The following is a 230,686-nucleotide window of genomic DNA, read 5'->3' as shown; positions in this document are numbered from 1 at the left end:
TTATTAACCTCATTCAAAATGCTTTCGAAGCCATGCCCGAAGGGGGAGGCGAGGTCCAAATCAAGCTTACCCCCAATGTGGATGAACAATGTGTGGAAATAAGTATTAGCGATAATGGAGTAGGCATTTCGGAAAAGCAAATCAATGAAATATTTAATCCTTTTTTCACTACAAAGGAAAATGGTCTCGGATTGGGCTTGTCGATATGCTACAGAATTATCGAAAGTCATAATGGAAACATTCAAATTAAATCAAACGCAGAGCACGGCACTCAATTTATTGTTTCACTACCTTTAGCCAATGAAATTCCAATTGATCATTAATTTTTATGGGCATGATTACTATAATTAATCTTTCCGTTGACAAATGTTGGGTAAAGCCATTATGATAAACCTAATTACTTGAGAGGAGGCCGATGAATATGAATTCAATCCACATCCGATCCATACAATTACAGAAGAAAGTCCATTTCATCGGTCTTTACGGGACCAGTGATTTTAACTAGGTTTACTCATTACAATTAATGAAGCTTAGATAATGAAGGCGTAAGTAAAGCCATGGACGATACAGGTCTATGGTTTTTTTGTGTTATCCACGTTCCCAGTCCACAATTGAAAGGAATCATAAATTTATGAAAGAAAACTATTATCAGAAGGTCCAGCTGCCTGCCGGACAGGTGCATGTATATGCAGGACCCTCGCTGTTTCAAGCTCTCGATTATAAGGTGTTTGAAATGGCTAACAACAATCTGCAAATTCCAAATCAAGTGTATATGAGCTATACCCCCGATGTGCATGTAGGTGTTGGAACGTGTATCGGTACTACGGCTGTGTGGAATACCCATGATGGCTATGTGTCTCCGTCCATTGTCGGCAGTGATATTGGCTGTGGGATGCGCGTTCACTTAACGAATCTGCATAAGGACGAATTGAAAGAAGTAAAGCTGCGCAGAAAGCTGGTCAAGACGATTGAGAAGTATTTGCCTGTTGAAGATCATGCCCGCGGACATTTCTCGGATATTCGCCTGGAGCATGTGATCAAGAAGGGACTGCATGGTCTCCCGAAAAAATATATCCCGGATGGTTATACACCACGTAAGTCGACTTCGTTAACCCATGTGGAGCGCAGCAAGTTTTATTTTGACGAAAATGCGCTGAACCTGTTTCCTGATCGGGTATGGCATCGTGCACACAGCCAGCTCGGAACACTCGGGGGAGGTAATCATTTTGCAGAGATCCAGTACATCGAGATTGCCGAGGATAACCGGGAGGTAGCTGAAGCTTGGGGGTTATTCGATGGTCAGGTGATCCTTATGATTCACTCAGGTTCACGTTCGTGGGGAGGTTCGGTCAGTCAATATTGTGGCAGCCTTATGGCCAAGATGATGCGCGCTCAAGGGATAGGCACTGCTGATCCCCATCTATTATTCGGAGCACTTTCCGAGCCTGTAGCTCAAAGCTATGTAGATTTGATGTACTCTGCCCTCAACTATGCAGTTGTGAATCGGCATCTGATCGCGTATGCGATTAGGGAAGCGGGTAAGGATGTGTTCGGCTCCAAATTTGAAATGTCAACGCTGTACGATCTTATGCATAATTATGCATGGGAGGAAGAGCATGAAGGAAATTCTTATTTTGTCCATCGCAAAGGGGCTACCCGTTCTCTGCCACCGAATCATCCAGATAATCCTGAGCCGTATCGACTCACCGGACATCCTGCACTCATTCCAGGTTCGATGGGAACCTCCTCTTATATCATGGTGGGCTCTCCAGAGGGAAAAACGAATTTTCACTCGATCTGCCATGGGGCAGGCCGTATTCGTTCGCGCAGCGCTATGAAACGTTTAATTACCGTAGACGAATTCGCTTCGTCCATGCGTGTAGGAACCGAGGATGAAGTTGTCGTGAATCAAAAATCACTCGAATCGATCATAGATGAATCTCCACAAGCGTACAAGGATGTAGATCAAATTATTGAAAGCGTCGTCGGTGCAGGCCTGGCCCGCGTCGTTGCCCGTTGTAAGCCGATGGCGGCAGTTAAAGGGGCTAAGTAAGCATAAATGAATAGAAATGAGGACGTGATCACCATGTTAAATGAAAAGACAGCCGTAAGCTTGAGCAAGCTGCTTACCAAGCTGCTTCGACATACGCCAGAAGAGTTTGGAATTACTCTTGAGCAAAAGGATGGTTCTTGTAAACTGGACGAACTGCTTCGCATGCTTCATAAACAAGAGAAATGGGCGCATATTACAATCGAAGATATTCAGCAGATAGTAAGTCAATCGGATAAGCATACGAACGATGGAGGTAAGGAATTATGAAGTCAATGCTTATTGATATCGGTGTTAATTTATTGCATCGCTCATTCCATAAGGATCGGGATCAGGTTGTGGCACGAGCGGAAGCAGAGGGAGTATCGCCGCTTATTATCACGGGAACGTCGCTGAAAAATAGTGAGGAGGCCGCTCGATACGCGGGTAGATTTGCTGGAAAATTGTATACTACGGCCGGGATTCATCCCCATGATACGAAGCATTGCCAAGCTCATACGATGGAGAAGCTTCGTAAGCTGGCATTACTTCCTCAAGTAGTTGCTATTGGTGAATGTGGACTGGATTACAATAGAGATTTTTCACCACGGGATGTTCAGAAGCGATGGTTTGAGGAACAAATTCGTTTGGCCTGTGAGCTGCAGATGCCTCTTTTTTTACATGAGCGGGATGCTCATTATGAGTTTATGCAGACGCTTAAGCCGTATCTTCCTCGTTTGAATAAGGCTGTTGTTCATTGCTTTACAGGCTCGCTCCAGGAACTGCAGGTTTACTTGAATATGGGCTTCCATATTGGTATCACAGGATGGATCTGCGATGAGCGCAGAGGTAAGCACTTGGCAGAGATCGTTAAGCGAATCCCGCCGGATCGACTGATGATTGAGACGGATGCTCCTTTTCTTACCCCACGTGATTTGGCTGTTAAGCCGAGTGAGGGTCGCAACGAGCCGGCCTTTTTACCTCATATTTTGAGAAAGATTGCTTCATGTTGGGATCGGAGTATCGAGGAGACTGCGGAAGCTACCACGAAGGTAGCTAGGGAGTTTTATGGGTTATCCGTACATTAATGCCAGGTGAACATCGCTTCTAATTCATCTGTCGATATCTTGCTATTCTATTCATGCATACTACTGCCGGACTCAAGAATGGCTTATACTTGTATGGATGAGGTGAGGATATGGACCAAAAGTTATTTGACCTTGTATACAAATCCGTTGTTAATCGAGAATCGACCTACGATGGTGTCTATTATACGGCAGTAAGGACAACGAAGATCGTATGTCGACCCACTTGTCGGGCCAAAATCCCCCATGCAAGTAATGTGACGTTCTACCACTCGCTTGAAGGTGCGCTACAAGCAGGCTATCGGCCTTGCAAACGTTGTAAGCCCGAGGCGAATGGAGCACTTCGACCGGATGCAGTATTGGCTGTACAGGTGGATATGATTATTGAGACACAATACAAAGACAAACTGACTTTGCCGCTGCTGGCTGCTTCACTTGCTATAAGCCCTTATCATTTGCAGCGTGTATACAAGCAAGTGACAGGCTATTCACCTGCGGAAAAAACTGAGCGTGTTCGATTAACGCATGCACAAAAGCTTTTAGTAGAATCCAATGCCACCGTCGTGGAGATTGGAGCAGCTGTCGGCTACCGCAGCGCATCCCATTTCACTTCATGGTTTCGTCAGAGAACGGGCATGTCTCCCACGGCGTATCGGTATGAACAAATAGGAGGAGAAACATTTGATAGCGAATAGGAAATATCGACAAACCGTAATCGGTTTGAATCAATCATGGACACTTATCGCCAGTGAGCAAGGAATTAGCCAATTGTTGTTCCCTCCACACCTTGCTTCAATGGCCGGGTTGAAGAAAGATGTCACGGATGCTGAACAGCTGATCGAGGATCGCAGCCTTTTCGCACAATTCGGCATTATTGAACTGTTGGAGCAGTACTTTGAAGGGATACCGGTCAGCTTCGATAAAGTCCCTCTGGATGTAGATGGAACTCCGTTTCAACAAAGCGTATGGAGGGCCCTAAGCAGGATCCCTCATGGAGACACGTGGACGTATAAGCAGTTTGCCGAAACGATTGGCAAACCTTCAGCGATTCGAGCGGTTGGTACAGCGATTGGGCGCAATCCTTTGCCGATTGTTTTACCTTGTCATCGGGTCGTCGGTTCCAATGGTACATTAACAGGATTTAGAGGGGGACTCCAGATGAAGAAAGACATCCTTGCTTTGGAAGGGGTAACCCATATGGAGTTCTCTGGACATGAACGATTCCAGTTCTGAGCTGCCGCTGTGACATTACAGCAAATTAATATGAAAATAAAAAAGCAGACTCCTTTCATCTGGAAGGAGCTGCCTGTGCTTTTGGATGCTGTTAGAAATGATGCTTGTTTTACTGTTGAGCCTCGTCTTCTTTTTCTGCTGCGAAACTTTGAATGCTTTGTTTGCGTCGATTATTTTTTTCTTCTATACTTTGCTTCTCATTTGCTGAAATCTCGTCTGCATGTTCATCCAGGTAATCCTCTGATTCCTGAATATTAGCTGCAGTCTGATCGATATGTTTTTGCAAGTGCTCCGCATTATCTGCGCGATTATCCGGCTTAGCCAAATTAATCCCTCCATTTGAATTATTACTGCCCATGTATATTGACCTAAAATGCAGGATTCTATACACATCAATATCAAATTCAGATGGGAATAACCACATATCATCAACTTCACGACGAACTTGAATTTCGTAATCTTGCTGTTATACTCGATGATCCTTACATATCGAGTCATGTGGGGTATATTAGTAAGTGTAAAGAATTGTATACCGGGGGAGAGCTGCTTGGGAACTGTTATAACGAAATATTTTGATTATGGACAAGAAGAAATTGATTACCTGCAGCGTGTGGACCCGACACTTGGAGCAGCAATGGCGCGTATGGGCAAGGTTGAACGTGTCATCATTCCCGATCTGTTTGCGGCCCTCGTCCATGCAATTGTCGGTCAGCTCATATCGGCTAAAGCAGTCCACACGATTTGGGAAAGAATGCAGAATCAATTTGGAGAAATTACTCCGCACCATATGGCGATTCAGACTGCCGATAATATCCAAAAATGCGGGATGACGATGAAAAAGGCCGTTTGTATCCAGGACATCGCGCAAACGATTGCACAGGGAGCCTTCAATTTGGAAGAGCTGTATGACTTGCCGGATACAGAAGTCATCAAGAAGCTGACGGTGTTAAAGGGAATCGGTAAATGGACTGCCGAAATGCTGCTTATCAATAGTATGGAACGCCGTGACATTGTCAGCTGGGGCGATATTGCGATACGCCGTGGTATGATGAAATTGTATGGCTTGGATTCTTTGAACAAAGAGCAATTTGAGCAGTTCAGCCTTCGCTATTCGCCTCTGGGCTCAGTGGCTTCCATCTACTTGTGGGCAATTTCTTTTGAATAGACAGAGGAGGAGGGTTAAGATGGAGACGACAATTAAGGAACAATTAATTGAATTAGCTGATGAGAAGTACCAAAAGTTTACTGCGGCATTGATCCCGAATATTAATAATATTTTGGGCGTACGGCTCCCGGAGCTGCGCAAGCTGGCCAAAATGATAGCAAAGAGCGATTGGCGAACCTATTTGGAGCAGGCTGATAATGAATATTTTGAAGAAGTTATGCTGCAGGGAATGGTCATTGGCTATGTACAAACGGATAGTGTCGAATTCCTGCGTTATGTGGCTGATTTTGTGCCGAAAATTGATAATTGGTCCGTATGCGACAGCTTTTGTATAGGGCTAAAGTTCACTTTGACAAATAAAGAAACCATGTGGGAGTTTGTTCAGCCTTATTTAGTGTCGAAGCAGGATTACGATATACGCTTTGCTGTGGTGATGCTGCTGGACTATTATATTGAAGAAGAATATATCAGTAGAGTTCTAGAGCGGTTGGACAGCATCAAGCATGAGGGCTACTATGTGAAAATGGCGGTTGCCTGGGCCTTATCGATTTGTTATGTGTTGCTCCCTGAGCCGACAATGATCTATCTGAAAAGCAACTCTCTGGATAAAATGACGTACAACAAAGCGCTGCAAAAAATTACAGAGTCCTACCGGGTAGATCAGGAAACCAAAAGGTTGATTCGCAGCATGAAGCGTAAATAAAATAGCAGCGTAATCATAAGCTCGTTCCTATATATTAAGGCTCGAAGCCCTTTTGGCTTATATAAATCTGATCCTCGGGAAAAACCTGCTTCAATCGATCATAGACAATTTGATAGGCTGCTGGGCCATACCATTCCTCCATACCGATTTGTTCATACTTGGCCTGAATGCCTAAATTCCGTGTTCGTTTTCCGCCGCTGCCGTCTCCCATAAAATAATCGTCCAGACAAACGCGATCTACCAATGGCTTCAGCAGCTGTGGAAATGCTTCACTGCTCGGCAGCATGGGAGCGATAGTGGCTTGTGTCGGTACGCCCGCGTCAGCCAATAGCTGAAGCGTCTTTAATCGGGCGGCAATAGGCGGCGCATCAGGAGAAAAATATTTACGGATATCCTCCAAATCCGTTTCTATGGTCATACTGACACGGACCTTCTCGCCAAGACGCAGCAAAAGATCTATATCTCTACGAACCAAGGGACTCCGAGTCTGCACAAACACAAAGTCGGGTGGATCACTGACCATGACCTCCAATAAGGATCGGGTTATTTGTTCTTTATGCTCAATGGGCTGATAAGGATCCGTACTCGATGACATGAAGATGGTGACCGGTCCTTTGTTTTTGGCTCTTACCAGCTCTTTTTGAAAAACATCAGCTGCCCCTTGCTTGATATCAACCCAAGTTCCCCACTTCGCGCCGCGAAAGGTAGAGACCGGCATTTGCCGAACGTAGCAGTAAGAGCAGCCAAAGGTACAGCCTGTATAGGGATTGAGCGAATGGCTATAGCCTGCAAGAAAACCAGTCCCTTTGTTCAGCAGCGTTTTTGGATGTTTGTATAAGTATTCGGTTGTCATAAGCAACCTCCAAACCTTTTATTTGGCATCATGAAAAATGATCCCCAGACTGTATCTGGTTCCTGATTTAATCGTGCTAACCCCGTGCCGCAGCGTGGTTCTATAATAACCTCGTGTTCCTGATACCGGACGATGCTGGGTGGGGAAAATCAGTGCTTCTCCCTGCTCCAGCGTGATGACGTGACCTCGGCTCTGTGCCCTTGGACGCTGCTCTACCAGTAGAAACTCCCCGCCTGTATAATCTTGTTCTCTTTGATTCAGGGCAAATACGGCTTGAAAGGGAAAGTACACACTCCCATACAAATCCTGATGCAGACAATTGTATCCACCTGCTTCATATTTCAAAATCAATGGGGTTGAACGGGTCTGCCCCTCTGCATGGCATCGATCCAAAAATTCCGTTAGCGTTGCCGGATAAACAGCCGTATCACCGAGCAGACCAAGCCAGCGATTGGCTGTTAGTGCAAGCTGCGGGTACAAGCTCTCACGCAGCTGCTGCAGCAAAGTGGGGAGCGGGGCAACGTAATATTTGTATTCCCCGATCCCAAAACGGTACCTGGCCATATCAATGGTGCTGCGAAAGTGGTCCTGAATCTCGTAGGTGTCGATAATTTCCTGACATTCCGATTGATGTAACAGTGCGGGAAGCTTGACATATCCGTACTCATCCAACGATTGCTGGTGTGTTTGCCAATCCAGACCTGCTGCGCGTTTAGCGAGATCATCAGGCATGCTGTAAGCCTTCTTCAGCCCGCATACCATCCTGCTCCAATTGCAGCAGCCTCGTTTTCATGTCCATACCTCCACGATATCCGGTTAAAGCCCCGCCTTTACCGATTACGCGGTGACACGGAACGGTAATCAGCACGGGATTGGCGCCAATCGCAGCGCCGACTGCGCGGACTGCGGCAGGTCTTTGGATCTGCTGAGCAATATCCGAATACGATTTGGTTTGTCCGTAAGGAATACTGCAGAGCGCATCCCAGACAGCCATTTGAAATGGCGTACCACGATAATCGCGGGGCATCGCAAAGCTTTTGCGTGCTCCGTTCAAATATTCGATGAGCTCTTCTACATAAGGCAGCAGCCTCTCATCATCACGAATTAATGTGCTTCCCGGAAAACGAGCGTGGGCCCAAACCGATAATTCTTCAAAGGGATGATTCTGTGAGCCAACAAAACATAGACCTTCAGACGTAGCTGCAATGTGCATGCTCCAATCCTCATGTGTGATTATCGTCCAATAGAGTGGTGAATTCGTGCTGTTTGCCATTTTCAAATGCCTCCTTCATGTTATGTTGCTGCAATTGGCGGTAGCTTGCCGGAGTATGACCGGTTTTCTTTTTGAACAGTGTAATAAAGTACGGCGTATTGGACAGGCCGACGTCCACGCCGACTTCACCAACGGGCTTATTCGAAGAAATCAGCTTCTCCTTGGCTTGATTTATCCGCACTTGCTGGATGTATTCAACGGGCGTTATCCCCTTGACTTTCTTGAATGTTCGATGCATATGGTAGGGACTGCCGTGACAGATAACAGCCAAAATTTCCAGCGATAAGGCTTCAGCATAGTTTGTATCGATGTATTCGGTCACCAGAGCGACCCATTCGTCATCAGGCAAGCGCTGGCCGGTTGGTTTGCATCGTTTGCAGGGTCGAAATTTAGCGGACACCGCTTGCTGGGAAGTTCGAAAATAACCGACATTTTGTTTATTAGGTGGTCTGGACTTGCAGGAAGGCCGGCAAAAAATGCCTGTCGTTGTTACCGCGTAAAAAAATTGGCCGTCATAAGACGCATCGTTGGTAAGGATCGCTTGCCACATTTCCTCTGTTAATGCTTCCGGGTTGGACATCGTTACGGGATCGTTGCCGCTGCGGGAAGACAGCTCCGCATTCTGCTGTATAGGCTTCATCAAGTTGGTTCACCTCCATACACACAGTATAACCCCAAAAAGGAACGTTTGTACGTTTTACGGAATGTAACAGCAAGATAACGAAATTTATATAAAATTACATAGTTGGCTAGTTATTTGGTTAATTGAAAAAAATCGATGAGCAGCGTTTCACTGCTTTTTTCCAGCAGCATGGGAAATCGTCTTACCTTATCTGGTGCCAACTCTCTAACCTTGCTGTATACGGCGGCAGAAGCATAGGTGCGCTCTGAGTTCTCCAGGCACGCAAGCAGCTGTGCATGATCATGAATGCCAACAGCGTAGGGTGTAATGGAATGAAGTCCCGCTTCATGAACGCGCTTGGCCATCCATTGGCCTCCGGCTTTGCCAAGGCAAACAAAAGTAACAGGACTACCCTCTGCTAATCGTGCAATTTCGAGAAATGCAGAGGTTTCGACCTGGGCCCCAATGACACACAGCTTGACTTCCTTTCCAGTGAGCAGTCGTTTGACCTGATCGTGATGGTTGAGAGTCGTTACGACCATAGCCGAAAACTCCAGCGCATCCGTAAGAATGGTATCAGATGATTCGATATCCTCCAGAAAGATGGTTTTCACCTCGGCTCCTGTTACCCGTCTGATCTCATTGCTGTAAAAAGGATGGTCATGCTCCTTACACTCAACAAACAGGAGTCTCCTGGTTGTAGTCTGTTCCGGTACCTGCATTAATCCGTAAGCAAGGGAGGCCGTAAAAAACGCTTCAGTGTTGATCGATTTGAGCCGTATCTCTTCGATTGTCCGCTCAAGCAATTCATGCATGAGCATTCTGCTGCGCCGCAGCTCGTCTGTCTGTGGATTATCCAGCACAAGCGTGCCGCGGCCTTTGTGCATCGAAACGATTCCTTCCTCCTGGAGATGATGATAGACCCAATTAATCGTATTTCGATTGAGTCCAAGCTGAGCAGCGAGCACATTAGTCGAGGGCAGCAGCTCTCCGGGGGAAATATGACCGATGCCAATTAACCATTTGAGCTGTTCTTTTACCTGTATGTTCGCTTCCAACGCCACAGTCGGGTCGATTGTTAATTTTATAGGATAATCCACGTATACAACCCCGTTTCACCAAAATCCATTAATTTGACACTACACAACCGATCATTTTTTTTCAACCTCTTATTGACAATCTTATCATAAATCAAGTATTTTAGATACTAAAGTTACATAGTTAAATGGTTATTTGATAATTCGATGGAAGCTGAGGTTATGGAGATGGAAAGCTTACGGATTTTTTTGCGAAAAATGAAGGGGGAGGGCCATTCGCCACTTGTTATTCATATACGTAACGTCATAATGGGATTTGTCGGGGGGAGCTTGACGATAGCAGCTCTGGCATGGTTAACAGATATGAATGCTGGTCTTTGGATCATGGCACCCTTTGGTGCGAGCTGTGTTCTCGCATTCGGTCTGTGGGATTCACCATTGTCGCAGCCGAGAAATATTATCGGAGGACATCTTATCTCCACGGTGACAGGACTAACGGTCAACCAATTTTTGGGACACGGTGTTATGGCTATGGCATTGGGCGTTGGCTTGGCTATCAGTCTGATGATGCTTACACGAACCACACATCCTCCAGCGGGTGCTGATCCACTTGTGGTCATGATGAGTGGTAGCGCTTGGTCATTTATTGTCTCACCCGTGCTGGTCGGTTCGATTGTGATCGTCTTGATCGCGCTCATCGTGAATAACCTGAGCCGACAACGGGCCTATCCTAGATTCTGGTGGTAGAGCTGCTGCTTAATGAGAAGCCGCCACTTTTCCAGTTGGGCGCAGGACTGTTCATTTTGCTGGGGGTGTGGATATTCATACGCTATGGCAAGGAAACAAGTCGAGCATAAAGCTTGGGATCGAACATGCGCTGATGAAGAAATAACAGATAACTTCCGGTAAATTAATGCTGGAGGTTATTTGTGTGGTGTGAAATAAGAACTATTTTTTAGGGACTTACTGGAAAAGATCGTTGCCCACGCATATCGAAGCGATGAATAACAGGGTGGAAACAAAAAGCGCAATCGGTTACAGGCAGATGCTTACATAAAATGGTCAAAATAAAATAGGAAAAAGGTCCTTAATTTGGATAAACGATAGCAAAAGTTGAATGGTTGACAAAATTAAACAAAAAAAAATATGATAGGGCCTACGTGTTTAGACGGGCCGGAAATGGCTGCTATCATGGAAAACTATTCGGGTCGAAATATGAGGGTTGGAGGCAGCTGGTTTTGAGAAAAAAGTTAATGGTATTATCGATGTGTGTACTACTAGCCATTGTATTAAGCTCTTGCGGTGGCAAGCTCATGAAAGGTGTCAAAGAGGCAGCGGGTTCCATGAGCACAGCAAATGAGGTCAATGATACGGAAAAATATAATGCGTACATAGCTTTAAGCAACTATATAACCCAATGGCTGGATACTATGTTCACCAGTTATTTCAAAGAGTTTGGCGTGGACGAGGAAATCGTCATCAAGAAAAATTTTAATGGATTTAACACCTTTCCCGTTCTCAAAGGACACCAGGATGACTTGGATAAAGCAGTAAATTATGCCTCCCAAAAGCCTGCGTATCCAGCCACCGATGATTCCGTTAAAGCACTGGCTCCCAAAATGAAGCAATTGCTGGTAACGATGGATGAAGCGCAAAGCTACTATAAGGCCAAATCTTACTCTGACGATCAATTTGCCAAGGGCAAAGAATTGCATCGCCAAATCGTGGCGCAGTATGGTGAATTCACTAACCTGGCTGATACGTTTTTTGCTGAATTTGTTGTTATTACTGCTCAAAAGAAGCAGGAGGATTTAGAGGCGTTAAAGAAAGATGATCGATTAATTCAATACCATGCGATGAGTATTGTGTTAAAATCCCAAGAAATTCAAAAGGCATTTTATACAGCCGACATTGACGACGACAATATATTGGATCTGGATGTAAATGTATACGTAGAGAAATACAATCAGCTAACCGAACATATTAACAAATTCATGGAATTTTCCAAAGATCAGGACAGAATTAAAAAGGAAAAAATATCCGTTACACCTGTATTCACGCTTAACTTGGAGCAAGTCAAGGTCGCGGCTACGGATTTGAAGGAGATCCTCGAAAAGAAGGATACGACGATCAACAGCACGACCAAAGGTAAAGTGACCACCGGAGGCAAGAAGGTTCCATTGAAGGAATACAGCAAAAAGGTTTCCAATTTAACCAGTTCTTACAATACGATGATCGGTCTTCAAACGACAAAGTGAGGAAGCTATGCTTAGAAAAAGTGTTTTTATAATGATGATGGGTATATTGTTATGTGCTCTTTTGACTTCCTGCGGCAAGCTCAAAACGGTATTCAATGCTGCATCGAGCCTGCAATCAGAGGAGAGGCCGGAGATTGCCGAGAAATCGACCAAGCAGCCAGCAGTAACACTTGAACAGAAATATGCGGCGTATACGAATTTGGATATGTTTTTGACAGGTAAGCTGCAGGAATCATTGGATGCCTACACGGCAAAGTTTGGCGAGGCCGACGTATTCAAGGTTAAGAAAAATGATAACCTCTATATGGGCATCCTTGTGGATACGATGAATAAAAAGGAGCTGGACGAAAGCTTCGACTATGCCTCCAGGCAGCCTGCTATGGATGAAGTGGACCAGACTGTCAAGGAATTGAATCCGAGGTTCAAGGCGCTTATCGCGACCTTGGAAGAAGCCAACACCTATTATAAGTTAAAATCATACGTCGATGATGATTTTGTGAAGGGCAGAAGCTTACATCAAACGATCCATGAACAAACCGCTCAAATGCTGCCGCAGCTCGATCAGTTCATAACAGTATTTGAAGCCAAGCGAGCTCAGAAAATGCTAGGTGATCTGGAAAGCTTCAAGCAAAAGGATTATAGGATCCGATTGTATGCGTTAAGCTTTATGTTAAAAGCCGGGGAGATACAAGACGAGCTCAACCGTCAAGGCATCACTTCAAACAATATGAAGGCATTAAATGAAGGCCCCATTAAAGACAAATACAGCTTACTGATCGCAGATATGAATCAATTTCTGGAATATGTAAAGGATACGGAACGGATCAAGAAGGAGGGGCTGAATACCAACTTTGCCCCTGTCGAGGTATATAAATCCAGGATCATACAGCTTAAGGCGTCAGCTACCGACTTATTGGCTAGAGCCGAGGAAGCCAGGAATGACTTGAGCTCATCCAAAAGCAAATTTACGAAGCAAAATAAAGACGGAACACCGGAAAATTACAGTAAGAAGCTAAAAGAGGCATGGTCCGATTATATGAAGATTAAGTAAATAATCCGAGATTTACTGCCCAGAAGACTACCATAAAAGGCTTTAATACCGCGACTGCTTCTCCATAAGTGGGAGGCGGTCGTTGTCTTTTTTCAGTAATCTTGTAGAATAGAAGCATTGTAGAATAGAAGCAAGAATAAGGTCAATCCACAGCAGAGATAGGATGAAACAGTTATGGCCAAACAGGCAAAGGTCAGTCACTATACGCCTGTGCTGGAGGCATATGGTGAAGAAGCGGACGGGTATTTACGCGTTGTACTCAGCGATAACTGATTTCCATGCAGGGTGTATATTCAGAACCATAATACAATGAGAAGACATGCAGCGATGCATGTTTTTTGCCAATTAAAAAATAGATGCGATGATGAGGTTTCTACCATCCTGCTGCCACATTAGCCCTTTATATTGAAGTTGTAAGAAACAATTTCAAAAAAAGAGGAGCGAATTCAATGAAAAAATCAATGATTAGTATAGGAGTCGTCAGCTCACTGGCCTTGACGATTTTCTGTGGGGCCGTTGTAGTAGCCAAGGATAATGCCGATAATGCGTCTGCACCACCACCACCGCGGCCTTCCGCTCATCATCAATTAGGTGATGCTCCTCCTAACAATGAGGCTCTACAAGCCTATCAGCAGCAGCTTGCGGGCCAATCCGAAGCGATTCTGAAAACCGCAGCAGATTTGGCTATAAATACGGACGGCTTGGAATTAAAGGACATCGTAAAAGCTATCGGCGACAAGGATCGAGAGAAAGTTCACGAGCTTGGACTGACACCGCCTCCACGTCCCAAAGATAAAGGTCACGCATCCAACAAACCCAATAATAAACCGGCTGAGCCTGGCAAGGAGAAGCCAGCCCCGCGACCAGAGCGTGGTGAAGCACCAGGAACACAGGGTCCAGCAGACCCGGCTGGCGGAAATAAGCCAGCTCCTGTAGTCGATGGCAGCAATCCTGAACATGCCGCGAATTCAGTCGTTATATCAGGGGGATTTAGTACAGATCCACAGGACAAAGGTAGACCGGTTGTACTTATAGCTGCGGCTCTTGGGGTTCCTACAGAGGTGTTCAGAGAAGCATTCAGCGGCGTGACGCCTGCTGGATTGGATAGGGGTCCAACTGACGATGAAGCTCAACGAAACAAGGCAGCTTTGCTTAAAGTGTTGGCCCCCTATGGGATCACCAATGAGCGATTGGATGAGGTATCCAACTATTATCGCTATAACGGTAGAAATGGCGGAACCTGGCCAAAGACTCAAGCGACGGCTGTGGTTAATGTAACAGACGGTGTTGTGACCGGTGTGACGATTACGAATCCGGGATCAGGCTATTCTTCAAACCCAACGATCACCGTAATGGGACCGAATGGTAAAATAACGGCAACCGCTGCACTATCGTACACCAAAGATTTCACAACAAATGGAAGTATTTCAGCTATCAGCCTTCAATAGTTATGCAATAAGAAAGCTTGGATATGGAATAAGGCTCTTGCCATCATGGATGACATGAACCTTATTCCATAATACCAATAAGCTGCGATTTATAGCTCTTGCAAGCGGCCTTTTGTGTTAAAATATTCAAAGACAGAGTTGCTTCTCGACTCTCACGGTAGAAGGGGTCCTGCTATGAAAACCATCATGATTGTGGAGGATGAGCCCGCTATTTCTCGGGTGCTGTCAGCTTATATAAAAAAGGCAGGTTACGATTGTGTCGTCTGCAGTCGGGGCGATGAGGCAGTCGAACAGCTTGGAACCGTTCAGCCAGTTCTGATCTTACTGGATGTGATGCTGCCGGGAATGAACGGATGGGAGGTGCTTAGCGAGGTGCGAAGCCGTAACGCTTGTCCTGTCATTATGCTAACGGCCAGAGGAGACATAGGTGATCGTCTTGCCGGGTTGAACAGCGGAGCCGACGATTATATGACGAAGCCGTTTGAGCCGGAAGAAGTCGTAGCCAGAATCCACGCTGTGCTGCGCAGGCCTTCACATGCCTTGATTGCAGAGGATCAGAAGCATTACGGCAGTCTGAGAATCCATTTCAAGTCTCGAACTGTTTATTTGAATGGAGTCAGCTTGTCACTGACACCCAAGGACCTGGCGGTGCTGCTTTTTCTGGCGGAGCATCCGAACCAAATCTTTAGTCGTGAGCAGCTTATCGAACGGGTATGGGGGATGGACTACGAGGGAAGCGACCGCGCGGTGGATCACGCCATCAAACGTCTGCGTCAGGCGCTGCTTCATATGCCTCCGGAGGAAGGTGAAATTCGAACATTGCGGGGAACGGGGTACCAGTTTTATGCCAACCAGACAACCTAAACGAAGCACGCTGCTCCGATACTGGACGCTGCGTTATGTTCTGACTTTATTTATCGGCTTGCTCATCATCGGAGTCGCATCGGTTTTGTGGCTTCAGCATGAAGCTCTGACCAGTCGATTGGACAATATTCAGAGCTTTTCACAGCAGGCAGCGGATTATGTTACAAGCGATAACGGGCAAATTGTCATACCCGAGCAGTTCTATAAATGGATTGATCTGAACCAAAGAAAATACAAGCTTCCCGGACAATTTGGTTTAACCGTATTCAACCAAACCGGCAGTGTATTGTTCTATAAATCTGCACCCATCGAAGCGGGACCGCCCGCTCAAGAAGGCGGGAATCCGCCGCCCCCACCCCCCATGCCTAATACGGGACAATCGGCTGTACCCTCAAACACCCCGAACAATATGCCAGGAGCTTCTGGAGCTGATCCGGCTTTTCCATCTCCACCGCCGCTTGCAGACCGGGTCATTGTGAGCCATATCGGCAATCAATATACCATTGTTGCCCCTATCTATGGTTCGAATAAGGTTATCGGGTCGATCGCTATTTCTTACGCCAAGATAGAGCTAACCGATATTAGCCAGCAGTATGGATTGATCACCTCTCTGCTTCTCATATCAGGACTGCTCGGCTGGCTCATCCTTTATTTGCTGCTGCGTAAATTATCGCAGCCGATATATGCGGTTGTGAATGCGTTTAAACAAATCCAATCGGGTAATTACACGTTGATGCTGCAGGACAACGTCAAGGAACAGGAGATTCACGAGCTCCTGGTCTATTTCAATGCTATGGCTGCAAGGCTGGAGCAATTGGAGCATTTGCGCACCGAGCTGCTGGCTGGGGTAACTCATGAGCTGAGAACACCGGTTACCTCGATAAGAGGCTTATTGCGTGCAATTCAGGATCATGTCGTAACCGCAGACGAGGCGGACGAATTTCTGGATATTTCGCTACAAGAAACGCAGCGGCTGGAACGGATGGTATCGGATTTGCTGGATTTCAATGCTTTTGCATCCGGTCATGTACGCAATCAATCGGAAGCGATTGATCTGGGCAAGCTGTTGGGGGAAATCGTATATCAATGGAGCTTGATCCACCAAGAAGACGATCTGGAAATACGGTTCGATATATCCGATCGTGAGTTGATTTCCCTTGGTGATGCAGGACGTATTCAGCAAATTATTGTTAATCTGCTAAATAACAGCTGGCAAGCAGCCAAAGGGCATTGTATCATTTCGGTCTCCTTACATGAATATTCGAGCACGATGTATGAGGTTCAGGTAGCGGATAACGGTTCTGGCATCCCGGCCGACGAGCAAGTCAACATTTATGAACGGTACTACCGAGGATCTAACAAAAAGCTTGCCGTACGCGGTTTGGGCCTAGGGCTTACGATAAGCCAGATGCTGGCGAATGCGATGGACGGTAAGCTGATCCTCAAGGACAGCTCATCGCAGGGAACGACGTTTCAGCTTCTGCTTCCCCGGGCTTCAGAATAAATAAGGGGCTGTCTCCAGCTTGTTCTGAAGACAGCCCCTGCCATACAAGTAAGAGTTCAAAAAGTCGCCTTTCAGCACCTATATAATAGCTATTTGAGATGATTCAGGATTCTAAATAGGATTGCAGCCACCTCTGCCCTTGTTGCTTTGCCGTTAGGATTAATCATATTATCGCTGCCTTCAATAATCCCTGCTTTTACAAGCGAAGCAATACTCTCAACCGCATAATCGGCAATACTTGAAGCATCCTTAAAAGCTTTCAAATCATTGATCGTTCCTTTTGCAATTACATGTTGAGTCGTGTTTAAAGCTCTTGCAATCAGTACCATCAAATCTTGTCTGCTAATCGCCTCACTCGGAAGATATTTGTTGTCGTCAACCCCGTTTGTAATTCCGAGAGCTTTGGATATCCCCAGTGCTTCATAGAAATAATCATCTTTTTTGACATCATCAAAGTTGGAGGTAAACGCTGCTTTTAAACCCAATGCTCTTACCAGCATCGTCAGAATGTCGGCCCTCGAAATGTTTTTGCCTGGATCAAAGGTTTGATCTGAGGTTCCATTTACAATACCTTTGCTCGCTAATGCTTGGATGGCTTCCTGAGCCCATGAATAGCCGGTCAAATCTTTGAAAATAGGCTGTTGGCTTGCAGTTGATTCTGGCTGCTGCTCAGGCTGCTTGGTTTCATCTGCCGGGGTATCCGTTGGCGTTGTTACAACAGTAGTTCCGCTCGAACTGCTGCTGCCACTGCCACTGCTGCTATTGCTGCGATACCGCACGGTTACAACAGCTGTGCCCGCTGCCAGACTACCATCCTGTGCCGCTGCTGTAATAACGGCATTTCCTCTGTTAACGGCTGTGACAGTTCCGTCGTCGTTAACTGTAGCGACAGAGGCATCGCTGGTACTCCAGACTAACGCTTTAGAGCTTGTATCGTCAGGGGCTACGGTAGCCTTCAAGACAGCTGTTTGGCCGGCAAGCAGGTTAAGCTCGCTTGGTTCCAAGGAGACTTTCGCTGCCGCGATTTTAACTTCTACGATAGCGGTTGCCTTAATGCTGCCATCCTGTGTCTGTACCGTAATTATGGCATTTCCTTTGTTCACGGCTGTAACAGTTCCGTCATTAACCGTAGCGACAGTGGGATCGCTGGTACTCCATACCAAGGCTTTGGAGCTTGTGTCTTCGGGAGCTACCGCAGCCTTCAAGACAGCTGTTTGTCCTGCAAATAAGCTGAGCCCGCTTGGGTCCAAGGTGATGGTTGCTGCCGCAATTTTAACATCTACGGTGGCTGTTGCCTTCAAGCCGCCATCCAGTGTTTGCGCTGTAATAACGGCCGTTCCTTTGCCTGAAGCCGTTACGATTCCATTACTGACTGTAGCGACATTGGCATCACTGGTACTCCACAGTACGGTTTTGTTGCTTGCGTTGCTTGGAGCTACGGTAGCCTTCACTATGGCAGATTGGCCTTTCGCCAAGCTAATCGTATTGTTATCCAATGACACGCCAGTTGCTGCGACGGCTGAACTATCATTGTAGAAATACGCTTTTAGTGAAGGTTTAAATACGGGCAGCATCTCAGTTGTAATTCCTGCAGGCAATCGGGCTTCATCTACCGTGCCATTTAAATTATTACTAATATACGTGTTTAACTTATAATTTGCTTTTATTGCATTCAGGTCCCAATTAACAGGCAAGTCTACATAAGGCAATGTGGCATTTGATGCACCCTTCGCGTAAGTCAGGTAGGCTTTAATAGTGGAAGGCAGAATAGCCCTAATCGCACTATCCGAAGCGGTATTGATGTTGAAGGAGGCAGGGACAGCAATTTCACGGTCGATGCTCTCATACTCACGAACAAGCTTGTTAGCCGGATTTGTCCAATCGCCTTGCTTAATCCAGTCCTCGGTCAATCTGGAGAACACAATATTTTTGTATGAGGCTAAGGATTCTCCTGAAGCGTTACGATCGTCTCCTGTAAAAAAACGGCTGAACGTAACGAGGATATCTCCATTCTTACCTTGTGTCACCGCAGGATAATGATAGCTTCCTAAATTCGCTCTCGTATCGATAACCAGATGTCTTCTGTATTTCCAGGTTTTACCTTCATCATCAGATAGTGCTACAGCCAATGTGTTTCTGGTTGATTCCGTATCCACGTGCACAAACACCCAATTGCCGTTTTTCAGCTGAAGCAAATCGTGGCCAACGCCTGGGTCCTGCAGCTCGGCGACATCTTTGGCAATGGTCCAAGTGAACCCGCCGTCCTTGGATTCTGCATACAATACTCGATAAGGACGCGGACCATTATCTCTCATATAGGCAACCAAGGTTCCGTCCTTTCTTTGGGCCATCGTAGCCTGAATGTTGGCGACGCCTACAATCGGCTCGCTAAATTCCCAGTGAATTGAATTGTCCTCCAGCGGTTGAGCGGGATTATATTCCGTAATCGCCATGATGCTGGTCTCCATGGTGTCGGAGTATAACGGCAAGATCATGCGCACCTTGCCTCCATCAAGTGGAATCACATAAGGCTTATCCTTGGTTTGCCAGCCGATACGGCGGGCGAGAGGATAGCCTGAGCGGCCTTTCCAGATTGAATCGGCCACGGTTGGAGCATATAAGTATTTATTCGGGTCCCCACCCGCCAATTGCATAACTTCTGTTACAAGTGCATCGAACTCGGCGCCTTTTACCCTTTGGCTTACACCGGCTCCGCCTTGTTCGATCGGTTTAAAAATGTATGCTTTTTGCTCCACAAATTTTGCTTTTAACGTGTTAACGAACCCTTTTTGCAACCGGGGACTGATGTAATCATCGGGACTATCCGGATTAACTGCATCCCCAATATTCATCCCAATTTTGACATTAATCACTTCGGAAAAGGTCCATACCGGCTTCTTGTTACCGATTTGATCATATTCATAGCTTCCTTTTTCGGCGTATGCATATCGGGTTTGTGAGGTCGACCATTTGCCTGCGAGCACAGGGTACCAAAAGAACCACAGTCGATCTCCGGAGTCCATATAAACAACAGGATTAATATCGGCTATCCCTTGTGCATCCTCCACGACAAACGGAGTTTTCCACGTTTTCCCGCCATCCAATGATCGGGCTCCCATAATTCTTGTCGTTGTCGCATCCCGTTCACCGTTGCCTTGAAACCATACCGATAGCAACTCCCCATTCGGCAGCTCCACAATACTGGAGCCATGAACATGATCGCCGGTATCGCCATTATCTTTCACGGGGTCGAAAATGTTCGTAACGACCTCCTCAACCTTCAGAACGCCGGCATTAGCCGCATATACGGGAATACTTGTTACAGCCAGCATGAAACATACAACAAGTAGTGAACACAGCGTAATTCTTCTATTCATTGTCATTACCCCTTTGAAATTAACTTCACAGAAATGGGTCATAAGGTCCCAACGGATACGAGACATTTATAGATGGTTCCATAATTTCTGCTTACAACGGTAATCAGTGCCGTGCCTGTTTTCTTGGCGATGACGTTGCCTGTACTGTCTATTGTTGCAACAGAGGCATCATCTGAGCTCCATGATAGTCCACCATCTGTTTTAACATCACCATCTACAGTTAAAGTAAAGGACAATTGCTTCGAATTTCCGACGGCGGGAAGGTTCAGCTTATTATTGATGACAGGCTGCTGAGCCCCATAGGTAGCGTTGATGACGGAACCAAACAATTTCTCGATCTCAGGAGCTTCCGTTCTTGCGAAACCCATAACCTCAAACTTCGGAGAAGATGAGCTCAGTGAGTAGGTCATTAATGCATTGCCCAATTTATCGACTAACACTCCCGGATATTGATAGGTTTCATTCGTCGTAGGGTCAGATTCCATCAGGATGGACTTCCAGCTTTGTCCTTCATCCTTGGACAGCAGCAAGCTGTAGGTGCTTCTATGACCGCTTTGCTGAGCATCCCGTTTTGTTTCTTGATTGGTAGCTGCCAGCCAGTCACCATTCGGAAGCTTGGCCACTTCAAAGCCTCCGTCGTTTTTCAGATATGGATCTACTACAGGAACGCCCCAGGTGGCCCCGCCGTCCTTAGACTCGGAATACGTAGTATGCCAGGCGAGCCGTCCGTTTTTGCCATCCAGCTTACCACTTCTAAAATAGGCGCGAATATGATCATTCTTTAACTGAATCAACGATCCTTGAATGGTACCCGATCCCACGATAGCATCGCTTATTTGCCAGGTTTCTCCGCGATCATCCGTATACACAACAACGGAATTAGCGAGAGAATCGGAATATAAAGGAAGCATCAATCGGGTTTTATTATTGTATTGAATTTCAATAGGCTTGTTTTTGGTTTCCCAGCCAAGTCTGCTGTAGGTCGGATTCCAGGTGCTAATATCGTTATCTGCACCGGAAGCGCGTTCAATCGATTTTTGGATAATAGGTGGCTCGTATTTGGAGTAGGTGGCACCGGATACTGTATAAATGCCATTTTGCAGCGAGTTGATAATTTCTTGAGTTCTTCCTGTGTACACATCGTCATAAGGCTTATTCGTCTGTAAGTATTGAATATATTGCTCATATTTCCGTTTCATGGAGACGACAAAGCTGTCGGTCACATATCGTTTATCGCTAGAGTTGAACCATGAGGTAACCTCGACATATTTGGATGGATCCAGGTAAGTAGCTGCTGTAACCTGGCTCGGACTTAATGATTTGATTTCTGAGCCTTTGACCCTGTAAGTCCACTGTCCGTTGGAATAGGAGCCCTTGCCTGACATGGCATCCCCAACATTCATATAAATCGTCTGTGGATAATGCCACTTGGGATTTCCTCCCGAGCGGATCGTATACTCATAGCTGCCAATATCGGCATACATATATTTAGGCTGTGCAGATACCCATTGACCATTGAGCACGACGTTGTAAAATAGCCATAGTCTTGACTGCTGGTCCACATAGACGACAGGATTGATATCAGGAAAATCGTGAGTATCATACACATCGAAGGGAGGCGTCCAGGTCTTCCCGCCATCTTTGGACCTTGCTCCCATGATCTTGGTGGTATCACCATCTCTTTCACCGTCGCCACTAAAAAAAACCATAAACAAGGTGCCATCATGCAGCTCTACTATGGAGGAACCATGATTATGTTCGGCTGAAATGGGATTAGAAGCGGGAAAAATTTTCGTTCTGGTGATCCCCTGCAGGGGATCGTTTGGAGCAGCAGCTGCAATTGCAGACATCATCAGACTGAAAGCCATCATACAACATAGAAGGAGAGCAAAACGCTGTTTACATTTCATTGTGCTGCACTTCCTTTCATTCATTCAAGGTTTACTTAAGCCAATATGTATTGGATATTGCCGTGGACAAGCTGTTCCCAACCCCCTTCTATTCCCAATTTAATTCCGAAAGGCTTTTGCGAATGTGTATTCTTAATAAGCCCTGAAATCAACGGGATTCCGTTCCATTCAAAGCTTCTATTAAGTAAAAATCAAGTCGAGCAGAGGCTGCTAATACGTTTAGCTAATACGTTTTTTCAATAAATTTATTCTATTTTAAAAGCGCTTTCATGTCAATTTATTTTGCTCGATTTGATTCGACAAACTCTAACAATTAAACTGATTTTCCCTTGTTTAAATGGACCTTATGTTAAAGTTACTTATGGGCTATATGAGATTGCACCGCTGGTCCTGGGTGGGCCTGTTCGATGTGACTGTCTGGGCTAGCAGGTCCTATATTCGGCCCGATTACGAGCAAGTCAATTAGAATATGAGCTATAAACTCGATAAAAATAAAATTGTGCGAAACTGCTTGAAGGTTAATCTCATTTTTTGTCGAAGATTATAACGAGGGTTAAAATTATTCAGGACATGAAATATTGATCGATCATTATAGGAGTGGAACCCCATGCAGATAGCAGTTGTTACCGGAGGAGGACGCGGGATTGGTGCGGCCATTACAGAGAAGCTGGCTTCAGAAAACTTTTTTGTCATACTCATCGTCAACAAAAGTCTGGATCCGGCCAGAACCGTCGTGGACAACATCCGCTCTAATGGGGGACAGGCTGAGGTTATACAATGTGATGTTTCCAACGGCCAGGATATTAAAGAGACTATAGCTGCGATTGAGGATCAATGGGGTACACCTTCCATTCTTGTTAATAACGCGGGAGTAGGCGGACCTTACCATGCACTTGATCAAGTGAGTGAAGAAGAATGGGATTGGATTATGAACACCAATGTCAAAAGCATGTTTTTATTGTCCAAATATGTGCTGCCCCAGATGAAGGAGCGAGGATACGGGAGAATCATTAACTTATCATCGATCTTCGGTGTATGGGGTGGAGCCAATTCAGCCGTCTATTCTACCAGCAAACACGCCATTCTGGGCCTGACCAAATCGATAGCGGCTGAGTGGGGGCCTTATGGAATTACGTGCAACGCCATTAGCCCGGGATATGTCACAACGGAAATGGGCATTCAGGAGGATCAGGTGACCGATCATCTGGCTCGCGTACTGGAAAGATCGCCCGTGAAAGCAATAGTCGGTACGAAGGATATCGCCGATATGGTTTATTATTTGACTGGGCCTTCGGGATCGATGATTAATGGTGCTTCCTTTGTTATTGATGGGGGACTATCAGCTCATGCAGGTATTTAAGACTAAAGGAGCGAATTCAAAGGGGACTTGGTGAACTACCTCTAAAAGGAGATTTTCATGAAAACAAAAATTGCATTGGTAACGGGTGGATTACGGGGTATTGGCGAAGCCATTAGTACAGACTTAGCCCAAAATGGATTTATTACATATACAGCAAGCCGCGGTGGCGGTGTACCAACCCGTGACAATCAGTTTCATCTGGAGATGGATTTGCAAGAAGAGGAATCGATTCGTCAAGCCTTTAAGGTGATCGAAGAGAAACATGGCTCACTCGATGTGCTTGTCAACAATGCTGGAGTCATGATCAATAAACCTTTTGCTGAATTTGAGAAAAATGATTGGGAGCAAGTCTATCAAACGAACGTGTTTGGACCGATCTCCTGCATACAGAAATCATTTCCTCTAATGAAGGAAGGCGGAGGGAGAATTATCAATATCTCATCGATTATGACTAAAAGCCCTCTCCCGAACACATCCCTCTATACCTCATCCAAGCATGCTCTTAATGGTTTAGGGGAAGCGCTCGGAGAAGAATGGTACAAGGATCGGGTGATGACGACAAATTTGATTTTGGGAGCTACCTATACCGATTTATGGAAAAACGTTGAGGGGTTTTCACAAGCCGATATGCTGGGTACCGAGGATGTCGCTCGAATGGTTGCCTTTATTGCAAATACACCTTTACATATCCGAATCGACAGAATAGAAATGACTCCGCCTAAAGGTGTACTATAATACCCCGAGTTTAAACGATTCTTTGATGAGGTGGGACACATACATGATTTATTTAAGTAGAAAGATGCATTTCTCCGCTGCTCACTTCTATCGCGTCTCGACTTGGAGTGAAGAGGAAAATCAAAGAGTTTTTGGATTATGCAGCCATCAAAACGGCCATGGTCATAATTATGTTTTGGAAGTTATGATTAGAGGCAGCCTTGATCCCAAGTCTGGAATTGTTGTCAATATAACCGATATTGATACCGTTACTAAAAGGCTTATAGAAGAAGAGTTTGATGGTAGATTTCTAAACCATGAGCATCCCTATTTCCAAAACCATGTGCCGACTACGGAAAAAATTGTTGAATATTTATGGTATGCACTCGTAGATAAATTTCCGGATTGTGAATTATATAAATTGGTTTTGCATGAAAATCATTATTTATCAGCTGAGAAGGGGTTGGATTCCATGGTGTCTATGACTAGAAAATATCATTTTTGTGCTGCACATCGCCTTCATAGCGATTTGTTAAGTGATGAAGAAAATAAACGCATTTTTGGTAAATGCAATAATTTATATGGTCATGGTCACAACTATTATCTTGACGTTACCGTTAAGGGTGAACCTGATGCACACACAGGAATGGTTATGAACCTATCAGATTTGGATAACGTTGTAAACGATGTCATTATTCAAAAGTTTGACCATAAGCATCTTAATTTGGATGTTGAAGAGCTAAAAGATATGAATCCAACTTCCGATGTATTAGTCATGGTGATTAATCAGTTATTATCCGAACAGCTTCCTAACTTGTATAAGGTAGGATTATGGGAGACAGAGAAAAATTATTTTGAATGCTTCACGCATGAGAATTAATTGTTAAATCGGATGATTTGGGGAGATGGATTTGACACTAAAAAAGAAGCTGGCAGGCATATTTATTATTGTCGTAAGCGTCATCTTGATTTTGAACAACTTATTTCACTTCATTTCTACCAGGGAAAATTTGCAAAAGGACCAAGAGATGCAGATGGATCAGCTGGCCAAGCAAATCGGCATATCCATCGAGCAGGCTCAATTTGGGTCTCAGTATGTTGAAGATTTGATCGGTGATCAACTGCGTGTAGCTTCTTTAGCCGCGCAGAATGCGCTCAATCCGGATATCGATCAGGTAACGAATGAGGAGTTAAAGGTACTTTCCGAAAAGATAGGTGTTTCTTACATTACCCTACTAAAGCAGGAAGGCGATGATATCAAGGGCGTACGCTCCTCTGATCCTAAAGAACGTAATTTAAGCACCAAGGAGTGGGGGTATTGGTTTGATGCGTTCAAGGAACTGTTTGCTACCAAGAATGTAACGGTATCCCAGGGACAGAAGCTTCCCAATTATTGGTCAGGCCCTGTTAATATATCTGCCTCCAATCCGGATCATGTAGATAAATGGGGTTATTATTACGACGGGACTACCAACTATATCATCAGTCCCTATATGCGGGTTACGGAGATATTGAATGTCTCACAAATTCTTGGACCGGAATCGACCTTGGAAAAAATCATGAGCAATAACAACGCTATTTTGGAAATTACGGGCTTTAACCCTAAAGCTTTTGGTTCACCACCCGTATATACAGAAGTAAACGGACAAAAATACATTGATTTGGTCAATAGAGATATTCAATTTGGAAAATATACGTATAAGATTCCGACGGATGTTCAAACGGTAAAGACGGCTTTTGAAACTGGCAAAATGCAAAACGTCATCTCGGTCATTAACGGAAAAAAAGTATTCAAAACCTTTGTGCCGATTGCTACCCCGCTTGCAAGTCCCTACATTGTTGGAATTGTAACCGACTATCGGGTTATCGAGGACATTCTTGATAAAGAAATATTAAACAATATTATCATTTCTCTATTCTCTTTATTATTCGTATCGATTATCGGGTATCTTTTGGCGAGTTACATTGTCAAACCGATCAATCGCATTCTTCACAAGGTGAATGAAGTTGCCGAAGGGAATTTTGATGCAAGAATTGCCATCGATCGACATGATGAATTAGGTTTATTATCTGAGCGGGTTAATACGATGTCGATGAATCTGCAGACCAATACTCAAGAACTGGTTAATAAAAATAAAGAAATTGAATTCCATGCGAACTACGATTTCTTGACGGGTTTACCGAATCTGCGTTTATTTAGCGAGACGTTCCAGAACAGGATTGAAGCTGCTGCCAAACACGATTCATCCATAGCCGTATTATTTATTGATCTGGACCGATTTAAATGGATTAATGATACGTACGGCCATTCTGTAGGGGATTACTTTCTCAAGGAAACCTCCAATCGAATTACCCATACGCTAGAGGCTAATGAACTGGGCTCCCGCATAGGGGGAGATGAATTTGTTTTACTATTACTGGGCTACAGTCAGGAGGCGATTGCCGAGAAGGCCGAACAGATTTCAAATTTGCTGTCCCAACCTCTGCTCTATGAAGGCCAGGAAATATCGGTTACACCAAGCATTGGCATAAGCTTATTCCCTGAGAATGGGGATAGTGTGGAAACCTTAGTTAAACATGCCGATATTGCAATGTACCGTGCAAAAGAGCAAGGCCGCAACAATTATCAGTTTTATTCATGTGAAATGGAAGATGCCATAGTCAGAAGAGCCGTGTTGGAAAACGGGATCAGAAAGGCTCTGGAACGTAATGAGTTCATACTGTACTATCAGCCGCAAATTGATTTGGCAACCAAGAAAATCGTTGGGTTAGAGGCGCTGGTCAGATGGATTCACCCTGAGCACGGTCTCATTTCTCCTATCGAATTTATTCCTATTGCTGAAGAAACAGGTTTAATTGTCCCTATTGGCGAGTGGATTCTACAGACTGCCTGTGAACAAGCCAAGCAATGGCAAGGTCAAGGTTTTCCTAAATTAAGGATATCGGTGAATCTGTCAGCACGACAGGTCCAGCAAAAGAGCCTGGTAGACAAGATCAGCAGCATCCTTCAAACGTCAGGGCTGGAGCCTGAGCTGCTTGAGCTGGAAATTACAGAAAGTATCGCCATGTACAACGAGGAATATGTCATTAACAAGCTGCTTTCCTTGAAAAAGATAGGAATAAAAATAGCCATAGATGATTTTGGAACTGGCTATTCGTCCCTGAACTATTTAAACAAATTTCCGATTGATACCTTGAAGATAGACAGATCGTTTGTCAATCAAATAAAAAACACAACGGATAATCAGGAGATTATTACAACCATCATTGTCATGGCGAGGAACCTGAAGCTGAAGGTAATTGCAGAAGGAGTAGAAACCGTCGAGCAATTACGTTTCCTCGAAGACCAGCAATGCAACGAGGTACAAGGCTTTTACTTTAGCAAGCCGTTAAACGTTGAAGGTATACAAGCTTTACTTAAACATCCGACATGGGAGGAAAATAATTAAACGGTGTTTGGCATTTATCTGCCATGCAAAGCCTTCTTTCTGCGTATTTCTGTTGAAATGCGCAATAGAAGGTTCTTTATTTATTAAGCAAGGAGGAAGGCTATTATGCATGTAGTCCCAAAAGAGCTATCTTCCGAACGGGCTTTATTCCGGGGAGATAATCTGTACATCATGGAACAGTTAGTAAAGGATGGCTACAAAGGCAAGTTTGATTTAATTTATTTCGATGGACCTTTTAACTCTGGAATGATCTTTTCTATGCCAAACGATAAGCTTGGGGTCAACTTAATTAATCCATGGGACGAATTAGCAGGTGTGCGTCATTATTTGGATTCACAATTATTTATGAAGGATTATTTAAAACGAATCCAATTAGCGAGGGAATTGCTTAGTGAAACCGGTTTGTTTGTACTGCAAATTTACCAAAAAGAAGGCCATTACGTAAAAGTGATGCTGGATCAAGAGTTTGGCAGGCACAATTTCCTTACTGAGATTATCTGGAAAATGGAAAATAACCCACGACCTTTTCATTCACAGTTTGGCTTGTCCCATGAATGTCTGTTTGTTTATAGTCAAACGAATAACTATTTGAAAAAAGATGAACTTCTTGTGCCATCGGTGTGGGACGATATCGGTATTTACGAAACATTGGGTGAGGAAAATACGTTCTACCCATCGCAAAAACCGGAAAAGCTCATGGAAAGAATTATTGAAATGTCGACGAATGAACAGGCATTGATAGGTGATTTTTATTGTGGGAGCGGATCTTTTTTAATTGCTGCTGAGAAGCTGAACCGGAGATGGATAGCCAGCGATAACAGTCAGCTCGCCATCAAGGTAACGAAGGAAAGATTAGCTGGAATCGGGATTTCTGTTGAGGAGCATCTTGTGGTGGACCATTTTGACAATAGCTTACTCCTTGGCGATACCTACAATAAGCATTCCAATATTCCATTTTCCTTATTTGAACTCAAGGAATTACATACGGCCCTTGGTGATAAAGTTAAGAGCATCAACGCTATCAAATATTCCAACGATATTGATTTGTTCACGGACGCACCAATAACTTTCAATTATATGATGCCCTTTATTGATGATAAAGGCATTAGTGAACAAGAGGTCGTACTTGTGCCGCGGCCAAAGCCAAAACAAGGAAATGACGGTATTTACCTTGAGATAGAAGATCCGTATATGTGGATTCTGTACCAAATTCAGCATGTTGGATTCGATAAAAATACAAATCAATATTTGTTTGATTGGGACGCCTTGCAAGCGAAAATTCAACAATTGATTGATTCCATCGGTAACCAATGGATTGATGAAATTCAGCACGGTGCTGAGTATACGGTTATCAAGGATGTTTTTGGAAATTACTACAGCATATTAGCAGTGTGAACGCGTGCATTAGCAACGATCCCCTTGACCATGATACGATTAGCTTAGTGTGATTTGTAGAATCAAAAGGAGGTCTCTGCATCAATTTATTGTTGGAGATCTTCATTTTGCTCTACGGACGTTCTTTCAGAATCGGAGTTGCTATGTGTTTGTAGCTCCATTTGATGTTTTTTTCAGTGAACACGAAGATTACCAATTACCCGATCAAGTGACTCAACCCGATCTTTCGGTTGTTTGCTCCAAGGAGCAAATATCCAAGAAAGGTTGTCAGGGTGCGCCGACTTTGATCATCGAAGTGCTATCGCCATCCACCGCATTGAAGGACTTCAATGAGAAGTTTAACTTATATCAGAAATATGGTGTGCAAGAATATTGGATTATCGATTCTGGAAATCAAACGGTTCATGTGTACACGTTGCAGGATGGAAGTTACGCGATACGTAATTTGTATACAGAGCAGGATACCATCCAATCTTTAGTTTTTCAGGATTTGCAAGTACCTATGAACAGGCTATTCAGTTTGGAATAACAAGAACGACAAGCCGGCGAGATTAACTCTCGACCGGTTTTTATCTTATTTATGTTAAATTCCATTTTCAGAGCTGAATTTGTTAATATTGATTAGATCATAGTGCTGCCAGTTGGAACTTAGCTTTTTTCAATGGATGGGTACATGATAAGTTCAGAAAGGTCGAGAATGATACTGGCCTCCATAAGCATGTCTAAACCTATAAGTCCATTAATTGAAAGCTTCTCATGTAATGATCCTACGTCTAGCTTGAAGTTTTTAATTACAAAAGAACCTAACTGTACGGTATCGAACAACTTTCGGAAGCAGCTTTCTTCACCGCCAATACCAAATGCACTAATAATCTCGTCACCAGTTTCGAAGTATACACCGATATCAGCAACAACATCTGCGGAAAGCAAGGTATGAGATGCTCCCGTATCGATAACTAATTTGTCAATGGACAGTACTTGTCCTTTGTAATTTAAGGTAATAGAGGTTTGCAATAGTCCATCAACGAAATCAATTTTCATTGTGCATAACCCCTCGCAACCCTCGAAGTGAACGCAGTTCAATTTTCAGTTCTTTATTTGAAGTGTGAGAGACAATAATGCCATCCTTCGAATTAAGTAATTCTCGCGTTGCTTCCTTCGGATCCTGAATGGCTCGAATCAGAGCTACGTCATCTACAAACTTGGTGTTTCCTTCTGTATGGGATGTGAGTATTTGCAGCTTCACATATTGGTTGGGATAAATATTACGAACTTCTTCCCATTGCATGGCTGACATCTCCATTTCGGTTACATGCTCTTTAATTTATTGTATCAGAAAACGGTTAATATGGAAAAAGGATAAGAACCCCTGCCTGCCATGTTAGCACAACAACAACAAACTGGCGATGTCAACTCTCGACCGGTTTTTTTGATCCTATGATAAAAAAATCATTCACAGTAAAATCATTTAATCAGTTCATTCAGATATTCCTTATACTTTTTCATTGGAAAGCTTGAGAGCTTCCAGCAGCTTGAAGAATAAGCTGAGTACAATCGTAACTATGGTAGCCAGAGCCATACCTTTGAGCTCAAATTGTCCCCATTTCAGAGTCGCGCCACTAAGTCCGATAACAAGCACTACTGTTGTTAGTATGAGGTTGATCGGCTTGGAATAGTCGACCTTGGTTTCTACCAGCATCCGGATCCCCGAAGCAGCGATAACTCCAAATAACAGCAGTGAAACGCCACCCATTACAGGTGTAGGAATGGTCTGGACTAATGCCGAGATTTTACCGACGAAGGACAGGACTATGGCCAGTACCGCAGCCCCTCCGATAACCCAAACGGAATATACACGACTGATCGCCATAACGCCGATGTTTTCGCCATAAGTTGTATTAGGGGTAGAGCCAACTAGGGAGGATAACATCGTAGAAACACCGTTTCCAAGTAATGATTTACTGAGGCCGGGGTCCTTGGATAAATCTTTGTCAACCATGTTTCCGGTTACGATCAAGTGCCCAATATGCTCCGCGATCACGACCAGAGCCGCAGGAGCGATAATCAGGATGCTGGCTAAGTCGAACGTTGGGCTGTAGAAGGTAGGGAGTTTGAACCAATCAGCAGCCGCTACTATTTCTCTGATATGTACCAATCCAAGCACCGCAGCAAGCGCATATCCGGCGACAATGGCAATCAATATCGGAATGACCCTAAAGATGCCGCGGAATAAGACTGAACCCACAGTTCCTACTGCAAAAGTGAAAATCGATACCGTCACGGTGGTCCCGTCCGGCGTCCAGGCTGCAGGGGCACCGCTTGGCGCGATAAAACCAGCCATCCCAGCAGCTGTTGGAACCAGCTCCAGTCCGATAACGGCTACAATGGCACCCATGGCTGCAGGCGGAAACATGACGTCAATCCATCGAGTCCCGACAGCACGGATGAGTAATGCAACGATGGTAAAAATCAAACCGACAACCAGAAACCCGCCTAATGCCGAGCTATAGCCTTTAGAGCCCAATACAACAAAGACCGGGGACAGGAAGGCGAAGCTTGAGCCCAGGAAGGCAGGAATTTCTCCTTTGGTCATATAAATGTAAAGCAAAGTCCCGATCCCGTTCATCAACAGGATGGTGGCTGGGTCGACCTTAAACAGAATAGGTACGAGTACAGTGGAGCCAAACATAGCAAATAAATGCTGTAAACTTAGCGGAATACTTTCGACGAGCGGCGGGCGTTCATCAACTTGAATGATGCGTGACACAGTTTGACCTCCTTGTATTTAACTTCCCGAACGATATTTTAACATATTTCGATTTATAGGATACTCTTTTTTTCTACTATTTTCCCTATATATTCGGCAATAAAGCGATGGGAAATACTTCTGTACGGACTGGAAAAGCCAAAAAACATTAGCTATACTACGCTAATGTTTTTTGCTTTACGTAAGTTTCGTCAATTTACACATACTTATTTGGCCGCAATATTTGATTTATCTTACAAAAACTTTCTGTTGTGCTTCTTGCCGTCATAGCTGAACAGTACAGGCTTTGCCTCAACAATCGACTCCAGATGCACGGTTTTCCCCCACAGCTGTTGAATGTAAGGCATCGTCCTTTCCACATATTTCAGATCCAGCTCCATGCCCTCGTAAGCATGCTTTAAGTATAACTCCCCGTTGCGGTCATAATTTCCATCCTCGACTACGATGTAGGGGAAGCCGCCGTTAACACGGGAATAAATCAATTGATCGCGGATGCTTTCCCACGATTTATCGGTTATTTTCCACTCCGGCCCCTTTTTCTCGAATACGTACAGATCGAGCTCATCGACGAGCTTCTTGGTCATGTAGTTGCGGACGAACGAAATATCCGAGTCATATTCACGGACATCGAACATTTTTTGCCGTCCTTCACCGCCCTTGCGACCTAGACGATCCCGTTCCTCCTGTGTAGGCTGATCCCAGCGTTTCTCGATATCCTCGAACATTTTCAAGCCCAAATAATACGGATTCAAGCTGTGCTGTGAAGGAACCACGACGGATGAATTCAGCTTCGCATATTCAATGGTTTCTTCCACACTCAGATTCAGCTCCCGCAAAATCCGCTGATGCCAATACGAAGCCCAGCCTTCGTTCATAATTTTCGTTTCCAGCTGCGGCCAGAAGTACAACATTTCATCTCGAAGCATGGTCATGATGTCGCGCTGCCATGGAGCCATGTACGGCGCATGCTCTTCGATAAACAGTACCAGGTCCTTTTCAGGAGCGGGTGGGAACTTGGGCACCTCCGTGTTTCTTGATTCCTTCTCTCTTAGAGGCTGATCCAAATTCCACAAATCCTCATAGCCCAGCTTGCGGTCGCGGTTATCCGGGTCAGGGGATTGCTCCTTGTTCTTGCCTCCGCCATATCGTCCCGCCTCATAGGGCTTGGAAATAATCGGGTCGACATGCTCCTGAATAGCGAGCACGGCATCGATAAAACGCTCAACCTCATCGGTTCCATATTCGACCTCATACTGGCGGATACGCTCGGCGGTTGCAGACATGCTTTCAACCATGTTGCGGTTGGTTTTGGAGAATCTCATATTGTTCTTGAAAAAATCGCAGTGGGCCAGTACGTGCGCCACGATCAGCTTGTTCTGAATTAAAGAATTGCCATCCAGCAAGAAGGCATAACAAGGGTCGGAATTAATGACCAGTTCGTAAATTTTACTGAGTCCAAAATCGTACTGCATTTTCATTTTATTAAAGGTTTTTCCAAAGCTCCAATGGCTAAAGCGGGTCGGCATACCATAAGCGCCAAAGGTGTAGATGATGTCCGCGGGACAAATCTCATAGCGCATCGGGTAGAAATCCAGTCCGAAGCCCGTGGCAATCTCCGTAATTTCAGCAATAGCCGTCCGAAGCTCCTGCATATCCGTACCGTTCATTGCACAGCCCTCCCGGCGGAGGCATTAGGGAAAAAGGTGCGCAGCGCTTTATATACCTCATTTTTCTCTTTGATTACATAATGGACGAACTTCGGATTATGAATATTGCGATAGGCCGACATCAACGTACTGCTGCGGTTATATTGATTGACCTCTCCATAACCGAACAGGTTGCAGCGTGCTACAAGCTCGCCGATCAATCTTACGCAGCGGTCGTTGTCCGATGTCAGATTGTCGCCATCTGAAAAGTGGAACGGATATATATTGTAACGGGAAGGTGGGTATCGCCGATCTATCATATCCATCGCCAGCTGGTAAGCAGATGAGCAAATGGTTCCGCCGCTCTCGCCTTTGGTGAAAAATTCCTCTTCAGTTACCTCCTTGGCTTCAGTATGATGAGCAATAAATACAATCTCTACATGCTCATATTTGGTGCGCAAAAAGCGCGTCATCCAAAAAAAGAAGCTGCGCGCCATATATTTTTCAAAGGAGCCCATAGAACCGGACGTATCCATCATCGCAATAATCAGCGCGTTCGATTGCGGCGTCACCTTTTCATCCCACGTTTTAAAGCGTAGATCGTCGGGATTGATATGGTGAATGCCAGGGTCGCCCGCTGTTGCATTACGCCGCAAATTTTCGAGGATGGTCCGCTTCTTGTCGATATTGGACATGATCCCTTTTTTGCGGATATCGTTAAAAATCACTTCCTTGGAGGTGAGCACATCCTTTTCCTTCTGCTGTAGATTGGGAAGCTCCAGTTCATCAAAGAGCATCGATTGTAATTCTTCCATCTCCACTTCCGCATCATAATAGTCATCCCCAGGCTGATCGCCAGCACCCTCACCCTTGCCGGGTCCTTTCGCAGGAGTCGGGTCAACACCTAAGACGTCTCCGACCTGGCTATCTCCATCTCCCTGGCCGACATGCTTGCTCTTGTTGTAGTTATAACGAAGGCGATACTCGTCGAGACTGCGGATGGGTACTTTGATGATTTGCTTGCCATCGGACATAATGATGCTCTCATCGCTAACCAGGTCAGGCAGGTTCTGCTTGATGGCTTCACGTACTTTTTGTTGATGGCGGGTTTGATCCTGATAGCCTTTGCGATGCAGGGACCAATCCTCGCGGGATACGGTAAACAAGGACTCTGTCATGACGGACACCTCCTTAGCGTTTTGCAAGGCAAAACTTACTTCGTGAGCAATTACCGAGTTTTGTGAAGCGCAATTTACTTCGTAAGTCTGACCCTTATGCACAGAAAACTTTACAACGTCAGACAAGCATCGGATGAGTTTAAAAGAAAAAGAGAAACAGTGCCTGTTACTAAATATATTCAAGCAGGTGGGGGATATGTGATAGGGCAGAAGGATCATTTTAAGTTGTTGGATTAACTTTGGATGTTAGAGTAATGATGAATAGGCTTCACTCCTGCACACCAGCTGATTCGATGATTGATGCACGATAAACAGGATTATCTCGCAAATATCGGGGATGAATCCTGTTTTTTTGTGATGGATGAACTGAAAATGAACGGAATATGATGATTATTGAAGTGCTTGCTAATGATTATCGCTAGCTGGAGCCCTTGTGGAGCAAGGTTTAAAAGATGTAAGCCAAAGATTATATCATGTAATCGCTTCCTGTATTACAATAAAATGAGCAGAGAACTGCAAAGAAGCCAAGCAGTGAAAATTGCCATGAGGAGTTGTGAAGAGAATGAAAAAATTCGAGCTTGCGGTAATTCCAGGTGATGGTATAGGTAAGGAGGTTGTGCCGGCTGCGCTGGAGGTGCTTGACACTTTGGCTGACGTACATGGAGGCATTTCTTTTACTTATACAAGCTTCCCTTGGAGCTGCGATTATTATATGGAGCATGGTCAGATGATGCCGGATGATGGTTTGCAAACGTTACAGGGCTTCGAGGCGATCTTCCTTGGAGCGGTGGGTGATCCGACACGTGTGCCTGACCATATATCGCTGTGGGGACTCTTGATCAAAATTCGCCGCGAATTTGAGCAGGTCATTAATATACGCCCGGCCAAATACTTCCGCGGATTGGAGTCGCCGCTGCTTAAGCCTAATGAGTTTGACCTTCTGGTTGTGAGGGAAAACAGTGAGGGTGAATATAGTGAAATCGGCGGGCGCATCCATAAAGGAGAGGATGAGCTGGCCATCCAAAGCGCTGTTTTCTCCAGAAAAGGAACCGAAAGAGCGATGCGCTATGCATTTGAGCTGGCACAAAAGCGCAGAGGGCATGTAACCAGTGCCACGAAATCAAACGGAATCGTACATACGATGCCTTTTTGGGATGGTGTTTTTAAAGAGGTAAGTCGTGATTATCCGGATGTACAAACAACATCGACGCACATTGATGCGCTTGCGGCATTTTTTGTAACCAAGCCTCATGTATTTGATGTCGTTGTAGCCAGTAATCTGTTCGGAGATATCCTGACTGACATTGGCGCCGCGATTATGGGAAGCATCGGGATTGCCCCCGCCGCGAATATTAACCTCAACGGCAAGTATCCGTCGATGTTCGAGCCTGTCCATGGATCAGCACCGGATATTCAGGGTCAAAACTTGGCAAATCCGATTGGGCAGATTTGGACAGCTAAGCTGATGCTGGAGCACCTTGGGGAGCACGAGATGGCAGACAAGCTGTTGAAAGTGGTGGAGGATGTAACTGACTCCGGTATCAAAACCGGTGATATCGGCGGGGCTTCGACAACAACAGAGGTCACAGCCGAAATATGTAAAAGGCTCAAGCAATAAGTCGCTATGTAGAACTGTTAAGGGGGAGGCCTGCGGAAATGAGGGACATTTTCGTTATTGGGGACAGCATTTCGATTCAATATGGCCCTTATTTAAGTGAGCAATTGGCGGGCGATTGGGGATATGACCGCAAGCAAGGCGACGCCCAAGCATTGATCGATCTGGATCAACCGCTTGGCGCTAACGGCGGGGATAGCAGTATGGTATTGGCTTATTTGAAATCGGTAGAGGCCCTGGGTACGAAGTATGACATTCTGCTCTTGAACTGCGGACTTCACGATATCAAAACCAATCTTGTAACCGGCAGCAAGCAGATTTCACTCGAGCAATATCGCCACAATATATCCGACATTGTAGATAAGGCATGCAAGATGTCGAATTCCTTCGTCTGGATTCGGACAACCGATGTCATTGATCATATCCACAATGCCAAATCGCGAAATTTTCACCGGTTTCATGCAGATGTTCTGGACTATAATGCTGCTGCAGATGCGATTATGCAGGAGCGCGGGATTCCCATCCTTGATTTGTACGGTTTCAGCCGCAAGCTTGGGGAAGCAGCCTTCTGTGATCACGTGCATTATACAGATGAGGTCAGGAAGCTGCAGGCCGCCTTTATTACCGGTTACTTATATGCCAAATTTGCAGATGCTTAACAAAAATTTTAGGAGGAACAGATATGGTTAACACTTATCACGATTTATCTTATTTGCATTTGGACAGCTCCCTTACCCAGGCACAAAGTGATGTCAGCATTGCGGAATTGGAGGCAGCGGCGAATTCAACCGTACTGAATGTGGAAGGTATCAGCTCTCCATTGATCATAGAGTCCATGGAACTGTTGTTTAATAACGGCTTATACTTCCTGCGCACGAGATCAAAGGATGGCTCAGAAGGCGTAGCTGTGGCTAGCGAACGTGCAGCTTATCTGTACCCTTTGCTTAAGCAGCTGATCATTCCTTACTTTATAGGCAAGGATGCCAGAGATTTGGAAAAGCTTCTGGATGGCGTATACGTGTATCAAAGCAATTATAAGCTGTCCGGACTTGCTTTGTGGTGCTGCATTTCATGGGTAGAAGCGAGTCTGCTGGATATGATGGGCCGAATAGTCGGCAAGCCTATCGGGGATTTGCTTGGAGGCGTCATTCGCAACGAGATTCCTATTTATGTAGCAAGCGGTAACAGGGGCACAACGCCTGAAGAGGAAATTGAAGTGCTGCAGCAGAAGGTCGCGGAAACGGGAGCAAGAGCAGTTAAATTCAAGGTAGGGGGCCGGATGAGCAAAAACGCCGATTCCATTCAGGGACGCTCTGAATCGCTGATTTATTTAACGCGCAAAACGTTCGGAGACGATTTCACGATACATGCTGATGGTAATGGTTCCTATGATCCTCAAGTCGCAATCGAATATGGTAAAATACTGGAAGAAATTGGTGCCTTCTTTTATGAAGAGCCTTGCCCTTTTGAGCATCTTGAAGATACCAAGGAGGTCGCAGACGCGCTGCATATTCCTCTTGCTTTCGGTGAACAGGAAACAAGCATAAGACGGTTTCGCTGGATTATCGATAATGATGCCGCACAGGTGGTACAGCCGGATTTACAATATAACGGGGGATTTATCAGAAATACACGTGTTGCCAGAATGGCAGCTTTAAAGGGCATACCGGTTACACCTCACATTAGCGGTGGGTATGGGTACATTTATATGCTGCATTTTGCTTCGTACATTCCGAATATAGGGAAGTTTCAGGAAGACAAAGCGGGAGTTAAAGTGACTGATTATTTATTCACGCCGCACATGGAAGTGAAAGACGGTGTTTTTCGGGCACCTACAGCTCCCGGTCTTGGTATGGATGTTAAAGTCGTTGATAAAGTGCTTCGTAAAGCGCTTGTCGTTTAAATGAAACTATCAAGAAGCTCGTGCTTGACACGAACTTCACTTGCACCTCTTATGATAGGCATTGGCTAACACCCGAGTGGGTAACCAATACTAGCGTAGGAGGTTTTTTTAAGAGATAAGAATGTATAAGTTTTCAGCGAAGCTGAACGATTCTTATCTCGCAAGAAAAGCTACATGTAAAACACGAATGTATCTTCATCGAATAGGCTTCGATCAGAAGCTTTTCTTATCTCATACTTGCTTTACATCGTGATTTCTTATGATTATCGAGAGAATTGCTGATGATTGTTTCAGTATGCCAAAGCTTTCCGCATTGCTGTTTGCGGTCATTAGAGCAAATGGCTTTGAACTGATTGTATCCCGTTATGGAGTTCCGATGCTATGCTCAGACCAACAAAGAAAAGGATGTGAATACTGGCCTGATTAGCAAGGAGGACATATGGAAAATGCTCGGTTTATGGAACGTTCACCACCTGCCAGGAGAGAAGTAAGCCTGTACCCACATACGAATATAATGGAGGATGAGACATGTCAGAGAACGTAACCCATACAGCGGTTGTAGAAGATTGCTTTAATATGATGTTTGCAGCGGAACATATTTGTAATGCCTTCAAAGAAGCTGGCCGCAATCATATCCAGTTTTCACAATTCGGCAGTGTAACCCGTTCCGGGGATAAATTTACAGTTGCACTGTTGGACAAATATCGGACCAATTGGGACGCAAGAAAGAATGAGGACAATTTAGGCTACAAGCTGGCTTTTGTGTTGGGCTGGTTGTGCCATCGCGCAGCCGACCGCCAGATGAAGGTCGTATTTCGTGAAGCCGAGCCCGAATCCAGACAGTTTCCTACGGATTGCAGCATCTATCATGATGCATTTATTTTTCACAGATTATATGAAAATAATAACAATACGCCATTTCCGTATCAAAAGGCACATTTTGAGACCAACATGGAGAGTCTGAGGGGTTCGGACGCCATTGATGTCCATGCAGCAGCAGTTGATACCGGCCCATAATCGTCTGATGCCGATAGTTGTCCAGTCCTCTCAGGTTACGCTTATTTTTGACGATCCCAAATCTACAGAGGAATTCAGAACCTATATGTATGCCATGGCCAAAAAGGTTCAGGACGAGGTTGGAAATTATTTGTCACTACGGATCAGTATTGGAATCAGCCGATCGTATGCTGGACTTCATGACGCTAATCGAGCTTATAAGGAAGCCATGGATGCATTGAAATACCGGGTTTTGTTTGGGCAGCAGACGATTCTTCATATTGATGACGTCCAACCCGCCCAGAATGTAACTACCGAATATCCTAAAGAACTGGAAAGACAAATTTTTGATGCAATCAAGATGGCAGAAAGAGACAAAATCCAATGTTTGCTGGATTCCTTTTTTGAGGAAATATCCGGGCAATATCATAACTATAATGACTATCAAATTGCCGTTACGCGTTTTTTTGTCAATCTGATCAGGCTTTTACAGGAAAGCGGAGTATCGCATTTGGAGCTGCTTGGAGGCGACCCGCCCCTCATGGAGCAGCTGCATGCGCTCTCATCGGTTGAAGATGCACGCAATTGGTTCAAATCTCAAATGATCGAGCCTGTGGTCAATGTGTACGAGGATCAGCGCAGAACCAAATACCAAACCATCTCCCAGGAAGTGGTACAGATGATTCATGACCGATATGATACCGACATCAGCCTGGAAGCCTGCTCCAATATGCTTAATTACCATCCAAGCTACATCAGTAAGGTACTCAGGCAAGAGCTTGGGATCAGCTTTAGCGACTATTTGATGCAATATCGGTTGAATAAGGCGAAGGAAATGCTGGAAGATACGGAAATGAAAATATCTGAAATTGCCGAAAAGCTGAGATACAACAATTCACAGAACTTTATTCGCTCGTTCCGTAAGCTTGCAGGCATGACGCCCGGCACTTACCGGGCAGAGTTTATTGAACGACAGTATCGGGCTGGGCGGTCTTGAGGAGTAACATATGTTAAGTGTAAACACAAGTCGAGTCGCTCTGTTTGTGTTTTTTTCTTTCATATAGAGACAAACTAATGAAATCACAATGGCATCTAGAAATACTCCATATTGTTAATATTAAAAAGTCATTATAATTATGTATACGCTTTCAAAATTACGTTGGACATAAGAATGAATAAATGCTCCAAAATCGGAGGCTTAGTTACATAATGGCAAATTGATTTTAATTTTTATTTTATAGCGAAAAGATTTGGAGGTGAGATCACTAAGCAAGTGGGGTCAATAAGTGATTTATTGAGGTGCTAATACAATGGCTTCGAAAACGGTTATAAATAACTTCTATGAGGTGAATCGCTTATGTTAAAACGAAATTCAAAATCTATTACGGGTCTTATACTTGTCATTGCCCTCGTCTTTTCTATGTTTCCGACCCTACCGTCATCTGTAGCTCACGCAGCCGTAACCAATCTACTGCCCTCTACTTTAACATTAAACGGTAACATTAAGGCTAGCTCGCAAAATAGCACTAGAACAGCAGCAAATATCGGTAATATAATCACTTGGACACAAGGGGCTAATACAGTCTACTCGGCATCCGGTTCAAATTTATGGGTAGCCATCGACCTTGGTTCTTCAAGCGATATAGAAGGGTTTAACTTTCACACTACGGCTATCGATACAAATACCATAAACCGTAGTTCACAGTATGAAGTAAGTTATTCAAATGACATTTCACCTTCTTCCCCTTGGAATAAGCTTTCTACCACACCTTCCAATAGCGCGATAACATTTTCACCAACAGCTAACGGATGGACTAGCGCCGCAGTTGTACCTACAAATATTCTAACTGGCACTCTTGCCAATGGAACCTATAGCTGGAGCTCAGATCCTAGTATTAATAGTGGTTACTACACATCAAACTTAACTTTTACTACTCCAATAACAGCGCGCTATATTTTGATTAATTATACTTTAAAGCCTTCTGCTACCGGTCAACTGGGTATTGGTCTCCTGCAAATAATACCTCCCGTTACCCTTTCTTCTTCATCAGGAATCTTCTATAAAACATTGCAAAATACACTATCCACTCAAATTAATCTTGACACTGCTACAAGTTTTACAGGAATTACCAATGGTTTGTACACGCTTATGCAAGGAACAGATTATACTTTTGATGCAAACAGCAATGTCGTTACATTTTCAAATACCTATTTAAGCAGTCTTAATGGGAGCTATAATTTAAGCTTTAAATTTTCATCGTCATCCCTTCCCTATGCACTAACAGTAGCAGCAGCGGCCGATTCTTCCCTTTCATCTCAAGGTGCTATTTATATTCCTGCGTCGCCTTCTGTCATATCAACAACAATGTCCCTCAATAGCAACACTTTTACAAACATTAGTAAGGGTGCAACAATCTTGACTTCAGAGGATTATGTAAAATCAGGAGATACCGTTACCTTTAACCAAAGTTACTTAAACACACTTAGTATGGGAGTTCACTCTTTTTTCTTTAACTTTAATCAGGGGAATCCTCAAACCTATATGCTGACTATATCGGGCAAACCCCCAGTCGCCAACATTGATTATCGCTATTGGACTTTGCAGGAGCCACTCCCTGGTGGAGCAGGTCAAACATCGCAAGCATTACAAGCAGGTTATGCTGATCCATATTTCTACGTTGGGGCTGACGGAAGCCAAGTCTTTATGGACACCGCTGTGGGGGGGACTACATCCGGCTCAGCCCATCCTCGCAGTGAGCTAAGGGAATATGATCCTATAGCGGGAACAGATGCAGGGTGGTTGCCTGTAGGGGCTAACGCTATGACGAACACTGTTGCCGTTACCACTCTTGGAACTTCAAACGGTGTAGGTTGGACTACCATTGGGCAAGTGTTTGATACAGAAACAACAACCTTGTGCGAACTTGAATATGGATATGACCCAACTCGTCCCAATAGCAATATTCGCATACTGTATGAACCAAGTGGTATAAACTCGTTAGGGTACCAGTACCTTCCTATAAAAATCCCGTTAAATCAGTATTTCACATATAGAATGACCCTTAATGACCAAGTGCTATCAGTTTATCTAAACGGCGCCCTGATATTTAATGGACAAACAGCCAGCCCAAGCCAAGTTATACCGCCTAATCATCAATACTACTTTAAAGCTGGTAATTACGATCAAACTGCCACAAACGGTAATGTAAATTATGTTCCATACACCGTTGTTCAGTTTAAATCTATAAGCGTATATCACGCTCCAACAGTATCTAGCAACGCAGACCTGAGCTCATTGACGTTATCGAGCGGAACCCTAAATCCAGCATTTGCATCCGGTACGCCAGCTTATACTTCAAATGTGGCTAATGGCGTATCGAGCATTACCGTAACGTCAAGTGTATATGATAGTAACGCTATGGTGACTGTGAACGGAGCTCCAGTAATAAGCGGTCAAGCAAGCAGTGCTATTAACTTGAATGTGGGCAGTAACGTTATCCCAATCGTAGTGACAGCACTGAACGGAACAACGAAGACCTACAGTATTACAGTGAACCGTGCAGCCCCGAGCAGCAATGCAGACTTGAGCTATTTGACACTATCGAGCGGTACGCTCAGTCCAGCATTTGCATCCGGTACAACGACCTACGCTTCGACAGTAGCTAGCGGCGTATCGAGCATTACCGTAACGTCAAGCGTGTACGATAGTAATGCTACGATGACCGTGAACGGAACACCGGTAGTAAGCGGTCAAGCAAGCGGAGCGATTGGTCTGAATCTGGGAAGCAATATCATCACCATTGCAGTGACAGCGCAGAATGGCACAACGAAGACCTACAGTATTACAGTGAACCGTGCAGCAGCACCAAGCAGCAACGCAGACTTGAACTCTTTGACGCTATCGAGTGGAATCCTAAGCCCGGCATTTGTATCCGGTACAATGGAATACGCTTCGACAGTAGCTAGCGGCGTATCGAGCATTACCGTAACGGCAAGTGTGTACGATAGCAATGCTACGATGACCGTGAACGGAACTCCAATAATAAGCGGTCAAGCAAGCGGAGCGATTAGTCTGAATCTGGGAAGCAATACTATCACCATCGCAGTGACAGCGCAGAATGGCACAACGAAGACCTACAGTATTACAGTGAACCGTGCAGCAGCACCAAGCAGCAACACAGACTTGAACTCTTTGACGCTATCGAGTGGAATCCTGAGCCCGGCATTTGTATCCGGTACAACGGCTTATACTTCAAATGTGGCTAGCGGCGTATCGAGCATTACCGTAACGTCAAGTGTGTATGACAGCAATGCTACGATGACCGTGAACGGAACTCCAGTAATAAGCGGTCAAGCAAGCGGAGCAATTAGTCTGAATACGGGAAGCAATACCATCACCATCGTAGTGACAGCGCAGAATGGCACAACGAAGACCTACACAATCAATGTCTTACGTCTGCAATCAAACTCTTCTTCTAATAGTAGCAGCACGGGTTCCTCATCTGGAGGAGGAGCAGGGACTTCTCCAACGCAGGTTGGGCAAGCGACCCCAATTAACACAGAAGTTAAAACTGTTGGTGGAAAATCAGTAGCGCAGGCCAAAGTGGATGATAAAATTATCGATACGGCTTTGAAAGCTTCTGTTAACGGGAATATCATACTGGCCGCGGATTCAAATGTAAAAGCGGACCAGATCAATGTATCTTTCAACAGCGGCGCTTTGCAAAAAATCACGAAGGATGACAAAGCGAAATTGCTGACGGTTGAGACGCAGTTAGGAAATTATGAGCTGCCAGTCAAACAGATTAATCTTCAAGACCTCGCTGCGAAGCTCGGTGTATCTATTGAAAATGTGAATTTGGAAATTCATGTTTCCCTTAATGATTCCGCTGCAGACAAAGCAAAGGCATCGGGTCAAAGGGTTCTGGCAGTTGCCGATTTTACAGTTAAGGCTACTTCATCTGATGGAAAAAGCATAGAAGTTTCAATATTCTCTCAATATGTACGTCGTACCCTCAAAACGGAAGCAAGCTTAAATACGCGCAACTTGGCAGCAGTTCGTGTCCAAACGGACAACCAAGGTATTACCACTTACCAGCCTGTTCCGTTTACTGTAAATGGAAAAGAAATATCACTCTACAGTAGAACCAATAGTACTTATATGTTGTTAGAAAATAACACTACATTTGCTGATATTAAAAATCATTGGGCAAAAGACGAAATCGAGAGTATGACTAACAAGTTTATTGTGCAAGGTGTCACGAAGGATGAATTCCAGCCGGATCAAGCCGTTACTCGTGCTGAATTTGCAGCATTGATTGCCAGGACGATCGGTTTAACATCCGAAACCTCGTCCAAAATCAAATTTACCGATGTTCGTTCCAATGATTGGTTTGAGGGTCAAGCATACGCCGCGACGGAAGCCGGTATCGTAACCGGTTATGACGATCAAACCTTCCGTCCGAATCAACCCATCTCCCGTGAGGAAATGGCAGTCATGATTTATCGAGCCATGAAGTTTGCAGGATTCGATGATGCTGGTGCAGTACAGAAAGTAACATTTACGGATGACAATCTTTTCGAGAATTGGGCTAAGGAAGCCATCTCCGTAATGGCCGACAAGAAGATCGTGGAAGGTGTCGCTTCGAATAAATATGACCCGAAGGCAACGGCGGCTACACGCGCTCAAAGCGCAGTGATTTTGCAAAGAATGTTAGCCAAGCTTTCCTTCACTAACTAAAAATTGGTTGTAAAAAGCGCCTCTCTGTGTAGTTGTTGAACTTACCTTTGTGTAAGTCCGATACCTGCATGGGGAGGTGCATTTTGGCGTCGGAACACCATATTATTCGATATGCTTAATTTAACTTTATGTTTATAACATTGAAATACAATGCCCGGATTATTGTTGTAACCGCTGGACTCCGATATGCTTGTATTTCCATAGAGAATTCTTAAATATGAAGTATGAGGAGTAATGAGACTAATGAGGAAATCTAAACAGCTGTTGGCATTGATCATGGTATTCGTATTATTGGTATCTGTGTTTCACATTACAGCTTCTGCAGCAACCGACCTCCCACCTATGATTAGCGTCAAGAGTGATTGGCAGGGAACGATTATGGGGGATGTGGGTGGACAGGACAAGATTGTTGCCAGCAATTTCGGCATTACGGAAGAGAACGGCAAAGTAACGATGAAAAGCACAGGTGATAGAGGGAAAATTCAAGGCTCCGACAGTGGAGCAATTGAAGGGATTGCCTATTATTACAAGGAAATTCCTGCTAACACCAATTTTGAACTAACGGCCAAGGTCAATGTAGACAAATGGACGGCTAATGGTCAGGTAGCCTTCGGTATTATGCTGAGGAGCAATATATTGACGAATACCCACCAAGCCTCCTACACTGGAGATTATATGGCACTAGGCGCCTGGGAACAGAAAATGGAGGCCTTTTATAAGCAGGGAACCGTCAAAATTCCAACGAAAATGCTGTTTGATAAATCAATCGCACCCGCTGCAGGCAATGTGTATGATCTGAGCCTGAAAAGGTCTGGGAACGCTTACTTATTGAAAATCGGCAATCAGACGCAAGTTATTGATGATTTCACCGGAACAATTGCTTATGCAGGTTTATTTACAGCGCGGAATACGACAGTCACCTATAGTAACGTGAAATTAACTATAGACACAAGAACACCAAGCTCCTTGAAGCTGAATACGACATCCTTCAAAAATGATTATTTTGTCGGCGATAACCTGGATCTGGCTGGCTTACAGGCAACAGCTGTATATGCGGACCAGCATGAAGAAACACTGACGACCAACGATTATATTGTATCTGGCTTCGATAACACTAAGACGGGAACCCAAACCGTTACGATCCATTTTAATGGTAAAACAGCAGCGGTTACTGTGAATGTCAAACCGCTCGTTGTTACCGCTTTGGAGCTGCAATATTTGCCAGCCAAAATGGTTTATTATCTTGGAGACCTGTATGATCCTCAGGGATTATCGGTGATCGGACAATACAATAACGGAGCGAGTAAAGAAGAGCTGTCCAGCACCCAATACACCACCTCGATAGCTGGAGCAACTGTGAGTGGAGCTACGTATAAGCTGGATTCGGCTGGAAGCAAAACCGTTACGATCCGCTCCAGTGTGACTACAGCTACATATACGACATTTGATGTTGTCGTTAAACCTGCTCTGATTACCGGTTTGGAAATCAGACAAAATCCACAAAAAACAGTCTACTACATAGGGGAATCCTTCGTCCCTGATGGGATGACTGTATATGCTACCTATAGCGACAATTCGGTAGTCAAGCTGATGCGAAATGAATATAGTTTGTCTGCGCTGGACAGTACAAGTGCAGGTCCCAAGCAGGTGTGGCTCACCCATAAGACGGCTCAACCAGTACCGATCAACGTGACCGTCAAGCAAAAGGAGCTTGTTGGCATTCAAGTCACCCAATATCCAAAAACAACGTATACGGTAGGTCAGACTTTTGACAAAACAGGCTTGGTCGTATCCTCTGTTTTTGATAATACCTACAAAGAAACGTTAGCTGCGAGCCAATATACGGTAGATGCATCTGCTTTTAACTCCGCAGCAGCAGGAAGCTATGACATCCGAATCGTACCGGTGAATACGGGGCTAGCACCGATCATTCTTCCTACAACGGTCAGAGCCGTGACTGAATACCCATGGAAATCGACTGAATTCGGACAATCTTCATCCGTTGCAAACAACAAGGTAACGATCAAGGAAGACGGAACCATTCAGCTCGTGGCGCTGGAAGGCGGCGGTAAAGTAACCGGAGATCATGATGGTATTACGTATTATTATACGGAGCTGGATGCCAATCAGGACAATTTCAGCTTATCTGCTGATGTGAAGGTTGTGGCGTATGCCAAAGAACCGTATGACGGTCAAGAATCGTTCGGCATCATGGCGAGAGATGTTATTGGAACGCCTGGTGATTCCAGCGTCTTTGCTTCCAATATTGCAGCCATAGGCGGTTACAGTGGAGGCACAACCAAAGCGAACGGAACCCAATTATTCGTAAGAACCGGGGTAAGCTCACCGGATGGGGCTGGCAGCTTGGGCATTCAAAACACGATGCTCAAAGCAGAAAGGCCATCTGTTAGCAATACGTATCCTGCGGCAGACTACAAGCTGACGCTTGCCAAAACAAACAGCGGGTTTACAGGCAAATTGAACGCTGGGAATGAGGAAATATTTTTCGTGCCGGACATTTTAAAAGCGCAGGACCCTAATAAAATGTACGTAGGCTTTTACACAGCCCGTCTGGCAACGATAGAAGTCAGCAATAAACAATTAACGGTAACTGCGGCTCAAACAGATGCACCCAAAGTGGAGGCACCCAAGGCTGCCGTAACCCCATCGTTGGATGTGGTATCGTTATCGAGAACCTCCAAGACAGCTTACGCGCTGGGGTTAAAAGTGAATGTGAAGGGTACGATCACAGTTAAGCAGGGGCAATCTGTCATCGCATTGGATCAGGCTATCTCGGCCGACAAGGTTTTGACAGTGAATACGACGCTTAATGCCAACAGCTCTACAGGATTCAGTATCGCATTTATACCTGATGATACGCAGCTGCTGACCTCTTATGATAAAATGGTTAAAAACTATACGGTTGAGATGAAAACTTATGCAGATAACGGGGATATCTATGTATCGCCGACTGGAACAAGCAAAGGTACAGGTACCCTTAACAGTCCGCTTGATCTGGATACCGCAATTGATTTTGTTAAAGCCGGGCAAAAAATTATCGTGCAAGACGGTCGATACATACGTTCCTCCAAGCTCGATATTAAAAAGGGCAATGATGGAACAGCAGACGCCAAGAAATATCTGGTTGCGGCTGCGGGTACAAGACCGATCATTGATTTTGACAAAAAATCTGAAGGTGTTGTGCTGAGCGGCAATTACTGGCAGGTTCAAGGCATCGACTTTACCCGCACAGCAGGCAATACAAAAGGCTTTACTGTAGGCGGTAGCTACAACCTTGTTGACAACTGCAAATTTTATGATAACGGTGATACCGGACTGCAAATCAGCAGCACAGACGGCTCCAGTGATAAGACCACTTGGCCCTCCTACAATTTGATTCTTAATAGTGAATCGTATGATAATATCGATCCTTCCAATAATAATGCCGATGGCTTTGCGGCCAAGCTGACAGCAGGTGTCGGGAATGTATTTAGAGGGGATATCGCTCATAACAACATTGATGACGGTTGGGATTTATATACCAAAGCAGGCTCGGGTGCTATCGGTGCTGTCATTATCGAAGATAGTATCGCTTACAATAATGGCACTTTAACGAATGGTACGGTCGGTGCCGGAGACAAAAATGGCTTTAAGCTGGGCGGTGAAGGGATTCACGTTCCTCATATCATTCGAAACAGTTTGGCTTTTGGCAATGGCGCTTATGGCTTCGCCAGCAATAGTAATCCGGGTGTTCGGGCTGAGGGTGGCAACATCGCTTATAACAATGCCAAGGGCAACATGAATTTTACAACCTACAGCGGCATTACTACAGATTTCCGAATTAATGGATTCATTTCCTATCAAAAAGGGATAACGGCAAAAGACAGCTATCCATCGAGTCTGGCTTCAGACAGCAATTATATGTTTAACGGCTCGGTATCGGCTAATAAATCGGGTACAGCCCTTTCAGATGCCAACTTCGTCAGCCTGCAGCCAACCCTGCCTTACCAAAGAAATGCGGATGGCACGATCATTCGGGGCGACTTTCTGAAATTTAAGCTGCTGGCTCCAACGGGTCTTACCGCTGTATCAGGAAGAACAGAGGCAACGCTTACCTGGAATCGTGTTGCGAACGCAACTTCCTATACGATTAAACGCAGTATGGATAACGTAACCTTTTTGCAGATTGGTACTACTACGGAGCTGACTTATACGGACTCGGGCTTGCTTCCAGGGAAAAATTACTATTACACGGTGTCTGCTGACAATGATAAGGAAAGCGCCAGCTCTGCTTCAGTAGCTGTTTATACAATTCCCGGTAATTCAGGCTCCTCTTCAACGGGCAGCTCTGGGGGTGGAGCGGGATCAGACAGCGGCTCTGCTTCTGTACAAACGATTGTGAATGGCAGTGAGATTCGTGTGGCTCCACAGCAAGTAACCGTTGATGGAAAAGCGGCTGCACAGGTCACAATCGATTCGGTTGTATGGGGCAAAGCCGTAGAATCCCTAACCTCCAGTAATCCCAAGGTGACGGTTGAAGTCACAGGCTCGGAGCTTGTCAAGATCGTGCAAGTCACAGCCTCGTTAATCGCTGCCGCTGTTTCCAAGGCATCTGATGCGATTTTGTCGATCAAAGCAAGCGGCGTTACTTATGATCTTCCCTTAAAGGTGTTGGATGTTAACGAACTGGCACTTTCACTGGGTGTGGATGCTAAAGACCTAAAGCTGAACATTTCCGTAGAAAAAGTGAGTGGAGCGCTGGCAGACACTATCGCAGCTTATGCAACCAAGAATAGAATTACTTCGTTGGCTGGTGCTGTAGACTTTATGATTACAGCTGAGGCTAACGGTAAGACGGTAACGGTAAGTGATTTCGGTACCGTATATGTATCAAGATCGTTCGAGATATCTCATTCTGTGGATACGAAAAAAGCAGCAGGTGTGCTGTATAACCCGGTTACGGGCACGATGACGTTCGTACCTACGTTGTTTACAAGCAATGGAAGCAGCCTGATGGCAACGATCAAAAGACCTGGCAATAGCATATATACGGTGGTTCAGTCCAATAGAACCTTTGCCGATCTGAATGGTCATTGGGCACAGGCTGATATCGAACTGCTTGCTTCCAAACTGTTGATTAAGGGTGCGACCGATACAACCTTTGTTCCGCAAAAATCCATCACACGCGCTGAATTCGCAGCACTGCTGGTGCGAGCGGCAGGTTTGAACGAAGAGCAGACAGCGTTAGCTGAACAAGCTGCGGCCAAATTCCCCGATGTCCAAGCAACCGATTGGTATGCAGGTGCAGTAGGAGCCGCTTCGAAAGCAGTTCTTGTTGATGGATTGGAGAATGGAAGCTTTCAGCCTAATGCGACGATTACCCGTGAGCAAATGGCTGTGATGATTGCACGTGCGATCCAACTGTCAGGCAAGAAGTACGATACGGATGCCAAAAAGCTTGCAGCATTCGAAGATAACCTTGCCATATCTTCGTGGGCCAAGGACGCAGCTGCAGGAGCACTGAATGCCGGTATTGTGAATGGGACAACAGTACGGACATTTGCGCCTGACAGCAAAGCTACCCGAGCTGAAGCAGCAGTTATGCTGAAGCGTTTCTTGTTATTTGCCGAATTTATGAATGAATAGTCAAGGGATGAACAAGGTGCGGATTTATTGAGCCCATCATGTTGAACATTGAAAAGCCTGCTCGTGCCACACTTAGGTGGCTTGAGCAGGCTTTTGTTTAATATCATCCTCACAAAGATGATGAGTGAACCTTGATTCGGTTGCGTCCCTCACGTTTGGCTGCGTATAAAGCATCATCTGCCTCGCGAATAAGCTGATTTAACGGGATATCAGGTAGAAGCGCAGTTAATCCAAAGCTGGCTGTAAGCGGGATAGGGGCTCCATCATACTGTACAGGCGATTCTTCAATGGTGGAACGTAGAGCTTCGGCAAGCTCTACAGCCACAGGTTGTGTGGTCCACGGCAGCCACAGGATAAATTCCTCTCCACCGTAACGGCCAAATAAATCATTCGACCGAAGCTGTTTCTGACATAATTTCACTACGTGCTGTAGGGCAATATCTCCTGCTTCATGTCCATAATTATCGTTGACATGTTTGAAGTGGTCAATATCGAACAAGAGGAGCGCAGCTGGCGCTTGCTGCCGATTCATCTGCTGCAGCTGTTGTTCGCAAGCATGTATGAATTGAGAACGATTATATATTCCCGTTAAACCATCAATGGCGGCCAGCTTTTGCAATCTTTGCAGCAGCTGAATACGTTCGGTAATATCGATCAGGGATACAATAACACCCACATGATGTTCAGCGGTATTTTCCAGAATTGGAGAAATGCGAACCTGGTAGTGAACGATCAGGCCGTCAATATGGAATTCTGTATCGTATTCGGTAATAAGCCTGGAGGGTTCTGCTGTCATTTGTTTAACCGATAAACCGGGAATCAAGCCATCCGCTGAGGTGCCGATGATCGCAGGGGTCAATAAGGGAATGACCTTGACAGCTGCCTGATTAAAACGGACAATGCGTCCTTCTTCATCCAGCACCAGAATCCCGTCGCGCATGCTCTCAAACACAGCTTGAATCGCTATCGGTGTAAGTGAAAACATCCGGAATGAGAAGATGGCAATCCCGATGAGTAAACAGGTCAAGCTCATGGATGCTGGCGTAACATTGATGCCGTAGGGAACAATATCGGTATAATACAGCGATGCACTTAATAATGGTATCGTGAAGGTAATCGCCATAGCGGCAATCTGCTTCCTGAAAATGAGTGAAGCTTTTTTCCATTGCAGAAACAGGATTACGATACATATCACAAAACAGGTACAGGAATAGGCGGCATCGAAGAAAAACCAAGGTCCCAAATGGACGTCACTGACTGGAAAAGGGCCATGTGTATATAATTCTATCGAACTGAAATAAAATCCATGCATGTCATTGCTAAGCTGAAGGATCAAGGTTAAGGATGGAATGACAAATAAAGCCCATAGCCTCGATCTTTTCAACTGTCTGCCCAGATGCGTATATTCAATCGTGATGAGTAGACATAAAGGTAGTAGGAACGGAACAAACAAATATTCCAGCTTGATCCAGTACATCATTTGGTGAAGAGAATCACTAGCCAGCTCGCCTGCATATGCAAAGGCATACAGCGAGCAAAACCCGCATAACAGCAAATAAGCTCGTGAGAGCGGCGTTTTACTAATTTTTTTGATGATATAGAGGGTGAGCAGCAGATTGAGCATAGCCGAAAAAATCGTGATTGTGATATAACCTGTTGCTGCTGTTGTCATGCCTGCTGGGTTCCTCCTCACATGCATTAGACTTTCTCATGATTGTAAAGTATCGCTTAGATTAACCATACTACATAATGATACAGGTTGTCATCGGTGAATTATTCCCATGTCGTCATACTTTCACCATGTTCGTTCCAGCTAAAACAAGCGATGATAGATTCACAAGGCAAGCATCATGAACCTGAGGCATACGGAAGACAGAGGAGGCATTAGCAATGGATCATAAAATCATCGCACATGGCAATAATCACTACGAGGTTGAGCTGGGACATGGGAATCTGCATGTTTATGCGAACCCGGAAATTTTCCAATCGTTCGAATCGAGAGTCTACGAAATGGCCGATAACAATTTGAGAATTCCAAGAAACGTCTATATGGGCTATACGCCTGATGCACATGTGGGTGTTGGGACCTGCATCGGAACGACAGCCGTGTGGAATATGAAGGATGGTATCGTATCTCCGTCAATTGTTGGTGTCGATATCGGCTGCGGCATGCGGGTGCATACGACGTCACTGCGTCGCAGCGATATTCAGGATAAAGCGGTTCGTAGAGCGCTGATCACAGCTATCGAGAAGTATGTACCAACGAACGAAAGAACCAATTCGCATTATGCCGATATCGATATCATGAATGTTGTACAGTATGGCTTGAAGGGATTGCCTGCATCCTATGTACCTAATGAGCGCTGGTTAACGCATGTGGAGGAGTCGGCTTTTCAGTACGATCATGCTTTCCTCGAACATCTGCCACCCAAAATTCGTAAAAACGCCCAAGGTCAATTAGGGTCACTTGGCAGCGGGAATCATTTTATTGAAATTCAGTATCTGGAAGTGGATGAAAAGCATCGGGAGCTTGCAGCGAAGTGGGGACTGTTCGATGGGCAGGTTGTGGTCATGATCCATTCCGGTTCCCGTGCATGGGGCGCTATGGTTGGGCGCGAGTATAACAAAGTGCTCAAGGAGTCCATGCGTCTTTGGGGTGTGAGCAATCCTGATCCCAATCTGATCTACGCGCCTATTGCGAGCCAGGAGGGACAAACCTATCTGAACTTAATGTATTCTTCATTGAACTTTGCTGTCAGCAACAGACATATGATTGCATTCGGGATACAGGAGGCTTTCAGGGAGGTATTCGGCTCTGGTATGGAGACGCCGGTGCTGTATGATCTGATGCATAACTATGCGCTTAAAGAATTTCATCGCGGTCAGTCTATGCTCGTTCACCGGAAAGGGGCAACGCGGGCGCTGCCACCCAAGCATTTTCTGAACACGCCAGCCTACAAAGAAACAGGTCATCCGGCCTTGATTCCGGGCTCAATGGGGACCTCGTCTTATATTATGGTTGGCAGAGAGGAAGGTTTGAAAAATTTTTATTCGATCTGCCACGGAGCGGGGAGAACCAGGTCACGGAGAGCTACCAAGGAAATGGTCACCGTGGATCAATTTGAGCAATCCTTGAAGGTTGGTTCTGAGGATGAGGTCATGGTGAACCATCGTTCCTTGGAGACGATTCTGGACGAATGTCCGCAAGCCTATAAGGATGTGGATCAAATCATTGATAGTGTCGTGGGTGCGTCACTGGCAGATGTGGTGGCCAAATGCAAGCCCATGGCTGCGATTAAAGGAATTTGAGAATGCTCCAGAAGTCATGTATCACTCAAGAAAAGCTAGAGTGGGTTTTCACCTGATCGACGCTGAATGAATCTCTGACCTGCTGGACGTAATTGTTAGCAGGCTTTTATTCTTGGTCCGCATAACGATCCAAAGCCTTCACAGTAGTTTCGTACATTCGCTGCTGGAGGACTGGATCACCGACGATGCGGACACGTTTGCCAAGAAAGCGAAGCTTGGACAGCATATAATCGGTCTCATTTTTGGCAAAGGTCACCTGAATCGTATACAGGTCGAGTTCGGCGTCATAATCGACCTCCTTTTCAAAGCAGGAAAAGGCATACAGGATGCGTGACAGCTCGCGGTTATATTCCCTCAGCACCTGAATGGAGGTGCTTGCTTGATGCTGCTCAAGAGCGGCGTGAATGTCTGCGCCATACTGCGCGACCTCATGATCAGGCAGAGCTTCTTCGGCTACAGCCAAGATTTTGTGCAGCCGTGTGCTCATCATGGTTTTGCGTCTCTGATGGTACCAGAGCAGATACCATTCCTTTTTGACCATAGAATATTCCAGCTTATAAGGAAACCCGAGTTCATCGAGTTTGGTCCGTCCGCCTTTCACTTGATAGCTGATGCAAATGCCTTGCTGATTCATAATCGCCCGACGCAAGGGGCGCAGGTACGCATGGTAAACCTGCCGCTCTGTGCTGCGGGCTTTTTCCATGAAAGCCTCTGTTAGGTCCATCATGCTCTCTGGCTCGAGGAGCTGCTGCAGCTTTTCAAGTGTTGCAGCCGTGAATGCTTCCTCCGCTGCGGGATGCTGGAGCATGGTTTTTAGCCAGCTGCGCTCATGGGAGGTGATCATGAAGGTGCCTGAATCCTCCAGGCGGGAAATAATCTGATAGTTAAAAATCTTTTCAAACAGATTCAGGTTCATAGTAAGACTGGATCTCCTTCCATTCGGCTATCAGCTCTTGCCGCAACCGCTTCGGCTCCAGAACCTCGCAACTGGAACCGAAACTCCGCAGCCACGGCTTGATCTCCTGCGTACCGTTGACGGTTATTTCATATATAAAAGATTCCTCGTTCTCTTCGCTAATGTGTCCCCACTGTCCTTGCAGCAGCACACGTTCCATGACGAAATTCGTCCGCAAATGAACCGGATTGAAAAATCGCACACGAACTGTAACCGGATGACCGGTATCGATTAACCAGCTGTTTTGAATTTTATGCTCCAGCTCTAGCTTTTTACTTTCATAAAATGCCTCGGTAACAGACTCGCCCTCGATAATCTGGGTCATTCCCTCGATTCGATATTTTCTGATACCATGCCGTGCATGATGAGACAGCAGGTACCAGCGTCCATATTGATGATCGTACACCACTTTTATGGGAAGCGTCAGCTCCTGATGGCCTTCCGCTTCGCGTTCGAACAAGGGGTTTGTATTTTGCGAAGCATAGCTTTGCGGGTTTTTCGGCGAAAAATACAAAAATTGCACTTTACGGCGGCTGCGGATCGCATCGAGCAGCACAAACAAATGTGCCTCATCCAAAATACGGGAGTAATAATGATATTTATACAGAAAAGGCTCCAATAGCAGCTTCTCCGACTGGCTGTACTGGAGACTCTTCTTCAGATTGTCTCGCAGCAGGTAGCCTTGCACGGAAGGAAGCTGAGTATTGGCCATAATATCTACAAAATCATACAGATCCAGCAGCTCATCCTGCGATAAATCCCGGACCAGGTCATGGTTAATGCGGTAACGATACGGGCGCGGTCCTGGTTCTTTGGCGATTACGCCAACTTCTTCGAGATATTTGAGATCGGAGCGGACTGTTTTTTCATCGGGCAAAGCAAGCTCGGTGGGCATTGCGCTGCAGCAGGCATCCAGCAGTTCCATGGCGGTCAGCGACTTCTTACGAAGGGTGGCCAACAGCAGAGAGATCCGCTTGGATTCGGTTTCTTTAAGCGATTTGGCGCGAAATAGAAACAGCAGCATCGGGTCTGTGGAATCCAAATAGCTGTAGCGGATCATATCGGCGAGTTCTTTACCCTGGTCCTCAGGCAGCTGGCGATAGATCGAGCCGACAATTTCTTTTAATCGTTTGATCGTTTTGTCAAAGGTATGAACAGAAATGCCAAGTCGATCGGCAAATTGCTGTCGACTGTATGCGCCGCCAGTCAGGACAAGCATACGTAAAAACTGGATTTCTTTATCGAAGCTTTCCTTGGCCATGTGAATACCTCAATTCTGATTGATCTCTTTCGTGCAGAAATACCGTTATGGAACCGCATTGTTATTGTAACAGCAGATGGTATTGAAGAAAATGGGAAGTTTGTAGCAAGTCGTAATACTTTCACCATGTTCCTGCACCTGAAAATGAGCCATGATAAGAGAGGTTGATGCACGGGTGACTTACCCAGGCAGGGATGTCGAGCATCCCGCAGTGCCCGCACACCTTGGGTGCAGGTATGCTGTAACGTTAATACCGGTGTCAATCTCCGATGTGTCAAGGGTTCGAATCCCTTATTGCCTGTATGGCAATTAGCTCAGTGGTAGAGCACTCGACTTTTAATCGAGCGATATTGAAAATGCTGAACAAGGCCTTGGACAGGAAGCTTCAGTGGGCACTTGTGCTCACACTGCAAGCAGGCTCTGTAGTCGGTGGATACCGAAGCGGGCGAATCGCCGATCAGACTGTGGATGAAGTTAAATGGCTTACGGGCTGAAGTTAAGCCGGTGGCGTTTCACCGAGGCTGCAGACTGAAAGCTGATGCAACCGATTCTTAAGCCAGACTCCGCTTTCGCTTCAGGAGGCTTCCTTATTAAAAGGCCAAACCCAAAGAAAGTTAAGGAGAATGTCCTATGTTTAAAAAAGTGTTCATTCAAACCGGTGAACGGGGCTTGCTGTTTCGCCAGGGCAATTACGTCAAGCATCTGCAGCCGGGAACGTATCGATTTGGTCCATTTTCCGAGGATTCCATTATCATCATGGATGTGGCAAAGCCTTTTTATGTGCCTAATAAGGATGTTCAACTGTTCATTCAGGATGAGCAGCTGTTTAAGGAGCTGACCGTCATTGACGTTCAGGATTATGAATATATGCTGCATTATGAGGATGGGAAGTTTGTCTCGCTGTTGACGGCTGGCTTGTATGTGTTCTGGAATGTGCTGAAGCGCCATACCTGTGTGCGTATCGATACCCGGGAGCCAGAGATGGATGCTGCGGTGGAGCGTTCGATTTTGCCGAAGCTGACCGGATATTACCAGACGATTGAAGTTGCAGGGCATGAGGCAGGCGTACTGTATTACAATCATGTGATGCAAAGGGAGCTGCGTCCCGGCAAGTATTACTTTTGGAAGGGTCCTGTTCACGTTGCAGGTAAAACATTGGACTTGCGGCAGCAGCAGCTGGATATGACCGGTCAGGAAATTATGACAGAGGATAAGGTTACACTTCGTCTGAACTTTGTTTGCCAGTATAAAATTGTAAACCCGCTGAAATCGCTTGAGATCAAATCGTTCGAGGAGCAGATTTATATATTGCTGCAGCTGATCTTGCGCGAATATGTGGGTACGCTTAAGCTGGATGACTTGTTGAAAATGAAGCAGGAAATCGCCATCTTCGTACTATCTGCTCTGAATCGGAGAAGTCAAGATTACGGGGTGCAGTTTCTGTCAGCAGGGCTGAAGGATATTATTTTGCCTGGAGATATCAAGGATATTCTCAATACGGTCCTGTTGGCTGAGAAGAAGGCGCAGGCTAATATTGTTACCCGTCGTGAAGAAACGGCCTCCACGCGCAGCCTGCTCAATACAGCCAAGCTGATGGATGAGAATCAGACGCTCTATCGTTTGAAGGAGCTGGAGTTTCTGGAAAAAATCTGTGAGAAAATCGGAACGATTTCACTCACGGGCGGCGGCAATTTACTGGAGCAGCTGAACTCCTTGCTCAGCATAAAGGAATCCAAGCATTAAACCACAAGACGAGAGATGGTCGTTTTGTGGTTTTTTATTGTCCAGCGAAATGAGTCATGCAGCCACTTATTCATCTAATTGCTGCTGACTATTCAATGTCAGGTTTTATTTGCTATAATAGAGCAATTCCGTCTGGCAGGCGATAATATTCACCAGAGCGGTGATCGTGATTAGAGGGTGGATGTATGATGGAAATTGGTTGGTTTGAGCTTGAAATTTTAATGAAGCTGGGCATATCGGCTATTTTGGGCATGGTTATTGGTGTCGAACGGGAGATTCGCAACAAGCCATTGGGCTTGAAAACCTCGTTGGTTATTTGCCTAAGCAGCTGCTTGTTAACGATTGTTTCTATTGAGTCAGCGAACAAATATGCGATAGCCGGACTTCACGTCATGGACCCGATGCGTTTGGCTGCTCAGGTTGTGAGCGGGATTGGTTTCCTGGGAGCCGGTGTTATTCTTCGAAAATCAAACGACGTCATCGTTGGCTTGACGACTGCAGCTATGATTTGGGGAGCCAGCGGCTTGGGGATAGCTGTAGGGGCCGGTTTTTATATTGAGGCCATATTTGGCATGCTGCTCATCCTGGCGAGCGTTGTGGCCGTTCCGTTTTTTATTAAAAAGATAGGGCCCAAAAATTTGACCTTAAAAGAGCTTCGTATCAAGCTTGTTGTACAGCATGAAGGTGACTTGACCAGTATTATCAAGCTGATTATCGCTAAGCACTATAAGATGAACAATATTCATATCAAAGAATTGAGCGCCGAGCAGCAGGAATTGAATTTTATTCTTCTTGTGGAAAAGAAATTTGCCTCGGAGGTTTATTATGAAATGAAAAGCTTGCCTTATATTGAAACGGTAGAGGTTGAAACGTTGTAAGCGACTGCCCCTTTTGCGATCCATGCAAAAGGGGTTTTTGCTGTGCTGTGCTGTCAGGCATGCTGATTGGAGCACAAGAGACCCTCTTGCCGAACGGAAGAGGGTCGTTTATAATTCAATTAAAGTAAACTGTTAACAGTTATCAAATAATGTTGCATTTACAAAAGCAGATTTTGTCGGCCGCTCCTTTGTTGCTTCTTTTCTATCAGGATATGCCGACCGCCTGCGTGGCCAATACCTCAAGAGAGGCCTTGATGATTCCATTCGTTGCTTTGAAGCCTAATTTGTAAGCGCATACTTTAGGGTTTGCCGATTAGGATGGAGTTCATGTCGGTGAGCCACTCGTTAAGAGACTGGATGCGGTAATCCCAAGGAGGACAGTGCCGATGATCACATGGAATTTTGAAAAGCAGGTTGTTGTCATTACGGGTGGGACAAGTGGTTTAGGATACGCTTTAACTGAATGCTTCATTCAAAGCGGAGCCAAGGTATACAGCTGTGGAATCAATGATGACAATCTGTTACAGGCCAGAGAAAAGCTGTCGCAGACCTACAAGCGCGACAGCTTCGATGTTTCTTCAGTTGACGTCAGAGACACGACCAGGCTGAAGGAATGGCTGCAGATGATTGAACGTGAGGCGCAGAGAATCGATGTACTGATCAATGCAGCCGGAGTATGCTCTGCAGTAGCGGCAGTCGATGTGGACAATGAGCTATGGGATCTAGTGATGGATGTCAATGTAAAAGGGACCTTTTTCGCCTGCCAGGCTGCCGCGGAGTATATGAAAAAGCGGGGTTATGGCCGTATTGTTAATGTCAGCTCGATCAGCGCGTATAACGGTGGAACGCTGGTCAGCCCGCCGTACGGAGCCTCCAAGGCTGGAGTAGTGGCTTTGACCAAGTCCTTTGCTGCTTTGTATTCCCGCTATGGAATTAGTGTGAATGCCGTTTCTCCCGGGCCGTTCAAGACCGATATGATTGCTGATTTTACTCAGCAGGGTGTGGCAGGCATGATTTCCAAAACACCGGATGGCCGACTCGGTGAAATAGCGGATGTGGTGCAAAGCATATTATTTTTAAGTGATGTATCAGCCAGTCACATTACTGGAGCTACATTGGATATCAACGGCGGCTTATACATGAGGTGATTAGATTGCCTAAGAACGGCTCGGTACTCCTCAGCAAGGAGTTGGCCCGAGTGTGGGAATAGATGAAGAGGCAGTCAACAAATATCGTTTCTGTTAAGCGATTAGCAACAGCTTTCCGTAGGAGTGAGTAACATGATGATTCATAAGGAAGCTTTATCGGAAAAGGTTGCCAGCTATTTGCGAACCCGAATATTGCTAGGTGAATATCCAAAGGGATTTCATCTTAGTGAAGCACAGTTATCGAAAGAGTTTTCTGTAAGCAGGGGGCCCATTCGAGAGGCGATCCACCTGCTTGAGAACGAAGGGTTGACTGAAACTCCCGGAAACGGCCGAACGTTGGTAAAGGGATATGGCAAGCAGGATGTAAAGGATTTATTTCAGCTTCGATGTATGCTGGAAGCTTTGGCGATTCGCAGCTTGATTAAACAGGGAAACCATCATGATTTATCCGTTGTGCAGAAAGTCCAGCAAGCAATGGAAGCAAGCACTTCCAAATCAGATACGATTCGACTGGATATCGAATATCATTATCAAATCGTGAAAGCCGCAAGCAACCGTACGCTGCTCAATATGTGGCTGATGATCAAAGGCTTGACGAGTGCTTTAATAGAAATGACGACGGGGACCTACGGGGATATCAGCTTTGTTGTGCATAGCCATGCGGAAATAACGAAATCGCTACTAGCGGGTAAGGCGGATGAGGCTATCCAGCTGCTGGAGAGCCATTTGGAGATAGGTCAACAAATGATTATCAGTTATTTGGAGAGTCAGTCCCGTGAGCCGGTCTAATATACGTTTAACCGATTTCAATTATTAACTACCCTACAAACTGGAGGAAATACAATTGGAGCAGACCCAAATTCCTGAGAAAATGAAAGCACTGGTCGTCTATGGAATAGGTGACTACAGGCTTGAAACGGTTGATGTGCCTACAGCGGGCGAAGGGGAGATTGTGATCAAGGTAGAGGCCTGCGGCATTTGTGCCAGCGATGTCAAAACCTTTCTCGGTGCACCCAAAATTTGGGGTGGTGACGGCAATCCGTCTTATATTCAAACCCCAGCAATACCAGGCCATGAATTTGTCGGCCATATCGTAAGTATGGGGCCAGGTGTAAAGGGTGATTTTCAAGTAGGAGATCGGGTCATTTCCGAGCAGATTGTGCCCTGCTGGGACTGCCGATATTGTAATACGGGCAAATACTGGATGTGCCAAAGGCACGACATTTATGGCTTTCAAACCCATGTCAATGGCGCCATGGCTGAATATATGAAATTTCCGAAGCAAGCGATCAATTATACGATTCCGAAGGAAATCCCGATTGAAAAAGCAGTCCTTATAGAGCCGTATGCCTGCTCCAAGCATTGCGTTGATCGGGCGAATATCGGTAATGAAGATATTGTGGTGCTGGCAGGAACAGGAACCCTGGGACTTGGCATGATCGGGGCAATTAAGCTGAGAAACCCCAAAAAGCTCGTTGTTCTCGATATGAAGGATGATCGATTGGAGCTGGCCAAAGCGTTTGGCGCTGATATCACGATCAATCCATCCAAAGAAAATGTAAAAGAAATAATCATGAGTATGACGGACGGTTATGGCTGTGATATTTATATTGAGGCTACAGGGCATCCGGCCAGCGTCAAGCAGGGACTGGAAATCGTGCGCAAGCTGGGAACCTTCGTAGAGTTTAGCGTGTTCAAGGATCTCGTAACAGTCGATTGGAGCATTATAGGGGATTCCAAGGAATTGAATATTTACGGCGCCCACTTAAGCCCTTATTGCTATGAGTCGGTTATTGAATGGATTGGCAATGGAAAGCTGCCTACGGACGGGGTGGTCACGCACAAGCTCAGTCTGGAGCAGTGGCGGGAAGGCTTTGAAATGATGGAGAAGGGCGATCCGTGCATAAAAGCAATTTTGATCCCTTAGGAGGAGCAAAGGCAGTTTGAAGATCGCTATTTAATTGAGGATATACCAAAAGCAGTCCCAGACCGAAATTCGGTAGAGGGGCTGCTTTTGGTATGATTTGTATATAAATTTGACATTGCAATCCTGTATAATAAAATAGGTTTAGCACTCTTTTACTTCAAGTGGACCTGCATATGTTATTATTATTTTGAACGTCATACACATTGCAGCTTCTTAAGGAAGCTCGGTAAACGCTTACGATGCAAGCTTCCTAAAGGAAGCTTAAGCAATGCTTACGAAGCAAGCTTCCTTTAGGAAGCTTAGGCAAATGCTTACGATGCAAGCTTCCTAAAGGAAGCTTTAAGGAGGGAAAACGAACATGAAGGTTTTGTTTATTGGAGGTACGGGATTAATCAGCCAGGCCGTTTCGAAGCTGACCGTGGAAAAAGGTTTCGATTTATATCTGTTAAACCGCGGGCAGCGGAATGATTTTGTCCCGGAAGGTGCTCATGTGATCAAGGCAGATATTCGGGATGCAGCAGCCACGGCGGAGGCGTTAAAGCCATTTGAGTTTGATGTTGTTGTAGACTGGATTGCGTTTACTCCCGAGCATGTTCAAGTTGATGTAGAGCTGTTCAAAGGAAAAACATCCCAATACATATTTATCAGCTCGGCCTCGGCTTATCAGAAGCCTGCCACCCAGTACCTGGTGACGGAATCGACACCGCTTGCCAATCCATTCTGGCAGTATTCTCGGGATAAAATTGCTTGTGAGGAATTGCTGATGAATGCATATCGCAATGAGAGTTTCCCGATGACAATTGTACGTCCGTCTTATACATATGGAGATACGATGATTCCGTCCGCATTGAACAGCTGGAGCCACCCATGGTCTCTCGTGGACCGGATGCGCAAAGGCAAAAAAATCGTCGTACACGGAGATGGAACATCTCTTTGGACGATGACGCATAACACGGATTTTGCCAAAGGCTTTGTTGGATTATTAGGCAATCCTAAAGCAATCGGACATGCCTTCCATATTACCTCCGACGAGGTGCTGGATTGGAATCAAATCACTAGAGCCATCGGGGCAGCAGCAGGAGTTAAGCCGGATATTGCGAATATTTCCTCTGAATTTATAACGGCATTCTCGCCTGATAGTGTCGGTGGTCTGCTGGGTGATAAAGCAGTAAGCAGTGTATTTGATAACAGTAAAATCAAACGGTTCGTTCCTGGTTTTGTGGCAACGGTTCCTTTTCATGAGGGGATCAAACGGACGGTAGAATGGTTCGAAGGACACCCGGAGAAATGCACCGTGGACACAGCCTGGAATGAACTGATGGATCGGATTGTCGAGGCCCACGAGGCAGGACGGCAGCGAGCCAACAGCTAGTCATCGGCTTGAAATTTTGCATACCAAGAATGCAGTCGGTCTCCCAGAGAGACAGGCTGCATTTTTGGTTTACTGCCTAAACCGCCAACAGCCCCACCTTCAGCGCATCGAGCAGCTTCTCAACAGCAGAGCTGAATAACGACCCCTCCTGCTTTTTCAAAATGCCCGTTACCAGTCCTGAGTCCAGATCCTGAATGTTCTTGAGTACGGTTCCAGCAGGCGGGGGAAGAACGGTAATCAGCGGTACGACGGCGACCCCGAAATTAGCCTGCACATAATACTTGAGCGCGGCCATATTCCCTATCTCCATCCCAGTGTAAGGACTGCCACCCTTTTCGAGCAAGCAGCTTTCCAGCTTTTTGCGATAGGGGCAGACGGAGGTCGTGATTAACAAGGTTTCATTTTGAAGATCGTGAAGATAGATATGTTCCTTACCGGCGAGGCTGTGATTTTCGGGTATGAGCAGTCCAAGCTCCTCTATGAACAAAGGCTCGAAGGTGCTGCTAAGACCGCTTTCGGGAGTTGTGCAAATAGCCAAATCGATTTCATCATCAGCGAGCATCTGGCTCAGAACCGTGGTGTTCCCGATCTGGATGCTGATCTGTACCTTGGGATACTGCTGCAGGAACGGACCCAATATTTGCGGGAGCCGATAGCTGGCTGTTGGCTCCATGGCGCCGAAACGGATCACACCGGTCTCACCCTTAATAAACTCGTTCATCGTATTACTCAGAAAAGCATAATCCTTGAGCAGCAAATCCGATTTTTCATGAAACAACCGCCCGGCTTCTGTCAATCGAAGCTTTTTACCACGTTCCAGCAGCTTGACGCCAAGATCCATCTCCAGTTTTTGAATATGCATAGTGATTGTGGATTGGCCATACTGCAGTTCATCCGCTGCTCGTTGAAAGCTGCCCAGCTTGACAATGGTTTGAAATGTTTTAATGGTACGCAAGTCCATGTCGGGTTTCTCCTTTACGGATACTTCAAAATTAGTGAATGAACAGTTCTTTTTTTTCAATTGTACAAAATCATAATTGTTCTGTATATATATCTAAAGAATATATTTAATTAAACCAACAGGAATACTTTAATATCAACTTAGGCTTTATCGTAGTTCATAAAAAGTGAATAAAAGCATCAGATATTTCGATTTTACAATAAAAAGAGGATGAGGTATGATTTGTATAAATTAATAGTAATTCAATCGGAATAGTTATTATTTAAATGCAAAACAAAATTGGGAGGTATTCAAATGACGAAACACAAGAAATTAAAGCTGGGTGCAATGATTCATGGAGTTGGAGGTGGATGGGCGGATTGGCGGCATCCCGATGCGCTTTCGGACGCCAGTGTAAATTTCGGCTTTTATAAGGAGCAGGCACAGATTGCTGAGGCAGGTAAATTCGATTTTGCCTTTATTGCGGATAGTGTATCAATTAATGAAAAATCAAGTCCGCATTATATCAATCGTTTTGAACCGTTGACGATTTTGTCCGCTTTGGCGGCAGTCACAGATCATATCGGGCTGGTTGCCACATTAACCGCAAGCTACAGTGAGCCATTCACGGTAGCCAGACAGTTCGCCTCTCTGGATCATATCAGCCATGGAAGGGCAGGTTGGAATGTCGTCACCTCCTGGCTGTCGGGAAGTGCGGATAATTACAGTAAAACCGAGCATCCTTCTCATGAAACACGCTATCGGCTGGCCAAAGAGCATTTGGAGGTTGTACAGGGCTTGTGGGATTCGTGGGAGGATGACGCGTTCGTTCGCAATAAAGAAACCGGCGAATTTTTCGATAAAAGCAAGCTGCACACCCTCAATCACAAGGGAGAGTTTTTCTCTGTAAAGGGTCCGCTCAATATTGCCCGCTCGAAGCAGGGACAACCGGTTATTTTCCAGGCGGGAACGTCTGATGACGGAAGAAACTTTGCTGCCCAAAAGGCGGATGCCATTTTTGCAGGACACGAAAATATTGAAGAAGCCAAGGCATACTACAAGGATTTGAAACGTAGAGTCGTTGCTTTTGGACGGTCTGCGGATGATGTTTCGATTTTACCGGGGATCGGTCCTATTGTCGGTCGCACGGAGGAAGAGGCGGAACGCAAATTCCAGCAGAAGCTGAATCTTGTTAACATCGAAGATGCGATAATTTCACTGGGACGACCCTTTAACGATCACGATTTCTCGGTATATCCGCTGGATGAGCCGTTTCCGGATTTGGGCGACTTGGGCAACAACAGCCAGCAGGGCGGCTCGCAAAAAATTAAACGAATTGCCAAAGAAGGAAATTTGACGCTGCGTCAGGTTGCGCTCAGGCTGGCAACGCCAAGATCGACCTTTGTCGGGACGCCTGAAAAGGTAGCGGATACGATCCAGCAGTGGATTGAGGAGGAAGCATCTGACGGTTTCATTGTCAGCTCGGCTATTCCCAGCGGCTTGAAGGATTTTGTAGAGCTGGTCGTGCCGATTTTGCAGGAACGTGGATTGTACCGCTCTGAATATGATCAGGACACGCTGCGCGGGAATTTGGGACTTGAGGTTCCGGTTAACCGCAATACGAAGGCCAAAGCCGGCATATCGGTTTAACTTGTTGCTGCTCATAAAGTCAATCCAACCTGGAGGTTATCTATATGGCAAATCAGAGAAAGTTGAAATTGGGTGCCCAGCTGCATGGAGCAGGCGCCAGCTGGTGGGATTGGAGGCATCCCGAAGCGTCCAGCGACGGCAGTATTAATTTTGAATTTTACAAGCAGCAGGCCAAACAGGCGGAAGCGGGCAAATTCGATTTTCTGTTTGTTGCCGATAGTGTCTACATTACGGAAAATTCCAGTCCGCATTACCTGAATCGCTTCGAGCCCTTGACGATTCTGTCTGCGCTCGCTGCGGTTACGGACAAAATCGGAGTTGTAGGCACCTTAACGGTCAGCTACAGTGAGCCGTTTACGGTAGCTCGGCAGTTTGCTTCGTTGGACCATATCAGCCACGGCCGGGCCGGCTGGAATATTGTGACCTCCTGGCTGGAGGGAAGCGCCAGCAACTACAGTAAAGAGAAGCACCTGGATCATGATGTCCGCTACAGGCTCGCTGAGGAATATTTGGAGGTTGTGAAGGGCTTGTGGGATTCGTGGGAGGATGACGCATTTGTGCGGAATAAGGAAACCGGCGAATTTTTTGATAAAAGCAAGCTGCATACCTTGAATCATAAAGGTGAGTTCTTCTCGGTGAAGGGTCCGCTTAACATATCCAGATCGAAGCAGGGCCAACCCCCGATTCTGCAGGCCGGAACCTCGGAGGACGGAAGAAATTTTGCAGCGAAAAATGCAGATATCGTATACGCGGGTCATCAATCCTTTGAAGAAACACAGCAGTATTATAAGGATCTAAAAAAACGTGCGATTGCCTTTGGGAGATCGGCTGACGATATTTCGATTATTCCGAACATACGACCGATTATCGGACGTACCCGGGAGGAAGCAGAGCAAAAGTACCAGATCTATGCGAATCTGGTGACGATAGAGAATGCATTAATAGCGCTCGGACGACCGTTTAACGATCATGATTTTTCGGTTTATCCACTCGACGAGCCATTCCCAGATCTGGGAGAGCACGGTGCCAACAGCCAACAGGGCAGCTCTGAACGGATCAAAAGAACAGCCAAGGAGCAGAATCTGACACTGCGCCAGACCGCGCTGCTGTTCTCGACTCCGAGAGGCGAATTTATCGGAACACCGGAGCAGGTGGCGGATTCGATCCAGAAATGGTTCGAGGAAGGAGCAGCGGATGGTTTTATAGTAGGGACAGGGACAACAGGTGCCTTGAAGGACTTTGTTGAGCTGGTAATACCCATTTTGCAGGAGCGTGGGCTGTTCCGCACGGAATATGAGCATGATACCCTGCGCGGTCATCTGGGTCTGCAGGTTCCTGTGAATCGTTACAGTAAAGTGAGTGTGACCCCATAATCATGAATGCAAGCTTTCTATAAAAACTTTTAGGAGGTACACATATGGCTCATTCAAGAAAAATAAGACTTGGCGCAACGATAACTGGTGTAGGCACTTCCAAGCATGGCTGGAAGCATCCTGATCTGAATGGAGATGAAAGTGTCAGCTTTGCGCATTTTAAGAAAATCGCGCAAAAGGCTGAAGCCGGCAAATTCGATTTCGTGTTTATTGTCGATAGTCCCTATATTACCGAAGGCTCGGCACCACACTACCTGAATCGGCTTGAACCGCTGACGGTGTTATCAGCGCTTGCCGCAGTGACTTCACAGATCGGATTGGTGGGCACACTGACTGCCTCCTTTACAGAGCCATTTACGGTAGCCCGGCAGTTCGCTTCATTGGACCATATCAGTCAGGGCCGTGCTGGTTGGAACGTGGTTACGACCGGACTGGAGGGCGCAGCCCAAAATTACAGCAAAACCGAGCACTTCGATCATGAGGTTCGCTATAAAAGGGCAGAGGAGCATCTTGAGGTCGTCAGAGGCTTGTGGGATTCATGGGAAGATGACGCTTTTGTGCGCAATAAGGAAACGGGCGAATTTTTTGATAAAAGCAAGCTGCACACCTTGAACCATAAGGGCGAGTTCTTCTCAGTCAAGGGCCCGCTTAACATTGCTCGCTCCAGGCAGGGACAGCCGGTTATTTTTCAGGCTGGTGGTTCAAGCACAGGACGGGATTTAGCCGCCAAAAGCGCGGATGCGATTTTTACAGGCCATGAAAATATCGAAGAAGCGAAGGCCTTTTATGCGGATATCAAGCAGAGAGCTGCGGCATTAGGGCGAGCCTCCGAGGAAATTCTTGTATTTCCTGGCATAGGACCGGTTATTGGGTGGACGCAGGAGGAAGCTGAAAGTAAATTTCAGGAAATTATCGGCCGTGTCAATCTGGAGGATGCGTTGATACAGCTTGGGCGTCCATTCACATACCACGATTTCACACAGTATCCGCTGGATGAACCCTTTCCGGAGCTTGGCGATCTCGGCAGCAACAGCTACCGCAGTGCAACGGACCGGATTAAACGAATTGCGAAAGAAGAGAAGCTGACACTTCGCCAGACGGCACTGCGGTTCGCAACGCCAAGAAGCAGCTTTGTTGGCACACCGGATAAGGTAGCTGATACGGTGCAGCGCTGGTTCGAGGAGGGCGCTGCAGACGGCTTTATTATTAGTTCTGCGCTTCCAAGCAGCTTGCAGGATTTTGTAGAGCTGGTTGTGCCGATCCTGCAGGAACGGGGACTGTTCCGCGATGACTACGATGGAGACACGCTGCGCAACCATCTTGGTTTGTCATTTCCGGTTAACCGCAACCTTATACAGAAAGTCACTGTGTAGACGATAGTCCATAGGCTAATGCATTTATACCGGAGGGAATTTATGAACAAACAGAACAAATCGCTACTTCAGCTCACCGCATTTATACTCAGCATGTCTATTCTGATATCGGCCTGCAGCAATTCGGATGCCGGCAAAGGCAGCCAGGCAGCGGCAGAGCCCGGGAAGGTAACACCTGGCGGTGAGCTCGTATGGGCATTGGCAGGAACGGTATCCAATGACAGCCTGGATGCACATAAAGCTGGCTTTGCCCCGACTACACGCGTCATGAGGTCTTTGTATGACAGTCTGGTTGTGGAGTTGCCCGATCATTCGATCCAACCATGGCTGGCTGAATCGTGGCAAATCTCCGAGGATAAGAAAAGCTACACCTTCAAGCTTCGCAAGGATGTGAAGTTTCACGATGGCACACCGTTTAATGCGGAAGCCGTCAAGTTTAATTTTGATCGCATCAAGGATCCAGCTACAAAAGCGTCGATATCCATTAATGAAATCGGACCTTATGTATCAACCGATGTCATCGATGAGTTTACGGCCAAAATTAATTTCGCTACGCCGTATGCGCCGTTTCTGATAAATGCCGCCAAAGTTGACCTGGGATTTGTATCTCCGGCAGCCGTTAAAAAATTTGGAGACAAATATCCGCAAAATCCGGTTGGCACCGGACCGTTCAAGCTATCGGTACTTACCCCAAGCTCGCAGGTCGAGTTGGTCAAAAACCCGGATTATAACTGGGGTCCAGCGAACGCCAAACATCAAGGTCCGGCTTATTTGGACAAAATCACCATCAAATATGTGGAGGAAGAGTCGACACGGGTTAGCGTTCTGCAAAGCAAGCAAGCACAAGCGGCTGACATCATCCCTCCGCAAAATCTGGTCGCCTTGAAAGCTGACAAAAATTTCAACGTCCTGGAAACGGAATTGATTCAAGCGAATCACCAGTTGTATTTTAACCAGACGAGGGAGCCGTGGAACAATCTGAAGGTGAGAGAGGCCGTACGCTCGGCGCTTGATCTGGATTCTGCCATCAAGACGATTTATCTGGGAACCTCCAAGCAGGCATGGTCCCCACTGTCGCCCCAAACCTTCGGTTATGATGCGTCGTTGGAGAAATCATGGAAGTATGACCTGAAAAGCGCTAACGAAACGTTGGAATCCTTAGGCTGGATTAAAGGTGCTGATGGCTATCGCGTCAAAGACGGCAAGAAGCTGATCATTGAATTCCTTGATACGCAGGGCAATCGCGAGAAGCGATTGGATTTGCTAGCCATCCTGACCCAACAGCTGAAGCTTGCAGGAATCGAGCTCAAGCTGATCTCGCTTCCGTCAGGAACGTATTCGGAGCGCAGTCTGAAGAACGATTACGATTTGCTGGCCGGAAGTCAGTTTTCAGGAGATCCGAATGTGCTACGGCAGCTGTATTCGACCAAGGGGCCGTCCGGTAAAAATAATTCAACAAGAACGAATGACCCTCAGCTGGAGCAGCTGCTGGAGGATGGTTTGTTGGAGAATGATACGTCCAAACGGATAGACATTTACAAAAAGGTACAGCAGCACATCATTAAAAATGTCTACTCGATCCCAACCTATGTGTTCCAGTATTCTTTTGCAACCGTAAAGGAAGTCCAAGGGATTACCTTTGATTCTCCGGCATGGCCTGTGTTCTATGATGCGTGGATTCAAAAATAAATCAGTGAAGGTGAAGCGGATATGGCAGGTTATATTGTAAGAAGGTTACTCGTGTCGATTCCCGTCATTCTGGGAACGTTGACACTGGTTTTCCTGATCATCCACTGGCTTCCGGGAGACCCGGCGGTGATGCTTGCCGGAGACGATGCCGCACCTGATCGTATCGAATTTTTGAGACAGCAGCTGGGACTGGACCGTCCGCTATGGCAGCAGTATTTATCGTATATATGGAGCAGTGTCCAGGGAGATTTTGGAACCTCGTTCGCCAACAGCCAGCCGGTGCTGAACCGATTGATTGCACAGATGCCGGCAACGCTGTCGCTGGCTGTGCTGAGCACGCTGTTCGCTGCTGTATTTGGAGTTGTGCTCGGCACCCTGTCTGCTGTATATAAGAATCGTTTCATGGATTATGTGATTCGCTTGGTAAGCCTGCTTGGCGTGTCCATGCCCTCATTCTGGGTAGCGATTTTGCTGATATTGATATTTTCGGTACATTTTCAATTATTGCCTGCGATTGGGAATGGCAGCTTTAAGCAGTTGATTCTTCCGGCGATAGCATTAGGCATTTCAGGTGCAGGGACACTGATCCGTATGGTTCGCAACAGTGTGCTGGAGGTTATCGGCGAACAGTTTGTGCTCACCCTCAGAGCCAAAGGGCTTTCCGAAAAGGTGGTTCTTTACCAGCATGTGCTGCGAAATGCGCTGCTGCCTGCACTGACGATACTCGGTATTATCGTCGGCAATATGCTTTCTGGAGCTGTAGTCACTGAAACCGTCTTTTCCAGGCAAGGCTTAGGTAAAATGGTCGTTGATGCCATCAACCAGAAGGACATACCGGTCATTCAGGCAGCTGTATTGATTACGGCAGTCATTACGATTCTCGTCAATTTGCTGGTTGATATTTCGTATTCCTATGTGGATCCCCGGGTGCGCAAATCGCGCAGTTAGCCGAGGGAGACGCCACGATAACGGATGCTCTCGAAATCAGAAAATAAGGGAGGAGTTATTTCATGCTTATGAACTCGGTTACGACTGAAGCTCTGGCTCCGAATAGAATCAAGCAGCAGCCACCGATTTCTTTGTACAGGAAGGTTTCGTTCAGCAACCTGCTTCTAGGTTTCTCCATATTCATTCTAGCTGTGCTGGTCATATTCGCGATTGTTCCGCAGTGGGTTGCACCTTATTCGCCCACGGACATGCTGACGGACGAATTATTGAAGGCGCCCAGCCTTTCTCACATATTGGGTACTGATCAATTCGGCAGGGATGTGTGGTCACTGATCATTTATGGAAGCAGGCAGTCGCTGATGATCGGAGTCATTTCCGTTCTGATCGGCGGTTTGATAGGTACCGCCATAGGACTGGTTGCGGGTTATTTCGGCGGTGTTGTCGATTCGGTATTCATGCGTATCAACGATGTGATGATGACGATTCCCGGTATTTTGTTTGCGATCGTGATTGCGGTCGTGTTGGGTCCGAGTTTTTTTAACGTGATTCTGGCCATCAGTATCGCTTCCATTCCGAATAAAGCCAGAGTCGTGCGAAGCCAGGTGATTACCATTCGTAATCGGCCCTTCATTGATGCGGCACGGTCGATTGGAACGTCTCATTTGGAGATCATGTTCCGGCACATCTTACCGAACTGCTTTTCACCTCTGCTCGTGATGATGACGATTGGCGTAGGCAGCTCCATTCTGGTCGGAACGGGCTTAAGCTTTCTGGGACTGGGCGTCATCAAGGAAATTCCCGATTGGGGCTATATGCTTTCACAGGGAAGAAGCTATATGACAGTAGCCTGGTGGATTGCTACCTTTCCGGGCTTGGCCATTACCATATTAGTCGTTGTCGTCAACATGATCGGAGATGACCTTCGCGACCGGATGGATCCGAAGAAAGGCAGGGCATAGCACATGAAACAGCTTCTTGAACTTCATCAGCTCTCGGTCGATTTTCAGACATCCAAAGGCTCGCTAAATGCGATTAACAAGGTCGATCTGCAAATCGGCAGCGGAGAAATTGTTTGCCTTGTCGGAGAATCGGGGAGCGGTAAAACGATTACCTCTTTATCGATTATGCGTCTGATTGATTATGACAACGGAAGAATCTCCGGCGGTAATATTGAGTTTAACGGTCGCAGCCTGATCGGTCTGTCACAGAAAGAAATCAGTGAGCTTCGTGGCAAAAAAATCGCGATGATTTTTCAGGAGCCGATGTCTGCGCTTGACCCTGTATTCAGCATCGGCTTTCAAATTATCGAGGTGATTCTCCGCCATGAGACGATCAGTAAGGCTGCGGCCGAGGAAAAAGCGACTCAACTGCTGCGCAGGGTAGGAATTCCGGAGCCGGAAATCCGCATGAAGCAGTATCCGTACGAGCTGTCAGGCGGGATGCGTCAGCGCGCCATGATTGCCATGGCTTTGGCCTGCGGACCGGAGCTGCTGATTGCCGATGAACCGACAACCGCTCTGGATGTAACGATACAGGCGCAAATTCTGAATTTGCTGCGCGAGCTGAAAGACGAATTTAACATGTCCATCCTGCTGATCACCCATGACCTTGGGATTGCCGCCGAAATGGCGGACCGTATTGTGGTCATGTATGCCGGGAAGGTGGTTGAGCAGGCTTCCGTTCACCAGCTGTTCGAAAGCCCGTCCCATCCGTATACGCAGGGACTGCTGCAGTCGATTGTCGCTATGGATAACGACCGGAATACACGGCTGTATACGATTCGCGGCTCGATTCCGAGCTTGTCCGAGCTGCCCTCCGGCTGCCGGTTTCACCCCCGCTGCCCCTACGCGACGGATCGCTGCCTCGCAGAGGAGCCGCCGCTTTTGAAGGTCAACGGTCGTGAGGTTGCCTGCTGGCATGCCGAAAGATTGGATAACATGGCGGCTGAGGTTTACTGGGATTCAACCGTTAAGGGTGAGCTTGCCATAGGCAGAGATCGGAATGCGGCTGCGCTTGCAGCCTCTGGAGAGCATACGCCAGCACTGCTGGAGGTCAAACAGATCAAAAAATATTTTCCCATCAACGGGGGCATGTTTCAGCGGGACCGTGGAGCGATCCGTGCTGTGGATGACGTATCCTTTCAAATTAATCGAGGTGAGACATTCGGACTTGTCGGCGAGTCCGGCTGCGGCAAAACGACGCTGGGCCGGGTTTTGATTCAACTGGAGAAGGCAACGGGCGGCAGCGTGCTGTTTCAGGGCAAGGATTTGGTTGGCCTGAGAGGCAAGGAGCTGAAGCAAACACGGCGTGATATGCAGGTTGTGTTCCAGGACCCTTTCGGATCGATCAATCCGCGCTGGAAGGTCGGCGATATTATCGGCGAACCTCTCTGGGTGCATGATTCCTTAAAGGGCGCAGCCAAGAGGCAGAAGGTTGAGGAAGTCATGCAGCTTGTGGGCTTAAGTCCGAGCTGGTATGACCGGCATCCGCATGAATTTTCCGGCGGGCAGCGCCAGCGTATTGGTATAGCGAGAGCGATTGCGCTTAATCCAAAATTTATTTTGGCGGATGAGGCAGTCTCGGCGCTCGATGTTTCGGTTCAGTCTCAAGTGATCAATCTGATGCAGGAGCTGCAGGGGCGTCTGAATCTGACCTATTTGTTTATTGCGCACGGACTTAATATCGTTCGTCATATTTCCGACCGGATCGGGGTGATGTATCTCGGCAAGCTTGTCGAGATTGCGCCTACAGATGAGTTGTTCAAGCAGCCAGCCCATCATTACACAAAAGCACTGCTGTCAGCGATACCAATTGCGGACCCCAACCGCACAAGAGTATTTGTACCGCTTGAGGGTGAGATGCCTTCACCGGCGAACCCGCCTTCCGGCTGCCGGTTTCATACCCGCTGCCCGGCTGCGACATCGCGCTGCAAAGAACTGGTGCCCGAGTTGAGGACGGTCGGACAGGGGCATTGGGTCGCTTGCCATTATCCGGTATAGACCTTTAGTGCGGTACGTAAGCTATTCAACAGATCGAAGTAAGGAAGGGGTATATGATGACCCGATTTATATCCATACAAATTGCAATTGAAATGGTAAAAAATGGGATTATATTGGCGATCAGCGGCAATATGGAAATGTCTCCAATGGCGCTGATCCGCGAGCTCATTCGTGCTGGCAGGCACGACCTGTCCGTGATCTGCGTTGGCGCGGCAGCGATTAATGCCGACTTGCTGATCGGAGCGGGTGTCGCACGAAGCCTCGAATTTTCACAGGTTTCTCTGGGGGAATTCGGCTTCGCACCGCATTTTCGCCGCCGATTCGAGGACGGCTCCCTGTCAGGCTGCGAGCACGCCTGCCCCTCGCTGGCTTCAGCTGTACAGGCGGGGGCGATGGGCATTCCTTTTATCCCTGTAAGGGGATTGATCGGAACGGATTATATGCGTATCCGGCCTGATTTCCATATCATGAGCAATCCTTATGACGAGCAGGAGCAGATCACTATTGTCCCTGCGATCCGTCCGGATATCGCTTTGTTTCACGCCTATCTAGCGGATACGGAAGGGAATGTTATCGCCCATCCTTCGCAAAATAACCGGATATTAGCTCAGGCGTCCAGGCAGACGATTGTTTCCGTTGAAGAGATCGTATCGCCAGAGGAGCTGCGACGTGCGGAAGGTTCGATAATTCCATCGGCATTTATAACGGCGATTGTGCACACCCCATATGGGGCATACCCCACCAGCTGTCCTGGCAGGTATGAGATTGATAGTGAGCATGTGCGCACATATGTGGAAGCGTCTCGTTCGGAAGCTGGCTTTGCCGAATATGTGAAGCGTTACATATTCGATCCACACCATCATGACGATGATCGTAATGCCGTATCCCTTCGGGAGGTAAGACGATGAATGCACGCTGCTACACGCAGGATGAGCTATTGATTTGTAATCTTGCTCGTGAATTAAGGGATCACGAGACGATAGGTGTCGGGAATAACTCCCCTGTACCAGCCGCTGCTGCTTTACTGGCCCAAGCGCTCCATGCCCCCAATGCGACAGTGTACATTCTCGGACAGCCGGATTGGCCCTTTGAGGGCACACACGAATTTTTCAATTTGATGCAGCGCGGCGGGATTGATGTATTTTTTTTGAGCGGCGCACAAATTGATTCCTATGGCAATATCAATCTCCATGTCATCGGGAATTACAGCGCTCCTAAGGTTCGACTGCCTGGAGGTGCCGGGTCAGCGGTTGTTTATTTTATGTGTAAGCGCATATTCTTGTTCAAAACCGATCATAACGTCAAGGGCTTTCCTGAAAAGCTGGATTTTGTCACCTCGACTGCAAGCTCGGAGCCTTACGTCAATCGGAACAATCAATTGGAGGGTGTATTCACACCGCTAGGCATTATGAGGCCGTCGGCCCAAGAGGGCGGGAGGTTGCAGCTTTCCTATACGGCGCCTGGTATTGAGCCCCGTTATGTTCAGACGCAAACCGGATTTGAGCTTGGAATCACTAGCGTGCCGATACCAGAAACAGCGGAACCAACTGCAGAAGAGCTTGAACAGCTGCGAGGGGCCGTAAATTTGCAGCTGAAGCGGATTTACCCTGAATTTGCGCGAAGTGCTCTTGGCAAATAAATTGATTTCTAATGGAGGATGGTTTATGAGCAGCATCTATGATTGGAAGCAGTTGGAATACGAGATCGGCAGTGTGCTGGAATCCAAAAGGGAATATCGCGATATCATCGAGGGGGTTCGGCCTTTACTGCAAAAGTTGTTGACCCATGAAGAATTGATTCCGACAGCATACCAGGAGCCTTTGCCAAATAAATATGCCCAGTATTTACTGTACAAGCCCGATAACGAAGCGTTCTCCGTCATTGCCTTCATCTGGGGGGCGGGTCAGACGGCGCCGGTTCATGACCATCTGGTTTGGGGGCTGGTAGGCTTGTACCGCGGATCGGTAATCGAAAAAAGATTTAAGCGTGAGGATCACGGTGTCTCAGCCGAGCCCCGTTATTCGATTCGTGAGGTTTCCGAGGTAAAAGCAGACAAAGGAGACATCACATTCGTGTATCCGCCGGATTATGATATACATGGTGTTTCCAACCCTTTTGATGAAATTGCAATTACGGTTCACATTTATGGAACAGATATAGGGAAGCAGGAACGCCATATTCATGATGTGCAAACCGGTACTTACCGGGATGTCGTCACCAAACATGACAATCCGGCTCCGATCTACAGCTGAAAGCTAAATTCGACAAAGGGGTGACCTACATGCCGCAGCTAACGAAAGGACCTCTTTCGGGCATTAAAGTATTGGAATTCGGGCAGATTGCGGCAGGGCCTTTTGCCGGAATGTTATTTGCCGATATGGGCGCGGACGTAGTCAAAGTGGAACGGCCGGATATCGGAGACAGTATGAGGGAATGGCCGCCTTTTTTTGAAAATGACGAGGGTGAAGCCTACAGCTCCAATTTTAGCTCTCTGAATCGCAATAAACGTAGTATCGTGATCGATTTTAAATCGCCAGAGCAGCTGTCAAATCTTCGAAAGCTGTGCGCCAAAGCGGACGTGATCGTTGAAAATTTCCGACCTGGCGTATTGGGCAAATTTGGACTGGATTACAGTTCCTTGTCACAGTCCAATCCGAAGCTGGTGTACTGTTCGATCTCGGGCTACGGACAGGAAGGTGCTTACTCGCAAAAGGGTGCTTTCGATGTGACGATCCAGGCGATCAGCGGCCTGATGAGTGTGACGGGAGAGGAGCATGGGGAGCCGGTAAAATGCGGCGTACCCGTAGCTGATTTTGCCGCTGGCTTGTACGGCGCCTATTCGGTTGTCGCCGCGATCCTGCAGGCGGAGCGGAGCGGGCAGGGCGCCTACATCGATTGCTCGATGCTGGCAAGCGTGCTCGGCATATCTGCTTTGCAGACGAGCGAATATTATGGCAATCAGGTAGCGCCCATACGTCTGGGCAGCGCCCATCCCCGCAACGCACCTTATCAAGGCTATCAAGGCAGCGACAAGCCTTTTGTCATTGCTGCCGGCAATGATAAGCTGTGGCGGGAGGTGTGTGAAGCGACAGCTTTGTCGGCGCTCGCCGATGACCCGAGGTTCATCAGTCAAGCCCTGCGGGCACGTAATCAAAAGGAGCTTGCTGCCATCCTACAGCCGGTTTTCAGTACCCGAACGGCAGAAGCGTGGCTGGTCGAGTTTGACCGCAGAGGCGTACCGTGCGCTCCAATCAATAATTTTGCCGACATCTTGAACGACAAGGCAGTTGCCGATTCGGGTCTGCTGCATGAGCTTCAGCTGCCCAATAACACAACGACCAAGACGGTGGGCTATCCCGTTAAGCTGTCTGGCTATCAATTTCAGGTTTACCGCAAGCCTCCTCTTAAGGGAGAGCATAATGACCAATTATTCGAGGAGTGGGGAGTATAACGATGAGCGAGATCACAATACGTTCTATTCATGATTTCCGGGCAACCTCTGCCTTGATTCAACAAACGATTGAGGGCTTGTCTGAAGGTCAGCTGGAGTGGAAGCCGGCAGCGGACAAGTGGAGCATCAAGGAGGTAGCGGCTCATCTCGTGGACGCGAGTCTGGTGCATTCCATACGCATACGCAAGATCGTGGCCGAAGGCTCCGCGCAGCTGCCACTGTTTCTGCTCTATGATCAGGATGCTTGGGTGGCCGATTCCAGAGCCAATGAAACCTCCATCGCAGACATATTAAGCGCTTTTCAGGCAATTTTACATTATAATGCGTTGTTTTATGAGCGATTGACAGAGGAAGACTGGAGTAAAAAAGGATTGAACGGAGAAAAGGAAATTACGATCTCGGATTTGTTTCAGGGCTTCATTAACCATGTGAATATACATGTAAGACAAATTAATCGAAACAAAGCAGCGTGGTCTGTACAATAGCCCATACCGAGGATTTTAGCAGCTATAGCGAAATAACCCTTCAACGTCATGATTAGTGGGAGGGTTATTTTGTCCGTTTGCAATTCGCGTTATATTTGATTGTAATGATTCATGATCGAATTGATTTTGCCAAGCTCTTTTTCCATGGCTGCGAGCTGCTCCTGTGGAATGGCAGTGAAAATATGCTCACCCCGAGCTGTGAACTGCTCTCTGATTTCTGTCAGCTGACGGATGCCTTGTTCAGTCAGACGCACATTAATAATACGCCGATCCTCCACGGAACGAATACGCTCAATCCAGCCTTGTGATTCGAGCTTGTCGACCAAACTGGTAGCTGCGCCTACGGTAATAGACAAAAAACCGGCAATATCGTTCATTTTAAGTGATGGAACATGCTCCAGTTTGAAAATAAGGCAGACGGAGGAATACGAAATACCGCTCTCTATGCTCATAAGCTGAATCATTTGCTTAACTTGACGATTTAATTCCATTAAAGACTTCCATAGGGACGATACGGTTGTCGGCTCTATGGCTGTATCCTTGCTGTTGTCGGAAATTGTGCTCATCAGACTCCCCCTTACTTCCAGTTTAGTAGCTGTTATACTTACTATAATAGCACAAACCTGAGCTAAATAGTTCATTTGGCTCTGTGAGAAGGGTACCCGAGTCATATTAGGTTAAGTAACCGACAGCCAAGGCCGATCCTGATGCCAGCGTACATCAACAGGCGTTTCAAAAAAAGTAGATAGATTCGCACCAGTTACCACATCGCGAGTTTTGCCCTGCATAAAAGCTTCTCCACGGCGGATTAACAAGCTATGACTGAAAAGAGGCAGTATTTCTTCCGTATGATGGGTGACATAGAGGAGATGAGGGGCATCAGGCTGCGCAGCCAGCTCTGTGATGCTATTAAGCAGCATCTCTCTTGATATGAAGTCCAGTCCGTTGCATGCCTCGTCCAAAATCAATAAAGCCGGCGTGGCCATTAATGCCCTGGCTATGAGCAGCTTTTGCTTTTCACCTTGCGAGCAGGTTTGATAAGTCCGGTCTACCAGATGGCTGCAGCCCAACCGCTTCATCAAGTCTAAGGCCTTTTCATAATCCTCCTCAGTCGGATTTTCATATAAACCGATGGAGGCGTACTTACCGCTAATTACAACATATTGCGTACGATCCGAACCATACAGCTTCTCTTGCAAGGAAGAGCTTACCCAGCCTATCGTTTTGCGCAGCTCGCGGACATCCACATCGCCAAATTGATGCCCTAATACTTGAATACTTCCCGAGGTAGGCCACATGTAGCCATTTAACAGATTAAGCAGCGTAGTTTTACCAGAGCCGTTCAAACCAAGAATCGCCCAATTCTCGCCTTGATTGACCTGCCAATTGATATGATGAAGCACCGTCTTTTGATCTTTTCGATAGCTAACCTCGTTCATTTCAATAATCCTGTTCATAAGCTGAAAGACCCTCCCACATAACCGTTATTCGAAAAATTATATCTCAGGTTTTATCTTTTATACAAGTGATATTACTGCGAATAGGACATGGTCCTACAATTTTTTGGAATAAGCAGGAATTAAGGAGGATTATGTCGAATTCACATTTTTGAAGCATCAGCAGAGCCTAAGGGGGAGTTTGAGTGAAATATTCAATCAGTCAGTCTGTAAAAATTGTTGATATGAGCGACGAAATTATGGCAGAGGTATTATTTGACCATGGTGATTTTGAGCTGTCTGCGCTTGCTGTAGGCTCTTCCGTGATTACCAATGAATTGGGATTAAGACAGTTTGATGTTGTCTATGATAGAAGAGAGGGTAAGAAACAACGCATTCGCATCGTCGATATTGAAATTGATTTGATTACTCAACCTGCCACAACTCGCGTATATCTCGAACCAAGAACATTAATTATTGGCCAGCATGATGTTGGCGAGGTGTAAATCTATTATTACGTGGAGGCTTATGGAATGAATGCTCGTTTTGTGATTATTGGCTGTATTTGCGCCTTGTTGTCTGTTTTATTTGGTGCTTTTGGTGCACATTCACTGAAGGATGCATTACCTCCTAACATGCTTGCTAATTTTCAGACCGGTGTCCAGTATCAGATGTACCATGGGCTTGGATTAATCCTAATCGGATTCGCATCGGCCTACATTCCGAATAACAGCAGTCTGAATAAGGCAGGCTGGTCGATGCTGATCGGAATTATATTGTTTTCGGGAAGTCTGTACGTACTCAGCATGACAGGAGTTACGATGCTTGGAATCATTACGCCGTTCGGCGGCGTAGCTTTTTTATTGGGATGGTTGTTGTTCATTATCGCAGCAAGAAAAAGCATCAAGAAATAGGCTGAGCTTGGGGTACTATCTGTAATTATCTGCAGAGGGGGTCTATGATGATTAAGGCTGCCGACTCCAATACGGTTCCTGCAAAGCTGTACGTTATATTCGCTTCCAATTTTCTGTATGCCTTGGCAGTGGCTTTGCAGTTCCCTTACCCTTTTGTTGTGGGATTGAGTGCAGTTACATTCGTTTATCTTGGCCTTTTGATATATCGTCCCGGTTGGTTGGTCAGCAGCAAGCAGGTCGGTAGTGGTACCAGGCATGATTCGATGGAAAGCTGGCTCAAGGATAATCAATCCGTTTTTGAATCGTTGTTCGAGCACAATCCTAACATTGTATTTTTGATGGACTGCCATGGTTTGATCATGAAAGCAAACGGGAATACGGAACAAATTTTGGGTTATTTGAAAGATGATATCCACAATCGTTCCTTTCAATCACTGCTCTCCGAGGAATCCGTCCAACACTCTTTAGATGCTGTTCAATACGCTTGTGAAGGCACCCCGCAAACTTTCAAAACAGCTGTACAGCATAAGTATGGCTATCGGGTTGATCTGGATGCTACGGCAGCTCCCATTAAGCAAGGTCAGGATATTACTGGCATTATCGTCATTGGTCAGGATATTACCGCCAACAAGCGGACAGAAGAACGAATTCGCCATATGGCTTATTATGACGATATGACAGGACTTCCGAATCGCAGCCTTTTTGTCAACCAATTGAATGAAGTGATTTACAGGACGTATCCGGATCATGGATTTCTGGCTGTATGTTTAATTGATATTGACCGCTTTAAGGTGGTTAACGTTTGCTTTGGCCATGATTATGGGGATATGCTGCTGCTCCAGCTTGCGGAAAGGTTCAGTCGGTGTATTACACCCAAAGACTTTTTGGCGCGAACTCAGGGTGATGAATTTGCCTTGTTTTTCACGGGACGTTCGGATGCTGACTCGGTGACGGAGCTGGTTGAGCAGGTGATGGCAGTTCTGGAGGAGCCCTTTACGTTAGATGCCTTCCAATTACATATTACGGCAAGTATCGGTATTGCCCTGTTGTCTGACGAAGAGCTGGAAGCGGAAACTTTGATCAAATATGCGGATATTGCTTTAACCGATGCCAAGAATAAGGGAAAGCAGACCTATCAAATCTTTAATACAGAAATGAAATCCGATTCGTTACAGCGGCTAACCCTTGAAAATGATTTACGGCGAGCATTAAGTAACAATGAGCTGATGCTGTATTATCAACCGCAAATGGATATTAAAACGGGTGATATTGTCGGCTTTGAAGCTTTAATTCGTTGGCTTCATCCTGTCAGAGGGCTGGTTCCCCCTAATGAGTTTATTCCCTATGCCGAAGAGAGCGGGCTAATCGTGCCCATAGGTGAATGGGTCATACAGGAGGCATGCCGTCAAAATAAGCAGTGGCAGGACGAAGGATTTCCGTTTGTACCTGTATCTGTGAATCTGTCAACCCGGCAGTTTCTCCAGCATAACCTGCGTGATCAAATATCGGAAGTTTTACGCCGGACCGGTTTGGCTGCATCGTATTTGGAGCTGGAAATTACCGAAAGCAGTACGATGGATGTTGAGCTTGCGATTGATGTGTTGCTGGAGCTGAAGGCTTTGGGTGTGAAAATCAGTATCGATGATTTTGGTACGGGCTATAGCTCATTATCGTATTTGAAAAGATTCCCGATCGATAAGCTGAAGATCGACCAATCCTTTGTACGTGACATTATGACCGATCCTAATGATGCAGCTATTGTTGCTTCGATTATATCCATGACGCGGCATATGAACCTTAGGGTTATCGCCGAAGGGGTTGAAACGGAGGATCAGTTGGTGTTTCTGCGCAACAACCATTGCAATGAAATACAGGGATATTGGTTCAGTCCTCCGGTCAGCACGGTAAAGGTGGAGGAGCTGATGCTGCGTTTTCAGCAGGTAGCAGCCCATCAGGATGAGGAGTCAGGTGAATAAAAAAGCCTTTAACGTTGGAGATTCGTATCCCCGTTAAAGGCTTTTCTCATGAGCTTACTGCAAAATCGTCAATTTCATTGATTTTGAACAAATAAACCTGCTTCTCGTCAACATGATATACAGAGACCATACCTCCGGGCGCATCCACATTTAGAATACGACAGGGCAGGCTCAGCTTGATGCCTTTGGCTTTGACAACAGTAAGACGAACCAGGGAGTTGCGTTCCTTAAAGCTCTGGAATTGATCCCAGATGGGTTGATGCGGATCCTCCGGCTTGATGGGACTGGCGCTATCCTTCTTCTTCATGTTTGGTGCGTCTGCAGCTTTATCCAAAGGTTTGGTTGTAGTTGTTATATCTGGTTTTTCCCCGGAATGAGTGTCTGCTAGTTGTTTGCTGATGGTCTCCCGCATGATAGCCTCAATGGTTTTGCCTAAATGAATTCCCTCTTTGACCAAATAATCTTGAACTTCGGATGTATTTAACAAGTGGAGTAGCTTTTCCAGAGCATGGCCATTGGATTCGCTTTCAATCAGGATATCTACATTGAATAGAAATCTGCGTTTGTCTATTTGATTCTGCTTAATATCCATGCGGACTCCTCCATTTGAACGATACCTAACTTAACTATATCACTTTTTCTAGTACAAAAGTAGCCCATACTTTTACGAGTTCATGTCCAAACCGTTTTCTATTTTTCCGATTAGCCCATAACTTTCATCAGCCCTGTTCATATAATGAAGGGTAAGTCTGAGAAAAGGAGGTGCGTATATGATCCAGATGCATCCTGTTGCAATAGATGGTTTCACAGCCTTGGCGATTGAGGTTAAGCTGCCCAAAACGACGCTGATTGTGGTGACAACTGATCGTGGATACATTATGTGTGGTGCCCTAGATGTCGGACTGCTGAACGAAAGATTGAAAGATCGCCACATTCTCGCAGCCAGAGCAACGGGAGTCAAGACGGTCGAGGAACTGCTGGAGGCTCCGCTGGAATCCGTCACTTATGAGGCAGAACGTTTGGGCATTGTGCCTGGGATGAAGGGTAAGGATGCGATTGGGTTAATGCGTTAATAGAATCGGAATACTAGGATAACCCGAAAAAGCGAAAACAGCAACAGTAGCATTCGTTCAGATTAGAAATTGCAGGGCATATATAACGAAAAAAGCCTGATTTCTCAAGCTTTCTTCAAAATAAATCGTGTTAAATTTCACCAAATCCGGCAGCTAGCATTGCAAATCTGATGCGATATCGTTCCCGGATTACTCAGACTTCAATTACAACCATCTGATGGCATTCCAGCTTAGGCACCGTATAGGATACATCAGTCCCCGCTTCATTCACCGCAAATGGAAGAGGCTCCATTTGCGGTGCCAGGTAAACCTGCTTGGCTTGCTTATCCAGCTTCAGCGTCACCAGGGTATCGTATATAGGCACAATGTCCTCTATCACCTCTATACCATTGCCGCGCTTGACGGGAGATGCGTACAGGATATGATTAATGTAGCGATGCTGGGCCGGCTGCTCCATCAAGGTGACGATCCCCTGCGCAGGAAGATTGGTGCTCAAGGTTTTATCCGGGAGCAGATGGTTCAGCGCGAAAAGCACGCATTCCTTCAAAGCGAGACTGCCTTTGGTAGCATAATCGCTGAATACGTTCCATGCCAAATAAATCCCGTTTCTGCTCTCGACCATGCCAGGGCCGTCATGCTGCTGGGCGCTTGGCGTATGCTGATGGGAGCAGAAGGTAAACACCTCGCGGTTAAAATAAGGATTTTCCCGCCTGCCCAGCTCTTGCCCATCGGTTAAGCTCACGCGTTGTCCATCTGCGTAGAAGATAAAAGCGGCATTCGAGAGGTTAGTCAGCTCAAAGCTTGGGCGGAAATAATCCGGTTTATACGAATGGGGTCCTTCCCAGACAACACCCAGATCAATAGCAAATGCATCACCAGTCTCGTTCAGTCCAGAACGTCCGGTTGCCAGAATTTTGCCGCCTTGCGCCAAGTAGGCATTCAGCTTGGTCTGCAGCTCGGAACCGACCAAGATGTCGTCTGGCAGAATCAGTACTTTATAGCGTGTATAATCACTGTCCAAATCGACAACATCAAATAAAATTTTCCCTTCCAGCAGCATGCGTATGGCCCCGGCATCTGCTGATCCTGAGCGATCCTCACGTTTTTCTTCCTTGGAAGCACCGATAGCTTCAACAGACAGCAGGGCAACATCGGCAATCGCCTGCACATCGCTGCACCAGGCTTCTTTGTGCTCAATTTCACGATATGCCGCGCCAATTAGAGCATAGGTAGCCGGGTCCATCAGGCCTTCCGGATGAAGCTGATCGCCGATGGAGCAGCGTGCGCCATTGGCAATACTAAGGGCGGTTTCATAACGAAGCGCGTTGGGATGCTTATACCCGCCGAACTCGCCCCAGGTTGTATGGAATTTTCCGGTCATACCGAGATAATCCATGCCAAGGCCTTGAGCATAACGCGCGGAAAGCGGGAAATGATCGTAGCCCCAGCCTCCGGTAGGCAATGATTCCAGCTCCAAATGGGTGTTCATGGCGGACAAGTCTCTGCGTCCACGACGAATGTGGCCTCCATTGTGAAAAACAGGCAAGCCTGGCTTGATGGCGTCAATCGCTTCGCGAATGCGTCGGGTGTAATTGGCATAGACACGCTCCCCTAAGGCGATGACCGCGGCGGAGTCGCGCGGATCCTGTCCTTCATCACGAAGTGTACGAACACAGTTGTGACAGTAGCATTTACGAACGCCAACAATATCGAGGAAGATGCCGTCCCCCTCATACTTGCGGACAACCTCCTCTACTTGGCGTACGAGTACGTCCAGATAAGGAGAATTCATACAAAATTGGTGGTAGCCTGGCTTCATGAAGCCGTCCAGCCAATTGGTGTTGTCGTTAATATCGCGGATCAGCCATTCGGGATGGCGTCGAGCCAGTTTTTCATCCAGCCCTGCGGAAACATAGATAGGGGTTTTGACATCAATCTCATGGGCTGCTTCAATCATGGCGCCTAACAGATCAAAATCCAGATGCGGGTGCCTTTCATTCTCCTCAGTAGGATGATAGGCCCAGCCATGATGACATTTGGAAAAAATTGTAATGGAGTCCACATGTCCTTGGGTCAGCATGTCCTGAAATTGCTGCTTGGAAAATTGCTTGCCGATATGGGGAATCGCCTCTGAGGTGTGGAAATCCAAATGTACCTGACGAAAACGCATGAATGACACTCTCCTTCTAGGGTAGATTGATCATGATTACGGATACAATGAAGACTACCTTACTAATATAAAGCCGACGAAGGAATGGGAATAGGCGAGTTGGCGACTTTTTATAGCACATTTTCGACTGACATTGTTTGTGAATGAGTATTTTTTACGATACACTGAATATACAAAGACTTGGCTGGATGGAATACCAAGCTGGGCTTTCGGTACGAGCTTTGCTACGCAAAAGTCTAAGGAGTGTCAAGATGGATATCGTCCAGTTACCTATTCCACCGCTTCCGCAGTTTCTAACCATTGGCCATTCGGTTTGGAAACCGGGAATGCAGCATTTTGAACGATGCTTTGAGGTCTACGATATGCTGATAGTATGCAGTGGTGCCTTATACATGATGGAGGATAGTATCCCTTATGAGATTCAGAGCGGGGAAATGCTGCTGATGGAGCCGGGGCGGACACATTGCGGGTATATGCCGTGCATAGAGGATACCTCGATTTATTGGGTTCATTTCAAGCACGAGCGTCCGGTGGCAAGAATGGCCGAGAAGCAAATACCTTGGTCAACTCTGGTAAGCAGAGGAACCGATAGTGACCTGATCCCCTCAGAGCAGTCATTGTTTCTACCCAAATATGGAAAGATCGATATCCGGCCGCTCCTGCCGACGCTTGAGGATATGCTGCGTTTGCGCAGCAGTCTCACCTTAGAGCATGCTGTTGATGTGCAGGTAGCCTTGGGCAGGCTGCTGTCCCAGGTACAGGCCGGCTTGAGAGCGAGCCGCCGCTCGACAAGATCCCATGTCATTGCCGAGCAGTTCAAGCTGTATATACGTGAGCACAGCAACGAGCCTTTCGAGGCACAGCGGGTTGCGGATCAGCTTCATTTTGACTTCGATTATGCTGCCCGCTGCCTGAAGCAGCATACGGGCATGAGTCCTCTGCAATATCATCATCTGATGAGGATGGAGGAGGCCAAGCGGCTGCTTGTCCACAGCAGCATGCCTGTTCAGGAAATCGCGGCGCAGGTAGGTATTCATGATTACAACTACTTCATTCGCTTGTTCCGTAAGACGGTCGGGATAACCCCTGGACTCTTTCGTAAATCATCGCAAAGCTATATATAGTCCATGAATCATCTGCTCGAATATCCGTTTTATATAGCACATTATCGTTGATCATGATGATATGTGGAATTGTTATGGTAACAGGATATACTTTTAACAGGAAGTTGTCAGAATTCCCCCACTTCTAAAGCTTCTAAATTGGCGAGATGAATGGCAATGGTCTTCCTTCATTGACTATTCCATCCTAAAACGCTAGAATAGTAGTATTCAGTCGTATTACAAAAAAGGTTGTGTTATCAATGGAATTAGACTCTAATAACCACTCAGTATTCTCGCTTCATTATCATCTTATTCTAGTCGTAAAGTATCGCAGAAAAGTAATAGGTGATGAAATATCGAATAGGCTGAAAGAGATATTCGAGTATATTCAGCCCAATTACAATATCACGCTGCAAGAATGGAATCATGACAAGGATCATGTTCACGTTCTTATGAAGGCTCATCCCAATACCGACATTTCCAAATTCCTGAATGCTTATAAAAGTGCTTCCTCTCGACTTATCAAGAAAGAATTCCCCATTATTCGTGAACAACTGTGGAAGGAATATTTTTGGTCGAGAAGCTATTGCCTTATCACTACGGGTGGTGCGCCTATTGATGTAATCAAAAAGTATATTGAAACTCAAGGCCAGAAAGGTGTGAAAACTTGCTAAAAGCCTACAAATACCGCATCTATCCCAACCATGAGCAACAACAATATCTAGCGAACGTATTCGGCTCTGTCCGATTCATCTTCAATAAGATGCTTGCTGATAAGATCGAACACTATAAGCAAACGAAAAAGATGCTTAATACGACACCTGCTTCATACAAGAAAGAATTCCCGTGGCTGAAAGAAGTGGATAGCCTTGCATTAGCAAACGCTGGGCTCAACCTAAATAAAGCCTATAAGAATTTTTTTCGTGATAAGAACGTAGGCTTCCCAACATTCAAAAGCAAGAAGAGGAACAACAATAGCTTCACAACGAACAATCAGAACGGAACGATAGCCATTGAAAATGGAACTATCAAAATTCCCAAGCTGAAGACAAGAATCAGAATCAAGCTACATCGTCAAATCACGGGTCTAATCAAATCATGCACCCTATCCCAAACACCATCAGGAAAATACTTTGCTTCCGTGCTGTTTGAAACAGAGCGAACACCTATGCCGAATACAGAAAACAGGATAGGCGTTGATCTAGGACTGAAAGACTTTGCGATAACTTCGGAAGGTGAAGTTATCGCTAATCCTAAACATCTTCGTAAATCTGAAAAACGATTAGCCAAGTTGCAAAAGGAGTTGGCGAAAAAGAAGAAAGGGAGCCATAACCGATATAAAGCAAGGTTGAAGGTTGCCAAGCTTCATGAAAAAATATCTAATCAGCGTAAAGACTTCTTACACAAAACGTCAACCAAAATGATACGCGATAACCAAGTGATCGTTATGGAAGACTTGCGTGTAAAGAACATGATGCAGAATCACAAATTAGCTAAAGCCATATCAGAAGTATCTTGGAGTTTGTTTCGATCGATGCTCGAATATAAGGCTAACTGGTACGGCAGAAAATTGATTATTGCACCAAAAAACTTTGCAAGTAGCCAATTGTGTTCCTGCTGTGGTTACAAAAACGCAGAAGTGAAAAACCTTGCCGTACGTGAATGGACTTGTCCTGAATGTCGTACACAACACGACAGAGATATAAATGCGGCTGTAAATCTTTTGAAATTAGCAATGTAAATTGCACGTATCGGGTTAGGAACTAGCCTATAAGCTTGGGTAAACTTGGAGCAGTAGCTCTATTGACCAAGAAGCACCCACCTCATAGGTGGTGTGTAGTTCACTAATGATTTCAACGAATGCAGACATTTTGTATGGAGAAAAGAGGCGTATGGGTTGGATATTCAAAAAATATCTTCACGTAAAATATATGAAGTGATAGCGGATCAAATCAAGGAGCAAATTGTCAGCGGACAGTTGAAGCCGGGAGAAAAGCTTCCTTCTGCAAAGGAGCTTTCGGAAAGATTTCAGGTAGGCAGATCTACACTGCGTGAAGCGTTAAGCGCTTTAAAGGCAATGGGACTTGTTGAAATTCACCAAGGTGAAGGCAGCTATGTACGAAGCATAGAATCACAGGATGTAGACTTGCCTGTATTTGATGCGCTGCTGATGAATCGGGAGACGGTCATTGAGCTGATTGAGGCGCGCAAGGCACTGGAAATATCCAATGCTGCACTGGCCGCAGAGAAACGAAATGCAGAGGATATCGCCAAGTTGGAAGACATTATTCGCAATATGGAAAATTTCCTTGGCAATGAACAGGAGGGGGAGCGCTCTGACCTGTTGTTTCATTTGACATTGGCACAAGCGGCGCATAATTCAATCATGGCACGGATGATCGATTCAATATCTACGCAAATGCAGACGGCTATCAGAGAAACGAGACGGCTTCAGATGTATGCCAACAAAACCGTATCGAAGCAGCTGTGGGAGGAGCATAAAGCGATATTTGAAGCGATTCGTGACCAGGAGCCTGCAGCTGCCCAGGAAGCGATGCGCAAGCATTTGTTCCATGTCGAACAGGTTTTGCTGAAATTTTTGAAAAAATAAGATCTTGTCTAGCCATATATAGATGGCAATATTCATATACATAGGATCATAGAGCAATTGAACGAAATTGGCAGGTATTGGGGAGCTAAGTTAAATATTTAGGCTTTTAGTCCAAAAAACGGAATTATCTGAATATTTACAATAATCTAATAATATATTAATATGAATTTAACAAAAGAACAGCAGCACACACAATAAGCACCCCAAATCACTACAGCAAGCCATCAAACTTCCAGCTTACATTCGTTTACAAGTTTCGGTACAGAGGTTACAACCTCTGGTTACTGAAAGCAATCATACAAATGATGTTGTAATGATACTGTATGGAGAGGGGATAGTCCAATGACGTAGGTAAGCGAAGCATGCTTAATCTGAAGCCATCCGAGCATGCGGGGACCCAGTGACATAACAAGCTATTATCCAATGGCCAATCGAATGGTTACGAGCTTAATCAAAGCCGTTAACAAGTTTCAGTTCAGGGTGCTTGAAGTTAACCTTGGTGCTGAAAGTAAAATAAAAGCAAAGGATCTGAAGGGAGAGGGGATAGTCCAATGACGTAGGTAAGCGAAGCATGCTCATTTCCGAAGCATTCAGAGCATGTGGGGACCTCAACCTGAAACCGAATGACCGAAACCGAGCAATAGCAACAAAAATTTAAAACCTTAATAAATTTGATCTGATGATGTTCATTCTGAAGATGTTCTGATGATGTAAGGTAAATGAATGGAGCTTAAGAAAAAAGTGAATAGAAATACCACATAAAGGTCCCTGTTTATTGGAAAATAGACAGGGGCGTTTATTATTTGTGCATGGATAATCGATTACATAGAGTACCCTTGCAAGGACGCCGATGCCGAGCAGCGGTTTTTTGCTGTTTTTTATAAAAAGGCTTTCAAAAATTCAACATATCTGATAACCTGATAAGTATAAGAGTGATGGTTAATTTAGAGAAGGTAGGTATCCAGATGCGAGTCTCCTTGTTTATTACTTGTTTGGCGGACCAGCTGTATCCCGAGGTTGGTGAAAGTGTCGTAAGGCTGTTAACCCGTTACGGGTGTGAGGTTGACTTTCCAGAGCAGCAAACCTGCTGTGGGCAGCCGGCTTTTAACAGCGGCTATCAGGATGAGGCAAGAGAAGTTGCACGCGGGCTGATCCGCGCTTTTGAGCATAGTGACTATGTGGTATCCCCTTCCGGCTCCTGTACCGGGATGGTTCACCACTATTATCCGCAGTTATTTGCCAATGAGCCTGAATGGCTGTTGAAGGCTGAGCAGCTGGTGGAAAAGACGTATGAATTTTCGCAATTTTTGGTAGGCGTACTTGGTGTAACGGATCTAGGCGCACAATTTGACAAGAAGGTCACTTACCATCCTTCCTGCCATGCGATGCGGTTGTTGGGTGTTAAGGAGGAGCCGGGCGCTTTATTATCGAAGGTTCAGGGGCTTGAGCTGATCGAGCTTCCGAAAAAGGAGGATTGCTGTGGCTTTGGCGGTACCTTTGCCGTCAAAATGGCGGATATGTCCGAGGCAATGGTATGCGAAAAGGCAGGAAATGTATGCTCGACCAGTGCAGAAGTGCTGGTAGGAACGGATATGGGCTGCCTGATGAATATCGGTGGGGCTTTGAATAAAGATAATAAGCCGATTCGTGTGATGCATTTGGCGCAGCTGCTTGAGGAAGGAGTGAAGCGTAATGAGTCAGGTAGAAACTAGGCAGCTCATCGGAAGCGGTTTAAAGCAGCGGACGGAAGAAGCATTGGCTGACGATTTTTTGCGGAAGGCGGTTGCGTTCACAACGGATAAGCTGAAGACCGGAAAGCTGAAGGCGACAGATGATTTTGGCGATTGGGAGCAGTGGCGTGAGCGTGGACGATTGATTCGTACCCATGTTATTGATAATCTGGATTATTATTTGACCCAGTTCACGGATAATGTATCCAAAGCGGGCGGGCATGTGTACTTTTGCCGGACTGCCGATGAGGCCGTAAAAACCTTTATGGAACTTGCCGAGAAACGGAAGGCAAAGCTGGTTGCCAAAGGCAAATCGATGGTGTCCGAGGAAATTCATCTGAATCACCATTTGGAGGATCATGGGATCGAAGCGATCGAGACGGATCTAGGCGAATATATTTTGCAGCTTGCCAAAGAAACGCCATCGCATCTGATTATTCCTGCGATTCATAAGAACAAGCAGCAGATTGCCGACCTGTTCAACGAGGAGTCCGGGGAAAGCTTTCCTCCGGAAACGAGGGTTCTTGCCGATTTTGCCAGACAAAAGCTGCGTAATTATTTTCTGGAGGCCGATATTGGCTTGACAGGCTGTAACTTCGGTGTAGCTGAATCCGGCTCGATCACGCTTGTATCCAATGAAGGAAATGGTCGAATGGTCAGCACGATACCGAAGTCGCATGTAGTCATTATGGGAATGGAGCGGCTGGTTCCTACTTTTGATGATCTGGAGGTAGTACTGAATCTGCTGGCGAGAAGCGCTACGGGACAGAAGCTGACAACCTATACCTCCATGATTACAGGGCCGCGGCGTGAAGGCGAGCTGGATGGGCCTGAAGAGCTCCATCTGATTATATTGGATAATGGACGTTCCGAGCAGCTTGGCGATCCCGTGTTCCAAGAGGTTCTGAACTGTATCCGCTGCGCGGCCTGTCTGAATGTTTGCCCTGTGTATCGGCATGTTGGTGGCCATACCTATGGCAGCGTGTACAGTGGACCTATCGGAGCTGTATTGACTCCGCTGCTGCAGCAGGATATGAAGGAAGCCGGTGAGCTGGCCTATGCTTCAAGCTTATGCGGAGCTTGCTATGAGGCATGCCCAGTGAAAATTCCGCTGCATGATATGCTCGTACAGCTGCGTAATCGCAAGGTGAAGATGGGGCTGACCCCGTTTGCCGAGCGTACTGCTTTTAAGACATTTCAAACTGTGTTTGGCAACGTCAAGCTGTACAAGGTAGCGATGAATTCCGCTTACTATTTGCAGAAGCCGTTTATTAGCAAAGGCTTTATCAAGAAAGGTCCGGGACCGATGTCGGGCTGGACGCAGTCTCGCTTCTTTCCTATGAAGCCCAAGGAGTCGTTTCGGGATAAGTGGAATAAGCTGCAGCAGGAAATGAAGTCCTCTGCGGGAAGCGCTGCTGCTCCTATTGCGGCATCTACGGCAGACTCGAAGAACAGAGGTGAGCATCATGACCATTAAGCCTGGACAGATTCGTGGCCGCGATTCTTTTATCGCGAATATTTCTTCAAGATTGGGGCGAAAGTCGCCTGATGCCGTGGCACCGGAGCATCCTTACAGAGGAGCGCCTGCATTTTATAAAGAAATTGAACGGACAACCGAGGAGAAAATTCAGCTTTTTACCGATAACTGGACAGCTTTGACAGGCAAGGTACTTGTCGTGGAAGCGGCGGAGGCAGAAGAGAAGCTCGGGATATGGCTGCAGCAGATCGTGGAGGAGCTGCAGGTTAAACGGGTTTCGCGCTGGCAGCATGCCGGTTTGATCGGGCTGAATGTGGACGGTGCGCTGTCCGCTGCGGGAGTCGAGGTAGTCCCCTGGACTCTCGGATCGAGTGCGGTGGATGGAGGCAGCACACCAAGTGCGGATACTTCGAGCTTCAACGGCACCGTTGGGCCCGATTCGACAATTTCTGCGGAACAAGCCGATGTGCAGCCGATTGAAGCCGACTCTGTGGATCCAAGCAAGCTTGAAGCGACGGCGGATTCCGGTCCTGTTGAGCTGTCTTCGGTACATACCGACAAGCAAGGAGCAGCTCCTTCGAACTGGCAGCAGCGCAGTCGGCTGCTGCAGCGGACAGAGCGATGCGAGATGGGCATCATATGGCCTGATTATGCGGTAGCCAACACGAGTACGCTTGTACTGCAATGCTCGCCTGAGCATGGTCGTTCCGTAAGCCTGCTGACCGATATATTATTCGCTGTTTTTCGTGCTGATCAGCTTGTAACACGAATGGGTGAAGCTTTTCAGCAGGTTACGAATGGCAAGCTTGATGCCAGTCAATATGCTTCCTCTCTTAATCTGATTACAGGTCCGAGCCGCAGCGCGGATATCGAGAATGATCTGACAATCGGTATTCATGGGCCTGGCAAGGTATATGCAGTTATTATCAAGTAAACCAAATATATCATTATGGCTCCAATAAATTGAATATAAGGGTGAGAAGCAGTGTCGGTTTGTGTCGAAACCGATGGTGCTTGTCGCTCTTTTTTTTCGTATAAATGCTTCACAGGTTATTCATATTCGCCAAATCCTTACATTTTTCTTAAAATAGTAGTTCAAATGATATGCTTGTAGAAGTATAATAGAAGTAATGATTTTTTATGCGAAATGCTTACATCTTGCAGGTGTATGAGTAAATGACAAAATGTGTCTACATAAGGGGTGAAATCATGTCAGGTGAATTAATATTGCTAGTAGAGGATGATCGGGAAATCAGCAGCTTGATTGAGCTCTACCTTCGTAAGCAAGGATTCAACGTGGTTATTGCCGAGGCGGGAGAAGAAGCCCTCGATCAATTTGAGCACAGCACACCCGCATTGATTCTGCTGGATATTAATTTGGATGGTATGAATGGGTTTACCGTGTGCAAGGAAATCCGCGAGGTTTCCAACGTTCCAATTGTATTCATTAGCTGTAATAAGGATTCCGACGATATTGTGGAGGGCTTGAAGCTGGGTGCTGATGACTACATTACAAAGCCATTCGACCCCGAGGTCATGGTAGCGAGGGTACAGGCCAATCTTAGGAGAGCACCGATTTTTCGCAGGGGGACGACTCCGGTTAAGAAGGACGAGCAGAGAATTCTTTCTTTTGATGGATTGACTGTGGATCTGGTTAATTTCCAGGTGCATGTTAATGGTATTCATGTTCCACTTTCTGCGAAGGAAGTGCAGCTGCTTATATTTTTGGCGCGACAGCCGGATCAAGTATTTTCATTGGATGAGCTTTATCAAAATATTTGGGGAGCAGAGAGCATATCCGATACTCGTACCGTGATGGTTCATATTAGCAGTCTGCGCAAAAAACTGGAAACTCCTGTTGCTCAGTTCAAGTATATTCATAACATTAGGGGGATCGGTTATAAATTTAATTCATATCTGCCCAAATCTTAAAATAGAGGTGTAGACAAACCATGAACCATAAATTATTGGAGCTGCAAACCTTATTGCGCGAGAATAGTCTATTAATCACCTTTTCAGGTAAATTCACTCAAAGCATAATAGAAGAGCTTGGTGAGGCGGTTAAGAAATACTTGGAGACTGAGAAACGCCCGCAAAATGCGATTTTCGACTTGTTCTCGATTTTTATTGAGCAGACACAAAATATAAAAAATTATTGTTCGTTGATGCAGGATTCTGATTTTGGTGAACGTATCTCGGAATCTTGTATTGTAACCATAGGCAAAACCGAGACTGGCAATTATGTTTGCTCCGGCAATCAGATTCAAAATTGTGATACTGCGAAGCTGATCAAGGCATTAGACGAGATTAACCTGCTCGATAAGGAAGAATTAAAAAAGATGTACAAGATGAAACGCAAGCAGGATATTTCATCGCTGGAAGGTCCGGGAGCTGGATTAGGTTTAATCGATATTGCCAGAAAGGTTAAGCAGCCATTGGAATATACGATCACCGAACTCGACTCGCAATTTTCCTTTTTTACATTAAAAGCAACTGTATAGAAAGTAGGTGAATAGATGTTAGACGTATTGCGTATTGAAGCTACAAGAAGCACACCGGAGATTTTTTTCAATCCGACCAATCATAAGCTATCTGTTCGCGGACAATCCTATCCTGAAAATTCGTTTAAATTTTACGAGCCTATTCTACAATGGGTTGAACAATATTTACTAACTCTCGGTGGCGAAAAGGTTGAGATCGAATTTTGCCTGCCTTACATCAATACAAGCAGCTCGAAGTGTATCATGATGCTGTTAGAAAAGTTCAATAAAGCGTTTCATGAAGGCAAGGCTTTGAATTTGAACTGGTTTTGCAGTGAGGATAATGAAAGTGAAATCGAATGTGCGGAGGAATTTAAGGAAGATCTGGAGCTGCCATTTCAAATCATTGCACAGAAAGAGGTTTGAATCCGGCAATGGATCAAGAAAATCTGTTTGGAAATGAATGGCAAATATTGGAGTCGTCCCGTCAAGTTATGGAGGATGCAGCCTACGCAGGCAACGAGCTGCTGCCTGAATTCACCAAGCTGGTGAATGATTATGAGCGCCTCATCAAGCTGACGACCAAAATATTCAAAATCAGCGACATCCAGGGTAAAAACATCAAGCAGCACGAGGATGAAATGCGCCAAATGAATCATGATCTGCAGCATCTGGAAAAATCGCGTCGTAAGCTGATGAGTGATATTTCACATGAGCTCGGTACACCGATGACCTCTGTTCAAGGTTATGTCAAAGCGATGCTGGATGGCGTGATTGAACCCGGTGAGCCGCATTTACGGATGATTTATAACAAGGTGCTGCTCGTAAATGACCTGGTTGATGACTTGTTTGAGCTGTCCAAGCTTGAAGCAAGCAAAGCTATTTTCCAATTTTCCGAATACCCGCTGGACCAGGTGCTGGATTTGCTACGGGGGAGATTTGAGCTTGAAGCGGCGGACCGCGGCTATCAGTTTAGTGTCGAGGATTTTCAAGAAAATATCCCGCAGGCTGGATATGTCTCGATTTCGATAGATTTGAAACGATTTGAGCAGGTTATGAATAACTTTGTAAATAATGCGTTTCGTTATACGGCCCCCGGAGGGATGATCAAAATCCACGGAGAGGTTCATATTGAGGAGCATGAGGTGCTAGCCAATGGACTTCCCTGTCAGGTTACCTTCAAGGTAAGCGATTCAGGAGAGGGAATTGATGAGGAGGCACTGCCGTACGTTTTTGATCGTTTTTATCGTGCTATTAAAGCCAAATCGAGCACGACTCCGGGAACCGGGCTTGGACTGGCCATTGCCAAGGAAATCGTTCAACAGCATAAAGGGCAGATCGGCGTTAACAGTGTGAAAAATCACGGCTGCACGTTTTATTTTACATTACCGGGAACGATTATTCTGAATCAGGCTTGGGAGATATAATCATGAGCGCAAAAGATCAAAACCTGATGAAAGTTATCCTAATCGCGAGCATCATTATTGTGCTTTCTATTGTAATTGCTGGCACAAGCGTATACATTATTGCAGAAAAAGAAGTGGTCAACAAGCTGAAAAGCAAGGATTTGGTGCGGATTGCCGAGTCGGTCGCTTCCAAGGTCGATGGCCGCCTTCAACGAGCTAAAGAGTCATCGCTCATGTTGGCTAAGGACCCTGAGCTGATCAATTGGCTGGCTGATGGTGAGAAGGACGAGAAGCTGCGAGGTCATGTTATTGAAAAGCTTAACAACCTGGCTACCGGTTTTGACTACAGCAACGGTTTTATAGCAAGTAAGAAAACGGGTAACTATTGGATAGAAAATGGACAGGCGAGTAAGGTGTTGTCAGAAGGCAATGCCGCTGACCAATGGTTTTATAAAACAGTCGCCTCCAAACAGCAGGTTACACTTAATTTGGATTATAACGAAGTGCGGCAGGATACCTTTGTGTTTGTGAATGTACTTGTGGGTAAAGCAGATGCGCCCGTTGGAGTAGCAGGTATTGGATTAAGCCTGAAGGAGCTGGCAACCAATTTTGCCGACTACAAGTACGGTGCCAAAAGTAATATGTGGCTGATCGACAACAGCGGCAAAATTTACTTGTCAGATGATATCAGCAAAGTGGGGACAATGGTGTCCACTCTTGTTCCTGAACAGCTCGCTCAACAAATGCTCGGACAATTAAATCAAGCTGACTCCAATGGTCAGCAACCCGTAGTCCTTGATTATATGGATAATGAAGGACAGAAGATGGATTTGATCAGCTTTCCACTCAAATCGACAGATTGGAAGCTGCTGTTTCAAATGCGACGGAGTGATTCGGTTTCGTTTCTTGATACGATCAAAATTAATACAGGTATTGCGTCACTGCTGTGCATCCTGGCTATGATCTTCATGTTTTATTTCGTTACACGCAACCTGGCCAACCCCTACAAGAGGGCTCTGGAGCTTAATCGCAAGCTGGAGCAGGCAGTTCAGGAGCGCACGAAGCAGATATCCGAGCAGAAGCAGAAGCTTACTGACAGTATTGATTATGCCAAGCGAATTCAGGATTCCATACTGCCTTCACGTGAGGAAATCGAGGGTGTGCTGCAGGATCATTTTGTATTGTGGGAGCCCCGTGACGTTGTAGGCGGTGATTTTTATTGGATGAAGCAGACCAATGACGGCTACTTACTGGCAATTGGTGATTGCACGGGTCATGGTGTTCCAGGCGCCTTGATGACGATGATTTCCATCTCCATCCTTAATCGTATTGCTGAGACGGCAGAGTCTATGGACCCGGCATCTATTTTGCAATCTATGAACCGATTGATTAAAGAAACGCTGCACCGTGAGCATGGAGATTTGATGTCGGATGATGGTCTTGATATTGGGCTTTGTTTCGTCAAAGGGGATCATCTAACATTTGCCGGCGCCAAAACCTCCCTGTATATGAAGAACGATCAGGAATTGACGGTGATCAAGGGTGATCGCAAAAGCATAGGCTCCGTCAGAACGAATAACCAATTCAACTTCGCGAATGCCGAACTTACGGTAAGCACAGGTGCTTCCTTTTATATGACTACAGATGGTTATCTGGATCAGAACGGCGGCGTCAAGAATGTATCGTTCGGCAAGCAAAAGCTGATGGAAATGATCGAGCAATTCCATGGTAAACCATTGGGCGAGCAGGAAGCTTTGTTCCGCAGCCGTCTGATGGATTATATGGGCGATGAGCCGCAGCGGGATGATATTACGATATTAGGCTTCAAAATTTCCTGAAAAAAAGCTTTCAATTCATACAATCTACTGATTCGGGATCGTCCTCTATTAGAGGGCGGTCTTTTTCTTTTCCGTATGAATGGAAGGAAGAAAAATGTTTGGGCAATAATCCATTGACAGACGAAATGGCTGGTGTTAGGATTAAAATGTAGATTATACAAAACTATGGTTTATTATACAAAACCACATTCGTTATTCATCTTGGGAGGGAATATGGACAAAAAGTATTGGGTACCGGCTTTGGACAAAGCTAATGATATCCTGCTGGCCATTTCCGGGCAGCCCTCCAAGCTGAAGCTGATTGATCTCTCGAAGCAGCTTGGCATTAACAAAAGCTCGATGTTTTCGTTACTAAATACGATGGAGCAGTTGGAATGGGTAGTTCGGGATGCAGAGGGAACTTATTCTCTGGGGTCCAAGCTCGGGTTTATCGGAAACGCTTTTTTCAAGCAATTCAGTTTAATAGAACGGTTTCGTAAGGAAGCGTCGATCACGAAGCATACGATTCAGGAAACGATTCAACTAGCCAGACTGGAAGGGCATGAGGTGCTGTATCTGGCCAAGGAGGAAATGCCTTCCCCGGTTCGATTAGCTTCCGAGCCTGGTATGAAGCTGCCTGCTCATGTGACGGCACTTGGCAAAGCCCTGCTGGCTGATCTGGAGACGACGGTCATTGAAAGTCTGTTCCCGGATGAGTCGCTGCAGCCTTGCCCGACACCACACACGCTTAAAAATCGCAGTGACTTGATTACGCAGCTGGAGCTTTCCCGTGAGCATGGTGTTGCATTTGATCTGCAGGAAGCAGTAATGGGTTTTTGCTGTGTGGCGGCACCGGTTAGAGATACGCAGGGGCAGGTCATAGCGGCGATCAGCTGCTCGATGTTTCAGCATGAATGGGAGCAAAAGCGGGAGCTGGCGCAGCGTGAAATTTGTGCCTTGGCTGCGAGGCTTTCACATAGTTCTGTTTAATATTCATGGAAATTCAATATCCATCGAAAGGAATGATAATGAGTGAGATTAGACAATAAAATCGTTTTGATTACGGGTGCTGGATCAGGTATCGGCAAAAGCTCGGCGCTGCTGTTCGCCAAAGAAGGCGCTACAGTCATTGTGAATGACCTGGTTGAAAAAGGCGGTCTTGAAACCGTGGAAGAAATTCATCAGGCTGGAGGCAAGGCACTTTTTATCCAGGCAGACACCACGGTTCCAGAATCGGTAAAAGCGATGGTGGATCAGGCTATCGACACCTACGGTCGTATTGATGTCTTGTTTAATAATGCAGGGGTAAGCGGTATCGGGGCCATTCATGAGGTAGAACCGGAGGATTGGGATCGTGTTATCAGGATCAACATTCGCGGTGTGTTTTTGCCGTGTAAATATGTGCTGCCGTATATGATGGATCGCCGTGAAGGCTCAATCATTAATATGTCCTCCTGCATAGCCGAAATCGGCCTGGGCCGTCGCGCATCCTATTCAGCAACCAAAGGCGCTGTATTGTCGCTCACCAAATCGATGCAGGTTGATTACGCACCCTACCAGATTCGCGTTAATGCACTGCTCCCGGGCACGATTCTGACACCTTTTGTGGAAAATTATTTGCGTACTTCCTATGACGACCCGGAGGAAGCGATCAATTCTCTCAAGAAACGCCAGCTTAGCGGTGACTTGGGCAGACCTGAGGATGTGGCCAAGGCAGCATTGTTCCTGGCTTCGGATGACTCCCGCTTTATGATGGGCTCCCCGCTGTATATTGATGGCGGCGTTGTTTTTGGTAAAAATGCTTAAGCTTTAATACGGCTAAATCTAACAATATATGATGGAGGAATGAAACTTATGAAACTGCTTACTTTTATTGAAGAGGGTCAACAAAAGCTGGGTGTAAAGACTGAACAAGGGATCGTACATATTACATCTGCCCTTGAGGAGATTCCGGCACTGGAAGGTCAAGTCGTCCCGCAAACGGTACATGAAGTAATTGATGGTGGTGCAGATGCACTAGCAGCTCTTGCTGCCTATGTGGATCAAGTACTATCAGCTGCTGATCGTGGTCCAAGCGCTCATGTGCTGGTTGAGTCTGAGCTGACATTGGGACCGTGTGTGACCCATCCGAATAAAATCATCTGCGTAGGCTTGAACTATCGGAAGCATGCCGAAGAAACCAATGCGCCGATTCCGCAATATCCAATTCTTTTTAACAAATTCAATAATACGCTAACGGGCCATGGTGCTGATGTATCACTTGCGGAAAGAGTGACTAGCAAGGTGGACTATGAGTGTGAATTGGTTATTGTCATCGGAACCAAAGCCAAGTATGTAACCAAGGAAGATGCACTAAGCCATGTGTTCGGTTACTGCAACGTGAATGATCTGTCCGCTCGTGATTTGCAGCTGCGTACTCAGCAATGGCTGCTTGGCAAAAGCCTGGATGGTTTTAGTCCGCTCGGGCCTTACCTGGTGACAGCTGATGAGGTTGGCGACCCTAACAATCTGGGCATTCGTACACTTGTTAACGGTGAGCAGCGCCAAAACTCCAATACGTCGGATATGATCTTCCATTGTGATGAAATCGTCAGCTATATTTCTCAGCATATGACGCTGGTACCGGGAGATATTATTTTGACTGGAACTCCTGAGGGTGTCGTATTGGGCTTGCCTGAGGACAAACAGGTTTATTTGAAAGACGGCGATGTCGTGACAATTGAAGTGGAAAAACTGGGTACATTAACGAACCGGATGGTAGCCGAACAACGGTAATGTCACAATACGGGTAGACGGGATGCTTACGTAGTCTGTTTTTTACGAAAAATTCCGGTTCATGCTTACGATCCCAGCTTCTTAAGGAAGCTATCAGGAGGTTATCAATTACAATGGCAGGACATCAAATTGAAGCAGGGGCAGACGCACTGGTCATGGATCCAAGGGATCATGTTGCTACAGCGATCAAGGATTTGGAGCAGGGGAGCAAGGTTGCTTATCGTGTACAGGATGCGGTTCATGAGCTTGTGCTGGTGGATGCGATTCAATTCGGTCATAAGCTGGCGATCTTGGACATTGCCGAAGGTACCGACATTCGTAAATACGGCGAAGTGATCGGCAGAACGACGACCGCTATTCGTGCGGGCGAGCACGTTCATGTCCATAATGTGGAAGGTATTCGTGGACGCGGCGATCAAGCGCCTAAGGCTTAATAATATAGCAGGTGAGCTTCTGCTTGGCAGACTCAAAGGAGGAATTTGTAATGGAGCATATGATGGGCTATAGAAGACCGGACGGAACCGTAGGTATCCGCAATCATTTATTAATCATTCCCACTGTGATTTGTGCCAATCAGGTGTGCAGCCGTATTATGCAAATGGTACCGGAAACGATAGCGATTCCGCATCAGCATGGCTGCAGCCAGATCGGTGCGGATAAGGACCGGACTTTCGATATGCTGGCAGGTACAGGCAAAAATCCGAATGTTGGCGGCGTCATCATCATCAGCTTGGGCTGTGAGGTGATCGATCCTACGCAGCTGGCAGATTCAATTCGTGCGACGGGTAAGCTGGTTGAGGTATTTGATATTCAGTCTGTCGGCGGTTCTGTTAAAGCGATTCAGCACGGTGTTGAGCTGGCGAAGAAGATGAAGCAGCAGCTGGATGCGATGGTGTCGGAACCGATTCCTTTCAGCGAGCTGATCATTGGCGTCAAATGCGGCGGTTCTGACGCAACCTCGGGTCTTGCTTCCAATCCTGCATTAGGTGCAGCAGCGGATTCTCTGATCCAGGTTGGCGGGGGTGTCGTAATTGGAGAAACTACGGAAATTATCGGGGCTGAGCACGTTCTGGCTTCCCGCTGTGCCACACCCGAAACCTCCGACATGCTGTACACCATCGTCAACCGTTTTGAAAAAGAAGTGGAGCGAATGGGCGCAGATATGCGCGGTGGCAACCCAAGCCCGGGCAACATTGCAGGAGGCTTAACGACCATTGAGGAGAAGTCCCTGGGCTGTATCAGCAAATGCGGTACGGCACCTATTAAGGGGATTATCGAATATGCCGAGACGATTCCGAAGCATGGGCTGTATTTTATGGATTCTCCGGGTAATGACATTGAATGCGTATCCGGTATGGCTGCAGGTGGAGCCCATCTCGTATGCTTTACAACCGGACGCGGTACACCCACCGGCTCTGCGGTTGTACCTGTTATCAAAATTACCGGAAACACACGGATGTTCGAGCGGATGAGTGACAATATGGATGTTAATGTCGGTGACATGCTGGCAGGGACACTAAGTCTGGAAGATGCCGGAGAAATGATTTGGGAAGAAATTAAAGCGGTAGCGAACGGCAAGCTGACGAAGGCTGAAATTCTCGGTCATACCGAATTCAGTATCAACCGTATCGGACCGAGCTTATAAGGGAGGCCTATATAAATGGGAAGATTAGCAAATAAGGTTGCCCTGGTAACGGGCGGCAGCCGTGGAATCGGTGAAGCCGTGGCACTGCGGTTGGCTGAAGAGGGCGCTCATGTAGCTGTCAACTATACGTCAGATCGTTCACGTTCACTTGCAGAAAAGGTAAAAGAACAAATTCAGGCATTAGGCGTCAAATCGATGATCGTACAGGCGGATGTTGGTGATAGCAAGCAGGTGGAGTCGATGTTCGAGCAGGTTCGTGAGGAGCTGGGCGATATTGAAATTCTGGTCAATAATGCTGGAATAGCACCGTTTGAACCGTTTATGAAGCTGACTGAAGAGACTTGGGATCGGACCTATGCGACGAACGTCAAATCGATTTTCCTCTGTTCCCAGCTTGCAGCCAAGACGATGGTGGAAAAGCGTTACGGTAAAATTATTAATGTGCTTTCCACGGCGAGTCTCGTGGTAACAAGTCCGGTGATTCCTCATTATCAATCGTCCAAGGCAGCCGCACATATGTTAACCAAAGGGATGGCTATCGAGCTCGGCAAGTACAACATTAATGTAAATGCAGTCGGACCAAGCACTGTGGATACCGATATGTGTACGGACTTTTTGGCGGACCCGCAAATTCGTGCCAAAGAGATTGAGGCTAATCCGATGAAGCGGCTGGGCACATCCCGGCAAATCGGAGATGCTGTCGTATTCCTCGCTTCCGATGAAGCGATGCAGATTAATGGTCATCTGTTAATGGTTGATGGCGGATTAACAGTAAAAGCGGCTCAACCGGAAGATCATATGGAGCATTAGGGTTGACAGTTGTATCCATATACAAATCATACGAAATAAAAGCTCTTCGGTTGCTCCCGAAGAGCTTTTTTTCATATAGATAGATGATGATGAGGCCTATGTGATAGCTATGGACTACTATGCCGCTATCTTTGATCGGTTTTCATAGTTGCATCAAAACCCATTATGCTCCCTACATCTTGCAAAGAGACCCTATGGCGTCCAATTTCATCAGCTCATTAACTTTCTTGACTCTAAGTAAAGGACCTGAATAAACTTTTTTGTGTTTTGCCGGATTATGCTGAGAGAAGAAGTTTCATCATTTTCCAGTGCCTTCATTTTTTTTCGGATATCACTCAGGTCAAAAAACTTTGTCGAGTATTGCTCGAATTTCGGATTCGAATAATCGATCAATCCAAGGGATGATAAGTGGGTTAGCGCTTGATTCACTGCTCGCCGCACCCGTTGCTCGGCCGCTTTGATCTCTTTATTCAAGTCGATCGTCGAAGCGGAGGGGCCTAATTTTTTCAAGGCAATTTGATGGTATATTTCATGAAGCTGCGGAAAGCCCTGTTCCTGTGAGTGATCGGCCTCATAACGGTATAAATAATCGAGCATCTCCAGCAAGTCTTTGCTGCCGGCTTCCCCTATCAGTCCGAGATCTGATAACATATAGTTTCCGCATGTAATGATATTTTTTTCAATGGAAGAAGGATCCTTCTCCGTTAATTCGCCGCTGAAGCCGACAGCACGGAGAGATTTTTGAATATTTCGTAAGGATTGGTGGATGAGCAGTAATTCAGTAACCTTTCTAATAACGGAAATAACTTCCAAACGGTTTATGGGCTTGGTGATATAATATTCAATTCCGCAGGCATACGCCTTGACTATCATTTCCTTCGACTCCACTTGAGAAATCATAATGATTTTTCCTTCAAAGCTCCCGGATAGTTTGCGAACGGTCTCTATGCCGTCACGAATGGGCATTAGTAAATCGATAAGCATGATGTCTACTTGCTGGAGTTCGAGCAAAGTGATGTCAACATGCGCCCCGTCTGGAGCTTCGCCTACCACACTTCCTAAATCCCCATCCTCGATAATTTGTTCCAGCATGGAACGGATAGCCGGATCGTCATCGACAATAAAAAAACGCATCGCGCTACTCTTCCTTTCCTATTTGGCCAATCGGCAATGTGATGGTAAAAACAGTACCTGCGCCTTCGGTGTTGTCTTGGACTTGAACGTTTCCGAGCAAACGCTCTGTTTCCTGCTTCACATAAACCAAACCGATTCCCGTTGACGGATTGCCAGCTTTATCGAATTTGGTCGTATAGCCGGGCATGAAGATTTTCTCTCGATTCTTCGGCGTAATACCTAAGCCATTATCGGCGACACTGAATACAATAACATCTTTTTCTCGTTTAACGCATATTCGGATCATGCCCTGTTCCTCAAACGCTTCTACGGCGTTGGCAACCAAGTTATTGAACAAAGACAAAGCTGTATACACATGACATAAAGGTAAGATCCCCTCGGTTTGCAGTGTGAATTCGATCTTCTTGCCAAGCGACTGGGCATATTTCTGATTGGAGCGCATAACGATATCGGCCAATTCTTCGACCGGCATATAATCGCTTTCATGCGAAATCAGGCTGGATAAACCCGCATATATCCGCTGATTGTCCTTTTTGATCTCATGAACCTCACCGGCTATCCGGAGAGCTTTTTGTGCTAAATCTTCATGAAAAACATGCTGTGCTTCATTCAAAGATTGATACAGCTCGTAGCTGTCACGAGTGATATTTTCTGCGTTGTGCAGCGTTTTCTTCAATTGAATGGTTTCCTCGTAAAGCTCAGAAATAAGCATGAGCATCTTCTCGTTTTCTTTACGCTTCTGCTCCTCAGCCGCTTTCGACTGCCTCAACTTGACCAAATTGAAAAAACCAAGAACAAAAAAACTCCGAAAAAAAGCAATGAGAATAATCTGATTCCAGGTTGCGAAAGTCGTTGTTTGCTCTGTCGAATAACGCAGCAAAAGCTCTACCAACGTCGCGGCAATTTCACAAGCCACACCAAATGCGCCAACAAGAAGTGGTCGGTTATGGCGAAGGTTCATTCGAGCTGCCGCGAAGGCAATCGCATAGGTCAAATAGTAAAAGAACACCGGATAATGATGCTGAAAAGCAGCTCCCCAGTTCCAATACGGCTCGAGTACCCAATCAAGTCCCATGCGAAAAATCGTAACCGAGCTGCCAACAAGTAATCCGGAAATAAGCGGTGAGGGAGAACGGAGCCAGAGTAGGAATAGAAAAAAGGCAGGGGTGCCCAAACTTACTCGAAAATCAGTTTGAAACGGGTAAAAATTTAATTCGCCAGCGATCGGAACCGAAATGACCATTAGTGTTAATAGAAGCCATTTTTCTTTCAAGGCGGTTTTCCAGCCTCCTTTTCTTAACAGCTTAACAGACATTCGACATCATAGGTATGATTCCTCCATAGATACTCCTTTTTCTTCAGTATTCCAAAAACAAGATGAATAATTCGACGAAGGGTGAAACAAAAAAAATTGCTCAACATGTAGATTCATATAGATTGATGTAGATTCCCCATACAATAAACTCATTAACACAAAAGAAAGCGCTTTATATTTTACGAAAAAGGGGAATTATTATGAAAAAATTCGGTTTGGCTTTTCAAATCTTATTTGGATTACTATTAGGGGTTATTATTGGGGCCATTTTTTACGGTAACCCAACCATCGAAAGTTATTTGAAACCAGCTGGAGACATTTTCATTCGTTTGATTAAAATGATTGTCGTTCCCATAGTCGTTTCCTCTCTTATTGTCGGAGTAGCAGGAGTAGGGGATATTAAAAAGCTTGGAAGACTTGGAGGGAAAACTCTTCTATATTTTGAAATCGTCACCACAATTGCTATTATTTTTGGCTTGGTTATAGCGAATATCTTTCAGCCTGGAGCCGGAATCAATATGGCTGGTCTAGCTAAGTCAGATATTACGAAATATGTCGAAACAATGAAAAATGTGACCAGTCACAGCTTTGCCGATACATTTGTTAATATCGTTCCGAAAAACATTTTTGAATCATTAGTAGCCGGTGACATGCTTGCCATCATTTTTTTCTCAGTATTGTTTGGGTTGGGCGTTGCTGCGATTGGCGAAAAAGGAAAGCCGGTTTTATCTTTTTTCCAGGGTGTTGCCGAATCGATGTTCTGGGTGACGAACCAAATTATGAAATTTGCACCGATCGGTGTATTCGGGTTGATTGGCGTAACCGTATCCAAATTCGGTGTCGGTTCTTTGATTCCTTTGGGAAAATTGGTGCTTGCCGTGTATATCGGTATGTTCCTGTTTGTAGTTATCGTGTTTGGTTTGATTGCTAAGCTTTGCGGTACCAGCCTTATGGCAATTGTTCGCATATTAAAAGATGAACTCATTCTGGCTTTCTCTACAGCAAGCTCCGAAACGGCACTTCCCAAGATGATGGAAAAAATGGAGAAGTTCGGCGTACCGAAGGCAATCACGTCATTTGTCGTCCCTACGGGATATTCGTTTAATTTGGACGGGTCCACGTTATATCAAGCGATAGCCGCATTATTTATTGCACAAATGTATGGGATCCATATGTCGATTAGCTCTCAAATCATGTTGATGCTTGTCTTGATGCTTACTTCAAAGGGAATTGCTGGTGTTCCAGGTGCTTCGTTTGTCGTCTTGCTTGCCACGCTTGGATCTGTCGGGATTCCGCTTGAAGGTCTAGCTTTTATCGCTGGTATTGATCGTATTCTGGATATGGCCCGGACAGTCGTCAATGTCATCGGCAATTCTATGGCCGCGGTGGTCATGGCTAAATGGGAAGGCCAGTACGACAAAAACAAAGGAAAGAAATATTTAGAGTCCGTCAAGCAGGCTGCGTAAGAAAATAACGAGGGGGAATCAATCATGACAACAGCTGAGCAAAGGGTAGAAAAAGATTTTCTTGGCTCTAAGGAAGTGCCGTCCGACGCCTATTATGGCATTCAAACACTGCGCGCAGTAGAAAATTTCCCAATAACCGGCTACCGTATTCACGAAGAATTGATACGTGCGATGGCAACCGTTAAACATGCGGCGGCTGCAGCGAACATGGAAATTAGGCAGTTGAATCCGCAGATTGGGCAGGCAGTTGTGCAAGCGGCACAGGAAATTATGGATGGTAAATGGCATGATCAATTTATCGTCGATCCGATACAAGGCGGAGCAGGTACGTCAATCAACATGAATACCAATGAGGTCATCGCCAACCGGGCGATTGAGATTCTCGGGGGAATCAAAGGCGATTATTTTAAAGTAAGTCCCAATTCGCATGTGAATATGGCTCAATCGACCAATGATGCTTTTCCGACGGCGATTCATATTGCCACACTTTCTTTAATTGAGAAGCTGCTAGTGACGATGGAGGAGATGCTCACAGCATTTCGTAAAAAAGCCGTGCAATTCGATGGGATTATCAAAATGGGGCGGACGCATCTACAGGATGGCGTGCCGATCCGACTCGGGCAGGAATTCGAGGCCTACAGCAGAGTACTCGAGCGGGATATCAAGCGGATAAAACAAACTCGCGGCCATCTGTACGAAGTCAATATGGGTGCAACAGCCGTTGGAACCGGACTGAATGCCGATCCCCGCTACATTAAGCGGGTTGTGGATTTGCTTGCTGAGCTCAGCGGGCTGCCGCTTACCAATGCTGATCACCTGGTGGATGCAACTCAAAATACAGATGCCTATACCGAAGTGTCAGCCGCATTGAAAGTTTGCATGATCAACATGTCTAAGATTGCCAACGACTTACGAATGCTCGCCTCCGGACCGCGTGCTGGGCTCGGGGAGCTGAATCTGCCTGCACGGCAACCCGGTTCGTCCATCATGCCAGGCAAGGTCAATCCGGTCATGGCTGAGGTCGTCAATCAGGTAGCGTTCCAGGTCATCGGGAATGACCATACGATTTGTCTTGCCTCCGAAGCAGGGCAGCTTGAGCTTAATGTGATGGAGCCTGTACTCGTATTCAATTTGCTTCAGTCGCTCAGTATGATGAATCAAGCCTTTAAAGTATTCCGTGTGCATTGTTTGGAAGAAATCGAAGCGAACGTAGAGCGCTGCAAAGAGTATGTGGAGAAAAGTGTTGGGGTCATTACCGCGCTCAACCCGCATCTGGGCTATGAAGTCGTAGCAAGGATCGCGCGTGAAGCGATTCTAACGGGGCGTCCGGTTCGGGAGCTATGCCTTCTATATAATGTCTTAACGGAAGAGGAGCTACAAATTATTCTCGATCCATATGAAATGACGAACCCAGGCATCGCAGGAGCGGAGCTATTGGGCAAGTACTAAAGAGGAGCATGCAGAAAAGGTCGTAGTGAACGGTATCGGTGCTGCGGGCCTCGCTTGCTCTAAGATGCTGCTCGCCGCCGGCGTGCTCTCTTAGCGTAGATTAGGCGTGACTACTTATGACTCGGACTGCAAAGAGCAGCAATGTTTGGATAACACAATGAAGGGAATTGATGAGTATGGAAGCCAAGTTGCAGCAGTTGAAAATAGATAGGGTCAGTAATAATTTGCCCGTATCCCAGCTGGTCGAAATTGCATTAGAACGGAAGGAAGGGGTTCTTGCTTCCTCAGGAGCCTTACAAGTAAACACAGGAAAATATACCGGACGTTCCCCAAAAGATAAGTTCATTGTCCAAGAACTTTCCGTAATGGATCATATAGATTGGGGGGCTGTGAATCAACCCATCTCACAGCTTCAGTTCGAGCGGCTCTACCAAAAGGCGCAAGACTATATGTCGGATAAGGATTTGTTTGTATTTGACGGCTATGCCGGGGCGGATTCGGAGTATCGGTTACCCATTCGCATCGTGAATGAATATGCCTGGCATAATTTATTTGTCCGGCAGCTTTTTGTTCGTCCGACACAGGAAGAATTGCAAACCCATAGTGCGGAGTTCACCGTGATCGCACTGCCGGGCTTAAAAGCTGATCCGGAAGTGGACGGCACGCGCTCTGAAACATTTATCTGTCTTTCCTTTGAAAGGAAATTGGTTCTCATCGGAGGGACCGAGTATGCAGGAGAGATGAAAAAATCGATTTTTAGCGTTCTGAATTATTTACTCCCTTTCCGGGACGTTTTTCCGATGCATTGTTCAGCTAATGTGGGCGAGAAAGACGATGTTGCTTTATTCTTCGGGTTATCCGGAACAGGAAAAACGACGCTTTCCGCTGATACAAACCGCCGTTTGATTGGGGACGATGAGCATGGTTGGACCGATCAAGGGGTCTATAACTTTGAAGGCGGATGTTATGCCAAGTGTGCCAATCTATCCGAAGAAAAGGAACCTCAAATTTGGCAGGCTATTCGTTATGGTTCGGTTTTAGAAAATGTCGTTCTGGAACCAGAGACAGGCAGAGCGGATTATAACGATACTCGGACGACAGAAAATACGCGAGCCGCTTATCCAATCGATGTAATTCCTGGTGCAGTCATCCCAGGGAAGGCGGGTCATCCGAACGTCATCATTTTATTAACAGCTGATGCTTTCGGCGTGCTGCCTCCTATTTCGAAGCTGACGAAGGAACAGGCGATGTATCACTTTTTGTCAGGGTATACTTCGAAGTTGTCAGGTACCGAAAGAGGAGTAACGGAACCGGAGGCGACATTTTCCACTTGCTTTGGGGCACCTTTCCTTCCGCTCCATCCAACTGTGTACGCAAGGCTATTGGGTGATAAAATTGAAGAGCACCAAGTTAAAGCGTATTTGGTTAATACTGGGTGGTCCGGCGGTCCCTACGGTGTAGGAAAGAGGATGAACTTAACTTTCACCCGTGCGATGGTCACCGCTGCTTTAAACGGAAGTATCGAGCAAGCAACGTTTACAGCCGATCCGATCTTTGGTGTGCTCTGTCCCGATTTCGTAGAGGGTGTTCCAAGCAATGTTCTTGTTCCCCGTCATACTTGGCAGGATCAAGAGGCGTATAAGAAGGCCGCTTTGGATTTGGCTGAACGGTTTACTCGCAATTTTGAGAAATTTTCCAATATGGAAAAAGAAATTATTACTGCCGGTCCAAAATTCCAATTCTAAATTGAATCTATATAGCGACCGCCTTTCCTACACTCTCTCCATAGCGTTTGAACTAATTTTATAAACGTGGTAGACTTTTTCCTGAGGTCGCCTCTTTCAAATCAAATTCTGTGGTGGAATTGATTTTACCGAAAGAGCGTCCTTTTTTCAATTTTTAGCTTCCTGATTTTAGTTAATCAACAGGCGTGCTATGTGATGTCTTTATGGCAGAACCGCTCTTAGGGCTAAAAGAAGCGACAGACAGCAATGAAAGATGTCCTCGCCAACGCACCCACGTATGGGTTTAGATAAGGACCAAGCCACAACCTGGAATCAAACTTCTTGAGCGTTCGACAAGATTTGATGAATTTCGTCAAGAAAGCTAATCAATTTCTAATAGTTACCTCAAACTTTTTGAAACATTTTCACGTATAGTAAGTGTATAGCTTAAGTGGAGGTGTTCTTATGAGAGACATTCAATTATTACACAAAGGAAAAGTTTATCATGGACGCATAGGATATGATCAACCAGATATGATGGAAGTTGAAACCTTAAAGCCTGTAGAATTTGCAAGAGGAGATAAAGTGTTATGCTTTGATTTCCAAAGACGCCAACTGACAAAGGTTTTATATGCATCCTCAACAAAGCTGATTCTGGCGACAGCAGAATCGGAATTGTTTAACATAGGAAAACGGCCAGAGAAAGCGTATGAAGACTTTATGAATGACGATATGGAACCGATAAAAAGCTTTAAATTGAACACCTATGCGACACTCAACGATGATTTTAAAATTACTGCTGTTCGGATTTCGGATGTAAGCCAAATCGGAATTGGCCTGGAGGTCAACGATTTTTCGATCAAGCTGAACCATGTGTACGATACCAGAATATTTTGCGACGATGAATGCATCATGCCCAAAATTATCGTACGTTACGCCCACATTCTGGAGAAAACGATTCGTTACGGAGCTGAGATTCACAAGATCTCACCGAGTGATTTGAATAAATTTCAATATTATGTGGCAACTCAGCAATTTAAACAGTTAATGCACGCTTAACACTTTTATAACATTTTAACAAACGCTGGGGGTTGATCCCGGCGTTTTTTGTTGCATTATGTTTGAATGATGAAGCTGAGAAAAGTATTGCCGCATCATATAACACGTGTTATATTGAGTGTGAGGTGTTCATCATGACGGGTAAAAGAGTAACCAGCTTTGATGTAGCCAAACGTGCCGGGGTATCCCGAAGTGTTGTTTCGGCTGTGTTAAATGGAACCCGGGGAATTGGGGTTGGTGAGGAAAAGCGAAAGGCTGTATTGGAAGCGATTCGTGAGCTGAATTATCAGGTCGATGCACAGGCAAGAGGGATGAAGACCGGTCTTAGCCGCTGTCTGGCTGCGTATGGCAATGTGACGAATTTGCTTTTCTTGCAGGTGCTGGAGGGGATGCAGGCCGCTTGTGAAGGTCAAGGTTACCATGTACTGCTGTATCCGTTCGGACCGTCGGAGCACCAGAAGCTGGAGGGATTGCTCGATTTGTATCTGCAGCGGCGGATAGATGGCATTGTCGCTCTGGACCGCCCGCATCAGGTAAGTGAATCCTGGGTGGAATTGGTGAACAGCCACAAGCTGCCTTATATATCTGTAGAAGGTTATCCCGAGCATGACCAGATTACTTCGGTTTTAATGGATTATAGGGAAAGTATTCACCGTGCGCTTGATTTTATATGGGAACGAACGGGGCTGGCCCCTGTATATCTCGAGATGTACCATGAGCATATTCAGCTTGGCAGCGGGGATCGTCAGCGGCGGCAAGCCTACGAGCAATGGATGACGGACAAGCAATTGGAGCCCTGCACGCTTTCGGCGGCAGACGGTCCATGGGAGCATAGGCGTGAATTTTGGACAGAGTGGGTTTCTGAACGCAGCAAGCCATCAGCCGTATTGACTAACTGGTCAAGAGGGGCCGTGTATGTATGCCGTGCCGCGCAGCTGCTTGGAATTGAGGTTGGCCGCGACATTCATGTGATGGCAGCCGACAATACGGAGCGGATCAATCAGCATATGTACCCGACGATTACGTCCGTAGAGGTTCCTTATGTAGAGATGGGCCGTCTGGCCGCGGAACGAATACTGGAAACGATCGACGGTCGCAGAGCGTATACAGATCATAGTGATATGATGGTGTCCTCACAGCTAATAGTTAGAGATAGTGTCGGCAGCTAATTTTTTTTGAATTTTAATAACACGTGTTATATCCAATACAAGGAGTGATCTTAATGTTTTATGTTTGGGAAAAATTGAACGCCCGCGTGGTTGAGCTTGATGAATTTCGTTACAGAGATCGATTATCGATCCCAGCTTTTCAAAGCCTGGAGGATCCTGAGGGTGAAATTGGCGGACGCCCCGTATTACCTTTAACGCAGTCTCCAGATACGAAGGAAATGTCCTTGGGCGAGTATTGGCAGGGACGTGACCGTTATCTGTGGCTGGCAGCAGATGTGGTGGTGCCGAAGGACTGGCAGGGCAAGAAGGTGCTGGGTCGGTTTGATTTTGGTAAAACAGGAGGAAGCTCAGGCTTTGAGTCGCTGCTGTATGTGAATGGTCAACCTTATCAAGGTGTTGACTCCAATCATCAGGAGGTTTTTTTCGAAGAGGCGGCGGGTGCGACCTTAGGGCTGTGCTTCAGATTGTGGAGCGGCTTGGGCGGCTATAATTCCAAGGCGATTATGGAGCATCAATTGAAGCGTGCCGAGCTGTGCTGGCTGGATGAGGCGGCAGATGATTTGTATTACACAGCCCGCGCAGCACTCAGTGTCGCCAAAGTGATTCATGAGCATTCACCGGAACGGCAGACCTTGCTGTCTGCGGTTGATCAGGCTTTTTTGTTAGTCGATTGGTCCCGACCAGGCTCGGATGATTTTTACGCATCGGTAAGCGCCGCGGCGCAGCTGCTGAGGGCAACGGTCAAGGAGCTTCCGAAGCATCATGCGGTAACGGTACGCTGCATCGGGCATACGCACATAGATGTGGCTTGGCTGTGGCGGCTTAAGCATACGCGGGAGAAAGCAGTGCGTTCTTTTTCCACGGTTCTGCGTTTGATGGAAAAGTTCCCGGATTATGTGTTTCTACAGACTATGCCTCAGCTGTATGATTATATCAAAACCGACTATCCGGAAGTGTACGAGCAAATCAAGGAGAGAGTCAGAGAAGGACGCTGGGAGGCTGGCGGCGGCATGTGGCTGGAAGCGGATTGCAACCTGACGTCTGGGGAGTCCTTGGTCAGACAGCTGCTCTATGGTACGCGGTTTCTTCGTGAGGAATTTGGTGCGGAATGCACTTATTTGTGGCTGCCGGATGTATTTGGCTATAGCTGGGCGCTGCCGCAGATTTTGCGAAAATCAGGGATCGATACCTTCATGACGACCAAAATTAGCTGGAATCAATATAACCGTATGCCGCATGATACATTTCAATGGCGGGGGATTGATGGCACTGAGGTATTGACGCATTTTATAACGACACCGGACCCTGATGCAGGTGACGGCGGCTGGCTGTATACGTATAACGGAGAGGTAACAGCCAGATCAGTTAATGGGATTTGGGAAACGTATCGTGACAAGGCTGTCAATCAGGAGCTGCTGTTAGCGTATGGATATGGAGACGGTGGTGGTGGCGTTAATAGAGAAATGCTGGAGCTGCGCCGCAGGCTTGCTGAATTGCCAGGTATTCCGCAAGTAACCACAGGGCGTGTCGATGATTATTTCGCTGAGCTGCACCAAACGATTGCAGAAACGAAGGAGTATGTGCATACGTGGGATGGCGAGCTGTATCTGGAGCTGCATCGTGGAACTTATACGAGCCAGGCATATAACAAGCTGATGAATCGTAAGCTGGAATTGCTTGCTCGCGAAGCAGAATGGCTGGCTGTTATGGGCAGCTTAATCCAGGGAAATTGGAATCCTTATGCAAAGGAAAAAATCGACGAGGCCTGGAAAATCGTGCTTCGGAATCAGTTCCACGATATTATACCGGGCTCTTCGATTAAAGAGGTTTATGAGGATTCGACGTTAGAATATGCAGAAGCAGAAAAGCTGCTGCAGCTTGCATGCAACCAAGCTGATGAAGCACTAATTGCCACGTCTGATGCCACTAACTCAGCCAATACAGCAAGTACATCGCAAGGTTCGGAAGACAAAGCTGTATACACGGTATGGAACAGCGCAGGCTGGGAAAGAAAAGGTCTGGTGCAGGTGAGGTACGATGGTTTCCTGGCTGCTAACCGCCATGTGGAATGGACGGATGCGCAGGGTCATGCGCTCATTGCACAGCAGGATGCTGCCGGGTGGTGGGTGCAGTTGAACGGAATCGCCTCCATGGGTTATTCGACGATTTACGCTGTATCCGGTAATCTTGTTAGCAGTCAGCCTGTCACGGATTCGTATTCAAAAGCATTCTCCTCATTGCCTAATGGGATTGAAACGCCTCATTATGTACTGACTTGGAATGAACAAGGGCAGTTGACTTCAATTTGGGACAAAATGGCACAGCGTGAAGTGCTGGCTGAGGGCTTCAGCGGCAACGTGCTGCAGGTGTTTGAGGATAAACCGAAAAGCAGACATGAGGCTTGGGATATCGATATTTATTACCAGGAGAAAAAGGAAGAAATTACTCATTTAACTTCAGCTGTCATTAGTGAAATCGGACCGCTTCGTGCTGTTGTGACCTTTAATTGGACTTACAAGGATTCTTCCATCGTGCAGCAAATGGTGCTTTATCGTGATTCACGCCGAATTGATTTTGTGAATGAAATCGATTGGCATGAGCAGCGCAAGCTGTTAAAAGCTGCATTCCCGGTTGAGGTACGCTCGACGGAAGCAACCTTTGATATTCAATATGGGAATGTGAAACGGCCAACACATTGGAACACTAGCTGGGATTATGCACGCTTTGAGGTTGTTGGGCACCAATGGGCCGATTTATCTGAGCGCGGTTACGGAGTGAGTCTGCTCAACGATTGCAAATACGGCTACGATATTAAGGACAATGTGATGCGGCTGACACTGATCAAATCGGCATTGATTCCCGATGATCAGGCAGACCAAGGGCACCATGCTTTCACTTACTCCTTGCTGCCGCACGCGGGAGATTGGATTGAAGGCGAAACGGCTGTTGAGGCTTGGGATTTGAATGCCCCACTGTCGAGCAAGCCGGGTGCTTCTGATGCACCTGCATCATTATTCAGGTTGACAGGCGGGTATGTGCATATAGATGCTGTGAAAAAATCCGAGGACGATGGTCGCGTTGTACTGCGCTTCCACGAGTTCGGGGGACAGCGAGGGACAATTGAATTGAACAGTGATTACACAATTCGCAATTGGCAGGAAAGCGACTTGATGGAGCGGCCGATTGGTGAATCTTCGAACACCTCCGTTATTCGTCTGGCTATTAAACCTTATGAGATCAAGACACTGCTGATTGATGTTGTCAAAGGCTAACTCTAACTCTAGATCGACATATAAGCAGCACTGCAACGACAGCCTGACTTCCAATTCGCTTGGACGTCAGGCTTTTTTTGGGGGGCTTTGAACTATACATAATCATTTAAATCGTTCCGTCTGCTGCAAATTCCCGTTGGTAGATAGAGCCTATTGTCTCCAATAGGTTACGGCCATGCTCGCCGAACTTCAACTCGGTGACCTTTCCTTGTACAAGAAAGACGCCAGACGGATGGTTGGTTTCACCCAAAGCAGCTTCGTACAGAAGCGAAGCTCCTTTACTCGGGTGTGGAAAAAATAGCTGCATAATCGGTTTAATATAAAATGGCAATCCTGGATTTTTACCTTTTCGGATCGTGTTATTGCCACCTGGATCCACACTAAGAATCTTGATTCCCTCATTGGTGATCAAAGGAGCGATCTCCTGCGTCCACAGGGAAAGCGCGAGCTTGGAAGCTGCATATGGACCGAATAACTTTTTAAATACGGTAGGATGCTCCAGTGTGTCGGGATCAAAATGCTTGAAATATTTAAAAGCATGGGTAGAGGTGTTCACGATGGTTTTCAAATGTCCCCGCTGAACAAGCTCCTTCAACTCCATATAAATAATATAGGGCACTACAGTCTGCAGCTCGTAATGCATCTCACGTCCCTGTTTGGAAAAGCTAAGCTCCGGGAAGCTGCCGCCTGCGTTATTGAACAACAGATCGATCTTCACCTCGGCAGCTTTGATCTGGCGTAGAGCATGCTTCAAATTGTTGAAATCGGTAAGGTCAGCCTTGACAATCCTGAGCTGCCCTGCGTCAAGGCATTTCTGAATCAGTGTGTCTTCCTCGGGGAAGCCCGAGCGGATCAGTGCAATGACCTGCCAGCCTTCTGCCAGCATTTTGCGGGTTAGTTCGAGCCCGATTCCGCTGCTTGCACCTGTAATAAGAGCAGTTTGATCTTGTCCCCTTGTCTTCATTATGATGACCTCCATCGTTTAGTTTCGATTCAGGTTTCGATTCGATGGATTCAGTGTATAACTTGGAGTCGACTCCAAGTCAAGCGTGGTAAAAGACATATTCAGAGAAGCCTACGTTACTTCGGAGGAAAAGCCATGCGAATAACTGTACCTGCGCCATAGGCGCTTTGTACCTCGATAGTACCACCGTGCGCCAGTACCAGCTGTTTGGCAATGGCCAGACCGAGTCCGGTTCCTTGATCGTTTTCTTCCGTATTCGTTCCCCGGAAATACCGTTCAAACAGCAGCTCGGCAGTCGCTTCGTCCATGCCTTGTCCATTGTCGCTGACCAGGATGACGAAGCCTTGATCGTCCTGCGTGGAAAGCGAAATACGGACGGCCGTGCCGGGAGGATTGTGCAGAACTGCGTTGGCTACGATATTATCGATGATCCGGTTAAACCATCCGGGATCAATCGGATAGGACAGCTCCTGATCCATTCTGGTTAAGGTAACGTTGGCAGCCGACAAACGCGGGTCCTGCAGCAGCCGTATGATGGCTCGCTCGATGAATGCATTCATCTCAACTCTTTCCAAGGAAAGCGGCTGAGCTTCATTTTTCAACCGGTATGTAATGCTCAAATCTCCGATCATCGCGTCCATATAGGACGCTTTCTCCTTTATAATAGCTGCGAATTCGCGCACCTCTTCACGCGTCCATTCATAGTCGTCAGTCTCCAGCAAGTGTGCGTATCCGAAAATCGAGGACAGCGGTGTTTTCAAATCATGGGTCACTCCGGCAATCCATTCCTCCCGTGTTTTCTCCAGTCTAATCCGCACGTCATCATTGCGTTTAAGCGTATCGGACAATCGGGAAAGGGAAGTGAAAATCTCTGTAAACAACCGATACCGTCTTTTGAGCTTCTGATTCTTGTGAATGCTTCGCGGTCGGCCTTTACGATCGGTCGGCTCGTTATAATCATCATTTGCCAGATGCTGCAGCCAATCCATCATATGCAGAATCGGCGTACCGAATCGATGGGCATACACAAAGGCAAGAATGATAAAAACAAGCAGCACAACGGCAAGTAAACCGGCAAATCCGAATATCATCACAGATTGTATGGAGCCGAATAAACCATTGTATGAGCTGGCGGGTAATGGTCTATGAACAACCCACGTTTGTGCTGTACGCTCGTCGAAAAAGGAAGACAATTTGGCAGCATACCGATCCGCATATTCCGAACGCAATATAAAATCCTGCACACTATATGAGGAAGGTGCCCCTTCTGACTTGCCCAATGAGGCAAGCTCCTTCATGTCGCCATCCAGCAGTTGCAGCCAGCCTCCGCTTTCCCTGATTTCGTGTTCCAGACTATTCGGCAGCTGGATCGTGCGATCTGTTATCAGCGCGGATTCAGCAGCCTTTTGCGCGAGTAAGTGGCCTGTGTCCTGGATTCCGTACAGCAGTGTGTAATCAACGCCGCCTTTGGATTCGATCCAAATATACAGCGAATACGGAAAAGGTCGCTTGCGTGACCAGATGGCCGCCAACTCGCCACCATTATAATGGTTCGGTACATCGACCGGAGTAAAATGCGACGATGTAACGTTGCCGCGTTCATCTAAGGTTTGCAGCCAGCCGCCACTTTCCTTCACTTCGGCAAGCAGCTTGGGGTCAAATGTAATTTGCCCACTCTTGATTTCCAATGAATCTACAAGCAGCTGCAAGCCTGAGCTGGTGAAGCTGCGATTCATATCGAGCTGGCTCATTCTTATAAGCATAAAGAACAGGGCCACGGCCATAAGCGCCAAGGCAATAAAGCCGACGATCGCGAATTGGCTGACGAACTGGGTGATCAGCCGTATGGTAATGCTGCGTATTGAGTCAGGTCTCGCATGGAGTATGTTTTTTTGTTTATCGCTCACGCGTGTCACCTCTGCGTACCAGCTTGTAGCCGAGACCGCGTACGGTCAGCAAATACTCTGGCTTGGCAGGATAACGTTCGATCCGCTCACGAATCCGGTGAATATGGACCATCACGGTATTGTCATCGCTTAGACTATCCTGGCCCCATACACGTTCGTACAGCGTTTTTTTGCTGAACATGCGGTTCGGATGCTTACACAAAAAAAGCAGCAGCTGAAATACCTGGGCAGGGCAATCTACCGGTATACCCTCAACCCTGAGCTCACCGGCACCTTCATCTACCTCAAAGCGTCCAAAATGATGAACCACCGATACGGGATAGTTCGGAGTGGCTTGCCGCTGGTAACGCCGCAAATGTGCTTTAATCCTGGCAACGACCTCAAGAGGATTGAAAGGCTTGACGATATAATCGTCGCCTCCGACAGCAAATCCGGTCAGTTTATCAAAATCGGTCGTCCGTGCCGTAATAAAAAAAATCGGGGCATCCGTCGTTGCGCGAATAAACGGACAGATGTCAAATCCGCTTTGACCAGGCAGCATCACATCAAGCAGAATAAAATCATAGGTCTTGCTTCGGCATGCTGCTATCGCCCCTTCAGCTGACGATTCCGTATCGATATGGGTAAAGCCTTCTTTGGTTAGTACCGTTTGGAGCATTCGCAAAATGGCTGGCTCGTCATCGACAAGCAGCAGCTTGGCGTCATTCATTGTTCTATCGCTCCTAGCTGTGAGTATTTGAACCCTTGGAATAGGTTTGTATTAAATAAAAGCCTCAAGTTTTATTGTATCATCGATTTCTTACGTACAGACAAACGAAATCTTAACGGAGCCTTAACGAAATGGCTTCAGAGGCTTTGTAACAGGCATAGTCATTCCTCTTCTACATGCAGCTGGTTAGCCATAGACAGCTTCAATTGTGCGCTCAGGACCTTACAAAAGTAAGGTAAACGTAAGACAAGGTTTCGTTTCAGGAAAGCTGGATGCCTTAAAATAACAGGAGAAGGCGAAAAGAACGCAAAGATATGAAGGAGCGGGTAAAGGGTGAAAAAATGGATGTGGATCGTCATTATTGTTGTCGTACTCATTATTGGGATAGCGGGATGGATCATTGGGATCCTCGTGTGGGCGGGTAAGCCAAATGCCGATTACGTATGGGAATTTGTCAAAAAACATCCGGAGCAAGCTTCCGTCACCCTCGTCAGCAATGGTGTGATCGTGGCGCAAACTGAGCCTGATCGGCCGATGCCGCTAGCCAGCACAGTCAAAATCATCGTCGCGATCGAATACGCGAAGCAGGCTGCAGCGGGAACGGTTAAGCCGGATGAACCGGTATTGCTGCAAAAGCTGGAGTCGTATTATTTGCCGGATTTGGACGGGGGTGCGCATCCTTCCTGGCTTAGTGATATGGAACGCAGGCAGAGGGTGAGTGAAGGGGCTGTGACCCTAGAAGAAGTAGCTAAGGGAATGATCATGTTTAGCTCAAATGCAAATACAGAGTACTTGATGGATAAGCTTGGCTTGGTGAACATTAACCGGAATATCGGTGAGCTGGGCATGAAAAGCCACGAGCCTCTGTATCCGTTTGTCTCGAGCTTACTCATTCCCTATGAGCTGATGCAAACCTATCCTGGATTGGAACAAAAGGATGCGCTGGCCAAGGCCATAACGGAGCTGACAGACATGCCAATGGAGGTTTTTCGTGTAAAAGCCGCGGATATTCATGAGAAGCTGAGGCAAGACGACGATGGCGCTTATAAGCGACAAGCCAACATCAAGGACTGGTACAATGAGAAGCTGGATCGTATGAACTCGGATAAGCTAATTGCGGCATCGACTGCTGATTACGCCAGCTTGCTAGCCAAAATGAACGGCAAAACCTATTTCGCTCCAGCTGTACAGCAGAATCTGGATATCATTATGGAGGGACTTATGGAAAGTCCGGCAAACCGTTCGATGTTTGAACATGCGGGTCGCAAGGGCGGATCGACTGCATTTGTACTTACAGATGCGATGTACGCCACCGACAAAGAGGGCAACCGGACGGAGCTTGCGATCTTCTTCAACAATCTGGACGAAATACAGGCGATGAAGCTGGGCGCCAGCTTGAATGCTTTCGAAGTGGAGCTGCTTAGGAACACCGATTTCCGCGTCAAAGCTGCTGCAGGTATGGACAGCAGACAAAGACCATTGCATAAATAATTGGGAAATGGATTACGTATGACACTTGACTTGGAGTTGACTCCAAGTTATATAATCGAATTAATTGAAGATAGAAGTGGGTGAAAAGGTTGAGCGAGGCACATGTATTCACGATCAAAGAAGCTGCGGAGCAGACCGAATTATCAGAAGATACGATTCGCTACTACGAGAAAATCGGCCTGCTTCCGCGAGCAGAACGTAAGGAAAACCGACATCGTATTTATCATCCTGAGGATATTGCTACGATGAAGCTCATCATATGTCTCAAAAAAACGGGAATGTCGCTGGACGAGATGAAGCCTTTTTTGAATTTATCGTATGACGATGATCTCACTGAATTTCCTGAGCTGTATGCCAAGATTCAGAGCCATAAGGAAAAAATCTACAATCAAATGGCTTCCTTGCAGCAGATTATTGATTTTATTGATTCCTTCGAATCGAGATTTAACAAAACGGGAAGCTCGGCTGTGCCAGCTTGCTCGATCTCAAGCGAACATGCACGAAAGCCGATGTTTCAGAAGTGATTTGTTAAATAAACAAGTGCTGATCCCGAATTCAATAAGGGGTCAACACTTGTTTGGTTAATTAGGGACGGGTCAAGCTTAATTCACTAGCTGCTATTGCCGCAGTTGTTTGACGAGCCGCTTGGCAGGACCGTTAGGGGTCGTGATCGTTTCATACACGTTAATCGTTAAATCATTTTCAAATTGCTCGGTTTTGATGCTGCTGAAGGTGATTTTTTGGTTTCCGGTTATAAGCTTCTGAGTTCCTGTGAAGCTGGCTGTTTGCGACCCCAGAGAACGTCCCAGCCCATCGACCAGCTCGAATTCAAGCTGTGAAAAATTAGGATCAACGATAACCTGCTCCTGACGGTTTACGTTTAAGTCCATTTTCAATACATAGTTGTAGGCGTTGGAGCTGTATAAGGTTGTTATGGCATAAGCGTCAAAGCTAAGCTGAAACGGATACAAGCTAATGGTTTTGTCAATCGATTCATTTTGTACGACTACCTGATACGTACCGACAGACAGCTTGCTCGCAGCCGTGGATTTAGGATCAAATACGTTCAGTGCGAGTTGGGTGCCCATTTCGGTGGTAGGCAGCATGTAAGAATAGGATACGACATAGCTTGTGTTCGGCATGATTTGACTGACGGCTGCTGATTGTCTGACTCCGGCAAAAGCAAGTCCTTGTGCATTAATGAGCTCGGTTCCAAGTGTTGGCAGTGCAAGGGGGCTGCCTCCATTGTTCGTAAGCTTGTATTTGGCAATAGCGGTCCGATAGCCAAAATCACTGTTTTCATGGATATGAAGCTCCATTAGGGATACGCCGATATTCGTGTCCAGCCAGCCATTAGAAGCAAAGCTCATAGGTGTCCCTATTTCATAGGGCTTGGCCTGAATCGCAGCATTATTCGCATATTCCACACGACTCAAGTCAAACAGCATAACAGGACGTTTAACCGTAGTATTGCTGCGGTTTGGTGTGTTGGAGCTTGCATTGCCTGTATTGTTGGAAGTGCTTGTACCTGAATTCGTATTCCCGCCAGTACCGCTATTGGCTGCCGATTCGTTACCCGTTGTGCTGCTGCCGGAATTTACAGCTGCTCCGGAATTACTGGATGTATTCGCATTTCCACTGCCCGAGCCGCTGCCATTATTATTATTTGATGTATTATTGTTTGAATTGTTATTGTTAGTATTCGTGTTGCTTACCGCAGTGGCGTTCTCAAATAATACAAGATTAACAGTTCGAGGCTCGATACCATCGGGCAGCAGGATCGAATATTGGACGGTTGCAATCTGACCTGGAGACAGGAAGCCGTTCCGTAGTGACTGCTCCTGGCTTGCCTCCATCGTTCCTGTACCAAACTGATAGGACCCGGTTAATGCGGGGAGCGCTGCAGCGGCATTACTATCATTACGGATTTTAATTGTTGTTTGTAAAAGAACGCCTTCGGTTTGTTTGACTGCTATCACTTTGTCTGCCACGATCATAAGGCTGTTGTCAGTACCGAACAGGGAATAGGGCTGTTCTTTGCCAACAGGCACTTTGATTTCGGTTTCGGTTATGGGCAATGCTCCAAGTACATGCTCCTCCGCTTCGTTGACGTAAAAAGCATCCATACGTGTGCTATTCATTACAAAATTGTCGGGCACCGGGGTGCGGATCATAAGCTTGGTTAGTTTACCAGGCAGTAGAGATTGCGGGCTGCCTTCAATAAAGGAGCTGCTGTATTTCAATGAATCAGAAGCGTATAAACGAAACTGCAAGCTGTTAGGCAGGCTTAATATCGCCCTATCTCCATTTTGAGCAAATAATTCGGTATAGATGTAGCTATTGCCATTTTCGTTAATTCTGTAGCTACGCCCGAGACGCATAGCCACTTGAACCCCCTTCGAATAAGACGCATCCAGCTCGTTCATGGGAATCAGAATTTGCTTGGATGCATCATATACGGAAGTGACTGTCTTAGAGACCGATAGATCGCCAATGCTTCTCATAAAAGTAGGCTGACTGTCATCCCACGCAAACAAATTGATAGTAAGCTCATCAGGGCGTTCTCCCGCTGCCATTTCTGAGTAAAAACGGAACTCCTGATCCTTTCCTGACTTCACGCGAGCATTTTGCTTGCTTGTCAATTGGGCAGGAAACAGATTGCCTTGTCCATCCACTATACGAACTCCATAGCTATTAAAATCTATATCGCTGTCGCTGCCATTGTGCATGTTCAATGAAAATTGTATGGAGCTTGAAGTGTTCCCGGAAGTAAAAGCGGCGCTTTCCAGAGTGAAATAAGCATCCGTGGCGACAAATACACCTTCTTTCCCGGCTATAGCCGATGGTGTGACAGCTAACAAGCTGCTCGTACAAACCGCTGCTGCTACGAGCCATTTTTTTGCAGGTAAAGACCATCTTTCATTGCGTTTCATGTGGTTTCCTCCTAAGAGCTTTCCGTAGGAAAGCTATCTTCGTAAGCGTAACTGAGCATTCCGCAGGAAAGCTTTCTTCGTAATTGGTACTGTCCTAATCGGTCCTCAGTGCATCGATGGGACGCAGCTTGGAGGCTTTATTGGCAGGGTAGAGCCCGAATATTATACCTACAGCAACTGAGAATAAAAAGGCATACAGGCTAACCTCAAAGGAAAGCTGCGTGGTCTGCTTCGGATTGATCATCGGCCAAGCGATGGCAATTCCGCTCCCCAGCAGCAGGCCAATAATTCCGCCCAGACCGCTGATCACCGTGGCTTCAATTAAAAACTGGAGCAGTATATTTCTGCGTTTCGCTCCAATTGATTTACGGATTCCGATTTCCCGTGTTCGTTCACTAACCGTCACCAGCATAATGTTCATAATTCCGATACCGCCAACGAGCAATGAAATACAAGCAACACTAATCAGTTGATTATTCAAGGTGCTGGATGCCGCTACGCGGGCGTTCATCAATTCATCCTGATTCACTAGCTGAAATCCAGTTTCGCTTTTGAATTTATAGCTCAAATACTGCTTCATCGTATTTTGCGCGGCGGACAACTCTTCTTTGGTAGGCGCCTCCAAATAAGTGGTACGAATATTCCCAAGCTTAAAGGCGCGTCGTGCCGTTTCCAAAGGGACAAAGACGGAATTATCCAATGAAACTCCACTCATGTTGGAGCCCTTGGTTTTTAAGGTTCCAACTATTGTAAACACGATGCCATCGATATTGACATCCTCGCCGATCGGGTCCAGAGTTCCAAAGTAATATTGGGCCACAGTACTGCCCAGTACAGCTACTGGATTGCGAAACTCCATGTCCGCCTCAAGAATAAAACGACCTGAGGCCAGTTCCCCTTTCATCAGTGGCAGATAGCGGTCATTGGTGCCAACTACCGTATATTTTTCCTGGATACGATCGTATTTAATGTTGGAATTGCTTTTGACCATGGTCGGTGCGATGGTTTCGATCTCGGGCAGCTGCTCAAGCGACATCAGCTCGTCATAATCAAGCTGTGTGGCGCGGCCGTTGCCCAGCGTATTGACAACGATCAGATTGGTGCCGAGGCTTTCATATTGTTTTTCAATTTGAGCGCTTGCTCCTTGCCCGATGGCTACCAGAGTGACAACGGAGCTGACCCCGATAATAACACCCAGCATGGTCAGGACAGTCCGCATCGGATTTGCGGTTACTGTACGAAGGGCCATATACAATAATTCCAACGGATTCATATCTGCACCTCAGAAGGATTAGTTATTGCAGTTGGGGAATCACTCAGCGATTGTTCGCCAGGCAGCGGCAAAAGTCGTTCATCCTTGACGATCGCTCCATCCCGAATGGAAATAACTCTTCTGGCATGCTCAGCGATATGGTTGTCATGTGTTATCAGCACAATCGTATTACCCTGTTTGTTTAACTCTATGACGAGTTCCAGAACCTCATTGCCTATCTTGGTGTCGAGTGCGCCTGTTGGTTCATCCGCCAACAGCAGGGAGGGAGAGCCTGATAACGCCCGGGCGATGGCAACCCGCTGCTGCTGGCCCCCGGATAGCTCACTTGGCTTGTGATGACCACGCGCACCCATCCCGAGCAATTCGAGCATGCGCATTGCTTTTTCCCGCCGTTCTTTTTTGCCGAGACCTGAATAGATCAGAGGCAGCTCGACATTTTCCAAAGCATTCAGCCGGGGCAGCAGATTGAATTGTTGAAAAATAAAGCCGATTTTTTTGTTCCGCAGCTCTGCCAGCTGATTATCGCTCATATTTTCGGTAGCTACGCCATCAAGTAGATAGCTGCCTGAAGTCGGGATATCCAGCAACCCGATCGTATTCATAAGCGTTGATTTACCGGAGCCACTGGGGCCGATTATAGCAACAAAATCGCCTTTGGCCACAGACAGCGAGAGGTCGTTTAAGATGTGCAGCTTCTCTGCGCCGCGTTCATACACCTTGGTAATATTGCGTAGTTCGATCATGGAATGCATTCCGGGAAATACCTCCTTATGTACCATTTATCGATTGTTTCCGCCCGTTCTTTGGTTGCCGCCACCTGTGCCGCCAGCACCCGCACCACCAGGGCCAGCAGGAAATCCGCCAGCACCTGCACCACCTGCACCGCCTTGAAATTGTTGACGGAGACGGTCGATATCGGCCTGACTGGCATTTTGTGTTCTTTGACGTGAGGCTGCCACAACCTGATCGCCCTCGTTCAAGCCCTCTGTAACTTCTATATCCGTTTTGCTGCGGATTCCGATTTTAACCTCATGGCGTTCTTCCTTGGTGCCATCCGCTTTTAGCAGGGTAACGTATCGCTTTCCTTGCTGTTGTTGAAGTGCTTCGATAGGCAGCAGGACAATATTCTTTTTATCCTGAATAATTATTTCGGCTGTAGCCGTCATTCCGTATCGCAGCTCACTCGTATTTTTGACAGATAACACCGCATCGAAAAAGGTAACCCCATTCGTGGTCGTGCCTACGGTGGATACTTGATTGACCTCGCCTTCAAACACCTTGTTGGAGATCGAATCTACGCGGACCGCGGCCTTCATGCCTGCTTTGACATTGGGCAAGTCCAATTCATCGACTTGAATCGGCAGCTGCATATAATCAAGACTGGCAACAGCTCCGAGCAGCGTATTTACTTCAATCTTGGAGCCGACTGGATAGCTGGCCAGCACATTGCTTTTCTTATTGGCAAAATCGGTAGAAAACACGCCGTCAAAAGGAGCACGTATCGTCAGCTGCTTTACTTTTTCCTGCAGGTCGTTGATCGTATTTTTTTGCCGTTCTATCGTAGACTGCTTGCTCACAATATCATTTTGCAGGGTATCGTTGAATAATGAGGCAATCACATCGCCTTGTTTGACATAGCTGCCTGTTTTCACCTTCAATTCTTTAATGACACCGCTTGCGCTCGTGAGAATCGTTTCTATCGAATTGTAATCCAGAACGCCCTTATCGGACGATTCCACAAGCCGGCCATTCAGCTGTAAGCTGCCCTTGACCTTCATTCCCGCTGCTAACGTGCCGTCATTGGTTACCTTGATGTCAACTTCAAGCAATTTACCGCCGTTGGCATCAGCCTTGGGTTGAGTCCCGATAGCTTCGACCTTAGCGGTTTTCGTCAAATTAAATCCGTCAACGGTAAGATCAATGAGATCGCCTTTTTTGAGCTGAACCGCATTTTCCAGTACAAAAGACAGCTTCGTCACGAACGAAGTGGAATCGGACAAAGTAGCAAATCGGCTTGTTTTGCCGACATTGGAGCCTACGTCCAAATTGCTGCTCAAGCTCAAGGCGCCGCTAATCGGCGCGATGATCTGTAAATGATGTTGCTGGTTTTGCAATTCGCTCAAATCCTTTTGCAGCTGCACAAGGGTGGATTCCGCCTCCTGCAGGCTGATCTCCTGAGAGGGCACCGATATTTCTAGCAAAACATCCCCCTTGCTGACAGCCTGATTGCGGGTCAGATTCATCGTTTTGATCGTACCATCGGCAGTAGCTATAATATTCTGCATATCTCTGGCCTCGAATTGAGAAGTGCCGGATACAACAGATCGGATGGTCCCTTTTTTGATCGTGAGAACTTTTTCTTGTGGATTGGCAGTCGGGGATTTGGGCTGAGAGGAAACATACCAATAGGCTCCAGCACCGCATAGTACCAATAGGCTGGCTACGATGATCCCTATTTTATTGCGAGATTTCATTCAAGCTTCTCCTTTCAAGCGACTTGGCAGAACACTACCGATTTTCTCATATTGTAGCAACGGGATGTGAATGAAGTGTGAAAAAATGTGAAAGCCATACGTAGAAAATAAAAAGCAGCAGCTGCGTGGATCGCAGCTGCTGCCTAAAGTTGGTATGTTGTCAGCACAGATTAAAGTATTGGACTGACGATGCTTCATTTAGCTCCCATGAAAATTAAATGTATGGTTCAAGTTTTAGATACTTGTTCCCTGGAACTTCTCCAGAAATAAATGTCAATATTTCAAGACCAGAGTCATCGATTCCGAGAAATCTTGGTGCTCCCTCATAGCCTTGTTTTTCCAAATGTTTGAGTAGTTCATGAACATTCCGACTCCAATAACCTGTAGGTTACAACTCATTGCTTATAGAGAACAATTATAACTAAACTCCCGTTCGAATAAGGCAACAGACATTACCACAATCTTTTGATAGACCTCTGCATAGGAAAATTCAAGCACTTGAGAAAGAGAACAAAGAATTACGAGAAGAAATGAAAAACGCCTATGCTCAGTTGTATGAAAAAGCTCCACAACTGGATCTTGCGTGTCATTAATATATGTGTTATATATGTAATATAACAAACAATATTAAAAAGGCGGGTGGTTCGATATGGAACGGCTAAGACATGTCAAAATCGCACATGGTTTTCCTAAAGACACGCAGCAACTGCCATAAGGAGGGATATTCTTGTTCATAGAGCTCGATCTGCAATCGGAAACGCCGATTTACGCACAGTTGGTTGACCAAATCGTCGAAGGGATCGCCTCCGGCGCCTTGCGGCCGGGGGATCCGCTTCCGTCGATCCGGAGCTTGGCGGAGGACTTGGGGATCAATCTCCATACCGTCAACAAAGCCTACAATTTGCTCAAGCAGGAGGGCTTACTTCAAGTACACCGAAAGAAGGGTGTTATCGTTCAGCCCGACGGGATGCCCGGAGTGACGGAGGCGTTTGAGGAGAAGCTCCGGCGGCAGTTGCGGTCTCTTGCAGCTGCAGCTGCGGTACGAGGCATGGCGGAAGAGGCATTCGCACAGGAGAGCAGGTCGGTGTACCGAGATATGATTACGAATCGCGGAGGGGAACAACTTTGACACAAGAAACGATGATCATGATATCCAGCAGTTATTTGATGATTGCTCTGATGCTCAGCTTACAGGTCTATATTGGCTTGCGGACTCTGCTGTTCGGCATCGTGCTGCCGACGGAGGCCCTGCAGGATACGGCAGTCCGAGCCATTCGCCGGAATTACGCCTTGCTCACCGGCGGCTTTGCGGCCGTAATCGGAGGAGCTTGCTTCTTATGGACGCGTCATCAACCGGCATGGAGTATGCTAGGTTGGACGACAGCCATTTTGCTTTTAATAATTGTATCATGCTTCACTATTTGGATCAGTCGGATGTCCGCGCAACGCTTGAAGGCGGCCAGAGGCTGGCAGGCTGTCGTGCAGACGAAGCGCGCAGCGAGCCTCGTAGTCGGCCAAACGCATGGCTCGGTGTTGAGCTCTTGGTGGTATTCGGCAAATGTCGCCGTGATGGCACTATGCATCTTCTTTGCTATTGCGAGGTGGGACGCGATTCCACAATGGTTGCATCTCGGAAATCTTTACTCTTACAAATCCGTATGGACCGTGTTCATGCTGAACATCGTGCAAGCGCTGAATATCGCGTTTTTCATTGGCGTTAATCTGATGATCAGCCGTGCCAGGACGTCGCTGGATCCTCAGGACCGGGAAGGTTCGTTGCAAAAACAGTTGAGGTACAAGAAAATCTATTCGATTCTGACTTGGTCCGCTTCGCTCCTAATGGTTGTATTCCTAGGGGTGGCGCAAGCCATAGCGTTGTACGGTTGGAAGGGAAATCTGCTCTTCCACTCCGGCATGTCGCTCTGGGCAGCGCTCTTCTTGGCACTCATCGGCGTCTTGCTATACCTGCGAATCAAAGGTATTGATCAGATAAGGGACGTTCCGTCGCTGGAGGAAAGGCACTGGAGGTGGCTCGGCAGCATTTATGTGAACACTGAAGACCCGGCGTTGATCGTTCCGCACATTCACGGTTTCGGCTGGACGATCAATATGGCCAATCCGCTCGGTAGGATCATAGCCGCTGCAATGATAGCCATTCTGGTAATCGTCATTCTCGTATTTGTCTATTTTAGATAAATGAAACAATCTTCGGAAGGAGAGTTCGAATGATAAAAAGTCGATGGATAATAAGAGCTGTGCTATCCTCGTGTCTGCTGCTAACCTCATGGGACGACAACGCAGCACTGGCAGAGATGCAGAACATAGCAGTGACATTGAATACATCTGAGGTGATCGAGTCAAGCTCTGTACCGTTAATCTTGCACTTGCCTTCGAACGAGCCTGTGATCACCTACGAAGTAACCAGGAAAGCTGCAAAGGAGAAGGCAGAGCTCCTAACGAAAGCTTACGGCACGAACAGCGTGCAGTACGCCATTATCGATCATGGTCACATCGTCGTATCCGGACAATCCGGCAAGAACGATGAGCAGGGACAGAAGCCGCTTACGAAAGACACGATGTACGGGATCGGTTCGACGAGTAAAATGTTTACCACGGTTGCCGTCATGCAACTGGTCGACCAAGGGCAAATCGATCTCGATACGCCGGTCGTCCAGTATATCCCTGAGTTTACGATGAAGGATGAACGCTACAAGCAGATTACGCCGCGCATGCTGCTGAATCATTCTTCCGGTCTGAACGGATCGTCGCTGACGAACGCCTTTTTATTCGAAGATAACGATACTTATGCCTACGATACACTGCTGAAGCAACTGGCCGGTCAGACCTTGAAGGCGAACCCGGGCGCTTATTCGGTTTACTGCAATGACGGATTTACGCTGGCCCAGATTCTGGTTGAGCGAATCAGCGGCATGGACTTTACCTCATATATCCATCGATATATTACGGAGCCTCTAGGTATGGCCAATACGAAGACGCCGCTCGATTCTCTGAACACAGCGAAGATGGCTGGACTCTATTATCGTACCTATACAGGACAACTTCCCAACGAGACGTCCAACGTGATCGCAGCGGGAGGCATTTATTCCACGGCGGAAGATATGGCTCGTTTCTCGCAAATTTTTACGGGGGAAGCGGAAGAAGTCTTGTCCGGTAAGTCGGCTGCGGCCATGGCGCAAGACGAGTTCAAGACGTCTTTGTGGCCTGACGATGCGGACAACTCCTTCGAATACGGTCTCGGCTGGGACAGCGTCAATCTGTATCCCTTTGGCGAATACGGGATGAAGGCGCTGACCAAAGGCGGGGACACGCTTCTCTATCACGCATCGCTCGTTGTGCTTCCCGAACAGGACATGGCGGCAGCTGTTGTCACTTCAGGCGGGAGCGGCACGATCGACCGGCTTCTGGCGAACGAAATCCTGCTTCAGGCGCTGATGGAGAAAGGGACGATTGCCGAATTCAAGCCTGAGAAGTCATACGGCGCACCGGAAAAGGCTGATATGCCGGAGTCCGTGCTGCAGTATTCGGGAATCTATGGCGCGACAAATACAACGATAAGCATAGATATTACCGAAGGCGGCGTCATGTCCATCACTTCGGAGCAGACGCCCGATAATCCGGCCCAGATCTTCGAGTATTCAGCGGACGGCACGTTCCAGAGTGCGGATGGGAATATGAAGATCAGCTTCGTGACAGAAGAGAACGGCCGTACCTATTTATGGATTCGTCAATACGCTTCGTTGCCGGGTCTTGGACAGATAGCTATGTCAGTGTACAATGCCGAGAGGCTCCAGCCCCAAGATCTTCCGACAGAGATAACAGAAGCATGGGTCAAGCGCGATGGAAAGAAGTATTATCTGCTGAATGAGAAATATACGTCGCTCGTTTATTTGGTGTTGCCGTCCGTCCAAATGAATGTGTCGAAACAATTGCCGGGGTACGTGTTGGATAAGCGAATAACAGGTCCGAATACGGCCGTCTCCGAATTGCAAATTCCGGGATTGAACGGGCGGGATCTCTTAGGCTATACGTTCTTTTCACAGGACGGCGTTGAGTACCTGGATCTGGGTGGAAGCATCTTAGTGAACGAGGACGCTTTGAAGTCGATGTCCGTCGCTAAGAAGTCAATCGTTACGATTCCGTCGAGCGGATACGCCCAGTGGTATACGATAAAAGACAAAGACGGGGGCAAGACCGTTAAAGTGAGCATGTCCTCGAACGCCTCCTTCGCCGTTTATAATGAGAAGGGTATATGTATCTACTTCAGTGTCATCGGAGGCAAGGATAAGGTCGAACTGCCCGCGGGAGGATCGATTGTTTTCGCCGGGGATGCCGGCACGAATTTCGAGATTTCCGCGCAGTAACGTCGCAATAGGCATTTCATAACTGGACAAAAAACAGTCCTGCGTATAAGAAAAAGATTCCTCAAGAAAAGTTTGGATGAATTTCAGCTAATAACATCCATAACAAGTGCCTTGATTCATTCCAATAGGTGAACATTCAACTAACGAGGAAGGACAGTTAAACATAAAGGGCTCCACATATTAGTCATGTATAATATGTAGAACCCTTTATGTTATTTGATCTTCTTAAGTTTAGGTTTTGATAGTATTAAGTCTAGAACTTTATTTTATTCTGACAATAGTTGCTATTCAAAAAGCTTTTTTAGATTCTCATGATAGGGGGCGCGGATTACACCTTTTTCGGTAATAATCGCAGTTACATATTCATTCGGTGTGATATCAAAGGCAGGATTGAACACCTTAACACCCTTCGGTGCGGTGCGTTTGCCAAAGCCTTGTGTAATTTCGTCCTCATGACGCTCTTCAATCGGAATGTCAGCCCCATTGGCCGTGTTCAGATCAATCGTGGACATCGGGCATGCTACATAAAAAGGAATCCCGTGAGCTTTGGCTAGAACAGCCACACTGTAGGTGCCGATCTTGTTGGCTACGTCGCCATTGGCCGCGACACGGTCTGTGCCGACAATGACTGCTTGTACCCAGCCTTTACTCATGACGACTCCAGCCATGTTGTCGCAGATGAGGGTTACATCAATGCCTGCCTGTTGCAGCTCGAACGCGGTCAGACGCGCTCCTTGCAGCACAGGACGGGTTTCATCGGCAAACACCTTGAGATGGATGCCGCGCTCCTGGGCCAGGTACATCGGCGCAAGTGCCGTGCCGTAACGGGCTGTCGCCAGACCGCCGGCATTGCAATGCGTGAGCACGCCCATTCCGTCCTCAAACAAATCTAAAGCGTGCACGCCGATAAGCCGGCACGTTTCCTCGTCCTCGCTCTGGATCAGCTTCGCTTCATCCAGCAGCGACTGCTTCATCGCTTCCGGCTCGCCGCCAGCCGAAGCAAGCTCCGTGGCACGCTGCTTCATCCGCTCCAGCGCCCAGAACAAGTTAACCGCCGTCGGGCGCGACGTCGCCAAATAATCACACTGCTTGACCGTTTCGGCAAGCAGCAGCTCCAGGCTGCCGCTTGTGTCCCGCGCGCCGAGATAAACCCCGTACGCTGCTGCGATCCCGATTGCGGGCGCGCCGCGTACCGCCAACTGCTTGATCGCATCCCACACCTGCTCGGATGTTGTCAGCTCCAAGTACACGATTTCATCCGGCAGCTGACGTTGATCCAACAAATCCAAACTATTGGTCGCCGAGTTCCAGCGGACCGACTGCAGCCAATCGGCTGCCTTATTCTTTTCTTCCTGCTGTTCTTGTATGCTCATCCCAGATGCTCCTTTCTATTTCTGTTCAATCGCTTCGGCCGCAATCTCCAAAAGGTCGTTAATTGATTGAGCTTGACGGTTATGTTTGATGAGGGCCGTTCCGATGCGAAGCGCAATGCGTCGTGCGCGATCCTTGGCGGCTTCGTCCTCAAGCTTGTTAATGTCGGCAACCTGGGCAAGACCGTGTACGCGGCGGACCATTTTGCATCCGGTATAACCGATCGCATCACGAAGCACCTGCTCCAGATACCATTCTTGATAATTTTCGTCCGCAAATACGTGGTCTACGCCATACAGAGACCAGATCGAGCGAAACTCACCACTGAACGTATGCCAAATATCACGGATCGTTCCAAGCAAATAACCGCGGTAATCATCACGTGACAGTTGATCCCGGCTCCAGCCCTCCTGTGCGGCATAATTCAATAGCAGGTTGGCAAATACCGCGCCGATATCAAAGCCCATAGGACCATAATAAGCGAACTCGGGATCAATAACCTTGGTAGAATCCTCCGTAATAAATATACTGCCAGTGTGCAAGTCCCCGTGAAGCAGTGCTTGAGCCTTGGTCAGAAAGCCGCTGCGCAGAATAGCAACCTCGAGCAGCAGCTCCTTATCAACCCACAGAGCCTCGACTTCGCTGCGGATAGACGGAGGAATATCGTTCGTATCAGCATCGCGATAAGGATCATCGAAGATCAGATCCTCCGTGATTTTGCAAAGCTCGGGATTAATGAATTGCTTGACGCGCAGCTTTTTTTCCTGCTGATTCATGCCAAGATCTGACGTATAAAATAACGTGTGGGCTATGAAACGTCCAATATGCTGCGCAAACAACGGATAGCGATTGCCATCCATCAACCCTTTACGCATAATAACATGATCACTTAAATCCTGCATGACTGTTAAGGCCAAATCTTTATCATACGTATACACATGCGGCACCAGATCGGGGCATAAGGATTCTTGTATCTGTAAAGCTTCACTTTCAATTCGCGCCCGGTCCAGCGTGAGCGGCCATGATTCCCCAACAACCTTGGCATAGGGCAACGCCTGCTTCAAAATAATACTTTTACCTGTCGAAGCCTCAGAAATATGAAATACGAGATTCAAATTCCCGTCCCCGATTTCATGACTGGAAAGCTCACTTCCAGCAGTGAATAAGTCAGGTATGGTACGAGCGTAGGCTACTGCTTCCGCTTCTGTCAAAGCGTGATATGTAGTCATAGTTTGATATTCCTCCTTCGAGTTGGGTATTCTTATAATCTCGTAAGCATATGCTTATAAAATTTCATGGAAAAATGCATCAAGTATGCTCTTCATCCGATAAGACTGTCAACCTATAGTATAGCAAAATGAGACTTCGCTTGGAATAGCAGATCATGGGTTAAGCTTGAAATAGAACGCCATTTACAAAAAATACATCTGGAGATAATATACCGATGACGCTCAGGATCTATATTATTCCTATACGATCCATTCGGGAGGGTTTCATAGGATGAAGCTGCTTGTAAAGTTATTGTCTATAGTGTTCGCTGTAGGTATTATACTGACGCTCGGAATGCAGGCTCAAGGGGAGCCGATTCTTGCAAATCCTTATAAAGCTAATCATCAGCAGTACGAACGCTTTCAAAAGCCCGTGCTTGTTGTCAATAACGAGCCCAACCGGACGGCTCAAGCAGATCGGTAAATGATGGAACCCCACAATATGAAAAGGGAGGGCTTAGGCCCTCCCTTTCCTTTGCCATTCTGCATCAATCAGCCTTAGAATTGCCTGCCGCGACCCCGATGCTCCACAAGATCGATGGCACCCAATACCATATGAGCCAATCCGAAGCCTGCCACAGCTGCTGCTGCCATGGGGTATTTGCCCCTTAATGCAACACCTGAAGCCGTCACCGCTGTACCCAAAACAGTAGGAATTAGTCCTTCTCTCATGATGGTTCCTCCTTGTAATTTTGAGTGGATGTTCGAATGCATCTATAGGTTGGGGTAAAATCGATAAATGTATGTTTGCCAAATAGTTGCATTGTCAGGCTAATCAATCTTATAATGGAGTATTGTGAATTACAGCTGGCTTCATCATTTCTTTTGAAAGGAGGCGAAAGCAATGGCGGAAAGCAGGCTGCAGCCGGTCGCATTAAAGGAGTGGGCCGTAGCTATAGAAGCACTACGAGCAGGAAGGCAAATTCTGATCATGCGAAAAGGTGGGATTCATGAGGAAACACGGGACTTTCATATTGAAAGCGAGAGCTTCTATTTGTATCCGACCTATGAGCATCAAAAGAAACAATGGATCAAACCGGATCATCAATATCAGCTGGATCTAACTTTGGAGGGCTGGAGCACTGAGGATACGGAGGTTGAGGTTCAGTGTTACGCAGAGCTGATAGAGGATATACTAATAGAAGATCAGGAGCAATTGAACAAGCTGAGCGAGCTGCATCTATGGACAGATACATTTGCTGAGGAAAGATTAAAGTGGAAGCGCACCAAGCCGCTCCATGTGATGCTTCTTCGTGTGTATGAGCTGGATGAGCCGATCAAGCTGCCGATTATTCCTTCATACATAGGCTGCAAATCATGGATTCAATTGGATAGCAGCACGATCCATACCGCATCCCGTAAGCCTGTGCTTTCAGATGATATGTTCGATAGAGCTGTTATTCAAATCAAGAATGCATTAAAAGGGTAATGATAGTAGATGGCCCAAAAAGCTGTTTTCATGAGGCATGTTTTGTATATAATTTGCAAACAGTTATCTCAAACCATTGAGAATCAATGATAATCAGTTTATAATGATTATTAGATAAGAATAATCACTCTAAATATAGACTTTAAATATGGAGGAAACAAGATCATGGCACAAACAACGGAATTCACTATAGACGGTTTGAAAGCTACTGTCGAAGGCAAGGAAATTTTGAAGGGCTTGAACCTTACCATGAAGGGCGGAGAAATCCATGCAATCATGGGGCCCAATGGAACAGGTAAAAGTACACTTGCTTCCACTATCATGGGTCATCCCAAATATGAAGTTACCGAAGGCGCGATCACGCTCAATGGCGAAGATGTTCTCGAAATGGCCGTTGACGAAAGAGCCCGTGCAGGTATTTTCCTTGCTATGCAGTATCCAAGTGAAATTACCGGTGTCACGAATGCCGATTTCCTGCGCAGTGCAATTAATGCCCGCCGTGAAGAAGGTAGCGAAATTTCCTTGATCCGCTTTATCCGACAAATGGAAAGCAAAATGAAAGAGCTTGAAATGAATCCGGAGTTTATGCACCGCTATTTAAACGAAGGCTTTTCAGGTGGAGAAAAGAAGCGTAATGAAATTTTGCAAATGCTGCTTCTTGAGCCAAGTGTTGTAATTTTGGATGAAATCGACTCTGGTTTGGATATAGATGCCCTTCGGATTGTTGCAGCAGGTGTGAACGCGATGCGTTCCGAAGACCGCAGCTTTTTGATTATTACCCATTACCAACGTTTGCTTAACTATGTAAAACCGGATTTTGTACATGTTATGATGCAAGGACGTATAGTGAAATCGGGCGGACCTGAACTGGCAGAACGTCTTGAGAATGATGGCTACGACTGGATTAAGGAAGAGCTGGGCATTGACGATGAGACAGTTGGCGGACAGGAAGAAGAATTTAAAATCCCCATGAACACTTCAGGTCCAAAATACTAAGCGATAATCGTACAGGAGGAATAAATATGACTACACAAGCCATTCTTCCCATCGATCGTCAAGCCATCGTGCAGCTGTCACAATCGAGACAAGAGCCTGAGTGGATGACCAATCTGCGTTCAGAAGCGTTGGAATTGGCCGGATCGTTGGAATTACCCGTGCTTGAAAAAACAAGAATTGACCGTTGGAACCTTCGTTCTTTCGGTACCCATAAAGTAGAAGCAGAAATCACCTCAACAGATCAGCTGCCTGAATTCACTAAAGCGCTGCTGCAGGATGATAGTGCTCAGGCAAGCTTGATCGTTCAAAGAAATTCCAGCATCGTGTTTCAAAATATTTCTGAGGAGCTAACCAAGCAGGGCGTGATCTTCTCAAGCCTCGAGGCAGCATTAACGAACCATCCAGAGCTGGTTAAGCAGTATTTCATGAGCGTGGTCAGCAAGGATGAGAACAAGCTGACAGCTCTTCATACAGCACTATGGAGCGGTGGCGTGTTCTTGTATGTACCTAAGAACGTAAGAGTCGAGCTGCCGCTGCAGGCCCTGTTCCTGACTGATGACGCTGAAGCTTGCTTCTCACCGCATGTGCTCATCATTGCAGAGCAGCATTCCTATGTTACGTATGTCGATAACTTTGCTTCGCATGGCGATTTAAACCATCTTGTTCAAAACGGTGTTGTTGAGGTTATCCTGAAAACTGGAGCGGTTGTCAACTATGCTTCGGTTCACAACTTTGATGAATCGGTTACGGATCTTTCCTACCGGAGAGCTGCTGTTGAGCAGGATGCCACGATGAACTGGGTAATCGGCGAGATGAATTACGGCAACGTCATGTCGGATACGACATCACTCTTGAAGGGCAACGGCTCAACCTCCGATGCCAAAATCATTTGTGTCGGCACCAACGAACAGAAGCTGAATGTAACCACCCGTGCCGTTCACTTTGGCAAAAACTCGAGCAGCGACATGATTACCCGTGCCGTTATGCGTGATGCAGCTACAGCGATTATTAACGGGATTACGAAGATAGAAAAGGGCGCGACAGGCGCCAATGGACAGCAAACCGAAAAAGTGCTCATGCTGAGTCCTAAAGCACGCGGCGATGCAAATCCGATCCTGCTCATCGATGAGGATGATGTGAAGGCCGGACATGCTGCCAGCGTAGGTCAAGTAAATCCGGAGCAGATTCATTATTTGATGTCCCGCGGGATTACACGTGAAGAAGCACAACGTCTCGTTATTTATGGCTTCCTTGCACCTGTTGTGTCTATCATCCCAATGAAAAACATCCAGGAACAGCTGCAGCGCTTCGTTGAAAGGAAGCTGGGACAATGAATTCCAAAGAGATCCGTCAACTATTTCCCATCCTCCATCAGGAAGTAAACGGTCATCCTCTGGTATACCTGGATTCGGCTGCGACCTCACAAAAGCCGGTGTCTGTTATTGAGGCGATCAAGCGTTATTACGAATTTGATAACTCCAATGTGCATCGCGGTGTTCATACGCTGGGTTCGAGAGCTACAGACGCTTATGAGGGTGCACGTGAAAAGGTAGCCAAATTCATCAATGCCGGCTCTACGGAAGAAGTTATTTTTACCCGCGGCACAACAACGGCTTTGAATATGGTCGCATCTGGTTATGCACGTGTGATTTGTCAGGAGGGGGATGAGATTGTCATCACCCCAATGGAGCATCATAGTAATCTGATTCCATGGCAGCAGGTGGCCAAAGCAACCGGTGCCGTGTTGAAATATATTCCTCTTCAGGAGGATGGTTCGATTCTTTTGCAGGACGTGGAGGCTACGATTACGGAGCGTACCAAAATCGTATCGGTTACCTACGTTTCCAACGTGCTTGGTGTTGTGAATCCTGTTAAAGCCATTGCGGAAATCGCGCATCGTCATGGTGCGAAGATGGTCGTTGATGGCGCACAAAGTACACCACATTTGAAGGTTGACGTGCAGGACCTTGATTGTGACTTTTACGCTTTATCAGGGCACAAAATGTGCGGTCCAACTGGCATTGGTGCCCTGTATGGCAAGAAGACACTGCTTGAGCATATGGAGCCTATCGAGTTTGGCGGCGAAATGATTGACCATGTGGATCTATATGATTCAACCTGGAAGGAGCTCCCTTGGAAGTTCGAGGGAGGCACTCCTGTCATTGCGGGAGCTGTAGGCCTTGGCGCCGCAATTGATTTTCTGGAGAGTATCGGGCTGGATGAGATTGAACGTCATGAAAGGCAGCTGACTGCTTATGCTGTTGAGCGCTTGAGTGGGATTGAGGATTTGAAGATTTATGGACCGCTTACGGATCGAGCCGGTTTGGTTACTTTTAATTTAGGTGATGTACATCCCCATGATGTGGCAACCGTACTGGATACGGATGGGATTGCTATTCGTGCAGGTCACCACTGCTGCCAGCCTTTAATGCGCTGGCTGCAAGTATCATCAACGGCTCGGGCGAGCTTTTACCTTTATAATACGGAAGAGGATGTTGACCGTCTGGTTGCTTCGCTTCTAAAAACAAAGGAGTACTTCGGCCATGCAATTGGATGATTTGTACCGTAGAGTCATTATGGATCATTATAAAACTCCTCGTAACCGCGGCACCTTTGAAGATGAAGCTGTCACCATTGATTTGAACAATCCAACCTGCGGCGATAAGATTCAGCTTCAGATGCAGATTGATAATGGCAAGGTGAAGGCTGCCAAGTTCGTTGGTGAAGGCTGCTCCATCAGCCTTTCCTCCGCTTCGATGATGACGGATGCTGTTAAAGGCAAAACAATCGAAGAGGCATTGGAGATGGCTGACAAATTCTCCTCACTCATGAAGGGCGAGCCCGTAGAATTTGAATACGAGGATATTGAGGCCCTCTCAGGAGTGAACAAATTTCCAGCACGCATCAAGTGCGCAACGTTATCATGGAACGCCTTGCGTAAAGGAATTGAACAATCGCAACGACAGGAATAAAGTTGAATATTATAGAACTACGAACGACATTTTAAAGGAGGTTTACCTATTATGGCCAAGCAAATGCCCGAAATGGAAGCTTATCAATATGGATTTCGTGACGAACACGAATCCATCTTCAAAAGCGGCAAAGGCTTAACACGTGAAATCATTATGGAAATTTCCGCAATGAAACAAGAACCGGACTGGATGCTTGATTTCCGGTTAAAATCCTTTGAGCAGTTTTTGAAAATGCCTATGCCGCGCTGGGGCGGTAACATGGACGATCTGGATTTTGAAGACATTCAGTACTATGTTAGGCCTTCAGAGAAGCAAGGGAAGACATGGGAAGAGGTACCTACAGAAATCAAGGAAACCTTTGACAAGCTTGGAATTCCTGAGGCTGAGCAAAAGTTTCTTGCCGGTGTATCCGCGCAATATGAATCTGAGGTCGTCTATCACAGTATGCAAAAGGATCTTGAGGATAAGGGTGTTATCTTCACGGATACCGATACAGCGCTTCGCGAATTTCCGGAAATTTTCAGAGAGCATTTTGGTACGATTATTCCTCCAAGCGACAACAAATTCGCAGCACTGAACAGTGCGGTATGGTCAGGCGGAAGTTTTATCTATGTACCTAAAGGCGTGAAGGTGGATACTCCGCTTCAAGCTTACTTCCGTATCAACTCCGAGAACATGGGGCAGTTTGAGCGTACATTGATCATTACGGACGAAGACAGCTTTGTTCACTATGTGGAAGGCTGTACAGCTCCAATCTACAGCACAAATTCCTTGCACAGCGCGGTTGTTGAGATCATTTGTAAGAAAAACTCGCGTGCCCGTTATACGACGATTCAAAACTGGGCTCCTAACATTTATAATCTGGTAACCAAACGTGCTGTTGCTGAAGAAAATGCAACGATGGAATGGGTAGATGGCAATATCGGCTCCAAGCTGACCATGAAGTACCCGGCTGTTGTACTCAAAGGCCGCGGCGCTAAAGGTATGGTGCTATCGATTGCTGTAGCAGGACGCGGACAGCATCAGGATGCAGGCGCGAAGATGACTCACCTGGCACCTGATACAACCTCTACGATTGTATCCAAATCGATCAGCAAGCACGGCGGTAAAGTAACTTACCGTGGTCTGGCATCGTTTGGACGCAACTCCCAAGGCTCCAAGGCTAACATCAAATGTGATACATTGATCATGGATAAGGAATCCACTTCGGATACAATTCCATACAATGAAATCATGAACGATAATATTACGCTGGAGCATGAAGCAACGGTATCCAAGGTATCCGAAGATCAATTATTCTATCTGATGAGCCGCGGATTAACAGAAGCCGAAGCTACACAAATGATCGTCATGGGCTTTATCGAACCGTTTACCAAAGAACTGCCAATGGAATACGCAGTTGAAATGAATCGTTTGATCAAATTCGAAATGGAAGGCAGTATCGGGTAAGTTTAAATCAGATACCGGCTTACTATTCAGCTATAGCAAGGCATCGTTTCTCTTCGGAGGCGCGGTGCCTTTTTTGCTTTTTAACAAAAATGCATAAGAGAGCTTTAAAATTCTCATGCTAAGCAAGTAGATGAAGCAAATCAAGCGATCCAGTTGTTTATATGATGAGAAAGAGGAGTAGCCTACCATGAAGCTTCCAGTCAAATACGGGATCGTCAGTGTATTGGCGGTATGTTTAACCACTGCAGGCAGTGGATGCAATCCCAATCAAGTTCAGCAGCAATCAGTTGCGGGCTCGCAGTTGAAAACGTTCAGTAAAGGAGGGATAGGTGGTGTTAACACGCTGAGTTCTGTCGAATCGGCGCGTCTACCTATTTACATTTATGATGGGATCTCTTATGTAACAGGTAACGACTTGGCTCGAGCCTTGCAGCTTCATAGCAAATGGGAGGCCGATAGGAATATATACCAGCTTGGAGATTTTGATGCGGCTTATGAGTTGAAGATTGGTTCTGACGATGTGCGGGTGGATGAAGGGACCATTCGGCTAGCGCAGCCGCCTATTTTGCGCAATTCGATGGTTTATGTGCCTGTCTCAGCGCTTTCTCCCTTGTTTGCATCATATACGAATTTTGTCGTTACAGACGAAGAAGTCAAGCTTGATCTATCGTCAGGCACCCCTTCTCAACCCATTAATGGACCTGAGGATACGAGCACGGGTGGAGAAGCTGATTTTATGGACGATCCGAATGACCCTTTTAAGGGAGAAGGTCCAGCCGCGGGTCATGCAGAGCAGTCAGTAGCTTCATTTGCCAATAACAACAGCAATGCAGCAGCTCCTGCTGGTGGGGCGTCCGCACCTACACATTCAGCGATTCCCGCTGCCAAGCTTAAAAATGTTGATGTCAATCAATTAATTTCGAAAGCCCAGAGCTACATAGGTGTTAAATATTTGTTTGGAGCCCCACCCTATCCGGAGTCAAGCAGATTTGATTGCTCTACGTTTACTCGCTACATTTATGGTCGTTATGGCATATCCTTGGGGAGAACAGCACGAGCACAGGCCACGGAAGGAACCAGTGTCAGCAGAAAGCAGCTTCGTAAAGGCGACTTGCTGTTTTTCTATGTGCCAGGCCGGTTTCGAACCAATAAAACGGTGGGCCATGTAGCTATTTATATGGGTAATAATCGTATCGTTCATTCTTCGCCTGAACCGGAAAATGGTGTTCAAATCACGAACATCAATAAGCCATATTGGAAAGAAACCTTTCTGGAAGCCAAGCGATTTGTTTATTAACTATGGATTCGGTGGGCTCTAGAACAACGCGCTGATTTCTTTTAACCGCAGCATGAAAAAGAGCCTTTCTCTAGAGAAAGGCTCAGTTAAGCGACGCTTTTACAGGATACTCTGCATTTTACGAATATAGGACTATACATATACTTCTTCGATTATCAGTTCAGGATGGTCGGTCAAATTTACAAAATGATCATCCACTTGCACCAAGGGTTTAAACATATCCGAGGGATGTGTCAGAACAATGTAACCGGTCTCACCGGATGACAGCAGGACACGCTTGCCAATAAAATTAGGGATCATATTGCGAATAAATACCTGAGTAATTTTGGGATCAAGCTTGCCAAAGCTTAGTCTATGAAGCTCTCTCAATACGAACAATAGATCGCGTTTTTTCTGGTATACACGGGAAGATATCATCGCACTGTATATATCGGCAACGGCAACGATTTTGGAGAGCGGGAGAATGGCAGATTCCTTAATTCCATGCGGATAACCACTTCCGTCGAATCGCTCATGATGCTGCAGGGCAGCCTGTGCTAAAGCTTCACTCATGTTGGAGTCTTTGATAAGCTGGTAACCGATCGTAGGATGCTTCTTGATCTCTTCGAATTCTTCATCCGTCAAACGTCCCGGTTTGGTTAGAATGGCTTTATCAATCCGGCATTTGCCTATATCATGCAAATAACCGGCTTTTCCAGCGATTAAAGCCCTCTCATTAGTTTGTCCAAGCCATTTGGCAATATAATAAGAAATCATACCGACCTGGACGCTGTGCTGGTATGTATAATCATCCTGGTTATTTAAGGTAAGAAGCAGCGAAACGACATCCCTCTCACGAACAAACTCGTTTGAAAGCGGAGCAAAGCTATCGTTAACCTGGGATTCGTCCAGCCTTCCGCTTTTTTCAACCTGCTCAAATAAATCCTTAATACCGTCAACAGCCTCCTCGTAAGCCTTTGCATGCTTGGAGACTTCCTTTTCTGGCAATATAACTTCTTCTTCATGTTCAGCTGAATTGTCGAATCGGATCATCAGGTCGACATAATCAATGTGATGCAAGTTAAGCTTACTGATATCTGAAGAATTCAAAACGGTATGGGCAGAAACGACTAGGAGCCCGTTTTTATTAAAAATATCAGAACCAGTGCGATCTCCAACCTGTAAATCCATAACCGAAACTCTCAAGAAGATCACCTCAACTAAAGTATGAAAAAATGGTAGAATAAATCCAGTTTTATGCATTTATCCTATCAAAATCATCTAGTACTTGACAATAAGCATAACGAACCATATACCTCCATAAATAGTCAAGACTAAATTAAATTATACGAAAGTTTCGGTGCAATTAGGTTTACATTCCTACATAACGACTATACAAGCTTTTGGCTTGAATTGGATCATCAGTACCTTGTATTAGGACACGTCCATCTGGAAACAAGACAAGGGTCAATACCTCATTAATATGGAATTTAAGCAGAAAAGGATTGAGTTCAACGGTGCCCAGCTGACCCCACTTGGCTGCCCATTCCTTCAGATCAAAGGCTCCTGCATGCAGCGGTTGAATTTGTATGGAGTTGCGTCCACATAAGGTTTGAATGGTGTCTTCTCCGAGGTCCTGCTCCAAATATTCGTAACGCTCCTGCCCACAGGCAGGGCAATCTGTTTTACGGGCTTTGCTGACGTCTACAGCGGCATGCTGGTTGTGCCATAAGTCCCAATGTACCATTTTACGGTTAAGCTGTTCATGGGCTCCCACAAGCAGCTTCAAGGCTTCTGTAGATTGATGGGAAGCAACAGTGTGGATAATGGGGCCGATCACGCCTGCTGTATCACAGGTTTCGGCAGTGCCTTGAGCTGGCGATTGGCCAAACATACAGCGGAGACAAGGCGTAGATCCTGGGATTATCGTTAATGAAACGCCACGGGAGCTAACCGCCCCCCCATAAATCCACGGAATACGATGCTTGACACTGACATCATTGACAAGAAAGCGTACGCTGAAGTTATCGGTTCCATCTAATATAAGATCGACATCAGACAATAAATCCTCGGCATTGATTGCATTCAGGTCACTGACGATCGGCTCCAGCGTAATATCGGAATTGGCCTGCTGAAGGCGTTTGGCTGCAGCCACGGCTTTAGGCTCCGAGGCAGCTGCATCTGCTTCGTCGTACAGCATCTGGCGCTGCAAATTGCTCTCTTCCACAAAATCCCGGTCTATTAATCGCAGAAAGCCAACTCCTGCTCTTGCCATATGATTAGCCAATACCGTACCTAACGCGCCCATGCCAACAATAGCGACACGTGCTGCTCCAAGCTTGGCTTGACCTGCTATACCTATAGGTGCGAATAGAAGCTGTCGGGAATATCGACCGGAAGTAGTCGGTGTACCGTCGGCTTCGGGATGCAGATTTGTATTATTCATGAAGTGATTCAACTCCCTAACAATTCAAAATGGATAAATGATTTAATGTGCCTCCCGTGGATTCCAAGGGCCCTGCTGATGGCCCTTCCACTCGGAGCCATCCTCCCATATTTCCTTTTTCCAGATAGGAACGACCTGCTTCAATCGTTCTATCGCGTACCGGTTGGCTTCATAGGCGGCATCTCGATGCGGAGCGGAGACAGCGATAACAACGCTGATTTCACCAATATCAACCGTTCCAAGACGATGCGTAATGGCACATAGTGCCCCATCAAAATGATTATGGATGTACTCAACGATTTCCTGCATCGTCTTGACTGCCATCGGTTCATAAGCTTCATATTCAAGCCTTGTCGTCCGTTTGCCATGCGTCCATTCCCGTGTTGTTCCAATGAAAGTGAGTGCTGCCCCATGGTTCGGATGCAGCACTTGGTCGGTTACTTTTTGAATGGAAATCGCTTCACGCGTCAGCTCTACATACTTGGGCTGGCCTCCGGATACAGGCGGAATAATCGCAATTTCATCACTTTCATGGATGATCTGATGATCATCCGCATAGCTTTGGTTAACAGCTATGAAGGCTTGTGACAATAAAGTGGATGCCTGAGGGAACTGTGCTTGTAAATGCTCCTTCAGCCGAACGGGAGTGAGTGGAATCGATGGGTCCCATTCGAGATGGAGAAGTGGTCCTTGCATCCGTTCGGCCAAGCCGGCAAAAACCCGGATATTTAATTTCATCATGAATCGCTCCATAGTTATATGTATTGAAGATCAAGGTTTTGTGAATTTTATTTTGAGTAGATCATGTTTAGGCTGAGTTTGTTGATGTTTCTCTCCAGCATACCATATTCTATAGGGATAGTGGTATAATAGGCATTATCCGTTTTATTACAGGTGCAGCCAAACGATGGAGGAAGCTCATGAAAATTCGTGTATATGATGAAGTGCTCGGTCATGCGGAATTCACTGTCCAGGAAATGGCAGCTTTGGCTCCGCGGCTGGTTTCTTTGGAGGAACGTGTTCCCGGTGTGCAAGGTCAGGCCTTTGAGCTGAAGGAATGGCACACTGCATGGTGCGACCAGCAGCAGCATCGTGCTGATCGTGAGCCATCCCAAATGACCGTAGAGGGCGTGGATGAGTTTCAGGCGGTGATCCCCTGGAAAGAGCTGAATGATGCTGTATTTTTGTTTGAACAAAAGGGTGAGCCTCTTGGTAAAGGGTATCCGATCCGCTTATACGTTCCCAATGGAAGCAGTGAATGTCTGAATGTGAAAAGTGTTGTGCAGATCCGGTTCCAATACTCGGACGACTTATCGCAGGAAGCAACCTACGGGTTCAAAAATCTAGTTACACCGGATGAGCTTAAATTCCGCAAATAAGCCATAACATACATATAGGAGGTGGCCGTTATGGCTTCACGAATGCTGCGGTTGAGAATTCTTCACTCCAACGATATTCACAGCCATTTTGAACAAATGCCGTCTATTGCGGCTGCCTTTAAGGAGCTGCGCGAATCAGCAGGTGAAGAGCATACGCTTACGCTGGATGTGGGCGATCATATCGATCGTGTTCGCATCGAAACGGAAGGAAGCGCGGGCTCGGCCAATCTGGCCATCATGAACGAGACGGGCTATGATGCGGTCACGATCGGCAATAATGAAGGACTGACCTTGTCGCAGGATACCTTGAACCTGCTGTATGGCTCCGAGGCGCGTTTTACCGTACTGTGCAGCAATTTATTGGAGGCGACGAGCGGTCAAATACCCAGGTGGGGTAAAGCCTACCATATTATAGAGAAAGCCGGGATTAAGGTAGGGCTGATTGGTGTGACGGCTTATTTCCCGGATTTTTATCAATTACTGGGCTGGGATATTAAAGAGCCCTTGTCTATTACGTCTGAGCTGGTGCGTGAGCTGCGTCCACAGGTTGATCTGATAGTTGTGCTGTCTCATCTGGGGCTGCGTAATGATCAGCGAATGGCTGATGAGATTCAGGGCATCGATCTGATCCTGGGCGGACATACCCACCATCTGCTGGAGGAGCCTCTTCATATAGGAGAAACCTATGTGTGCGCTGCTGGAAAGTTTGGGCAATATTTTGGCGTAGTGGATATTGATATCGATGCTGATACCCGACAAAAGGTGAATGTGAGCGTTTCGATTCATGAAGCTTCCAGCTATCCGGCTGATGCGCATATTGCGAAGCTGATTGATCAATACCGATCAAGCTCAGAGCAGGTGCTTTCGCGGCAGGTTGCTTATCTGGAGCAGCCGTTGAGTGCGGAATGGTACGAAGAGGCGCCTTTGGGCAATTTGCTGGCTGCGGGCATACGGCGCTGGACTCATGCCGATATTGCTATCGTCAATGCAGGACAGCTGCTGGGTGGCCTTGATAGGGGGACCGTTTCTATGGGACGCTTGCTGCAAATTTGTCCTTCTCCCATAAATCCATGCCGAATGCTGTTGACCGGTGATCGGATTTGGAAGGCTCTGGAGGAGTCGAGGATTCCAGAATTCATGGAAAAACCGCTATATGGGTTCGGTTTTCGCGGCAAGGTGCTCGGTATGCTCAATGTAGATGGGATGCAGGTCGAATATGACGCGTCAGCGCCTGCTTATGCCAAAATCAAACGTGTATGGATCGGCAGTGAGCAGTTGGTCAGGGAAAAGGAGTATGTAGTGGGGACGCTTGATATGTTCACCTTTGGAATCGGTTTTCTTTCATTATCGGAGGGTAAGCAGATTGAGTATATATTGCCTAACTTTATTCGGGATGTCATCCGCGAGGAGCTTCAGGAAACGGGAGCGGTTCAAGCCAGCTTGATCAAGCGTTGGAAGCAAGCTGATGCTACGGGTTTGAATAAAAGTCCTTAAGCTCCTCCTCTGAGCAAAAGCTGCAGCTTGAAATGACATTGGTTTGTCGAAGTCGAATGTGGAGAAGATTCAGCTTACTGATTAACACACTATGGGCCTGTTCATCCAGCGAAAATTGAATGCCATATTCGAACAGCTGCGGCTGGAAAATGGATTTTCTTGTGAGGGTACCAAGGATTTTCATTTGTTTGTCAAATAGGGAAAATCTGAATTCGAGCAGCAAATCGATATTCAGCGGGAGGTCGAGCTTGGAATGGATGCGCAACCCACCTGCACTAATGTCCACGACGATAATTTGAGCATACTTCGTATCGACCATGACTTGATTGATGCCAATGATTTTTAACTGGGCGGAAAGGGGGATTTGCAGGGAAAGTCGGAAGTATTCTCTATGATTAGTGACGGCCATCCTTCATCCACCTTTAATTCATATAATCGTTGCAGCTATTTGTTAAACGGCCTTACCCCGGCAAAAAGCCAGGGCAGGGCTGATGGACAAGGATGTAATTCCTCGTTTAAGATTTCATTTCCTATTTCATCGTAAAGAAGTAAATTGCGAATATAGCGGCAACAGCAAAACGATAGTAGGCAAAATAAGACAGACTTGTATTTTGCACAAGCTTGATGAACGTCATGACAGCAAGCAAGGCAACAATGAAGGAAACGATGAATCCAACAATGAAATAACCGATAAGATCAGCGGTAAACAAGTGGTACGATTTGATTACAACCAAACCGGAAGCAGCGAACATGAGCGGTATTGCCAATATGAATGTGAAGTCAGCAGATGCGCTGCGGCTTACACCGTTCATCATACCTCCGGCAATGGTTGCGCCTGAACGGGAGAAGCCTGGAAACACAACGGCCAAAATTTGGTACAGTCCAATGAAAAATGCTTGCTTATAGGTAATGTCGTCAAGGTCCTTCGCTTTGGAGCCGTATTTGGCAGCTCGTCTTTCCCCGATAATAAGCAAAATCCCACCGATCACCAAGCTGATCATGACGGTTTTTGGAGAAAATAAGTATTTATCCACAATTTTGTTAAGCAGCAGCCCCATAATACCTGCAGGCAAAATTCCGATCAAAATATGGATGAGGTTCAGACTGCTCTTTCCTGTGCGTACCGGATTTTTTTTCAGGCCAAACAATCTAAGCAGCCTTTTCCAATACAAAACAACGACGGCCATAATAGCTCCGAGCTGAATAACGACCTCAAATATTTTCATCATCGTGTCTTCCTCGGGAATTCCGAGCAGCGATTGCACAAGAATCATGTGTCCGGTAGAAGATACAGGCAAAAATTCGGTCAGACCTTCTACGATACCCATCAAAATTGAAACCCAGTAATTTAAACTTAGCATAAGAGCCTCCCACATATTTTGTGCAAACCTATTCTATTTTAGCTTGTTATGGCATGTCCGACAATAGCGATTTACGGGAATACCCATACATATGCAGTAAGGTTCAGGAAAATACCTGATTTCAATAGGCTAATTGTCATATAGCAAACAGCTTTCTAGTTGAAAAGTTTCACAAATGATCCGACTTTTCGTCAGACTTCTGCGTATTACGCCTTATTTTTTGAAAAAAGCCTGATTTTGGTGTCGGATTTTGCAAAAGTGTATTGCTCTTTTATACGGAATCTATTACATTTAGGCTTAGAACATATTAACTTCCTAGTAGAAAGAAGACGTGGTTTGTCCTATGCGTTTGCTGCCTATCCATATAGTTCGACCTGGGATGAAGCTCGGTAAAAAGATCTACAACGAAGAAGGACTTGTCCTTCTTGCAGAAGGAGTCGAATTAACGCAGACGCTGATCAATCGGCTTGGCAAGTACGGTGTTGATTTTATTTATATTGCTGATCCAAGAACGGCTGATATCATCATTCCGCAATTGCTGAGCGAGGAGACCAGATTCAAGGCTATTACTGAGATCCGGACCTCGTTTCGCAGATTGATGGATAATTCTATAAAAAATAAAACAGCGGGGTACAACCAGCTGGGTAAAAACTTTGGTGAAGTGATGAATCTGATTATAGATGATCTCAGCAGCCATAAGGACGCCATGATTATGCTCACCAACATGAGTGTGATGGACGATTATTTGTTTCAGCATTCCCTGCATGTCTGTATCTACGCCACATTGCTGGGCATGGCCTACGGTTATAACCGAAATGATCTGATGACACTGGGTCTCGGTTCACTGCTGCATGATATCGGTAAGACGCAGATTCCGTACGAGATTCTTCGTAAAAATGCCCAATTGACGGATTATGAATTCGATTGTATGAAAAGACATACCGAGTACGGCTTCAAGCTGCTTAAGGATGAGCCGAATATTCCGTTGCTGTCCGCACACTGCGCGTTTCAGCATCATGAGCGCCTGAACGGAAGCGGGTACCCGCGGGGTATTGAAGGTACAGAGATCCATGATTATGCCAAGTGGATCGGACTGGTGGATTCCTATGACGCGATGACTACTCACAGAGTATATCGGAGAGCGATGCTGCCGCATCAAGCGATGGAGATCATTTTTACCGGAACCGAAACCTTGTATGAAAAGAAAAAAATTGAGCTCTTTCGTGATAAAATAGCGATATATCCGCTCGGGATTAATGTGACCCTGAATACAGGCGAAATGGGAACGGTTGTTGGCTTGAACAACATTTTTCCACAGCGGCCTATTGTAAGAGTGCTTCAATCCCCTGGAGGCGAAGAGATATATGCACCATTTGATGTGGATTTGTCCAAAAAATTATCGATCATGATCACCGGAGTCAATGATATCGCATAGTTATCATGGACAAGAGCAGCCCAAAACCAGCCTTTCTGGTTTTGGGCTGCTCTTGTTCCAGATGGCTTGATAGCTGCCATAGAGGAGCTGGGATGCTCCTTGAGCTGAAGTCAGGTTTCATTTTCATCCGTCATAAGCTACAATAGGTTGTAAAATACGTCAAGAGTCAGGTGAACTTTATCATGAACCAGAAGCTAAGTTCCATGCTGCCGGCGATGTCTCCCGAGAATGATCCTTGGGACCCGATTCGATCGCTGCAACGGCACGGAAAACATATATTAACGAGTATCGAATTAACCGTAACGAATTTGTGTAACATGAGATGTGAGCATTGTGCAGTTGGGGATGCCCTAACAATGACTGAAGGTGCGCGAATTCCTGTTGCCCAAGTGCTGAAGCGGCTGGATCAGGTCGAGCACCTCGAAACGATTTCCATTACCGGGGGGGAACCGAGCTATCACGAGCAAACGGTTCGCGATTATATCGTCCCCATTCTTAAATATGCCCGTGAACGTGGGATTCGGTCGCAGATCAATTCGAATTTGACGCTGCCGATTTCCCGCTACGAGATGGTGGCGCCTTATCTGGATGTGATGCATATTTCCTTTAATTATACTTCAGCGGCAGACTTTCATAGAGTCGGCTTCGTTCATACGGGCCGATCGGTTTCCGATAAGGCAACAGGCAAGCTGTATGAGCTGATGATTGAAAATACAAGGAAGCTTAGCAGCGGCGGGATGTTCATTTCGGCTGAATCAATGATCAATTATTTGACATTGGATAAGTTAAGTGATATTCACCAACTTATTGTCGAGATGGGCTGCAAGCGGCACGAGGTGCATCCGATGTATCCGAGTGCTTTTGCCGCCAGCCTGCCAAGGCTCTCATTGGATCAATACAGCAAGGCGATACATAAGCTGCTGGACGGCCGCGATCGCAGCCTGTGGATGTTATTCGGTACGCTGCCCTATTACGCTTGCAATACAAGTGAAGCCGATCAGCAGCTGCTGCGCAGACTAAGAGAAGAGCCGAATGTAACAGTCCGTAATGATCCTGATGGACGCAACCGATTGAATGTGAACTTGTTCACAGGAGATGTTTTTGTCACAGACTTTTCTGATGTGCCTTCTTTGGGTAATATACATAGAGATAAGCTGCAGGAGGTGTTTGAGCGATGGGAAGCTCATCCCCTTCATGCTTCAATGAACTGCCATTGTCCAGCGGTGAGCTGCTGCGGGCCGAATCTTCTGGTTGTCGATTCTTACTATAAGGATGTCGATTTTACCAAACGAGCAGCTATTGTATAGGAGGATATTCACTAAATCCCCTAAGGAGTCAGGGTAGTTAATTTGTGGAAAAGGAGTTTGAAGTCTTTGTCACATACAAGCTTTGATTGGGGATCCATTGCACTTAATATTTTCCTGGTTTTGCTGCTGGTGGTGCTGAACGGATTTTTTGTAGCTGCAGAGTTTGCTTTGGTCAAAGTACGTGAAACAAGGCTCCAACAGCTGTACAATGAGGGCGTGATTAAGGCCAAATATGCGCTCACAGTTACGAAAAAGCTGGATGTCTATTTATCGGCAACACAGCTTGGTATTACACTCGCTTCACTCGGTCTTGGATGGATTGGTGAACCGGCTGTTACCCATTTGATCGTGGACCCGCTGTTTGCTTTGCTTCACTGGAACAGTGCCTGGTATTCCTCGGTATTGTCTGTGTTTATTGGCTTTGCTGTCATTACTTTTTTACATATCGTGCTTGGAGAACTGGCGCCCAAATCGCTCGCGATTCAAAGGTCGGAAGGGACTGCGCTCTGGACTTCTGCTCCGCTCCTGCTGTTTCACAAAATATTTTTCCCGGCAATTTGGGTGTTGAACGGCGCGGCGAATCGTTTGCTCAGCTTGATTGGGATTAAACCGGCGACTGAGCATGACGCTGCGCATACCGAGGAAGAAATTCGCATACTAATGAATCAAAGCGCTAGAAGTGGACACATCGATAAGGACGAGTTCGCGCTGTTTGATAATATCTTTGAATTCTCGGATCGTGTAGCGAGAGAAATTATGCTGCCGCGCACGGATATGGACTGTTTATTTGCCGAGGTGCCATTCGAGGAAAATTTGAAGGTGGTATACAGAACGAAGCATACCCGTTATCCCGTAGCGAGTGAGGATAAGGACAATATTATCGGCTTTGTTCATATTACCGATCTGCTGACTGCCGATCCTGACGAGGAGCGCCAGCTGCAGGATTACATAAGGCCAGTATTGATGGTGGCGGAATCGATGGAAATCAGCCACGTGCTGAAGCTGATGCAGCGTAAGCATTCCCAGCTTGCGATAGTCGTTGATGAGTATGGTGGTACAGCGGGTATTTTGACTGCAGAGGACATTTTGGAAGAAATCGTCGGCGAAATTCATGATGAATTTGATGAGAACGAGGTCCCCAGTGTGGAAAAAAGGGGCAGCGGCTACTCCGTAGATGGACGGGTCCTGCTTGAGGATCTGGATGATCTGTTGGGTCTGGGTATCGAGGATGACGAGGTGGATTCGATTGGCGGTTGGCTGTTTACGAGGCTGGATGGCGTTGTCGCCAAAGGGAAGAAGCTGGAGTACGAAAATTTTGTTTTCGAAATTACGGAGGTCAGAAGGCTTAGAATTATGAGAGTGATGATCTATAAGAAAGCCGAACTAGCGAAACCAGTCATTCAAGAAACTGAATGAGGGGGAAGCCCGTTTCATGTCATTAAGGATGATCCTGTTTGCAATATTGGGTGTGCTGCTGCTGTATGGAATGTTTACAATTGGATTTCCTTTTATGCTGGCTCTGCTCGTTGCAATCTTGTTGGAACATCCGATTCAATGGTTGATGAAGCTGACGCGGATGAGCCGGGAATGGGCGGCTGGTGTCATTTGCAGCTTGTTTACGGCTGGAGTGCTGGGCTTCTTTTATTTACTCGGGTTCAAGATGGTATCGGAGCTGATACAGTTCTGGCGAAATGCACCTGAATATTTAAATGAAGCCCAGCTGTTTTTTGATATGACCTCTGAGAAAACTCAAATTTTTTATACAACGCTGCCTGTCGGTTTGGCTGCACAGCTGGAAGCCTGGATAGAGACTGTAATTAATACGATATCGGAAAATCTGAAGGAGATTATTACGGCCATATCGGTTTATTTTCTGGACATTGCGCGGACGATACCTAATTTGTTTATATTTTCAGCCGTATTTGTCATCGGACTTTATCTGATCTCCTTGAGCTTGCCTGCCTTGTATCAGTCGTTCGTGGACATCTTTGAAGGTAAATCACAGCCCAAAATCATAAGTGTTCTGTATGATCTGAGAAAAGCGCTGTTCGGGTTTATTTTCGCTCAATTGCTGATCAGCTTCCTTACCTATTTTGTAACATTGATCGGACTGCTCTTCTTACGAACAGAATACCCGCTGGCGATCGCTTTGTTGATTGTGGCGGTAGATGTCCTGCCGGTTCTTGGAACGAGCGTGGTACTTGTCCCTTGGGCGTTATACAGTATCTTGTCCGGGAATGTGTCGCTGGGTATCGGTTTGCTGATATTGCTGGTCGTGATCATGCTGTTTCGCAGGCTGGTTGAACCCAAAATTATCGGAAACGCGGTCGGTATTAACGCATTGGCAACCTTGATCAGTATGTACATCGGCTTTAAGCTGGTAGGTGTGATTGGACTTATTCTCGGGCCATCCCTCATCATTGTGTATATGGCGCTTCGTCGAGTCGGTGTAATGAAGCTAAGTATTAAATTATAAAATCCATAATAAGAGCAACCCAAACGGCGATCCCACGTATCGTCGTTTTTTGTTTTTGATTAAGCACTCATAATGGACAGGAAACGGTTATATACATAGGAATAAGGAGTTCACACCACTAGAACCCGGGAAGGAGGTATGATCATGCATCAGGAAAAGGCCTGGTTTCCCTATGTAGGTCCCTGTGATCCGTGTCCGCCTATACGAGTGAAAACTTTTTCAACACCACCACAATTATATATCCAATTTCAACCGATGAATTTACCCCAGTTTAGTCCACAGGAAGCGTTAAGGCATGGCACATTATGGCCTGCACTCTTTAGTCCTTATGAGTCTAAATGCTAGTGAAGCTGCGCGTAGAGCCGCTGTATAAAAGCACCGCAAACTTGGGTGAAGACCCATTTGCTGAGCAAAACTTTGAAGGAGCTGCAGGCTATGGAACATACAATGCCGGAGCAATTCTATACAATGCTGTTGGAGCTTCAAGAGGTTGACTTTGTGTTGGTGGAGCTCACTTTATATTTGGATACGCATCCGCGGGATACCCAGGCCATACAACAGTATAACCAATTTGCGCAAAAGAGAATGCATCTTGCAGGGCGTTTTGAACAACATTTCGGCCCACTCAAAAGCTTTGGTCAAAGCTTTACACGACAGCCTTGGCAGTGGATCGATACGCCATGGCCTTGGCAGGTTTAATCGGCTTATATGACGAGAGGGGCGACTCAGCCATGTGGGTTTATGAGAAAAAGCTGCAGTATCCGGTACGGGTCAGTAAATGCGATCCCCGGATGGCCAGGCTGCTGCTGGAGCAGTATGGAGGTGCGGATGGTGAGCTTGCCGCCGCGCTGCGCTACATGAATCAGCGTTATGCAATTCCGGATAAAATCATCGGTCTTCTGACAGATATATCTACGGAGGAATTTGCGCACCTGGAAATGATTGCCACAATGGTTTATAAGCTCACGAAAGACTTGAGTATCGAACAGCTCAAGGTTGCCGGGCTTGATGACTACTACGTCAGCCATGACCGGGCTTTATTTTATACGAATGCTTCAGGAGTGCCTTGGACGGCAGCCTATATTCAGGCGAAAGGTGATCCTATCGCCGATCTCTATGAGGATATTGCAGCGGAAGAAAAGGCGAGAGCTACCTACCAATGGTTAATTGATATGACGGACGATGTGGATCTGCAGGACGGTCTGAAATTTTTGCGGGAGCGGGAAGTGGTTCATTCCTTACGGTTTCGTGAGGCTGTGGAAATCTTAAAGTCGGAGCAGGGGGCGAAGAAGTTTTTTTGACATATGGTCTTTGTGATAGTAAGTTTCAAGCAGCAGTCAATCCCGTTGGTCAACGTGGAATCGACTGTTGTTTTTTTATTTGGCAAGGCAGACACACAGGAAACTTTACGTAAATTTAATCTGTACTTGCCTTTCTTTTTACAATAGGTCGTTATACTTAGCATGTTGTATGCTCGTAAAGGTATAAAATTAGGAGGGACATCTGTGTATCGACTGAAAGCTGTATCAACCCCCACTTCATGGTTACATCGTAGACTGCATATGGTGTGGTGCTTGATATTGGTTTGTTGTGTACTGAGCTTTACCAACACACAAACCGTACAAGCGCATGCATATAGTGCAAGCTACACGACTTTACAATTTACAAAAGCTCAAACCGAAATGACCTATGTAATTGATGAATTGTCGGTTATCGAGTTAACTGAAGGCGACGATAACAAAAACGGAATGCTGGATGCTGAAGAATTTAAAGCGGTACAAAGCCGGATTGAATCGGTTATTAAGGAGAATGTAATTTTAAAAATAAATGGCGAGCCGCAGACGTGGCTGCGTGTGAATCAAATTACCCTTAATCGTCTAGGTGAAGCAACACAGCTCGTTCTTAGTGTCACCTTTCCAGCTGTATCTGCCTCACAGGCAATCACATTGACGGATCATTTATACGAAAATGACCCAAAAACCAATTATGTCAATCTGTTAACTATTAATTATGGAGCTCAAAAGAGCACTTCGGCGTTGTCAGGCAAAAATCGAATGTGGTCCATGATGTTATCTGAGAGTGCGTACGCGGGCTTGTCATCAGATAACCCCAAGACACAGGAGGCTTCACAGGCTGAGACGGACCCGCAGTCACAAAATACGGCGATGAACGAAACCGATATGACCACAGGGTGGCTATCGTTTTTTAAGCTTGGCATCAATCACATTCTTACAGGCTATGACCATTTATTGTTTTTGCTTGCGCTTCTAATTGCCAGACAAAGCTTCAAAAAATTTGCCGGAGTCATAACCGCCTTTACGATAGCCCATAGCCTGACCTTGACGTTATCGGTTGTAGGCTGGCTTCATGTATCGCCTCAAATTGTCGAGCCTGCGATTGCATTCAGTATATGTTATGTCGCTCTGGAAAATATTTTCCGCAAAGATGTGAACAACCGTTGGATCTTGACCTTCCTGTTCGGTTTGATTCATGGAATGGGCTTCGCTGACATTCTCCAGGAGATGAATATACCTACAAGCGAGCTGGCAATCGATTTGGCCAGTTTTAACATTGGAATCGAAGTCGTACAGCTATTAATAGTCGTTATATGTTTACCTTTGCTTGCCCAATTACAACAATGGAACCATTCCAGAAGAGCAGTTATCGCTGTATCTTCGCTTGCCTTTATATTAGGCGGATTCTGGTTGGCAGAAAGAATATTAACATAGAAGAAGGCGAAATCTTGCGAAGCACAACTACGCATAAGGGTAAGGTTATACCATCGAACAGCAATCTGCTGGTCATTGTCTGTCTGATTATTGTGTTGATTTTGTATCTGTTCACTGGTCAGGATTTTGGAGCTGTATTAAGCAATCCCAAGCTGCAGGTTTTTAAAATGATGCTGATTAGCATTATTATCGAGGCCCTGCCGTTTATTTTAATAGGAGTGTTTGTTTCAGCCATTCTGCAGGTATTTGTATCGGAACAGACCATCAGGCGATTAATTCCGAGAAATCCGTTTCTGGGTATCCTGACCGCAGGCGTATTGGGAATTATTTTTCCTATATGTGAGTGCGGCATGGTCCCAGCGATCCGTAATTTAATTAAAAAAGGGATGCCCTTGTACGTAGCCTCCACATTTATATTGGTAGGACCGATATTGAACCCCATCGTTTTTTTATCAACCTTAACGGCATTCCGCAGCCAACCGGTAGTAGCCTATAGCCGCATGGGAGTAGCGGTTGTCGTAGCGCTCATCGTAGGCCTTATTATTTATCGGTTTGTCAATCCGAATCAATTGAAGGAATCGCTGCCGATCAAAAGCGGACAAGACCGGGAATCCGGAAATAAGGAGCATGCAGCGCAGCGCCATTTCGATGACGGCCACAACCATAACCATGATCATAGCCATAATCATAATCACGACCATGATCATAGTCATAGTCCGTCTGCAGGAAACAAGCTTATGGAGGTTATGAGTCACACCGTGAGTGAATTTTTTGAGATGGGCAAATACCTGGTGTTCGGTTCCATGCTGGTTGGGCTGCTGCAGGTCTTTATTTCACAAAACGGCTTAGCATCGATGGGGAATAATATGGTTAGCTCCAGCTTAATCATGATGGGGCTTGGTTTTATTTTATCGCTTTGTTCAACAGCAGACGCTTTCGTTGCACAATCTTTTCAAACGACATTTTCGAATAGCTCCCTGGTCGGCTTTATGGTGTTTGGCCCCATGTTGAATTTAAAAGGGCTTCTTATGATGCTGGCGGTTTTTAAAACAAGGTTCGTCGTACTGCTCGGTTCTCTAGTATTTGTATTTGTTTTTGCCAGCACATTGGCGCTGCATTGGATGTTCAATTAAGTTAATTCCATTAAGCCAAGTAAGGAAGGTTCATATATGCGTATAAAAATCAGCTCTGCCAGTGTTCATCATTTCATGAGAGCAGCGATTTTAACCGGATTCGCAGTATATACCGCGTTCTTGTTATTGTCGGGTGATATTCTTCAATTTATCGTTCCGCAAATTGTTATATATGTGAAATTAGCAGATATAGTGCTCTTTATTACAGCGGGTTTTCAATTTTATATCGCTTTTCTTTCCTTGAAGCAGCAAGTGATTCCTTGTGCATGCGGTCACGATCATCAGGCCACGGGCCATTCACATGACCATGCTTTCGGGCATCACCATACCCATGAAATGGATGCGCCCTTATGGAAAAGTGTAGTTATTTACGGGTTGTTTATTATACCGCTTGTGCTAGGAGCGTGCTTGCCCAATAAAGCGATTGCGAGCTCTCTGGTTGATAAAAAAGGGATGAATTTGGGCGGTTATACGGCTCGCGGCAATCAGGCAGGAGGAGAGCTGGTTGAGCTGGGAGGCAACGAAGATCCGGCATTGAAGCAATTATTTAAAGCTAATGTATATGATCGGGATTATGCAAGGCTGGGAATGGTGGTGTACAAGCAGCCTTTAATTGAGATGAAGGATGAGTGGTTTATTGAGAAGCTGCATGCTTTAAACTCCTTTGCAGACAATTTCCAGGACAAAGAGATCCAAATCAAAGGATTTGTATATAGGGAAGCAGGCTTGCAAGGCAATCAGTTCATTGTAGGCAGAATGGGTATGACACATTGTATAGCAGATATATCTCCTTATGGAATTATAGCGGAAGCGACGGATTCCAGTGCTTTTAAGAACGATTCATGGGTGACGGTTACTGGAAAAATAGCGAAAACCGTGTACAACGGACAAACTGTAATCAAAATTAGAGTGGAAAAAGTGGAGCCGGCAGCAGAGCCAAGTGTTCCGTACGTTTATCCCGATTGGAATTTTGCTTCAAAACTATAACGTTCGCATAACGAATAAAGAGGTGTTTTGTTTTGCTGCTTAGCGTTGGAAGTTTATTTATCGTGCTTCTTATTACCGGATATTTCATTTTTCGCATACATCGCTACAAGGGATTCATCAAGAGTCCAATCGGAAAGCTGAGCCTCATGGTGATGGTTGCCGTCTCCAGCGGATTTATCGGTATTCTGTCCGTTCAAACCTTGGAATACCAGATCATTCCCAGCATCATCATGAGTGGTTTATTTGCCATTCTGGCTGGATTTCTTGCAGGTCAACCCTTCTGTAAGCTGGACAGGATCAATGCCATATTGTCCGGAATAATAGGGGTTATCCTGGGTATAGCTACAGGCAGAATGATTTTTATCTCCAGCGATGCCATTATGATTACGGATTTGGGTTATATCGTTTGCAGCTATTTGCTGTTGAGTGTGTTTGATCGCCAAATAAATAAGGTGCAGCCGAAGGAGGCTGTCTCTACCCGAACAGCTCGTTCCTCTTCTTACTTCCCAACCCTTCTTCTCGCTTCGGCAGTTTTCGTTATGCTCGCTGTCGTCACATTGAACACCAATACAATTGCGCTTGGACAAATAGGACAAAAAGAAACACAACTTACCGCAATGGATGAAGAGAATGATCTTCAAATAGCAACGATTGAGGTGACCGCTTCCGGCTTCAATCCAAAAAATACCGAATTTAAGGCGAATACGATGATCAAGGTGATTTTTAATGTGAATTCAAACACAAGCAGCGGCTTGAAGCTGGTTTCCAAGGATTTAAAGATCGATACCCTATTAAAAAACGGTAAAAATGCATTTCTCTTGGATGACCCCCAACCAGGGAAATATGAGTTTATGTTGGGCTCGGGAGAATTCAAAGGCAGTTTTACAGTAGCCCCAAAAAGTAAGTGAAATGGATAAGAAATCCAGGCCACATGCTGCCTGAATACTTTTGATAGCTTCGAAGCTTGCCAACTTTGCTATAGCTTCCAAAGCCTGTCAGATCGTAACGGAATAATAAAAAATCTTAACACTGCCGGAACATTCTTTTTACAAAAGGCTGTTATATTGGTCGAGGCAGACATGTACAACACTTCTTAGAAAGGAACAAGCAGCAGCTCTGGCGATAGGACAATTGATAATAGTAGGGGGAAAATCGTATCGTAAAGTTGATATAACGGATGAATGAATATTTAAGTCACAATGTTTGCCGATGATATTAGGATATTGAACCATTATTTACCAATAAATGGATATGTGTATATCCATGTTTTTCTGTTTTTTAATGCTAATGGAGGTGCAAAGAGTGTCACGTTTTATTAACAAAAATAAAAGATGGTATAGCCTTGCGTTGATTATTCTGATGATGGTAACGACGATTTTTCCGAATGCTCTTGTTCAGAAGGCGCATGCTGCAACAGAGATTGTGGCGGGGTGGACCTTTTCAGCAGCAGCTACGAGCCCTGTAGCAATCCCTGCAACAAGTGGTACGGACGCTAACTTGTCCAATGGGATATTTTCAATAAGCGGTAATCGCAGTCTAAGTTATACGGCTTCAAACGCTACAGTATATACCAGTGGCTGGCAAGTAGCAGGAGGCTATTGGCAGGCGCAAATCAGCACAAAAGGATACTCACAACTAACTCTTTCCTCTAAGCATTACGGTACTTCAACAGGTCCAAAAGATTTTAAGATTCAATACAGTACAGATGGCACTACATTTACGGATGTTAAAGATGGGTCATTTGTGCATACTGCAAATCTTGCACTTGGTCCAGACAATCTTGCATTACCGAGTGCAGTGGATGATAAGACAAATGTCTATATTCGATGGGTTAATTATACAACGGAACCTATTAGCAGCGGTACAGCAACTGCGAGTGGAGGTAACAGCAGAATTGCTGACATTGTCATTAATGGTGTGAAATTAGGCCAGAGCCAAAGCGTCGCCCCTGATGCGAATAAAATCATTTTTGATACGTTGACACACGTTTCGAGTGTTAGCGGGGCTGTTTATGGCGGAGCTGGCGTTAAGGTGTACTTCGCCGATAACTCGGTGGCAGGTACGGGCACAGCGGACATTAACGGTGCTTTCAATATTACAATTAATAATCCCAATTCAGAGCGTAAGGTGTATATCACTTCTCTGGAAAGCGGGAAAACCGAAAGCAATAAGGTTTCTGTTGATTTTGGGGCTATTCCCAAAACGACAAACCCGGATGTAAGTAAAATTACGTTTAATGATGATTTTACAACGATTAAAGGTGTTGCAGGAGCCGTATATGGCCTTGCTGCGGTTAAAGCCTATTTACCGGATAATACACCTGCAGGAACAACGACTGCCCAAAATGATGGTTCATTCAACATGACAATCAGCAACGCTGCTCACAACACATCGGCATTAGTGACAGCGACGGCAAGCGGCAGAGATGAAAGCGACAAAGTGAGCGTATCCATTCCCAAAACGGCGAAGCCGGATGCCAGTAAGATCACATTTACGAATTCCACATCGGTGATTGGTACTGCTGGAGCGGCTGCGAATAATGCACCAATCTCTGTATATTGGGACGATAATTCAGTGGCAGGTACAGCAACTGCGACTGCCAACGGTTCGTTTAGTCTAACCGTCTCTAACCCTGGGAGCAAAACTTCCGTATTCGTAGCAGCCAAAGAAACTGGCAAGCTAGAGAGCGATAAAGCGACAATTAATTTATCCTTTCCTGGTGCAACTTATTCACCTGGAGACGTTGTATTGAGTCAGCTTTACGTTAACGGCGGCAATAGCGGAGCTTTCTACAAAACGAAGTTTTTTGAGCTGTACAATACGACAAATCAGGATATTAATTTCAACAATGAATGGGCCCTCATTTATACCTCGGCAACAGGAACCAGCTTTGGTGCAGGAACGAAGCTGACCGGTACGATCAAGGCTCATGGCTACTATCTCGTAGCGGGCAACACGGGTGCTACCGGCGCGGCTCTTCCTGTAAATGTGGATCAAACGACCACGATTAATCCCAGCGGTTCTGCGGGAGGCATACTTACCCTTGCTAATGCAGTAAACGGGTTAAGCAGCCAGGATGACCCCAAAGCTATTGATATAGTAGCTTACGGTAATGGGTCTACAACCAGCTTTGCAACGAAAACGGATCATTGGGGCTCTCCTTTCTTTAGCTCTGGTGTCGGAGGCGGGGTGCTGCTGCGTAAAACCAATACTGGTTCCGATCCGAGAATTGCATTTGGCATGGGCAATGGATGGTTTACGAAAGACCCATCCAAAGATTTTGTGATGAACGCCCCATCCAGTCCTTCCAAGCCTGATGAAGTCGTCATCCACAACTCGAAGTTTATGCTTTCTCCGGACTCAAGTAAAATAACGTTTGCCCAAGCTGGCGGAACAGCTTCTGTCACAGGAGCAGCCAACGCTGTTCCATCATCAGCTACAGTTAAAGCATACTTGTACAATGGTGGTACTGTTTCCTACGTTCAACAAGCAACTGCGTCTGCCAATGGGTCATTTACACTGAGCTTTTCTGATCCTGGCAGCAGTCAGTCGGTATATGTGACTCATACGGATTCATCTGAACTGATATCTATGGAAAGCAATTATGCCCGAGTCAATGTAACGGGCTATCCAAGTGGAATTACCCCTATTGATCAACTACGAGCGAATGATGCAAATGGTTTTCCTATCAATCTGGGATATACCGCCACCATAGAAGGTGTTGCCACTTCGAACAACAATGCCCTTGGCAACGAAAAGACCAATTTCTATATGCAGGACGCCACTGGCGGTATTAACATTGTTGACGGCAAAGCCCCTACGGCTGCAATCCAGGCTGGTAACAAATTCAAAATTGATGGGCGAGTAGTTTTTACGGCCGGGACGACTCGATTTGTTCCGACAACTATTACTTATGTGGGCCCGGATCAGACGCCTGCTCCTCAAGCAATCGAATTGAAGTCGTTGAGCAGCTATGCGACAGCGGAACCGCTGGAGGGCAAACTGGTCAAGATCTCAGGAACAGTGACGAACATACCTGCTTCTGGCCCGGATTATGACATATCCATCTCTGATGATGCAGGAAATTTATCTATTATACGTATATTGGGAACTTCCGGTATTGATGTAAGTAAAGGAGCGATAGAGCAAGGCGATAGTTATACTTTTATGGGTATCGTCGGTCAATCCAAAAGTGTATCTCCTTTTACAAGCGGATATTATGTGCTTCCACGGTCGGCTGCCGATATAAAAGGAGAATTGCAGTTTACTCATACACCATTAACCAAAGCTTATATCGGAATCGATGTTTCCTTTACTGCTGCAGCTAAAAATGCAGATTCTGTCACACTTTATTACAAAGGGACAACTGATCCGACTTTTAGTCCGATTATTATGAGCTCGGCAGACGGAATAAATTACAATGGTAAAATACCGCAAGCAAGTGTGCCTGACAATAAATTGCTGTATTACATCGAAGCCAAGGGGAACGGAAAGACCCTGTCTTCCGGGGACGTTAACGCTCCAATCAGCATCGATGTTGTGGAGGACAAGGATGGTCCTGAGTATTCCAATGCATCACCTGCTAATGGTGATAGTATAGATACGGGACACCCTATCATTTCTGTAACATTAGATGACCCTAACGGTGTTAATACTGCATCAGTCAGTATGAAAATCGATGGAAATGATTTTACTTCCAAAGCGGTTATTTCGGAAAGAATGATCAAGTTAACTTTGACCGCTGATGAAGATTTGGCAGTAGGGATTCATACTGTCGTTGTATCAGCTAAAGATAAACTTGGTAATTTATCGACGTATTCATGGAGCTTTGAAGTCCTGCAAAGATTTACCGGAGGAAATCATTACCGGGGTACGACCCATAACCATACCAATATTTCACATGACGCTGATGGAGCGCCAGAAGATGCCTTAAAAGCTGCAGAAAAATATCAATATGACTGGTTTGCTTTTTCCGATCACTCCCACGATATTGATTCCAGTCTTGTCGGAAAAGATTCTGTTGATCACAACGGAATGAAAGAACGCACAGGCGGATCGAATTGGCAGTTAACTAAGGACTTGGCAAATCGCTACACGAAAAACGGGAGTTTTGTAGTTTTTCCGGCATTCGAAATGACATCAACTACGTGGGGTCATTCCAATGTGTTCGGAACTAACAATTTTATCGATCGAGTAGAAGAAGGCGGAACGTATCAGGATTTGAAAAATTATTACAGCTGGGTTTTGACCTATGACAATATCGTAGCCCAATTTAATCATCCGGCGATGTCGGCCAATGCCTTTGCAAACTTTATTCCCTACGATAAAAAAGTAGATAAGCTGTTTACGATGCTTGAAGTAGGTAACGGTTCAGGCAAATACTCGTATGCGAATGCTCAGGATAAATTTTTCAATGCGCTTGATTTAGGCTGGCATGTGGCTCCGACTTATGGCGAGGACAATCATGATGCGACCTGGGGACAAACCAAAAATCGTACTGTGATCGTAGCAAACGACCTTAGTCAGGAATCGCTGCTCGATGCCATGAAAAAGATGCGTGTTTACATGACCGAAGATCCAAATTTCAAGCTGGATGTTTTGGCAAATGGCTATTATATGGGTTCGACGGTGGACAGTAAATCGTTAGACTTTAATATTACCGGCAGTGACCCTGTATGGGAGTCTTCTGCAGATCCTAAATACAGTTATTTAAAAACAGCGACTAACGATAATATTTCGAAGGTTGAACTGATCACAAATGGTGGAAGAGTCGTAGATAGCTATACACCAACTTCCGACTCCACAGCTTTTAATTGGAAACCAAGCTTTACCGTACTGGGCGGTCAGCAATGGTTTGTAGTGAAAGTTACACAAAAGGATGGAGATCGTATTTATTCTGCACCCATCTGGTCTGTAGCCCAGGATTTAGCTGTACAAGTAAGTAATGTAGATGCGGTTGATGGAGCCTTTATCGGGGGAGTTCCTGCCGACATTAAAGCGGGAATCAGCAATCAAGGAAGCATCAACGTTAGCAATTTGGTTGCTCATTTTTATTACGACAGTATTGATTCCCAGCATTTCATTGGAGATGCAACGATAGACTCGCTTCCGGCCAATACTTCCGGCTCTGCAAGCGTAAAATGGTCAAATCCGATCGCTGGGGACCATAAGGTTATCATTGTGCTTGAGGCCAAGGACGGTCATGATCTCGGAAACAATAAATTTGAACAACAGTTTACGATTAAAGCACCTCTTGGCAAGATTATCATGATTGATGCTACTCATCAAAATGAGAACACTACATTAGATGCGGGTACTTATAAGGATAATCTAAAATTATTTACAGTTATGATGAGAAAACAGGGGTATACGGTACTTGAAAATACGGCACCGATTTCGGATCAAGTATTAAGCAATGTTAACGTATTGATGGTTACACACCCTGCTTCTGCCTACACAACGAATGAAATTACAGCAATCAATAAGTACATGACTAATGGCGGATCGTTATTGCTGACTGAAAAAAGTAATTTCGGCGGATCGAATCAAAATTCAAACAGCTTGTTAACTGGAATCGGGTCCAGCATTCAAGTGAATAATGATGGGGTATTTGATGAGTCCAAGGAAGGAAACTTTTGGAGCACACCTTTAACTTCCAATTTTTCCGTGCGATTGCATCCAACACCAGTAAAAAATTATATAACGGATTTTGTTCCAACCATAGAATATTACAGCGGAGCCAGTCTCGCTCGTAATGGTGGGGCAGGAAATAAAGTTTCACTTACGGACAGCAGTTCGGTAACGGTTCTTGTAAGAGGTAATGAAACCACATTCCAGGATACACCAAGTGTAAAAGCTGACGCTGTGCCTTACAGTGTATTCACTTCTAACGGGAAAAATGGTCCGGCTCTGGATTCAATAACAGGTGGTTCTAATATTCCATTAATCGCCTCAGAAACGATCGGTAATAGCCGGGTTATCGTTACTGGTATGAATGTTTTCAATGATAAGCAAATGGATCAAACGTATAATCCGAAGGGTAACGATCCTTTCGCGCTTAACGCGATCAATTGGTTAGCACACCTGGAACCCAAAGTTAGCCCTATCGGCGAGGCTCGCATTAAGGCTGAGGGTACCGATGCTGTTATTGAGGGAAAAGTAACGACAACAGCATTTTATGACTCTGTTTATGTTCAGGATGAAACAGGCGGTATAATGGCATTTAACGAAGTGCCTGCTGGAAGCCTGCAAATCGGAGATACGGTTCGGATCTACGGACACATCAAAGTGTTCGAAAATAACACAGAGTTAGAATTCGGAAAGTTTGTTGATAGTGTTGTTAAACTCAATACATCGCCTGGAGTTCCAATTGCACCTAAAGCCGTCAGCACGCAAGAGGCTTATGCTGAGGTAAATCAAGGTCAACTTGTTAAGGTGACAGGTAGGGTTACAGCAATACCGGACGATAACTCTTATGTAATTAACGATGGTTCGGGAGAAGCATTGGTCTTTGCAGACGGATATGTAATCAATCAATCCGGTCCTATTCCTAAGCTTAAAATTGGCGATACACTTGAAGCGGTTGGACTAACCGGTAAATATGCAGAAGGCAAACGAATTCGAGTGAGAGATACGAAGGAGTTAAAAGGCTCAGCACAGTCTGCGCCAACAGCAGCAGAGGTAGCAGCAGAAATTACAGTGGTGGCAGCACCAGCGAAGGATGCTACAAGCCTAACGCTGCCAAGTGTGAAGAGCGGCTACACAATTGCGATTAAAACATCAAGTAACGAGGCGGTGATCGCGAAGAATGGTGTGATTGCACCGCAAGACACAGATACGAGCATAAATCTCGTATTTACCGTAACGAGAATATCGGACGGCTCTACAGCGGATACGGTTAGCATGACGGTAATCGTGCCGTCAAAAACGCCAACTCTGCCACCAGTGCCAACAGCAGCAGAGGTAGCAGCAGAAATTACAGCGGTGGCAGCACCAGCGAAGGATGCAACAAGCCTAACGCTGCCAAGTGTGCCGAGGGGCTACACAATTGCGATTAAAACATCGAGTAACGAGGCGGTGATCGCGAAGAATGGTGTGATTGCACCGCAAGACGCAGATACGAGCGTAAATCTCGTATTCACCGTAACGAGAATATCGGACGGATCTACAGCGGATACGGCTAGCATCTCCGTTATGGTCTCGGGCCAGGCTAAAGTTAATGTTAACTTGAAATCCCTTGAATTAAGCGGATTGACATTTAATTTCTCTGCTGATACAACGGACTATATGCTGAGTGTAGGTAATAACACAAGCAGTATATTTGTAACGGCAGCCGCAGTTGATTCGAGCGCTTCACTGGAAATTAACGGTGAAACGGCGAGCAGTCAACGAATCCTTTTGTCAGAGGGGTTAAATACAATCACGGTTCAAGTAACGGCAAAAGACGGAACAACTCAAAAAATATACACATTGAAAATAAATAGAGCTGCTGTCCAAACCGTAACTGAGACGCCGGTACAAGTATCAACTGAACCAGTGAGTTTAACGGTTCCAACTGGGGTGACTAATGCCAGGATACAAGTGGCTCCTCTTACAACAGGAGATACTAAACAAGCAACTCTGCCTTTAGTTGAGGCGAAGGCAACAACCTCAATAGGCGAGGTACAGGTATCGATCCCTTCTGGGGTCAAGATTACTGCTCCTGCAGCTTGGGATGGAACCATTAAACTGCCCGAGCTTCAAGAGAATAGTAGTGTTGCGGTAACCAACGGAAATGTAAATGCAGTCATTGAGGTTGGAGTACCGGATCTAACATTAACCTTTGATAAAGCTGTAAGGCTGCTTGTACCTAACCAAGCGGGAAAATCAGCCGGCTTTGTAAGAGGTGGAGTCTTTGCAACGATTACGAACACTGTCACTGCAGATACACAAGATGCGGCTGACTCGCAGATTTCAGCAGATGGTGAGGCGAGGATCGATGTAGGCAGCGATATGATTATTTGGACTAAGCATTTCACCAAATTCGTCAGCTATACGGTTGCCAGCACTACACCGAGCATTCCATCTAGAAGTAACTCCAATAGTGGCAGTAATTCGGCTGCTAACTGGGGTATGATCTCTGCATCTGTTGGCGGAACGGTTACCATCAATGGAGTTAAGATCGTAATTCCAGCCAATGCTCTCAATACTGATTTTAAAGTGAGCGTTGATAAATTAACGAATACTACAGAACTAAATTCGGATGCGTCTATTCAATTGCTAAGCGACATCTTTGAGATTAAGAAAGACAAAGCTGATGAATTCACACGGCTAGTGTCGATTACCTTACCGTTCGATAAGACGAAGTATGATCCTGCGAAGTCACAATTATCGCTATACGGGTTCGATGAAGCAGCGCGAAAATGGATTTCATTGGCTAACCCTCAAGTGGATATCGAGAATGCAGTCGTAACCGGTTCAGTAAATCGTTTTAGCAAGCTTGCCGTTTTCTCAAGCAATATTCAAGATGCTCTCACACCGATAACAGTACCTGAACCAACACCTGTTCGTGTAGAGCTGACTGATATTAAGGGTCACTGGGCAGAAAACAGTATTCGAGAGCTGATTACAGCTGGAGCCATTGACGGATATCCTAATGGAACCTTCGGTCCTGAGAACAACATCACCCGTGCTGAATTTGCTGTTGTCATGGTGAAGGCATTCGGACTCAAGGGAATGAGCGGGAAGAAGTTTGAGGACACCGCTAACCATTGGGCTAGCAAGTCGATAGAAACGGCTGCGGCCAACGGCATCATTTCGGGTATTAGTGAAGTATCCTTCAGACCGGATGATTTGATCACACGTGAGCAAATGGCTGCGATGATTGTGCGTGCGGCTATGCTGCCAGCGTCGACAACTGGAGTCACATTTACGGACAGCTCCGAAATTTCCGTGTGGGCCCAAAGGGAAGTGTCTGCAGCCGCAGCAAGCGGTTTGGTCAATGGATACCAAAACGGAACCTTTAAGCCACAAGGAAATGCAACACGTGCGGAAGCAGCAACTGTCATTTTAAAAGCAATAAAAAAATAATCGATTTCAATGAAGAACAACTAACAACAATGTCTATGCCTGTGAGCTTGTACGTCCCTTAATGGAACTGCAGTTCATAGGTATAGACTTTTGTATGAGTCTTGATACGCTCATTTGGTATTTAATTGACAAGCACTCAAAATCATGATTGTATAGAACGTGGACTATTCATTCAGGAGGGATTGCGCTTGTTACCAACTTTACAGAAGCCCGAAGCAATGATTTTTGATTTGGACGGTACTTTATTTCAAACCGAAACACTTTTGCTGCCTGCGTATCATGCTACTTTCGAGCAAATGAGGACAGAAGGAATTTATAGTGGTGAAACGCCGCCAGAGAGTGCTATTCTGGGCAGTCTGGGAATGCTGCTTGAACATATTTGGCAGCGCGTTATGCCAGATGTAGAGGTACAGGTACATAGACGTGCTGACGAATTACTGTTAGATTACCAGATGAAAGGCTTGGAAAATGGAGAGGGCTCTTTATATGGGGACGTTGCTGACACATTGGCAGCTCTGCATGCCCAAGGAATTCGTTTATTTATTGCGAGCAATGGATTAGAAGGCTACGTTAAAGGGGTTATGGAGTTTAAAGGGTTAACTCCTATCTTCGAAGGCTTGTACAGTGCGGGTGAATTTCAGACAAGATCCAAAGTGGATCTTGTGAAGCAGCTGCTGACAACCTATGACGTTAAATCGGCATGGATGGTTGGCGATCGTTCTTCCGACGTAGAAGCAGGTAAAGAAAACGGCTTGACCGTAATTGGCTGTGATTATGCGGGATTCCGCGATAAAGGTGAATTGGCAGGCGCCGATGTTCGTATTGCCAAATTTTCGGATATATTAGAACTGATTGAGAAGTAAGCTTCATATCAGACAAGTACAACAACCAACCGTGAGCAGACTTTGCTGCTGATACGGTTGGTTGTTTGTTGTTCATCCAGTTGTGTGTGATTTATCAATATCAACCAGCGGTTTGCTTTTATTTTTGTTTTTACTTTTATTTTGAAGCAGCCAGAGTGCGTACTCTAACGGCCGTGTAATCGCTTTGCGATAAGTCTCACGTTCCCCGATTCGATAAAAAACTTCACGCGAAGGCTTGGGATTGACCTCTAGCAGCCAAACCTTTCCCTTGGGATCAATGGCCAAATCGATTCCGATCTCACACTGCTTCCCGAACTTGCGCTCCAAAAAGTGAGCGATGTCGATACCCAGCTTATTAGCCTCCTGCTGAATCGAAGCTACCTTTTCCTTATTGCCAAAACGCCGCATCAGCAGCTTTTCCATCGCAATGGCCGTACCTCCTCCATGCAGATTGGAGGTGACCGAGTGCATCGGTCCGATCCTTCCAGCACAGCCGGTAACCTGCCACTCGCCCCTGCCGTCCTTTTGAATAAGCATCCTGAAATCGTGAACACGGCCATCCTTGAGGGTGAGTGAAATTCCCTGCTGTACAATGTAACGGCCCTTAAGGCGCCAGCTGCTTAATTTGGTTGAAATTTGCGATTCGCTAATTTTTTGCTGAGGAATGATACGTCGCTGTTCATCCCTTCCCTGCATCAAAAATGTCGAATCCGATATTCGCTGCAGCCGAACGATGCCCCGTCCTCCGGTGCCATTTCTGGGCTTCAAATAGATGCGCTGATGCTGCTTAAGCAGACGGATCATTTCTTTATGATCGTTATAACGGACAGTTGCTGGCAAATGGTCAGCTATAACGGAATCCTCTGATAAGGCTTGATGCATAGACCATTTATTGGCTAATGGACTGCTTAGATAATGAAGCTTTTTATGCACAGTGCGGAATCTGGAAATTTTGTGGAAATTATGAACACCGTGATAACGACAGCGATCATAGATCAGCTCGGGAATGAGTGCCCACTTGCGCTGCCATTTGCCGGAGGCCACGTCGTAGACCAGAGCTTTGATTTTTTGTTTGTTTTTATCTACATCATCGGGTGTAAATACAAGTATTTGGATGCCAAGCTTCTGTCCGTAAGTGCTAAGCTTACGAAAATAGGACAGTTCTTCCAGCCTCTGCTCTGACAAGTACATAGCTAGTATGCCTAAACGGTACGGAGTCATGTTTCGTCACCTGCTCACCTTGCTTTTTTGGACATGGTGGTAACTGTCTTTTTCTTCGTCTTTTTGGATAAGTGAATGCAGTAGTTAATTAAATTGTCCAATGATTGTTTGCGAATATGCGGCTCATCAAATTTCATGGGTTTTGAGTTTGCTTCAAAAAACCAGATTTGACCCGTTGTATCTACCCCCAGATCGAGTGACATTTCACCAAGGGTGCTGCCGCTAGCTTTCCCAATTTGTTTGGCTATCAATAAGGAGGCTGATCGGGCCCGCTGCAATATCTTTTTGCTCTCTGCCGCACCAAAGCCAGCGCTGAGCAATTTGGCAGGATCATCGATGGAACCTCCTCGCGGCACATGGGTGGTAATGCTCTGCTTACCAGCCAGCCGTGCACCAATGCCCGTAACAGTCCAGGCGCCTTTGCTATTTTTTTGCACAAGCACCCGAAGATCGAACGGACGCTGCTTATAGAGCGATAACGAGATGGCCTGCTGCATAATATAATCCTGAGTGACCATCATTTGATTAATTTGCGTCCACAGCTGCGAGACATTCGTATAGCGGGAAATATGACTTCTTGTTTTGTCTTGTACGCTAAGCTGATATTTTTGTGCCCGGGTTGTCTTTTCGATGATCCGACTAACCTTCATAATGCCCTTGCCCGCTTTACCGCGGACCGGCTTTAAGTAAAGGCTCGAATGCTTATGCAGCAGCTTTTCCAGATCATCGCTTGTCGTCAGCTTTTGGGTGGTAGGGATATAAGGACCGGTTTCTTTGGACTTATTCAGCCATTCAAAAAGCGTCCATTTATTGAAAAAAGAAGGGTTGAAAAAATGGATGCTTCGGTGGCGCAAGCAGCTCTGGAGAATAGATTGCACCTCGGGAAGCTGCTCAAACTTACGGTAAGGAATACGATTGTAAATAACATGAGGAAGAGGAAGAAGCTCCTTTTTCCAGGACTTGGTTTTAAAATTGTATGAATAGCCTGTGGCCTGATTAGCTGTAAGCTTGAAGTTGGCGGTCGTCATCACATACACATGGACTCCCTTTGCCTCTCCGGCAGCGATCAAGTCGATATAATTTTCTTTATTTCCCCTAAAAATTCTCGTGTCATCGGAATGAGTGAGAATGGCCAAGGTAGGTCGTCGTGATTTTTGGTGTAGGAGAGGTTCCACTCATGATTCCCTCCTTGAGCGAAATCGGCTTAGGTACAGACAGTAGTCGAACACGTGTTTGAGCGCTGCCTTACCTTCTCCTTTGAGTGCGGGATGCTTGAAAATAGAACGACCGGGCTTGGAGTTGGCTTCGAACATCCAAATTTGCTCGTTTTGATCAATACCAAGATCAAAGCCAAGCTCACCGAGCGTGTGTTTATCGTTGCGTTCAAGCGCTTCGGCCAACTTGATTGCAGTTTCTTTGGCATTATTTAATACCTGCTCAGCACGTGAACCGAATATTTGCCTTAGAACCTGATCAGGAGTCATTAATTGACCTCCTGAGCGCACATGGGTGGTCACACTGCCTTTACCTGCCTTCTTGGCTCCAATGCCCGCAACGACCCACTCGTTGTTAATGTTTTTGGTTAAATGGAAGCGGAAATCTATCGGACAATTATCAATTTCGATCAGACGGATACCTTGCTGAGCCACGTAATGATTCAGTCTGGCATTACTGCGATTGAGCATGGACATTAAGGAATCAAACCGGCTGAAGCGAAGCAGCACATTTTTGCCATTGCTGCGATAGCGGGCATAATATCCTCGTTTGGGGTTATAGGTTACCCGGTAAATACCGATGCCGAGGCTGCCTCCGGTTGGCTTTAAATAAATAAACTTGTGTTTATCAAGCATTTCCTTGATTTGACTCGAAGAAGGGTTGATATGGGATTCAGGCACATGACGGAAAGCATCTGTTCCTTCGAGTAAATTATACACATCCCACTTCTCGTAAAATGCCCAGTTGAACAAAGGAATACCTTTGCGCACAAAACGCTGCTTGAAATTGTTCATGGATGCCAGTTTTTCCGCTTTGCGGCTTGGTAAGCGATTGTATACGACATCAGGCAGCGGAACGGTTTTACGGTACCAGCCTCCTTCTGAGCGTGGGAAGATGCCTGATACCGTCTCCTGAGACCAGTTGACATCGCTGGGTGAAAAACCGAAATAAAAGGATTTATCGGAGCCCGCACGCATAAACTCGCGAAGAAACCCGGTACGTGAACCAAAAGGCGCAGTCCCGCTGGCCATTACATTCGTTAAGATGCCAATGAGCGGCCCGATGCGGATATCTTTACCGTTATTGCATACCACCATGCTCGTTCCGAGCTTGGGAATGCGCAATTGAGACAGGATGGAATTAGGAACATGAAGATGATTTCCTGATTTTTTAATCAGCTTGAGACCCACTGAGGCGCTTTTGCTTCCCACATGCAGAATGACGGATCTGGTTTTTGCCAGCTTGAGGGATCTCGCCAATTCACTGGTCAAGTAGATGACTTTTTCCTGCCTTTGTGTCACATGAATCGTGCAAGTTGTCAAACTCATGATTGGGGTTTCCTCCTAAAGTTTTTGCGTAAGCAAAAACTGACTTCGAAAGCATGTGCTATGTTTTTGCGTAAGCAAAAACTGACTTCGAAAGCATGTGCTATGTTTTTGCGTAAGCAAAAACTGACTTCGAAAGCGTGCAATAGCTGCCGCATTAACGTGGCTTCACCGCAGCAGCTATTGCCAAACGATTAGAGATATCGCAATCCGCAGGTGCGGATGAAATGAAAGGTGAACGGGATTTCATTAAATAACGGGCATAGTGAACGGGATTTGTAACAGCATGAATATAGGCTGATGCTTCATTTATACGTGACAAGGCGGAGCGCCCCGGCTTTGAATTGACTTCTAATATCCATATCTGTCCTGTAGTATCGATACCAAAATCTATTCCAAGCTCAGCCAGCTGGCCATGATTGGATTCCAGAACAGCGGGAATGAGAACGGACAGACTGTAAAGCTCCTTTATAATCCTCTCAGCCTGCTGGGAAGGAAACTGTTCGGCGAGAAAGCGGCCTACAGGCTCAACAGTTCCACCCCCATGGAGATTGGAGGTCAGACTACCTTCCTGGCCTTTACGAACAGCCATTCCGGTCACTGACCACGTGCCCGTGCCGTCCTTTTGCACCAGCGAGCGCACATCGTAAGCGTCGCCCGTGCGTGTTTGCAGCAGCAGGTATTGCTGCTGCAGGTAGGGCCGCCGCGCCGTGAAGCGGCGCAGCCAGAGCAAGAGCGACGCCTTGTCGGCGAAGCTGCGCGCGATGGGCTGATTATGCGCATCGCGACCGCGCACGCTATACGCCTGAGGCGACTCGCTGCGCTGCACGAGCAGCACACCACGGCCCTGCGAGCCGGCTTGCGGCTTCACAATCAACTGGCCATGCTCCTGCAGCCAGTCGGATACAGACTGCATGCTGCGCATTGCTGCAGTACGTGGCAAATAGCGCATAAAGCGGCCATCCCGTTCCAGCATACGCTGAACCTCCTGCTTTCCCTTTAGGCCGCAGCCCAGAAACAAGGCATGATGCTCCTCCTGCAGTCTGCGGACGGCAGCACGGTGCTCCAGATATTGCATACGGTGCGTAAAAAAACAACGGTCATAGACAGCATCCGGCAGCGGATAAGTACCGGATACCCATTTCTTGTTCCGTTCATCGTAGATAAAGCCTTCGGTTGTGCCTTTTATCCAATCGATGTTTTGCGGGGTAAAGACGAATACGTTCATTCCAGCCCGACGGCCCGCCAGACATAAGCTTTTATAAAATCGGCGGCTTCCAAAAGGAGGATTTTCGACAGCTCGAACCGCTTCGTGGCCCGAAGCTATACTACGACCTATTCGGGTCGTCATGATGCCAAGGCTGTGCCGGAATCGGTTCGTTTCTGTCACCATGTCAGCTCACCCCAGCCTTCTCAGAACTTTGCCGCAAAACGGGAGTATTTCACGACCTTCTTCACAGATGGCCGGATGGTTCGCGATGTGGAAAGAGCGGTATTATCTTCCTTGGATGGCTTGGAGTTAACTTCCAGCAGCCATACTTTTCCTTGTGTGTCCAGAGCCAAATCAATGCCAAGCTCGGCAAAATGTCCCGGGATCTGGTTCTCGACCCCTTTGGCAATAGCCAAAGCCGCACGTCTCAGCTTCAGCGCTCCACCAGAGGCTGAGGTTGAATTGGAACGGGCCAGTGCTTCCCTGACGGTGGACAGGCTGCCTCCCCGAGCCAGATTAGAAACAAAATGATGGCCTCCTGCTGTTCTTGCTACAATTGAAGTAATACTCCATTGTCCGACATCGTTGAGCTGTACCAGAGCGCGGAAGTCCACCGGCCGGCCGCCTACCGATATGAGTGTGAGCCCCTGTTGGATTTGATAGCGCTGACGCTTGATCTTTTTGACAAAAGCATTGGCTAATTGGCCTGAATTACCAAAGGTTAGTTTACTTGCTCCGCTGCGATTAGCAAATTGACATACGTAACCTCCATCGACCTTTCGTTTGACACGAATGATGCCTTTTCCCAGACTGCCCGTAATCGGCTTCAAAAAGATGGTGTTATATTTGGTGCACATCATTTTCAATTGCTGGACATTGTGCAGCAGGTGCGAATCCGGCAAATAAACCTGAAGTCCGCCTTCCTTGCGAAGAGCGTCAAATACCTCTGTTTTGTTTAAATACTTTTCATTGAAGAGTACAGCCTGGTTCTGCATTTTCGCATGGCGTATAAATTGCTGGACATTCGCGCGATTTTCCAGTTTACGTGAGGTTAAGCGATTGTAAATGATATGGGGCAGCGGAAATGCACGTTTAATCCATTTGCCGGCATAATGCCAACCTCTTACCGTCTCGCCATGACCGTTAACCTCATCAGGGGTAACGAAGTAAACAGTGGCTCCGTATAGACGACACGCATCATCCATTTCTCTGCAAAATGCGGTGACAGCACCGAAGGGTCTCTCCGGGGAACCGGCATGCACACGGCTGACCATCACACTGATCAAGGGTCCAATATGGAGCGAACGCGTAGACGATTTATAATGAAGGCATAGCGGTATGCCATGGACGAGCCCCCACTTAGCGGCTATGGAGTCAGGGATCCGAAGGACACCGGCTTGCGACAAGGGAATGACCTTCACCTCATGCTTGGCTGATCCAAAACACAGCTGCAATGATGACTGAGCCGTTAATTTCCATCTTTTCACCAAAGAATCGCTAAGCATGATCGTGAGATCGTCTGTCTGTAGACCGGCAGGTTGGATTTGAATCTTGACCTTCGTTCTTTTCACTCTTGCAACTCCTTCCTGGCGCCGACTTGAATGACTTATCAATGATCTACTTGCATCATATGAGGTCCTTTTACCCTTGGTGAAAAGAAAATGTCCGATACGCTATAAAACGCAATATGCAAGAGCCTTGAATTTTAAAACTGATATATTTTTTTGTTAAATTTGAGACAAAATACCTATGGTCGGAAGGGAATAGGCGAATTTTGTCTAATTTACTTAGGAGAGATGGAGGAGGTGGACTCTATGCAAATATACACGAATGAGTATTTCACTTTATCGTCTGAAGACAACCGGGTTTATATATCGGTATATGCCCCTGATTATCCCTTCACGGAGTTTGAGCAGGTGCTTCAAGCCGTGCCGCGGGTGCAAATTACTCAATTTGGCAGCCTGCGTAAAGCTATTCAGCAGAATCTCCCGGAAAGGACCGAAATAGGACGCTTGAAGCCCGAGTATGAGCTTGTGGTCAGTCCTGATTATATGAAGGCTACGGTTCGATTTAATATCAGTGAGGACGAATACGAGTCGAAACGGCAGGAGCTGACAGGGGCTGTTCTTATAGGGCTAAAGCAGTATGGAATTGTCGATGGTATTTTGTATGATGCGTTGAATGGGCCGTTCACGAAGCAGGAGGTGTTGATCGCACAAGGAATTCAGCCCGTTGAGGGTGTGGACGCCGTGATCCGGTACTATGAGTTGTCTGAACGAAAGCCTTCAATTCTTCAGGATGGTTCTGTAGATTATTATGAATTGAATTTTATTGATGAAGTGGAAGCAGGCGATTGGTTGGGTGAGAAGATACCTGCCACAGCCGGAATGCCGGGACGGAACCTCAAGGGCGGCATCCTGCCGGCAAGAAAGGGACGCGATAAACCACTATTTTATGATAAAGAAACGGTCGAAGAGGTTCCGGAGGACGGCAAGATTGTACTTCGTGCCAAAATAAACGGTGCGGTAGCGAAGGCCGGACGTACCATTGAAGTTCAACGCGTGCTGACCATCCGAGGGGACGTTGGACCTAAGACGGGTAATATTGACTATGATGGAAGTGTGCAAATTACAGGAACGATCATGGACGGATATTCAGTGACCGCTACTCAGGATATTTCGGTTTTGAGCCAAATGGGAATCGGAGCTGCGGAAAGCATCACGTCGGAAAGCGGAGATATTTTCATAAAAGGCGGCATCTTCGGCAAGGACCGAACGGTGATTACAGCAGCCAACCATGTGTTCGTCAAGCTTGCCAACGACTGTACGATACGTGCCGGTGAAAAAATTCATATCGGGCTGTATTCGATGGGCAGCAAGCTGTATGCCAAATACGTATATCTGGACAAATCAAGGGGGAAAATTATTGGCGGCCTCGTTCAAGCGCAGGTCCAAGTGGTTTCAGCATTTATCGGCAATGAAATGGAACGGCCGACGGTTGTTCAAATCGAAGGCTTTAACCGGGCCCAGGTGAAGCGGGAGCTGGATGAGCTGTTGAAGGAGTACCAGACCCTGCTTGCAGAAATTGAAAAAATTAGAAAAGAAGTCGATTTATTTGGGGATAGTGGGGACAACGGTGATAATCTGAAGGGCACACAAAAAAAGGATTTTATTTACTATTGGTCCAAACAGGAATCCTCGGTTGACAAGGTTCATCAATTGGAGGAAGCACGTAAAAAGCTGATGGCGTACTTAAGCGCTAAAGGCGACGGTGAAGTTTCAATCATTCAAAAAGCGTTCCCCCGCACCGTCCTGCAAATCAAAGAAATGGAAAAGCATATCGAGCGAATCACGACGGGCAGTTTTTATGTGAGTGAAAACAAGCTGTTTTATGAATAAAATCAAAGGGGATGCTAAGGTGACATCTTCAAATCTACATATGGACCTGGGAGACGCTAACCATACCTTTTACCGCTTTGAAGGCTTACTGCTGGCCATTGAGTTCTTTACTCAACGGTTTCACTTGAACCAGCTTAGCGAGTTTTCTTTTGAATTTGTTAACGAAATTTTGACCTTGAACGCGTCTGCCCTGTTTATCAGGGATGGAGAGCGATTCGTTATGAAGCAAAAAAGGCTGTACGCGGACAAGGAATACTTTATACCTTATACAGGTAAGCTGCGGAGATTGGTCACGTTTCATGGACGAACCGTGCGTACTGATTTTACTGCATTTTTTGAGCAGCGGGAAGTCGATCATTTCCAGATGAAATGGGCTATGCCTCTAATGATTGATGATGAACTGCATGGATTTATCGTATCCAATGGCAAAATCATGGGCCAGTTTGCCGATGAGGATATTGTCATGTCAGATACGTTAATGCGGCTGATTAACAATTCAATGGAGAATAGCCAGCATTTTGCCGATTTGCAGCAGTCCAATCGCAAGCTCGATCAAAAGATTTTTAATCTGTTTGCTATACATCATAGTACCAAAGCATTGCTCTCCGAAGTGACGCTGCATCGACTCCACGAGATAGCCACCGATGTATTCAGCGAGGTATCCTCCAGTCAAATTACTTCCTTTGGTGTGGTTGATCCGATCACGGGCAGACTGCGAATTACGGGATATCGGAATGTATCCTCCTATGAAACCTACCATGGTGATTTTGAGCTTCACACGCAAGCTTATAATGGACCGATAGTCCTGCATGTGGAGCGTGACCAGGAACGAATTCAGGCACTATTCGTGAGCGGTGAGCGGCTGCGCGAACTGGAGGCCGAGTACATCATTCTGATTGTGAAGGATCACATTATTGGTATGGTCACGCTTAGTCGACCGGTAAACGATCGTGTCTATGATGAGTCTACCTTTGAATTGATAGAATCCTTGGCGACCTCTACGTTTATTGCGATCTCCAATGCGATGCTGTTTCAAGAGGTTCATCAACAGCGGGAAAGTGCGGAGAACAAGCTGAAGCTGCTCACAACGCTGAACAGATTGATTCGAAATTTGAACGAATGCACGACGAGTGAGGAGTTATGCTATTTTACGCTCAAAACGCTGCAGGTGTCCTTTGGTGTGCGCAAAGCGCTGATTTGTCTTCGTTCAGGTGATCAATATGTGGTTGCTGATGCAATCGGCTGGGAAGTGGATCACAAAGGCCGAGCTGTAATGGCACTGCCGTTTCCTGAATCGCTTGAGGCATGTATGGAGGGCGAGACCTTATCGGATTATATGGCTGACGGGGCTGCGCGTTTTTTTTCAAAGGAAGTGCTGCAATGGATGGGATCAGGCAATTGTGCGGTTCTTGCACCGCTTACTGTCGGGAATCGACTTGTGTTGGCGGAGGATCCGTACCCAAAAGGCTTGTTAGTTGTGCTCGAAGCAGCTTCATCACTGACTGAGGAAGAGGTTTTGCTGATTGACACGGTTGCCAAGAGCATAGCTCCTGTTCTGCACCAAATGAACGTTACCCAGTCTGTTGTTAAGCAACACAAGCGGGATCAGCGTCAAGTTTTTGTTCAGTCCCTGCAGCAGCATATTGAAAGCTGGCAGCAGTACCAGATACCATTTTTTCTCTACTATCAGGTGTGCAAAATGCCTCCGTTTGCGGATATGCTCCAAATCGATCAAGCGGCAGATGGATGGAACCAAAGCAATCAGGATGAGGTCGGACAAACCATATTCAGCTTTGACGGACATCGATTCAGGATTAGCAATAAGCCTATCGAGCTTCCAGGCTGGCTGTCAATCCCGAATCCCTATAATCTTCAGGCTGTGCTCTCCTTTGATTACCCAGCATAAAGGAAGCCGGTGTAAGGTGGTCTTGCTTGCCGCATATATATAAAGGTTCATGTCCAATAAAGATTAGGCAGCTTACAATGCCTGGTCTTTTTTTTATTTCATCTTAATTTAATATTCAAGGTTTACAATAGCTTTACAAATAAGAAATTCGTACAAAAGAAATAGAATAACACGGGTTAGGAGTGTAGAGATCATGCGTCGTGCTATTAAACATAAGAAGCATGTTAAGTCTTCACCGAATTGGCAGTGGGGTTCTTTCTGGACGTTCATCACATGTATAGTTATGCCCTTAGTATTAGTATTTGGAGTGGAATATATCCAACGTGGAAGCTTGAATGAAACGTGGATATGGTTCGTTCAGAACCCGAAACTGGTTGCGATGAATGCCATACTGGACTTGTTTGTCTTGTTATTGATTTATGTGCTGGCTGGTAATTTAATATTTTCTGTCGCTCTGGCCTTATTGCTGCTTTGTACAATGTCATTTGTTAGCTACTTCAAAGTGAAATTGATTGGCGAGCCCTTTTTTCCGTGGGATATTTTCCTTAATAAAGAGAGTATGAACATTTTACCGCTGGTAGCCAATAAGTCGGCTTTACTGCGAATTGGAACGATGCTGGGTGTAGTCTTGATGCTCATTATATTGTCGTTCAAGCTGCCCAAGCTGCGTTTGCGGATTGGAGGAACGCGAGTTGTCATCGGTGTGTTGGCCGCTGCCGCGTTATATTCGTTTGGTGTAAATGCTCCCTTGGCCAGTCAGTTCATGGATAAGATGGGCGCCAATGAGATCGTATGGAATCAGTCGGAGAACTATGGAAATAATGGGATGGCTTTGGCCTTTACCATGAATGTGAAAAACGCAATTGTCCCCAAACCGTCTGGCTATGACGATCCATCAATGGCGAGTTTGGCACAGTCGTTAATGCAAAATCAGGCTGGGGTGCAGACGGCGTCTGCAAAAGTTAGTGCAGATCAAGCGGTGCAACCGAACGTTATATTTATTATGAACGAAGCTTTCTGGGATCCAACGCTGCTTCCGGGTGTCGAATTCAGTCAAGACCCGCTGCCTACGGTTCACCGATTGCAGCAGGAGTCCACCTCGGGTTATTTGCTCTCGCCGCAATTCGGGGGTGGAACAAGCAACGTGGAATACGAGGTATTGACAGGGCAATCGATGAGTTTTCTTCCTGCAGGCTCCATCCCTTATCAGCAGTATATTTCCAGACCTATTCCGAGTCTTGCCGGATATTTTGAAGAGCAAGGCTATAAAAGCATGGCCATTCACTCCTACGAAGGCTGGTTCTGGAACCGCGAGAACGTTTATAAGCAAATGGGCTTTGAAAGCTTCATGAGCAAAGATCAATTCCAGAATCCACAATACAAAGGCGATTTTATCTCCGATGATGAAGTTGCCAACAGCATAATTCAACAAGTCGATAACACGAAGCAACCAAATTTCATCTATGCGGTGACTATGCAAAACCATGGCCCATATGATGACAACCGATACGGTACGAATGAGATTCAAGCTGAAGGCAGCTTGACGCCTGACGCGAAGAATACACTGGAAACTTACACACAGGGCGTATATGATGCGGACGCCAGCCTGCAGAAGCTGATCGATCACTTTACAGAGACAGGTCAACCTACAGTGATCGTATTTTATGGCGATCATTTGCCGATGCTAGGCTATGATTATGACGTGTATGCTCAGACCGGTTTTATTCAAAGCAGCAAGTCAGAGCAATGGTCACTTGATGATCTTAGACGGATGCATAGTGTGCCATTTGTAACTTGGTCTAATATCGATCTGCCGAAGGAACAAAAACCTGTATTGAGCAATTCATTTTTGGGTGCTTACATGTTGAATCAAATGGGTATGGAGCTTCCGGCGACACTTGCCTACAATGAAGAGTTATCTCGCAAGATGCCTGCCATGCTGCGGAATCTGGTCGTGGATGCTGATCAAAATATGTATCGTGCCGTACCTGATAATCTGAAGGATGATGTGAACAAATATCAGCTCATGCAGTACGATACCTTGTTCGGGAAACAGTATTTGGCGAAGAGTATGGATTCGCCCTATCTTCAGCCAAGTGTAATGCCGAATTATAATCAGGAATTTGCCGAGCAGCCACCCAAGGATGTGGACGATAGCTTGAGTGCCAGCGGAGACGAAAGTCCTTAGATAGAGAGAATTCAATAACAGCAACAGCGAAAAATCGTAGTTAAAAGTAAGATAAAAGCATACGAAAAAACGTGAGTTGAGTTCCGCTCACGTTTTTTTATGTCTACTAGATTGCTAAATCCTATATGATTAATAAGAATTAAATAATTCATCATATCATACGAATTCTAATAAATCAAGAAAGTTATTGATTTATTAGGTGAAATATAGTATTGTACAGAAGTGCCTAATAATTGGTAATACATAATTGAAGGGAGATATCTAATATGGAAAAAATGTGTATGGAAATGATGATGGGTATGTGTATGGAAGACATGATGTGTAAAATGAAATCCATGAAAATGATGATGGACAAGATGTCCGAGATGAACATGATGCAGGATATGGATACAAGCATGATGATGTCCAAAATGCAAGAGTGTGACGAGATGATGACCATGATGATGAACATGATGCGTGAAATGAAACAAACTTCAATGTAAATCATGGACAACATATTCATCAGCCAATGAATATGTTATCATAAGTAAGAGCAGAGCAGATAGCTGCATGCTATTGATTTCCGCTGGCTTTGCAGTTCACTGCTAGCCCTTCGTTCCATCCCACTGGCAGAGCGGTCGTCTGCATGCCACTATTAATGACCTCGCTGTGTAACTCGATTAACTTCTTCTGATTTTTCTTGAAATATCAATCCGCTGTGATTTTAACTCCCACACTTGCTTTCTTAAATCCTCTACCTGCTTAATATCCTGACTTTTACGTAACTCCTCATAGATTTGCAGCATATTACGGTTCACAGCATCAAACATTTTCCATAGATCCTGCTTAAGCTTCTCCTGCATTTCTTGTACCTGATTTTGGATTATAATGTCTTTCTGACTTAATGCTTCTATGATTTGCTGCTGCCAATCTGTATCACCTATATGTTTGGCGTAATTGTAGAGATCGAGATAATCATCTACCCACGCTTGGGTTAATTTCGTTAGTATTGGGGTCGTCATAAGGATCAACACTCCATTTCGAATCTTTAATGTTCTTATACCTAGTATTATACTGGGAATTATAAGAAATGCAAGCATTGTTTTTCTGATTTTAAGGGGGATTCGGGTTGAAACAATTCTTTCTTGGTTTGGTATGCGGTAGTGTTGTAATGGCTTCGACTGCCGCCTACGCATCGGACACCATTCAAGCCTATTTGTTTCCTGTCGGGTTTGAATTGAATGGTCAGGATAAGAAATTAGACAACGAATATGCAGCATTAAATTATAAAGGACATGCTTATGTACCCATTCGATTTGTGGCAGAAAGTCTTGGAATGGGGGTCAGATACATTAACAGTATTGAACTCGGCAAAGTCATTTCTATTATGGATAAGCCCGTGAACGAAGATGAAATCATGAACAAAGTGTGGGAAATCCAATATCGCTTACATATAGGAAATGATGAACAGCATGTGAAGAAGCTTCTTGGTCCGTCAACGCTTGAGAGAACAAATGACAAAAATCAGCGAGCGGCTTGGAGGTATGATTTTTCCCCGTCAGCAGATTATAAGTATCAAGGGCTGGCGATAGATAGTAAAGCGCTGGAACAAGGTGAAGTGGGCGCCCAACTGATAGTATATTGGACAGAGGATGGAAGGGTGGATGCCATCGAGCTATGGTACAAGCATGCCAAGTCAGGCAAAGTAGTTACGCATTATGTATATCCTGACGGCACGACAGGAGGAGCGACCTATGAGTGAAATGCAAACGAGTTATGAATGAACAGAGGAAGTTAAAATAGGTACCTTTACATAAATAAATACGCCACGTTTTGCTCAAGAAGAGCAAGCGTGGCGTTATTTGGTGTGCTTGGTCTAGCTCAAGCTCTCTGCGGTGGAGGCAGCAGATGTCGCTTGAACAGGCCTCATTCTCATCATAATCACAATCAGCAGCATCATCAAACCTGACAGTCCAACGAGAAAATATAGTGTCATGGTGATGGACGTCTGCTCCATAAACCTGCCTGTCAGCCATGACATGCAGGCCCCGCCAAGGCCACTGGCAGCGATCAGCTTGCTTGTGGTTTGTTCCGTTCGTCCGGGAAACAGACTGTTGGAGTAAATGAGTGCAATTGCGAACAATCCGGACATTAAGAGTCCCATTAATGTAATCACTGCGAATGCGGCCCAAGCTGTTGTGACGAACAGGAAGCAGATCAGCACGATGAAGGTGCCGAGGGTGCTCCATAGCAAATATCGCGGATACCCGAATTTCTCGGCTAACAACCCACATACGAGTCTGCCGACAATCATAGCTCCCCAATAAAAGCTGACACTAAGCGCAGCAAACGCGGCGTCCAGCTTCATCGTTTCCAGTAAAATAGAAGGCAGGAAATTAACAAGACTCATCTCCAGACCAACATAAACGAAAAACAACAGGATGCAAGTGCTAACCATAACCAGAGGTACAAATCCACGGTTAACGGTAGACACTGCGATATGCTTTTCAATACTCTTTTTGTTAATTAAAAGTTGTCCATGTGTGGATGTAAATCGCGACCAGGCCCATGCCAGAAGCAGTGCGAACAAGCAGGTAGCGTAGAAGCTTATTTTCCAATAGCCGGAAGCAATCAGAATGCTGATTAGAATCGGCATCGATAACGCTCCAACCCCGTAAAACACCTCCAACCGGCTTAAAGCTACGGCTGTTCGATCTTTTACCGCATCTATGATCATTGCTCCTATGGTGGATTCAATAATTCCCGAGCCGAATCCGACCAAGGGTATAAAGCACAACACAATCGACCATGGTGGAAGTATGGCAATCACGATAAACCCGACAAATATAAACCATAACGTAAAGGACAGCATATGGGACCGTCCGAACTTTTTGGACAACAGTGGCTGGGTAAGCACCCCTAATAAAAATCCGCAAAATTGAGCAAATATAAGATTGCCACCATCGGCATAATTGCGCCCATAGTGGGAAAGGAGTTCAGGTAAAAGTGCAGCAATCACGACCGAAGTAATTCCAATGAGTAAATAAAAGCAGCAGCAAATCCAGATTAATCGCTTCATGTAAGATTCGCTTTCGTGTCCGTATTGTTTGTGTTCAATTGAAATGCCCAGGCAATAGCCTCCGCTACACTATCCACAACGTACGCTGCGCGAGCCTGAACTTCAGGGTGACTTGAGCTGATTGCGAAGCTGTGAGGGATAACACCGAACATCGGGATATCGTTAAAAGAATCGCCGATACAGATGGTTTCATCTGCACGTATACCGGTATGCGACAGCAGCGTCTGTAAGCCTGCACCTTTGGAAACATGGCGGGGCATCACGTCCATACAGTTCACATCGGAAATATAGGCATCAATCTTGTCTCCATGAACGGATACAACCTGCTGCTGAAGCATAATCAGCTGCTCCATCTCACCAATAAATGATATTTTGCAGCATAACAGCTCACTGCCAAGTGCCTCAATGGCATGTGGTATGACACGAAGCGGGGCCAATAGATTCGTTTCTATGGCAGCGTAGCCGTCATTCATCTCTGTAACGAAATAATAATCAGGAGTGCACATAACCGGATATAGAGCTGTACCCTCAGCAGCCAGTGCGAGTTGTCGAATGAGTGAAGTTTCAAAGGTGTCCTGCTGTATAAGCTGCTGATCTATAGTGTGAACAAAGGCGCCATTTTGCGAAACCGAATGTGCAGCTATTCCGAGTTCCTGGATGACATGAACAATTTCCGGGTGCATACGCCCGGACGCAAAGCTGACCGTAATCCCGCTCGCAATAGCGTTGTGAATAGCTGCACGATCCTCAGGCTGGATATGGTGGCCTGTTTTCAAAAGAGTTCCATCTAAATCACTGACTATTAATTTGATCATCAATCTGTATCTCCTTTGGCAATCATGATGTCGATCTGGTGCTTAAGCAAGGTTTCCTTCATGGCATCCTCTGGCTCGCGATCGGTGATGAGAATATCGATGCGATCGAGTCCCGAGATTCGGTGAAAATGCTTTTTACCAAATTTGGTATGGTCGGCGAGCAATATGACCTGATCGCTGCGGCGCATCATTTCCTTGGTGATATAGCCTTCTTCCTCATAAGGGTCTGTAATGCCATCTTCAGTAATTGCACACGTTCCGAGCAGCAGCTTGTGTACGTGATAATCCTTGAGATTGCTTAGCGCTCTGGCTCCGTATATGAAGCGATGCTCTGGATGAAGCACTCCTCCAAGCAAATGGACAGCAATGTTTTCCTTGTAATTGAGAATACTGGCAATGTCTATGGAATTCGTGACGACAACATGGTCCTTCGTACGGATTTGTTCGGCGGCGCTTTGTACGGTTGTAGAGGCGTCTAGCAGTAAGTAATCACCATCAAGCAGCAGAGAGGCGGCGAGCTGGCCGATAGCTCTTTTGGAATTCGTAGTCGCTTGATCGTGAAGCCGTTCATTGTAGTTAGCAATGGTGCGGGACAACGTAGGCAGGATAGCGCCGCCGCGTGTACGGAGAATGTGACCCTGCTCCTCAAGCTTAATAATGTCTCTGCGAGCGGTGTCTCGTGAAATGTCGAACAGCTCGCATATATTTTCAATGCTGACCCGGTGATGGACCTGTAAAAATTCCATGATCCCGATCAACCGCTCTTCCTGATACATGTTGAGCCTCCTTTTTCCATGGGGTGTGGTTAGCAGTGGTCATTATGTTCTATGTTGATTATAAGTAATTGTGCATTTTAAATCAATTAATTTTAAGTAAATATAAGTTTTTATGTGCAAATATAAGTTTTTACAAAAAAGTTACATCTGATAAACGCTTCCATGTGGTATGATTAAGGATGATCACTATAAACAAACATTAGCAATAGGTCCGTTTATACAACGGATCGGAGGGAAGGCAAATATTTTGACAGTAAAAAAACCAAAGCTTATAGAACTGGATATCGTAAGAGCCTTTGCCATATTGGCTGTTCTCGTTATTCATGGGACATCGGAAGCAACAGTTGAAATACCCATAGGCTCGACATCCCAGGCACTGTATTTAGGGATCAACAAGTTCAGTAATTTTGCCGTTCCTTTATTTATATTTTTAAGTGGATTGGTATTGTTTTATCGGTATATCGATGATTGGAGTGGTAAGCAGGCCGTTACCTTTTATCTAAAAAGGGTAAAACAAATTCTGTTTCCTTACCTGCTGTGGTGTGTGTTTTATTATGTATATAATCAATGGATCTATGATCCGGATAATCTGCATTGGGATTGGCAGGAGCTTCTTGGTATGCTGCCTTGGTCCGATGCGTCGTACCATCTTTATTTTATGGTTATCATCGTTCAGTTCTATCTGGTATTTCCGTTATTAATCTGGCTGAGCCGGCTCTGGAAGGGCTTTATGAACAGTCTGGTCATCATTGGGATAGCCGTACAGGCTGCTTCCTATTGGTATGAGCATATGGTTGCGCCATTTGAGCATTCTGCTTCATTATGTGTTACATATTTCAGCTTGTTCACTTTGGGTGGATACATAGGTGTACATTATCAAACGTTTGTAAACTGGATTGGGCGGCACATTGGCTGGGTTTTACCATTAAGTGTGCTGCTCGGACTCAGCTTTATGGGGATGTTCCTGATTGAACAATCCAGTGAAATACGTTTTGCCGGCATCTGGTATACGATTATTTTTAATGTGTATCCGATGTTTGCCGCGATGGGCTTTATCTGGATTGGTCGCAAAATATTGCAGTATGCTCCGAAGCTCTCCAAGGCCTTGATTTCATTGGGCGCTGTTTCATTTGGCATTTATCTGATGCATCCTGCGCTGCTCAGTTATTGGCGCACTCATGTAACGAATGCGACTGGCAATATCCTGCACTATCATGCGTATACGATCTCAGCATTTTTGCTCAGCTTGATCGTTCCGTGGCTGCTGGTTTCCTTATATGGTCAGGTGGTCAGATGGCTGAAATTGCGCAGCAAAAGACAGCCGCAGAGAGGCGCTGCATAATCCTGCGACGGCTGAGTAGAGGTGTAAGGTGCCGAACTGTCTTCGATACGTACAGCAGAACCTGCATATTGCTCACTGAAATGAACCAAGTTAAGGCCCGCTATCCGCTGATCAGCTCAGCAATAGCGGGCCTTTGATTGTATTACGGGTTAGCTGTGAATAGATAGCTTCCAGAGCCTAATGTGATCGTAACACCATCTGCCGATTGCTGACGGGTATAGATGCCCTCGGCTTCGAAGATCGAATGCCCACTCTCGCGCAGTGTCTCCAGCCGGGCATCCGGGAGGTATACCTCGGCAGTTGTATTGGCAGGGATGGTAATGCTGACGATCCATCCTCCTTGCTCGGTCCGTTCCCAGCCGGAATGAATCATTCCGTACATCGACTCCAGCGAAGCCTTGGCGTATTCAAAGCCTTGACCGACTCGCGGCCGAATCTTGATATGCTTGTAGCCTGTTGCCTGATGGTCGGTATCAAGCCCGGCGACAACCTGATACAGCCAATCGCCGATGGCTCCATACGCATAGTGGTTGAAGGAATTCATATCATCGCTCCAAAATGAACCGTCTGCCTTCACGCCATCCCAATGCTCCCACATCGTCGTTGCACCTTGCGTCACAGGATACAGCCAGGAAGGATAGCTCTCCTGCAGAACGAGCTTTAAGGCAACATCATGCTGTCCATTCTCGGATAATACATGGCATAGATAAGGCGTACCTACGAAGCCGGTTGTCAGATGGAAGCTGTTCTCCTCAATTAGCTCGACCAACGTTCGGACAATGCGTTTCTTTTGCTCGCCTTCTACCAGATCGAACATCAGAGCAAGCACATGTGCGGTTTGTGTAGCTGCGCATAGTCTTCCGGCAGGTGACACGAACTCATTGCGGAACTGCTCCTTGATTTTACTGTACAAGCTCTCATAAGTCGCAGCGTCACTTGATTTACCAAGCACTTTGGCGGTTTGGACAAGCAGGCTTGTGGAATAAGCATAGAAGGCTGAGGCGATCAGATCGCTCGGTGTTGCTCCCTTATAGCTGTTTTCCTTGGCATCGAGTCCAAGCCAATCGCCAAAATGAAATCCGCTGTTCCACAAATAGGTGTTGTCGCCCTGGCTGTGAATGTAATCCACCCAGCTCTTCATACTGTCATATTGCTCCGCCAGCAGTCGCTTATCTCCATAGCTGAGATACACAGTCCATGGACATATGACGGCAGCGTCGCCCCAGGCTGAGGAGGAATGAGTATCCTGTGGCAGCACGTCTGGAATCACATGAGGGACACCACCGTCTGGGAATTGATCTGCCTTCAGGTCACGAACCCATTTGGTGAAAAAGGGGGCTACGTTGCGGTTAAAAGCCGCTGTGCGGATGAACACCTGGGCATCTCCGGTCCAGCCCAGCCGCTCATCCCGTTGAGGGCAATCCGTCGGTACATCGAGAAAATTTCCGATTTGTCCCCAAACAATATTGTGCTGCAGCTGATTAATCAATGGATTTGAGCATTCAAAATGGCCGGTCGTCTCCAGGTCTGTGGTGATTACACAACCAGTGAACTGCTCAAGCTTCGGCTCTCCGGGATAACCTTCGAGCTTCACATATCTGAATCCCTGAAACGTAAAGCGCGGCTCATAGGTTTCCACGCCTTCTCCCTTGCATACATAAACATTGGTTTGTTTGGCTGATCGTAAATTACCGGTGTAGAAGTTGCCTTCCTTATCAAGCACCTCGGCGTGCTGTATGGTGATGGTATGGCCTGCCTCGCCTTCGACAGAAATATGCATCCATCCGACCATATTTTGCCCCATATCGAGTACCGTTTCTCCAGCTGGTGTTCGTATCAGCTCGATAGGTTGGAGCCGTTCAACAATACGCGCCGGATTATTTTCCTGGGCAATCAGAATCTCTTTGGAATGCTCGCGCACAGTGGTTCCGCTCCAGCCCGAATCGTCGTAATCCCATGTATCCCAGCCGCTTTTTTCAAGTCTGGCATCGTAGGTTTCTCCATGATACAGCTCAGACATACGAATGGGGCCTTCAGATGCTTTCCAGTCGTCGCCTGTCTTGATGATCTGTTCGCTTCCATCCTCATAAGTGATATGCAGCTGCAACAGTGCAGCCCGCTCGCTGCCAAAGCAGTTGCGCTGTGTCTGCCAGCCCAAATTGCCCTTGTACCAGCCGTCCGCCACCATCATGCCAAGTGCATTATCTCCGTTCTTTAGCAGTTCGGTCACAGGATAGGTTTGATATTGAAGCCGACTTGTATAACTGGTCCATCCAGGGGTAAACAGTGCATCTCCAACCCGATTGCCATTCAGGCTAAGCTCATAGAGTCCCAACGCGGTAGCATAGATGACTGCCCTGCTGACCGGACTATCAATCTGAAAAGCGGTCCGAAACATGTCGATAGGCTCGGCTTGCTCGGGATCACGCGGAATACTGGTTGTAATCCAGTCAGCTGTCCATTCCGATGGATTCAGCAGGCCGGTTTCCCAGTAAGCGGTTTCACTCCAATCGCTGTGCTGACCGTGCTCGCTCCATACCCGGATGCGGTACACGTATCGGGTACGCGACTCAAGCGCAGTTCCCTCATACACAACATGTACGGATTGATCAGAGTTGACCTTGCCTGTATCCCAAATGAGCTGAGTATCGAACAGCCCGGGAGCAGCGGCAACCTGAATTTGATAGGCGTTCTGCTTGACATTGCGTTGTTCTGAAACAAGCTTCCAGCCCAGTCTTGGCTGTATGACATCAATTCCAACAGGATTACTGCGATACTCGCATGTTAAATGCATAACTTGTAATGGCTGCATAATACACCTCTTAGCGTGGATTTGGATTTGTAATTATTTTAGTATGGTTCGGCTGCAAAAGATTGGGTTAGACTTGACATGTTTATAGGTGTATATTGACATTATAAAATGAGCTAGGGTTATGAATATGGGACTAGGGAGAGTGTAGCTCTTGAGCATTCGCAGATCAATCTACTCGTTGACAGGTCAGACTTTTTTTGGACCTGATTTTCCTTTGTATGTAAATCGCGCCAGTGAATCCTTCGAGATGCTGGAGCATCTGCACGATTTTGTTGAGGTCAGTTATATTAGTGAAGGAAAAGGCTATCATTATATTGATGATCAGGTTGTGACTGTCCAGAAGGGTGATCTTTTTTTTATTCCAATCGGGGTTTCCCATGTGTTCAGGCCTGCGCAGGCTTCGGCTAAGGAGCGTTTAATCGTGTATAACTGCATATTTCATGACCAGTTTTTCGAGCGTATTGCTACTAGCGATTCCAGTCTATGGGCTCCTGATGACGTTGCTGCACTGCGGGCCTTGAATCAGGAGAAGAGCTGGTTTGTGCATCGGGAATCGCATGGTGAAGTAGGCGCTTTAATGCACCAGCTGTATGTGGAATTTAACGATACCCAAACGGCGCGCCGCATCATGCTGCTGTCTTATGCGCTGCAGCTGCTTGTATGTATCGTTCGATCCTCGGCAGGACACGCTGACGTTGAGGCAGAGCCGGAAATGAAACGTTTGAATACGGTACTGGAGGAGCTTGGCCGGCGGCTTCAAAACCCTCCTTCTTTGACCGAAATGGCGGCAGCGATCAATCTGGGCTCCAGACAGTTTCATCGGCTTATGAAAAAGGCCACAGGCCAAACTTATATGGAATACATCCAATTCCTGCGGATTCAAAAGTGCTGCGAGCTGCTGCTGCTAACTGACGACAAAATAAGCACCGTGGCCGAGCTTATAGGGTATAAGGATATGAAATATTTTCATGCTTTATTTAAACGAAAAACCGGATTAACACCTCGGCAGTTCCGCACACAGGCAGGCAGGGCCTCTCCAGAGATCCTGACCCATCCTGCTCTGTTCACAGAAGGTATTACCTGACCTTGCCTCCCAAGGCTTGCTTGCGGTTGCGTGCTTTGGCTGCGGCAAATCGCATATTCAGTTCTCCCGCACCTTGATCACGAGCTGACTGTTTCAAAGAGTAGGCATTGCGTTTCAACAAGCGTTTTACTTGAGCAGGTGTTAGTCGGGAATTTTGCTGCAGCAGCAGGGCGGCGGAGCCTGCTGTAATCGGAGAGGAGAAGCTGGTACCTGACAGCTTGAAATACCGTTTGCCTACCCTATTGCCCGGAAGCGTGCGATCCAACTCAGAGCCATCTGCACGCAGCGAGATTATATTGGTTCCGGGAGCTACAAGATCAGGTTTGGCTCCTCCGCCCTTGGCAGGTCCTCGACTGGAAAATGCAGCGATTTGATCATCCGATTCGCGTACCGTGTTTCGATCATTCGTGGCACCCACGGTGATAGCCAGTGGACTGATGCCGGGGGAATCAATGGAGCCCTTGGCAGGCCCTTCATTACCTGCTGACACGGTCACGACAAGTCCAGCCCGAACGGCTTTGCTTACGGCTTGACATAAGGGATCGTTGCTGCAGTTCTCTACAGCCTGTTTACCAAGCGAAAGGTTGAGTATGCGGATGCCAAGCCGTTTTCGGTTATTGACACACCATTCTATGCCTTTGATAATCGTTGAATCATATCCCCCGCCCTGCTGATCCAATACCTTGACCCCGACAATGCGGGCACCTGGTGCTGTTCCTCGATATTTACCTTTGCTGGAGTAACCATTGCCGGCGACATCGCCTGCTACATGTGTCCCGTGACCGTTATCATCGTAAGGCTTGGTTCTGTTGTTTACAAAATCCTTGAACGCTGCAATCCGATTGGCCGGTTGGGTCAAATCTGGATGAGGAGCTACACCAGTGTCGAGAACAGCTACGGTAACTCCTCGTCCTGTGGTGCCCCGCGAGCGGACAGCTACTGCGCCTACAGCGGGTGTTGCCACGTTCAGATTGATGCGGTTTTTACGGTCAAGCACAATTTTGGCTACGTGTCGATGGGAGCAGATAGCCTTCAGACAAGCGGGGGATACATGTGCAGCCCAGGAGCCAATCAGCTTAAGATGGGCCTTTTCTTTAAAATGATGATTGCCTTTATCCAGTTTTCGCTTCAAGGAAGAGACATGCCGTTTGCTTGCAGTGCCTGCAAAGCGGACGATGACGCGTACTGTCTTCTGCTTGGCCGAGCGCTGGCAGCGGCAGGTTGCACGGTGTAAAGAAGCGGATACCTTGCGATGTTTTTTCAATAAGGTTCACCTTCTTATGAGTTTTCGAAGAAAACTTACTTCGTAAGGAACAGCCGAGTTTTCGAAGAAAACTTACTTCGTAAGCCACTCGTTCCCAACAAAATATGCGCTGCTGCGGCTACATTCTATTAAATTCATTAATTTGGGCTATTTGGCTATCTGGATTCATAGACTATAGAGAACAAGCCTTATTATTGAATGGAAGCGGAGGGATGCTTGCTTGAAAGGGATGAAATCGGTGATGTATATGGGTCTGGCGCTGGGTATGCTGTTCTATGCCGTCCCCAGACTCGATATCAGGTCGGGCTTCACACTGCCTACGATTTTTGGAGTGATCTGGGTACTATTCGCGCTGATGATTGTGGCCGCTCATCTTCATGAGCTGATTGGTGTAGATGAGCGGAAGAAGCAGGAGATTGGGCGTGTCAAGCGGATGAAAGGCTGGCAGATGGAGCAAGTGTTATCCGGCCGTCGCAAGCTGATGCAATTTAAGAAGTAATGCCAAAGAGCCAAACTCCGATCGTGCGGAGAATGGCTCTTTTGTGTGCATGAGGGTCGAGCAGTTCAGCAAATTTAAAGGAGTGCGATGGTCAGCAGATTAAACAATACTAGTGGCAGAATCACATTGTTATATGCATATTGCTGCTGAGCGGCTGCCAGCGGATTAAAGAAACCGCGTACGTGGCCAGGCAGAGGGTTCAAATACAAATGTACATCGTCAATATGGATAATATAACCTTCAAAGGTTGTACCATGAGTGGTTTGTACACGCACCGGTCGATGCATGTGCTTCTTGCATATGCCATGAATATGCTCCTTCATGTGGTGAAGCTTTTCGACCATAGCGGGCTCCATCTGGTAGACAGCTTCGCCAGCTGGATTTGAGTTTGCAACGGGTTGATTATACATCGATAAGGCACCTCCAAAATAAGTATACGTTATCCTATGCATGAGCCCAGATATTGGTTCGTGAAGGGCTTTTTTTTATGCTGAAGAGCGTTTATAATGAATCATACAGATTAATACAGAGATTCAGAGATTGGTGGTACAGTTATGGACTATACAGCGCAGGAAACGGCTACCAAGCATGAGCAAATATTAAAATATATTGAGAACCTGAAGATCGGTTCAAAAATTTCGGTTCGTAAAATCGCCGAGAAGCTTGCAGTCAGCGAAGGTACCGCCTATAGAGCTATCAAAGAAGCAGATAATTTGGGGCTGGTCAGCACCAAGGAGCGGGTTGGCACAGTTCGCGTGGAAAAAAAGCTGCGTGATAACATCGACAAGCTGACTTTTGCCGAGGTTGTTAATATTGTAGACGGTGAGGTACTGGGCGGACTCGGTGGTTTGCAAAAAACGTTGTATAAGTTCGTGATCGGCGCGATGCAGCAGGATGCGATGATGCGCTATATTGATCCGGGCAGTCTGCTCATCGTAGGTAACCGTAGTAAGGCTCATATATGTGCGTTGGAGCAAGGGGCCGGTGTGCTGATTACAGGCGGATTCGGTACGAGTGAAGAGGTGAAAAGGCTTGCCGATCAGCTGGAGCTTCCGATTATTTCAAGCAGCTACGACACGTTCACGGTAGCTTCCATGATCAATCGGGCCATTTATGATCGACTCATCAAGAAAAAGATTTTGCTGATTGAGGACATCGTGCCTCCTTCCATGGAAGTCGTTGTATTGAAGAGCCACCATACGCTCAAGGATTGGCAGCGGCTTAATGAACAGGCAGGACATAGCCGGTTTCCGGTAGTGGATGAATGGAATCGGGTCATTGGGATGATTACATCGAAGGATTTGATTGGCGCAGAGCCTGAGCAAACGATGGATAAGCTGATGACACGCAATCCGTTGACCGCCGCGCCAAATACTTCCGTAGCAACAGCAGCGCATATGATGGTTTGGGAAGGAATTGACCTGCTCCCCATCATTGATACGAATCGTAAGATTATGGCTGTCATTAGCCGTAAGGACGTATTAAAGGCGATGCAGCACATTCAACGGCAGCCGCAGAATGGGGAGACCTTCGAGGATTTGATCTGGTCTGGCTTTGCAGAGGAACGCAACAAAGAGGGATACCCCATATTCCGTGGGGCCATTACCCCCCAGATGACGAACCAGCTTGGCACCGTATCTGAAGGTGTATTGACCATACTGATGAAGCAGGCTGCGTACCATATTGTGCAGGATATCAAAAAAGGCGATCTCGTTATGGACAATATGTCCTCTTATTTTGTCAAGCCTGTGCAAATTGACAGTGAGATCGAGATTCTTCCAAAAATCATTGAGGTGAGTCGTAAATTCGGTAAAATAGATGTCGCCATCTATCATGCGAATACGCAAACACTGGTTGCGAAAGCGATGCTCACTGCACAGTTTATTGATCAGGTCTAGAAGTCCGGTGAAGAACGAGCGCAGCGAGACTTATTCACCGCACTTCTAGAATGCCTTATTATTGACGGGTAAAGTGGGCATGATTGCGTAGTCCTGAGAACAGGTTAAACGCACCGAGCAGGAAGCAAATAGTGCCGAATACGCGGCGGATATTGGAATCCGTGAAAAAAAACAGCTGGCTGACAGCAATCAGGACGAGCATAATCCCCATCATGATGTTCATTCGTGAGCTATAGATGCCTCGCAGCTTGGGATCGACATGCTTACGGGAGCGGAAGCTGTAGTAGACAGAACAAGCCAAAGTAACGAGAATAAGCGCGAACAAAATGGTCTGAACGGTTTGCATGAATGACGCACATCCTTTATTCTAATCGTTGATGCTAGAGAGTGAACAATATTACTAATGTAACGATTTTTGAAGGTAAAAGCAACGAAAGGCTTCTACTCATCAGTAACTCTGGAGGTTCAAGTGAATATACTTCTTATCTATTTGATAGTGATGAATGTTTGGGGCTTTATCAGAATGGGTCAGGACAAGCGGTACGCCAAAAAATCCCGTCAGCGGGTTCCTGAGAAGCAGCTATTCCTCATTGCCTTACTCGGTGGAGCGGTTGGAGGCTGGATAGGGATGCGGGTATGGCATCATAAAACCAAACACAGATCATTCACGATCGGCATCCCGCTGTTGATGATTTTTAACGCGGCAGTTGTTTATCTGGTGATCAGGTTTTTACAATAGAATTCGATTTTATGGAGGCACAATAATAGTGGAGCGTTACCCTTTTAACTATGATCCAAGACAATCCTTTACCCAGCAGGCTGGCGATTGGATAGCTGATGTATTTTATGATATCCTGCCGGAATCCGGCTTTGAGGTTCGTGACGAACAGATTTATATGGCTTTTCAGCTGGAAAGAGCGTTTGCTGAAAAACAGACCATATTTGCTGAGGCCGGGGTGGGAACAGGAAAGACGTTAGTGTATCTGCTGTACACGATTTGTTATGCGCGTTATATGCGCAAGCCGGCCATTATTGCCTGTGCTGATGAGTCATTGATCGAGCAGCTCGTTAAGCCGGAGGGGGATATTGCGAAGCTGGCTCAGCATCTGGGCTTGGCGATCGATGCCAGACTGGGCAAATCACCGGATAAATATGTATGCCTGGTGAAGCTGGAGGAGGCACGTATGAGGGCGGCGGATGCCGATCTGTTTCAGGATCTGTATGAGAGCCTGCCTGAATTTGTCCACAGCTACAAGCCGCTGCAGTCGTTTCATGCCTATGGAGATCGTAAGCATTATCCGCATATGAATGATGAGCAATGGGAACAAATCAACTGGGATACGTTCCAGGATTGTTTTACCTGTGAGAAGCGGCATCGCTGCGGTCAGACGCTGTCAAGGGATCATTACCGCAAGTCGGGTGATCTGATTATTTGCTCGCATGATTTTTATATGGAGCATATTTGGACATACGAAGGACGCAAACGGGAAGGCCAGCTGCCGCTGCTGCCGGATCACTGCGCGGTTGTATTTGATGAAGGACATCTATTGGAATCTGCCGGACAGAAGGCTTTGACCTTTAAATTAAAGCATGTCGTATTTGAAGCGCTGATCGTTCGCCTATTGGAGGGTGAAGTGCGTGAGACGCTGGCTGTACTCATAGATGAAGCGATTGTCCAAAGTGAAACGCTGTTTGATGTGCTGGGACTTCAGAGCAAGGCGATACCGGGTACCGATCGGAAGCAGGTTATATTGAATGACAAGCTGATTCGAGAGGTGCAGCGCTTCCGTAGTGTCCTTACGGCTATAGAGGAAGAGCTGGTGTTTGAGAGCGAGCTGTATACGTTGAACGATTACCAGCTGCGTATTGTGGAGGAGCATCTGGAAATGATGCAAAAGGCACTGATTTTATTTGAGCAATCCGACAGTCTGATTTGTTGGGTAACGGAAAGTGAGGATGGGCTTACTTTGGCGATTATGCCGAGAACCGTGAAGGAAGTGCTGCGGGAGCAAGTATTCAACTCGTCCAGTATGCCTATCGTGTTTTCGTCAGCGACTTTATCTGTTGAGGGTTCCTTTGAATATGTGGCCGATAGTCTTGGGATTGAGCAGTACACATCCTTTTCCGTGGCTTCTCCTTATGATTATGCACAGCAAATGGAAGTGATCATGCCGAAGTGGTTGGAGGGAGGCAGCTTTACTGAAAAGATGCGGGCAGCATCGAGCCTGCTGGAGCGGACGCAAGGAAGAGCGCTGCTGTTGTTTCCAACTAAAGACGATTTACAGCAGTTCAAAAAAGAGATTGGACATTATCCGGCCTGTACTGATTTGCGTCTTTTGTTCGAGGGTGATCAGGAAATCAGCCATCTGATTTCAGAGTTTCAGCGTGACGAGCAAAGTGTATTATGCGCGGTTACATTGTGGGAAGGGCTTGATGTACCAGGCCCATCACTCTCCAATGTGATCATCTGGTCACTGCCGTTTCCTCCGCAGGACCCTGTTTTTATGGCCAAACGCAAAGCAGCCTTGAATCCTTTTGAAGAGGTGGATCTGCCCTACATGCTGCTGCGCCTGAGACAAGGAATCGGACGGTTAATTCGTACCCGCGGCGACAGCGGCATTATAGCTATACTCAGTGAGGACAGCAAGGAACAGAGCTTGATACGGGGTCATATTGAGGCGGTCCTGCCTGCCGGGGTTCAGATCAAGAATTCATATGAGCTGGTTTAAAATCAGGCTCAGGTAGCTTTAGCAAATCCTTCTTCAAGACAGTACTGCGCTGCTTCCTCATAGGTTTCAAACGCGGATTCCAGATTGGCTCCAGCATACACATACCATAGTTCATCTTCAAAGGTTACCACAAGGGACTGATTATCAGGACCTTCCCAACGCTCCTTTTGCGTGCTTTCAGTGCGCGGGGGCGTTTTTTGGGTTGAAGTATCCGTCAAGGAAAGGATCGATTCGGCAACAAGGGCACGAAGCGCATCCGCCTCATAGTCACGAATATTGACAAATCCTTTGTTATCGGTAGAGTAGCCCCGCAGCCGGCCCGCATAAATAAATCCGTTTCCATTCGGGTGCAGGTGGTAGGCTACGTTCTTTTTATCATAGGCGCTTTGCTCATAGCTGAAATTAACGCGGCCTAGTGATACATCGCTGCGTGTAAGCTCTGGAAAAGACTCCATAATCGCAAGCTTTTGTTCAAAGGTAAGCATAAAAATCCTCCATCTATCATTTTATCGTGCTAGTGATTATAACACACACTTCAAGCCGTACCAAGCTCATGATAAGGAATAGAAAACAAAGCATCCCTGCGATAGGGATGCTTTGTTTGGTTAGGAGGGGAGAACCAAACACCTTTATAGTGAGGCGCGCTGGGTTCATCCCCGGAAATATCGCATAAGCGCAGGCAGATCCTTGACAGCGAAGCTTGTCACGTAAAGCTTGAAGTACGCTAATCTCATAATTCATGCGATTAATTCGCTCTTGACCTTTTTCATCTTTCTCGACAATGATTTCTTTGTTAACGATTCGGATTACTCCATCGATGGGGATATCTTCGATGAGAGGAAGATAGTGCTGGCCGGTGTCCGAATATTTTTGACCAGCTCCAGTGCACGAATCACCGGCTGATGCACTTCATTGTTTGATCGGAATTCCAAGATACCTAATATTTCGGGCGCCATACGGCGATAATGACTCCCATAGGAAGCCCGAATAATGGTATGGATTTTCTCTCGATAGGCTGGCCCTGTAATGTTTGAATTCTTTTATCAAATCCCGTAACGTTTGCCCATTTACGATCGGATAAATGACATCACGAATAATTCCATCCGGGTTATTGATGGCGGACTGTGCCAAATTGAATAGAATGCCGTACTTATTGCTTACCCTACGTAATTCATTCAGAAATTCCTTTTCGACTTTTCGTTCCGCCCGCACGCTTATCCGATGGACGATTTGATTTAGCAACTCGATCAAATTATCCGTGATTTCCATACTTCTTAGCCAAAAGAAAGAGGCTAACAATGTGTATCGGATCGGATCAGGATGGCGGCGAAGTTCCCTGAGATCCTCTGTTGCGGTTCGCTGCCGATACTTGGTTAATACTGTAAGAGGGATATCACGAAACAGATCATCCGGAAGTTCAAGATTTCGAATCGTTCGCAGCTTGCTGACCTCTTTTAACACACTTTCGACCCCTGGTTTACCTGGATCAGCCTTTAACTCCTGAAAAGAAAGAAGTCCTTCGCCACCGCTTGAACCGCCCTGGTCATCATCAAGAAATGCGATGCTCTCCACGAGAGAATCTAATTTGGACAAAGATACCACAGGCAACTTTTCCAGCGTGGCTTGAAAAAATTGTTCCTCGTAAGTGTGGATTGCAGTTCTGATAAGCTGCTCGATACGATCCGCTGTAGGCGGAACAATTTTCATCTCTCTGAATCGCCGATATACAGTTTCAACCAAATGTTCGAAATCGTGATCTTGGAACAAAACGCTTTTGCATAGCCAATCGATCATCTCTTCTGCATCTTGCATGGTATCCTCACGAAAGCCAAAAAACTCCCTGATTTGAGTTCGGTGATAAGTGATAGAGCGTCCCGTCCAATCATATTGTGCGTACAGCTCCGCCGGTGTTTCGATCTGCTTTGCTATGTATTGAATGATGACTTTGGGAACTTCAAATTTATGCAAGGGGAATCGCGCTTCGTATTGGAAAAACTTAAACAGAACAAAAAAAACTAACCTAGTCTCCCCCGATCTGTTCCCGACTTGCTGCATTTCATTCGGAAGAAACGCAAAATGCTCAATTAACTCGTCCAGCTCCCAATTTCGCTTCACATGATCCCCTCCGAGAAGTTCCTAAAATGGTCAGTATCGGAATAATTGTACTGGATTTAGTTTATAGTCCCTTGTAGAAGTAGGCAATGAACATATGAAAAACTTCAAAGTTCCATAGACAAAATTATTTTCGGAACTTGTATATTTCGGGTTTAAAAGGATCACCTATGCAAGGCGCACAAAAAAAGCAGCTCCGAGTATTTGCCTGAAGCTGCGTTGATCGATGTGTTGTCCAAGATAGAGGGCACCTGTTAAGTTTCTTTTGTTTGAATTACATATTTTCACACATGTTTGTTTTTTTTAAAAGTGTAATGCTGGGTCTATTTTCTTATGCTCTTTAACATGTTTTGAGCTATTGTAATTTTCATGAACCTATCAAGTCAATCAGGGTTCCTAAATTAGGAATTATATATTTCTCTATTTGTTCTAACAATATCTTCGTGTGATAATTCGGCTGGGGCAGCTATAAATTTCTCTATCACCTTATCCCGTAGGAAAGGGGCATTTTCTTTTTGGGCCCTTTTTAAAGCCTGGGTAAGTTCTCCCTTTGTTAGTTCTGTGCAGTATGCTGGAGTTCCTGGTTGCTGTCTCCACGAATCACTTAAAGAACCGCTATCTACAGTGTCAAAGCCTAGCTCGTTTACTATATCCATAATTATTTTTTTTTGAGATAGGTCATCGCCAGCAACTGCTATAGCAATTCGTCCACTAGTACCTTCGGGAGTTCCTTCATTTTTTAAAGTAAAGGCTAATAAATTGTTGAAAGCCTTAATTACAGGTCTACCTAATTGATTTGTAACCCACAAACTTTCAACCACCCCGTTCTCAATTTCTTCAATTCTCTTGTCTCTTTGAGGATAATAATTTGAAGTGTCTACAACGATCACTTCTTCCCCAACGTTATCTACAACATGGCGAATACTTGGCAGTGCGTACAGAGGGATTGATATTATAAGTACATTAATATCTGTAATTACATCTTCTACACTCACACGTTTTCCTGTGAGGACTTTTCCTTCCAATCGTTCAATTCCACGAGCATCTGCAATTTTGACATCATGTCCATTCTTAACTAATTTTTCAGAAATAATTGACCCTATGTTTCCTACACCTATTATTCCAAATTTCATTTTTTATTTCTCCTTTTTAGTTTTTTAATACTTTTTTAACATCAATGAATCGATTTTAACCCCTCGTGTTTACTACAGCGCGGCGGATAAAGAACCCCATGACCAAGCTAATCATTCCTATGATCATCACGAACAGAACACGTCTTGTAAAATCCTACCGTTAACTTGTCCTTTCGAGATTACGCCGCTCCTGTGGGCGGCATGATGTGGTGCGCTATATCCATTGGACCGGCGTCAGTTGCTGATAACGATCTTGCCGAAGTAATCCCCCTGCTCCATGTAGGACACAGCAGTGGGTGCCTCGAGGAACGGGAAGACGCGATCGATGACCGGTCGCAGCTGTTGCGCCTCGATCACCCTGTTCATGTCCTCCAGGTCGCTCCTGCTGCCGCCGCCAATCGTGCGCAGAGTTGCTCCGCTATAGGTAAAGTCGAGGAGGTTCATGCCAGTCGTGTCATGCGTGATGTGCCCGACCAGCGAGATGACGCCGCGATATGCAATGGCCGCAATCGACTGAGCGATGGTCCCGGCGCCACCGACCTCTACAATTACGTCGGCGCCACGACCGTTGGTGAGAGCGCGCACCTGGGCACCCCAGTCCGGCGTGGTGGCGTAGTTGATCACGTCGCTCGCGCCAAGCTCGATCAGACGTTCTGCCTTCGTCTCCTTTGACGTCGTGGCGATCACGCGGGCTCCTGCGGCGCGGGCGAACTGCAGGGCGAACAGCGATACGCCGCCCGTTCCCTGGATCAACACCGTGTCCCCGGCACCAGCTCCTGCCACCGCCGACCACGCCGTGACCGCAGCGCAAGGCAAAGTCGCCGCCTCGGTGAAGTCCAGGTGTTTGGGCATCATGACCAGCCCCTGTTGGTCGATCACGACGTACTCCGTCAGCCACCCGTCGAGGTTCGTGTGGTACAACAGGCTATGCTCGCGCTGTGGTCCACCGAACCAGGTGGGGTGGAACGAGTTCACCACCCGGTCACCAACCTTGAAACGTGTCACGCCGGGGCCTATTTCCTCGATGACGCCGGCACCGTCAGACAGGGGCACGCGACCGGGCGGCACCGGGTAACGGCCGTCCAACATGAACAGGTCGCGGGCGTTGAGCGAGCTGGCGCGCACGCGCATCAGCACCTGACCGACGCCGGGCTTCGGCGTCTGTTCCTCGACGAGTGCGATCATGCCGGTGTCGGACATCTTGAACGAGCGCATTTGTGTTTCTGTATTTGTTACCATCAAAATCATTCCTTTCTTTTAACCATTATTTTATTTGTTGGTTTAATAAATGGATGTTATTTAGCATGCTAAATATATATGCTAGAGACGACTTATAATAAGTCACACTCCATTTGCTTCAATAGCTGCCTTAGAAGTAAGCGATCGGCCGGTAAAATTGAATGCAGTAATTTTTCTTGCTGCTGTTTCCATTTGAAACTAACCGGTTCCTCTAATTCTTTGCCTTTGTCTGTTAGAAAAATCCGCATTACCCTAGCATCATGTTTATCTCTTGTACGGTATATAAATCCGTTTTGCTCCAGTGATCTAACCATATTTGTTACCGTAGGTGGTTCACATTTTAAATATTCACATAACTGCATTTGTGTTATTCCATCGCCGCCTATCCACAAACGAGCAAGTAAATTATCTTGGCCTACATAAAGGTTAAGTTCCCTTAGAGATTCGCTATAATCTCGGCGCATTTTGGAAGAAATCCTATCTAAAGTCTGACGAATATCACAATCCACATTATCTGTCATTAAAACTCCTCTTCAGTTAAATTTTATTTAGCTTACTAAATATATCGCGATAAAATCCTTATGTCAACATAGGGTAGTACTTAAGGGCTTACCATTAAGCACAACTTTGATGCCTGATAAAATAATATGTACTCGGAACCACCGAATCCCGAGAGTGAAATCCAGAAGAAAATCGAAGCATACACCAACACCAAGCTCCAATTCACATGGGTGCCGGCTAGCACTTATAAAGAAAAAGTCAATGCAACTATAGCTTCGGGAGAACTTCCAATGGCTATTCTGGTTACAAATAACAAGGATTCCAATATTGTATCGGCTGTGGAGTCGGGCATGTTCTGGGAAGTTGGCCCCTATTTAAAGGATTATCCTTTCCTTAGCAAAATGAATAAAGATACACTGAATAATACATCAGTCAACGGTAAAATTTACGGATTGTTCCGCGAGAGTGATCTGGTTACTCATCAATCCAACAAATCCGCTCATATCTAACACCTTTAATACCAAGGGTGTGGAATTAGCTACGGCTATTGATGATGCCAAGACGAAATTCATCTATGGCAAAATAGATGAGGCTGGATGGAACAAAGCAATTGAGGAATGGCGCAAAAACGGCGGCGACAAGATTATGGAAGAATATGCTGAGAACTTTGCCAAATCCAAGAAGTAAAAACAGAAGAGACTGGTTACCCATGAACTGTAGACAGGAGGGCGGACACTTTGTATAAAGTGCCACCCTCCCGTTTCATTATGCATGTTTGTGTCGGATTCTCCAAACTACACGGATCATATATGGATGGGATTAAAGGTTTCTATGTGGTTGCAATAATGATTAAGATTCATAGACAAAGAAAAGAAGCGTCGGGGATAGGATTAATGGTTGATGGCTTCTTGGGGAGGAAGGGACTGGTCGGTCTTTTTCTATGGTCGGTATAAGATAGCGGTTGCCGGAAGACGAGCGGCCATTAAAGATTGTCTCTATTATCTCCTCCCATTTGAAATAATTGAGAAAATAATGACCCAATCTGAAAATATTAGACATCCAATCTGAAAAGTGTCTCATTACCCATTCTTAGGGCAGCACTTATAATAATAAATATCACAACAGTGGGATGGGGGTTCAAAATGGAAAGATTGTCAGCTGCGTATAGTCAGGCACAGAGAGTAGAAAGAAAAGGAATTGGCCATAGAATATGGAAGGCCAGATATGGTTACCTGTTTTTGCTTCCTGTATTTTTGATCATGGGGATCTTTAAGTATTACCCTGCTGCCACAGCGGTAATTATGTCTTTTTTCGAATGGAATGGGTTTAATTATCGTGAGTTCATTGGACTGGGTAACTTTATATCTATGTGGAGTGACGATACCTTTGTAGCTTCACTGAAGAACGTATCGGTTATCGCCGTGACGGATATTGTTAAAACCTTGACGGTGCCCCTGCTCGCTGCGGAACTTGTGTATTGCGTGAGTTCCCGTAGAGCGAAGGAAGTGTATAAATTTATTCTCGTCCTCCCGATGGTCGTCCCAACAATGGTCATTATTTTAATGTGGAAATGGATTTATAACCCTACTTTTGGAGCACTTAACCAGGCTTTAGGCGCATTCGGGACAAATAGCAATCATGCTTGGCTGGGAAGTGCGGATACCGCGTTATTCTCTATCATTGGTGTAGGCTTTCCTTGGATCGGGGGAATTGCGTTTCTCATTTATTTGGGAGGATTGCAAGCGATTCCAGAGGAGCTATACGAGGCTGCTCGGATCGACGGAGCAGGATTACTGGATAGACTGCTGAAAATCGATCTCCCGCTGATTGCAGGGCAGATGAAAGTATTGATCGTCCTTTCCTTGATTCATTCGATGAACAGCTTCGAGAACGTGCTTGTGCTGACCAATGGAGGTCCCGGCAATTTTACGATGGTTCCGGCGCTGCATCTATACCAGCAAGGGATTACCTATAACAAGATGGGCTATGCAAGCGCGATTGGGGTTTTTATGTTTGCCATCATTTTTGTACTGACCATCATCAGCTACCAGTTTAAGAAAGCGGGGAAGAACCATGGATAGAGGCGAAAAAGCACGTCAGAAGAGGAGCCTGAATCAAATCGGGATACACATCATTTTGTTTATGCTGGCATTTTGCACATTGTTCCCCTTTTATTTAATGGTGAACTCTTCTTTTAAATACAAAATGCAGATCGTGGACAACGTATGGTTCATGACACCGCCGTTTCATTTGGATAATTACATGAATGCGCTCCGGCAAATTTCTCCGTTTATGTTTAACTCCATTATCGTTACTTCGGGGATTGTGGTTGGTGTCATCATTATTTCCGTGATGGCCGGGTATGCCTTCGTCCGTTTCGATATGCCGGGCAAAGAACTCCTTTTTTTTCTTATCATCTCTTTGATGATGATTCCTTCATTTCTGCTGCTGCTCCCTCAATTCGTGCTAGTTAATAAGATGGGGCTGCTGAACACATACGCTGTACAAATCCTGCCGCCGGTCGGAGCTTTGGCGCCGATGGCCGTTTTGCTGGCAAGAACATTTTTCTCATCGTTATCGGTCTCTCTTTTTGAGGCGGCAAGCTTAGACGGAGCGGGAGAATTCATGATTCTTTTGCGAGTCGTAATTCCATTATCGATGCCTGTAATTGCCACAATTGCCGTCATCGATTCACTGGCCGGATGGAACAATTTTATTTGGCCTTTGATGACCGCTTCACAAGAGAGCGTCAAACCCGTCATTATCGCACTGCAGGGGATTATGAGTAATTCTCAGAATGAACAAGGGGTGCAATTGGCTGGATATGTGGTGGCATCAATGCCACTGCTGTTATTTTTCATCTTTGCCACGAAGCAATTTGTTTCCGGACTTAGCTCCGGAGCAATCAAAGCTTAAGATCACCATTACTTTATGAGAAAAGGGAGCGTTAACAATGAATAACAAAGGTAATCGGGTAGGATCGAGGATGTTGGCGGTTGTAGTCTCACTGGTCATGGCGTTTACGGTATCGGCATGCACGATTCAGGATCCAAACGAATCCAAGGCCGGGAGCACTAAAAACACAAATGCAACAGTAACTATATCCTGGGGCGTACAAAAACCGAAGAAAGAAGCGGATGAGGGTGTATACAACAAGGTCATCAGCGAGTATATGAAGGTGAATCCAAAGGTACAAGTGAAAATGGCTTATACCGAATACACGGATGATGCTCAATGGGTTACTTGGCTTAACTCGCAGCTTCTGGGTGGTGCTGCCCCCGACGTGGTGTGGACCTGGCATGTTCCGGCTATGGAAAACTACCGTAAAGGTCTGGTTGTGGACCTTAAACCTTATCTCGAAAAGCAGAATCCATATGATTCCAAACAGCGCACCTGGTGGGACAGCTACTCAACCGGATTGATCAATCAGAACATGGATAATACGAATGGTACTGTACCGTCAGCACCCCTTTCTACCGTGGCGGTGAAAGTATTTTATAATAAAAATTTGTTTGCAAAGGCGGGAATAACAAGTAATCCAAAGACGTTCGGTGAACTTCTTGCCGCATCCGAGAAGCTCAAGTCCGCGGGTGTTGTACCGTTTATTGCCCCCAACAAATCCCCGGTGGACAATGTGTTCAACTGGCAGCATCGGATGTTTATGGATCAAATGATTGCTCCGATTATACCACAGCTGGATTTGGACAAAAACGGCCTCGTGGAGCTAAATGAAATTGTAGCCGGTACGCAGAAAGGGATTATCGACCTGGAGAAATCACCTTGGACAGACAGTGCGGAACTGATTAAAACGTTCTCCAAATACTGGTATCCGGGTTATAACGGAATTGATACCGCAACAGCGACAGATTTGTTCATCAAGCAGGAGGGTGCCATGATGATGCAAACCGGAAACAATTTGAAAACATTTATAGACAATCCTGACCGCAAATTCGATATCGGTTTCTTCTCCTTCCCTTATTTAACCAAGCAGGATTCTCCGAATGCAGTCGAAAAGCTGTATGAAATGGGTGGATCTCCAATAAACAATTTCTCCATTCCGAGTGCGGTAAAAGGAGAGAAGCTCGATGCCGCGGTAAACTTCCTGCAGTTCTTGGCCTCAGAAAAGGGTGCCGCACTGTTTGCTGAAGGTCTTTGGTGGACACCTGCGACCAAGGACGCCGTTCTTCCCGAAGCCCTGAAAGGAATGTATATCGAAGGAAACACTTCAAGCTTGAGACTGCTTGCGCCGCAAACGAATCAAAAACTGTACCAGGATGATACGATGGTAGGACAGTTATTCCTCGAGGGTAAGACCACTACGAAGGAGTTTAATACGATATTGAACAAAGACTTGAAGTCGAGTGTGGAGCAACTCAGCAAGCAGAACGGTTGGACGGAACAGAACGGTTGGGGTTTAAAGAAATAATCTTAGGAGACGGGGTCATTTTTCATGCCAAATAATTTAGAACGTCCTAATTTGTTGTTTGTTTTTTCCGATCAGCACAGATGGTGTGATTTAAACTGTTATGGAAATACCCAGGTTATCTCTCCCCATTTGGATGCATTCTCTAAAAAGTCAGTGCAGCTGGAGAATTGCATCGCTAACAGTCCGTTATGTGTACCTTCACGTGGATCGATGCTCTCAGGTTTACATCCATTAAAACATGGAGCGGCAGGGAACGATTTACCATTATCTGATGATGTTGAAACCGTTGGTCACGTGTTAGCTGATAGTGGTTACCACACGGGTTACATAGGAAAGTGGCATTTAGCCGGAGTGCCGCGAGATCAATCTATTCCTTCAGGAAAGCGGAGATTCGGTTTTAAGGAGTGGAAGGTAGCAAACTGTACACATGATTATTTGCATTCTTACTATGATGATGAGGAGAACGTGCGTCATCCGATTGAAGGTTACGAGCCTATCGAACAAACGAATCTCGCTTTGGATTTTATCCAAAGAAATAGCGGTCAACCATGGGGATTAGTACTTTCGTGGGGCCCGCCTCACGATCCTTACGCTCTTGTTCCTCAAGAATACGTTGATTTATATAAAGATATTGACATTCAATTAAGGGATAATGTAGGCGAAAGAGCCTTATCATTAAAAAAAGAAGGTGCAAATAGAGAGGATATTATAAGAGACATTAAGGGATACTATGCCCATATAACCGCGTTGGATAAGCAATTTGGACGAATAATCAAACAATTGGAGCAAACCGGACAACTTGAGAATACAATCATCGTGTACACAAGCGATCATGGCGATATGTTAGGTAGTCAAGGCCAGTATAATAAGCAGCTGCCTTATGAAGAATCTATCAAGGTGCCGCTGCTAGTCTTTTGGCAAGGGCGCACAATTACATTAAAACGAAATGAATTAATTGGTTTGGTAGATTTACCGGTCAGCGTGCTTGGACTTATGGGACTTCATTTCACCAATAATGTGGATGGAGAAGACCTGCATAATCTTTTTACTAACCAAGAAGCACAAGGAAAAGAATCCTGTTATATCCATGATCTTACGGCTTGTCACATATCAGTAGTGAGGGGAACACCACAGTGGAGAGGAATTCGAACCGAACGTTACACGTATGCGAAAACTGTGCATAATGAAGATTGGATGCTTTACGACAATATAGAGGATCCGTATCAAATGAAAAATTTAGTTAGCCATCCCGAAATACAAAATAGTAAAGAGGAATTGAACCGAAAATTAGACGAGTATATAACCAAGCATGATGGGCTTGTGCCGTGGGATGATTTGGCTGAACAAACGGGACTTAAGGATAAATGGGATGAAAGTCAAGCGCATTTTTTAAATATTTGGCCGGGTCTTGTTAAAGCTCCGAATGCGGCAGAACAAGGATAAATCCGTGATCAGCTGTCAGCCTGCAACAGGCAGAGGCCTTTATACAATGTAAATGCTGAGTCGCCATACGAACGGTACGTTCGTATGGCGACTTTTATATCCTGCCTTTGTGGGAATTTGATATAATTTTATTAAAAGAGATGTAGGGGGCCTGCGCTTTGCTAAAAGTCATCATTGCGGAAGATGAGCAGTGGATCAGGAAAAGCATTGTGAAGTGCATCGAATGGGAGCGTCTTGACCTGGAATTAGTCGCCGAAGCTTCTGATGGAAATAAGGCGCTTGAACGGGTACGTTGCCTTAATCCTGATATCATCCTCATAGATATCCATATGCCTGGTTTTAACGGTTTGCAGCTAATGGAACATTGGGCGGCGGAGGGATTTAAACCGAAATTTATTATCATCAGTGGCTATAATAATTTTGAGTATGCACAGAAAGCAATTTCTTTCGGGGCCTTTGCTTATTTACTTAAACCGATCAAACGTGAGGAAGTAAACGAAACCTTGGCCAAAGCATGCCGGGTTATTCATATGGAACGGGAAATGCGGACTAATCTGGAACAGGTGAAAAAGCAATTGAACGTCGGCATTCCGCTGATAAAAGAACGAATTATGTTCGATTATTTGTCGGGACGGGATAACAGTACATCTCATCAGGATATCGCCTATTCCCCCTATTATGCTGTACTTGTGTTAGGGTTTGACAACTATTTAAAAAGAAACGTAAATCGAGAAAATATTAAGCAAGATATTAAAGGAACTCTCGCTATCATCGAAGCGATATTAATGAAATGTGATGAAGGTATTGTATTTGAGAGGGAAGAGAACCGGATTGTTGTCATTCTTGGTCTGCAAAGTGACCGGGAACCAATCCATCTTGCAGTGGCAAAACGCATACTGTCAGAAATTAGGGGCAAAGCGTACACGGTAACGATCGGGGCTGGAAATATTCACAGTCATGTTTCACAAATAAAACAATCCTATAATGAAGCTTTGAAAGCCTATCGGGAAAAGCTCATTATCGGTGGCGATAAAATTATTACTCCGCTAACGGTACCTTCTGGTCAATTCGTTGTTCCGGAAGATCACATTAAATCGACATGCATGGCTGTGGAGCTTTCTGATATTAAGGGGATTCGGCTGGGAGTACAGGTCGTTCTCAGCAGCGTCGTCCATCTAGGACCCATTTGTTATGACACTGTAGCGAAGCTCGTATCACGGTTGCTTGACGCAACTGTGGAGCTGGCACTCCGCTACGGGATCCAGGAAAAATTCTATGAAGAAAGGGATTTGGAATATTTGGAGGGCATCGATTCATTAACCGACTATTTAATTTCAATTCTAATCACCATCACCGGTAAAATATCGTCCGCCAAAGAAAACAAAGGGCTTAAAGCCATCTCAGCCGCTTTAGAGTTTATCCAAAGCCACTATACAAAAGATATTTCTCTCGAGATGCTTGCCTCACACGTGAGCTTAAATCCTAATTACTTGTCGGAAATGTTTAAAAAGGAAACCGGAACTAATTATACAGATTATGTCGTCTCTCTTAGAATTAAAAAAGCCCAGGCGCTCATGCAAGAGAACCCTTGGCTCAGCATCAACAAAGTAGCCGAGCTTGTCGGCTATGGAAATACTCGTTATTTCTCCACTTTGTTTCATAAGAAAACGGGATTTCGCCCATCCGAATTCAAGCAACTGGTATCAAATTCAACGACGAATGTCGCAGAAGAGGAATTCGATGAATAACGAGCCTGCACCAAGGAGGACAACAATGAGAAAGCTCGTTCAATGGTTGAATTACAGTCTGCAGCGCAAGCTGATGCTAAGTTATATTCTGGTCATTGTGATTCCTCTTGTTCTCACATCGTTCATCCTATATCAACGAGCGACACACATCGTGACTGATCAAACGGTAAAGTATAACAATAAAATGCTCCAGCTAATGAACGAAAAGATTGATAATCTCGTGACACAGATTGACCGAATCTCCTACTTTGTGTATTTGGATGATGTGCAGAGGCTTCTGAACAACATTCCGAAGGATCCGGTGGATAACGCCTCGTGGCAGATCGACATGAAGATTAAGCTGAATAGTTGGATTGGATTTTTAGGATTTAACGGCGGTGTTCGCGGCATAACCCTGCTTGATGAACAGGGAGTCTTCTTTAATTCGGAAAACACTGTTATTCAAAAAGGCTTCTCCACTGATCGGGCACGTTGGTACCAAGACGCGATCGAAGCAGATGGTGCAAAAGTGCTGCTCGGTCCCAAGGAACTGGGGGCGTATACAATTTACCCCAATTTGCGGAATGGGAGCCTAAATTTTGCTATCGCGCGCAAGGTTTATAATTTACAAAAGAATGATTCACTTGGGGTTCTAGTCATGGGAATTGAGATGTATGATATGCATGCAATTATGAGCGAACTGAATCTCGATAACAGCACAGGTCTGATGATCATAGATAAATCCAAGGAAATCATATATTCTCGTGGAATAGAGAGTCCGGAATTGCAGCTGAGCCGGATCATTACAGGGCTGTCACCCGGCAGTAGTTCAATTGTGCAGGAAGGAAACCATAGTTACCTTGTTAACATTTTCACATCAACGAGCACCGGCTGGAATTACATTACACTCACCAGTGCAGAAGTTCTTTCGTCCGACGCAAAAAAGCTGAGTGGCTTCATATTATTGATAGGTGTCTTCGCTTGTATTATGGCGGTTCTCATCTCTTTTATATTTGCTAAAAGAATTGTAACTCCCCTTAAGCGTCTGAAGAACTCGATGAAGAACATTGAAAAAAATAATTTTCATAGCAATATCCAGGTGACGGGCCATGATGAAGTTAGCCAACTGACCGTAAGCTTTAACCTAATGGTGTCAAGGATCAGAGAGCTTATTCATTCCGTATATCAGTCGGAGATCCAGGAGAAGGAAGCTCATATTATGGCTTTGCAGTCCCAAATCAATCCCCACTTTTTATACAACACGTTAGGCACAATCAATGCCATGGCGATGTTATCCGATAATGAGGATATCAGCAGGATGGTGGTCGCTTTGGGGGACATGTTTAAGTATGCAATGAAACAAAATGGAGGTTTTGCTACCATCCGTGAGGAGATGGAACACCTTGAAAACTATATAACCATTCAACAGTGCCGTTATGGGGATCGAATACAATTCTGCATGGACGTACCGGAAGCGTTAAAGGAACTCAGCATTATCCGCCTTGTTTTGCAGCCTCTGGTGGAGAATGCCATTCGTCATGGTTTGGATCCGCTGCCGGAGGGGGGGACAATATGGATCCATGGCGAATACGTCCTTGAAACCGTTCGTATTCATATTCGGGATAACGGTCGAGGTATTGATCCGGACAAGCTTATGGCAATTCAATCCAAGCTGCTCTCACGTTTGCAGGATGGGGCACACCGAAGCAATGAGAGTATCGGTATATACAATGTGAATGAGCGTTTTAAATTGTATTTCGGAGTTGAATATGGCATTTACATAACGAGTGAGCTCGGTCAGGGAACGACTGTGTCGCTCGTGTTTCCCGCAACTCAATAGAAAGAACAGGGCCATCTCTCAGGTTTGTTAGACCTTTGGGATAGGCCCTTTTCAAGTATTTCGATGAACTGCACGGTATTCTGCAGGACTCATTCTGAAAATGCTTTCTGAACGTGTTATCATGTAAACAGACTTTGCTTAACATGCTTAATCATACATTTTTAATGAGTTCGATCATTACTTATTTCACCGAATCCAATACAGGAGGAAGAACTTGCAATGATGAAATGGGCCAACTGGCGTCTGAAAAATAAAATTACCGCCACCATATCCGCTATTTTCTGTCTTAGCCTTATCGTCATCGGCACCTTAGTTTACTTCAAAATGGCAAAGGACTATGAACACCGGACTCATAATCTAATGGACACCACCATCCGTCAGATGAATATTACCATTGATGTCCACATGCAGAATATCGAAAGATTATCCGTATCCATTCTAAGTGATCCCATCATACAAAGAGTGTTGAGAAAACCGTCGGAAATCGGGCCACAGGATGATAACAATGAAATGAACTACCGAATGTTGCTGCTATCTTCACCATGGCCCTATATCCAGAGGGTAAACATCTTCTCCGAAGACGGTCGAGTATTCAATTTATCGCGCGGCGATGGTCTCAGGTCCGATTTCTCTGTCAAAGAAGAGCCATGGTACGATATGATGTCAAGCACTAGCGCTCCTGTTCTGCTATACGTGCCGACGGGACAGGAAACAACATCGATTCTGAACCCAAAGATTGTTTTTTCATTAGTTCGCCCTATCAATGATGTGGAGACCGGGAAACGTCTGGCATTTATGAAAATCGATTTGCAGACTGAGCTTTTTCAAGCCATCACGGGAGATAATTCACAGTTAGATCAACAGATGACACCAAGGTACATGGTTCTTCAAGACCAGAATGTGATGTTTGATAGTCAAAATCGGCTCACAGGAAAGAAGCTGGAGATCGATGTGTTTCAGAGCTTTAATGAAAAATCAGGTCTATTGGTTTGGGGCGGAGAGCGGAATTTATTTTCTACCATCGAATCGTCCAACACGCATTGGAAGACGGTATCCATTTTGCCCTATGCAGAATCCGTCAAGGAATCGATAAAAATAAGAAACCTTCTGATTTGGCTGGGTATTTCCTTCCTGATCCTAATCGTGATATTTTCTTATTATCTTGCCTCAAGAATTGTGCGACCGTTATCCAGAGTCATGGTAACGATGAAACGGGTTGAGATGGGGGATTTTAAAGTACGCTTATATGATAGAGGCAATCGAGATGAAATTGGACAACTTTCCCGCATTTTCAACATGATGCTGGAAAGCGTGGATGATCTGATCCATCGAGTGTATCAGGCAGAGCTTCGGGAAAAGGATTCGCAGCTTCAAGCGCTACAGGCCCAAATAAACCCTCATATGCTGTTTAACACTCTAAATCTAATGAAAGCGCTTTGTCGTAAACGAGATATCCCGGATGTGGCGTTGATGGCCGAATCCTTGGCCGACTTGTTTCGGTATTGTCTGCAAAATTGGAAAAGAACGGTGACATTGAGCGAAGAGTTGGAGCATATCCGAAATTATATGCGCATTCAGGAGCTGCGTTTTCCTAATAAATTGGAGTACCGTTGTGACGTTCCCGAGTCGATGATGCATTCTCAGGTTGTCCGGCTTTCCATCCAACCTCTAGTAGAGAATGCGGTGATTTACGGGGTTGAACAATGTTTGGACAGATGTACGGTTGAAGTTACGGCTCAACAAGGGACAATTTGGAGCGAAAACGATCAACAAAACATAAAAACGGTTGTCATTTCAGTTACAGATACCGGGCCGGGCATTACGAAAGATCGATTGGATCGGATTAGGCGTCATCTCGCTGATAACGGAAATGATCATTTGGATGCACCTGATAACGAAGGCGGCAAAATCGGCATCGGCCTAATTAATGTACAAAAGAGGCTGCAGCTGCTATTTGGGAATACGTTCGGACTTCGCATCCAAAGCGACCCGGGCATCGGGACACGGGTTGATTTAACGGTCCCTTTTTCGGCATCAATATTTAACGGGGAGGATCAGGCAGAGTGATGAATATTTTAGTTGCGGAAGATGAAGTAATGGCCTTGGAAGAAATCGAATACCTGCTTCAGGCATACAAGACCAGGCATTCCGTTTATACGGCTCAAAATGCCTTTATGATTTTGGAACTGTGCCAAAAAGTTCGGCCGGATGTTCTCATTACCGATATTCGAATGCCCCAAATGGACGGGCTGGAGCTAATCGGAGCCTTAAAGAAAAATTTCCCTGATATGGAGGCAATCATCATAAGCGGCTATGACGATTTCTCCTTCGCTCGCAAAGGAATGCAGTTAGGCGTAAAGGAGTATTTGCTGAAACCGCTCAAAGAAAAAGCTCTTCATCATGCAGTGGATAAAGTCCTCTTTGAGCTTCAAGAAGAAAGGGTAAAGAAGCGGAAGCTGAGCGATTGGACACTTATCAGAGAACTGCTTGGACAAGGAAATGACATGTCGGAATATTTGGTGGGCGAGTCCTGCGGCATTGTGATGTCTTTTTTGGGGAATGAAGGTAACTTGGACGTATGGGATCCTACCTTGCAAATACAAGTCGATGATATAAAGGGGCTTCCTTCCGAAACCTGCATCGTGTACCCCGATTCCAAAAGGCAATGTGTGATTGTACCGTGCCAGTCTAAAGATGCTATCGTCCATCAACTTGGTGGCTGGGCGAGAAAAATTCATGAGGCCATTCTGTGCCAGCGCTGCGCCGTTCATACGACTTATTTCATAAAGGAAAGCGGCGAGACTTTTCATTCTGCCTATGCGTTGGGACTACAGAGAATTGAACGTCAAATGAAACTGGATTCCAGTACGATTACGGACGGTTATTCCAAGAATACCAATCCCGATCTCTCGCGAACCTGGGAAAAAGTAAGAGTGTTGGAAATCTACTTATCCAAGAGAGAACTGCAAAAAGTCCGTCCTGAAATCGATAAAATTATGGGTGAGTTGAAGATCCTACAGTTAACCGTAAAGGAATTGATTATCTTCATTACGGATATGCTCACAGCCTTGCAATATAATTTGACCAAGTCTCTGAGCAAGAAAATTGTAGAGATTGACGAGATTGCAGTGTCCATCAAAAAAATGTCCTCATACGAGGAGTTGGGTGAATGGCTTCAGCAACAGCTATTTGTGTATGTGAACAAACTGGGAACGAACAACTTGGATGCGAGAGAGCTTGTGCAGATGCTGATGCATCAAATCAAACATGACTTTGAAGCACCTGATTCCCTGCAGCAATTTGCCAAAGAGCATCATGTAAGTGTAGGCTATTTGTCCAGAATGTTCAAAACGGTACTTGGTATCAATTTCTCCGACTATTTGTTGGAGATTCGCATGGAACGAGCCATGGCTCTGCTGGGTATTGGAACGCTGAGCCTGGCAGAAGTGAGTCATCGCGCAGGTTATGACGATCCCAAGTATTTTAGTCAATTGTTTAAGAAGACCTACGGTATAACACCGAGCGAGTATGGCAAACAGAAAAAAAATTCCCCCCAGATCGGAAAAAAATTATGACTTCAATAAATTGAGTAATCTTTAAAATAAAGATGTGTTCAAGAAAAAAGGGAGGCTAGCTAGAGAATGAGAAAATTACAACGTTTCAAAAAAACTGCAATGCTCTCGATCGTGACGGCTTTGACTTTAACGGCAACTGCATGTGGTGGATCAGGTGAGCCGGGGGCTGGATCTGAAAAGGATACTGCAACGGCCGGCAAAAAGAGTGAGCCGGTTACCTTGAAAATGTATATGGCCAATACTTCGGATACAGCTTATATGCCGGAGGTGAACCGCAAATTCGAAGAGAAAAATCCGGGTATCAAGATCGAGCTGCAAACCGCCCCGGTCGACCAATTTCAAACCGTTATCAAAACGAAGCTGGCTTCGGGAGATGCACCGGATATTTTTACCGTATTTGCCGGTACCAAAAAAGACTCCTTTGTGAAAGCTGGCTATCTCATGGATTTAAGTGACCAACCATGGGTTAGTCGGTTAACGGATGCAGCCAAAGAAGTTTCCAGTAAGGACGGTAAAGTGTATGGCTTCCCCAATAGACAAAATACGATCGGTGTCATTTATAACAAAAAAATATTTAAGGATTTAGGCTTAGCCGTCCCGACCAATTGGGATGAATTTCTTGCTGCATGCCAAAAAATCAAGGATGGCGGCATCATTCCGCTTGGTCTTGGGTTAAAGGATCAATTCGTTACCCAACTGATCCCGTACGCGATGGCCCCTTCCGCAATTTATCGTGACGATCCGAACTTCGACAAGAACATGTACGCAGGCAAGCAAACGTTTACAGGATCGCCTTGGGAACAAATGATGCAAGATTATATCGGACTGAACGAGAAGGGTTATTTCAACAAAGATTCATTGGGCACTTCCAATGACCAGGTGCAACAAATGGTCTCCGCGGAGAAGATAGCCATGACGGTTACGCTGCATGGCAGGATTGCCGCGATAAAAGAGGCAAATCCGAATATTGAGCTCGGAATGTTCCCGCTCCCTTATGTGAAAGCGGGTGAGAAAATTTGGGTTTCGTCATTGCCTACGATATATGGTGCGATTTACGCAAAGACGAAGCATCCTGTAGAAGCAAAGAAATATTTTGAGTTTTTGGCAGCCCCAGATATTGCCCAAACCATTCTGACTTCAGTAAACTCTTTCTCTGTATTTAAAGATGTGAACGCCGATCTGGACCCTGCTGTGAAAGATATGGCCGATGGACTGAAAGTCGGAAGCTACTCTTTCCTTGATGCCGTATGGCCGAGTACGGTTCAACCTGTTATGTTCCAGCAGATCCAGAACGTCTTTGCAGGCCGGAAAATCTCAGATATGATATCCACCATGGATAAAGCCTTCAAAGATGGGGCAACTCAGCAATAATGCGATGGACTAAGCGGGGCCGGGCGCAGATTTGTGCCCGGTATTTTTACGGGGAGAAGCAGAACCATACAAAAAATGAACGAGAAAACAGGAGAAAATCACTTTATAGTGGGAGGTGGAAATACGCTTGAGAAGATATTGGGTTGATGGAACGTTTATTCTCCCGGCATTTGTTGTCTTCACTGTGTTTCTGGTCATCCCGGTCCTTAGCAGTTTTTATTACAGCTTGACGGATTGGAACGGGTTGAATCCGGATACTCATTTTATCGGATTTAGCAATTATACCAAGCTGTTGACCGATACGGATGTTTGGAACGCGATTAAAAATACGTTAACTATTGCCATTTGCCTTACGGTGGTGAAGAACGCTTTGGGACTGACTCTGGCCCTCGGACTCCAGGGGACGGGGAGAATCCATCGAATATTGCGGGTCTGGTACTTGATTCCGGTTATGCTAAGCGCCCTAGCAATAGGATATATCTGGGCTTATATGTACAGTCCGTCCGACGGCGTAATCAATACGCTGCTCAGAATGCTCGATCTGGACGGTATCGCCCAAGACTGGCTTGGCAACAGCAGTCTTGCCATCTATAGCATCATATTTGTCAGTGTTTGGCATTTTGTCGGGTTTACCATGATTATTTATGTCGCCGGGCTTCAGTCGGTCCCCGCCGATGTCTATGAAGCGGCATTTCTCGATGGCGCAGGAAGATGGAGCATGTTCAAGAATGTCACGTTTCCGCTCATTGCCCCATCCTTCACAGTGAATATTATTGTCAACATGATAGTAGGCATCAAAATTTTCGATACGATCTTTGTCATGACGAACGGTGGACCGGGCACTTCGACGGAGAACCTTTCCATTCTGCTGTATCGTCAGGCGTTCAGCTTTGACCGAATGGGGTATGCGAGCGCGATTGCAGTCGTAATGTTTGTGACCATCCTGATCTTCTCGATTGTGCAAATCACCGTGCTTAGAAAAAGGGAGGTCGATTACTAACATGGCTCTCCACAATCGAAACAGCTTCTTGATCTGGTTCATCCTGGCCCTATGGGCAATCGTTGTGTTGATTCCGATCCTGATCGTTGTATTCGCCGCACTCAAGGCACCTTCAGAATTAGCGCAGGGTCCTTTGAGTATTCCGGCCTCCTTCGAGTGGTCAAATTTTGTTGCCGCCTGGAACAAAGGTATGATGGCGAACTCGATGATAAACAGCATCGCGATTGCCGGTTCTTCCGTTATTCTGATTATCCTGTTCAGTTCCGCAGCGGCCTACCCGCTGTCCCGTCGGAAGAAGAAATGGGCAACGATCACGTTCCTGTATTTCCTTTCCGGCATGATGATTCCGTTTCAAATGACCATGATCCCTTTATACAAGCTCTTAAGCCAGTTGAACTTGATTGGCAAATATCCGGGGCCCATTTTTATTTACATTGCCCTTGGCCTGCCATTCTCCATTTTTTTGTATTCGGCATTTTTCAAGACCATTCCGCAAGAAATCGAGGAATCGGCTTTGATCGACGGATGCGGCCCTTATCGCACGTTTTGGTCGATTCTGTTTCCTTTGCTGAAACCGGTCACTTCGACATTATTAATCATGAACACACTGACCATATGGAACGATTTTTTCGTTCCGCTGCTCTTTTTGCAAGGCAAAAGTGCCAGGACGATTCCACTCTCCATCTATTCCTTCACAGGAGAATTCGTAAATCAGTGGAATTTGATTTTTGCCGCGGTTTTCATCGGGTCGCTACCTCTCGTTCTCCTGTTTCTAGTGTTGCAAAAACAATTCATTCAAGGAATGTCGAGCGGAGCGGTCAAAGGATAGGTGGCTGAACGCTATTTGACAGGGGAGTGAAATCTTTGAAAATGCGACCGAATATACTTCTGATTGTTTCCGATCAACATCGGTACGACTGTGTAGGCAGCAGCAAGATCTATCCGGTCAAGACGCCTCATCTCGATCGTTTGGCAGCTGAAGGCATGCGTTTTTCCCAAGCATACACGCCCATTCCGCTATGCTGTCCCGCACGCCAGTCGTTCTTAAGCGGGAGGCGGCCGGAAAGCTTCGGCGCGATATGCAACTATGATTTCTTGCCGGTCAAAGGATTGGAACCGGACCATTATGCATGGCCGAAAGATTTGAAGGAGGCTGGATACCACAATGCGTACGCCGGGAAGTGGCATGTTCATCCTCAATATGATCCGACATCGTATGGATATGATGAATATTTTGGAGATCAGGATTATAAACGAATCCGACAAGAAAAATATCCGAATGTGAACTTGTTTGCGAATGGGTTTGAAGGGACGACCGATCCGGCCGATTTGGAGGATACTCAAACCTATGTTACGGCAAGAAAAGTTAGTGAATGGATGGATCGATATACCGAGGAGGGCGTTCCTTGGCATATCCGTCTGGATTTCAACGAACCGCATTTACCTTGCTGTCCGGCGGAGCCCTTCGCTTCTTCGGTAAAAGCGGAGGACATTCCGGTATGGGGAAGTTTTGATGAGGATTTCCGGAATAAACCGTATATCCAGCAGCAACAGTTGATCAATTGGAACGTTGAAAACTATACCTGGGAGGATTGGGCCCCGGTTGTTGCCCGATATTATGCAGTAATTGCGCAAATGGATGATTCGATCGGACGCGTATTGGCTCACTTGGATAAACTGGGAATCGCTGAAGACACGCTGGTCATCTACACGTCGGATCATGGAGATATGTGCGGCGGCCACCGAATGATGGATAAGCACTACATCATGTACGACGATGTGGTAAAAGTGCCACTCCTTGTTCGTTGGCCGGGAACTATTCGTCCGGGTAGCGAATGTAATCGATTCGTACACCACTTCCTCGATCTCCCCCCGACTCTGTTGGAGGCTACCGGTCAGCTGATTCCGGAATTTTTCCACGGACGTTCGCTAATGCCATTATGGAAAGAGCAGAACGTTGACGATTGGAGGGAAGAAGCAGTCTCCACCTATAACGGTCAACAATTCGGGCTTTTTACCCAACGGATGATCCGAACATACCGCTGGAAATATGTTTGGAATCCGACGGACGTAGATGAGTTGTACGATTTGGAGCAAGATCCTCATGAGCTGCGCAATGCGGTCGGGAAAGAGCAGCATGCAGAGACGATCAAACAGTTGCGTTACCGTTTATATGTAGAGCTGGAGAAAACGGATGACCCGATTATCGTTGGAAATGGATGGATGCAAGCACAATTGACAGGACAACCCTTACAGCAGCAATTGAATGATATGATTCAGTGGTTTAAGGCTGGAAAGCCCAAATCACCACAGTAACTGGCTGTTTGTGTATAGATTGACTACAAAACGCAAAAAGACACTCCCCATTAAGATCATGAATGTTTAAAATTTTTAAGAGGCTTCGGCGGATTCTGTCTTAACGGAGAATCCCTGGGCCTCATTTTTTAAATCCAATATTCTATGGAGGCGATCAGGCCATATTAGTTTGGGTCAGGCCCTTTTCAAGTATTTCGATGAACTGCACGGTATTCTGCAGGACTCATCTGAAAATGCTTTCTGAAATTTTTATAGAAAAAATGAATGTTTTTGTATCCGATATGTTCTGAAATCTGGGCGATATTAAGATCTGTGTTTTTTAGCAGCAAGCATGCCTTTTTTAGCTTAATATTCTGAATGACTTTGATAAAGCTCTGTCCGAAATAGTCTTTAATTACTTTGCTTAAATAATTCGGATGAAAATGAAAGTGCTCTGCTGCTGAAGTCAGGTTTATCGTTTGATAATTGATCTCCATGTAATGAAGGATATCCGCCATTTTTACAGTTTTCTTGCCGCTATCGATTTCGTTATCGTACTTGGTATCCTTATAGAGACGCAGCAATTCAGTGAAAAGCAGCCCCAAGTAACTATTTATTGCTTCTTCGGAACAAATGTTTGAACTATAGTATTCACAGATCAGTTCAGTCATGAAATATCGAACTTTGGAGTTGCCTTCTGACGGAAATATCATGTACTCACTTTGTTCTTGGCTTTTATATACGGCATTTACAAAAAATTCGGTGAGCAAATTGTTTCCCGCTAAGCTGTGGATTAAATGACTGTCATAATAGCTTTTTCTCATCAAGCAATTAATGATAATATCGTTCTCACTGGTTGCTTCGATGGAATGGACAACATTAGTATCTAAAATAATAAGTTGACCTTCCGACAAAGTTATCCTTTTGTTATTTATCGTTTGAGTAAGAGCTCCAGCATAGACATAACTCATTTCAATGAATTCATGGCGATGTTCTTGAACAATAGCAAATCGGGGATGTTTGTTCATGACGATGTGCTGGTCTGTTTTAAAAAAGTAGCTTTCGCTAATTTTTTTGTCGGCAGATATGTCACCGGGATGCTGCAGCAGCCAAGGCTGTCCCCAATGTTTGCGTTCCAATTCATCAATACTCCAGAGGAATGGAGCCACTTCCTGTATGTCCACAAAATCTCTCCTTGCGTACGAATGTTTGATATGGTTAATAAATAGGCTTGGTATGGATATTTGAATGAAGTTTAGACTATCGTATCATAAGGATATATCAGAAAAAAAGTCTATATTTGATTCGGATAATAATGCTGCTAACATTTGTTGAAAACGGATTAATGAGGAGGATAAGCAATATGGCACTGGAGGATTTAGAGGTAGGACAGCTTTTATTCGAGTCAATGGTAAACCCGGTCGGAATCGATATTCTGGTCCCGCGGTTTAGCTGGCAATTGAAATCAGTCAGGCGAGGGGTGCTTCAAGCGGCTTATCGCATCATGGTTGCCGATACTGAAGAAAAACTATTGCAAGGTACCGGCCTCATTTGGGATTCAGGTAAAGTTCAATCGGACGAATCGGTATTTTGCGTTTATGAGGGCGAACAATTAACATCCAGAAAAAGGTATTACTGGCGTGTGAAGGTATGGGACCAGACAGGGGCAGAATCGGTATGGAGCATGGTAGCTTATTGGGAAATGGGGCTCATGCAGCGGGAAGATTGGAAAGCGCTGTGGATCGAGCCCAAACAAGAGCCTGTAGTCGAGGACTCTATATTAAGCTTACGTGAAGCCTTGCAATACAACGAACCGACGGATACGTCCATTTTGCACCCATGTCCTTTGCTGCGAAAATCATTTTTTATTCCATCCAATTTACGCAAGGCAAGACTTTATGCAACAGCTCACGGCACTTATGTGTTCCAAATTAATGGACAAAAAGTAGGCAACCAGGAACTTGCGCCCGAGTTCACATCTTACGATCGATATCTTCAATATCAAACTTACGAAGTAACAGATCTGGTGAAGAAGGGTGCAAATGCTCTAGGTGCTATTTTGTCGGATGGCTGGTATGCCGGACGAATTGGTCTCTCCGGAAACAGCTGCCAATATGGCGATAGGCTAGGTCTGTTGTTCCAACTGGAACTCGAATACGAAGACGGAATACAGGAGATAATCGTTTCCGATAGCCATGTTAAATCATCATTCAGTCATATCCTTTATTCAGATCAGTTCATTGGTGAAAAAGTGGACGCCAGACTGATGAAGGATGGTTGGGCACTACCGGATTACGACGATTCCAGTTGGGATCATGTTGACGTAGCACATTTTGATATCTCCAATTTAGTGGCACATTATGGTGAGCCCGTTCGTGTTGTTGAAAAACTTCCTGTTGTTCAAGTGATAACGACTCCTAAAGGAGAAACGGTAGTCGATTTTGGGCAAGTGATGGCGGGGCGTGTTTCCATGAGTGTAACAGGGCCGGCAGGCACCGAAATTATACTGGAACATACCGAAGTGTTGGATGAACAAGGGAATTTTCTCAACAATATTATGGGAAGGCATAAAGATCAAAAGGATATCTATATTCTTCGCGGAGGTGAACCTGAATCGTTTGAACCCAGCTTCACTTTTCACGGGTTCCGCTATGTGAAGGTTACAGGATATCCGGGGATCGTTCTGCCTGAACACTTTACGGCTATTGTACTGTCTTCAGATATGAGATATACGGGCTCTTTTGAATGTTCTGATGAGAGAATTAATCGTTTACAGCAAAACATTGTATGGAGTCAGAAATCGAATATGCTGTCGATACCCATGGATTGTCCGCAAAGGGAGCGTGCCGGTTGGTCTGGAGATATTCAAGTATTCGTACCCACCGCGGCATTCAATATGGACGTGCACGTATTTTTAACACGGTGGCTCGGTAATCTTGCGCTTGAACAACTGCCAAATGGAGAGATACCGAATGGAGCTCCTTACCATAAAAGTTTTCGATATATAGACCATACGTTGATGGGAAAAGATTCTTCAGCAGGTTGGGGAGATGCCATTATTATCGTCCCATGGGCTTTATTTCAAGCTTATGGCGATATTCAAGTGCTTGAGGAATTTTATGATTCCATGGTTCGTTGGATCAGTTATGTTCGCCGGACAGCGGAAGATGAGATGCCGGACAACTATGAACAAATGGATGATGAGCAAAAGGAAAGACAGAAGTATCTATGGAATACCGGATATCATTTTGGCGACTGGTTGTTCCCGAGTGCCGCCACTCCAACGGAGAGCGCCATGATGACAAAAGAAGTTGTATCGACATCTTTCTTTGCTTATTCTACGTTGCTCCTTTCTAAAATTGCCGCCATACTAGGCAGACACTCAGACGCAGAGGAGTATTCGGTGCTGAATGGGCATATTCGGAATGCATTTTCAGAAGAATACCTTAATGATGAAGGGATGCTGACGGCACATTATCAAGGTGCATATGTGTTGGCGCTCCAGTTTGAACTTGTTCCGGAAGAGGTTCGCAGCAAAGTTGTGGATCAATTGGTTGGCCTTATAGAAGTTAATGGCTATCGGCTTGATACGGGATTCGTTTCCGTTCCTTTCTTATTGGACGTTCTCTGTAAATATGGCAAACGAGAAATTGCATATAAGCTATTATTTCAAACAGAATGTCCATCATGGCTGTATGAAGTGGAACGAGGCGCGACTACCATTTGGGAATCCTGGAGCGCAATCCAACCAGATGGCAAAGTTTCTTCCATGTCCTTTAATCATTATGCGTTTGGTTGCGTTGGCGATTGGCTTTACCGTGAAATTGGGGGTCTCCAAAAAGAGCAAGTGAGTTATAAGAAAATTAACATCCAGCCGGCTGTTGATTGTGGGTTGTCTTATGCATCGGCGAAATATGAATCCCGGTACGGGACTATTGTTTCAGGTTGGAGCAAACAGGGGCGGCAGTTCACCGTTGAAGTCATTATACCGACGAATACAACGGGTACTGTAATGCTTCCAAATGCAAATCTTGAAAATGTGAAGGAATCAGGTAGTCCATTAAGAGAGACCTTAGGGTTTATTTCATTTCAGCAAATGGATTTGGGTGTATCTGTTCTGCTCGGGAGTGGGAACTATAGATTTACTTATTCTCTAGAATAATCTTCACAACCTTCAGGCTCTTCGTCGTCTTCGGCTTCAACAAGGGGAGAGAAGGTGTGGAAGGCTGGCCAAGTGTGTTCATGGTCACTATTATTGCTTGATAAGTATTGGATATTTCGTCGCGATTCAACTGGAAGTACGACAACTAACCTCATAAACTAAATCTCTATTTACTAAAAATAAGGATGAGCATAATGTTCATCCTTATTTTAATAATATCAATTTGTCAAATTAACATTTTATATAATCATTAAAAATCCCATCATCTATCGTTCAGAATTCTATCGATATAATATCCTCCAGCTACAATGTTGAAGTAAAGATGGAGTCGTGCGACCAACACAGATCAAATTCGATCTTGGCAAAATGTTCAAGAAGCGGATAAAACGCATGCCCGTTATTGAACACAAGAATGCTGAAATGATAAGATTCCTCGGTGTGGACCCAGCCAAATACCGTGGGCTGTTTGTCATGCGAATACAGGCTCACCTCACCGCATTCGTCGCTAATGTGAAACGGATGGTTAGTTGATAGAGAAAAGCAGCCCGCTCTCACTGGTTTATTAGCCAGCTGCATGATCGACTGTGATGGGAGTTCGATCGTGCCCCTCCTTATTATTTCGAGTTTGCGGGTGAGAGAATGAGCAAGCTTTATCGGGAAAGCCTGAATGAAGCGGAGCTTCTGGGAGAGTTAACACCTATCATCCACAGATATGCCAATGAACGATGTCCGGGCGAGCATTTCGGTGATTTTGTCATTCGAACCGGTTATGTTAGAGAAGTCCGTTCTGGACTGGATTTCCATGATTGAATGCTTGCCGTTATCGGAAATGTATAAATTCTGAAATATACATTGCTGAATATGGATAAATAATGTAAAAATTAGGATAGATTAGATTGAAGCAAATAGTGATATGGCTTGTTATGGAGTAATCGATTATTGATAAATTATAGAAAATAAATGGAGCGTGGACATATGATCACTCATTTTGCAGGACTGCAATTAAACACAGTTTCCAAGCTTGCCGTGAAGCAGTTTTATCAGGATCAACTGCAATTTCCCGTTGTGTTCGAATCGGAAACGGCCATTACTTTCCAACCGACCGCTGATTTCGCATTAACATTCACGGAAGCTTTTGAGCCGATAGCCCCAGCCCATATTGCATTCGAGGTGCCTTATTCTGAATTTGAGGCCAGTGCTGCCTTTGTCAGGAGTGCTGGAATTTCTCTATTAAAATGGCCTGCAGGGCACGAAATTGATGAGTTTGAGACAGGTAGCAATATTTATTTCCGTGACGGCGACGGTAATTTATTAGAAATCATAACCCATTCCTATGTGAAAGAAGGTGTGCTGGCTCCCTGTGGGCCCCTTAAAGTGATGTATCTCCGTGAAATTGGTTTTCCCGTTGACGATGTCATTGGGTTTCGAGAATGGCTGAAGAGCACCTTGCATTTAAAAACGATCAAGGAGCAAGACAACTTTAACTTTGTTATCGGAGGTACAGCGCATACGATTGTCACTTCAACCCAAAGGCGTTGGATTCCCATTGCGATGATCGCACTGCCACCTCGCATGACCGTAAGCTTGGGGGTGTCGGATTCCAGATTCATTGAACAGGTTCGTACCACGTTGGAGGAGCAGGGGATAGTCAGCCATACGAATGCAGGGCATGATGAGGAACTGAGCTTTAGCTTCAATGGATACAGGCTTCGTCTCGTTGTGACAGCATTTCCAGAGGAAACCGCTGCCTTGTTAAACTTGCCATTAGCAAGGAAATAGATCGGCAGACTGGTAAATATAGTCTCAATGGTGATCTCTCATTTAGAAACCTTTCTCTTGATCGGTGCGTCTTAGATAATGACCAACAAATTCGAGAGGAGGATGCTGATGAAATCGTATTTTTTTATAAAAATATCATTAAGGGTTGTGCTGCTGCTGTTATTGGCTTTGTCTTGGCTCCCTCAGTACGCGCTAGCAGTGGACTCGACTTCGACAGGCATGAAGCTTCCCCAAGCACTCAACCTGAAGGATAAGGCTACTCCGGTTTACGATGCCATCAATGGTTTGAAGCTTTATGAAGCAGCCCCGCAAAAGGTACAAGTGACTGGAGCAGAGGATGGATGGGACCGGAAGCTGCTAAGCACGCATGACGAGGCCTGGTTTCGAATCCAGACGACTGACGGTGATCGTTGGGTTCATGTGCAAAGCCCGGAAATGGACGATACTGATTATCAGTATATAGCCCTTACGGGAAGTGAGCATCTGTATGATCAACGATCCGGAGGTGCTCGCAGCCTTGGAACCATTTCACCACAGGTGGTGCGATCCATTTATTCGGATCAAGGCTATTACCGTATCCAGACCTGGATGGGCTACAAGTGGATTCATCCTGAGCAGCCGATATTTAACGATGTGAATGCAGAGGGCAGCAACAGCTCGGGATGGTCAGCACCGTTAAGGACGATCACGCCGATGTTCAATGCACCGGATTTAGGCAGTGAGGTCGTGGGATGGCTGCAGCCGCAGTGGGTACAAAGTAAAATAACGCTGTACAAGGAATGGTATTATATCGACACCTGGGAAGGAAAACGGTGGGTCCACACGAACACTGGCTACCCCAAGGATTTGCAAAAGAAAGATACCCGTGTGACGCTCAAAGCTTCGGTGAATGTGTATGAGCATCCTGATCGAAGAGCCCGGGTGTTGGGCACACTGGCACCGCAGACAGTCGAAGCTTTCGAGCACGGCAGCGGCTGGCATCACATTCATAGTGAGTGTCTTGGGGACGTATGGGTCTATCAAGCTGCATCCGACTATGATCCAGACACTTATTTACCTCCTGCTACTATCGAACCCAAGCTCATCCCGGTGGATTGGACGATGGTTGAATCTGTCATTGGCACCAGACGGAGCAATTATCCATTTGATTTGACGGCTATCGTATCGAATGGCGAGAAAACTGATCCTGAAGCTGCCTTTACGTCCGATCAACCGGCCACGATTCACTTTAACGTAAAAAATGTAAGTCCAGATCAGCTCACCCTGGACGCATCTACTTCTTTTGAAATCCAAATCTTACGTCAAAGCGAAAATGATGACGGTATAAAGCCGCAGCTCGTTTGGTCGGGAACGCTTGAGGCTCCGAAGGGGCTGTTTAACAGCGGGTCCAGCGCGGGTATATCCTTCAATTGGGATCAAAAGGATGCGGCTGGCAAGCAGGTACCCTTTGGACTGTATAGTGTGCAAATCAAGCTGCCGATGACCATCAGCTACATGATTAACAACACGACAGCCACTCAACATCAGGAAGCGAGCTCGGCCATCCTTACCCACTTTCCACTGCGTATTGGTGCTCCTTGAGTGTGGCTAAGCTGTTCGCAGTTGAGCCCTCTTTTACTTACCCAGGACTGCGCTTGGCTTCCTTGGCGGTAACCCACACCTTCAGCTCTGTTTGAAGCAGCAGCATGGTTGTAATATTAACCGTATAGTCCTTGTCCATAATTGCATGATAAGTTTTCTGAGCAATCAGTGACCGGTAAAGCTGGGGTGATTCGGCGATACTGCTGATTTTTTGACCTTTAATAATGTTCAGGTCATTGCGGATTCGTCGCTCCAGCTCTTGCTCGGTCAGCTTGTCGAAGGGCTGGATTTCGCTCGATTCGACAATCACATCAAGACGATTAATTCGATTTTGTTGAGTTTTGCTGATCCGATAGGAATTATTGTCCTGAATCAGCTGTTCGTTCTCCGCCCGCAGCTCACGATTTTCCAGGAGCGTGGCATTCAGGTGGTGATGATAAATGCTTACAAATACCGCGCAACCGATGATCGCTCCCGCCGCTAGCAAGCCAGCAGCCTGCAGCAGGCCAGTAAATTGTTCAAAAGGCGGCACCCTCAACTGCTGCTGCCTCCCTTGCAAATCCATTGAATCAGCGAGGTTCCGACCTGTGCCCCGATAAACGCGAACACAATATACAAAATTTGCTTGATGGCCGGGGATATATAGCCCTCGGTCAAATTGCTTTCAATGACCCGGATCGGATCGATGGTTCCTCCTACAGCAGCTACGACCGCCCAGATTTTGATCTGTTCCGAAATCAGCAGCATTCTCGTCGTTGGCGGTTCCATGATCAGAACAGCCCCGATACCCCCGAGCATTGTACCCCCGAGCACAACTCCGAACGCAATAAACCAATCCATTGCACATTTGGTTAAAA

191 protein-coding genes and 2 pseudogenes (2 of these 193 only partly in view) are annotated in these 230,686 nt (G+C 46.0%); 134 read left to right on the top strand and 59 right to left on the bottom strand.

The features are described 5' to 3' along the window. The 6 genes from LRL21_RS13860 to LRL21_RS13835 all read left to right on the top strand — a co-directional run. Positions 1 to 323: the final stretch of an ATP-binding protein gene (locus tag LRL21_RS13860; protein WP_240416367.1), read on the top strand. The gene continues 1,300 nt to the left of window position 1, outside the view; only the last 323 of its 1,623 coding nucleotides appear in the window; its start codon lies beyond the left edge, outside the window; it ends in the stop codon at positions 321 to 323. A 308-nt stretch (positions 324 to 631) separates the two neighbouring features. Beyond that, complete coding sequence (locus LRL21_RS13855; protein WP_240416366.1) at positions 632 to 2,053, top strand: RtcB family protein; 1,422 nt, start codon at positions 632 to 634, stop codon at positions 2,051 to 2,053. Between the two features lie 6 nt (positions 2,054 to 2,059). After that, the gene (locus LRL21_RS13850; RefSeq protein WP_240416365.1) at positions 2,060 to 2,320 is read left to right on the top strand and encodes an RNA 2'-phosphotransferase; all 261 of its coding nucleotides are present in this window, start codon (positions 2,060 to 2,062) and stop codon (positions 2,318 to 2,320) included. Further along, a complete protein-coding gene (locus LRL21_RS13845; protein ID WP_240416364.1) occupies positions 2,317 to 3,117 on the top strand; it encodes a TatD family hydrolase in 801 nt (266 codons plus the stop codon). Before LRL21_RS13850 ends, LRL21_RS13845 begins: the two co-directional genes overlap by 4 nt. Before the next feature lie 110 nt (positions 3,118 to 3,227). Beyond that, positions 3,228 to 3,809 carry a bifunctional transcriptional activator/DNA repair enzyme AdaA gene (locus LRL21_RS13840; RefSeq protein WP_240416363.1) on the top strand — a complete coding sequence of 194 codons (582 nt, stop codon included), beginning with the start codon at positions 3,228 to 3,230 and terminating at the stop codon, positions 3,807 to 3,809. Further along, positions 3,796 to 4,347: a methylated-DNA--[protein]-cysteine S-methyltransferase gene (locus LRL21_RS13835; protein ID WP_240416362.1), complete on the top strand. Its 552-nt coding sequence runs from the start codon at positions 3,796 to 3,798 to the stop codon at positions 4,345 to 4,347. The genes LRL21_RS13840 and LRL21_RS13835 overlap by 14 nt, the downstream gene beginning before the upstream one ends. Before the next feature lie 109 nt (positions 4,348 to 4,456). Here LRL21_RS13835 and tlp read toward each other — a convergent pair whose 3' ends face one another. Further along, positions 4,457 to 4,672: a small acid-soluble spore protein Tlp gene (tlp, locus tag LRL21_RS13830; RefSeq protein ID WP_240416361.1), complete on the bottom strand. Its 216-nt coding sequence runs from the start codon at positions 4,670 to 4,672 to the stop codon at positions 4,457 to 4,459. Between the two features lie 222 nt (positions 4,673 to 4,894). Between tlp and LRL21_RS13825 the strand changes: the two genes are divergently transcribed. Both LRL21_RS13825 and LRL21_RS13820 read left to right on the top strand, forming a co-directional pair. Beyond that, entirely contained in the window at positions 4,895 to 5,512 is a 618-nt protein-coding gene (locus LRL21_RS13825) for a DNA-3-methyladenine glycosylase family protein (protein WP_240416360.1), read from the top strand. Positions 5,513 to 5,531: 19 nt separating this feature from the next. After that, a complete protein-coding gene (locus LRL21_RS13820) occupies positions 5,532 to 6,215 on the top strand; it encodes a DNA alkylation repair protein (protein ID WP_240416359.1) in 684 nt (227 codons plus the stop codon). Between the two features lie 34 nt (positions 6,216 to 6,249). On the opposite strand, the gene LRL21_RS13815 is transcribed toward LRL21_RS13820, so the two are convergent. From LRL21_RS13815 to LRL21_RS13795, 5 genes are all read right to left on the bottom strand, one after another. Beyond that, positions 6,250 to 7,068: an SPL family radical SAM protein gene (locus tag LRL21_RS13815; RefSeq protein WP_240416358.1), complete on the bottom strand. Its 819-nt coding sequence runs from the start codon at positions 7,066 to 7,068 to the stop codon at positions 6,250 to 6,252. An 18-nt stretch (positions 7,069 to 7,086) separates the two neighbouring features. Continuing rightward, positions 7,087 to 7,800, bottom strand: coding sequence for a 2OG-Fe(II) oxygenase (locus LRL21_RS13810; protein ID WP_240416357.1), 714 nt, complete (start codon positions 7,798 to 7,800; stop codon positions 7,087 to 7,089). Beyond that, positions 7,793 to 8,341, bottom strand: a complete 549-nt coding sequence (locus tag LRL21_RS13805; protein WP_240416356.1) for a methylated-DNA--[protein]-cysteine S-methyltransferase — start codon at positions 8,339 to 8,341, stop codon at positions 7,793 to 7,795. Before LRL21_RS13805 ends, LRL21_RS13810 begins: the two co-directional genes overlap by 8 nt. Continuing rightward, positions 8,292 to 8,921, bottom strand: coding sequence for a bifunctional transcriptional activator/DNA repair enzyme AdaA (locus LRL21_RS13800; RefSeq protein WP_240416455.1), 630 nt, complete (start codon positions 8,919 to 8,921; stop codon positions 8,292 to 8,294). Before LRL21_RS13800 ends, LRL21_RS13805 begins: the two co-directional genes overlap by 50 nt. A gap of 173 nt (positions 8,922 to 9,094) precedes the next feature. Then, positions 9,095 to 10,063 (bottom strand): GntR family transcriptional regulator, encoded by a 969-nt coding sequence (locus LRL21_RS13795; protein ID WP_240416355.1) that lies wholly within the window; start codon positions 10,061 to 10,063, stop codon positions 9,095 to 9,097. A 165-nt stretch (positions 10,064 to 10,228) separates the two neighbouring features. On the opposite strand from LRL21_RS13795, the gene LRL21_RS13790 reads away from it, so the two are divergent. The 6 genes from LRL21_RS13790 (at position 10,229) to LRL21_RS13765 (ending at position 17,125) form a co-directional block, all read left to right on the top strand. After that, the gene (locus tag LRL21_RS13790) at positions 10,229 to 10,747 is read left to right on the top strand and encodes an HPP family protein (RefSeq protein ID WP_240416354.1); all 519 of its coding nucleotides are present in this window, start codon (positions 10,229 to 10,231) and stop codon (positions 10,745 to 10,747) included. Between the two features lie 491 nt (positions 10,748 to 11,238). Then, entirely contained in the window at positions 11,239 to 12,258 is a 1,020-nt protein-coding gene (locus LRL21_RS13785) for a YiiG family protein (RefSeq protein ID WP_240416353.1), read from the top strand. A 31-nt stretch (positions 12,259 to 12,289) separates the two neighbouring features. Further along, positions 12,290 to 13,309, top strand: coding sequence for a DUF3829 domain-containing protein (locus tag LRL21_RS13780; RefSeq protein ID WP_240416352.1), 1,020 nt, complete (start codon positions 12,290 to 12,292; stop codon positions 13,307 to 13,309). Between the two features lie 449 nt (positions 13,310 to 13,758). Further along, the gene (locus LRL21_RS13775) at positions 13,759 to 14,757 is read left to right on the top strand and encodes a hypothetical protein (protein ID WP_240416351.1); all 999 of its coding nucleotides are present in this window, start codon (positions 13,759 to 13,761) and stop codon (positions 14,755 to 14,757) included. 174 nt (positions 14,758 to 14,931) lie between these two features. Then, positions 14,932 to 15,621, top strand: a complete 690-nt coding sequence (locus LRL21_RS13770) for a response regulator transcription factor (RefSeq protein WP_240416350.1) — start codon at positions 14,932 to 14,934, stop codon at positions 15,619 to 15,621. Further along, positions 15,602 to 17,125: a sensor histidine kinase gene (locus tag LRL21_RS13765; RefSeq protein WP_240416349.1), complete on the top strand. Its 1,524-nt coding sequence runs from the start codon at positions 15,602 to 15,604 to the stop codon at positions 17,123 to 17,125. Before LRL21_RS13770 ends, LRL21_RS13765 begins: the two co-directional genes overlap by 20 nt. A gap of 89 nt (positions 17,126 to 17,214) precedes the next feature. Here the strand turns inward: LRL21_RS13765 and LRL21_RS13760 are convergent, their stop codons facing one another. Both LRL21_RS13760 and LRL21_RS13755 read right to left on the bottom strand, forming a co-directional pair. Beyond that, the gene (locus LRL21_RS13760; protein WP_240416348.1) at positions 17,215 to 20,502 is read right to left on the bottom strand and encodes an Ig-like domain-containing protein; all 3,288 of its coding nucleotides are present in this window, start codon (positions 20,500 to 20,502) and stop codon (positions 17,215 to 17,217) included. Positions 20,503 to 20,540: 38 nt separating this feature from the next. Then, positions 20,541 to 22,412, bottom strand: a complete 1,872-nt coding sequence (locus tag LRL21_RS13755; RefSeq protein ID WP_240416347.1) for an exo-alpha-sialidase — start codon at positions 22,410 to 22,412, stop codon at positions 20,541 to 20,543. Between the two features lie 607 nt (positions 22,413 to 23,019). Between LRL21_RS13755 and LRL21_RS13750 the strand changes: the two genes are divergently transcribed. The 6 genes from LRL21_RS13750 (at position 23,020) to LRL21_RS13725 (ending at position 29,859) form a co-directional block, all read left to right on the top strand. Continuing rightward, on the top strand, positions 23,020 to 23,772 hold the full coding sequence (locus tag LRL21_RS13750; protein WP_240416346.1) for an SDR family NAD(P)-dependent oxidoreductase: 753 nt from the start codon (positions 23,020 to 23,022) through the stop codon (positions 23,770 to 23,772). 57 nt (positions 23,773 to 23,829) lie between these two features. Further along, positions 23,830 to 24,507 carry an SDR family oxidoreductase gene (locus tag LRL21_RS13745; RefSeq protein WP_240416345.1) on the top strand — a complete coding sequence of 226 codons (678 nt, stop codon included), beginning with the start codon at positions 23,830 to 23,832 and terminating at the stop codon, positions 24,505 to 24,507. A 43-nt stretch (positions 24,508 to 24,550) separates the two neighbouring features. Further along, positions 24,551 to 25,366 carry a 6-carboxytetrahydropterin synthase gene (locus LRL21_RS13740; protein ID WP_240416344.1) on the top strand — a complete coding sequence of 272 codons (816 nt, stop codon included), beginning with the start codon at positions 24,551 to 24,553 and terminating at the stop codon, positions 25,364 to 25,366. A 31-nt stretch (positions 25,367 to 25,397) separates the two neighbouring features. Continuing rightward, positions 25,398 to 27,935 (top strand): putative bifunctional diguanylate cyclase/phosphodiesterase, encoded by a 2,538-nt coding sequence (locus tag LRL21_RS13735; protein ID WP_240416343.1) that lies wholly within the window; start codon positions 25,398 to 25,400, stop codon positions 27,933 to 27,935. A 105-nt stretch (positions 27,936 to 28,040) separates the two neighbouring features. Next, the gene (locus LRL21_RS13730; protein ID WP_240416342.1) at positions 28,041 to 29,330 is read left to right on the top strand and encodes a DNA methyltransferase; all 1,290 of its coding nucleotides are present in this window, start codon (positions 28,041 to 28,043) and stop codon (positions 29,328 to 29,330) included. A gap of 49 nt (positions 29,331 to 29,379) precedes the next feature. Continuing rightward, positions 29,380 to 29,859 carry a Uma2 family endonuclease gene (locus LRL21_RS13725; protein WP_240416341.1) on the top strand — a complete coding sequence of 160 codons (480 nt, stop codon included), beginning with the start codon at positions 29,380 to 29,382 and terminating at the stop codon, positions 29,857 to 29,859. A gap of 119 nt (positions 29,860 to 29,978) precedes the next feature. On the opposite strand, the gene LRL21_RS13720 is transcribed toward LRL21_RS13725, so the two are convergent. The 5 genes from LRL21_RS13720 to yhbH all read right to left on the bottom strand — a co-directional run bounded on the left by LRL21_RS13720 (position 29,979) and on the right by yhbH (position 34,921). Then, entirely contained in the window at positions 29,979 to 30,371 is a 393-nt protein-coding gene (locus tag LRL21_RS13720) for a retropepsin-like aspartic protease (protein ID WP_240416340.1), read from the bottom strand. Further along, positions 30,361 to 30,618 (bottom strand): hypothetical protein, encoded by a 258-nt coding sequence (locus tag LRL21_RS13715; protein WP_240416339.1) that lies wholly within the window; start codon positions 30,616 to 30,618, stop codon positions 30,361 to 30,363. The genes LRL21_RS13720 and LRL21_RS13715 overlap by 11 nt, the downstream gene beginning before the upstream one ends. A gap of 204 nt (positions 30,619 to 30,822) precedes the next feature. Beyond that, entirely contained in the window at positions 30,823 to 32,097 is a 1,275-nt protein-coding gene (uraA, locus tag LRL21_RS13710) for a uracil permease (RefSeq protein WP_240416338.1), read from the bottom strand. 233 nt (positions 32,098 to 32,330) lie between these two features. Next, complete coding sequence (locus LRL21_RS13705; protein ID WP_240416337.1) at positions 32,331 to 33,764, bottom strand: SpoVR family protein; 1,434 nt, start codon at positions 33,762 to 33,764, stop codon at positions 32,331 to 32,333. Continuing rightward, positions 33,761 to 34,921 (bottom strand): sporulation protein YhbH, encoded by a 1,161-nt coding sequence (gene yhbH, locus LRL21_RS13700; protein WP_240416336.1) that lies wholly within the window; start codon positions 34,919 to 34,921, stop codon positions 33,761 to 33,763. Before yhbH ends, LRL21_RS13705 begins: the two co-directional genes overlap by 4 nt. 562 nt (positions 34,922 to 35,483) lie before the next feature. Here yhbH and LRL21_RS13695 point away from each other — a divergent pair. From LRL21_RS13695 to LRL21_RS13665, 7 genes are all read left to right on the top strand, one after another. Continuing rightward, complete coding sequence (locus tag LRL21_RS13695; protein ID WP_240416335.1) at positions 35,484 to 36,539, top strand: tartrate dehydrogenase; 1,056 nt, start codon at positions 35,484 to 35,486, stop codon at positions 36,537 to 36,539. Between the two features lie 38 nt (positions 36,540 to 36,577). Then, positions 36,578 to 37,195 carry an SGNH/GDSL hydrolase family protein gene (locus LRL21_RS13690; protein WP_240416334.1) on the top strand — a complete coding sequence of 206 codons (618 nt, stop codon included), beginning with the start codon at positions 36,578 to 36,580 and terminating at the stop codon, positions 37,193 to 37,195. A 23-nt stretch (positions 37,196 to 37,218) separates the two neighbouring features. Further along, positions 37,219 to 38,439 carry a mandelate racemase/muconate lactonizing enzyme family protein gene (locus LRL21_RS13685; RefSeq protein WP_240416333.1) on the top strand — a complete coding sequence of 407 codons (1,221 nt, stop codon included), beginning with the start codon at positions 37,219 to 37,221 and terminating at the stop codon, positions 38,437 to 38,439. Positions 38,440 to 38,967: 528 nt separating this feature from the next. Beyond that, positions 38,968 to 39,456: a hypothetical protein gene (locus LRL21_RS13680; RefSeq protein WP_240416332.1), complete on the top strand. Its 489-nt coding sequence runs from the start codon at positions 38,968 to 38,970 to the stop codon at positions 39,454 to 39,456. Beyond that, positions 39,428 to 40,432 carry a helix-turn-helix domain-containing protein gene (locus LRL21_RS13675; RefSeq protein WP_240416331.1) on the top strand — a complete coding sequence of 335 codons (1,005 nt, stop codon included), beginning with the start codon at positions 39,428 to 39,430 and terminating at the stop codon, positions 40,430 to 40,432. The genes LRL21_RS13680 and LRL21_RS13675 overlap by 29 nt, the downstream gene beginning before the upstream one ends. Positions 40,433 to 40,792: 360 nt before the next feature. Further along, positions 40,793 to 45,175 carry a cadherin-like beta sandwich domain-containing protein gene (locus LRL21_RS13670; protein WP_240416330.1) on the top strand — a complete coding sequence of 1,461 codons (4,383 nt, stop codon included), beginning with the start codon at positions 40,793 to 40,795 and terminating at the stop codon, positions 45,173 to 45,175. Positions 45,176 to 45,418: 243 nt separating this feature from the next. Next, entirely contained in the window at positions 45,419 to 50,821 is a 5,403-nt protein-coding gene (locus LRL21_RS13665) for a bacterial Ig-like domain-containing protein (protein ID WP_240416329.1), read from the top strand. A 109-nt stretch (positions 50,822 to 50,930) separates the two neighbouring features. Here LRL21_RS13665 and LRL21_RS13660 read toward each other — a convergent pair whose 3' ends face one another. Next, positions 50,931 to 52,493, bottom strand: a complete 1,563-nt coding sequence (locus LRL21_RS13660; protein ID WP_240416328.1) for a histidine kinase N-terminal 7TM domain-containing diguanylate cyclase — start codon at positions 52,491 to 52,493, stop codon at positions 50,931 to 50,933. A 218-nt stretch (positions 52,494 to 52,711) separates the two neighbouring features. Here LRL21_RS13660 and LRL21_RS13655 point away from each other — a divergent pair, with 218 nt between their 5' ends. After that, the gene (locus LRL21_RS13655) at positions 52,712 to 54,130 is read left to right on the top strand and encodes an RtcB family protein (RefSeq protein ID WP_240416327.1); all 1,419 of its coding nucleotides are present in this window, start codon (positions 52,712 to 52,714) and stop codon (positions 54,128 to 54,130) included. 106 nt (positions 54,131 to 54,236) lie between these two features. Here LRL21_RS13655 and LRL21_RS13650 read toward each other — a convergent pair whose 3' ends face one another. Continuing rightward, positions 54,237 to 55,046 carry a WYL domain-containing protein gene (locus LRL21_RS13650; RefSeq protein WP_338044619.1) on the bottom strand — a complete coding sequence of 270 codons (810 nt, stop codon included), beginning with the start codon at positions 55,044 to 55,046 and terminating at the stop codon, positions 54,237 to 54,239. Beyond that, entirely contained in the window at positions 55,027 to 56,346 is a 1,320-nt protein-coding gene (locus LRL21_RS13645; protein ID WP_240416326.1) for a helix-turn-helix transcriptional regulator, read from the bottom strand. Before LRL21_RS13645 ends, LRL21_RS13650 begins: the two co-directional genes overlap by 20 nt. 302 nt (positions 56,347 to 56,648) lie before the next feature. Between LRL21_RS13645 and LRL21_RS13640 the strand changes: the two genes are divergently transcribed. The 7 genes from LRL21_RS13640 (at position 56,649) to LRL21_RS13610 (ending at position 63,414) form a co-directional block, all read left to right on the top strand. Next, positions 56,649 to 56,840, top strand: a complete 192-nt coding sequence (locus tag LRL21_RS13640) for a hypothetical protein (protein WP_240416325.1) — start codon at positions 56,649 to 56,651, stop codon at positions 56,838 to 56,840. Between the two features lie 136 nt (positions 56,841 to 56,976). Further along, positions 56,977 to 58,089 (top strand): slipin family protein, encoded by a 1,113-nt coding sequence (locus tag LRL21_RS13635; protein ID WP_240416324.1) that lies wholly within the window; start codon positions 56,977 to 56,979, stop codon positions 58,087 to 58,089. Positions 58,090 to 58,274: 185 nt separating this feature from the next. Beyond that, positions 58,275 to 58,967, top strand: coding sequence for an MgtC/SapB family protein (locus LRL21_RS13630; RefSeq protein ID WP_240416323.1), 693 nt, complete (start codon positions 58,275 to 58,277; stop codon positions 58,965 to 58,967). Between the two features lie 386 nt (positions 58,968 to 59,353). Further along, positions 59,354 to 60,115: an SDR family NAD(P)-dependent oxidoreductase gene (locus LRL21_RS13625; protein ID WP_240416322.1), complete on the top strand. Its 762-nt coding sequence runs from the start codon at positions 59,354 to 59,356 to the stop codon at positions 60,113 to 60,115. A gap of 132 nt (positions 60,116 to 60,247) precedes the next feature. Next, complete coding sequence (locus LRL21_RS13620; RefSeq protein WP_240416321.1) at positions 60,248 to 60,904, top strand: GntR family transcriptional regulator; 657 nt, start codon at positions 60,248 to 60,250, stop codon at positions 60,902 to 60,904. Positions 60,905 to 60,986: 82 nt separating this feature from the next. Next, positions 60,987 to 62,042, top strand: a complete 1,056-nt coding sequence (locus LRL21_RS13615; RefSeq protein WP_240416453.1) for an alcohol dehydrogenase catalytic domain-containing protein — start codon at positions 60,987 to 60,989, stop codon at positions 62,040 to 62,042. Between the two features lie 358 nt (positions 62,043 to 62,400). Then, positions 62,401 to 63,414, top strand: coding sequence for an SDR family oxidoreductase (locus LRL21_RS13610; RefSeq protein WP_240416320.1), 1,014 nt, complete (start codon positions 62,401 to 62,403; stop codon positions 63,412 to 63,414). Between the two features lie 76 nt (positions 63,415 to 63,490). On the opposite strand, the gene LRL21_RS13605 is transcribed toward LRL21_RS13610, so the two are convergent. Then, a complete protein-coding gene (locus tag LRL21_RS13605) occupies positions 63,491 to 64,375 on the bottom strand; it encodes a LysR family transcriptional regulator (protein WP_240416319.1) in 885 nt (294 codons plus the stop codon). A gap of 294 nt (positions 64,376 to 64,669) precedes the next feature. Between LRL21_RS13605 and LRL21_RS13600 the strand changes: the two genes are divergently transcribed. From LRL21_RS13600 to LRL21_RS13540, 12 genes are all read left to right on the top strand, one after another. Next, on the top strand, positions 64,670 to 66,004 hold the full coding sequence (locus tag LRL21_RS13600; RefSeq protein ID WP_240416318.1) for an LLM class flavin-dependent oxidoreductase: 1,335 nt from the start codon (positions 64,670 to 64,672) through the stop codon (positions 66,002 to 66,004). 44 nt (positions 66,005 to 66,048) lie between these two features. After that, complete coding sequence (locus LRL21_RS13595) at positions 66,049 to 67,377, top strand: LLM class flavin-dependent oxidoreductase (protein WP_240416317.1); 1,329 nt, start codon at positions 66,049 to 66,051, stop codon at positions 67,375 to 67,377. Between the two features lie 44 nt (positions 67,378 to 67,421). Continuing rightward, positions 67,422 to 68,750, top strand: a complete 1,329-nt coding sequence (locus LRL21_RS13590; protein WP_240416316.1) for an LLM class flavin-dependent oxidoreductase — start codon at positions 67,422 to 67,424, stop codon at positions 68,748 to 68,750. 42 nt (positions 68,751 to 68,792) lie between these two features. Then, complete coding sequence (locus LRL21_RS13585; protein ID WP_240416315.1) at positions 68,793 to 70,439, top strand: ABC transporter substrate-binding protein; 1,647 nt, start codon at positions 68,793 to 68,795, stop codon at positions 70,437 to 70,439. 21 nt (positions 70,440 to 70,460) lie between these two features. Further along, positions 70,461 to 71,387 (top strand): ABC transporter permease, encoded by a 927-nt coding sequence (locus LRL21_RS13580; protein WP_240416314.1) that lies wholly within the window; start codon positions 70,461 to 70,463, stop codon positions 71,385 to 71,387. Between the two features lie 62 nt (positions 71,388 to 71,449). Then, positions 71,450 to 72,346, top strand: a complete 897-nt coding sequence (locus tag LRL21_RS13575; protein WP_240416313.1) for an ABC transporter permease — start codon at positions 71,450 to 71,452, stop codon at positions 72,344 to 72,346. A 3-nt stretch (positions 72,347 to 72,349) separates the two neighbouring features. Further along, the gene (locus LRL21_RS45650; protein WP_275900724.1) at positions 72,350 to 74,386 is read left to right on the top strand and encodes an ABC transporter ATP-binding protein; all 2,037 of its coding nucleotides are present in this window, start codon (positions 72,350 to 72,352) and stop codon (positions 74,384 to 74,386) included. A gap of 53 nt (positions 74,387 to 74,439) precedes the next feature. Then, positions 74,440 to 75,294: a CoA transferase subunit A gene (locus LRL21_RS13560; protein ID WP_240416312.1), complete on the top strand. Its 855-nt coding sequence runs from the start codon at positions 74,440 to 74,442 to the stop codon at positions 75,292 to 75,294. Beyond that, positions 75,291 to 76,025 (top strand): CoA-transferase, encoded by a 735-nt coding sequence (locus LRL21_RS13555; protein ID WP_240416311.1) that lies wholly within the window; start codon positions 75,291 to 75,293, stop codon positions 76,023 to 76,025. Before LRL21_RS13560 ends, LRL21_RS13555 begins: the two co-directional genes overlap by 4 nt. Positions 76,026 to 76,050: 25 nt before the next feature. Next, positions 76,051 to 76,638 (top strand): cysteine dioxygenase family protein, encoded by a 588-nt coding sequence (locus LRL21_RS13550; protein ID WP_240416310.1) that lies wholly within the window; start codon positions 76,051 to 76,053, stop codon positions 76,636 to 76,638. A 29-nt stretch (positions 76,639 to 76,667) separates the two neighbouring features. Next, the gene (locus LRL21_RS13545) at positions 76,668 to 77,837 is read left to right on the top strand and encodes a CaiB/BaiF CoA transferase family protein (RefSeq protein ID WP_240416309.1); all 1,170 of its coding nucleotides are present in this window, start codon (positions 76,668 to 76,670) and stop codon (positions 77,835 to 77,837) included. Between the two features lie 2 nt (positions 77,838 to 77,839). After that, positions 77,840 to 78,322, top strand: a complete 483-nt coding sequence (locus LRL21_RS13540) for a DinB family protein (protein ID WP_240416308.1) — start codon at positions 77,840 to 77,842, stop codon at positions 78,320 to 78,322. An 89-nt stretch (positions 78,323 to 78,411) separates the two neighbouring features. Here the strand turns inward: LRL21_RS13540 and LRL21_RS13535 are convergent, their stop codons facing one another. Beyond that, positions 78,412 to 78,888, bottom strand: coding sequence for a MarR family winged helix-turn-helix transcriptional regulator (locus tag LRL21_RS13535; protein ID WP_240416307.1), 477 nt, complete (start codon positions 78,886 to 78,888; stop codon positions 78,412 to 78,414). 111 nt (positions 78,889 to 78,999) lie between these two features. Beyond that, positions 79,000 to 79,779: an ABC transporter ATP-binding protein gene (locus tag LRL21_RS13530; RefSeq protein WP_240416306.1), complete on the bottom strand. Its 780-nt coding sequence runs from the start codon at positions 79,777 to 79,779 to the stop codon at positions 79,000 to 79,002. A gap of 185 nt (positions 79,780 to 79,964) precedes the next feature. Between LRL21_RS13530 and LRL21_RS13525 the strand changes: the two genes are divergently transcribed. From LRL21_RS13525 to LRL21_RS13515, 3 genes are read left to right on the top strand one after another with little or no spacing between them, the layout of a single operon-like run. Then, entirely contained in the window at positions 79,965 to 80,264 is a 300-nt protein-coding gene (locus tag LRL21_RS13525; RefSeq protein ID WP_240416305.1) for a hypothetical protein, read from the top strand. Positions 80,265 to 80,291: 27 nt separating this feature from the next. Further along, entirely contained in the window at positions 80,292 to 80,672 is a 381-nt protein-coding gene (locus LRL21_RS13520) for a DUF423 domain-containing protein (RefSeq protein WP_240416304.1), read from the top strand. 44 nt (positions 80,673 to 80,716) lie between these two features. Continuing rightward, positions 80,717 to 82,648, top strand: coding sequence for a sensor domain-containing protein (locus LRL21_RS13515; RefSeq protein ID WP_240416303.1), 1,932 nt, complete (start codon positions 80,717 to 80,719; stop codon positions 82,646 to 82,648). 46 nt (positions 82,649 to 82,694) lie between these two features. Here the strand turns inward: LRL21_RS13515 and LRL21_RS13510 are convergent, their stop codons facing one another. Further along, a complete protein-coding gene (locus tag LRL21_RS13510) occupies positions 82,695 to 83,240 on the bottom strand; it encodes a hypothetical protein (RefSeq protein ID WP_240416302.1) in 546 nt (181 codons plus the stop codon). A gap of 178 nt (positions 83,241 to 83,418) precedes the next feature. Here LRL21_RS13510 and LRL21_RS13505 point away from each other — a divergent pair, with 178 nt between their 5' ends. Next, on the top strand, positions 83,419 to 83,721 hold the full coding sequence (locus tag LRL21_RS13505; protein ID WP_240416301.1) for a YunC family protein: 303 nt from the start codon (positions 83,419 to 83,421) through the stop codon (positions 83,719 to 83,721). Between the two features lie 193 nt (positions 83,722 to 83,914). On the opposite strand, the gene LRL21_RS13500 is transcribed toward LRL21_RS13505, so the two are convergent. Then, the gene (locus tag LRL21_RS13500; RefSeq protein ID WP_240416300.1) at positions 83,915 to 85,891 is read right to left on the bottom strand and encodes a beta-galactosidase trimerization domain-containing protein; all 1,977 of its coding nucleotides are present in this window, start codon (positions 85,889 to 85,891) and stop codon (positions 83,915 to 83,917) included. Positions 85,892 to 86,142: 251 nt separating this feature from the next. Between LRL21_RS13500 and LRL21_RS13495 the strand changes: the two genes are divergently transcribed. The 18 genes from LRL21_RS13495 (at position 86,143) to LRL21_RS13410 (ending at position 103,745) form a co-directional block, all read left to right on the top strand. Further along, complete coding sequence (locus LRL21_RS13495) at positions 86,143 to 87,015, top strand: helix-turn-helix transcriptional regulator (RefSeq protein ID WP_240416299.1); 873 nt, start codon at positions 86,143 to 86,145, stop codon at positions 87,013 to 87,015. 239 nt (positions 87,016 to 87,254) lie between these two features. Continuing rightward, complete coding sequence (tnpA, locus tag LRL21_RS13490) at positions 87,255 to 87,668, top strand: IS200/IS605 family transposase (RefSeq protein ID WP_240416298.1); 414 nt, start codon at positions 87,255 to 87,257, stop codon at positions 87,666 to 87,668. Continuing rightward, the gene (gene tnpB / locus LRL21_RS13485; protein WP_240416297.1) at positions 87,662 to 88,735 is read left to right on the top strand and encodes an IS200/IS605 family element RNA-guided endonuclease TnpB; all 1,074 of its coding nucleotides are present in this window, start codon (positions 87,662 to 87,664) and stop codon (positions 88,733 to 88,735) included. Before tnpA ends, tnpB begins: the two co-directional genes overlap by 7 nt. Before the next feature lie 156 nt (positions 88,736 to 88,891). Beyond that, a complete protein-coding gene (locus tag LRL21_RS13480; RefSeq protein ID WP_240416296.1) occupies positions 88,892 to 89,605 on the top strand; it encodes a FadR/GntR family transcriptional regulator in 714 nt (237 codons plus the stop codon). Positions 89,606 to 90,570: 965 nt separating this feature from the next. Next, entirely contained in the window at positions 90,571 to 91,317 is a 747-nt protein-coding gene (locus tag LRL21_RS13475; protein ID WP_240416451.1) for a (Fe-S)-binding protein, read from the top strand. Beyond that, the gene (locus LRL21_RS13470; protein ID WP_240416295.1) at positions 91,298 to 92,812 is read left to right on the top strand and encodes a LutB/LldF family L-lactate oxidation iron-sulfur protein; all 1,515 of its coding nucleotides are present in this window, start codon (positions 91,298 to 91,300) and stop codon (positions 92,810 to 92,812) included. Before LRL21_RS13475 ends, LRL21_RS13470 begins: the two co-directional genes overlap by 20 nt. Beyond that, positions 92,802 to 93,746 (top strand): LutC/YkgG family protein, encoded by a 945-nt coding sequence (locus tag LRL21_RS13465; protein WP_240416294.1) that lies wholly within the window; start codon positions 92,802 to 92,804, stop codon positions 93,744 to 93,746. The genes LRL21_RS13470 and LRL21_RS13465 overlap by 11 nt, the downstream gene beginning before the upstream one ends. Before the next feature lie 275 nt (positions 93,747 to 94,021). Next, a complete protein-coding gene (locus tag LRL21_RS13460) occupies positions 94,022 to 94,744 on the top strand; it encodes a response regulator transcription factor (RefSeq protein ID WP_240416293.1) in 723 nt (240 codons plus the stop codon). A 20-nt stretch (positions 94,745 to 94,764) separates the two neighbouring features. After that, positions 94,765 to 95,313, top strand: coding sequence for a SiaB family protein kinase (locus LRL21_RS13455; RefSeq protein ID WP_240416292.1), 549 nt, complete (start codon positions 94,765 to 94,767; stop codon positions 95,311 to 95,313). 15 nt (positions 95,314 to 95,328) lie between these two features. Then, a complete protein-coding gene (locus LRL21_RS13450) occupies positions 95,329 to 95,718 on the top strand; it encodes a DUF1987 domain-containing protein (RefSeq protein ID WP_240416291.1) in 390 nt (129 codons plus the stop codon). Positions 95,719 to 95,726: 8 nt separating this feature from the next. Continuing rightward, the gene (locus LRL21_RS13445; protein WP_240416290.1) at positions 95,727 to 96,719 is read left to right on the top strand and encodes a sensor histidine kinase; all 993 of its coding nucleotides are present in this window, start codon (positions 95,727 to 95,729) and stop codon (positions 96,717 to 96,719) included. Positions 96,720 to 96,721: 2 nt separating this feature from the next. Next, positions 96,722 to 98,536, top strand: a complete 1,815-nt coding sequence (locus LRL21_RS13440) for a SpoIIE family protein phosphatase (RefSeq protein WP_240416289.1) — start codon at positions 96,722 to 96,724, stop codon at positions 98,534 to 98,536. A 213-nt stretch (positions 98,537 to 98,749) separates the two neighbouring features. Beyond that, positions 98,750 to 99,505, top strand: coding sequence for an IclR family transcriptional regulator (locus LRL21_RS13435; protein ID WP_240416288.1), 756 nt, complete (start codon positions 98,750 to 98,752; stop codon positions 99,503 to 99,505). Positions 99,506 to 99,547: 42 nt separating this feature from the next. Continuing rightward, the gene (locus tag LRL21_RS13430) at positions 99,548 to 100,321 is read left to right on the top strand and encodes an SDR family NAD(P)-dependent oxidoreductase (protein WP_240416287.1); all 774 of its coding nucleotides are present in this window, start codon (positions 99,548 to 99,550) and stop codon (positions 100,319 to 100,321) included. Between the two features lie 48 nt (positions 100,322 to 100,369). Next, positions 100,370 to 101,290, top strand: a complete 921-nt coding sequence (locus tag LRL21_RS13425) for a fumarylacetoacetate hydrolase family protein (protein ID WP_240416286.1) — start codon at positions 100,370 to 100,372, stop codon at positions 101,288 to 101,290. Positions 101,291 to 101,403: 113 nt separating this feature from the next. Continuing rightward, on the top strand, positions 101,404 to 101,724 hold the full coding sequence (locus LRL21_RS13420; protein ID WP_240416285.1) for a UxaA family hydrolase: 321 nt from the start codon (positions 101,404 to 101,406) through the stop codon (positions 101,722 to 101,724). 50 nt (positions 101,725 to 101,774) lie between these two features. Continuing rightward, positions 101,775 to 102,935 (top strand): UxaA family hydrolase, encoded by a 1,161-nt coding sequence (locus LRL21_RS13415; RefSeq protein WP_240416284.1) that lies wholly within the window; start codon positions 101,775 to 101,777, stop codon positions 102,933 to 102,935. A 15-nt stretch (positions 102,936 to 102,950) separates the two neighbouring features. Beyond that, on the top strand, positions 102,951 to 103,745 hold the full coding sequence (locus LRL21_RS13410) for an SDR family NAD(P)-dependent oxidoreductase (RefSeq protein ID WP_240416283.1): 795 nt from the start codon (positions 102,951 to 102,953) through the stop codon (positions 103,743 to 103,745). A 210-nt stretch (positions 103,746 to 103,955) separates the two neighbouring features. On the opposite strand, the gene LRL21_RS13405 is transcribed toward LRL21_RS13410, so the two are convergent. Then, a complete protein-coding gene (locus LRL21_RS13405; RefSeq protein WP_240416282.1) occupies positions 103,956 to 104,879 on the bottom strand; it encodes a response regulator in 924 nt (307 codons plus the stop codon). A gap of 4 nt (positions 104,880 to 104,883) precedes the next feature. Beyond that, positions 104,884 to 106,194: a sensor histidine kinase gene (locus tag LRL21_RS13400; RefSeq protein ID WP_240416281.1), complete on the bottom strand. Its 1,311-nt coding sequence runs from the start codon at positions 106,192 to 106,194 to the stop codon at positions 104,884 to 104,886. Positions 106,195 to 106,394: 200 nt separating this feature from the next. On the opposite strand from LRL21_RS13400, the gene LRL21_RS13395 reads away from it, so the two are divergent. From LRL21_RS13395 to LRL21_RS13370, 6 genes are all read left to right on the top strand, one after another. Next, on the top strand, positions 106,395 to 107,660 hold the full coding sequence (locus LRL21_RS13395) for a cation:dicarboxylate symporter family transporter (RefSeq protein WP_240416280.1): 1,266 nt from the start codon (positions 106,395 to 106,397) through the stop codon (positions 107,658 to 107,660). A gap of 24 nt (positions 107,661 to 107,684) precedes the next feature. After that, entirely contained in the window at positions 107,685 to 109,109 is a 1,425-nt protein-coding gene (aspA, locus tag LRL21_RS13390; protein WP_240416279.1) for an aspartate ammonia-lyase, read from the top strand. A 176-nt stretch (positions 109,110 to 109,285) separates the two neighbouring features. After that, positions 109,286 to 110,854, top strand: a complete 1,569-nt coding sequence (pckA, locus tag LRL21_RS13385) for a phosphoenolpyruvate carboxykinase (ATP) (protein ID WP_240416278.1) — start codon at positions 109,286 to 109,288, stop codon at positions 110,852 to 110,854. 444 nt (positions 110,855 to 111,298) lie between these two features. Continuing rightward, positions 111,299 to 111,892, top strand: a complete 594-nt coding sequence (locus LRL21_RS13380) for a PilZ domain-containing protein (RefSeq protein ID WP_240416277.1) — start codon at positions 111,299 to 111,301, stop codon at positions 111,890 to 111,892. 134 nt (positions 111,893 to 112,026) lie between these two features. Further along, complete coding sequence (locus LRL21_RS13375; protein WP_240416276.1) at positions 112,027 to 113,061, top strand: LacI family DNA-binding transcriptional regulator; 1,035 nt, start codon at positions 112,027 to 112,029, stop codon at positions 113,059 to 113,061. A 53-nt stretch (positions 113,062 to 113,114) separates the two neighbouring features. After that, positions 113,115 to 116,333 (top strand): alpha-mannosidase, encoded by a 3,219-nt coding sequence (locus LRL21_RS13370; RefSeq protein WP_240416275.1) that lies wholly within the window; start codon positions 113,115 to 113,117, stop codon positions 116,331 to 116,333. 106 nt (positions 116,334 to 116,439) lie between these two features. Here LRL21_RS13370 and LRL21_RS13365 read toward each other — a convergent pair whose 3' ends face one another. The 3 genes from LRL21_RS13365 to LRL21_RS13355 form a co-directional block, all read right to left on the bottom strand. Continuing rightward, positions 116,440 to 117,297 carry an SDR family NAD(P)-dependent oxidoreductase gene (locus tag LRL21_RS13365; protein WP_240416274.1) on the bottom strand — a complete coding sequence of 286 codons (858 nt, stop codon included), beginning with the start codon at positions 117,295 to 117,297 and terminating at the stop codon, positions 116,440 to 116,442. 116 nt (positions 117,298 to 117,413) lie between these two features. Continuing rightward, positions 117,414 to 119,204, bottom strand: coding sequence for a sensor histidine kinase (locus tag LRL21_RS46255; RefSeq protein ID WP_240416273.1), 1,791 nt, complete (start codon positions 119,202 to 119,204; stop codon positions 117,414 to 117,416). Beyond that, positions 119,194 to 119,913 carry a response regulator transcription factor gene (locus LRL21_RS13355; protein WP_240416272.1) on the bottom strand — a complete coding sequence of 240 codons (720 nt, stop codon included), beginning with the start codon at positions 119,911 to 119,913 and terminating at the stop codon, positions 119,194 to 119,196. The genes LRL21_RS46255 and LRL21_RS13355 overlap by 11 nt, the downstream gene beginning before the upstream one ends. Positions 119,914 to 120,246: 333 nt before the next feature. Between LRL21_RS13355 and LRL21_RS13350 the strand changes: the two genes are divergently transcribed. Both LRL21_RS13350 and LRL21_RS13345 read left to right on the top strand, forming a co-directional pair. After that, entirely contained in the window at positions 120,247 to 121,404 is a 1,158-nt protein-coding gene (locus tag LRL21_RS13350; protein WP_240416271.1) for a serine hydrolase, read from the top strand. A gap of 89 nt (positions 121,405 to 121,493) precedes the next feature. Beyond that, complete coding sequence (locus tag LRL21_RS13345; protein ID WP_240416270.1) at positions 121,494 to 121,928, top strand: MerR family transcriptional regulator; 435 nt, start codon at positions 121,494 to 121,496, stop codon at positions 121,926 to 121,928. A 93-nt stretch (positions 121,929 to 122,021) separates the two neighbouring features. Here the strand turns inward: LRL21_RS13345 and LRL21_RS13340 are convergent, their stop codons facing one another. The 4 genes from LRL21_RS13340 to LRL21_RS13325 all read right to left on the bottom strand — a co-directional run bounded on the left by LRL21_RS13340 (position 122,022) and on the right by LRL21_RS13325 (position 128,084). Next, positions 122,022 to 124,337, bottom strand: coding sequence for a hypothetical protein (locus LRL21_RS13340; RefSeq protein WP_240416269.1), 2,316 nt, complete (start codon positions 124,335 to 124,337; stop codon positions 122,022 to 122,024). 94 nt (positions 124,338 to 124,431) lie between these two features. Continuing rightward, positions 124,432 to 125,610: an ABC transporter permease gene (locus tag LRL21_RS13335; RefSeq protein WP_240416268.1), complete on the bottom strand. Its 1,179-nt coding sequence runs from the start codon at positions 125,608 to 125,610 to the stop codon at positions 124,432 to 124,434. Beyond that, a complete protein-coding gene (locus LRL21_RS13330) occupies positions 125,607 to 126,362 on the bottom strand; it encodes an ABC transporter ATP-binding protein (protein WP_275900723.1) in 756 nt (251 codons plus the stop codon). Before LRL21_RS13330 ends, LRL21_RS13335 begins: the two co-directional genes overlap by 4 nt. 27 nt (positions 126,363 to 126,389) lie before the next feature. Next, complete coding sequence (locus LRL21_RS13325) at positions 126,390 to 128,084, bottom strand: efflux RND transporter periplasmic adaptor subunit (protein WP_240416267.1); 1,695 nt, start codon at positions 128,082 to 128,084, stop codon at positions 126,390 to 126,392. Between the two features lie 727 nt (positions 128,085 to 128,811). Here LRL21_RS13325 and LRL21_RS13315 point away from each other — a divergent pair. From LRL21_RS13315 to LRL21_RS13305, 3 genes are all read left to right on the top strand, one after another. Next, positions 128,812 to 129,213 (top strand): GntR family transcriptional regulator, encoded by a 402-nt coding sequence (locus LRL21_RS13315; protein ID WP_240416266.1) that lies wholly within the window; start codon positions 128,812 to 128,814, stop codon positions 129,211 to 129,213. Continuing rightward, positions 129,210 to 130,280: a DUF5808 domain-containing protein gene (locus tag LRL21_RS13310; RefSeq protein ID WP_240416265.1), complete on the top strand. Its 1,071-nt coding sequence runs from the start codon at positions 129,210 to 129,212 to the stop codon at positions 130,278 to 130,280. Before LRL21_RS13315 ends, LRL21_RS13310 begins: the two co-directional genes overlap by 4 nt. 116 nt (positions 130,281 to 130,396) lie before the next feature. Beyond that, positions 130,397 to 132,466 (top strand): serine hydrolase domain-containing protein, encoded by a 2,070-nt coding sequence (locus LRL21_RS13305; RefSeq protein WP_240416449.1) that lies wholly within the window; start codon positions 130,397 to 130,399, stop codon positions 132,464 to 132,466. A gap of 284 nt (positions 132,467 to 132,750) precedes the next feature. Here the strand turns inward: LRL21_RS13305 and mtnA are convergent, their stop codons facing one another. Further along, the gene (gene mtnA / locus LRL21_RS13300) at positions 132,751 to 133,839 is read right to left on the bottom strand and encodes an S-methyl-5-thioribose-1-phosphate isomerase (protein WP_240416264.1); all 1,089 of its coding nucleotides are present in this window, start codon (positions 133,837 to 133,839) and stop codon (positions 132,751 to 132,753) included. A 15-nt stretch (positions 133,840 to 133,854) separates the two neighbouring features. Beyond that, positions 133,855 to 135,066 (bottom strand): S-methyl-5-thioribose kinase, encoded by a 1,212-nt coding sequence (gene mtnK / locus LRL21_RS13295; protein WP_240416263.1) that lies wholly within the window; start codon positions 135,064 to 135,066, stop codon positions 133,855 to 133,857. A 271-nt stretch (positions 135,067 to 135,337) separates the two neighbouring features. Here mtnK and LRL21_RS13290 point away from each other — a divergent pair, with 271 nt between their 5' ends. Then, on the top strand, positions 135,338 to 135,529 hold the full coding sequence (locus LRL21_RS13290) for a hypothetical protein (RefSeq protein ID WP_240416262.1): 192 nt from the start codon (positions 135,338 to 135,340) through the stop codon (positions 135,527 to 135,529). A 74-nt stretch (positions 135,530 to 135,603) separates the two neighbouring features. Here LRL21_RS13290 and LRL21_RS13285 read toward each other — a convergent pair whose 3' ends face one another. After that, entirely contained in the window at positions 135,604 to 135,777 is a 174-nt protein-coding gene (locus tag LRL21_RS13285) for an asparagine synthase (protein WP_240416261.1), read from the bottom strand. 172 nt (positions 135,778 to 135,949) lie between these two features. Between LRL21_RS13285 and LRL21_RS13280 the strand changes: the two genes are divergently transcribed. The 7 genes from LRL21_RS13280 (at position 135,950) to LRL21_RS13250 (ending at position 143,248) form a co-directional block, all read left to right on the top strand. Beyond that, on the top strand, positions 135,950 to 136,534 hold the full coding sequence (locus LRL21_RS13280; RefSeq protein WP_240416260.1) for a DUF1802 family protein: 585 nt from the start codon (positions 135,950 to 135,952) through the stop codon (positions 136,532 to 136,534). Positions 136,535 to 136,699: 165 nt separating this feature from the next. Next, the gene (sufC, locus tag LRL21_RS13275) at positions 136,700 to 137,530 is read left to right on the top strand and encodes a Fe-S cluster assembly ATPase SufC (protein WP_076233109.1); all 831 of its coding nucleotides are present in this window, start codon (positions 136,700 to 136,702) and stop codon (positions 137,528 to 137,530) included. A 26-nt stretch (positions 137,531 to 137,556) separates the two neighbouring features. Continuing rightward, a complete protein-coding gene (gene sufD, locus LRL21_RS13270; protein ID WP_240416259.1) occupies positions 137,557 to 138,864 on the top strand; it encodes a Fe-S cluster assembly protein SufD in 1,308 nt (435 codons plus the stop codon). After that, positions 138,861 to 140,087 (top strand): cysteine desulfurase, encoded by a 1,227-nt coding sequence (locus LRL21_RS13265; protein WP_240416258.1) that lies wholly within the window; start codon positions 138,861 to 138,863, stop codon positions 140,085 to 140,087. The genes sufD and LRL21_RS13265 overlap by 4 nt, the downstream gene beginning before the upstream one ends. Next, positions 140,074 to 140,502: a Fe-S cluster assembly sulfur transfer protein SufU gene (gene sufU / locus LRL21_RS13260; RefSeq protein ID WP_076233112.1), complete on the top strand. Its 429-nt coding sequence runs from the start codon at positions 140,074 to 140,076 to the stop codon at positions 140,500 to 140,502. Before LRL21_RS13265 ends, sufU begins: the two co-directional genes overlap by 14 nt. A gap of 51 nt (positions 140,503 to 140,553) precedes the next feature. After that, entirely contained in the window at positions 140,554 to 141,951 is a 1,398-nt protein-coding gene (gene sufB / locus LRL21_RS13255; protein WP_240416257.1) for a Fe-S cluster assembly protein SufB, read from the top strand. 187 nt (positions 141,952 to 142,138) lie between these two features. Next, positions 142,139 to 143,248 (top strand): C40 family peptidase, encoded by a 1,110-nt coding sequence (locus LRL21_RS13250; protein ID WP_240416256.1) that lies wholly within the window; start codon positions 142,139 to 142,141, stop codon positions 143,246 to 143,248. Positions 143,249 to 143,380: 132 nt separating this feature from the next. On the opposite strand, the gene LRL21_RS13245 is transcribed toward LRL21_RS13250, so the two are convergent. From LRL21_RS13245 to LRL21_RS13235, 3 genes are all read right to left on the bottom strand, one after another. Further along, positions 143,381 to 144,418 carry an HD-GYP domain-containing protein gene (locus tag LRL21_RS13245; RefSeq protein ID WP_240416255.1) on the bottom strand — a complete coding sequence of 346 codons (1,038 nt, stop codon included), beginning with the start codon at positions 144,416 to 144,418 and terminating at the stop codon, positions 143,381 to 143,383. A 181-nt stretch (positions 144,419 to 144,599) separates the two neighbouring features. Next, on the bottom strand, positions 144,600 to 145,673 hold the full coding sequence (locus tag LRL21_RS13240) for a ThiF family adenylyltransferase (RefSeq protein WP_240416254.1): 1,074 nt from the start codon (positions 145,671 to 145,673) through the stop codon (positions 144,600 to 144,602). A 42-nt stretch (positions 145,674 to 145,715) separates the two neighbouring features. After that, complete coding sequence (locus LRL21_RS13235; protein WP_240416448.1) at positions 145,716 to 146,411, bottom strand: molybdenum cofactor biosynthesis protein; 696 nt, start codon at positions 146,409 to 146,411, stop codon at positions 145,716 to 145,718. Positions 146,412 to 146,593: 182 nt separating this feature from the next. Here LRL21_RS13235 and LRL21_RS13230 point away from each other — a divergent pair, with 182 nt between their 5' ends. Next, on the top strand, positions 146,594 to 147,052 hold the full coding sequence (locus LRL21_RS13230) for a molybdopterin-binding protein (RefSeq protein WP_240416253.1): 459 nt from the start codon (positions 146,594 to 146,596) through the stop codon (positions 147,050 to 147,052). Between the two features lie 30 nt (positions 147,053 to 147,082). Continuing rightward, complete coding sequence (locus LRL21_RS13225) at positions 147,083 to 148,546, top strand: bifunctional metallophosphatase/5'-nucleotidase (protein WP_240416252.1); 1,464 nt, start codon at positions 147,083 to 147,085, stop codon at positions 148,544 to 148,546. Here the strand turns inward: LRL21_RS13225 and LRL21_RS13220 are convergent. Together LRL21_RS13220 and LRL21_RS13215 are read right to left on the bottom strand one after the other, a co-directional pair. Continuing rightward, entirely contained in the window at positions 148,521 to 148,955 is a 435-nt protein-coding gene (locus LRL21_RS13220; protein ID WP_240416251.1) for a PilZ domain-containing protein, read from the bottom strand. The two genes, LRL21_RS13225 and LRL21_RS13220, sit on opposite strands and share 26 nt — an antisense overlap. Positions 148,956 to 149,076: 121 nt before the next feature. Continuing rightward, positions 149,077 to 149,907 (bottom strand): undecaprenyl-diphosphate phosphatase, encoded by an 831-nt coding sequence (locus LRL21_RS13215; RefSeq protein WP_240416250.1) that lies wholly within the window; start codon positions 149,905 to 149,907, stop codon positions 149,077 to 149,079. 343 nt (positions 149,908 to 150,250) lie between these two features. Here LRL21_RS13215 and LRL21_RS13210 point away from each other — a divergent pair, with 343 nt between their 5' ends. From LRL21_RS13210 to LRL21_RS13150, 13 genes are all read left to right on the top strand, one after another. Further along, positions 150,251 to 151,342 (top strand): HD-GYP domain-containing protein, encoded by a 1,092-nt coding sequence (locus tag LRL21_RS13210; RefSeq protein ID WP_240416249.1) that lies wholly within the window; start codon positions 150,251 to 150,253, stop codon positions 151,340 to 151,342. A gap of 182 nt (positions 151,343 to 151,524) precedes the next feature. Next, entirely contained in the window at positions 151,525 to 152,649 is a 1,125-nt protein-coding gene (yfkAB, locus tag LRL21_RS13205) for a radical SAM/CxCxxxxC motif protein YfkAB (RefSeq protein ID WP_240416248.1), read from the top strand. 66 nt (positions 152,650 to 152,715) lie between these two features. Further along, a complete protein-coding gene (locus LRL21_RS13200; RefSeq protein WP_420832448.1) occupies positions 152,716 to 154,065 on the top strand; it encodes a hemolysin family protein in 1,350 nt (449 codons plus the stop codon). 16 nt (positions 154,066 to 154,081) lie between these two features. Continuing rightward, positions 154,082 to 155,125 (top strand): sporulation integral membrane protein YtvI, encoded by a 1,044-nt coding sequence (ytvI, locus tag LRL21_RS13195; RefSeq protein ID WP_240416247.1) that lies wholly within the window; start codon positions 154,082 to 154,084, stop codon positions 155,123 to 155,125. Between the two features lie 144 nt (positions 155,126 to 155,269). Beyond that, positions 155,270 to 155,470 carry a spore coat associated protein CotJA gene (locus LRL21_RS13190; RefSeq protein ID WP_076233125.1) on the top strand — a complete coding sequence of 67 codons (201 nt, stop codon included), beginning with the start codon at positions 155,270 to 155,272 and terminating at the stop codon, positions 155,468 to 155,470. Between the two features lie 90 nt (positions 155,471 to 155,560). Beyond that, complete coding sequence (locus tag LRL21_RS13185) at positions 155,561 to 155,824, top strand: spore coat protein CotJB (RefSeq protein ID WP_240416246.1); 264 nt, start codon at positions 155,561 to 155,563, stop codon at positions 155,822 to 155,824. A gap of 32 nt (positions 155,825 to 155,856) precedes the next feature. Continuing rightward, positions 155,857 to 156,426, top strand: a complete 570-nt coding sequence (locus LRL21_RS13180; protein ID WP_240416446.1) for a manganese catalase family protein — start codon at positions 155,857 to 155,859, stop codon at positions 156,424 to 156,426. Positions 156,427 to 156,630: 204 nt separating this feature from the next. After that, positions 156,631 to 157,854 carry a HupE/UreJ family protein gene (locus LRL21_RS13175; RefSeq protein ID WP_240416245.1) on the top strand — a complete coding sequence of 408 codons (1,224 nt, stop codon included), beginning with the start codon at positions 156,631 to 156,633 and terminating at the stop codon, positions 157,852 to 157,854. A gap of 14 nt (positions 157,855 to 157,868) precedes the next feature. After that, positions 157,869 to 158,987 carry a permease gene (locus tag LRL21_RS13170; RefSeq protein ID WP_240416244.1) on the top strand — a complete coding sequence of 373 codons (1,119 nt, stop codon included), beginning with the start codon at positions 157,869 to 157,871 and terminating at the stop codon, positions 158,985 to 158,987. A 36-nt stretch (positions 158,988 to 159,023) separates the two neighbouring features. Beyond that, entirely contained in the window at positions 159,024 to 159,974 is a 951-nt protein-coding gene (locus LRL21_RS13165) for a TIGR03943 family putative permease subunit (protein ID WP_240416242.1), read from the top strand. A 32-nt stretch (positions 159,975 to 160,006) separates the two neighbouring features. Further along, positions 160,007 to 160,882, top strand: coding sequence for a cupredoxin domain-containing protein (locus tag LRL21_RS13160; protein ID WP_240416241.1), 876 nt, complete (start codon positions 160,007 to 160,009; stop codon positions 160,880 to 160,882). Between the two features lie 394 nt (positions 160,883 to 161,276). After that, positions 161,277 to 170,042 (top strand): S-layer homology domain-containing protein, encoded by an 8,766-nt coding sequence (locus LRL21_RS13155; RefSeq protein WP_240416240.1) that lies wholly within the window; start codon positions 161,277 to 161,279, stop codon positions 170,040 to 170,042. Positions 170,043 to 170,260: 218 nt separating this feature from the next. Beyond that, positions 170,261 to 170,905 (top strand): HAD family hydrolase, encoded by a 645-nt coding sequence (locus tag LRL21_RS13150; protein WP_240416445.1) that lies wholly within the window; start codon positions 170,261 to 170,263, stop codon positions 170,903 to 170,905. 72 nt (positions 170,906 to 170,977) lie between these two features. On the opposite strand, the gene LRL21_RS13145 is transcribed toward LRL21_RS13150, so the two are convergent. The 5 genes from LRL21_RS13145 to LRL21_RS13125 all read right to left on the bottom strand — a co-directional run bounded on the left by LRL21_RS13145 (position 170,978) and on the right by LRL21_RS13125 (position 177,447). After that, positions 170,978 to 172,126 (bottom strand): YheC/YheD family endospore coat-associated protein, encoded by a 1,149-nt coding sequence (locus LRL21_RS13145; protein WP_240416239.1) that lies wholly within the window; start codon positions 172,124 to 172,126, stop codon positions 170,978 to 170,980. A gap of 14 nt (positions 172,127 to 172,140) precedes the next feature. Next, positions 172,141 to 173,301: a YheC/YheD family endospore coat-associated protein gene (locus LRL21_RS13140; protein WP_240416237.1), complete on the bottom strand. Its 1,161-nt coding sequence runs from the start codon at positions 173,299 to 173,301 to the stop codon at positions 172,141 to 172,143. Beyond that, complete coding sequence (locus LRL21_RS13135; protein WP_240416236.1) at positions 173,302 to 174,669, bottom strand: YheC/YheD family endospore coat-associated protein; 1,368 nt, start codon at positions 174,667 to 174,669, stop codon at positions 173,302 to 173,304. A gap of 154 nt (positions 174,670 to 174,823) precedes the next feature. Then, on the bottom strand, positions 174,824 to 176,059 hold the full coding sequence (locus tag LRL21_RS13130) for a YheC/YheD family endospore coat-associated protein (RefSeq protein ID WP_240416235.1): 1,236 nt from the start codon (positions 176,057 to 176,059) through the stop codon (positions 174,824 to 174,826). 20 nt (positions 176,060 to 176,079) lie between these two features. After that, positions 176,080 to 177,447 carry a YheC/YheD family endospore coat-associated protein gene (locus LRL21_RS13125; protein ID WP_240416234.1) on the bottom strand — a complete coding sequence of 456 codons (1,368 nt, stop codon included), beginning with the start codon at positions 177,445 to 177,447 and terminating at the stop codon, positions 176,080 to 176,082. Between the two features lie 243 nt (positions 177,448 to 177,690). Here LRL21_RS13125 and LRL21_RS13120 point away from each other — a divergent pair, with 243 nt between their 5' ends. The 4 genes from LRL21_RS13120 (at position 177,691) to LRL21_RS13105 (ending at position 183,850) form a co-directional block, all read left to right on the top strand. Beyond that, positions 177,691 to 179,274 carry a DUF342 domain-containing protein gene (locus tag LRL21_RS13120; protein WP_240416233.1) on the top strand — a complete coding sequence of 528 codons (1,584 nt, stop codon included), beginning with the start codon at positions 177,691 to 177,693 and terminating at the stop codon, positions 179,272 to 179,274. Positions 179,275 to 179,314: 40 nt separating this feature from the next. Next, the gene (locus tag LRL21_RS13115; RefSeq protein ID WP_240416232.1) at positions 179,315 to 181,180 is read left to right on the top strand and encodes a GAF domain-containing protein; all 1,866 of its coding nucleotides are present in this window, start codon (positions 179,315 to 179,317) and stop codon (positions 181,178 to 181,180) included. Between the two features lie 193 nt (positions 181,181 to 181,373). Beyond that, positions 181,374 to 183,368 carry an LTA synthase family protein gene (locus LRL21_RS13110; RefSeq protein ID WP_240416231.1) on the top strand — a complete coding sequence of 665 codons (1,995 nt, stop codon included), beginning with the start codon at positions 181,374 to 181,376 and terminating at the stop codon, positions 183,366 to 183,368. Between the two features lie 266 nt (positions 183,369 to 183,634). Continuing rightward, entirely contained in the window at positions 183,635 to 183,850 is a 216-nt protein-coding gene (locus LRL21_RS13105) for a hypothetical protein (RefSeq protein ID WP_076233136.1), read from the top strand. A 177-nt stretch (positions 183,851 to 184,027) separates the two neighbouring features. On the opposite strand, the gene LRL21_RS13100 is transcribed toward LRL21_RS13105, so the two are convergent. Next, a complete protein-coding gene (locus LRL21_RS13100; RefSeq protein WP_240416230.1) occupies positions 184,028 to 184,369 on the bottom strand; it encodes a hypothetical protein in 342 nt (113 codons plus the stop codon). A gap of 107 nt (positions 184,370 to 184,476) precedes the next feature. On the opposite strand from LRL21_RS13100, the gene LRL21_RS13095 reads away from it, so the two are divergent. Next, complete coding sequence (locus LRL21_RS13095) at positions 184,477 to 185,109, top strand: stalk domain-containing protein (RefSeq protein ID WP_240416229.1); 633 nt, start codon at positions 184,477 to 184,479, stop codon at positions 185,107 to 185,109. Between the two features lie 114 nt (positions 185,110 to 185,223). Here LRL21_RS13095 and LRL21_RS13090 read toward each other — a convergent pair whose 3' ends face one another. From LRL21_RS13090 to LRL21_RS13080, 3 genes are read right to left on the bottom strand one after another with little or no spacing between them, the layout of a single operon-like run. After that, on the bottom strand, positions 185,224 to 186,426 hold the full coding sequence (locus LRL21_RS13090) for an MFS transporter (RefSeq protein ID WP_240416228.1): 1,203 nt from the start codon (positions 186,424 to 186,426) through the stop codon (positions 185,224 to 185,226). Continuing rightward, positions 186,423 to 187,241 carry an HAD family hydrolase gene (locus LRL21_RS13085; RefSeq protein WP_240416227.1) on the bottom strand — a complete coding sequence of 273 codons (819 nt, stop codon included), beginning with the start codon at positions 187,239 to 187,241 and terminating at the stop codon, positions 186,423 to 186,425. Before LRL21_RS13085 ends, LRL21_RS13090 begins: the two co-directional genes overlap by 4 nt. Further along, positions 187,241 to 188,017: a DeoR/GlpR family DNA-binding transcription regulator gene (locus LRL21_RS13080; RefSeq protein ID WP_240416226.1), complete on the bottom strand. Its 777-nt coding sequence runs from the start codon at positions 188,015 to 188,017 to the stop codon at positions 187,241 to 187,243. The genes LRL21_RS13085 and LRL21_RS13080 overlap by 1 nt, the downstream gene beginning before the upstream one ends. Before the next feature lie 247 nt (positions 188,018 to 188,264). Between LRL21_RS13080 and LRL21_RS13075 the strand changes: the two genes are divergently transcribed. Continuing rightward, on the top strand, positions 188,265 to 189,359 hold the full coding sequence (locus LRL21_RS13075) for an acyltransferase (protein ID WP_240416225.1): 1,095 nt from the start codon (positions 188,265 to 188,267) through the stop codon (positions 189,357 to 189,359). A gap of 142 nt (positions 189,360 to 189,501) precedes the next feature. Here the strand turns inward: LRL21_RS13075 and LRL21_RS13070 are convergent, their stop codons facing one another. Then, complete coding sequence (locus tag LRL21_RS13070; RefSeq protein ID WP_240416224.1) at positions 189,502 to 192,171, bottom strand: alpha-L-rhamnosidase; 2,670 nt, start codon at positions 192,169 to 192,171, stop codon at positions 189,502 to 189,504. A 151-nt stretch (positions 192,172 to 192,322) separates the two neighbouring features. On the opposite strand from LRL21_RS13070, the gene LRL21_RS13065 reads away from it, so the two are divergent. After that, complete coding sequence (locus LRL21_RS13065) at positions 192,323 to 193,255, top strand: AraC family transcriptional regulator (protein WP_240416223.1); 933 nt, start codon at positions 192,323 to 192,325, stop codon at positions 193,253 to 193,255. Here LRL21_RS13065 and LRL21_RS13060 read toward each other — a convergent pair. Next, a complete protein-coding gene (locus tag LRL21_RS13060) occupies positions 193,248 to 194,519 on the bottom strand; it encodes a S8 family peptidase (RefSeq protein WP_240416222.1) in 1,272 nt (423 codons plus the stop codon). The genes LRL21_RS13065 and LRL21_RS13060 overlap by 8 nt on opposite strands. Positions 194,520 to 194,748: 229 nt before the next feature. On the opposite strand from LRL21_RS13060, the gene LRL21_RS13055 reads away from it, so the two are divergent. Continuing rightward, positions 194,749 to 195,018 carry a hypothetical protein gene (locus LRL21_RS13055; RefSeq protein ID WP_240416444.1) on the top strand — a complete coding sequence of 90 codons (270 nt, stop codon included), beginning with the start codon at positions 194,749 to 194,751 and terminating at the stop codon, positions 195,016 to 195,018. 74 nt (positions 195,019 to 195,092) lie between these two features. Here LRL21_RS13055 and LRL21_RS13050 read toward each other — a convergent pair whose 3' ends face one another. Then, entirely contained in the window at positions 195,093 to 195,428 is a 336-nt protein-coding gene (locus tag LRL21_RS13050; RefSeq protein ID WP_240416221.1) for a hypothetical protein, read from the bottom strand. Positions 195,429 to 195,572: 144 nt separating this feature from the next. On the opposite strand from LRL21_RS13050, the gene LRL21_RS13045 reads away from it, so the two are divergent. After that, positions 195,573 to 196,916 carry a DRTGG domain-containing protein gene (locus LRL21_RS13045; RefSeq protein WP_240416220.1) on the top strand — a complete coding sequence of 448 codons (1,344 nt, stop codon included), beginning with the start codon at positions 195,573 to 195,575 and terminating at the stop codon, positions 196,914 to 196,916. Between the two features lie 58 nt (positions 196,917 to 196,974). Here the strand turns inward: LRL21_RS13045 and LRL21_RS13040 are convergent, their stop codons facing one another. Then, entirely contained in the window at positions 196,975 to 197,262 is a 288-nt protein-coding gene (locus LRL21_RS13040; protein WP_240416219.1) for a YtpI family protein, read from the bottom strand. Between the two features lie 123 nt (positions 197,263 to 197,385). On the opposite strand from LRL21_RS13040, the gene LRL21_RS13035 reads away from it, so the two are divergent. Both LRL21_RS13035 and LRL21_RS13030 read left to right on the top strand, forming a co-directional pair. After that, positions 197,386 to 197,655, top strand: a complete 270-nt coding sequence (locus tag LRL21_RS13035; protein WP_420832447.1) for a DUF1294 domain-containing protein — start codon at positions 197,386 to 197,388, stop codon at positions 197,653 to 197,655. Between the two features lie 28 nt (positions 197,656 to 197,683). Next, complete coding sequence (locus LRL21_RS13030) at positions 197,684 to 199,645, top strand: ATP-dependent DNA helicase (protein WP_240416218.1); 1,962 nt, start codon at positions 197,684 to 197,686, stop codon at positions 199,643 to 199,645. Between the two features lie 8 nt (positions 199,646 to 199,653). Here the strand turns inward: LRL21_RS13030 and LRL21_RS13025 are convergent, their stop codons facing one another. Then, positions 199,654 to 200,130, bottom strand: a complete 477-nt coding sequence (locus LRL21_RS13025) for a hypothetical protein (RefSeq protein WP_240416217.1) — start codon at positions 200,128 to 200,130, stop codon at positions 199,654 to 199,656. 229 nt (positions 200,131 to 200,359) lie between these two features. Here LRL21_RS13025 and LRL21_RS13020 point away from each other — a divergent pair, with 229 nt between their 5' ends. Then, the gene (locus LRL21_RS13020) at positions 200,360 to 200,548 is read left to right on the top strand and encodes a hypothetical protein (RefSeq protein ID WP_240416216.1); all 189 of its coding nucleotides are present in this window, start codon (positions 200,360 to 200,362) and stop codon (positions 200,546 to 200,548) included. A 6-nt stretch (positions 200,549 to 200,554) separates the two neighbouring features. Here LRL21_RS13020 and LRL21_RS13015 read toward each other — a convergent pair whose 3' ends face one another. From LRL21_RS13015 to LRL21_RS13000, 4 genes are all read right to left on the bottom strand, one after another. Continuing rightward, positions 200,555 to 201,760, bottom strand: coding sequence for a DUF4158 domain-containing protein (locus tag LRL21_RS13015; protein WP_240416215.1), 1,206 nt, complete (start codon positions 201,758 to 201,760; stop codon positions 200,555 to 200,557). Positions 201,761 to 202,158: 398 nt separating this feature from the next. Then, on the bottom strand, positions 202,159 to 202,890 hold the full coding sequence (locus tag LRL21_RS13010) for an NADPH-dependent F420 reductase (protein ID WP_240416214.1): 732 nt from the start codon (positions 202,888 to 202,890) through the stop codon (positions 202,159 to 202,161). A gap of 234 nt (positions 202,891 to 203,124) precedes the next feature. Continuing rightward, positions 203,125 to 204,105, bottom strand: a complete 981-nt coding sequence (locus LRL21_RS13005; protein WP_240416213.1) for a zinc-dependent alcohol dehydrogenase family protein — start codon at positions 204,103 to 204,105, stop codon at positions 203,125 to 203,127. A gap of 116 nt (positions 204,106 to 204,221) precedes the next feature. Continuing rightward, a complete protein-coding gene (locus LRL21_RS13000) occupies positions 204,222 to 204,650 on the bottom strand; it encodes a MarR family winged helix-turn-helix transcriptional regulator (RefSeq protein ID WP_240416212.1) in 429 nt (142 codons plus the stop codon). Positions 204,651 to 204,776: 126 nt separating this feature from the next. Here LRL21_RS13000 and LRL21_RS12995 point away from each other — a divergent pair, with 126 nt between their 5' ends. The 14 genes from LRL21_RS12995 to LRL21_RS12930 all read left to right on the top strand — a co-directional run bounded on the left by LRL21_RS12995 (position 204,777) and on the right by LRL21_RS12930 (position 222,328). Then, on the top strand, positions 204,777 to 205,139 hold the full coding sequence (locus LRL21_RS12995) for an extracellular solute-binding protein (RefSeq protein WP_240416211.1): 363 nt from the start codon (positions 204,777 to 204,779) through the stop codon (positions 205,137 to 205,139). 19 nt (positions 205,140 to 205,158) lie between these two features. Further along, positions 205,159 to 205,317 (top strand): hypothetical protein, encoded by a 159-nt coding sequence (locus tag LRL21_RS12990; RefSeq protein WP_240416210.1) that lies wholly within the window; start codon positions 205,159 to 205,161, stop codon positions 205,315 to 205,317. Between the two features lie 455 nt (positions 205,318 to 205,772). Continuing rightward, complete coding sequence (locus LRL21_RS12985) at positions 205,773 to 206,711, top strand: carbohydrate ABC transporter permease (RefSeq protein ID WP_240416209.1); 939 nt, start codon at positions 205,773 to 205,775, stop codon at positions 206,709 to 206,711. After that, complete coding sequence (locus LRL21_RS12980) at positions 206,704 to 207,546, top strand: carbohydrate ABC transporter permease (RefSeq protein ID WP_240416208.1); 843 nt, start codon at positions 206,704 to 206,706, stop codon at positions 207,544 to 207,546. The genes LRL21_RS12985 and LRL21_RS12980 overlap by 8 nt, the downstream gene beginning before the upstream one ends. A 37-nt stretch (positions 207,547 to 207,583) precedes the next feature. Then, positions 207,584 to 209,056 carry an ABC transporter substrate-binding protein gene (locus tag LRL21_RS12975; protein ID WP_240416207.1) on the top strand — a complete coding sequence of 491 codons (1,473 nt, stop codon included), beginning with the start codon at positions 207,584 to 207,586 and terminating at the stop codon, positions 209,054 to 209,056. Positions 209,057 to 209,080: 24 nt separating this feature from the next. Further along, positions 209,081 to 210,499 (top strand): sulfatase family protein, encoded by a 1,419-nt coding sequence (locus LRL21_RS12970; protein WP_240416206.1) that lies wholly within the window; start codon positions 209,081 to 209,083, stop codon positions 210,497 to 210,499. Between the two features lie 158 nt (positions 210,500 to 210,657). Then, a complete protein-coding gene (locus tag LRL21_RS12965; protein WP_240416205.1) occupies positions 210,658 to 212,247 on the top strand; it encodes a response regulator in 1,590 nt (529 codons plus the stop codon). 25 nt (positions 212,248 to 212,272) lie between these two features. Continuing rightward, on the top strand, positions 212,273 to 214,066 hold the full coding sequence (locus LRL21_RS12960) for a cache domain-containing sensor histidine kinase (protein WP_240416204.1): 1,794 nt from the start codon (positions 212,273 to 212,275) through the stop codon (positions 214,064 to 214,066). A gap of 219 nt (positions 214,067 to 214,285) precedes the next feature. Further along, positions 214,286 to 216,133 (top strand): cache domain-containing sensor histidine kinase, encoded by a 1,848-nt coding sequence (locus LRL21_RS12955; RefSeq protein ID WP_240416203.1) that lies wholly within the window; start codon positions 214,286 to 214,288, stop codon positions 216,131 to 216,133. Further along, a complete protein-coding gene (locus LRL21_RS12950) occupies positions 216,133 to 217,641 on the top strand; it encodes a response regulator transcription factor (RefSeq protein WP_240416442.1) in 1,509 nt (502 codons plus the stop codon). The genes LRL21_RS12955 and LRL21_RS12950 overlap by 1 nt, the downstream gene beginning before the upstream one ends. A gap of 66 nt (positions 217,642 to 217,707) precedes the next feature. Continuing rightward, positions 217,708 to 219,012 (top strand): ABC transporter substrate-binding protein, encoded by a 1,305-nt coding sequence (locus tag LRL21_RS12945; protein ID WP_240416202.1) that lies wholly within the window; start codon positions 217,708 to 217,710, stop codon positions 219,010 to 219,012. A gap of 127 nt (positions 219,013 to 219,139) precedes the next feature. Beyond that, the gene (locus LRL21_RS12940) at positions 219,140 to 220,012 is read left to right on the top strand and encodes a carbohydrate ABC transporter permease (RefSeq protein WP_240416201.1); all 873 of its coding nucleotides are present in this window, start codon (positions 219,140 to 219,142) and stop codon (positions 220,010 to 220,012) included. A gap of 1 nt (position 220,013) precedes the next feature. Further along, a complete protein-coding gene (locus LRL21_RS12935) occupies positions 220,014 to 220,841 on the top strand; it encodes a carbohydrate ABC transporter permease (RefSeq protein ID WP_240416200.1) in 828 nt (275 codons plus the stop codon). A 41-nt stretch (positions 220,842 to 220,882) separates the two neighbouring features. Further along, positions 220,883 to 222,328 carry a sulfatase family protein gene (locus tag LRL21_RS12930; RefSeq protein ID WP_240416441.1) on the top strand — a complete coding sequence of 482 codons (1,446 nt, stop codon included), beginning with the start codon at positions 220,883 to 220,885 and terminating at the stop codon, positions 222,326 to 222,328. A gap of 185 nt (positions 222,329 to 222,513) precedes the next feature. On the opposite strand, the gene LRL21_RS12925 is transcribed toward LRL21_RS12930, so the two are convergent. Further along, complete coding sequence (locus LRL21_RS12925) at positions 222,514 to 223,491, bottom strand: AraC family transcriptional regulator (protein WP_240416199.1); 978 nt, start codon at positions 223,489 to 223,491, stop codon at positions 222,514 to 222,516. Positions 223,492 to 223,670: 179 nt separating this feature from the next. On the opposite strand from LRL21_RS12925, the gene LRL21_RS12920 reads away from it, so the two are divergent. The 5 genes and pseudogenes from LRL21_RS12920 to LRL21_RS12900 all read left to right on the top strand — a co-directional run bounded on the left by LRL21_RS12920 (position 223,671) and on the right by LRL21_RS12900 (position 229,829). Beyond that, positions 223,671 to 226,469: an alpha-L-rhamnosidase gene (locus tag LRL21_RS12920; RefSeq protein WP_240416198.1), complete on the top strand. Its 2,799-nt coding sequence runs from the start codon at positions 223,671 to 223,673 to the stop codon at positions 226,467 to 226,469. Between the two features lie 369 nt (positions 226,470 to 226,838). Further along, positions 226,839 to 227,000: pseudogene (locus LRL21_RS12915) on the top strand (transposase); the annotation flags it as partial. A 93-nt stretch (positions 227,001 to 227,093) separates the two neighbouring features. Further along, positions 227,094 to 227,279, top strand: a pseudogene (locus LRL21_RS12910) (sulfite reductase); the annotation flags it as partial. 165 nt (positions 227,280 to 227,444) lie between these two features. Beyond that, a complete protein-coding gene (locus tag LRL21_RS12905; RefSeq protein WP_240416197.1) occupies positions 227,445 to 228,248 on the top strand; it encodes a VOC family protein in 804 nt (267 codons plus the stop codon). 108 nt (positions 228,249 to 228,356) lie between these two features. Next, on the top strand, positions 228,357 to 229,829 hold the full coding sequence (locus LRL21_RS12900; RefSeq protein WP_240416196.1) for a flagellar hook assembly protein FlgD: 1,473 nt from the start codon (positions 228,357 to 228,359) through the stop codon (positions 229,827 to 229,829). Between the two features lie 37 nt (positions 229,830 to 229,866). Here LRL21_RS12900 and LRL21_RS12895 read toward each other — a convergent pair whose 3' ends face one another. Then, positions 229,867 to 230,394 (bottom strand): sporulation membrane protein YtrI, encoded by a 528-nt coding sequence (locus tag LRL21_RS12895; protein ID WP_240416195.1) that lies wholly within the window; start codon positions 230,392 to 230,394, stop codon positions 229,867 to 229,869. Next, positions 230,364 to 230,686, bottom strand: partial view of a YtrH family sporulation protein gene (locus LRL21_RS12890; protein WP_240416194.1) — the 3' portion only. It continues 10 nt past the right edge of the window; only the last 323 of its 333 coding nucleotides appear in the window; its start codon lies beyond the right edge, outside the window; it ends in the stop codon at positions 230,364 to 230,366. The genes LRL21_RS12895 and LRL21_RS12890 overlap by 31 nt, the downstream gene beginning before the upstream one ends.

It is taken from the genome of Paenibacillus periandrae, assembly GCF_022458865.1.
GTDB lineage: Bacteria > Bacillota > Bacilli > Paenibacillales > NBRC-103111 > Paenibacillus_S > Paenibacillus_S periandrae.
This window is presented reverse-complemented; position numbering and strand designations above follow the sequence as displayed.

What these genes read in the sequence shown, in the direction of transcription:
- LRL21_RS13855 (WP_240416366.1), top strand. Translation starts at nt 632, where the DNA reads ATGAAAGAAAACTATTATCAGAAGGTCCAGCTGCCTGCCGGACAGGTG.
- LRL21_RS13850 (WP_240416365.1), top strand. Translation starts at nt 2,060, where the DNA reads ATGAATAGAAATGAGGACGTGATCACCATGTTAAATGAAAAGACAGCC.
- LRL21_RS13845 (WP_240416364.1), top strand. Translation starts at nt 2,317, where the DNA reads ATGAAGTCAATGCTTATTGATATCGGTGTTAATTTATTGCATCGCTCA.
- LRL21_RS13840 (WP_240416363.1), top strand. Translation starts at nt 3,228, where the DNA reads ATGGACCAAAAGTTATTTGACCTTGTATACAAATCCGTTGTTAATCGA.
- LRL21_RS13820 (WP_240416359.1), top strand. Translation starts at nt 5,532, where the DNA reads ATGGAGACGACAATTAAGGAACAATTAATTGAATTAGCTGATGAGAAG.
- LRL21_RS13815 (WP_240416358.1), bottom strand. Translation starts at nt 7,068, where the DNA reads ATGACAACCGAATACTTATACAAACATCCAAAAACGCTGCTGAACAAA.
- LRL21_RS13810 (WP_240416357.1), bottom strand. Translation starts at nt 7,800, where the DNA reads ATGCCTGATGATCTCGCTAAACGCGCAGCAGGTCTGGATTGGCAAACA.
- LRL21_RS13805 (WP_240416356.1), bottom strand. Translation starts at nt 8,341, where the DNA reads ATGGCAAACAGCACGAATTCACCACTCTATTGGACGATAATCACACAT.
- LRL21_RS13800 (WP_240416455.1), bottom strand. Translation starts at nt 8,921, where the DNA reads ATGTCCAACCCGGAAGCATTAACAGAGGAAATGTGGCAAGCGATCCTT.
- LRL21_RS13790 (WP_240416354.1), top strand. Translation starts at nt 10,229, where the DNA reads ATGGAAAGCTTACGGATTTTTTTGCGAAAAATGAAGGGGGAGGGCCAT.
- LRL21_RS13780 (WP_240416352.1), top strand. Translation starts at nt 12,290, where the DNA reads ATGATGATGGGTATATTGTTATGTGCTCTTTTGACTTCCTGCGGCAAG.
- LRL21_RS13775 (WP_240416351.1), top strand. Translation starts at nt 13,759, where the DNA reads ATGAAAAAATCAATGATTAGTATAGGAGTCGTCAGCTCACTGGCCTTG.
- LRL21_RS13770 (WP_240416350.1), top strand. Translation starts at nt 14,932, where the DNA reads ATGAAAACCATCATGATTGTGGAGGATGAGCCCGCTATTTCTCGGGTG.
- LRL21_RS13765 (WP_240416349.1), top strand. Translation starts at nt 15,602, where the DNA reads ATGCCAACCAGACAACCTAAACGAAGCACGCTGCTCCGATACTGGACG.
- LRL21_RS13760 (WP_240416348.1), bottom strand. Translation starts at nt 20,502, where the DNA reads ATGAATAGAAGAATTACGCTGTGTTCACTACTTGTTGTATGTTTCATG.
- LRL21_RS13755 (WP_240416347.1), bottom strand. Translation starts at nt 22,412, where the DNA reads ATGAAATGTAAACAGCGTTTTGCTCTCCTTCTATGTTGTATGATGGCT.
- LRL21_RS13750 (WP_240416346.1), top strand. Translation starts at nt 23,020, where the DNA reads ATGCAGATAGCAGTTGTTACCGGAGGAGGACGCGGGATTGGTGCGGCC.
- LRL21_RS13745 (WP_240416345.1), top strand. Translation starts at nt 23,830, where the DNA reads ATGAAAACAAAAATTGCATTGGTAACGGGTGGATTACGGGGTATTGGC.
- LRL21_RS13740 (WP_240416344.1), top strand. Translation starts at nt 24,551, where the DNA reads ATGATTTATTTAAGTAGAAAGATGCATTTCTCCGCTGCTCACTTCTAT.
- LRL21_RS13730 (WP_240416342.1), top strand. Translation starts at nt 28,041, where the DNA reads ATGCATGTAGTCCCAAAAGAGCTATCTTCCGAACGGGCTTTATTCCGG.
- LRL21_RS13720 (WP_240416340.1), bottom strand. Translation starts at nt 30,371, where the DNA reads ATGAAAATTGATTTCGTTGATGGACTATTGCAAACCTCTATTACCTTA.
- LRL21_RS13715 (WP_240416339.1), bottom strand. Translation starts at nt 30,618, where the DNA reads ATGCAATGGGAAGAAGTTCGTAATATTTATCCCAACCAATATGTGAAG.
- LRL21_RS13705 (WP_240416337.1), bottom strand. Translation starts at nt 33,764, where the DNA reads ATGAACGGTACGGATATGCAGGAGCTTCGGACGGCTATTGCTGAAATT.
- yhbH (WP_240416336.1), bottom strand. Translation starts at nt 34,921, where the DNA reads ATGACAGAGTCCTTGTTTACCGTATCCCGCGAGGATTGGTCCCTGCAT.
- LRL21_RS13695 (WP_240416335.1), top strand. Translation starts at nt 35,484, where the DNA reads ATGAAAAAATTCGAGCTTGCGGTAATTCCAGGTGATGGTATAGGTAAG.
- LRL21_RS13690 (WP_240416334.1), top strand. Translation starts at nt 36,578, where the DNA reads ATGAGGGACATTTTCGTTATTGGGGACAGCATTTCGATTCAATATGGC.
- LRL21_RS13685 (WP_240416333.1), top strand. Translation starts at nt 37,219, where the DNA reads ATGGTTAACACTTATCACGATTTATCTTATTTGCATTTGGACAGCTCC.
- LRL21_RS13680 (WP_240416332.1), top strand. Translation starts at nt 38,968, where the DNA reads ATGTCAGAGAACGTAACCCATACAGCGGTTGTAGAAGATTGCTTTAAT.
- LRL21_RS13675 (WP_240416331.1), top strand. Translation starts at nt 39,428, where the DNA reads ATGCAGCAGCAGTTGATACCGGCCCATAATCGTCTGATGCCGATAGTT.
- LRL21_RS13670 (WP_240416330.1), top strand. Translation starts at nt 40,793, where the DNA reads ATGTTAAAACGAAATTCAAAATCTATTACGGGTCTTATACTTGTCATT.
- LRL21_RS13665 (WP_240416329.1), top strand. Translation starts at nt 45,419, where the DNA reads ATGAGGAAATCTAAACAGCTGTTGGCATTGATCATGGTATTCGTATTA.
- LRL21_RS13660 (WP_240416328.1), bottom strand. Translation starts at nt 52,493, where the DNA reads ATGACAACAGCAGCAACAGGTTATATCACAATCACGATTTTTTCGGCT.
- LRL21_RS13655 (WP_240416327.1), top strand. Translation starts at nt 52,712, where the DNA reads ATGGATCATAAAATCATCGCACATGGCAATAATCACTACGAGGTTGAG.
- LRL21_RS13650 (WP_338044619.1), bottom strand. Translation starts at nt 55,046, where the DNA reads ATGAACCTGAATCTGTTTGAAAAGATTTTTAACTATCAGATTATTTCC.
- LRL21_RS13645 (WP_240416326.1), bottom strand. Translation starts at nt 56,346, where the DNA reads ATGGCCAAGGAAAGCTTCGATAAAGAAATCCAGTTTTTACGTATGCTT.
- LRL21_RS13640 (WP_240416325.1), top strand. Translation starts at nt 56,649, where the DNA reads ATGGCAATTAGCTCAGTGGTAGAGCACTCGACTTTTAATCGAGCGATA.
- LRL21_RS13635 (WP_240416324.1), top strand. Translation starts at nt 56,977, where the DNA reads ATGTTTAAAAAAGTGTTCATTCAAACCGGTGAACGGGGCTTGCTGTTT.
- LRL21_RS13630 (WP_240416323.1), top strand. Translation starts at nt 58,275, where the DNA reads ATGATGGAAATTGGTTGGTTTGAGCTTGAAATTTTAATGAAGCTGGGC.
- LRL21_RS13625 (WP_240416322.1), top strand. Translation starts at nt 59,354, where the DNA reads ATGATCACATGGAATTTTGAAAAGCAGGTTGTTGTCATTACGGGTGGG.
- LRL21_RS13620 (WP_240416321.1), top strand. Translation starts at nt 60,248, where the DNA reads ATGATGATTCATAAGGAAGCTTTATCGGAAAAGGTTGCCAGCTATTTG.
- LRL21_RS13615 (WP_240416453.1), top strand. Translation starts at nt 60,987, where the DNA reads ATGAAAGCACTGGTCGTCTATGGAATAGGTGACTACAGGCTTGAAACG.
- LRL21_RS13610 (WP_240416320.1), top strand. Translation starts at nt 62,401, where the DNA reads ATGAAGGTTTTGTTTATTGGAGGTACGGGATTAATCAGCCAGGCCGTT.
- LRL21_RS13605 (WP_240416319.1), bottom strand. Translation starts at nt 64,375, where the DNA reads ATGGACTTGCGTACCATTAAAACATTTCAAACCATTGTCAAGCTGGGC.
- LRL21_RS13600 (WP_240416318.1), top strand. Translation starts at nt 64,670, where the DNA reads ATGACGAAACACAAGAAATTAAAGCTGGGTGCAATGATTCATGGAGTT.
- LRL21_RS13595 (WP_240416317.1), top strand. Translation starts at nt 66,049, where the DNA reads ATGGCAAATCAGAGAAAGTTGAAATTGGGTGCCCAGCTGCATGGAGCA.
- LRL21_RS13590 (WP_240416316.1), top strand. Translation starts at nt 67,422, where the DNA reads ATGGCTCATTCAAGAAAAATAAGACTTGGCGCAACGATAACTGGTGTA.
- LRL21_RS13585 (WP_240416315.1), top strand. Translation starts at nt 68,793, where the DNA reads ATGAACAAACAGAACAAATCGCTACTTCAGCTCACCGCATTTATACTC.
- LRL21_RS13580 (WP_240416314.1), top strand. Translation starts at nt 70,461, where the DNA reads ATGGCAGGTTATATTGTAAGAAGGTTACTCGTGTCGATTCCCGTCATT.
- LRL21_RS13575 (WP_240416313.1), top strand. Translation starts at nt 71,450, where the DNA reads ATGCTTATGAACTCGGTTACGACTGAAGCTCTGGCTCCGAATAGAATC.
- LRL21_RS45650 (WP_275900724.1), top strand. Translation starts at nt 72,350, where the DNA reads ATGAAACAGCTTCTTGAACTTCATCAGCTCTCGGTCGATTTTCAGACA.
- LRL21_RS13560 (WP_240416312.1), top strand. Translation starts at nt 74,440, where the DNA reads ATGATGACCCGATTTATATCCATACAAATTGCAATTGAAATGGTAAAA.
- LRL21_RS13555 (WP_240416311.1), top strand. Translation starts at nt 75,291, where the DNA reads ATGAATGCACGCTGCTACACGCAGGATGAGCTATTGATTTGTAATCTT.
- LRL21_RS13550 (WP_240416310.1), top strand. Translation starts at nt 76,051, where the DNA reads ATGAGCAGCATCTATGATTGGAAGCAGTTGGAATACGAGATCGGCAGT.
- LRL21_RS13545 (WP_240416309.1), top strand. Translation starts at nt 76,668, where the DNA reads ATGCCGCAGCTAACGAAAGGACCTCTTTCGGGCATTAAAGTATTGGAA.
- LRL21_RS13540 (WP_240416308.1), top strand. Translation starts at nt 77,840, where the DNA reads ATGAGCGAGATCACAATACGTTCTATTCATGATTTCCGGGCAACCTCT.
- LRL21_RS13535 (WP_240416307.1), bottom strand. Translation starts at nt 78,888, where the DNA reads ATGAGCACAATTTCCGACAACAGCAAGGATACAGCCATAGAGCCGACA.
- LRL21_RS13530 (WP_240416306.1), bottom strand. Translation starts at nt 79,779, where the DNA reads ATGAACAGGATTATTGAAATGAACGAGGTTAGCTATCGAAAAGATCAA.
- LRL21_RS13520 (WP_240416304.1), top strand. Translation starts at nt 80,292, where the DNA reads ATGAATGCTCGTTTTGTGATTATTGGCTGTATTTGCGCCTTGTTGTCT.
- LRL21_RS13515 (WP_240416303.1), top strand. Translation starts at nt 80,717, where the DNA reads ATGATGATTAAGGCTGCCGACTCCAATACGGTTCCTGCAAAGCTGTAC.
- LRL21_RS13510 (WP_240416302.1), bottom strand. Translation starts at nt 83,240, where the DNA reads ATGGATATTAAGCAGAATCAAATAGACAAACGCAGATTTCTATTCAAT.
- LRL21_RS13505 (WP_240416301.1), top strand. Translation starts at nt 83,419, where the DNA reads ATGATCCAGATGCATCCTGTTGCAATAGATGGTTTCACAGCCTTGGCG.
- LRL21_RS13500 (WP_240416300.1), bottom strand. Translation starts at nt 85,891, where the DNA reads ATGCGTTTTCGTCAGGTACATTTGGATTTCCACACCTCAGAGGCGATT.
- LRL21_RS13495 (WP_240416299.1), top strand. Translation starts at nt 86,143, where the DNA reads ATGGATATCGTCCAGTTACCTATTCCACCGCTTCCGCAGTTTCTAACC.
- tnpA (WP_240416298.1), top strand. Translation starts at nt 87,255, where the DNA reads ATGGAATTAGACTCTAATAACCACTCAGTATTCTCGCTTCATTATCAT.
- LRL21_RS13475 (WP_240416451.1), top strand. Translation starts at nt 90,571, where the DNA reads ATGCGAGTCTCCTTGTTTATTACTTGTTTGGCGGACCAGCTGTATCCC.
- LRL21_RS13470 (WP_240416295.1), top strand. Translation starts at nt 91,298, where the DNA reads ATGAGTCAGGTAGAAACTAGGCAGCTCATCGGAAGCGGTTTAAAGCAG.
- LRL21_RS13465 (WP_240416294.1), top strand. Translation starts at nt 92,802, where the DNA reads ATGACCATTAAGCCTGGACAGATTCGTGGCCGCGATTCTTTTATCGCG.
- LRL21_RS13460 (WP_240416293.1), top strand. Translation starts at nt 94,022, where the DNA reads ATGTCAGGTGAATTAATATTGCTAGTAGAGGATGATCGGGAAATCAGC.
- LRL21_RS13455 (WP_240416292.1), top strand. Translation starts at nt 94,765, where the DNA reads ATGAACCATAAATTATTGGAGCTGCAAACCTTATTGCGCGAGAATAGT.
- LRL21_RS13450 (WP_240416291.1), top strand. Translation starts at nt 95,329, where the DNA reads ATGTTAGACGTATTGCGTATTGAAGCTACAAGAAGCACACCGGAGATT.
- LRL21_RS13445 (WP_240416290.1), top strand. Translation starts at nt 95,727, where the DNA reads ATGGATCAAGAAAATCTGTTTGGAAATGAATGGCAAATATTGGAGTCG.
- LRL21_RS13440 (WP_240416289.1), top strand. Translation starts at nt 96,722, where the DNA reads ATGAGCGCAAAAGATCAAAACCTGATGAAAGTTATCCTAATCGCGAGC.
- LRL21_RS13435 (WP_240416288.1), top strand. Translation starts at nt 98,750, where the DNA reads ATGGACAAAAAGTATTGGGTACCGGCTTTGGACAAAGCTAATGATATC.
- LRL21_RS13425 (WP_240416286.1), top strand. Translation starts at nt 100,370, where the DNA reads ATGAAACTGCTTACTTTTATTGAAGAGGGTCAACAAAAGCTGGGTGTA.
- LRL21_RS13420 (WP_240416285.1), top strand. Translation starts at nt 101,404, where the DNA reads ATGGCAGGACATCAAATTGAAGCAGGGGCAGACGCACTGGTCATGGAT.
- LRL21_RS13415 (WP_240416284.1), top strand. Translation starts at nt 101,775, where the DNA reads ATGGAGCATATGATGGGCTATAGAAGACCGGACGGAACCGTAGGTATC.
- LRL21_RS13410 (WP_240416283.1), top strand. Translation starts at nt 102,951, where the DNA reads ATGGGAAGATTAGCAAATAAGGTTGCCCTGGTAACGGGCGGCAGCCGT.
- LRL21_RS13405 (WP_240416282.1), bottom strand. Translation starts at nt 104,879, where the DNA reads ATGCGTTTTTTTATTGTCGATGACGATCCGGCTATCCGTTCCATGCTG.
- LRL21_RS13400 (WP_240416281.1), bottom strand. Translation starts at nt 106,194, where the DNA reads ATGTCTGTTAAGCTGTTAAGAAAAGGAGGCTGGAAAACCGCCTTGAAA.
- LRL21_RS13395 (WP_240416280.1), top strand. Translation starts at nt 106,395, where the DNA reads ATGAAAAAATTCGGTTTGGCTTTTCAAATCTTATTTGGATTACTATTA.
- aspA (WP_240416279.1), top strand. Translation starts at nt 107,685, where the DNA reads ATGACAACAGCTGAGCAAAGGGTAGAAAAAGATTTTCTTGGCTCTAAG.
- pckA (WP_240416278.1), top strand. Translation starts at nt 109,286, where the DNA reads ATGGAAGCCAAGTTGCAGCAGTTGAAAATAGATAGGGTCAGTAATAAT.
- LRL21_RS13380 (WP_240416277.1), top strand. Translation starts at nt 111,299, where the DNA reads ATGAGAGACATTCAATTATTACACAAAGGAAAAGTTTATCATGGACGC.
- LRL21_RS13375 (WP_240416276.1), top strand. Translation starts at nt 112,027, where the DNA reads ATGACGGGTAAAAGAGTAACCAGCTTTGATGTAGCCAAACGTGCCGGG.
- LRL21_RS13370 (WP_240416275.1), top strand. Translation starts at nt 113,115, where the DNA reads ATGTTTTATGTTTGGGAAAAATTGAACGCCCGCGTGGTTGAGCTTGAT.
- LRL21_RS13365 (WP_240416274.1), bottom strand. Translation starts at nt 117,297, where the DNA reads ATGAAGACAAGGGGACAAGATCAAACTGCTCTTATTACAGGTGCAAGC.
- LRL21_RS13355 (WP_240416272.1), bottom strand. Translation starts at nt 119,913, where the DNA reads ATGAATGACGCCAAGCTGCTGCTTGTCGATGACGAGCCAGCCATTTTG.
- LRL21_RS13340 (WP_240416269.1), bottom strand. Translation starts at nt 124,337, where the DNA reads ATGAAACGCAATGAAAGATGGTCTTTACCTGCAAAAAAATGGCTCGTA.
- LRL21_RS13335 (WP_240416268.1), bottom strand. Translation starts at nt 125,610, where the DNA reads ATGAATCCGTTGGAATTATTGTATATGGCCCTTCGTACAGTAACCGCA.
- LRL21_RS13330 (WP_275900723.1), bottom strand. Translation starts at nt 126,362, where the DNA reads ATGCATTCCATGATCGAACTACGCAATATTACCAAGGTGTATGAACGC.
- LRL21_RS13325 (WP_240416267.1), bottom strand. Translation starts at nt 128,084, where the DNA reads ATGAAATCTCGCAATAAAATAGGGATCATCGTAGCCAGCCTATTGGTA.
- LRL21_RS13305 (WP_240416449.1), top strand. Translation starts at nt 130,397, where the DNA reads ATGCAGAACATAGCAGTGACATTGAATACATCTGAGGTGATCGAGTCA.
- mtnA (WP_240416264.1), bottom strand. Translation starts at nt 133,839, where the DNA reads ATGAGCATACAAGAACAGCAGGAAGAAAAGAATAAGGCAGCCGATTGG.
- mtnK (WP_240416263.1), bottom strand. Translation starts at nt 135,066, where the DNA reads ATGACTACATATCACGCTTTGACAGAAGCGGAAGCAGTAGCCTACGCT.
- LRL21_RS13290 (WP_240416262.1), top strand. Translation starts at nt 135,338, where the DNA reads ATGAAGCTGCTTGTAAAGTTATTGTCTATAGTGTTCGCTGTAGGTATT.
- LRL21_RS13285 (WP_240416261.1), bottom strand. Translation starts at nt 135,777, where the DNA reads ATGAGAGAAGGACTAATTCCTACTGTTTTGGGTACAGCGGTGACGGCT.
- LRL21_RS13280 (WP_240416260.1), top strand. Translation starts at nt 135,950, where the DNA reads ATGGCGGAAAGCAGGCTGCAGCCGGTCGCATTAAAGGAGTGGGCCGTA.
- sufC (WP_076233109.1), top strand. Translation starts at nt 136,700, where the DNA reads ATGGCACAAACAACGGAATTCACTATAGACGGTTTGAAAGCTACTGTC.
- sufD (WP_240416259.1), top strand. Translation starts at nt 137,557, where the DNA reads ATGACTACACAAGCCATTCTTCCCATCGATCGTCAAGCCATCGTGCAG.
- LRL21_RS13265 (WP_240416258.1), top strand. Translation starts at nt 138,861, where the DNA reads ATGAATTCCAAAGAGATCCGTCAACTATTTCCCATCCTCCATCAGGAA.
- sufU (WP_076233112.1), top strand. Translation starts at nt 140,074, where the DNA reads ATGCAATTGGATGATTTGTACCGTAGAGTCATTATGGATCATTATAAA.
- sufB (WP_240416257.1), top strand. Translation starts at nt 140,554, where the DNA reads ATGGCCAAGCAAATGCCCGAAATGGAAGCTTATCAATATGGATTTCGT.
- LRL21_RS13250 (WP_240416256.1), top strand. Translation starts at nt 142,139, where the DNA reads ATGAAGCTTCCAGTCAAATACGGGATCGTCAGTGTATTGGCGGTATGT.
- LRL21_RS13245 (WP_240416255.1), bottom strand. Translation starts at nt 144,418, where the DNA reads ATGGATTTACAGGTTGGAGATCGCACTGGTTCTGATATTTTTAATAAA.
- LRL21_RS13240 (WP_240416254.1), bottom strand. Translation starts at nt 145,673, where the DNA reads ATGAATAATACAAATCTGCATCCCGAAGCCGACGGTACACCGACTACT.
- LRL21_RS13235 (WP_240416448.1), bottom strand. Translation starts at nt 146,411, where the DNA reads ATGAAATTAAATATCCGGGTTTTTGCCGGCTTGGCCGAACGGATGCAA.
- LRL21_RS13230 (WP_240416253.1), top strand. Translation starts at nt 146,594, where the DNA reads ATGAAAATTCGTGTATATGATGAAGTGCTCGGTCATGCGGAATTCACT.
- LRL21_RS13225 (WP_240416252.1), top strand. Translation starts at nt 147,083, where the DNA reads ATGGCTTCACGAATGCTGCGGTTGAGAATTCTTCACTCCAACGATATT.
- LRL21_RS13220 (WP_240416251.1), bottom strand. Translation starts at nt 148,955, where the DNA reads ATGGCCGTCACTAATCATAGAGAATACTTCCGACTTTCCCTGCAAATC.
- LRL21_RS13215 (WP_240416250.1), bottom strand. Translation starts at nt 149,907, where the DNA reads ATGCTAAGTTTAAATTACTGGGTTTCAATTTTGATGGGTATCGTAGAA.
- LRL21_RS13210 (WP_240416249.1), top strand. Translation starts at nt 150,251, where the DNA reads ATGCGTTTGCTGCCTATCCATATAGTTCGACCTGGGATGAAGCTCGGT.
- yfkAB (WP_240416248.1), top strand. Translation starts at nt 151,525, where the DNA reads ATGAACCAGAAGCTAAGTTCCATGCTGCCGGCGATGTCTCCCGAGAAT.
- ytvI (WP_240416247.1), top strand. Translation starts at nt 154,082, where the DNA reads ATGTCATTAAGGATGATCCTGTTTGCAATATTGGGTGTGCTGCTGCTG.
- LRL21_RS13190 (WP_076233125.1), top strand. Translation starts at nt 155,270, where the DNA reads ATGCATCAGGAAAAGGCCTGGTTTCCCTATGTAGGTCCCTGTGATCCG.
- LRL21_RS13185 (WP_240416246.1), top strand. Translation starts at nt 155,561, where the DNA reads ATGGAACATACAATGCCGGAGCAATTCTATACAATGCTGTTGGAGCTT.
- LRL21_RS13180 (WP_240416446.1), top strand. Translation starts at nt 155,857, where the DNA reads ATGTGGGTTTATGAGAAAAAGCTGCAGTATCCGGTACGGGTCAGTAAA.
- LRL21_RS13165 (WP_240416242.1), top strand. Translation starts at nt 159,024, where the DNA reads ATGCGTATAAAAATCAGCTCTGCCAGTGTTCATCATTTCATGAGAGCA.
- LRL21_RS13150 (WP_240416445.1), top strand. Translation starts at nt 170,261, where the DNA reads ATGATTTTTGATTTGGACGGTACTTTATTTCAAACCGAAACACTTTTG.
- LRL21_RS13145 (WP_240416239.1), bottom strand. Translation starts at nt 172,126, where the DNA reads ATGACTCCGTACCGTTTAGGCATACTAGCTATGTACTTGTCAGAGCAG.
- LRL21_RS13135 (WP_240416236.1), bottom strand. Translation starts at nt 174,669, where the DNA reads ATGAGTTTGACAACTTGCACGATTCATGTGACACAAAGGCAGGAAAAA.
- LRL21_RS13130 (WP_240416235.1), bottom strand. Translation starts at nt 176,059, where the DNA reads ATGGTGACAGAAACGAACCGATTCCGGCACAGCCTTGGCATCATGACG.
- LRL21_RS13120 (WP_240416233.1), top strand. Translation starts at nt 177,691, where the DNA reads ATGCAAATATACACGAATGAGTATTTCACTTTATCGTCTGAAGACAAC.
- LRL21_RS13115 (WP_240416232.1), top strand. Translation starts at nt 179,315, where the DNA reads ATGGACCTGGGAGACGCTAACCATACCTTTTACCGCTTTGAAGGCTTA.
- LRL21_RS13110 (WP_240416231.1), top strand. Translation starts at nt 181,374, where the DNA reads ATGCGTCGTGCTATTAAACATAAGAAGCATGTTAAGTCTTCACCGAAT.
- LRL21_RS13105 (WP_076233136.1), top strand. Translation starts at nt 183,635, where the DNA reads ATGGAAAAAATGTGTATGGAAATGATGATGGGTATGTGTATGGAAGAC.
- LRL21_RS13100 (WP_240416230.1), bottom strand. Translation starts at nt 184,369, where the DNA reads ATGACGACCCCAATACTAACGAAATTAACCCAAGCGTGGGTAGATGAT.
- LRL21_RS13090 (WP_240416228.1), bottom strand. Translation starts at nt 186,426, where the DNA reads ATGAAGCGATTAATCTGGATTTGCTGCTGCTTTTATTTACTCATTGGA.
- LRL21_RS13085 (WP_240416227.1), bottom strand. Translation starts at nt 187,241, where the DNA reads ATGATCAAATTAATAGTCAGTGATTTAGATGGAACTCTTTTGAAAACA.
- LRL21_RS13080 (WP_240416226.1), bottom strand. Translation starts at nt 188,017, where the DNA reads ATGTATCAGGAAGAGCGGTTGATCGGGATCATGGAATTTTTACAGGTC.
- LRL21_RS13070 (WP_240416224.1), bottom strand. Translation starts at nt 192,171, where the DNA reads ATGCAGCCATTACAAGTTATGCATTTAACATGCGAGTATCGCAGTAAT.
- LRL21_RS13055 (WP_240416444.1), top strand. Translation starts at nt 194,749, where the DNA reads ATGAAATCGGTGATGTATATGGGTCTGGCGCTGGGTATGCTGTTCTAT.
- LRL21_RS13050 (WP_240416221.1), bottom strand. Translation starts at nt 195,428, where the DNA reads ATGTATAATCAACCCGTTGCAAACTCAAATCCAGCTGGCGAAGCTGTC.
- LRL21_RS13045 (WP_240416220.1), top strand. Translation starts at nt 195,573, where the DNA reads ATGGACTATACAGCGCAGGAAACGGCTACCAAGCATGAGCAAATATTA.
- LRL21_RS13040 (WP_240416219.1), bottom strand. Translation starts at nt 197,262, where the DNA reads ATGCAAACCGTTCAGACCATTTTGTTCGCGCTTATTCTCGTTACTTTG.
- LRL21_RS13025 (WP_240416217.1), bottom strand. Translation starts at nt 200,130, where the DNA reads ATGCTTACCTTTGAACAAAAGCTTGCGATTATGGAGTCTTTTCCAGAG.
- LRL21_RS13010 (WP_240416214.1), bottom strand. Translation starts at nt 202,890, where the DNA reads ATGAAATTTGGAATAATAGGTGTAGGAAACATAGGGTCAATTATTTCT.
- LRL21_RS13005 (WP_240416213.1), bottom strand. Translation starts at nt 204,105, where the DNA reads ATGCGCTCGTTCAAGATGTCCGACACCGGCATGATCGCACTCGTCGAG.
- LRL21_RS13000 (WP_240416212.1), bottom strand. Translation starts at nt 204,650, where the DNA reads ATGACAGATAATGTGGATTGTGATATTCGTCAGACTTTAGATAGGATT.
- LRL21_RS12995 (WP_240416211.1), top strand. Translation starts at nt 204,777, where the DNA reads ATGTACTCGGAACCACCGAATCCCGAGAGTGAAATCCAGAAGAAAATC.
- LRL21_RS12985 (WP_240416209.1), top strand. Translation starts at nt 205,773, where the DNA reads ATGGAAAGATTGTCAGCTGCGTATAGTCAGGCACAGAGAGTAGAAAGA.
- LRL21_RS12980 (WP_240416208.1), top strand. Translation starts at nt 206,704, where the DNA reads ATGGATAGAGGCGAAAAAGCACGTCAGAAGAGGAGCCTGAATCAAATC.
- LRL21_RS12975 (WP_240416207.1), top strand. Translation starts at nt 207,584, where the DNA reads ATGAATAACAAAGGTAATCGGGTAGGATCGAGGATGTTGGCGGTTGTA.
- LRL21_RS12970 (WP_240416206.1), top strand. Translation starts at nt 209,081, where the DNA reads ATGCCAAATAATTTAGAACGTCCTAATTTGTTGTTTGTTTTTTCCGAT.
- LRL21_RS12960 (WP_240416204.1), top strand. Translation starts at nt 212,273, where the DNA reads ATGAGAAAGCTCGTTCAATGGTTGAATTACAGTCTGCAGCGCAAGCTG.
- LRL21_RS12955 (WP_240416203.1), top strand. Translation starts at nt 214,286, where the DNA reads ATGATGAAATGGGCCAACTGGCGTCTGAAAAATAAAATTACCGCCACC.
- LRL21_RS12950 (WP_240416442.1), top strand. Translation starts at nt 216,133, where the DNA reads ATGAATATTTTAGTTGCGGAAGATGAAGTAATGGCCTTGGAAGAAATC.
- LRL21_RS12945 (WP_240416202.1), top strand. Translation starts at nt 217,708, where the DNA reads ATGAGAAAATTACAACGTTTCAAAAAAACTGCAATGCTCTCGATCGTG.
- LRL21_RS12935 (WP_240416200.1), top strand. Translation starts at nt 220,014, where the DNA reads ATGGCTCTCCACAATCGAAACAGCTTCTTGATCTGGTTCATCCTGGCC.
- LRL21_RS12930 (WP_240416441.1), top strand. Translation starts at nt 220,883, where the DNA reads ATGCGACCGAATATACTTCTGATTGTTTCCGATCAACATCGGTACGAC.
- LRL21_RS12920 (WP_240416198.1), top strand. Translation starts at nt 223,671, where the DNA reads ATGGCACTGGAGGATTTAGAGGTAGGACAGCTTTTATTCGAGTCAATG.
- LRL21_RS12905 (WP_240416197.1), top strand. Translation starts at nt 227,445, where the DNA reads ATGATCACTCATTTTGCAGGACTGCAATTAAACACAGTTTCCAAGCTT.
- LRL21_RS12900 (WP_240416196.1), top strand. Translation starts at nt 228,357, where the DNA reads ATGAAATCGTATTTTTTTATAAAAATATCATTAAGGGTTGTGCTGCTG.
- LRL21_RS12895 (WP_240416195.1), bottom strand. Translation starts at nt 230,394, where the DNA reads ATGGATTTGCAAGGGAGGCAGCAGCAGTTGAGGGTGCCGCCTTTTGAA.